Genomic DNA, 176781 nt, shown 5'->3' on the forward strand with positions numbered 1-176781 from the left:
TCGGGCGCCGACCCGGAAGGCATCTTCCCCTGCATCCTCGGCCATGAGGGCGCCGGCGTGGTGATCGAGGTGGGCGAGGGCGTGACCACGCTGAAGCCCGGCGATCACGTGATCCCGCTTTATACGCCGGAATGCCGTGAATGCCCGTCCTGCCTCAGTGGCAAGACCAACCTGTGCACCGCGATCCGCAACACCCAGGGCCAGGGGCTGATGCCCGACGGCACGACGCGGTTCTCGATGCTCGATGGCACGCCGATCTATCACTACATGGGCTGTTCGACCTTCGCCAATCACACGGTGATGCCGGAGATCGCGCTGGCCAAGGTGCGCGAGGACGCGCCCTTCGACAAGATTTGTTATATCGGCTGTGGCGTGACCACCGGCATCGGCGCGGTGATCAATACCGCGGGCGTCGAGATCGGCTCGACCGCGGCGGTGTTCGGTCTGGGCGGCATCGGGCTCAATGTGATCCAGGGGCTGCGGATGGCCGGCTGCGACATGATCATCGGTGTCGATCTGAACGACGACAAGGCCGAGATGGCGAAGAAGTTCGGCATGACGCATTTCGTCAACCCGTCGAAATCGGACGTGCCGGTGGTGCAGCAGATCGTCGATCTGACCAAGCGCGGCGCCGATCAGATCGGCGGGGTGGATTATTCCTTCGACGCCACCGGCAACGTGCAGGTGATGCGGGATGCGCTGGAATGTTCGCACCGGGGCTGGGGGGTGTCGGTGGTGATCGGGGTTGCGCCTTCGGGGGCCGAGATCTCGACCCGCCCGTTCCAGCTGGTCACCGGCCGGGTCTGGAAGGGCACCGCCTTCGGCGGCGCCAAGGGCCGTACCGATGTGCCGAAATTCGTCGATTGGTACATGGACGGCAAGATCGAGATCGACCCGATGATCACCCACAAGCTGAAGCTTGAGGAGATCAACCACGGGTTCGAACTGATGCATGAAGGCAAGTCGATCCGCGCCGTCGTCGAATATTGATCACAGCCGCGCCCGGCCGACAGGCCGGGCGCATTTGACCCCGGGAGACCCATGACCGATATAACGATCCGCCCCGCGACCGAGGCCGACGCAGATGTGATCTGGACGATGCTGGAGCCAGTGATCCGGGCTGGCGAGACCTATGCGCTGCCCCGGGACATGAGCCGCCGGGATGCGCAGGCCTATTGGTTCGCTGCAGCGAACACCGTGCTGCTAGCCGAACGGGATGGTGCGGTTCTGGGCACCTATTACCTGCGTGCCAATGTACCGGGCGGAGGTGATCACGTGTGCAACTGCGGCTACGTCACCGCGCCGGCGGCCCAGGGCAGAGGTGTCGCCCGCGCCATGCTGGCGGATTCCCTCGACCGGGCTCGGGCGGCGGGCTTCCGCGCCATGCAGTATAATTTCGTGATCTCGACCAATACCCGCGCGGTCGACACCTGGACCCGTGCCGGTTTCGAGACTGTCGGCAGGCTGCCCGGAGCCTATCGCCACCCCCAGAGGGGCAATGTCGACGCGCTGGTGATGTTCCGCCAGCTTTGACGTTGCATCACGCGCCGGCTCGGGTCACAGACGACTGAAAGGAAAGGCCCCGCCCATGACACAGAAACCCGATACCCCGCTTCTGGCGGTGTTGATCGACGCTGACAATATCTCGGCCAAATATGCCGAGGCGATTTTCGAGGAAATCGCCTCCTTCGGCGAGGCCAGCATCCGGCGCATCTATGGCGATTTCTCCGGCGGCGCACCGCAGGGCTGGTCCAAGGACAAGCTGGCGGCATTGGCGATCCTGCCGCATCAGCAATTCGCCAATACCACCGGCAAGAATTCCAGTGACATTGCGTTGGTGATCGACGCCATGGATATCCTGCATTCGGGCCGGTTCGATGGTTTCGTCCTGATTTCCTCGGACAGCGATTTCACCAGGCTGGCCAGTCGCATCCGCGAACAGGGGCTGGATGTCTATGGCATCGGCATGCGCAAGACCCCCGCCGCCTTCGTCAAGGCCTGCAAACGGTTCATCTATGTCGAAAACTTGATGCCCGAGGCCGCCAAACCCAGGCCGAAACCGGCCAAACCCAGTTCGCCCCGCGATATCGCGCCGCCTCCGGCAGAGCCGCAGACCAGCAGCGAAGCGCCCGCAGAACTGGAGGATCCCACCAAGCTGGTGACCCGCGCGATGGACGCGATCGACCAGGAGGACGAATGGTTTTCACTGGGTCAGATCGGGCAGTATATCACCGCCGCAAATCCGGATTTCGATACCCGCAGCTACGGCAAACGGAAGCTTTCGGAACTGATCAAGGAACTGAAGCGCTTCGAGACCAAGGCCAGCGAAGGCAATCAACTTCTGGTGCGGCGGATCGACTGATCCGCCGGCCCCGGCCCGCCGCGGCGGTTTTCAGGCGCCGTAACGGGCCATGAACATGTCGACGGCGCAGGCGACCACCTCTTCGATCTCGGCATCGTTGAATTCGGTCTGCACACCGAACATCGCCCGCGCCCAAAGCCGCGCCTTGCAAAGTTCGGTGAATTGTTCCGCCGCCATCGGTATATTGTCGATCACCAGCGTCCCGCGGGCCACCGCCTCTTCGAGATAATCGCTCAGCCGCCTGGTGCCCATTTCAGGGCCACAGGTATAAAAGACGTTGCCGAGTTCGGGAAACCTGTCGCGTTCAGCCACACAGATGCGGAACACCCGTTGGGCGAATTCCGACAGCAGCGAGTGCAACAATTTTCGGGCTGCTTCGGTCAAGACCTCACGCGGGGGGCGAGCTCTGTCCAGGTGATCCAGCGCCCGCGCGGCCATCAGATTGCATTCGTTGACGACCACCTCGAGAAACAGCAGCCGCTTGTCGGGAAAATAGCTGTAAAGCGTTGCCTTCGACACGCCGGCCACCCGCGCGATGTCGTCGACGCTGGCCCCCTCGAACCCATCCGCCAGAAAAACCTCGCGCGCCCCGGCCAGGACCTGGTCGAATTTCCTCCCGGTTCGCACGACTGCAGAAGCGCTGCCCATCGCCTTACTCCGTTACCACCCAGAACACTATAAACCCAGCAGTTCACACGAAACAACGACTTAGCTTGCGAGACTTGCAGAGCGATTTCCTCCAATGTACTTAGAATCAATCTAAACTCAAGACAGGCGGGCAGATGCAGTTCTTTTCTCGAAAGCGGTTCCGGGACCTGAACGAACAAGAGGTTCTGGCTCTGGCGATTTCCTCGGAAGAGGACGATGCCCGTATCTATCGTGGCTATGCCGAGCGTTTGCGCGCGGAATTCCCCGCCACTGCCAAGATGTTCGAGGGCATGGCCCAGGAAGAGGACGGCCATCGCCAACGGCTGATCACGCTCCACAAAGAGCGGTTCGGCGACACCATTCCGCTGATCCGGCGCGAGCATGTGGCCGGATATTATACGCGCCGCCCGATCTGGCTTGTTGAAAATCTAGGCATCGAGCGGATTCGGGAAGAGACCGTGATGATGGAGCAGGAGGCGGAGGCCTTCTACGTCAATGCCGCCAAACGCTGCACCGATGCCTCGACCCGCAAGCTTCTGGGTGATCTCGCCGCCGCAGAGGCCAAGCACGAGGCGCTGGCCGGCAAGCTGGCCGATGAATATCTGGATCACGACAGCCGCCATGACGAAGATATCGTCGCCCACCGGCAATTCGTGCTGACCTGGGTGCAACCCGGCCTGGCCGGGCTGATGGACGGCTCGGTCTCGACCCTGGCGCCGATCTTCGCCACGGCCTTCGCCACCCAGAACACCACCACCACCTTCCTGGTCGGACTTGCCGCCTCGGTCGGGGCGGGGATTTCCATGGGGTTCACCGAGGCCGCCTCGGACGACGGCCAGCTCTCGGGCCGTGGCTCACCGCTGAAACGCGGACTGGCCTCCGGCGTGATGACGGCGGTGGGGGGCCTGGGCCATGCGCTGCCCTATCTGATCCCGCATTTCTGGACCGCCACCATCATCGCCTTCACCGTGGTCTTCTGCGAGCTTTGGGCGATCGCCTGGATTCAGAAGCGGTACATGGAGACGCCGTTCTTCCGGGCCGCAATCCAGGTGGTGCTGGGCGGTGCGCTGGTTCTGGGGGCGGGCATCCTGATCGGCAGCGGCTGAGGGCGCGACCGCGTCGGGTCCCGCTTGCGGGCACGCGCGGCAACCGCTACCGCTTGCGCATGGTCGATATCTTTCTCAGAACCCTGCCCTTTTTCGCCATCATCGGCCTTGGCTATTGGGCCGGGCGGACGCGCTTCATCAGTCAGGAGGCGACCGCCTATCTGACCAAGTTCGTGTTTTTCTTTCCACTGTCGGCGCTGATCTTCCGGGTCGTCGCCAATCTGTCACTGGCCGAGATTCTGGATCTGCGGCTGATGCTCGGCTATTTCTGCGGTACTGCGGCGGTCTATCTGCTGGCCACGCTGGTGGCGCTGTTCCGCCGCCAGGACATCCCCACCACCGCGATCGAGGCGCAATGTGCGGTGATCGGCAATACCGGCTTTCTGGGCCTGCCGATGCTGACCATGCTGTTCGGCCCCCAGGCCGTGGGGCCGCTGATGCTGGTGCTGATCGTCGATCTTCTGGTGTTTTCCTCGCTGGTGGTGATGCTGATCAACGGCGCCCGCGACGGTCGGGTCAAGCTTTCGACCCTCAGGGTGATGGGAATGGGGTTGCTACGCAATCCGATGATCGTCTCCATGGTCGCCGGCATGATCTGGTCGGCACAAGCGCTGCCGGTACCGCAGCCGCTGAACGATTTCCTGTCCATCCTTGGCGGCGCCGCTACCCCGGGCGCGCTTTTCGCCATCGGCGCCTCGCTTGCCGGGAAATCCGCCGAGCGGCTGCAGATCGCCGGCTGGCTGTCGGTCTGCAAGCTGGTGCTGCACCCGGCCGCTGTCGCGCTGGCGGTGCTGGTGATCTTCCCGATCGAGCCCTTCGCCGCCACCGTGGTCATCACCACCGCCGCCCTGCCGGTGGCGAGCAACGTCTATATGATCGCCCAGCATTACAACGCCGCGCCACACCGGGCCTCGGCCGCGATCCTGATCTCGACCCTTGTGAGCATCATCTCGGTTCCTGTGGTGATTTCGCTGATCGCCGGCTGAGGCCCGGGTCGCCGCAATTATGCTCGCTGTCGGACCGGGGCGCTGCCCCGGACCCCGCCGTATTTTTGCCGAGAAGAAAACTATTGGAGCAGGAATGCCGAAAAATGCCGCCCTGCCGGCGCCCGCCCTTTACGCAAGCGCCCCGTCCCGATAGCCAGAGACAAGCCGATATTGGAGTAAACGAGCATGGAAACCCTGTCCGAGAACACCGCCTTCGGAGGCGTGCAAGGCGTCTACAAGCACAGGTCCGCGGCCTGCGCCTGCGATATGACCTTTGGCCTTTTCCTTCCGGAAGAAGCGCAAGACGGCCCGGTGCCGCTGCTGTGGTATCTGTCCGGACTGACCTGCACCCACGAGAACGCCATGACCAAGGCGGCGGCACAGGGCTGGGCCGCCGAACAGGGTATCGCGCTGGTCTTTCCCGACACCTCGCCGCGCGGCGAAGGCGTGGCCGACGATGCCGCCTATGATCTGGGCCAGGGCGCAGGGTTCTATGTCAATGCCACGCAAGCCCCCTGGGCACCGCATTTCCGCATGTGGGACTATGTGGCCGAGGAATTGCCGGCGCTGCTGACTGAGACTTTCGCCATCGACCCGACGCGGCAGTCGATCACCGGCCATTCGATGGGCGGTCACGGGGCGCTGACCCTGGCGATGAACCTGCCGGGCCGCTACCGCTCGGTCTCGGCCTTTGCGCCAATTGCCAATCCAACCGGATCGGATTGGGGGCGCAAACAGCTTGCCGCCTATCTCGGCGACGACGAAAGCACCTGGGCGGCACATGATGCCAGCCTTCTGATGCGGGACAAGGGGTTCAACGGGCCGGTCCTGATCGACCAGGGGGCAAGCGATCAGTTCCTGGATCTGCTGAAACCCGAAGCTCTGGCTGCGGCCATTGCCTCGCGCCGGCAACCGGCGACATTCCGGATGCAGAAGGGCTATGATCACAGCTATTTCTTCGTGTCTTCCTTCATGGAAGACCATGTGACCTTCCACGCCAGCGCCCTCTGGGCCTGACAGCGATGGCCGCGCTTTACATCGATGCCGACGCCTGTCCGGTGAAGGCCGAGGCCGAACGCGTGGCGACCCGCCACCGGCTGAAGATGTATGTCGTCTCGAACGGCGGACTCCGGCCCTCGCCGAACCCGCTGGTCGAGACGGTAATCGTGGCCGAGGGGGCCGACGAGGCCGACAAGTGGATCGCCGAGCGATGCGGGCCGGGCGACGTGGTGGTGACGGGCGATATCCCGCTCGCCGCCAAATGCGTCGCCGCCGGCGCCCGGGTGCTGCGCCATAACGGCGAGGCCTTTACCGAGGCGAATATCGGCCAGCAACTGGCCATGCGCGATCTGATGGCGGATTTGCGCGCGGCCAATCCGCTGGGCGCGGGCGGCGGTGGACGCGGCTTTACAAAGGCCGACCGCTCCCGTTTTCTGGACGCGCTGGAACGCGAGATCAGGACGGCGGGGCGACAGCCCTAGGCCGCAAATTTCTTCGAGAAAATTTGCCAAGAAAATTCCGGATTTTCTTGGCGGGAAGGGACCGCAAGGATGCAACCTCAGGCCGTGGTTTTCGACATCGGCAACGTGCTGATCGAATGGCAGCCGGAACGTTTCTATGATGCCACGATTGGCCCGGATCGCCGCCGCGCCATGTTCGCCGCGGTCGATCTGCATGGCATGAATGACCGGGTCGACATGGGCCATCATTTCACCCAAACCATCTATACCACCGCCGAGGCCTATCCGGAGTGGCGCGATGAAATTCGCATGTGGCACGATCACTGGATAGAGCTTGCCACCCCGGCGATCGACCGGTCGGTGCGGCTGCTCAGAGCGCTCAGGGCCAAGGGGGTGCCGGTCTTCTCGCTCACCAACTTCGGGATCGAGAGCTTTGACTATGCTGCCACGCAGTATCCCTTTCTGCTGGAATTCGACCGCCCCTATATCTCGGGCCACATGGGGGTGATCAAACCCGATCCAAAAATCTATCAGATGGTCGAGGACGATTGCGGCGTCACGCCCGGGGCGCTTTTGTTCACCGACGATCGGCCCGACAATATCGCCGCGGCTGACGCGCGCGGCTGGCAGACCCATCTTTTCACCGGGCCCGACGACTGGGCCGATCGTCTGGTCGCGACTGGCTTGCTGACCGAGGAGGAGGCGCAATGAGCACGACCATTCCCATCATCCCCTTTGCCGAGGGCGAAAAGCTGCTGGACTGGCTGGAGCTGACCCAGGCGCTGGCCGATGGCCACAGCCTGCCTAAGGCCGAGATCGGCGACACCTTTCTCTATCGCGACCCCGACACGCTGCTGTCGCGGGCAGCCTGGATCGACGGGCTGGGCAGCCTGGTCAAGACCGCCACGGTGTTTCCCCGCAACCCCGACCACGGCACGCCGATGGTCAACGGGGCGGTGACACTGTTCTCCGATCTCGACGGCCAGCTCGAGGCGCTGGTGGATTTCCATCTGGTCACCAAATGGAAGACCGCCGGCGACAGCCTGCTGGCGGCGCGGCGTCTGGCCCGCCCCGACAGCGAACGCATCCTGATCTGCGGCGCCGGCACCGTCGGCCGATCGCTGTGCGATGCCTTCGCCGAGGCGTTTCCGCAAGCGAAGATTTCGGTCTGGAACCGCACGCTGTCGAAGGCCGAGGCGCTGGCCGATCAGATCGGCAGCGTCGATCTGGCCCCCGATCTCGAAGCCGGGGTGCGCGGGGCGGATATCGTCGTTTCGGCCACCATGTCATCGCAGCCGATGATCCGGGGCGAATGGCTGCATCCGGGGCAGCACCTGAACCTGATCGGCGCCTATCGCCCGGACATGCGCGAAACCGATGACGAGGCGCTTCGCCGCGCCAGGATCTATGTCGACAGCCGCGACACCACCATCGGCCATATCGGCGAGATTCAGATCCCGCTGGACGAAGGCGTGATCACCGAGGCCGATATCCTGGCGGATTTCTATCAGCTCGACGCCTTCGAACAGGGCAAGGAAGACGAGATCACCCTGTTCAAGAACGGCGGCGGCGCACATCTGGATCTGATGACCAGCCGCTATATCCTCGATCGCTGGGAAGCGGCGCAATAATCGCGCGATCGACAGGACCATTGGACGCAAGGCGGGCGAAAGCCCGCCTTGTCTGTTTTCGACCTCAGGCCAGCGCGCGCAGCTCCAGGGGGCGCTCCTTCACCGGCAGATGCACCAGCGCGCTGAAGGCGCCGACGCCGACGCCGATCCACCAGACAAAAGTGTAATCGCCGAAGACATCATACATCCGCCCCCCCAGCCAGACGCCCAGAAAGCTGCCGAGCTGGTGGCTGAAGAAAACGATGCCATAGAGCGTTCCCATGTACCTGAGCCCATAGATATGGGCGATCAGGCCCGAGGTCAGCGGAACGGTCGCGAGCCACATCGCGCCCATGGCCACCGAGAACAGCAGAACCGACCCCGGGGTGATTGGCGACAGGATGAAGGCCGCGGATACGATGGTTCGGCCGACATAGATCGCCGACAACAGGTATTTCTTGGAATAATACTTGCCCGCCCAGCCGGCCAGCAGCGTACCGCCCACATTGGCGGCGCCGATCAGTGAAATCGCCACCGCGCCAAGCGCCGAGGTCGAAGTGATGCCAAGCCCATGCAGCAACCCGCCCGGCGCGATCGGGCCGCACAGCTCGGTCACGAAGGCGGGGAAGTGGGCGGTGATGAAGCCCAACTGATAGCCACAACTGAAAAACCCCAGGAAGATCAGCGTATAGGAGGGATCGCGCAGCGCCTTCATCAGGATCGCCCCCATGCTTTCCCCCACGCCAGCCCCATGGGCGGCCACCGGTGCGCGCAGGAAGGGCAGCGTCAGAACCAGGGTCAGGATCAGCACCGCAAAGACAACGAAGGTGGATTGCCAGCTCAGGAACCCAAGCAGCCATTCCGCCACCGGCGCACCCACCATCTGGCCGAAGCTGCCTGCCGCAGTAGCGATTGCCAGCGCCATTGAGCGTTTGTCGTCGGGTGCCGCGCGGCCCACCACCGCGAGGATCACCCCGAAACCGGTGCCGGCGATACCAAACCCCACAAGCCAGGCATAAAGCTGGTGCCCAAACGGCGTGATCGACCCAGCGGTCAGCACCATGCCGGCGGCATAGGTCAACGCCCCCAGAAAGATCGCCTTGCGGTCCCCGATCTTTTCGGCGATCGCGCCAAAGATCGGCTGACCGATCCCCCAGGCCAGGTTCTGGATGGCAATAGCCAGCGAGAATTCCGATCGGGCCCAGCCGAATTCCTCGGCCACCGGGATCTGGAACACCCCGAAAGAGGCGCGCACCGCGAAACTGACGGCGATAATGATACAGCTGACCACCAGAACCGGGGTCAGACTGTCAAGGCGGCGGGTCATCGGGTTCTCCTCCCTCCAAAGGTTCGCGCAGGGTAAGGACCCCGGGGTGAAGATCAATCGCAGAAATGTGTTGTGGTGCATCAGCGACGGTGATGATCCCACCTCAGTGCTTTTCAATGCTGCACTGCCGCGCTATGGCTCGCGCATGTCGGATATCTTCGCCCTCTATAACGCCCGTATCACCGAAGGCGCCCTGCACCGCGACAGCGCGCAGGAGGCCGTCCTGCCCGAATTCGAACGCATCCGCGCAGCCCTGGCCAAGCCGGTCAAGCGCGGTCTGTTTCGCAAGGCACCGCCGCCGCCCAAGGGGCTCTATCTCTGGGGCGGGGTCGGACGCGGTAAGTCGATGCTGATGGATCTCTTCGTCGAATCTCTGGGCAGCGACATCCCGGTACGCCGGGTGCATTTCCATGCCTTCATGCAGGAAATCCAGGCCGCCATGCACGAGGCCCGCAAGCAGGAGATCGCCGATGCCCTGGCGCCAGCCGCGAAGGCGGTGATCGACAGCGTCAAGGTGCTGGCCTTCGACGAGATGCAGATCACCGACATCACCGACGCGATGGTTGTCGGGCGGCTGTTTGAAATGCTGTTCGACGCCGGTGTGGTCATCGTCACCACATCGAACCGGATACCGGACGATCTTTACAAGAACGGGCTGAACCGCCAGCTTTTCCTGCCCTTCATCGCCCTGATCAAGGAACAGATGGTGGTACACGAGCTGGTCAGCCCCAAGGATTACCGGCAGAACCGGTTGGCGGGATCGCCGGTCTATTTCACCCCCTCCGGCCCCGATGCCCATGCTGCCATCCAGGCGATCTGGGACGATCTGGCCGGCGGCCCCGGCGCCGAGCTGATCCTCGAAGTCAAAGGTCGCGAGGTCAAGCTGCCGGCCTATCGCAACGGCATCGCCCGGGCGCGGTTCTACGATCTTTGCGCCCATTTCCTCGGCCCCGGCGATTACCTCGCCATCGCCCAGGCGGTGAAACTGCTGATCCTCGAGGATATCCCGCTGCTGTCACGGTCGAATTTCAACGAGGCAAAGCGGTTCGTCACCCTGATCGACGCGCTTTACGAGGCGCATGTGAAGCTGATCTGCTCGGCTGCGGCCGAACCGGAGATGCTCTATGTCGAGGGTGAGGGCGTCTTCGAGTTCGAACGCACCGCCAGCCGGCTGCGCGAGATGCAGGACAAGGATTGGGGCCAGACGCTGGACTGATGCCGACCCCTCTGAGGCATTCCCCCGCTTGCAGGCCTCAGCCCAAGTCCCCAGACCTGGAAGCCACACCCGACGCGCCACCGCGATGAGCCCCTGGCGAAGAGCGGCGGTCAGCCATTTTCGCGCAAGATCGTCCCGGCCAGATAGAGCGACCCGCAGATCAGGATGCGCGCCTGCGGTTCCGCCGCGACAATCCGCTCAACCGCCGCGCGCACGCTTTCCGCAGTCCCTGCGTCCAGCCCGACAGCCGCAGCGGCGGCAGCGGTTTCCCCGGCGGACAGCGTATTGGCCTCGCCCGGGATCGACACGGCGGTCAGCGTCTGCGCCTGCCCGGCCAGCGGTCGCAGATAACCGGTCACGTCCTTGGTATTGAGCATGCCGCAGATCAGATGCGTCGGCCGTTTCGGCAGGCTTTCCAGATGCGCGCCAAGCGCAAGGCCGGCCGCCGGGTTGTGACCGCCGTCCAGCCACAGCTCCGCCTGCCCGGCAGCCTCGACCAGCGGACCGTTCCGCAGCCGCTGCAGCCGCGCCGGCCAGGTGGCGCGGGTGACGGCGGCCTCGCAAGCCTCTTCCGCCATTCCCAGATGACGCAGCCCCGCCAACGCCGCTCCGGCGTTCTGCAATTGATGCGCTCCGGGCAGGTTCGGCAGCGGCAGGTCCAGCAATCCAGTCTCGTCCTGATAGACCAGCCGGTCGCCCTCGCGCTGGACATGCCAGTGTTGACCATGGGCGATCAAAGGCGCGCCAAGCTTGGCGGCCTGCGCCTCGATCACCTCCATCGCCTCATCTTCCTGTGGGCCGACGACACAGGGCACGCCGCGCTTGAGGATCCCGGCTTTCTCGAAAGCGATTTTCGCCAGCGTATCCCCCAGGAAGGCCTCGTGGTCGATCGACACCGGCGTGATGATCGTCAGTTCCGGCCGCGCCACCACGTTGGTTGCATCGAGCCTGCCGCCAAGCCCGACCTCGAGCAGGGTGTAATCGGCGGGCGTGCGGGCAAAGGCCAGCAACGCCGCGCAGGTGGTGATTTCGAAATAGGTGATATTGCCACCGTCATTGGCGGCATAGCATTCGTCCAGGATCGCGCTCAGCGCCGGTTCCGAGATCAGTTCCCCGGCCAACCGGATACGCTCGTGAAACCGCGCCAGATGTGGCGAGGTATAGGCATGGACGCGCTTGCCCGCGGCCTCGAGCCCGGCGCGGATCATCGCCTGGGTCGATCCCTTGCCGTTGGTGCCGGCGATATGGATCACCGGCGGCAGCCGGTCCTGCGGATTGTCCAGCGCGGCCAGCAACCGCCAGACACGATCAAGCGTCAGGTCGATGATCTTCGGATGCAGCGCCATCATCCGTTCGAGAATGACATCGGATGCCGCCCGATCCCGGGCCTGGTTCTGGGAATGCATGATCGTCTGGCCTGAAAAGCGCCCTAAGACCGGGCGCGGGGAAATGATGCAAGTCTGGTATCCACCCGGGGCCGCCACAGGTCAATGCCAGCCACGCCCCGGGTCCGGGCCTTCCGGTCTATTTCGACTTCGGTACCTTGGCCGGCTTGTCGGTCTTGCCGGCGTCGGCCTCGGGCTTGGCGGCGGGCGCCTGATCCTCGGGCGCGTCGACGCCCCCGGCCTTTGCATCAGGGGCCGGTAAGTCACCGCGAATCGCCGGCGGCAACCCCAGCAGCATCCGGGTGATGGTGATCAGCTCGTCCCGCAGTTCGGTGCGCGGCGTCACCCGGTCCAACATACCATGATCCAGCAGATATTCCGCCCGCTGGAACCCTTCGGGCAGCTTTTCACGGATCGTCTGCTCGATGACGCGGGGCCCGGCAAAACAGATCAGCGCGTTCGGCTCGGAGATCTGGACGTCGCCCAGCATCGCATAGGAAGCGGTCACCCCACCGGTGGTCGGATGTGTCAGCACCACGATGTAGGGCAGCCCCGCCTCTTTCAACATCTGCACCGCAACGGTGGTGCGCGGCATCTGCATCAGCGACAGGATGCCTTCCTGCATCCGCGCGCCGCCGGCGGCGGAAAACAGGATCAGCGGGCGTTTCAGCTTCACCGCCTCTTCCGCTGCGGCAACGATGGCATTGCCGACATACATCCCCATCGAGCCCGCCATGAACCGGAAATCCTGCGCCGCAGCGACAATCGGAGTGCGCCCAATCTCGCCCCGGGCGACCAGCATCGCCTCTTTTTCGCCGGTGGCCTTCTGCGCCGCCTTCATCCGGTCGGGATATTTCTTCTGATCGCGGAACTGCAGCGGATCCGCGATCGGCTCGGGCACGGAGATCTCGGAAAACACGCCTCCGTCAAAGAAGGCCTTGAACCGCTCTCTCGGGCTGATCGCCATATGATGCCCGCAATTGGTGCAGACGTTCAGATTGTCAGAAAGTTCGCGGTGAAACAGCATGGTGCCGCATTCATCGCATTTCTGCCAGAGGTTCTCGGGCATCTCCCGGCGCGAGAAGATCGAATTGATCCGCGGGCGGACGTAATTGGTGATCCAGTTCATGTCGGGCCTCTCTCGCAGGGGCAGATGCGCATCAGAAGCCGTCGCAGCGGCTTCGGGGCCTGAGATAAGCCCGCAGGCCGGTAAATGCAATCAGCGCCTGATCGCCAGCCTGGCAACCAGCCAGCAGATGAACAGCATGGCGAAATCTGCCGCCAGCCAGTCCCGCGCCAGCTCCGTGCCGCTCATCGGGAATGGCAGCAGATAGAGCGACAGGCCATTCAGAACCTCGGGCGAGGCGGTGAACAGAAGCGCCGTGATATTGTTGAAGAAATGAACCGCGATCGCGGGGCCAAGCGATCCTGCCCGCGCGGTCAGATCCGCCATCAGCACCCCGAAGAGCGCGGCCCAGACCACCACCAACCCGGCGTTCGGGCCAGCCTCGACCGGCATATAATGGCCCAACGCGAACAAGGCCGAAGGGATCACCATCCAGACCAGAGGGCTGGAAAACCGGGCCGCAAGGCTTTGCTGCAAATAGCCGCGGAACAATACCTCTTCGGCGCTGGTCTGAATCAGAACCGCCCCCAGCGACAACGGCAACAGCATCAGCCAATGGCCGAAGGACAGGTTCGGGACCAGCGGTTCACCGACATCATAGGGCGGCAGCAGCAGCATCACCGCCCCCAGCACCAGCAGCAGCCGCAATACCCGCCAGAACTGCCAGATCAGCCGCGCGGGCGGCCCCAGAACACTCAGCCCCGGACGTTTTTGCAAGAGATTGGCCGCCACCAGCGTCGCCAATGTCATGAAGCCAAAGCTTGCCAGCATCAACAGCGTCGGCCCGGGCAAATGCCCGGTGAACAGATCCGCATACCAGGCGGCGGGCGCCAGGGTGCGAACCAGATTATAAAACAGTGAATTCAGGCCGAAGATGATCACCAGGATCAGCACCCCCCCAAGCAGCAAGCGCCAGAGTTCGCGCCGCGACCGGATCGGCTCCACCAGAAGTGCATGCTCGGCATAGGCCGCGAAAGAGCGATATTCAGTCATCGAAATACTCGTTCAGCTTTTCCGGCGACAACGGCCCCGCCGGCGGGCCAGCATAATCTGCCAGATTGATCCTGGCCTGTTGCAGCAGCGCCGTCGCACCGGTCAGATGTGCCGCCACCGCCTCGAGCAATGCCAGCGCCACCGAGGCATCGTTTTCGATCACCGCCCGGAATTCCTCGGCTCCGATCCGCAGGAATCTGGTCGGCTTCACCGCCACCAGATCGAGAAACCGCTTGTCCCGGGTGATCACGGCAAGATCACCGATCAGCCGGCCGGGCCGCACCGTAGACACTGGCGCCAGCATGGTCTGTTCCGAATCAGGCCAGTGCAATTCCGCCTCGCCTTCGAGACAGAGATAGACCGCATCCGCGGCCTGATTGTGGGAAAAGACCTTTTGCCCCGCTGCGGCCTCGTACCACTGCGCGGAAAAGGCCAGCAGACGCCGGTTCGGCAGGCTCAGCCCGCCCAGCAGAGAATTGGCGGACAGAATGGCGATCTTGCGGCTGAGATCGTCGCCGGCGCCCTCTCCCGCCGCCGCCACAGACCGCAGGCTGCCGTCAATGCGACCGTTGCGGATTTCAATGAACATGTCATAGGCGTCGGGGTTCTCGAACTTTGCCTCCATGAACAGCAAGACTGACCTGGGCAGAAGATCGCGCAACCTTTCGCGCGTACGCAGCCGGCTGGCCGCGTTATGACTGGCCAGAACATTGTCCATGATCAGGATATCGGGCCGCTTGATGCCCGCCCGGGTAAAGGCCGTGCGTTCCTGAAACACCGGCGCCAGATTGGTGCCGCCAAGCCCGGCCTGAAGGTCATAGATGATGGCGGTGGTCCGGTGACGCAGATTGTGGGCGCTCAGCACCTCGGCCACCACATCCTCGATCTCGTCGGCCCGGGCCCCTGCCATCTGCGACACCCGGCCATAGATCGCGTTTTCCATCACCGTCAGCCGCGGCACATAGTGGTCCGGCGTCACCGGCAAGAAGGTATCGCTCAGCTTCTCACGCAGCTCGGCCCCCCGCGCCCGGCGGATGGCCAGAATCTTTTCTTTGTATTCCTCCGGGAAGGTCGGGCCAATCTGCTCTGCCGTCAGCATGAAGGGCACGATCAGAAGCATGGCGCGATCCTGCCGCGACATCCGCTTGCCGCGCCGGGAGTTACGGGCCGCCGCGATATCGGACACCCGCCGATAGATATCCTCGTCCAGACCGAGGCGCCGGAACAGCGGGTGGTGGGTGCCGTCCCGCCCGAATGCGCGGTTCAACGTGTCGATCACCCCGATCGAGATCGCAATCGCCTCTTCCGTCAGCCCCTCGCCATCGAGCATCTGCAAAAAGCGGTCGTCACGGGACAGCGCCTCGGGGGTGAATTCGCGAATCGGCGTCGCGAACAGAAGGTTTCCAGCCAGCGGCACTGCCGGATTAAACTGATCGGGATCGAAACGGAACAGCGCCTCATCCAGCCCCCGCTCGTGTAACTTGGCCGCGATCTCGGGGCGCAGGGCCACGATGTCATGCGCCAGCATGGGATGCAGCGCCGGATCGAAACAGGACCGCAGGGTCCGGCGAAACATGGATTCGTCGATCCCCATCGCCTCGACCAGCTTGAACCACCAGTCCCGCACCTCGGCCCCGTCAGTGAGCCCGGCGATTTCAGGATCGACCCAATCCACATCCAACGGGTCCGTGCTGTTGCCCGCCCGCGCCGCTTCGGCCATCGCACGCGAACGCGCCGCATGCGGCGTTGTCTGCGGCCGGGTCTTCAGCGGCATCAGCAGGTTATCCCCCAGCGTCCCATCAAACAGATAGGGGTGCGAGTTGGCATAGCCGATCCGCGCCGCGATCACCGCCTGATGCAGGCTGTTGATCGGGTGGCCGGAGATGATCACCTCGCCACTGGACGGCAATGTCTCGCGCAGCAGCAGCTCAGCCAGAGCAGTGCGTTCGGTCGGCTTGGTGCATTGAATCGCCACCCGAGATTTCGGCGGAATGGTCACAGAGATGTTTTCGAGAACCACATTTCCGTCCTGATCGCGCACCGTGACGTCACGCAGCTCGATCGCGCCCAAAAGATGCGGCATCGTCGAAGGTTCACCATCGAACAGCGCTTCGGGGATCATGTTCTTGGGCGCGAAACGTTCGGTCACCACCTCCCAGCGCAGCGACATGTCCTGCACCTGGTTGTAATAGGTCAAAAGCTCCTTCCAGGGGCTCGACAAGTCCTTATAGGCCGAAAGCGCCGCCACCAGGGCGCCGACGGTAATTTCCCCCTGGATCGCCAGGTAGCCACCCGCCGAATAATACATGAAGGGCGTCAGATGCCCGATCATGTTGTTGATGAACTTCATGAAATATTTCTTCTTGTAGATCCGGAACCGGATCTCGAAGAGCTTGCCCAGACGGTCGGTGAACAGTGCCAGCCGGAACCGCCAGCCGCCATTCACACGCAGATCGGTGATGCCGGCGGCAGTCTCGCCGATCTCGGTCGACAGCTTGCGCACCTCGACGATGCGCTCCTTGTTCATCAGGTTGATCTGCCGCTGCAACATCGGGATCAGCCAGGCCTGCAGCGGGATCAGCGCAACCGACGCGATGCCGAACCAGAAGCTCTGCATGAACAGGAAAAAGATCACCGTCATCATCTGGCCGAACTGAAAGACCGGCTGCGCCACCGCATCCCCCATCAGCCCGCCCATCGGCTCGGCCTCGGAGGAGATCATCGACACCAGCTCACCCTGGCTGGTGGTGCGGAAATAGGGCTTGGGGAACCGCAACATTCGGCTGATCAGCTCGAACCGCAGCCGTCGCAACATGCGCTCGGCCAGCACCCCTTTCAACGTGTTGATATACATCTTCATCAACCCGCCGATCAGCACCGCCCCGAAGAACCCGCAGCAAAGCAACAGCAGGTATTCCACCTGACCGAGCTGCATCCCGTAGACGTCGATCTGCGTCGTCTGCGCCCCGATGGCGTCGTTGATGATCTTCTTCGGGATCTCAAGCGACAGGTAGAGGAAGGGGAAGGATACAAACGTCAAGAGGAGCAGCCAGAGCTGCTGGCGCCTGGAGTGCTTCCAGATGAAAGAAAACAGGTTGGGTTCCATCACCCGGCCCTTGTGCCCGATGTGCCCAAGGGCACCGCTTCGTCTCTCGTTGCACGGGCGGCCCCGGGCTCCGCGCGTCGCCTGACGGTACGCATTGCGCCCCGCGATTACAAGGCACCGCAAAACCCCCGACGGGTTCGGACTTGTCCCGGGACGGAGCCGCCGCTATCTGCGTCGCATGAAACCGGTCTGTCGCAAAACGGTCCTGTCGTCTCTGGCAGCCCTCGCTCTCGGCTTGCTGATCGGCTGCACCGAGGGGCTGCCCCCCGGGGGCGGCCGCGCGGCAGAGCTGACCGAGGCCACCCTGGCACAGGGCCCCCGGGGCAAGGTGCAGGTCGTTGCGCCCCCCGGATACTGCATTGACCGCCGGTCACTAAAGACGGGCCCCCGTGGGGGTTTCGCGCTGATGGCGCGCTGCGATACGCTCGGGGGGCGGGAATTGGTCAACAACCGCAGGTTGGCGCTGATCACCGTGACCACCGCACCTATGGCTGAGGGCCAGCGCGCACCATCGCTGAACGATCTGCGCCAGTCCACCGCCCCCGCCCGGGTGATCGAAACCCGGACCCGCGGCTCTGTACCGCTGATCCGGCTGACCGACGCCCCCGGCACCGCAGCCGCCCTTTCGGGCGAACAATGGCGCGGCGCCTTCGCGCTGAACGGCCAATTGGTGGCACTTGCCATCTATGTTCCCGCCAGCGCCCCCGCCCCGAAGGGAACGGCCGCCGATCTGCTGGCCGAGGTCGCCCGCCGGACCCGCACCGCCAGCCGCGCCGCTGCGCACAGCTCTGCGAGTGGCTCCAAAGCCACCACGCCGCAGCCCAGACCCGGATCAAGCTGAGACGGGCGGGCGCCCCGCGTCCGGACAAAGCGTCGCGTCCCCGCCCGCTCCCGGCGGCAAGTTATTTCGACAACAGAAACAATTGCCGGTTTATCTTGGCCCCTCCGTGTCGATAAACTGGCTGCAATCACGACTGGCCCGGTCCGGTCCGGGAAAAGGATGCAGACATGGGCAGAACGTTGGATCGTCTGATTTTCGCGCGCCTTCTGCGCCGCTGGAAGCGTGCTGCAGCTCAGGCCAAGGTGACCCCCCTGCCCAGGCTTCGCCTGCAACGCAACCGCGCGCGCGAATTGCGCACCCATCTGGACAGCCTGATCCATATCGCCGACGGCCGGCTGGCGCTGCCGCATATCGGCACCTCTTACTTCCCGCGTCCGCATGGCACCGATTGGGCCTGGCGCCCCGAGCTGTGGCGCGGGCCGTTACCGGCGCCCGGTCTGAGCTCGGTCAAAAGCGAGTCGATGCTGGGCGACGAGGTGACCCTGTTTCACGACTGCAGTCAGTCCGAACTGACCCTGCGCCAGCTTCGCAACACCCGCGAGGCCGATCTCGCCGCCTATGGGCTGCGCCTGGACGTGTTCAACTTCGACGGGTCCTTCATGTCGTTGGTGATCGACCTGCCACCAGACGCCACAGCCGGGCTGACCCGGGAACATATCATCAGGACCGACACCATCATCGAAGTGGAGAAGCCGCTGGAGATCTTTGCCCGCTTGAATATCCAGCACGGCCCCAACACCGAACAGATCGTCCGCGAACTGCCCCTGAACGAGGAAGAGGTGAAGGTGGAATTCGATCTCGCCTATTCCCGACTGAACGAAAAGCGGATCGAAAAGATCTGGCTCGATCTGATCTTCGAGGCGCCCGAGATGAATCAGGTGGTGATCCGCGATCTCACATTTTCCCGGCGGCGCCGGGCCGCGATTTAGGAGGCTCCGGGATGAGCGATCTAACCCTGACGAAAATCCGCATGCGCAATGGCCGCTGGGAAGGCCGGCTGACCGGGGCCAGGACCAGCGGCGCCCGGCCCGATGTGCGCGCCGCCTATCTCGACCGTCCGGTCGATGGGGTGGAGCTGACCGAGAGCGAAACGCCCGGGAGCTGGGAGCTGATCGTACCGGTGCCCGAGGAAGCCGTGGCCGACGGGGTACATACCGTCCTGATCTATGATGGGGCGACCGATGGCAAGCTGGGTGATTTCACCCTGATCGCCGGCGAGATCGCCAATGACGACCTGCGCGCCGAGGTCGAATTGCTGCGTGCTGAACTCGACATGCTCAAACGCGTTTTCCGCCGGCACTGTCTGGAAACGGCATAATCAGTCGTTGCGGGTCAAGATGAAATCGCTGATCGTCGCCGCGACCTCGGGCACCAGCGGCAGGCTGCGATCGGTATAGGTGGCGAACGGCTGATCGGGTTGATCGGCCTTCAGCATATGGGTCATCTGCGGCAGATCGAGGCGCCCTGCATGCGGCATCGCCCGGGCCAGGGTATCGGCATCAACCGGACGCACCTGCTGATCGCGCCCGCCCTGAACGATCAGCGCCGGCACTTGCACCGCCCGGGCCAAAACCGCCGGATCATAGGCAAAAAGCTGGATCATGTAACGTTGCAACCCGGCCCGGAACAGTGGCCTCAGCACCGGGCTGATCGTCTCCGGATCGACCATTGCACCCCGCTCCAGCACCGTCACCGCCCGGTCAAGCTGGTCCAGATAGGGGGCATTTTCAGGGTTCGCCTGGAGCTGTTCGCGCAACAGCGCGGCAAGCGGCCGGCCCGGTGTGGCCAGCAGGATCACCCCACAGACAGGCCCCGATCGGGCGCCGGAAACCGCCGCCAGGGCCACCAGCCCGCCCTCGCTGTGACCCGCCAGCCAGGCGCAGGACTGCCCGGTGCGCCCGGCCAGCGCCCCGGCCCAGGCGACAGCATCCTCGGCATAGCCGGCGATGGTGGCCGCCTCGGCGTCCTCCAGCGCGCCGGCGCTGCCGAACATGCCCCGCTTGTCGATCCGAACCGAGCCGATGCCGCGCGCCTCAAGCGCCTCGGCAAGCAGCCGGTAGGTGTCGGAACTGAGCCCCTGAGGGCTGTTTCCATCGCGATCGGTCGGCCCGGACCCGGGAATGATCACCACCGCCGCACGAGGATTTTCCGGCAGCAGAGCGGCGCCGCGCAACGGCCCCGACGGGCCTGGCAAAGAGATCACCTCGGCCGGGGCAGCGCTGACGGTCAGGCCCGAGAACGGGCCTGAGAACAAACCACAGATACCGGCACACAGGCCGGCGACGCGGATCAGAGCCCGCGCCGCGCCGAACTCTCCCCGCCGCGGCAGGTTACTGGCCCGTGTTTTCGGTCGCGATCACCGAGAGCCCCTTGAGGATATCAATCGCATAGGCGAGCTGATAATCCTCATCACGCAACCGCGCGGCCTCTTCGGCCTTGGCCCGATCTTCCTCGATCTGCCGAATCTCATCCTCGGTCAGGCTGTCGTTGCTCAGCCGGCCACGCAGGTCGGCCTCAGTACGGGCACGGGGCCGGGTCGGCTCCTCTGTGGCGGCGGCACCGACCGGACGGCGGGGCTGTTCGACCACGATATCGGGGGACACCCCCAAGGCCTGGATCGACCGCCCCGACGGTGTGTAGTAGCGCGCCGTGGTCAACCGCATGGCGCCATCGCCCCGAAGCGGCATCACCGTCTGCACCGATCCCTTGCCAAAGCTCTTGGTGCCAACGACGATGGCGCGATGGTGATCCTGCAGCGCACCAGCGACGATTTCCGATGCCGAGGCAGAGCCGCCATTGATCAGCACCACCATCGGCTTGCCTTCGGCCAGATCGCCCGGCGTGGCGTTGAACCGCTCACCATCCGAGGGGTTGCGCCCGCGGGTCGAGACGATCTCTCCACTGTTGAGGAAGGAATCCGACACTTTGATCGCCTGGGTCAGCAGCCCGCCCGGGTTGTTGCGCAGGTCGAGCACGATACCGTTGACCTTGTCGATGCCGCCGGCAGCCTTGATCTGTTCGGCAAGACCCGCCTGCAAATTCGGCGTGGTCTGATCGTTGAAGGTGGTGACCCGCAACACCACCGTGCTGCCTTCGGTCCGGGCGCGCACGGCAGTCAGCTTGATGGTGTCACGGATGATGGTGACATCGAACGGCTCTTCCTCGCCCTCGCGAACCACGGTGATCACGATTTCCGACCCCACCGGGCCGCGCATCATGTCCACCGCCTGATCCAGGGTCAGCCCCAGAACGCTTTCGCCGTTCACATGGGTGATGAAATCCCCCGCCTCGATGCCGGCCTCATCCGCCGGGGTGCCGTCCATCGGCGAGACGACCTTGACGTAACCGTCCTGCTGGGTGACCTCGATACCAAGACCACCGAATTCACCGCGGGTCTGCACCCGCATGGCGGCAGCGTCCTCGGGCGACAGATAGCTGGAATGCGGATCGAGAGAGGTCAACATGCCGTTGATCGCCGCCTCGATCAGCTTGGATTCGTCCACCGGCTCGACATATTGCGACCGGATGCGTTCGAAAATATCACCGAACAGGTCAAGCTGTTCGTAGACGTTCGAGCCGCGCGCGCTTTCCTCGGCCAGAAGCGGACCGGCCACCTGCGTGGTCGCAACGATGCCAGCCACCGTGCCGCACAGCGCGGCCATCACGAACTTTCTCATACCGTCCTATCCATCCTTGTCGGTCCGGAACCATGTCTCGGGATCCACTGGGCGTCCAGCCTCTCGGATCTCTATATAGAGCGTTTCCGAACGCTCAGCGCCAGTGCCATCACCGCTTAGTGACAAGATCGCCCCGATTTCCGGGACCTTCCCGCCCATCAATCCGACCGGCGTTCCCGCCGGAATCACCTGCCCCGCCTCGCCATAGACCTCGGCCAGGCCGGAAAGGATGATCAGCATGTCGGGCTGCGGTTCGAGAATCACGACATTGCCCAAGTCCAGCAACGGGCCGCGATAGCGAATCGTCGCAGCCGTCGGACTGGTGACCAGGGCACGCGGGCGAGTGGCGACAACGATACCCGGCCGTTTGATGCCGGCTGCATCGGCGCTGCCCGACTTGTGCAGAACAACCCCCTGCACCGGCATCGGCAGCGCGCCCTTCTGGGCCGAGATATCGCCATCGCTATCGGCGATCGGCTTGTCGGACATCTCGGACAGGCCGCTGGCGAAACCGGCCAATGTCTCGGTCGAGGAGATCAGGATCGCCGTGCGTACCGGATCGGCGGTGAACCGACGCGGCAGATCTGTACGGTCGGCGATCGCCTGGCTCAGGGCCGCCCGCGCCTGCTGCACGCCGGACAGCCCGTCTTCCAGCGTCTGGGCGGCGTTCTGCTGCAGAAGGCGCAATGTCTGCACCTCTTCGAGATCGTGACGCAGGTCCTGGGCCTTCACGTTCAGCTCGGGCGTGACCTCGGCCAGGATCATGGCAGAGCGCGCGCTGCCCAATGGCCCCTGCGGGTGCAGCATCAGCACCGGCGGCGGCGAGGTTTCGATGGTCAGCAGCACCCCCATGAGCTGGGCGATCTCGCCTTCGCGCGCCTCCAGCCGCCGGCTGAGCTGGGCCTCGCGCAGCGCCGCCCGCCGCAACCCGTCTCGCATCGCCTCGAGCCCCGCCTCATAGGCGCGCACCGTCTCGGTCAGCGCCTTGACACGATCACGCGCATCGACGGCGCCCTGAAGCTCCACCGCTGCCTTTTCAAGCTGGTCGGCGGCCTCCCGCGCTGCCGCCGCCGGGTCTTTCGGAGCCTCGGCCACCGCCACGCCGGCCCAGAGACCGGCGAGACAGACAGCGACAGAGACAGCGCGGATCAGCGTCATTCCAGAAGGCTTTTCCCGGTCATTTCCTCAGGCTGCGGCAACCCCATCAGCGCCAGCACCGTCGGCGCCAGATCCGCCAACCGCCCGTTGTGCAGCCCAGCCCCGGCAGGCCCGCCGACCAGCGCCACCGGCACCAGGTTCAGCGTATGCGCGGTATGCGGTCCATTGGTTTCCGGGTCCCACATCTGTTCGCAATTGCCGTGATCGGCCGTCACGATCATCGCGCCACCGGCCTTTTCCAGCGCCGCAATCGCCCGGCCCAGCCCGGTATCGACCGCCTCGCAGGCCTTCATCGCCGCCTGCAGATCGCCGGTGTGGCCGACCATATCGGGGTTGGCATAATTCACCACGATCAGGTCGTAGCCCGCCCCGATCGCCTCGACCAGCTTGTCGGTCACCTCGACCGAGGACATCTCGGGTTTCAAATCATAGGTCGCCACGTCGGGCGACTTCGGCATGAAACGATCCTCTCCCTCTTCGGGCGTTTCCTTGCCGCCATTGAGGAAGAAGGTGACATGCGGATATTTCTCGGTCTCCGCCAGGCGGAACTGGCGCAGCCCCTGTTTCGCCACCCAGGCCCCCAGCGTGTTGATGATTTCGCGCTTGGGAAAGACTGTATCGAGATATTCGTTATGCTGCACCGAATATTCGACCATGCCCAGCAGCGCAGCCCATTTCGGCCGCATGCCGGTATCGAATTCGGCAAAGCCCGGCTCAGCAATCGCGCGCAGGATCTCGCGGGCGCGGTCAGCGCGGAAGTTCAGGCAGAAGAAACCGTCGCCGTCCCTGGCCCCCTTGTAATCACCGACCACGGTGGCGCCGATGAATTCATCGGTCTCGCCCTGTTCATAGGCCTGATCAATCGCGGCATGGGCACTGGTCGCATGCCGCCCTTCGGCCTTGATCATGGCGTTATAGGCCTCGGTCACCCGGGCCCAACGGTTGTCCCGGTCCATCGCGTAATAGCGACCGACCACGGTGCCGATGCAGGCGCCCTCGGGCAGATGCTCCTCAAGCTCGCGCATGTATTCGAACGCCGATTTCGGCGCGACGTCGCGACCGTCGGTCACTGCATGCAGCACCACTGGCACGCCGCTCGCTGCAATCGTGCGGACTGCGGCCGCGATATGGTTCAAGTGGCCATGCACCCCGCCGTCGGACACCAGCCCCATCAGATGTGCGGTGCCGCCGGTCGCCTTCAGCTTGGCGATAAAGGCCAACAGCGCGTCGTTTTCGAAGAACGAGCCATCCTCGATCGACAGGTCGATCTGCCCCAGATCCATCGCCACAACCCGACCGGCGCCGATATTGGTGTGCCCGACTTCCGAGTTGCCCATCTGCCCAGTCGGCAGCCCCACGTCGGGACCATAGGTGATCAGCGTGGCGTGCGGCCCCTTCGACATGATCGCATCGAAATTCGGCGTCGCGGCCTGCAGCGGCGCGTTGTTCCTGGCTTCGTCGGAAAGACCCCAGCCATCCAGAATGCACAGCACAACGGGTTTGGGGGCGGTCATCGGAGAACTCCGTTACAATTCGGTCACCGCCTTCTACCGCCGGAGCGGGCCGGGGTGAACCGGATTTCGCATCTCCGGCTCTCGCATCTCCGGTCGGCCCTAGCCTTGTTGCGGCAAAACCGCTAGATCTTGACTGGTTTCCATTTGGGACGAATTCATGAGCGAAGACCGCATCAGCGTATTCCGCGACGCCCACAGCGACCGGAGCACTACCAGGCAAATCCCCGACACCCCGCAAAGCCGTTCGCCTTCCTATCGGCTGGCCTTTGCCGACGATGAGTTCATGCTCCGCGACGAACTGCGCCCGGTGCGGCTGCAGCTGGAGCTGCTCAAACCCGAGCTGCTACTTGCAGAACGCCAGATCGAAAGCACCATCGTGCTGTTTGGCGGCGCCCGGATCCCGGAGCCTGCGCAAAAGCACCGGGCCCATACCGAAACGCTGGCCGAACTGTCGGCATTCTATGACGAGGCGCGCGAATTCGCCCGGCTGATGACGCTGAAGTCCCTTGCCACGAACAACCGAGAATTCGTGGTGACCACCGGCGGCGGCCCAGGCGTGATGGAGGCCGGCAACCGGGGCGCGGCGGATGCCGGCGGCATTTCCGTAGGCCTTGGCATCGTGCTGCCGCACGAACAGGCACCCAACCAATATGTAACGCCCGAGCTGGCCTTCAACTTCCACTATTTCGCCATCCGCAAGATGCATTTCCTGATGCGGGCGCGGGCGATCTGCATCTTCCCCGGCGGTTTCGGCACGTTGGACGAGATGTTCGAATCCCTGACCCTGATCCAGACCGGCCGGATGGAGCGCGTGCCCTTCCTGCTGTTCGGTCGCGCCTTTTGGGAAAAGGTCATCAACTGGGAGGCGCTGGCCGATGCCGGCACCATTTCGGCCGAAGATCTGACCCTCTTCCGCTTTGTCGATACGGCAGCCGAGGCCGCCGAACTGATCGAAAACTGGGAACCCGCGCCACCGCGCGATGAAATCCCCGGGCGGCTCTGACCCTGCCCTCCGGGGCCCCACGGCCCCGGTCGGACATTCGTTCAGCAGCCCTGCGCCGGCAGAAACCCCAGGTCGGTGTTCTCTGGCAGCTTGGTCACCATCTGGCGCCCCGCCACATCCCTGATTTCGTAACCATAGCCCGCCAGCCGGAATTTCCATTCCCGCGGGCTCAACGCCTTTTCGCGCTCCCGCATCAGAAGCTCCAGAACCGGCACCTCGACCGGGGTCATGCGGCAAATACCCTGTGCCATACTCGTCTCCTCTGCACTCATTGCTGTTTGCAGTATGGAAACTGATTGTTGACGACGGCTTAATTGTACCGGGATTGGGGAATTTTTGCGGCCGTCCCCGGGATTGCTCCCGAAAACGCAGCAATTGTCGGGCCTACTTGGCGATCCCGGCCTCGGCCTCGATCTGCTTGCGCGACTTGCGGGCACGTTCGGTGGCCGATTTGAGCTGACCGCAAGCGGCCATGATATCCTCGCCTCGCGGCGTTCGGATCGGAGAGGCATAGCCGGCTTTGTAGATGATATCGGCAAACGCCCGGATACGATTGTTCGATGACCGCTTGTAGGGCGCGCCAGGCCATTCGTTGAAGGGGATCAGGTTGATCTTGGCCGGGATGTTATGGTCCTTGATCAGCTTGATCAGCCGATGCGCATCCTCGTCGGTGTCGTTCACCCCGTTCAGCATCACATATTCAAAGGTGATCCGTTCGGAATTCGACGCCTTGGGATAGGAGGCCAACGCGTTCAACAGTTCCTCGATCTTCCAGCGCTTGTTGATCGGCACCAGTACGTCGCGGGTTTCATCCGTCGTCGCGTGGAAGGAAATGGCCAGCTGACAGCCGATCTCCTGGGCGGTGCGGGCGATCTCGGGCACCACACCGGAGGTCGACAGGGTAATGCGCCGGCGCGACAACTGGATGCCCTCGGGGTCCATGGCGATCTTCATCGCATCGCGCACGTTGTCGAAGTTATAAAGCGGCTCGCCCATGCCCATCAGCACGATATTGGACAGCAGACGCGTTTCGTCCTTGGGCGCTCCGGGCACCGGCCATTCGCCCAGATCGTCGCGTGCCATCATCACCTGGCCGATGATCTCACCCGCGGTCAGGTTGCGCACCAGCTTTTGCGTGCCGGTATGGCAGAAGGAACAGGTCAGCGTGCACCCCACCTGGCTGGAGACACAGAGCGTTCCGCGATCCTCTTCCGGGATATAGACCACCTCGACCTCATGGCCGCCGGCAATACGCACCAGATATTTACGGGTGCCATCGCTGCTGACCTGGCGGCTGACCACCTCGGGGATGTCGACGGTGAAATGCTCGGCCAGGAGGGCACGATAGGGTTTGGCCAGATTGGTCATCTGGGCGAAATCACGCACGCCCCATTGATAGATCCACTGCCAGATCTGATTGACCCGCATCTTCGCCTGTTTCTCGGGCGTGCCCGCCTCGATCAACGCCGCGCGCATCTGATCGCGGGTCATCCCCACCAGATTGACCGCCCCCTCCGGCAGCTTGCGGGGGATCGTCATGACATCCTGGGTGATAGGCGCGCTTGCGGATGTGGGAACGGACATGGACACGGCTTTCGCGGTTACGAGGACAAGTTTTCAGGCAGATCGCCCCTATATAGGGTTTTCCGTCCGAATCAAAAGGATTTCGCCCGCGGCACATGCACGGGCGTCAGTCACGACCTCGGCAATCCCGCGCGTTATTTGCAGCGGGTTTCAGCGTCCTCGACTGCGGCGGTAAAGCCCAGCAACGAGAATGTGTCCTTGGTCTGCGTGCCACGGGCCGATCGTGCCGTCAGCACCGCGCTGGCCCCGCGCTTCATCGCCGCGATGATCTTGGCATCGTCGGCCTCGCTCGCCGGCCAGGCCCATTCGCCTTCGGTGAACAGCTCGAACTGATCGTCCCCGATGGTCAGATTGACGGTGGAGCCGCCCGCGAAAGGATAGCCGCCGGTGAAGGTCACCTGCCCCGACACGCCCGCCGCCGGGCGGAAGAAGACGAACAGCAAAATATCGCCGCGCCGCACCGCAACCACCCGCCCATCGCGGGTATTGACGGTTTCCTTCGGAGCCGAAACGCTCCAGCATTCTTTCGGGTCTTTTTCGACGAAGACGCTCCAGTCGGTCTTGGCCGCGACCCGATTGGTGCTTTCCTCCTGCGCGATGGCGGGAATTGCTCCAGTGAATGCGACCATTCCGGCCAAGCACAGGCCCGCAATGGTACGGGCGTGTTTCGATCCCATTTGTCCAGCCTCCAGACTGTCCTTTTACCTCAATTACTCCGGCGCGCCCGCAGCTTTCCCAGCCATCTGTCCCACACGCAGCCATCGCTTGCCGACTTAGCCACAGTAACGTACCTTTCGCCACGGGCGAAAGGGCGATTGGCAGAAATTCGCCATATGCTGCAGCAGAAAAACACATATTGGCGGAGCATCACATGACCAATCCCGTTCCCATGGCAGAAATCTGGCGCGCCGACCTGTTGGAAAGCCTGCATCTCGGGCATGCGGTGATCTGCGACGACAGTGGCCAGATCGTTCAGGCCTGGGGCGATCCACAGGCGCTGATCTATCCGCGCAGCTCCTGCAAGATGATCCAGGCGCTGCCGCTGGTGACCTCGGGCGCGGCGGCGGCCTATGGGCTCAGTTCCGAACAGCTTGCCCTGGCCTGCGCCTCGCATAACGGGGCCGCGATCCACACCACGCGGGTGCGCGCCTGGCTGGAGGATCTGGGGCTGGGTGATGACAATTTCCGCTGTGGCCCGCAGATGCCCGACGACCGCGAAGCGCGCTATGCGCTGATTCGCGCCGATCAGCAGCCCTGCCAGTACCACAACAACTGTTCCGGCAAGCATTGCGGCTTTCTCACCCTGTCGCAGCATCTGGGTGCCGGCCCGGAGTATGTCGAGATCGACCACCCGGTTCAGCGCGCTGTGCGCGAAGCTTTCGAAGAGGTCACCGACGCCACCAGCCCCGGCTATGGCATCGACGGCTGTTCCGCCCCGAATTTCCAGACCACGCTGGCCGGGCTGGCCCGTGCGATGGCCTGGTTCGCCTCGTCCCACGACCGCAACGACAGCCACAGCCGGGCAGCGCAACAGCTGGTGGCGGCGATGACAGCCCATCCCGATCTGGTCGCCGGCGAGGGCCGCGCCTGCACCGAGCTGATGCGCGCGATGGAGGGCCGGGTGGCGGTCAAGACCGGGGCCGAGGGCGTTTTCGTCGCCATCGTTCCGGAAAAGAAACTGGGGGTCGCCCTGAAGATCACCGATGGTGCCTCACGCGCCAGCGAAGCAGCCATCGCGGCGCTGCTGGTCGGGCTCGGGGTGCTGGACCCCGGGCACCCGGCCACGATCAAGCGCATGGCCCCGGTGCTGCGAAACCGGCGCCAGATCGAGGTCGGCCAGATTCGCGCCGCCAAGGGGCTGCAACGCGGCAGCTGATCGGCGAAACCGCACGCCCTCCTTTGGATATTCGGTCACCGCCCGGAACCAGAACGTCCCGTCGAGGACAAACTTCCTGCAAAACGAGCCGGCACGGGCGAGTGCTGTCCATGCCCGTGAAAACGAAAAAGGCCCGCCGTTTCCGGCGGGCCTGTTCCGATCTGTCAGAGCCTATCGGCCCCCCTTAATGCAGCACGGCATCATCTGGCTTGTCCTCGACATTGCCACCGGTCAGCCGATTGCCGATGATCAGGCCTTCCGGCCCGGCAGACACCGGGATGGTATCGCCATCCATCACCTCGCCCGACAGCAGCAATTCGGCCAGCGGGTTCTGCAGCGACGTCTGGATCACCCGCTTCAGCGGCCGCGCCCCGAACACCGGATCATAGCCTTCATCGGCCAGCCAGGTTTTCGCCGAGGCATCCAATGTCAGCGCGATCTTGCGCGTTGCCAGACGTTTTTCGAGCCGGCCGAGCTGAATGTCGACGATCCCGTCCATGTTGTTCCGGCTCAACCGGTCGAACACGATGATCTCGTCCAGACGGTTCAGGAACTCGGGACGGAAATGCGCCCGCACCGCGTCCATCACATCCGACTTGGCCTCTTCGCTACTGGCGCCTTCGGGCAGCATGCTCAGCGCCTGCGACCCAAGGTTCGAGGTCAGCACGATCAGCGTCTGCTTGAAGTCGACCGTTCGGCCCTGACCATCGGTCAGCACCCCATCGTCCAGCACCTGCAACAGCACGTTGAAGACATCCGGGTGGGCCTTTTCGACCTCATCGAACAACACGACCTGATAGGGCCGACGCCGCACGGCTTCGGTCAGCACACCGCCTTCATCATAGCCGACATAGCCCGGAGGCGCGCCGATCAGACGGGCAACCGCGTGTTTCTCCATAAATTCCGACATGTCGATGCGGACCATCGCCGTGTCATCGTCAAAGAGGTAATTGGCCACCGCCTTGGTCAGCTCGGTTTTCCCGACGCCGGTCGGCCCCAGGAACAGGAACGATCCCAGCGGCCGGCCCTCATCGTTCAGCCCGGCACGGGCCCGACGCACCGCATTCGCAACCGCACGCACGGCAGCATCCTGACCGATGACGCGCTTGTGCAGCTCGTCCTCCATCTTCAGCAGCTTCTCACGCTCGCCTTCCAGCATCTTCGAGGTCGGGATACCGGTCCAGCGTTCGACCACAGCCGCAATCTGTTCCGGGCGCACCGCCTCTTCGACCATCTTGCCCTCTTCCTCGGCCTGTTCGGCCTCGGCGAGCTGCTTTTCAAGCTGCGGGATCACCCCATAGGACAGCTCCCCCGCCTTGGCGAGATCGCCGTTCCGCTTGGCGATATCCAGATCGGCCCGGGCACGGTCCAGCTGTTCCTTCAGTTCGCGTGCCGAAGCGAGCTTGTCGCGCTCCGCCTGCCATTGCGCAGTCAGCCCAGCCGAACGTTCCTGATAATCCGAAAGCTCTTTCTCCAGCTTTTCCAGCCGGTCTTTAGACGCCGCATCATCTTCCTTCTTCAGCGCCTCTGCCTCGATCTGAAGCTGCAGGATATGCCGGTCGAGCTGATCCAACTCTTCCGGTTTGCTGTCGACTTCCATCCGCAGACGGCTGGCGGCCTCATCGACAAGGTCGATGGCCTTGTCGGGCAGGAACCGGTCGGTGATGTAGCGATGCGACAGCGTTGCCGCGGCAACCAGCGCCGAGTCGGAAATGCGCACCCCGTGGTGAAGTTCGTATTTCTCCTTGATGCCACGCAGGATCGAAATCGTGTCCTCGACCGTCGGCTCCTCGACCATGACCGGCTGGAACCGGCGGGCAAGAGCGGCGTCCTTTTCGACGTATTTGCGATATTCGTCCAACGTGGTGGCGCCGACGCAGTGCAACTCGCCCCGGGCAAGCGCAGGCTTGATCAGGTTGGCCGCATCCATCGCGCCATCGGTCTTGCCGGCACCAACCAGCGTGTGCATCTCGTCGATGAACAGGATGATCTGACCGGCAGCGGCCTCGATCTCGCTCAGGATGGCTTTCAGCCGCTCCTCGAACTCACCGCGATATTTCGCGCCGGCGATCAGCGCGCCCATGTCCAGCGCCAGAAGCTTCTTGTTCTTCAGGCTCTCGGGTACGTCGCCGTTGACGATCCGCAGTGCCAGCCCTTCGGCGATGGCGGTCTTACCGACACCGGGCTCACCGATCAGAACCGGGTTGTTCTTGGTCCGGCGAGACAGCACCTGCATCGACCGGCGGATTTCCTCGTCACGGCCGATGATCGGGTCGATCTTGCCCTCTTCCGCGGCCTCGGTCAGGTCGCGGGCATACTTCTTCAGCGCGTCATAACCCTCCTCGGCATTGGCGCTATCGGCGGTGCGCCCCTTGCGGATGTCGTTGATCGCCTCGTTCAGCTTCTGCGCTGTCACCCCACCGGCATCCAGCGCGTCCTTCGCTCCGGATTTCACCATGCAGAGCGCCATGAGGATCCGCTCAACCGGAACATAGCTGTCACCGGCCTTTTTCGCGACCTTCTCGGCCTCGTCCAGCACCTTGGCGGTCTGCCCGTCAAGATAGACCTGCCCGGCATCCCCGCTGACTTTCGGCATTTTATTCAACGCGGCTTCGACAGCTTCGACCACACGGGCCGGCTCGCCGCCGGCACGGGAGATCAGATTGCTGGCCAGCCCCTGATCGTCATCCATCAATGCCTTGAGCAGATGTTCCGGCACCAGTCTCTGGTGCTCTTCGCGCATCGCAATGGTCTGCGCCGCCTGCACGAATCCGCGTGCACGCTCAGTGAACTTGTTCAAGTCCATGAAACTCTCCTTTTTCAAGCGCCCCTATGTCGGCGCCCGCTTCGCGGCACGCCATTTGTTGGGCCTCGCCCTTCAATTTGGGAGCCCCCCGAAGCAGTTCAAGACCTTGTGAACAAGGATTTTTAACCGCCCTGCCAATCGGCTATTCCACTGCCACGGGAAACCCCGGCCAATGCCATATTCCCGCTCGATTCAAACATCAGAATGACGACATAGAAATAACCCTGTCCAGAGCAGAAAAATGCAAATCACCGATATCGAGATTTATGACCATTTCCCCGATGCCGCGCAGGGCCTGCATCGCGCCCATGTCGGCGTGGCCTTCGCCGACCGTTTCGTCACCCTGTTCTGCACCATCGGCCTGCCAGTGGCCACCTCGGAGAAAGACCGCGACGCCGCGCTGATCGACGAGGCCCTGCGCCAGTTGCGCCGCATGCCCGAATGCCGCAGCGGTCAGATATCCATCGAGCTTCCCGCGACCACGCTTCCCGCGGACGCGCTCCCGCTCGCGGCCTGACCCAAGGCGCAGCAACCTCGGGGGCTCTTGCCCGACAGCCCCGCCCGGCTTAGACAGGCCGCGCAGCCGCAAAGGAGAGCCCCGATGTCCGACGACCGCCTGATTGTCGCCCTTGACGTGCCGAACGCCCTGCAGGCGCTGGCACTGACCGAAACGCTAGGCGATGCCGTCAGCTTCTATAAAATCGGGCTGGGCATGCTGACCGGCGGCGGGCTCGGGCTGGCCAACGAGCTGATCTCAGAACAGGGCAAGCGCATCTTTCTGGATATGAAGCTGTTCGACATCGGCGCCACCGTCGAAGCGGCGGTGCGCGGCCTTGCGCAATTCGATCTGGATTTCCTTACCGTTCACGGCGACCCGCATGTGGTGCGCGCCGCCAAGGAAGGCGCCGCCGGCAAGGATCTGAAAATCCTTGCCGTCACCATCCTGACCTCGCTCGACCGGGCGGATCTGGACGAGGGCCTGATCCGTGCCGGTGACATTCCCGATCTGGTCGCGGAACGTGCCGGGCGCGCCTTTGACGCGGGCGCCGACGGCGTCATCGCCAGCCCGCAGGAGGCCGCGATGATCCGCGCGCTGCCAGAAGCGGCTGGCCGGCTGATCGTGACCCCTGGGGTGCGCCCGACCGGAGCCGCTCTTGGCGATCAAAAGCGCGTCGCCACCCCGGCCAGCGCGATCTCGGCTGGCGCCGATCACATCGTGGTGGGGCGCCCTGTCTGGCAGGCTCCCGATCCGCGCGCCGCGGCCCAGGCCATCGTCGACGAACTCGCCACGCTCTGATCCCGCGGCGGGGCTGTCAGGCGGCAAGAGCTTCCCTTGCGGAAGCTCAACCCTCAGATGTGCCAAAAACAACACATATAAAATATCTGTTTCACCAGGGACTTCGCCGCGCTTCCCAAGCGGCCGGTCTTGGGCGACCCTGTCTTATGAGACACTCCCCCAACGAACCGTTTTCTTCCTGAGGTTCGTTACCTCCCCCCGCCTTGGCTGCGGGGGGCCTTTCCCAAGAGGGAACGCGCGCTCAATTCCCCTGCAAATACGCAAGATATTGCGAAAGCTGTTCTGCGAAATGCGGCACCGCCAGCGGATGGTTGCAATAGGTCTCGGGCGACATCAGCCGCCATTCCTGCCCTTCGTCGCCAAGCCGCAGATCATCGACCCGCCATGCCGGCTGATGCGCAGCAAAGAACCACACGCGTCCATGCGGCCTGAGATAGCTGGTCCCCCAGGAGACTTGTTCCGGCGTCAGAACCAGCCCGATTTCCTCAGATGTTTCACGCAGCGCGCAGTCCAGCGGGCTTTCCGCCCCCTCCCGGCCACCGCCGGGGAAATCCCAATGCCCCGGCCAGGGAATATCTGGCTTGTCGTCGCGCAGGATCACCACGAGCTCTGGCCCGAGAAAAAGCGCCAACTTCGATCCCGCGAAATCGGTGGCTCCGGTCATATCGGAGTTTGTCATGATGACTGTCGCTCCCTATTGTCCTAATCTCGTGGCCGCCACCCCAGAACAGATATGCGGCGCCGTGCCCTTTCGCCAGCTCTGTCTCATGCCCTCTCTTTGCCGTGATTGCCTGACCCGATTTGACACCCCCTCTCGCAGGGGGCAGCGCTGCGCGGCCTGCGGCAGCCCGCGCCTGCTTTCACATCCCGAGCTGTTCGACCTGACCATCGCGCACATGGATTGCGACGCCTTCTATGCCAGCGTGGAAAAACGCGACAACCCGGCGCTGGCCGACAAACCGGTGATCATCGGCGGCGGCAAGCGTGGCGTGGTCTCAACCGCCTGCTATGTGGCGCGCATCCGCGGCGTACGCTCGGCCATGCCGATGTTCCAGGCGCTCAAGCTCTGCCCCGACGCGGTGGTGATCCGGCCCCGGATGGAAGTCTATGCCGAGGTTTCCCGCGCCATCCGCACGATGATGGAGGAGCTGACGCCCGACGTGGAACCGCTGTCTCTGGACGAGGCGTTCATGGATCTTTCCGGCACAACGAAACTGCATGGGGCGCCGCCGGCGGTGATGCTGGCCCGATTGATCAAGCGTATGCGGGACGAGTTGGGAATCTCCGGCTCGATCGGGCTCAGCCACAACAAGTTCCTCGCCAAGGTGGCCTCAGATCTCGACAAGCCGCGCGGATTTTCGGTGATCGGAAAGGCGGAAACGGCGGATTTCCTCCACGACAAGCCGGTGCGGCTGATCTGGGGCATCGGTCCCGCTGCCCAGGCCTCGCTCGACCGGGCCGGCATCCGCAGCTTCGCCGATCTGCTGCGCTGGGATCAACGCGACCTGCACGCGCGCTTCGGTACAATGGGAGAACGGTTGTATCACCTGGCGCGCGGCAACGACCGTCGCCGCGTCACCGCCCATGCGCCGATCAAGTCAATCTCGAACGAAACCACCTTCAACGAGGATACTGCTGACGAAGACATCCTCGACGGCCACCTGTGGCGCATGTCGGAAAAGGTCTCGGACCGGGCCAAGGCCAAGGGGCTGGCGGGGCGCGTCATCGTGCTGAAGCTGAAACGCGCCAATCATTCCCTTCTGACCCGCCGCCACGCCCTGCGCGAGCCCAGCCAGATGGCCGACACCATCTATCGCACCGCGCGTGAGCTGTTCGATCACCGCGGCGATACTGGCCCCTATCGCCTTTTGGGGGTCGGGTTGAGCGAGCTTTGCCCCGAGAACCAAGCCGGCCTATCGGGCGATCTGCTCGATTCGGGAGCAGAGCGACGCAGCACCGCCGAGCGCGCCACCGACGAGATTCGCCGCCGCTTCGGCAAGGATGCGATTCGCAAAGGCCGTGCCCTGCGCTGAGCCGACAACAGGTCCGCGCCTCTCCCGAACACCCCGGCATTTCTTGCCGCACCGCCCTATTCGGACTTAGGCTGATTGGCGATGCTTATGGGAGGAGGTCACGAATGCTGTCGATCGACGAAGAAATCACAAGCCTGTCCCGGCTGCGCGAGTTGATGCCCACCGAAGGTTTCACCAATACCTTTCTTAAGGTGAGCGATCGCCTGAACGAGGTTGCCCGCACCTTCATTTCGCTCGCCCCCTTCCTGGTTGTCGCGACAAGATCATCCTCCTCTGGCCTGATTGACGTCTCCCCCAAAGGCGACCCCTCCGGCTTCGTCGAAGTCTACGACGACAAGACGCTCATCATTCCCGACCGGCTGGGGAACCATCGCGTCGACGGTTTTCAGAACATTCTGGAGGATCCCAACATCGCCTTGCTGTTCGTCGTCCCCGGACACGGGGACACTCTGCGGATCGCCGGCAAAGCCCGCATCGTGAAGGACAAGGCGATCAGCGACCGTCTTGCCGTGAATGGAAAGGCTCCGCTTCTGGCCATGGTTGTCGAGATCGAAGAAGCCTTCATGCACTGCTCCAAGGCCTTCATCCGGTCACGGCTCTGGCATCCGGACAAGTGGCCAGCGCGCAAGACCGCCCCGACATTGGCGGATTGGGTCATCGCGACCGTCGACAGGGAGCAGACCCTGCAAGAGGTCGAAGACGATCACAGCGCGGATGAACGCACTCGCCTCTACTGAAAAAAGCGGGCGATTCGCCGCCCTCTCCGGCTTCACCTCTCATTCGGCCGCCAGCGGGGCCTCCTGCAATCCGATCGCCGCGATTTCAGCGATCACCCCACGCAGCAACGCGCGAAAGGCCTCAAAATCTGCATTCGGCTCGATTCGCCGCTCATCCATGTAAAGGCGGCGGTCGATTTCGATCTGGATCGCATGCTGGCGCCGCGATGGCCGGCCATAGGCCTGGGTGACATAGGCGCCGGCGAAAGGCGTATTGCGCGACACCACCAGCCCGGCGCCGACCAGGGCGGCCTCGACCCGGTCAACAATCCCGCCGTTGGCCGCCGCACCGAAACGGTCACCCAGAACGATCTCGGGCCGCGGGGCGCCGCGGCGCGCAACCCCGTCCATCGCTTCATGCGGCATGGAATGACAATCAATCAGGATCGCTTCGCCAAAGCGGTGATGCGCCTGATCCAGCAAATCCTGCAACGCTGCGTGATAGGGCCGCCAATGTGCATCCAGCCGTGCCTGCGCCTCGCTCATCGGCAATTTCCCGCGGTAGATCGCCCGTCCGTTCGACACCACGCGGGGAATCACCCCCAACCCAGAGGCCACCCGGGGGTTGTGCCCGTGCCGCCGCACCCCCTCGATCAGTGCCGGATCAAGCTCATCAGGGCTGCGATTCAGATCAACATAGGCCCGCGGCGCCCGCGCGCACAGAAAAGGCGCCCCGAATGCGGGGGCACAATCGAACAGCCGATCGACAAAGGCATCCTCGGACGACCGGATCGCCTGCCGGTCCAGCACCGAGGCGCGAACGAATCCCTCAGGGTATTCGTGGCCGCTGTGGGGCGAGGCGAATACGACACTGGAGAGGTGCCGGGCAGGGTGAAACAGGTAAAAAGCAGGGTTCGACATCGACATTCCTCACCCTTCGGACAATAGCTTGCAGAATCCTTTGTCAAAAGCCCTTGATCACCCCGACGAGTCTGATTATAGACCCCGCTACCGGCGCGGATTTCCGCGCCCCATTTGATTATGGGAAGCCATCGACAAATGGGGCAGAGAGGTCGCGCAGGCATTCATGGGCGGTTAGCTCAGTGGTAGAGCACTACGTTGACATCGTAGGGGTCACAAGTTCGAACCTTGTACCGCCCACCATGAATTCACTGTCCCGGAAATTCCGGGGCCCCGTAATCACTGGCGCTGGCCCGCGCCGCAGGACAGGAGACAGGCCATGAAGGTCAAGAACTCGCTCCGCTCGCTGAAGAACCGGCACCGTGATTGCCGGATCGTGCGTCGCAAAGGCCGGGTTTATGTGATCAACAAGACCCAGCGTCGCTATAAAGCCCGTCAAGGCTGAGCGATCAGGTCGGATTGCAATCCGTTTGAAACCGCGCCCCTCGGGCGCGGTTTTCTTTTGTGCCCCGGCTTTTTCACGCCCAACGATTCGCCTACATCGAATCTTCCCCGCCTCCCGGTTTCCGATCAAAACACTCAAGTTTGTGTTGCCGTTGTGTCAGAATCCCTTATCTGTGGCATGATCCGGCATCCACCCCGGGATCGGAAGAAGGAGGCTCCTTGCAATGAAAACACTTTCCCTGACCTGCGCCGCGGCCCTGCTGTCCGCAATGACCCCCGCCGCCTTCGCCGGCGGCGACGTGAACATCTATTCCTCACGCCACTACGATACTGACGAACGGCTTTATTCCGATTTCGAAGAGGCCACCGGCATCACCGTCAACCGCATCGAAGGCAAGGCGGACGAGCTGATCGCCCGGATCAAGGCCGAAGGGCGCAATTCGCCCGCCGATGTGGTGCTGACCGTCGACACCTCGCGGCTGGAGCGCGCCAAGAACGCCGGCATCCTGCAGCCGATCGACAGCCCCGTGCTCGAGGCGCGCATCCCCGCCTACCTGCAGGACAAGGACAACGAATGGTTCGGCTTCACCCAACGCGCCCGGGTGATCTTCTACAACAAGCAGGACGTGACCGACCCGCCCCAGACCTACGAGGCGCTGGCCGACCCGAAATATAAGGGCATGGTCTGCATCCGGTCCTCCACCAGCACCTACAACCAGACGCTGCTGGCGGCACTCATCACCCATGACGGCCCCGAGAAGGCCAAGGAATGGGCCCAGGGCGTGGTCGACAACATGGCCCGCGCACCGCAGGGCGGTGACACCGATCAGCTGCGCGGCCTGGCCTCGGGCGAATGCGAGATCGCGGTGGCCAACACCTATTACTTCGCCCGCACCATCCGCACCGATGTCGAGGGCGTCAGCGACCACCTCGACAAGATCGGTTGGATCTTTCCCAATCAGAACAGCTATGGCGCGCATATGAACCTCTCCGGCGCCGGCGTCGCGGCGAACGCACCAAACCGCGAGAATGCCATCAAGTTCCTGGAATATCTCTCCAGCGATTCGGCACAGAAATACTTCTCGGCCGGCAATGACGAATACCCGGCAGTCCCCGGCGTCGGCCTGCCGCCCAGCGTCGCCCAGCTCGGCTTCTTCAAACCCGACGATATCGACCTCTCGGTCGTCGCCAAGCAAATCCCCGAAGCGCAGAAGATCTTCGACGAGGTCGGCTGGAAATGACCTGATCCCTCTCCGGGATCACCGCAAAACACGCCGCCGCCCGACACCTCGGGCGGCGCTTTCGTTTCCGCCTCCATCCCGGGGCTTCTTCTCGTCGAAAATACGGCGGGGGCCCGGGGGCAGCGCCCCCGGATCGGCCGCAAAACCGCTTCAGCCCCGGTCGTGCCGCCCGACCTGACGACAGATCAGGATCACTGGCAAGAGCCCGATCGCCACGATCACCAGCGACGGCACGGCCGCCCCTTCCAGCCGCTCATCCGAAGCCAGGCGATAGGCCTGCACCGCGAGCGTATCGTAATTGAACGGCCGCATGATCAGCGTCGCCGGCAACTCCTTCATCACATCGACGAAGACGATCAGCAGGGCGGTCAGCAGGCTGGGCGTCAGGATCGGCAGATGAATCCGCCTGAGCGTGCCCAGAGGCGTTTCCCCCAGTGACCGCGCGGCGGCGTCCATATTGGCATGCACCGTGCTCTGCCCGCCCTCATAGGCCCCAAGCGCCCCAGCCAGGAACCGCACCATATAGGCCGCGACCAGCAACCAGATCGACCCGGTGATCAAGAGCCCGGTGGAAATATCGAAGGTCGCACGCATCCAGGCGTCGAGCGTATTGTCGAAGGCGGCGAAGGGCACCATCAGACCGACCGCGATCACCCCGCCCGGCACGGCATATCCCAGCCGCGCCAGATAGACCGTCGCCGTCGACCGCCGCCCGGGCTTGAGCCGTTGATAGAACCCCACCGCGATGGCGGCACAAACGGTCACCACCGCCGCCGTCCCCGCCAGCGTCAGCGAATTGTGGATGAAGCGCAGGTATCGCCGGCTCAGCAAATCCTGCTGCCCGTCAAGCCCCATCACCGCCAGCACCACCGCCGGCAGGACGAAGCCCAACACAACCGGCAGCGCGCAAAGCCCAAAGGCCAGAGCCGCGCGCAGGCCGGTCAGCGGTTCGGGCGGCATCTTCATATGGCGCTTGCCGGCGGCGTGATACCGCGCCGCGCCTCGGCTGCTGCGTTCCGCGACGGCAAGCACCAGGGCAAAGGCCAGCAGACACAGCGCCAGTTGCGCCGCCGCCGCGCGGTCAGCCATGGTGAACCAGCTGGTGTAAATCCCGGTGGCAAAGGTCTGCACCCCGAAATAGGCCGAGGTGCCGAAATCCGCGATCGTCTCCATCACCGCCAGCAGCACACCGCCGGCAATCGCCGGCCGTGCCATCGGCAGGCTGACCCGCCAGAAGGCCGACCAGGCGCTATGCCCCAAGGTCCGCGCGGCCAGAAACGCGCCCGAACTTTGCTGCAGAAACGCCGCCCGCGTCAGCAGATAGACGTAAGGATACAGCACCAGGATCAACATGGTCGCCGCCCCGCCGGTAGAGCGGATCTCGGGGAACCAGTAATCGTGCGACCCCCACCCGGTCATCCCTCGCAACGCGGTCTGCACCACACCGGGGTAATCCAGGATATAGGTATAGGCATAGGCCAGAACATAAGACGGGAAGGCCATCGGCAGCACCAAGGCCACCTCCAACGCACGGACACCGGGAAACCGCGTCATCGTCACCAACCAAGCCGCCCCAACCCCCAGCGCAAAGGTCCCGAGAGAGACCATCACCACCAGAAACACCGTGGTTCCGGCATATCCCGGCAGAACGGTCGCGATCAGATGCTCGACCGTATCAGTGCCGCCGGTGACCGCCGCCAGCGCCACCGCCAACATCGGCAACAGACAGGCAGCCGCCACCAGCGTCGCGATCGACGCCAGCGCGCGGGTGCCGCGCGCCTTGCGGCGGGTGCCCCCGGGGGCAAGCTCTGTCTGGGATGTGACGCAACTGCTCTGGGACAAGGCGGGGCTCCGGTTTGCCCCCCTTATCTGCGCTCGGGGGCGTTTTTTCCAGTGCCAATCGGCGCGCGCGCCCCGGCACGGTCGTGCCCCTGCGGCCTTTTTCTGGCTGCAAATATCCCCGCCGGAGGCTGCGTCCCGCAGGGGCGCAACCGGGCTTTCAACGAAAGCCCGACCACTCTCGCCCAGCTCACCGATACCGGCTCAGTCGTATTTGCGCAGATCCTCGATCACCAGGCCATCCTTCGGCAGGCTGCCGGGCGTCACTACCTCGACCGCGCCCTTCAACTTCAACAGATCAGCAACGCTGCGAGCATAGGCGCCGGCATCGCCGCCCTCCGCCTCGATCCGCACCGTCATCGCGTCCATCTCGCCCTCGCGGGTCGCGATCACCCGGGCCTTGACGATCTCGGCATGTTTCTCGACCAGCTGCGCCACCTGTTCGGGGCGCACGAACATGCCCTTGATCTTGGTGGTCTGATCGGCCCGGCCCATCCAGCCCCTGATCCGCATGTTGGTGCGCCCGCAGGGCGATTGCCCCGGCAGCACCGCCGACAGATCGCCGGTGGCAAAGCGGACCAGCGGGTAATCGGGATTGAGCGTGGTCACCACCACCTCGCCCACCTCACCCGGCACCACCGGGGTGCCGGTGCCGGGGGTGACGATCTCGACGATCACGCCCTCGTCGACGATCATCCCCTCCATTGCAGCGCTCTCATAGGCGATGTTGCCCAGATCGGCGGTGGCATAGCTTTGCAGGCAGGCGATGCCACGATCGGCGTATTCCTGGCGCAGCGAGGGGAACAGCGCCCCGCCGCCAACCGCCGCCTTGGTGATCTTCAAGGCCAGCCCCATCGCCTCGGCCTTGTCGAGGATGATCTTCAGGTAATCGGGCGTGCCGGCATAGGCGGTCACCCCGATGTCATGGGCGGCGCGCGCCTGCAGCTCGGTCTGCCCGGTGCCGGCGGGCACCACGGCCGCCCCCACCGCGCGGGCGCCGTTCTCAAAGATCATGCCGGCGGGCGTCAGGTGGTAGCCAAAGCAGTTCTGCACGATATCGCCCTTGCCGATGCCGGCGGCGTTCAGGAAACGGCCCATCCGCCACCAGTCGAGGCTGATCCCGCCCGGCTCATAGATCGGCCCGGGCGACTGGAAGATATGAACCGCATTGCTGACCGGCAGCCCGCCAAACGGCGGCTGCGCCTTCTGCCGCGCGCTGAGCTCGGATTTGCGCAACACCGGGAGCGCCGCCAGGCCGGCCAGATCGGCCAGGGGCGCCATCCCGTTGCGCGCCAGATTGGCGTTCAGCGCCTCCAGTTGCGCCGCCGCGCGGGCATCGGCCGAGCGGGTCTCCAGATCGTCGAAGTAGGCGGTCATTTCTTGGGGTCCTTGTCCTTGCTGCCCTCGGAATTCACGATCGGCTCAGCTCAGCCAGCGCTTGCGGCGGCGATAGCTGCGCACATCGCGGAAGCTCTTGCGGCCCTCTTCCGAGACACCGAGGTAGAATTCCTTCACGTCGGGGTTTTCGCGCAGCTCCGCCGCCGGGCCGTCCATCACCACCCGACCGGATTCCAGGATGTAACCGTAATGGGCATAGCGCAGCGCCACGTTGGTGTTCTGCTCGGCCAGCAGGAAGGTCAGGCCTTCCTTCTCGTTCAGATCCTTCACGATCTCGAAAATCTGCTCCACCAGCTGCGGTGCCAGTCCCATGCTGGGCTCATCCAGCAAAATCGTTTCGGGCCGTGACATCAGCGCCCGACCGATCGCCACCATCTGCTGTTCGCCCCCCGAGGTATAGCCGGCCTGGCTGCGACGGCGCTCCTTCAGTCGTGGGAAATAAGTATAGACCTTGTCCAGATCGCGCATCATCTCGGCCTTGCCGGTGTTCCGGGTGTAATACCCAGTCAGCAGGTTTTCCTCGACCGTCAGATGCTCGAAACAATGGCGCCCCTCCATCACCTGGATCACCCCCTTGCGGACCAGATCGGCGGGATCGGAAGCCTGCACCACCTCACCACGGTATCTGATCGTTCCCTTGGTGACCTCTCCGCGCTCGGATTGCAGCAGGTTCGAAATCGCCTTGAGCGTAGTGGTCTTGCCGGCGCCATTGCCACCCAGCAGGGCAGTGATGCCGCCCTTGGGCACGTTCAGTGACACACCTTTGAGCACGAGGATCACATGGTTGTAGATCACCTCGATATTGTTGACCTCAAGCAGGGTCTCTCTGGTAGATCCGGCGTCCAGCATCTGGTGTCCTTCTTTCCACGTCCCGCGACAGAAGCCTCGCGGACGGTTTGACGGTTCGGCGGAAGCGGCGGCGCGCCGCCGCTTCCCTGGTTCAATCGCTGTTTCAGTTACAACCGGGCGTGATGCCGTTTTCCTTGGCATAAGCCATGGAATCCTCTTCGATCAGCGGCGCCAGCACCTCCTGGTCGGACTGCATGTAGCCAGTGATCATCTTGTAGGCGCCGGCATCGGCATCCCATTGCGTCACTGCGGCATAGCCGTCGCCACCGTGATTCTCGCAAGTGACCTTGAAGGCCGGTCCGAAGTGCGGCAGGCCCAGCGCCGCCATCTTCTCTTCGGTCATTTCCAGCGCTTCCATACCGTCACGCATCTGCGCCGGCGTGATCTTGGAGGTCCCGGCGATCTGTTGCGCGGTCTTGATCGCCTCGGCCGCCAGCATCGCGGCATACATGCCGCGGTTATACAGCGTGGTGCCAAGCTGATCGCCCGCGCCTGCGGCCTTGCCGGCCTCGACCACATATTTTCTCATGTCGTCGTAGACCGGATAATCCGAACCGATGTTGTGGAAGGTCAGCGCCTTGTAGCCGTTGGCGCCCTTGCCCGCCGGCAGCACGTCGTTTTCCGACCCCGACCACCAGATGCCGATGAAATGATCCATCGGATAGCGGATGTTCACCGCCTCCTGAATGGCGACCTGGTTCATCACGCCCCAGCCCCACATGATCACGTAATCCGGCTTTTCCCGGCGGATCTGCAGCCACTGGCTCTTCTGCTCCTGACCGGGGTGATCCACCGGCAGCAGGCTCAGCTCATAGCCGTGCTTCTTCGCCAGCTCCTCGAGCGTGCGGATCGGCTCCTTGCCATAGGCGGAGTTGTGATAGACCAGCGCGATCTTCTTGCCTTTGATGTCGCCGCCTTCCTGATCGAGGATATGTTCGATCGCAACCGAGGCGCCATCCCAATAGTTGGCCGGATAGTTGAAGATGTTGCGGAACACCGCGCCGTTCTTGGCCGAGGTGCGGCCATAGCCCAGCGTGTGCATCGGGAAGCCGTCCGCCGTCACCTTGGGGATCAGCTGATAGGTGATCCCGGTCGACAGCGGTTCATAGACCAGCGGCTCGTCGCCCTTGGTCCCCTCATAGCATTCGACGCCCTTCTCGGTGTTATAGCCAGTTTCGCATTCAACAATGTTGATATGCTCGCCGCCGATGCCACCATCGCGTTCGTTCAGCAGGGTGAAATAATCCTGATAGCCATCCGAGAACGGGATGCCGTTCGCCGCGTAAGGCCCAGTACGATAGCTGGTGTCGACGATCGTCAGATCGGCCACAGCCGGTCCCGCCGCCATCAGCGCCCCAAGGGCCAGCGCAGTCAGTTTCGTCTTCATCGGGGTCCTCCTCCCATTGGTTTGTCCGATGTTCCTTGCATACCATGCGCACCCACCGGACAGGGTGCCTGCCCCCCGCTCAGTGCGGGAAGGGCCAAAGTCTCAGCTTTTCCTTGATCACCCGCCAGAGCTGGGCGATGCCATGCGGCTCCAGCACCAGGAAGGTGATGATCAGCGCCCCCACGATAACCAGCTGGAAATGCGCAACGATATCGGTAGGCCAGCCCAGGATATCGACACCGATCAGCTTCAGGACAACCGGCAACACCACCAGGAAGGCCGCGCCCGCCAGCGACCCGAAGATCGACCCCAGCCCGCCGATGATCACCATGAACAGAACCAGGAACGATTTCTGGATACCGAAGGCCTCGCCGACCTCGACCGCACCGAGGTAGATCGAGAAGAACAGCGCCCCGGCGATACCTACGAAGAACGAGCTGACCGCGAAGGCCGTCATCTTGGCCCTGAGCGGGTTCACCCCGATGATTTCGGCCGCGATATCCATGTCGCGGATTGCCATCCAACTGCGTCCGACGGTGCCACGGGTCAGGTTGCGGGCGATGATGCCGGCCAGTGTCAGGAAGATCAGACAGAACAGATAGGTGGCCCAAGACGGCGCGTTCGGCCCGGTGATGAGAACACCGAAGACACTGCGCTCGGGCGCCGAGATCTGCCCCGAGGCAGAGTAGTTGTAGAACCACGGCACCCGGTTGAACAGCCAGACCAGGAAGAACTGCGCCGCCAGCGTCGCCACCGCCAGATAGAACCCCTTGATCCGCAAGGACGGCAGACCGAACAGCACGCCGACCACTGCGGTGATGCCCCCGGCGAGGATTACATGAATGAACATGCTGACCTCAGGAAAAGCAGTCATCAGCTTGTAGCAGGCATAGGCCCCCACCGCCATGAAGCCGCCGGTGCCAAGGCTGACTTGACCACAATAGCCGGTCAGGACGTTCAGCCCGATCGAGGCGATGCCATAGATCAGGAACGGCAAAAGGATGGCATTGGCCCAGTAATCGTTGATGATGAAGGGCACCACCAGAAAGGCCACCGCCAGCACCGCATAATAGCGATAGCGATCGAACCGGATCGGAAAGGTCTGGTTGTCCTCAAGGTAGGAGGTCTTGAAATCCCCCGCTTCACGGTAAAACACGATTCAGCTCCTCCCCTGGGCCTGCGCCCGTTCGCGTCGCGCCGGGTCCATCTGGCGGCGACGTTCCAATCCGGCCTCCTCCGAGGCGCGGCAGAGTTTCAGATAGGCCAGCACCCCGGTCAGGAAGCCGGCAAAGGCCAATACGGCGGCAATCACCAGTTGTCTCTCCGACACGCCGTCTGCGCCCAGCGCGATATAGCCAAAGGCCCAGAAGCCCGACCAGGACACCACGGCGAGAATGGCGATCAGCTTCTTCATGCCGCCCCCTCCGCCCCGAGGCTCCACGCTGCGCCCGACCGGGGGGACCGCAAGGCCACCGCCCCCGCCGGATCGGCTGGCATGCGGTCGACAAAGGCGCCCCCTATGCGAAAGCGATGCACCATCAGACCCTCTCGATGATCCGGTCACCGAACAGGCCCTGCGGCCGGAACACCAGGAACAGCAGCGCCAGAACATAGGCGAACCAGTTCTCGGTCGCACCGCCCAGCATCGGGCCGAACATGAAGTCGAACAGCTTTTCGCCGACCCCGATGATCAGCCCGCCGACAATGGCCCCCGGGATCGAGGTGAAACCGCCCAGCATCAGAACCGGCAACGCCTTCAGCGCGATCAGCGACAGGCTGAACTGCACGCCCGACTTGGTGCCCCACATGATGCCCGCGACCAGCGCGACGAAGCCCGCCACCGACCAGACCATGACCCAGATGAAATTCAGCGAAATCCCCACCGACAGCGCCGCCTGGTGATCGTCCGCCACCGCCCGCATGGCGCGGCCCTGTTTGGTGTACTGGCTGAAGATCACCAGCGCGATCACCAGAAGCGCCGCGATCACCGTCGCCACGATATCAAGGTTGTCGATAAAGAACCCATAGCCGAACATGCCATAGGTGACGCTGTCGATCGTCTCGTTGATCCCCTGCGGCAGCCCGACGTCAAGCTTGCGGATCTCCGATCCCCACATCAGATCGGCCACGCCTTCAAGCAGATAGGCCAACCCGATGGTTGCCATGAACAGGATGATCGGCGCCTGGCCGATCAGGTGGCGCATCACGAATTGCTGCACGCACCAGGCCAGCCCCGCCATCACCACCATGGTCAAAAGGATCGCCAGAAGCCCGGGCAAATGCCAGCCGAAATGGTGAATCTCGGTGCCAAAGATGGCGTTGATCAGATGCGAGAACGGCACCTGTCCGTCCATGATCCCCACCAGCGTCATCGCCGCAAAAAGCGCCATGACCCCCTGGGCATAGTTGAAGATGCCGGAAGCCTTGTAGATCAGCACGAAACCCAATGCGACCAGCGCATAGAGCACGCCGGACATCAGCCCGTTCAGCGTGACCTCCGCAGCGAAAAGAAATTGATCAGACATGGCTCCCCCCTCCGGCAAAATTCTTTGAAGAATTTTGCCAAGAAAATTCGAATTTTCCTGGCGTTTGCCCGCGCCGCTCAGTCATGTGCCACCCCCAGATATGCGTCGATCACATCGGGGTTACTGCGCACCTCGTCAGGCGGGCCGTCGCCGATCTTCTTGCCGTAATCCATCACCACGACGCGATCCGAGAGATCCATCACCACGCCCATGTCGTGTTCGATCAACGCGATGGTGGTGCCGAATTCGTCATTCACATCGAGGATGAAGCGGCACATGTCCTCTTTCTCCTCGACGTTCATCCCCGCCATCGGCTCATCCAGCAACAGCAGCTTGGGCTGCGCCGCCAGGGCGCGGGCCAGTTCCACCCGCTTCTTCAGCCCATAGGGCAACCGCGACACCGGCGTCTTGCGGATGTGCTGGATTTCCAGGAAGTCGATCACCCGCTCGACCATCTCGCGATTGGCGATTTCCTCTTTCTCGGCCCGGCCCTTCCACAGAGCCTGCGAAAACAGCCCCGCTTTCATCTGCGTCAGCCGCCCGGTCATCACGTTGTCCAGCACGCTCATGCCATCGAACAGCGCGATATTCTGAAAGGTCCGCGCGATGCCCTGGCGCGCCACCTCATAGGGGCGCATCGGCGGCCGTTTCTTGCCGCGGAACCAGACCTCCCCCTCGGAGGGAGTGTAAAACCCCGAGATCACGTTCAGCATCGAGGACTTGCCGGCCCCGTTGGGCCCGATGATCGCCCGGATCTCTCCCTCGCGGATGTCGAACGAGATATCCTTGATCGCCACCACACCGCCGAACCGCAGGGTGATGTTCTTCATCTCCATCACCACGCCGCCGATCTTGCGGCCATCCGCGGTGACGAAACCTTCGGCCTGATCAAGCACGCGCCGCCTCCTTCTTGTCGCTCATACTCTGACCGCCAGAGGCGGTTCTCTCCGCGATGCCGCGCCCCGCCGCCGCCATCATTCCGCGGCCATCCGCTGCGGCGTCACCGGCACCACCGCGGCGTCGCGGAGCTCCAGCGTGGCGCTGATCGACCCCTTGCGACCGTCCTCATAGGTGACTTCGGTCGTGGTACTGATCCGCTCCGACCCATCGTAAAGCGCGGCGATGATATCGGCGTATTTCTCTTCGACGATGCGGCGGCGCACCTTGCGGGTGCGGGTCATCTCGCCATCGTCCGCGTCCAGTTCCTTGTGCAGCACGACGAACCGATGGATCTGGCAGCCCGACAGCATTGCATCCTCCGCCACCGAGCGGTTGACCGCCTCGACATGGCTCTGGATCGAAGAGAGCACCTTCGGATGCCCCGCCAATTCCTGATAGGAGGCATAGGCGATGTTATTGCGCTCGGCCCAGTTTCCCACCGCCACCAGGTCGATATTGATGAAGGCGACACAGTGATCGCGACCGTCGCCGAACAGCACGGCCTCGAGAATGTCGGGATAGAACTTCAGCTTGTTCTCGACGTATTTCGGCGCGAACATTGCCCCGTTTGCCAGCTTGCCCACGTCCTTGGCCCGATCAATGATGCGTAGATGGCCAGTCTCTTCCTCGAAGAAGCCGGCATCGCCGGTGGCCACCCAGCCCTCCGGATCCTTGGTCGAGGCGGTGCTTTCGGGGTTCTTGTAATATTCCACGAAGGTCCCGGGCGAGCGATAGAAGATCTCGCCCGTGTCGCCGACCTTGATTTCCACATCCTGCGCCGGCACGCCGACGGTATCGGCACGCACTTGGCCATCGGGCTGCACGGTGATGAACACCGTCGCCTCGGTCTGGCCATAGAGCTGCTTCAGGTTGATGCCCAGCGAGCGGTAGAACTCGAAAATCTCCGGCCCGATCGCCTCACCGGCTGTATAGCCGACGCGCACCCGGCCCAGCCCCAGCGTGTCCTTCAAGGGCCCGTAGACCAGCGCGTTGCCGATGGCGTATTTGATCCGGTCCCAGAGGCCAACTGGCTTACCATCGAGGATACGCCCGCCCACCTTCTTGGCATGGGCCAGATAGTGGTGGAACATGCGCCGCTTCAGCGCGCCCGCATCCTCCATCCGGATCATCACGTTGGTGAGCTGGGTCTCGAACACCCGCGGCGGCGCGAAGAAATAGGTTGGCCCGATTTCGCGCAGATCGGTCATCATCGTGTCGGCGCTTTCCGGGCAGTTCACGCAGAAGCCGCACCAATAGGCCTGACCGACCGAAAAGATGAAATCCCCTACCCAGGCCATCGGCAGATAGGACAGGACGTCCTCACCCTTGGTCAGATTGTCGAAGGCGGCGGAATTGCGCGACGTCTCGATGACATTGCGGTTCGACAGCACCACGCCCTTTGGCCGACCCGTGGTGCCCGAGGTATAGAGCATCACGCAGGTGCTGTCGTAATCAAGCTTCGCCCGCCGCCGCTCCAACTCGTTGATGTTTTCGTCATGGGCCGCACGGCCCTGGTCCTGCACATGGGAATACTGGTGCAGGTGGGAATGCTCGTATTTCCGCATACCGCGCGGATCGAGATAGACCAGATGTTCGAACTGATGCAGTTGGTCCTGCACCTCGATCACCTTGTCGGCCTGCTCCTGGTCGCCGACGATGACGAAACGCGCGCCGCAATGACCCAGAACATAGGCCATCTCCTCGGCCACCGCGTCCTGATAGAGCGGCACCGGAATCGCGCCGACCGACTGCGCTGCGACCATCGACCAATAAAGAGACGGTCGGTTGCGGCCAATGATCGCGACGAAATCGCCCTCATTGACCCCGAGGTTGAGCAACCCCAGCGCCAGCGCCTCGATCTCCTTCTCGGTCTCGGCCCAGGTCCAGCTCTGCCAGATCCCGAATTCCTTTTCCCGATAGGCGGGGGCCGACCCATATTGGGTGGCGTTACGATGAAGCAGCGCGGGGAGCGACAAAAGCCCCGCGGCGCCAGACTGCGTCTGAGCCAATGTATATTCTCCTCCCTGTCCGGCACATCGGCCGGCCCTGACCGCCTCCCAACGGTCTGGTCCGATTAGGACAATCGCCATACAGACGGGCAACCTTTACGTGATCATTTCCCAATCCTTACGAATTGTTACAGCCCCACCCCGAAGAGGGCGTGGCGCGCGCCAGGCTGAGGGGCCGAAGCAGCCCCCTTTGCGAAACCGCGACACGGTGCTAGCCATGAGGCCGGAGGAACGAGGAGATCCGGGTGGAGGAAAACGACCAGCAGCTCCGCAAGATGACCGAAGCCGGGCTGAATCTGATCGCTCAGGCCCTGTCGATCTACGACAGCGACCTGCGGCTTGCGGTCTCCAACAGCCGGTTTCAGGAAATGTTCGACCTGCCCCCGCGGCTCGCCACCCCCGGCGCCCGGTTCGACGAAACCATCCGCTATCTGGCCGAAACCGGGGAATATGGCCCGGTCGGCGATATCGAGGCCTTCGTCGTCCAGAAGGTCGAACAGGCCCGCGCCTTCGAGCCACATTACATGGAACGCACCCGTGCCAACGGGCGCACCATCTCGGTCGAGGGTTCGCCACTGCCTCAGGGCGGCTGGGTCACTGTCTATACCGACATCAGCCGCGCCAAACGGGCCGAGGAATTGCTGCGCACCCGCTCGGAAGAACTCTCCGACCAGGTGCTTACCCATGCCGAGGAGCTATCCGCCGCCAACCGCGAACTCGCCGCCACCATCACCGCGCTGGAGGAGGCCAAGCGGCAGTTGACCGTGATCGAGGCCCGCACCCGCATGACGGCTGAGATGATGCCGGCCCATATCGCCCATGTCGATGCCGAGGCGCGCTATCTCTATTCCAACCGAAAGTTGAACACCGTGCTGCCGGGACGGCCGTCCGAGATCCTCGGGATGCATATGTCCGAGGTTCTTGGGCCCAGCAGCTTTGCCCGGGTGGGCCCCTATCTCAAGGCGGCCTATGACGGCGCCTGCCCCGTGTTCGAATTCACCGAAGATCACGATTCCCGCCGTATCCGCGTGGCGATGACACCGGACGGCCAGGGCGGCGTCTATCTGCTGTCGATGGATGTGACCGGGGAAACCCAGGCCCGCGTCGCCCTGCAGCAAACCCGCCGCCGGCAATTGGCGGCCCAGATGACCAGCGGACTGGCGCATGATTTTTCCAACCTTCTGACCATCATCCTCGGAATGCAGGGGAAGCTGGCGAAGATGGAACTCCCGGACGAGGCGCGCGAACTGATCGCGGCCACCCAGTCCACCGCCCGGCGCGGCGGTCGGCTGCTGGACCGGATCGCCGACATGACCGGCAAGCGACAGTTGATGCCCCAGGCCACCGACCTGCATGTCCTGCTGCGCGACCTGCATATCCTCGCCACCCCCAGCCTGCCGCAAGGCGTCGGGCTCAGCGTGCTGGATCACGCCCCCGACGCGCCGCTGCTGCTCGACCCGGGCATGTTGCAAGATGCGTTGCTGAACCTCGTGCTCAATGCCCGCGACGCCTGCGGAAGCTCTGGCCTGATCACCGTCAGCGCCCATCCGGTCGGCGGCATCTGGATCGAGATCGCCGTCAGCGACACCGGTCCCGGGTTTACCCCAGAGGCATTGGAACAGGCTCTCGATCCCTTTTTCACCACCAAGGGAGAGCACGGCTCCGGCCTCGGTCTGCCGATGGTCTATGACATGGTGAAACTCACCGGCGGCGATCTCAGGCTCAGCAATACAGCCACCGGCGCCTGCGTCACCCTGCGCCTGCCCTATCGCGCCGCGCCGCTGCCGGCGGGCGGGCTGACGCTGCTGGTCGAGGACAGCTCCGATCTGCGCGAGACGATCCGCGACATGCTGGTCGAACTCGGCCATGCGGTGATCGAGGCGGCCTCGGTCGACGAGGCGGTTGCCCTGCTGAACGATCTCGAGGACGTCCGGCTGGTGCTTTCCGATATCCGGCTGGCCGGGGCGGCCACCGGGCTCGATCTGCTGGACCGGATCGCCGACTGCGGACTATCCTGCGTTCTGATGACATCTCTGCCCCGCTCCGATCCGCTTCACATCAGCGCCCTGGCCCGAGCACCAGTCTTGCGCAAACCCTTCTCGCGCCGCCAGCTTGCCGCGCTGATCGCCCGGGAGACAGACGCATGAGCGCCCCACTGGTCACCATTCTCGACGACGAACCGGCGATTCGCGGCATTCTGACCGAAGCGCTGGAAGATGCCGGGTTTCGCACCCAATGCTTCGGCCGCGCCCGGGAGTTCGAGGCCGCGTTGAAACGGGTGACGCCGGATGTCTGCCTGGTGGATCTGTCGCTGCCCGATACCGACGGGCTGGCGCTGGTGCATCGGCTGGCGCTGGAACAGGGCGCCAAGGTGATCATCATCTCGGGCCGGGCGCAGGTGCAGGATCGGGTCACCGGGCTGGAGCTGGGCGCCGACGATTACATCACCAAACCCTTCGACCCGGCCGAGGTGGTCGCCCGCATCCGTGCCCGGCTGCGCGGCGGCAAGGCGCCGGCGCAATCCGGCCAGACCGCGCATTTCAACGGCTGGACAGCGCATTTCGATCGCTATGCACTGGAAGACGAAACCGGCACCGAAACGCCGTTTTCCCATGCCGAAGGCGAGGTGTTGCGGCTGTTCCTTGATAGTCCGAAACGGCTGATCAGCCGGACGCAGATGCAGGACCTGCTGGGAGGCGCGGCAGGCGAAAGCTTCGACCGGGCGATGGATGTACGCATTTCGCGGCTCAGAACCAAACTGCGCGAGGATCCGAAAAACCCCCGCCTGATCAAGACGATCTATGGCGCCGGCTATATCTTTCTGGGGGACGTGCGCTGGAGCTGAGTGGCAGGCCGTCCCCCCACCGTCGGCGGGCGCATTTTCAGCGAAATCACAGCCCCGCCGCGCGGGAAATTCCCAAAGCCCTACCTCCACCCTTTTCCCCTCGGCAAGCCTCGCATAAGACGGGCCCAAAGCAGGAGCGCCGCGATGTCCAACATTACCCTGATCCGTCATGGCCAGGCCAATACCGATGCCCGTGACGAAGCCGAATACGACAAGCTCAGCCCGCTCGGGCACCAACAAGCAACATGGCTGGGGGACCATCTGCGCAGCTCCGGCACGGTCCAGGGGCGGGTCTATTGCGGGTCGCTCACCCGGCACCTGGAAACCGCGCGCTCCATGGGGCTGGGCGAAGAGATGATCGTCGATCCGCGCCTGAACGAGCTGGAATATTTCACCCTGTCCAAGCTCATGGAAGAACAGCACGGCATCCCGATCCCGACCGAACGCGGCACGATCGCCGAACACATGCCGAAGGTCTTCGGCGCCTGGCAGCGCGATGAGCTGGACAATGCGCCGGAAACCTTCGTCGAATTCGAAACCCGCGTTCGCGAGGCGATTTCCGACATCGCCGCCGGGTCCGGCCCGGCGCTGGTGGTGACATCGGGCGGGCTGATCTCGATGGTCATGCGCCAGCATCTCGGACTCGATATCCCGGCCATGTCGCAGATGGCGCTGGCGATCATGAACACCTCGATGCACCGCCTGTTCCCGATCGGCAACCGGCTGAGCCCGGTACTGTTCAACGCGGTGCCGCATCTGGACCGGCCGGAAAGGCAGTTCGCGCAAACGCATATGTAAGCCAGCGATGCCGCATTGCCTCTGTGCGCCCGGCAGCGCCGCAGCCGGCCCGATGCCCAAAGATCGCCAGCCGGCTGGCCCGAAATCAATAGGCGCCTGCCCCCGCAACTGAGGGCCGAGCCGAAGCTTCTTCCTGCCCCCCAGCCCGCCACAGGTGGCGTGCCCACAGGGCGCAGCTGAATTGTCCGGAAAACCTGCGGTTTTCCGGCAAGGCCTCACATCAGGTCGTTTTCCTCATCCTCGGCAGAGATGCCCAGGGCGTCGAGACCGTTTTCAAGATGATCCGCAACATGCGGCGTACCGATCAGGTAATCGGCACAGGGGATCGACGCCTCGGCCTTGGCGGTCGCGATCGCCTCCTCCAGATCGTCGGCATCAAAGCTTTCGCGACCGATCCACATGATCGCCACCAGCTCGGCCTGCTCATCCTCGCTCATCCGGTCGACAAAGGCGCGCAGCTCAGGTTCGGCACGCTCCAGCTCGCGCGCCATCATCGCCACCTGCGCCACCTTGCGCGGGGAAATCTCCATCCGTCACTCTCCTTCTCGTGGCCTCCGGGAAAGGGCCTGTGGCCAGCCTCCCGGTCTTTCCCGATCCTGCGCCATATGCGCCTATTCTGCGGCTTAGCCGGATTTACCCCGCCGCGCCAGCCCCGGGTTCCGGCGCCGCGCCAGTTTCCGGCCCGCCCCGATCCCCGCGCCAGCCCCGCAAGGCCAGGGCGCCGTCCCGGCCACGCAGCTCGGTTTCCGCCGCCACGTCCCAGGGGGCGGCGTCAGGATCACGGCCCGCCATCTTCAGTATGTCGCAGGAAACCAGAATGGACACATTCAGCCGCTTCGTCTCTTCCTCGAGCCGCGCGGCAGCATTCACGGTATCGCCGAAGACGGAATACTCCAGCCGCTCGCCCGGCCCCACCACACCGCTGAACACCGCGCCCCAATGCGCGCCGACCCCGGCCCGCACCGGTGGCAGCCCCCGCGCCTGGCGCTGCGCCGACCAATCGGCGATCTCGCGTTGCAGGGCGAAGGTGCAGTCGACACAGGCCGCAGCCGCCCGCCTCGGTGCCAGATCATCCTCGAAAACGATCATCGCCGCATCGCCCATGAACTTGTCGATCAGCCCGTTTCCCCGCACCGCCGCCACCGTCACCCGTTGGCGGTACTCGGTCGAGAACTCAGATAATTCCTCGGCCGACATGCCCTGACTCAGCGCGGTAAAGCCCCGCAGGTCGATGAACAGAATCCCGGCCTGGTGCCACCGGCCCCGACGCAGTTCCTCAAGACCTCCGGCAGCCAGCCGCGGCGCAAGCTGGGCTGGCAGATAGCGGGTCAGGTTCAAGGCCTTCTGCGCCTCGGTGATCGAGCGCAGCAGCAGCTTGCGGGTACGCACCGCCGCGATCACCAGAACGGCGCCCGCCAGCGCCAGCATCGCCACCCGCATCACATTCGGCGCAAAGGAGAGAAACGGCGCAGCCATCCCATTGCCCGATGTAAACCCATCGCCCGCCGGCAGACTGACCAGCCAGACCAGCCCGCCCACCGTCAGGCTGGCAATAAAGGCCTGAATGCCGGGGTTGAACCTGAGCACCCCATAGGCCAGCACCACCGGCGCCAACCACACCGCCGGAAAGACGAAGGCATGGCTGCCCGGCAGCCCGGTGCTGATCATGCTGGTCCAGACACCATAGAGGAAATAGAGACAATCCGCCGCCGCCGCCGGCCAGATCATCCAGATCCTGAGCCAGCCGCGACGGTATCCCAGCAGCGAAAAGGCGCCCAGGCTGAAATAGCCCGCCATCATCGTCAGCGCATAGAGCCGCTGACGGGCCAGAAACTCGATCTCTTCCGGCTTGGTCTCGTGGCGGGTCACCAGTGTAAAGGACACCCCCAGCGCCACCGCCGCCAGCATCCGCAACAGGCCCACCAGGGCCTCGGCCCGCAGTTCGGCCTGATGAAACAGCCGGACGGTATCCACCCGCAGCGGCGCCCGCGGCATGATCAATCGCCGTCGCCGGCAAGATTGGTCAGCGCCCGCGCCTCGGTGTCGACCAGTGCCGGCGTCTCGATCTCGGAGCCCTGAGTCACCACGCCCATCGCCTCGAACTTGCGAGCCGAGGGCAGCACCCGGCTTTCCATGGACCCCACCGCGCGATTGTAGGAATTCACCGAACTGCTCAACGCCTTGCCGACCTTGTCGAGATGGCCGCCGAAGACATTCAGCCGGTCATAAAGCTCTTTCGCGACCTTCTGCACCTCAAGTGCATTCTCGGCCATCTTCTCCTGCTGCCAGCCATAGGCAATGGCCTTGACCAGCGCCATCAGCGTGGTCGGCGTGGCGATCAGCACCTTGCGTTCAAAGGCGTATTCGATCAGCTCGGGATCGGCCTCCACCGCCGCCGAGACGAAGGTTTCGCCGGGGATGAACATCACCACGAAATCGGGCGTCGTCGGGATCTGGTCCTGATAGGCCTTCGACGACAACAGCTTCACATGATCGCGCACATGCCGGGCATGGCGGCTCAGGTTGCTTTGCTGCAGCTCCGGCGTCTCGCTTTCCAGCGCGTCGAGATAGGCCTCGAGCGGGGTCTTGGCGTCGACCACGATGCTCTTGCCGCCGGGGATGTTGACGATGGCATCGGGGCGGCGGGCGCCGGCATCGGTCTGCATATGGTGCTCCAGCGTGTAATCGACGTGCTCGGCCATGCCGGCCATGTCGAACACCTGCCTCAGCTGCATCTCGCCCCAGCGACCGCGGGTCTTGGGTGCGCGCAGCGCCTGCACCAGCTTGCGGGTCTCGGTTCCCAGCGTGCTCTGCCCCTCGGCCAACAGGCGCACCTGCTGCTGGATGGCGCCATAGGCTTCGTTCCGGGCCTTTTCGATCTCTTGAATCCGGCTGTCGAAAACGGTCAGCCTTTCGTTCAGCGGCTTGACCAGATTTTCGATGGCAAGCTTGCGCTTCTCCAGATCCTCGGTCGCCGTCACCTCATGCGACTTGAAGCGTTCGGAGGCGAGTTTCAGGAAGGATTCCGAATTCTGCCGCAGCACGCCGGCGGCCAGGGAGGAAAACCGATCCTCCATCTCCTTCTTCATACCGCGCAGCTCTTCCAGCCGGGCGGCATGTTCGGTCTTCAGCGTCTTCAATTCGGTCTCGGCGCTGATGCGGCGGTCCTGCTCGTCGCGATGCAGCACCTGCATGGTCTCGATCGACTGCATCAGTTCCGGGATGCGCCCGGCTTGCGCCCGCTGTTCCGCCAACGCCTCGCGCAGGGCCTGGCCTTCTGCCGCGGCCTGCTCCAGCTCTGCCCCCACTGCCTCTAGCTCCGCCCGCAGCCGGCGCAGGGCGGCAAGGCGCGTCAGCAGCAGGATCGCCAGCAGCGCCAGGGCGGCGGCGGCCCAACCCAGCACCTGTTCCGACGGCAGCGCCCGCAGAGTAGCCAAGAGTTCATCCATCGTCATGCGCGCCGCCTCGTTCCCGTTTGGTTCTATCGCCTCCCAGTTGAACTACCGCAGCGGAAAAAGCAAGCTTGGCGCCGATCAGGTGCGCCCGAACAGCCGCTCGATATCCGACAGCTTGAGTTCGACGTAAGTGGGCCGGCCATGGTTGCACTGGCCGGAATGCGGCGTCGCCTCCATCTCGCGCAGAAGGGCGTTCATCTCTTCCGCCCGCATCCGGCGGCCCGAGCGGATCGAGCCATGGCAAGCAACGCGGGACAGGATCGCCTCGATCTTGGCCTGCACCAGATTGCTTTCGCCGTCATCGTCCAGCTCATCGAGAATATCGCGCAGCATCGCCTCGGCATTCACTTCGCCCAGGATCGCCGGGGTTTCCCGCACCGCCACGGCGGAGCCGCCGAAAGCCTCGATGCCGAGGCCGAAACGTTCCAGTTCCGTTGCCACCTCCAGCAGCCGGGCACAATCACCGGCGGAAAGTTCGACGATCTCGGGGATCAGCAGTGCCTGGGCGGCGACGCCGTTTTCCGCCATCTGCTTTTTCAGCTTCTCATAGACCAGCCGTTCATGCGCCGCGTGCTGATCGACGATCACCATGCCGCGCTCGGTCTGGGCGATGATGTAATTCTCGTGCACCTGGCCGCGCGCGGCGCCGAGGGGGAGGGATTCCAGCGGCACCTGATCGGGCGATTGTTCCACCGGCTCCTCGATCACCCGGCCGCTATAAGCGGTGGAGAATTCGGCGAAACCGGGCTCCGCCCGTGCCGGCGGCTCATAGCCGGGCGCAGGCGTGCCATAGGCCGGTGCCGGCACCATGCCTTCGGGGCTTTGCGCCCGATAGGCCGCGATTCGCGCGCCGAGAGAGGGGCGGTCCATCTGATAGACGCGCGGCGCATCGCCCATGGGTTCGGGCCGCATCGCCCCCAGCGTCGCGGAGGCGACGGTGGAAGAGGCACGATGCCCCGCCTCAGCCAGCGCATGACGCAGGGCAGAGACGATCAGCCCGCGCGGTACGCCGGGATCGCGAAACCGCACCTCGGACTTGGCCGGGTGGACGTTGACGTCGACCAGCATGGGATCGCAGTCGATGAAGAGCGCCGCCGCCGGATGCCGGTCACGGCTGAGGAAATCGAAATAGGCCGCCCTGAGCGCGCCGGTCAGCATCTTGTCGCGCACTGGCCGGGCGTTGACGAACAGGTACTGCGCCACCGCCGCGCCACGCGAATAGGTCGGCAGGGCGGCATAGCCGAACAGGCGAATCCCCTCGCGCGTGGCGTCGATCGGCAGGGCGTTTTCGACAAACTCCCGCCCCATCACCTGCCCCAGCCGGGCCCCCAGTGCATCGAAGAGATCGCCGGTTTCCGCATCGGCCCGGAAGGTCACCCGCCCCTCACCACCGCCGGAGACATCGCGCAGCGTGAAGCCGACAGAGGGTTCCGCCATCGCCAACCGCTTGACGATATCAGTGATCGCCTGCGATTCGGCACGATCCGAACGCATGAACTTCAGCCGTGCCGGGGTGGCGAAGAAGAGATCGCGCAGTTCGACCACCGTGCCGGCGCGCAGCGCGGCGGGCTTCACCGGCTCCATCTTGCCACCGGCGACGCGGATGCTGGCGGCCTCCGCCCCCTCGGTCCGGCTGGTGATGGTCAGCCGCCCCACCGCACCGAGCGAGGGCAGCGCCTCGCCCCGGAAGCCGAAGGTGTGGATGTTCAGCAGATCCGACCCGTCGATCTTCGAGGTCGCATGTCGCGACATCGCCAGAGGCAGCTCATCCGGCGCGATACCGCAACCGTTGTCGGTGACCCGGATCAGCGTCTTGCCACCGTCCGCGATCTCGATCCCGATCCGGGTGGCGCCGGCGTCGATGGCGTTCTCCACCAGCTCCTTGACGGCAGAGGCGGGTCGTTCAACCACCTCACCGGCGGCAATCCGGTTGATCGCCGCATCATCCAGTTGGCGGATGACGGGGCGGCGCGCTTCGCTGATATGGGGGTCTGTGCTGGACATGCCCCCAGATCTAGACCTGTCGGGGCGATTCTTCCAGCGACAAGCGCAGAGTCAGACCGTCATCGCCGCCGCCACCGCGCGTTTCCAGCGGGCATAGGCCGCCTCTCGCGCGCCCGCCTCCATCTGCGGTTCGAACCGCCGGTCCAGCGCCCAATCGGCCGCGAACTCCTCCATCCCCGGATACAGCCCCGCGCGCATCCCGGCCAGCCAGGCAGCGCCCAGCGCCGTGGTCTCCTGCATTACCGGCCGATCGACCGGCGCGCCGAGGATATCGGACAGCCCCTGCATGGTGTAATCGCTGGCGCTCATCCCGCCATCGACGCGCAGGACCACATCAGGGCTGGCCCCATGTGCGCCCAGCCAATCGGCGCGCATCGCCTCCCACAGATCGCGGGTCTGGAACGCCACGCTGTCGAGCGTCGCCTTGGCGAATTCCGCCGGCCCGGAATTGCGCGTCAGCCCGAAGACGGCGCCACGGCAGTCAGGCGCCCAATAGGGTGCGCCCAGCCCGGTGAAGGCCGGCACCAGCGTCACCTGCTGGCCCGGGTCGGCCTGCTGCGCCAGCTTGCCCGATTGCGCGGCGCTGTCGATGATCCCCAACCCGTCGCGCAGCCATTGCACCGCCGCCCCGGCGATGAAGATCGAACCTTCCAGTGCATAGGTCCGCTTGCCATCGAGCTGATAGGCAATTGTGGTCAGCATCCGGTGGCCGGAGGCGACGGGGCGGTCACCGGTGTTCAGCAGCGCGAAACATCCCGTGCCATAGGTGGATTTCATCATGCCCGGAGCGAAACAGGCCTGACCGATGGTCGCCGCCTGCTGATCGCCGGCCACGCCCAGGATTGGCACCGCCGCGCCCAGAAGCGCCGGATCGGTCTGCCCGAACTCATCAGCGCTGTTCTTGACCTCTGGCAGCATGTCCATCGGCACGTCCAGCAGCGCGCAAATCTCGGCGCTCCAGACGCCCTGATGAATATCGAACAGCAGCGTCCGCGCCGCATTGGTGGCATCCGTCGCATGCATCCGCCCGCCGGTCAGCCGCCCGATCAGGAAACTGTCGATGGTGCCGAAGGCCAATTCTCCCCGCTGGGCCCGCGCCCGCGCGTCCGGCAGGGTATCGAGCAGCCATTTCACCTTGGTGCCGGAGAAATAGGGATCAAGCCGCAGGCCGGTTACCGCCTCGACCAGCGGCTCGGCCCCCTCGGCCTCCAAGGCCTCGCAGAGAGCGGCGGTGCGGCGATCCTGCCAGACGATAGCGTTATGGATGGGCCTGCCACTGGCACGATCCCAGATCACCGTGGTTTCGCGCTGGTTGGTGATGCCGATGCCGGCCAATTGCCCGGCCGCGACGCCGTGATTGGACAGTACCGACCGGCAAACCGACAGGGTGGTCTGCCAGATTTCCTCAGCATCATGTTCGACCCAGCCGCCCCGCGGGAAGATCTGGCGAAACTCCCGCTGCGCCACGCCGATCACCCGCATCGCGGCATCGAACAGGATGGCGCGGGATGACGTGGTGCCCTGGTCGATGGCCAGAACGAAACTCATGCGGGGTCCTCCTGCGATCTTTGCCGCACCCTATCAGCCCGGCCCCGGATCGCCAGCCCGCAGCAAGCGGGCCGCCGCACCGTCACGCCGGGCGCACCGGAACGTTGTCGATCAATCGCACGCCATCGACCCAGGCCGCCACGAAGAGCCGCGCCGGGACCGAGGCATGATCCAGCGCCTCCAACCCCGTTTCGCCGCGCAATTCCAGATATTCGACCTCCTTGATCCCGGCCTCGGCCAGACGGGCACGCCCGCGGGCCTCAAGCGGATGAAACCTGCTACCCTGTTCCAGTTCCTCGGCCAAATCCCGCAGCACGGGATAAATGTTCGCCGCCACCTCATGCGCCGCCGAGGACAGCCGCAGATTGCGCGACGACAGCGCCAGGCCAGAGGTTTCGCGCACCGTCGGGCAGACCACAACCTCGATCGGGATGTCCAGATCGCGGGCCATGCGGCGGACCACCTGCAATTGCTGGAAGTCCTTTTCCCCGAAATAGGCGCGATCCGCCCCGGTCTGCAGGAAGATTTTCGACACCACCGTGGCGACCCCGTCGAAATGCCCGGGCCGATGCGTGCCACAGAGCACCTCGGTCAGCCCGGAGACCGATACCGTGGTGGCGAAGCCTTCGGGATAGACCTGATCGACATCGGGCGCATAGACGACATCGACCGCATAGGGCGCCAGTTTCGCCGCATCGTCCCGCTCGGTGCGGGGGTAATTCGCCAGATCCTCGGGATTGTTGAACTGCTTGGGGTTCACGAAGATCCAGACGATGACCCGATCGCACTCGGCCTTGGCGGCCTCGACCAGCGACATATGGCCGGCGTGCAGCGCCCCCATGGTCGGCACCACGCCGATCCGCTCGCCAGTGGATTTCCAGCCGGCGGTCAATGCACGGATATCAGACAGTTTACGGATGATCGGTGCGGTCATTTCGCGCCCTTTTCGGTTTGTTCTGCAAAGACGTGCTCAGGCCCGGGGAACCGGCGGGCACGCACCTCAGCGGCATAATCGGCGATCGCCTCCCGCGCCTGCTCTGCCAGATCGGCATAGCGTTTGACGAACTTCGGCTTGAAGACGTCGAACAGCCCCAGCATGTCATCGACCACCAGCACCTGCCCGTCACAACCGGCCGAGGCACCGATGCCGATGGTGGGAATCGCGATCTCCGCCGTGATGCGGTTGGCCAGGGCGGCGGGCATCTTCTCAAGCACCACGGCGAAGGCGCCGGCATCGGCCACCGCACGGGCATCGGCCCGCACCACCCCGGCCTGATCAGAGCGGCCCTGCACCTTGTAGCCGCCCAGCGCATTCACCGATTGCGGCGTCAGCCCCACATGACCCATCACCGGAATGCCGCGCGCCACCAGGAAGGCAATCGTCTCGGCCATCCTCCGCCCGCCTTCCAACTTGACCGCACCAGCCCCGGTTTCCGCCATGATCCGCGCCGCATTGGCAAAGGCCTGCTGCGGGCCTTGTTCGTAACTGCCGAAAGGCATGTCGACCACCATCAGCGCATGGCTCAGCCCGCGCGCCACCGCCTGGGCATGCAGGATCATCATTTCCATCGTGACACCAAGCGTAGACGACAGCCCGTGCAGCACCATACCGACACTGTCGCCAACCAGGACGAAATCGCAATGCTCATCCATCAGCCGTGCCATCGGGGTGGTGTAGCAGGTCAGGCTCACCACCGGATCACCGCCCTTGCGGGCGCGGATATCCCCGGCGGTAACGGCCGGGGTCGGTTTGGATACGCTCATTGTCCTCCCAACTTTCGACGAAGCCGCAGGCAAAGCCCTCCCGTGCGGCATAGCTGCACGGGGATATCAACCTCCGCAACGTTGTTCCAGTCTGGTTGCGCCAACATTGCCGCCCCCCCCCTTGATTGCCGGCGCACTTGCGGGAACACTCCGATCATCTTTCCGGGCGAAACCGGAGACTGACAGGGAGACGTCTGAATGAGAATTTTCCGCCACCCGCGCGGCCTGGCTTCCGCCATCACACTTGTTGCGGCCCTAGGCGCGGCGCCGGCCCTGGCCTCGGACATCACCGTCGCCATGCAGCTTGAACCGCCGCATCTGGACCCGACCAGCGCCGCCGCCGGCGCCATCGATTCGGTGCTTTATTCCAATGTCTTCGAGGGGCTGACCCGCTTCATGGGAGACGGTTCGGTCGTGCCGGGTCTGGCCGAAAGCTGGGATATCTCGGACGACGGGCTGAGCTATACCTTCCATCTGCATGACGGGGTCAAGTTCCACGACGGCACCACGATGGACGCCGAGGATGTGAAATTCAGCCTCGACCGCGCCCGGGCCGCCGACAGCGCCAATGCGCAAAAGGCGCTGTTCGCCGATATCGCCGAGGTGACCGTCGTCGATCCGCTGACCGTCAAGGTGACGCTGAGCGAACCGAACGGCAGCTTCCTGTTCAACATGGCCTGGGGCGATGCGGTGATCGTCGCGCCCGAGAGCATCGAGGGGATCAAGCAGCATCCGGTCGGCACCGGCGCCTTCGCGTTCAAGGAATGGGTGCAGGGCGACAAGATCGTGCTGGACAAGAACCCCGCCTATTGGGGCACCCCCGCCAAGCTGGACGAGGTGACCTTCAAGTTCATCTCCGACCCGACCGCCGCCTTCGCCGCGGTGATGGCCGAGGACGTCGATGTCTTCTCGATGTTCCCGGCGCCCGAGAACCTGCCGATGTTCGAGGCCGATCCGCGGTTCCAGGTTCTGGTCGGCTCGACCGAGGGCGAGACCATCCTGGCGATGAACAACAAGCGCGCGCCCTTTGACAACAAGCTGGTGCGCGAGGCGGTGGCCCATGCGATCGACCGCAAGGCGCTGATCGACGGGGCGATGTTCGGATATGGCACGCCGATCGGCACCCATTTCGCGCCGCACAACCCGGCCTATGTCGATCTGACCGCGCAATCGGCCTTTGACCCGGCGCTGTCGAAAAAGCTGCTGGCCGAGGCCGGGCTGCCCGACGGCTTCACGACCACGCTGCACCTGCCGCCGCCCTCCTATGCCCGACGCGGGGGCGAAATCGTGGCGGCCCAGCTGGCCGCGGTCGGCATCAAGGCGCAGATCGTCAACGTCGAATGGGCGCAATGGCTGGAAACCGTGTTCAAGGGCAAGGATTTCGGCCTGACCATCATCAGCCATACCGAACCGATGGACATCGGCATCTATGCCCGGCCGGATTACTATTTCGGCTATGACAACCCGGCGTTCCAGGATCTGATGAAGACCCTGGCAGCCACCACCGATCCGGCGAAACGGACCGAGCTGCTGCAACAGGCGCAGAAGATCATCGCCGACGATTACGTCAACGGCTACCTGTTCCAGCTGCCGGCGCTGACGGTGGCCAAGGCCGGGGTGCAAGGCCTCTGGGCCAACGCGCCGACCCAGGCGACCGACCTGACCGCGGTGAGCTGGGCGGAGTGATCCCCTGTCCGATCCTGAGAAAGGGCCCCTCCGGAGGCCCTTTTGCATTTCGGAGGGGGCGCGATGGTATGGCCGGAATGTCTGTTGTGCGGGACAAACGGTGCATTCGCTGCGGTTGCGCCAAGGTCCGCTTCGGTGTTTTCGAGTATGTCACATACGGTAGCTTAATTCACTCGGGCTCTGGTGCAGGACCCGAGATGAATGCGGGAGGTACTAATCCCTTGTCGAGAAACTGTTCATCGATGTGACATGCAAGTTTATGAACGGCGTCCTTCGCATGCGTAACGAAAGTGAAGTTGATCGATAATTTGTCATCATTGAGCTCGATATCAGGATAAGCGGTCTTGTATTCTACATCCGCTATGCCATCCGCGTGGACGAGAATATGCCGCGCATCGAGATACGGCATAGCGGTGTCCAAAATCGCATCGTCTAATTCGAGACCAACACGGTCTGAAATCTTCTTGATTAGCTTTCGTGTGCTTTTTTCGTTCTCCAAGGCCCTAAAAATCTTCGACGAAATCAAAGAAACCACGGATTCCCAGCTTCCTGCTGCCAGTAGTTCTGACGCCTTGATGTCGATTTTCACTTCACCGGTATATCTATTCGGGTCAATCTCGGTGAGCGCTGCTCGTCCTAGAGACGTTGCAAGATACTCGGAAAAGTCCTCGTGTAGGTCTTTGATGAAAGCGCTCTGAATGGTCCGGCGAAAGTGGTTACTAATGATCCCTCTGGATGCCGCTGTATTCCGTCTTGCGTGAAGACGCTCGTGTCTATCTGGCTGACCCGCAAGCTCCTCACAGATACTTTTATCGCTGTCATTGAGACTTCTAAGCTGCTTGACTAGGAGATCAGCGAGTTCCAAGTCCTCGGAAAACGCACGGACTCTGTCCTGAAATCTCTGAAGAGCTTTGCTGGTTGGCAAGATCGTATCTCCTATAACAACACAAAATGAGTTTGTCGGGTTCGGCGCAAGACATCAACCGCTTGATGCGTATAGGATTATCAACTTGCTGAAGCCATCTCTGAGTTTCTTGCGTTTCTGGCCGCGTGCGTAAAAGCTGACATTTGCGCAATATGCAGCATCGGTGAAAGTGGGCTCCAAGCGGCCTTTCGCAGCTTGAGCATCTCATGACACCCCCCCCTCAGAACCATCCCCCGCCAAGCCCAACCCTCCGCCTGCCCCACCCCAGCTTGCCAAGCCGGCGGCCCCGTGCCAGCTTGGTGGCGATTGAATAACCGGATCGCCCGCGCATGCAGACCACCGATATCGCCCGCACCGCCCCCTTGCCCAAGCTGACCGAGCCGCGCAATCCCGGCATGGCGCTGGACCTGGGCTGGGTGCGGGCCGCCACCGCCAACCGGTCCGCCATCGAACGCCGCTGCGCCAGCCTGCCGGCGCGGCGCAGCGTCAAGAAGGACTATCAGGCCGCCTGGCTGCTGAAGGCGATCACCTGCATCGACCTGACCACGCTCGCCGGCGACGACACCGCCGAACGGGTCCGCCGGCTATGCGCCAAGGCGCGCCAGCCGCTGCGCCCCGATCTGCTGGCCGCGCTCGGCTTCGACAGCCTCCATACCGGCGCGGTCTGCGTCTATCACGAGATGGTGGCGCCCGCCGTTGCCGCGCTCAGGGGCTCGGGCATCCCAGTCGCCGCCGTCTCCACCGGCTTTCCCGCCGGGCTCTCGCCCTTCGCGCTGCGGCTGGCCGAGATCGGTGAAAGCGTCGCCGCCGGGGCCGAGGAGATCGACATCGTGATTTCGCGTCGCCACGTGCTCGAAGGCAACTGGCAGGCGCTTTACGACGAGATGCGGCTGTTCCGCGAGGCCTGCGGTGAGGCGCATGTGAAGGCGATCCTGGCGACGGGGGAACTGGGGACGCTGAAGAATGTCGCCCGCGCCTCCTTGGTCTGCATGATGGCGGGGGCGGATTTCATCAAGACCTCGACCGGCAAGGAGACGGTGAACGCCACCCTGCCGGTGTCGCTGGTGATGATCCGGGCGATCCGCGATTATTACGACCGCACCGGCATCCGCATCGGCTATAAGCCCGCCGGCGGGATTTCCAAGGCCAAGGATGCGCTGGTCTATCTGTCGCTGATCAAGGAGGAGCTGGGCAATCGCTGGCTGCAGCCCGACCTGTTCCGCTTCGGAGCCTCCTCGCTTCTGGGCGATATCGAACGGCAGTTGGAACACCATGTGACCGGCGCCTATTCCGCCGGGTATCGGCATGCGGTGGGGTAATTGGAGTAGTCAATGAATAACCGTGAAGATCTGCAAACTTGGGTCCTGGATGCCGTAATCGAAAGTGGTGGGGAGGCTTCTGTTCTGGATGTGGCGAAAAAAATTTGGACTAGTCACGAAACAGAGCTTCGGTGCTCCGGCGACCTCTTCTTCACTTGGCAATATGACATGAGGTGGGCAGCGCAAAAGCTCAGAGCCTCAGGCAAGCTCACGCTAAATGGTCGCAAATGGTCGGTAATGCCATGACCGTCAAAGAGATTTTCGAAACCATGGATTACGGCCCCGCCCCCGAAAGCGCCATCGAGGCGCTGAGCTGGCTGGTCGATCAGGGCGATTGTTTCGGCCAATTCATCGACGGCCAGTTCACCGCCCCGGGCACAAGCTTTGACGCGATCAACCCCGCGACGGGGGACGTTCTGGCGCATCTGACCCAGGCCACTCCTGAAGATGTCGAGGCCGCCGTCGCCGCCGCCCGCAAGGCACAACCGAAGTGGGAAGGATTGGGCGGCCCCGGCCGGGCGAAATACCTCTATGCCCTGGCGCGGCTGTTGCAGAAACACGCGCGTCTGTTCGCCGTGCTGGAGACGCTGGACAGTGGCAAGCCGATCCGCGAGGCGCGCGATATCGACGTACCCCTGGCCCAGCGACATTTCTATTATCACGCGGGCCTTGCCCAGTTGATCGAGGTCGAGCTGCCCGATCAGCGCGCGCTTGGCGTCTGCGGCCAGATCATCCCCTGGAACTTCCCGCTGCTGATGCTGGCGTGGAAAGTCGCCCCGGCCTTGGCCGCCGGCAACACCGTGGTGCTGAAACCGGCGGAGCAGACCTCTCTCACCGCGCTCCTATTCGCCGATATCTGCCGGCAGGCCGGGCTGCCCAGGGGCGTGGTCAATATCGTCACCGGCGACGGCGCGGTGGGCGAGATGATCATCACCCATCCGGGCATCGACAAGATTGCCTTTACCGGCTCGACCGAGGTGGGGCGCAAAATCCGCGCCGCGACTGCCGGATCGGGCAAATCCCTCACGCTGGAGCTGGGCGGCAAGTCGCCCTACATCGTCTTCGAGGATGCCGATCTGGACTCCGCTGTCGAGGGGCTGGTGGATGCGATCTGGTTCAATCAGGGTCAGGTCTGCTGCGCCGGATCGCGCCTGCTGGTGCAGGAATCCGTCGCGGCACCGTTTCACGTGAAGCTGCGCGCGCGGATGGACAAGCTGCGTGTGGGCAATCCGTTGGACAAATGCACCGATATCGGTGCGCTGGTCAGTGCTGAACAGCTTGCCCGGGTCACCGGCATGGTTGCCGCCAATGGCACCGGCACCACGCACCGCGCCGCCTGCGACATGCCGGCTGCGGGCTGTTTCTATCCGCCGACGCTGATCACCGGCCTCACCCCCTCCGACCCGCTGATGCAGGAGGAAATCTTTGGCCCGGTTCTGGTCTCCACCACCTTCCGCACCCCGGCGGAGGCGGTGCAACTGGCCAACAACAGCCGCTATGGGCTGGCCGCCACCCTCTGGACCGAGAATATCAACACCGCGCTCGACATCGCGCCGAAGCTGGCCACCGGCGTGGTCTGGGTGAATGCGGCCAACCTGTTCGACGCTGCCGCCCCCTTCGGTGGCCTGCGCGAAAGCGGTTTCGGCCGGGAAGGCGGGAGGGAGGGGCTTGCGGCCTATACCCGGCCCAGAGCGCACGCCAAGCCGCTGGCCCCGGTCACGGCGATGCCGGCGGGCAACGGTGGGCCGGTCGACCCGATCGACCGCACGCCCAAGCTCTATATCGGGGGCAAGCAGGCCCGGCCCGATGGCGGATCGTCCCAGGCGATCTGGTCAAAGGCCGGTGCGCTGCTGGGTCATGCGCCGATCGCCGGGCGCAAGGATGTGCGCAACGCCGTTGAGGCGGCACAGGCGGCTGCCGGCTGGGCCGGCACCACCGGACATCTCAGGGCGCAGATCCTTTATTACATCGCCGAGAACCTCTCGGCCCGGGCCGAGGAGTTCGCCCACCGCATCGACGCGATGACCGGCAAGCGCCATGGCGCAAAGGAAGTCGACACCGCCATTCAACACCTCTTCACCGCTGCCGCCTGGGCCGACAAATGGGACGGGCGCACCGCCAGCGTGCCGCTGCGTGGCATGGCGGTAGCTCTGAAGGAACCGGTGGGGATCATCGGCGCGTTTTGCGCTGATGAGGCGCCGCTGCTGGGGCTGGTCACCGTCCTGGCGCCCGCCATCGCGCTGGGAAACCGGGTGGTGCTGACGGCCTCCGAGCCCTTCCCGCTGGCGGCGACCGATTTCTATCAGATCCTCGACACCTCAGACGTGCCGGCGGGCGTGGTCAATATCCTGACCGGACCGCATGCCGATCTGGCAGGACCACTGGCCGCGCATCTGGGCGTTGACGCGGTCTGGAGCTTTTCCTCGACCGACCTGTCCGCCAAGATCGAACACTCCGCCGCTGGAAACCTGAAACGCACCTGGGTGAACAACGCGCAGGCACACGACTGGCACAATCCCGATCTGCGCCCCTTTCTGGAGCAGGCAAGCGAGATCAAGACGGTCTGGCTGCCCTATGGCGCCTGAACCGACCCTGCCCAAGCTTCCCCCCGTGAGACGGGGCCAACGCCCGATTTTTTTCTTGTGACGTTACGTAAATCCCGCATACTTCCAAAGCCATGACTTAGGAAGGTCGGTTTTCATTGGAGTTTCTCGCCCCTGCTTCAGAACATTCTGTGCTGATTCTCCACGGCATCGGCACCGCCGCACGGGCGCTGGAGCCCGGAGAAGCGCGGTTCTGGCTAAGCCGGGACCGGTTTTGCGCCCTGCTCGATCGGATTGTTGCCATGGGCCCCGCCGCGCCACAGATCACCTTCGACGATGGCAATGCCTCGGATATCGAAATCGCCCTGCCCGAACTCACGGCCCGGGGGCTGAGCGCGGCCTTCTTCCTGCTGAGCGACCGGCTGGATCGGCCCGGATCGCTCGGCTCGGGCGATGTGACGGCCCTGGCCGAGGCCGGACAGGTCATCGGGCTGCACGGCCATGTCCACCGGGATTGGCGCCATCTGGACTCCGAGACCCGCAGGCAGGAATTCCGCGACGCCCGCAGCCGGCTGGCCGATCTCTCCGGTCGCCCCATTACCCTGGCCGCAGCGCCCTTCGGGCTCTATGATCGACGAGTCACCACACTGCTGGCCGCCGAGGGGATCGAGGCACTTTATACCAGTGACTGGGGCCGCGCCTCTGGCCGGCGGTTCCTGCGGCCACGCAACTGCATCGACGCCACCATGGACGACGCGGCCCTATCTGCCGCGCTTGAGGGCCGCGTCCCGCTGTACCGTCGCCCCCGCCGGCTGCTGGGACTGGCCCGCAAGCGTCTGTTGCCGAGAGGCCAGGCCGCATGATCAGCGTCATCATCCCCGCCTATAACGAAGAAGGCTTCATCGGGGAGACGCTGCAGCTCATGCTGCAATCTGATGTGCCAGCGCCAAAGGTGGCCGGTGCGCAACCTGATATCCCTTCCGGCGCGCCGCCTGTCGAGGTGATCGTGGTCGCCAACGGCTGCCGCGATGCAACCGTCGCCGAGGCACAAGAGCTGACCGGCGCTTTTCTCGAAAGGGGCTGGGCGCTCAAGGTTCTGGCGCTACCCACCGGCAGCAAGACCCTGGCGCTGAACGCCGGCAGCGCCGCGGCACGGTATCCGAAACAGATATTTGTCGACGCCGACATCCATGTCTCTCCCGGATTGTTCGCCGCGCTCGACCGCGCGCTTGACCGGCCAGAGCCCTGCTATGCCAGCGGCCGGCCGCGAATCCGCAGAGCACAAAGCTGGCTCTCGCACCGCTATGCCCAGTTCTGGCAACGGTTGCCGTTCATGGCCACCGGCGTCCCCGGCTGCGGGCTTTATGCCGTCAACGCCGCCGGTCGCGCCCGCTGGACACAGATACCTGAGGTGACCGCCGACGATATCTTCGTGCGCAGCCATTTCTCCCCCGAGGAGCGCACTGCGGTTCCCGATACGTATTCCTGGCCGATCGCCGAAGGGCTGGTCCGGTTGGTGCGGGTACGGCGGCGCCAGAATCAGGGCCTGACCGAACTGTCCATCGCCTGCCCCGGCCTCCATGTCGCCGGCGAGCGCACCGCCCCCGATGGGCTGCGAAAGCTTGAACTTCTGGTCTCGGATCCGGTGGGATTCGCCGTCTATGCCGGGGTGGCCCTGCTGGTGCGCACCCCGGTTTTCGCCAATCGCAGACGCTGGGAACGCGGGCGCGGCGACGATTGAACCGCCCCCGCGCGCAAGACACCTCCGCGTCAGTTGGTGCTGGTCTCCAGCCCCTCCGGCTCTCCGACCACGACGAAATGAAGCTGATCGGGCTTCAGCAACCTGGCGGCGACCCGGTTCACATCCTCCAGCGTCACCGCGTTGATCTTGTCATTGCGGGTGGCGATATAGTCGATCGGCAAGGCATCCATCTGCATTCCCACCAAAATCGAAGCGATCCGCTGATTGCCGTCGAACCGCAGCGGATAGGCGCCGGTCAGATAGGTCTTGGCATCCTCAAGCTCTTTCCCCGTCACCCCATGGGCCTGGGTATCGGCCCAGACATTGCGGATCACCTGCACCGCCTCCGCCATCTTGTCGTTGGACGACGCCACGCTCCCCATATAGACCGCCGCCAGATCGCGCGGCACCAGATAGGAATAAACCCCATAGGTCAGTCCACGCTTGACCCGTACCTCTTTCATCAGCCGGCTTTCGAAACTGCCGCCGCCCAGAATGGTGTTCAGGATATAGGCGGCGAAGAAATTCGGATCGTCGCGCTTGATCCCCGGTTGACCGAAAAGCGCCACCGATTGCGGCGTCTCGAAGGGGATCACAGTGGTGCCCCCGTCAATCGTCACCTTGGCCTTTTCAGGCAGCGGAGCACCGGTTTCGGGCAACTCGCCCAGCAGAGTGTCCAGGAATTGCCCCAGGGCTTCGGGGGTGATGTCGCCGACAGCGGCGACATACATCCGGTCGCGGGCAAAAACCTCCGCATGGGCCGCGATCAGATCGTCGCGGGTCAGATCGCCGACACTGCCCTCGGTGCCAGCGCCGTCGCTGCCATAGGGATGATCTCCATAGGTCGCCTTGCGGAACGCCTCGGAGGCGATGGCATTGGGGTCCTTGGCGTCAGAGCGCAGACCGGACAGCACCTGCGCCCGCACCCGTTCAATCGCCGTCGGATCGAACCGCGGCGCCAGCAATGTCTGGCGCAGCAGTTCCATCGCCTGATCGCGGTTTTCAGTCAGCATCTGCGCCGAAATCGACACAGTGTCCGCGTCTGCGTCAAAATTGAAACTGGCGGCCAGCCCCTCAAGCTTGCGGGCATAGGCCTGGGCATCGAGATCTCCGGCGCCCTCTTCCAGAAGTCCGGTCATCAGGTTGACCGCCCCTCGCTTGCCCGGCGCATCCAGAGAGGTGCCGCCCCGGAACCGCAGATCGAGCGCGGTGAAGGGGATCGAATGATCCTCGACCAACCAGGCCTTGATCCCGCCGGGGCTGGTGATCTCCTGCACCTTGACCGCGGCGGCGGCAGGCAGGGTGAAAACGATCAGCAGCAGAAACGAAACCAGCGCCCTCATTGGGTCACCTCCTGTTGCATCGGCAATTGCGACACCGGTTGCACCTGGGCACCCTCGGGCGCCTCGCCGCGCATCAGCCAGCCGGTAACCGACGCCTCAGGGCGCAGCACCTTGGTGGCTTGCGCCATGATATCCTCGGCGGTGACCTGCTGCAGTAGATCGGGCCAGGCCTGCACATCCGCGACCGTCAGACTTGTAGTCAGCGCCCGACCATAGCGGTCAGCGATCCCGGCGACATTGTCGCGTTCGTAAATCTGCGCCGCGCGCAATTGCAACTTGATCCGCGCCAGCTGATCCGGGTCGACACCATCTTGCATGAATTGCGCCAGTGCCGCATCCATCGCGGCCTCGGCGTCGGCCAGGCTGACCCCGTCAACCGGCACCACGGCCAGGTTGAACGTAGTCTTGTCCAGCGAGGTCCCACTGTAGAAAGCACCGCTGAATACCGCGACACGGCTGTCGAACTGCAGTTTCTGCGCCAGATAGGAAGTCTGCCCGCCACCAAGGATCTGTGCCAGCAGATAGAGTGCGGCGGCGGCCTTCTGATCGCCCGGATCGCGTTCCGGCGCCAGATAGGAGCGGCTGACATAGGGCTGCGCCACCCGCGCGTCCTTGTAGGTCAGCCGGCGCGCGGCGATCTGCGGCGGCTCTTGCGCACGCAGACGCGGCGGCAGGTTATCATTGGCCGGAATGACACCATAATACTGTTCTGCCAATGCCTTCACCTCATCGGGCGAGACATCCCCCGCCACCACCAGCACCGCGTTATTCGGCGCATAATAGGTGTGGTAGAAATTCAGCGCGTCGGCACGATCGAGTTCTTCCATCTCGTGCTTCCAGCCGATCACCGGCACCCCATAGCGATGATTGAGGTATTGCACCGCGTTCATCTGCTCGGTGAAGAGCGCGCGCGGATTGTTGTCTGTGCGCATGTTGCGCTCTTCCAAAATCACGTCGCGTTCAGTGGCGATATCATTCTCGGTCAGGCGCAGATGGGTCATCCGGTCGGCTTCCATCTTCATCATCAGCCCCAGCCGGTCAGCGGCGACCCGCTGGAAATAGGCGGTATAATCATAGCTGGTAAAGGCATTGTCCTGGCCGCCATTGGCCGCCACGGTCGCCGATAATTCACCCGATTTCATATTGTCGGTATCCTTGAACATCAGATGTTCCAGGAAATGCGCCACGCCCGAGGATCCCACAGGCTCATCCGCCGATCCGATCTTGTACCAGACCATATGCTCGACCACCGGCGCCCGGTGATCTTCGATCACCACCACCTGCATGCCGTTCTTCAGATCGAAGGTGGTCACGGGATCGGGGGTCGTCTCCTGCTGCAAGGCCATGGCCGGCAGGGCCAGACCTGCGGCAAGAACCCCGGCAAGGGCGAATTTTCTGATCATCCGTGATCCTCCGTTGCTGCGCGCTTTCACGCTGACGCCAACCTACGCACAGACCTGGGGGGTTCAACCCGGATATCGGAAAAGTGAGCCCCCGCAAGACGGGGGCCGGAATTATTTCTTGATGGTCTCGGGCGGGGAACTGGGCGTTCCGACCCCGGCGCGACGATATTTCTCGGCTTCCTTGAACGGGTCGATCTCCTGCCGGCGATAGGCTTGGCTGTAACGATCGACCGGGAACAGCCGCAGCCGTGTCATACGCGACTGGCGCTTGCGGAACTTGGCATCCTCGGCGGCGAGCGTCTCGCGCACCCCGGGCTCCACCCCGTTACGGCTGGCCGCCGTCACCAGGGCCCCGTCAGCAGCGGGAATGCCGCTGGTCGCACGACCACCAAGCGCGGCCATTGCATCCGCTTCAGGATTGAGATCGGTCAGGTTCGCCTGCCCCGGCGTCGGTTCGGGCAGCTTGGAATAATCCGACGGCGCGGTCAGCGGCTTGGCCGGAAGAATCAGAAATTCATCCGGACCATTGCCGGTGGGACGGATATCCATCAGCCCCTTTTTCGAGCACCCGGCGAGAGCGACCGCCGCAACCACAATGATGATCCCCAGAGGGCGCCGCATGGCCATCCGTCTCCCGACTGTTTCAGAGGTTTTAGCGCATTTGCTGCCGGAGGTCACGGGGCCTTTTTCCGCTGCCGGTCGCTCTGGTTTTCGAACAAGATCAACCCCGCCGCCCCCAGAAAGATGAAGACATCCCCGATGTTGAAAACAAAGGGATTCTCGATGCCGCAACAAGACATGTTGAGGAAATCCAGAACATAGCCATAGAGCAGCCGGTCAACGACATTTCCCAGCGCGCCGCCGACCAGCAGGCCGGCGGCGATCTGCATGCGCCGAACCGGCTGGGTGCGCATCACCCAGGTCAGAACGACGATGCAGACCGCTGTGGAAAACCCGATCAGCAACCAGCGCGCCAGATCGGAATTATTGTCAAGCAGCCCGAAGTTGATCCCGCGATTCTCGCCATACCGGAAATTCAACACTGGCGGCAGCACGTCGATGCTGCGCAACCGGGCCAGGCCCATCCAGTGGACGACCAGATACTTGCTGGCTTGATCCAACAAAAAGGCCCAAAAACCGGCCCAGAACAAAAACGCGAATCGCATCGGGCGCATCAGTGGCGGAAGTGGCGCATGCCGGTGAAGACCATCGCCAGCCCGGCCTCGTCCGCCGCCGCGATCACCTCATTGTCACGCATCGACCCGCCCGGCTGGATCACGCAGGTGGCGCCGGCGGCAGCGGCTTCCATCAGCCCGTCGGGGAAGGGGAAGAAGGCGTCAGAGGCCACGGCCGACCCGATGGTCAGCGGTTCGGCCAGACCCAGCGCCTCGGCCATGCGTTCGGCCTTCTTGGCGGCGATCAGCGCGCTGTCCACCCGGCTCATCTGACCGGCGCCGACGCCGACCGTGGCCTGATCCTTGACATAGACGATGGCGTTCGACTTGACGTGCTTGGCAACCTTCCAGGCGAACAGCAGGTCGCGCATCTGTTCTTCGGTCGGGGCTTTCTTGGTGACGACCTTCAGATCGTCCATGCCGATGAAGCCGTTGTCCTTGTCCTGCACCAGGAAGCCACCGGCGACCTGGCGGAAGGTCTTGCCGCCCGCCATAACGTCCGGCAGCCCTTCGGTGGTCAGCAGACGCAGGTTCTTTTTCTTGGCAAAGATTTCCTTGGCCTCTTCCGAGGCCCCCGGCGCAATCACCACCTCGGTGAAGATGCCGGTGATTTCCTCGGCGGTTTCGGCATCGAGCGGCTTGTTCAGCGCCACGATCCCACCGAAGGCCGAGGTGCGATCACAGTCAAACGCGGCCTTATAGGCCTCAAGCAGGGTCGCGCCCTTGGCCACACCGCAGGGATTGGCGTGCTTGATGATGGCGCAGGCAGCCGTTTCCTCGGGATCGAATTCCGCCACCAGTTCGAACGCCGCGTCGGTGTCGTTGATGTTGTTGTAGGACAGCTCCTTGCCCTGATGTTGCACCGCTGTCGCCACCCCGGGGCGGTTGGTCCCGTCAGTATAGAAGGCAGCCGATTGATGCGGGTTTTCACCATAGCGCAGGGTCTGGGCCAGCTCACCGGCGAAGGCGCGGCGGCGCGGCGCCTCTTCCTTCAGGGCCTTGGCCATCCAGGCCGACACGGCGGCGTCATAGGCGGCGGTACGCGAATAGGCGGTCAGCGCCAGTTGCTGACGGAAGGCATAGGAGGTCTGGCCGTCATTGGCGTCCAGTTCGGCCAGCAGCGCATCGTAATCCTGCACGTCCACCACCACGTTGACGAACAGATGGTTCTTCGACGCCGCGCGGATCATCGCCGGGCCGCCGATGTCGATGTTTTCGATGCAGGTGGCGTAATCGGCGCCCTTGGCGACAGTTTCCTCGAAGGGATAGAGGTTGACGACCAGCAGGTCGATCGGCGCGATCAGATGGGTCTCCATCGCCGCCATATGGCCGGCGTCGTCGCGCAGCGCCAGCAGGCCGCCATGCACCATCGGATGCAGGGTCTTGACCCGGCCGTCCATCATCTCGGGGAAACCGGTGATCTCTGAGACATCCCGCACCTCGAGCCCGGCCTCGCGCAGCGCGCGGGCCGTCCCCCCCGTACTGATCAACTCGACCCCGCGCGCGGCAAGTGCATGACCGAGGTCGATCAAGCCGGTTTTGTCGGACACGGAAAGCAGGGCACGGCGAACGGGGTACAGGTCAGTCATGAGTCAGTCCTTGATCTCGGTGAATTCCTGAGCGCGGCATAATCCATAACCCGGCGGGATAGAACCACCCGTTTTGTGGCAAATGCACGATATTAACGGGCTGCACATCACGCTCGGCCCGAAAACGGGCTCAGAAACCGGAATAGTCGATCTCGTCACGATGCAGATCGCGGATGGCGACGGCAGTGTCCTGCGCCTTGCTCAGGGACCAGCGCACCCGGCTGTGATGCCCCAGCGCCCGCCCCGACAAGACGATCTGCTGGCTTGCCCTCGGTTTCAGCCGGCCACGCTCCAGGTAAACGCTCGGTTCCAGCGTCAGTGCACAGACCCCATCGTGGCGAAACACCCAGATTTCCCCGCTTTTCAGCGCCATGGAAACGGCGGCCCCGCCCAGATCCACGGTAGCGTCGACCTCCGGATGCAGATGCAGGCGGATATCGAAGCCGATGCCGGCAAGAACAGAGGCATCCATCGCCTTGTCGAACCGGCGCTTGTCGGGCCTCTCCACCGCCAGCAACATATCCTCTGCGGCCAGACCACGCCCGTCGAAGGTCAGCTCCAGGCTGCGCACGTGGGTCAGGCCGAAATCGGGGATATACCCGTCGTGACCAGCCTGAAACTTGATGCCATCGTCCATTTCCGAAATTTCGATAGGCACCCGGCGCGGCCCATCGACCAAGGCCTCGTGGCCCGACCCCCGCTCAGGTTCACTGAGTCGCGCGCAGGAATAGCCATCGAGGCAGAGCGTCGAATGCGACGGCGTCGCCCGTCCGGCCCGACGCCATTCAATTCCGAAGGAAGCGCCCGAGCCGCAATTGACGATCAACGGCCGCCGCCCCGAGGTCAGCTCGAACGCCAGGGTCGAGGCATGGGCGTTGTACGAGGCCGCCCCCACCGGCGGAGCGCTGGCATCGACGATCACCGTAGTGCGCCCTCCGGCCAGCCGGGCATAACCCATCGCCAGCCCATCGGGCCGACGCGGCTTGATCTGGCTGGCGGCCAGCGCGTGGTCGATCCGCCCCTCCATTCCCCGCCCGCCGCCATGGAACCGCGCCAGCCCGCCGTCGGCATGGCGCAGAGTCCGCAGGGTGGGAGCGATCCGTTCGATCGCCGCCTGATGCGCCGGCGGCACGCCGCGCCCGACGTCATGCAGCACCGCCGCCGCCCAGGTCAGCAGGGTAAAGACCTCGAGCAGTTCTTCCGGATTGCGGGTGGGCAACCCGCCCTGCCCGTCGATCTGCGCCTCGCATTCCCTGGCCAGGGCGCGCACCGCCGGATCGGCCAGATCCTCCCGCCCCTGCAGCGACAGGCCGGCATAGATCAGCCCGGTCAGCGCCTCGAACCGGGGCAGGCCGGGAACGGCCCCCTGCCAGCGCTTTGACATAAACCAGGCCTGCGCCGACAGCGCGCGATAGAAGGCATCGCTGGCGGCCTTGTCCTGACCGCGCAGCAGGAACAAAGCGTGGTTGATCCAGCGGATCACCCGCCGGCCGGTCAGATCCGGGCTCCATCCCGGACCACGCCCGTCGCCATGCGCTGCGATCCACCCCCAGAGCCAGGCCTGCGCCCTGGCCCGCGCCGCCATGTCGCCCACCGCCGCCAGATCGTCCAGCCAGGCAAACCCATGGCGTTCGGCGTCAAAGGCGGCATTCGGCGCCAGAACGTCCCACAGCGCAGTATCCTTTGATTCAATCAGATACCCAGCGAAGAGCAGATTTCCTGCGATGAGCTGCCGGCCCCGCGCGAAACTGCCGATGGTGCGCGGCTCGGGCTGCGAGACGAATCCCGTCGCCCCACGTTGGCGCCGGCTCATCCGGGCATAGAGCCGGTTGAGCATCCTGGTGCCGCGGCCGGCGAATCTGTCTGGACTGGACATGCGCGCTCTGCCTCTCACGCTCTCTGGCGTTTGCGCGGAGCATAGCGGGGCCGGTCCCTCAAGTCACTTCTGAAACCCGGGGATCAGAGGGATTTGCGCAGGCAGGCGATGTAAAATCCGTCCATCCCGCCCAGATCGGCCCAGTAATCGGGCCTGAGCCGCAGCCCACCCTCTTCTGTCACCCAATCCGGCTCAACTCCGGGCAGCGCCAGGGCATCCCGGTCGATACGGGCGCCGGGCAGGATCTCCAACGCCTCCTCGATCTGCACCTCGCCCTCGTCGGGCAATAGCGAACAGGTGCAATAGACCAGCCGGCCGCCGGGTTTCAGCAGACCCCAGGCATGCGCCAGCATTTGGCTTTGCAGCTCGATCAGCCCACCGAATTCAGACCCGTCCTTGGCGAAGGGCAGATCGGGGTGGCGGCGGATGGTGCCGGTCGCCGAACAGGGCGCATCCAGCAGGATGGCGTCATATTGCCCGTCATGTCGTAGCGCGTCCGAGATCACGACCTCGGCCTTCAGCCCGGTCCGCGCCAGGTTCTCACGCAGCCGCCCCAGCCTCGCCTCGGAGATATCGAGCGCGACGACATCGGCGCCAGTGGCGGCCATCTGCAGCGTCTTGCCGCCAGGCGCCGCGCACATGTCGAGGATCCGCTCTCCGGGCTTGGCCGCCAAAACCTTGGCCGGCAGCGCCGCGGCGGCATCCTGCACCCACCAGGCGCCCGCCTCGTACCCCGGCAGGGCCGAAACCTGGCCGGCATCGTCCAGCCGCAGCGACCCGGTCGGCACTGCCCGCGCCCCCGGCAGATCGACCTCGGCCCCCGGGCGCAGGGTTATATCAAGCGGCGCGCCGGCCAGATGCGCCAGTTCCATCGCCGCCACCGCCGGGCTGCCCCAGGCGGCGACCAGCGGGTTGCGCAGCCATTTCGGCAGCCGTGGCGCCCGCAGCGCCGCCCAGGCCTCGGGCCCCTCGGTCGCGATCTTGCGCAGCACCGCGTTGACCAGCCCCTTCATGTGACCGAACCGCCGTGTCTTGCCGACGATCTCGACCATCGCATTGACGACGCCATGGGCAGCGGCACCATGGCAGAGCTCCATCGTACCCAGCCTGAGCACATTGCGCACAGTCAGCGCCGGCATCCGCTTGAGGTGTTTCGACAGCAGCCGATCGACGCGTTCCAGCCCGCGCAGCGTGTCCAGCGCCAGCCGCTGGGCACGGGCGCGATCGGCCGGCTCCAGCCGGTCCAGCGCCCCGGCGCCCAGGCATTCGGACATCAGCCGCCCCTCGCCCAGCACCTGATCAAGCAGATAGATCGCGCTGCGTCGCGCTGCCGTGCCACTGTCGTCCATGATGATCCGTCCCGCTGTCTGCGTCTCCCCGCCTTGTCCGGGGCCGACAGGGGCGTATATCATGGCACAAGCACAAAGGAACCCGCCATGAGTGACAAGCCCCTTCCCGGGACCGCCCCAGAGCTCCCCGACGATATCCCAGCCGATCTTCCCCCCGCCGCCCGCCGCGCGCTGGCCGAGGCCGCCGAACGCCGCCGTCAGGCCGAAGCCGAGGCCGCGGCCAACCCGATGCCGAAGGAGCTGGGCGGCCGTGACGGCCCGGAACCCGTGCGCTATGGCGATTGGGAGAAGAAGGGCATCGCAGTCGATTTCTGATCGCCGCGCGGACCGACGCCGGGACGGATGCCCCGGCGCCCAGCCCCTGAACCGTGCCCTCAGCGCGGCTCGAAATAATCGAGCGGGATCTTGAGGTAAGACCGCCCGTTATCCTCCGCCTCCGGCTTGCGACCGCCGCGAATGTTGATCTGCAACGCCGCCAACATCAGCTTGGGCAGCGGCAGCGTCGCGTCGCGGGCGTCGCGGATGGCGCAGAACTCCGCCTCGCTCGCCCCGCCCTTCAGATGGATGTTGCAGGATTTCTGCTCGGCCACCGTCGCTTCGCAGGCCGCCGGTCGCCCGGGGGCGTAATCGTGGCCGACAAAGACCCGGGTGTCATCGGGCAGCGCCAGGATTTTCTGGATCGAGGCATAGAGCACCCGGGACGATCCTCCGGGGAAATCCGCCCGGCTGGTGCCGCTGTCGGGCATCATCAGCGTGTCATGCACAAAGGCCGCATCGCCCACGACATAGGTGATCGAGGCAAGCGTATGGCCGGGGCAGAAGATCACCCGAACCGGGATCTCGCCCACCATGAACTCCTCACCGTCATAGAACAGCTTGTCCCACTGGCTGCCATCGGTGGGAAAGCTGTCGGGCAGGTTATAGATGTCCTTCCACAGAGCCTGCACTTCGGTCACATGGTCGCCGATGGCAGTCGGCGCCCCGAGCTGTTCCGCCAGCCAGGGCGCGGCCGAGAAGTGATCAGCATGCGGATGGGTGTCGAGGATCCAGACCACCTCGATCCCTGTGGCGCGAACATAGTCCAGAATTTCCTGCGCGCTTTGCATCGTGGTGGCGCCGGCATTCGGGTCGTAATTCATCACCGGATCCACGATGGCGCCCTGCATGGTGGCGGGGTCGTGGAACACATATTGCCAACTGCCGGTCGGTTCGTCCCAGAAGGATTTCACAACAGGGGATTTGGTCATCGGTCTTCCTCCGGTCTTCATGGTCGGCCCCGGCACCGGCGTGCCGGGGCTCTTGTGGTCAAAGATGGATCACAGCGCCCGGGTCGAGAAGTACCAATCGACGGTATTATACCCCTCGCCGGCACGCGCCTCGGCGGCCTCGGGCGTGGCGGGCGGCGGCACGATCACCTGATCGCCGGGCTTCCAGTTCTCGGGCATGGCGCATTTGTTGGCGTCCGCCGTCTGCAATGCGACCAGCAAACGATAGATTTCATCGACCGACCGGCCCGCGTTCATCGGATAATAGACCATCGCGCGCAGCACGCCCTCAGGGTCGATGATGAAGGTCGCCCGCACCGCCGCCGTGTCCGAGGCGCCCGGCTGGATCATGCCATAGGATTGCGCCACCTTCATGTTCAGGTCGGCGATGATCGGAAAGCCGATCTCGACCCCGAAATTCTGCTTGATGTTCAGCATCCAGGCGATGTGGCTGTGCACGCTGTCGATCGACAGACCCAGAAGCGCCGTATTCATCGCCGCGAAATCGTCCTGCCGCTTGGCGAACCCGATGAATTCAGTGGTGCAAACCGGGGTGAAATCTGCGGGGTGCGAAAACAGCACCAGCCATTTCCCCTTATAGTCCGCCAGCGTCTTGCGGCCATCGGTGGTAGGGGCGTCAAAGGCCGGGGCTGGTTCGTTCAACCGGGGCATTTGCGGGGCTTGCGAAGTGTCGGTCATCTTGGTGTCTCCGTCTCTGTCGTTGCGATGAGCCAGAGATAGGGGGCGGGCATAAATATGTGAAATTGATTATAAATCTTTCACTGATAGGGATTTTCTATATGTTTGTCGCATGATCACCCTGCGCCAACTTCGCTTTCTCGTCGCCCTCGCGGATGAGCTGAACTTTTCCCGCGCGGCAGAGGTCTGTTTCGTCACCCAGCCGACGCTGAGCGCCGGGTTGAAGGAGCTGGAACAGCTCCTTGGTGTGCAACTGGCGGAACGCAGCAAACGCTCGGTGCTGATGACCCCCATCGGGTTGGAGATCGCCGAACGCGCCCGCGCCCTGCTGCTGTCGGCGCATGAGATCGAAGACCTTGCCGCCGCCCACAAGGCACCAGAGGAGGGCGATCTTAAGCTGGGCGCGATCCCCACCATCGGCCCCTTCCTGATCCCCAAGGCGCTGCCGCAGATCCGCAGGGCCTTTCCCAAGCTGCGGCTGTTCCTGCGCGAGGAGAAAACAGATTCCCTGCTGGAAGGCCTCGCGACAGGGCGGCTCGACGTGGTGCTGATCGCCCAGCCCTTCGACATCGGCACCGCAGAACATGTGCCGCTGTTCGACGACGGTTATCACCTGGCGACGCCGCCGGGCTGGGGCCGGGCCACGGGCACACCGGTTGATGGTGGCGCGCTGGAAGGGGCGCGGTTGTTGCTGCTGGAACAGGGCCATTGCCTGCAACGCCACGCGCTGCGCGCCTTTCCCGACCGCGACATCCAGCAAGACGAAAGCTTTTCCGCCACCAGCCTGCCGACGCTGATCTCGATGGTCAGCGAAGGGCTGGGGATCACGCTGTTGCCCGATCTGGCAATCGACGCCGGTGTGCTGGCGGGGCAACGGGTGGATATCGCGCCGCTGATCGGTGCCTGCCCTCGCCATGTGATCCTGGCCTGGCGCCCGACCTCGGCCCGCAAGCCGGTGTTCCGGGCGCTTGCCGAGATGTTGCGCCAGACCCGGGCGGGTCTGGCGGGTTAGAGCCTGCTATCCGATCTTCAGCCGGTCCTGCAGCGCCGCCCAGAGCATCACCATCTTGACCCCGTGGCGATGGAACCGGTGGAACGGGATCAGCTTGAGATCGCGGACCGGATACTCCAGTGCCTCGGGCCGTTCCCCGCCCAGACGGGTGGCCATCACCCGGCCCAGCGCCGTCGCCGCCGCCACGCCGCGCCCGTTCAGCCCGATCAGCGCATGCAGCCCCGGCGCCAGTTCGGCCAGATGCGGCAAATGATCGACGGTCACCGCGACATTGCCGCCCCAGCGATAACGCCACGCCTGCCCCTTGAGCTGCGGGAAAAGCTCCAGCGCGTGGCGCTTGAGCCGATCGAAGGCGCGCTCCAGTGCCGCGTCGGTATAAGCCCCGGCGCCGCCCATGACGAACCGCCCCCCGGCGTCGCGGCGGAAATAGAGCAGATGTTTCTGAGTATCCGACACCACCTGACCGCCCGGCAGGATGTCCGGGGTGACCTCCGCCGGCAAGGGATCGGTTGCCACCTGGATAGAGCGGATCGGGATCACGTTGCGCTTCACCCGCTGATCAAGCGGGCCAGAATATCCATTGGTGCAGATCGCCACCTGACCGGCGCGCACCCGGCCCTTGGGCGTAGTGACGATCCAGCCGTCACTGCCCTGCGCCAGCGCTTCGGCGCGGGTCTGGGCGAATATCCGCACCCCGGCCTTGGCCGCCGCCGCCGCCAGCCCCTGCGAATAGGCCAAGGGCTGCACGCCGCCGCCGCGCGGGTCCAACAGCGCCCCGGCATATTGGCCGCCGCCCAACATCTCCCGCGTCTCGGCGGCAGATAAGTCGTGAATATCGACGCCCAGCACCCGCCATTGCGCTGCCCGATCGCGCGCGCCGTCCAGCCCATGCGCCGCAGCGGCATGGACCCAGCCCTCCTGCCGGGCGCCGCAGTCGATGCCATGGCGGCGGATCAGGTCGAAGACCAGATCGGGTGCCGCCCCGGTCGCCGCCACCATGCGTTTGCCGATCTCGCCGAAATGGGCGACCACCTCGCGCGGGTTTTCCTTCAGCCCCGGCAGCACCTGCCCGCCATTGCGACCGGAGGCGCCCCAGCCCGGCGTCTCGGCCTCGATCAGCACCACGGATTGCCCGGCCTCGGCGGCATGGAGTGCGGTCGACAGCCCCGAGATGCCGCCGCCGATGACGCAGATATCCGCGCTCAGATCTTCGCCCAACACCGGCCCGACGGTGGGTTCCGGCGCCGTCGCGGTCCAGAGCGACTGCGCCAAGGCGCCAATTTCATTGCTGATGGTCATGTCTCACCCAAGTTCCCGATCGCCGCCGCCCGCCCGGACGGCCTTGTTCCTTCCTCCCTACACTTCCACCGACCACCGCCAAGCGCGCACAGTGGTTTCCGCGCCGTCAAATGCCCAACGAAGACCGAAACGCTGAAGATCGCGGCGTCAGCGCCGCTTCCGCCGATAAGCGCCCGGGGTCATCCCGGTCCAGCGCCGGAACGCGCGGTGAAAATTCGCCACCGTCGCGAAGCCCACATCCTGCGAGATTGCCTCAAGGCTCTTGCTGCCCTGGGTCAGGTCGCGGATCGCGATATCCCTGCGCAACCCGTCCTTGATGTCCTGAAACGAGGTGCCCTCGGCCTCCAACCGCCGCATCAGGGTGCGCGGCGTCAGATGCAGCGCCCGCGCCGCATCGGTCAGTTGAAGCCCTATCCGGTCGGAAAGCTGCACCATCTCGCGCACCCTGAGCGACAGCGCATGTTCGCGCGAGCTGGTGAAGATCCAGTCGCGCGGGGCCCGATGCAGGAAATCCCGCATCTCGGCCTCGCTGCGCGCCACCGGCAGGGCGCCGAGCGAGCGGTCGAAGGCGATGAAGGAACAAGGCTGCGCAAAATCCACCCGGGCGGGGAAGAGGATTGGGTAATCCTCGGCAAAGGGCGGGCGCGGAAAGACGAAACCCACCGCGCGCACCGGCAGCTCCCGCCCCGCCAGCCAGGAGGCGATGCCATGGGTCAGCTTCAAAAGCAGCATATGCCCGAAGCGCTGCGGCAGGGCGGCGCCGCGCGGCAGCAGGCTGACGCGCATCGCCTCTCCCTCGGCCTCGAAGCTCAGCCGATAGTCGTCCAGCAGCAGGTTCCAGAAGGTGGTGAAACGATAAAGCGCACCGTCCAGCGACGAGGCCCCGCGCACCGAAACGCAAAGATGTTTCAACGCGCCCGACCGGATCGGCCTGCTCCAGAGCCCCATCATCTCATCCCCGGTGCCGATGGCGACAAGCTGATAGAGCCGCACGATCTGATCATGGGTCACCCGCGCACGTGGCTGCCCTTCCGCCACCGCAAGCCCGGTCTGATCGAGGAAACCGGCAAGCTGCGCCGGCGGGCAATAGGCGCGCAGCGCCATCAGCCAATCCTCGACAAAGGCGAAGGAGACCGTGGGCAGAACGGGCGGCGGCACCGGGGACGCCACCGAAAGGGTCTGTTGCGGCGAGATCATGCCCCGATCTTCCGCCAATTTGTCACTTTTTGCAAATTCTCCGTCCATGGCAGAGATAGCCGCCCGGTATTACGCCTTTTACATGTCACTCGAAGCGCAGAGCGAAGGAGCCCGCCCCATGACATTCGAAGCCCCGGTTCAGGATCTTCTGTTCAATATCGCGCATCTGTCGCAGTGGGATCAGGTCACCGCCCTGCCCGATTACTCCGGCATCGACCTGTCGGATGCCGGCGCCGTGCTGGAGGAGTTCGGCAAGTTCTGCGCCGAGGTGATCGCGCCCTTGAACCAGCCCGGCGATCAGGCGGCCTCGCATTTCCGCGATGGCAAGGTTGTGCTGCCCGAAGGGTTCGCCGAGGCCTATGGCCAATTCGTCGAAATGGGCTGGCAAAGCCTGCCGCACCCCGAGGCCTGGGGTGGCCAGGGGCTGCCCCGCGTGGTGGGGGCGGCGGCGACCGAGATCCTGAACGCCGCGAACATGAGCTTCGCGCTCTGCCCGCTGTTGACCGATGGCGCGATCGAGGCGCTGCTGACCGCCGGGTCGGAGGCGCAGAAACAGACCTATCTGCCGCATCTGACCTCGGGCCGCTGGACCGGCACGATGAACCTGACCGAACCGCAGGCGGGCAGCGATCTGGCGCTGTTGCGCACCCGGGCGGAGCGGGCGGGCGATGGCAGCTATCGCATCACCGGCACCAAGATCTTCATCACCTATGGCGAACACGACATGGCGGAAAATACCGTCCATCTGGTGCTGGCCCGCCTGCCCGATGCGCCGGCCGGGGTGAAGGGCATCAGCCTGTTCGTGGTGCCGAAGTTCATGGTCGAGGCCGACGGCAGCCTCGGCGCCCGCAACGCGGTGCGCTGCGTCAGCGTCGAACACAAGCTGGGGATCAAGGCCAGCCCGACCGCCGTTCTGGACTATGAAGGCGCCACCGGCTTTCTGGTCGGCGAAGAGAACTGCGGCCTCGATTACATGTTCGTGATGATGAACGCCGCCCGCTATGCCGTGGGGCTGCAAGGCGTCGCCATCGCCGAACGCGCCACCCAGCGCGCCATCGCCTATGCCAGGGAACGGGTGCAAAGCCGCCCGGTCGACGGATCGGCACGCGAGGCGGTGACGATCATCCACCACCCCGATGTGCGCCGGTTGCTGATGCGGATGAAGGCGCTGACCGAAGGTTGCCGCGCCCTTGCCGCCTGTGCCGCCGGCTGGCACGATCTGACCCACCACGGGCAGGTCGACGGCGCCGCCGAGATCGCCGAGTTCCTGGTGCCACTGGTCAAGGGCTATTCCACCGAGACGGGGGTCGAGGTCGCCTCTCTCGGCGTACAGGTGCATGGTGGTATGGGGTTCATCGAGGAAACCGGTGCCGCCCAGCATTACCGCGATGCCCGAATCCTGCCGATTTACGAAGGCACCACCGCGATTCAGGCCAATGACCTGCTGGGCCGCAAGACCCTGCGCGACCAAGGCGCCACCGCCCGCCGGCTGGCCGCGATGATCGCCGCGACGGAAACCGAACTTGCTGCCGGCAGCGCCGCCGCCCAGGCCGTCGCCGCCCGGCTGACCAAGGCGCGCGGCGATTTCGAGGCGGCGGTCGACTACCTTTGCACCGAAGGTGACCCAAATGCCGCCTTCGGTGGCAGCGTGCCCTATCTGATGCTGGCGGGGAACCTGGTGGCCGGTTGGCAACTGGCCCATGCCCTGCTGGCAGCAGAGGCGGCGATGGATAACGACCCCGCCTTCATGACCGCCAAGATCGCCACCGCGCGCTTCTATGCCGATCACATCCTGCCCGAAACCGACACCCAGCGCCTGCGCATCACCGAGGGGGCGCAAAGCCTGCTCGCCGCTGCGTTCTGAGCGCCCTAAGACTGAGAGGAGCCCCCATGCCCGTCACCATCGACCCCAGGGATTACACCCGCCTTGCGCTTGACCCGCAGGAGGACGGCGTCTGGATCGTCACCCTGAACCGGCCCGAAAAGCGCAACGCGCTCGACCTCGCCACGGTGGAGGAGCTGGTCACCTTCTTCTCCACCGCGCCGCGCGCGGGTGTCAAGGCGGTGGTGCTGGCCGGCGCCGGCCAGCACTTCTGCGCCGGGCTCGACCTGATCGAACACCATGACGCCGACCGTAGCCCGGCCGATTTCATGCATGTCTGCCTGCGCTGGCACGAGGCCTTCAACAAGATGGAATACGGCGGCGTGCCGGTCGTCGCCGCGCTGCAGGGCGCCGTGGTCGGCGGTGGGCTGGAACTGGCCAGCTCGGCCCATGTGCGGGTGATGGATCAGACCACCTATTTCGCCCTGCCAGAAGGCCAGCGGGGCCTGTTCACCGGCGGCGGCGCCACCATCCGGGTCGCCGATCTGATCGGCAAGGCGCGGATGATCGACATGATCCTGATGGGCCGCGTCTATCAGGGGCAGGAGGCCGTCGATCTGGGGCTTGCGCAATACATCGTCGAAGGCTCCAGCATGGACAAGGCGCTGGAACTGGCGCGGCGCGCGGCGGAAAACCTGCCGCTGACCAACTTCGCCATCTGTTCGGCGATCAGCCATGTGCAGAACATGTCGGCGCTGGACGCGGCCTATGCGGAATCGGTGGTCGCCGGCATCGTCAACACCCAGCCCGACGCCCGCGCTCGGCTGGCCGCCTTCGCCGACAAGAGCGCCGCGCGGGTCCGCCCGAACGAGTGATCCAGAACCATCCTGCGCGCGCCTCACCACAGGGGCGCGCGCAGGACGCACCGCCAGCTCAGCGCTGCCTGATCTTGAGGTTCTTCGACACCCCGCCCCCGATCAGCGCGACAAGATCAGTGGCCACGGCAACCAGGTTGACCCGCGGCGGAACCGCGACATAGACCGGTCGCCAATCGGGATCGAATTTCTCCTTGAACGAGCGCAGCCCCTCGAAATTGTAGAATTGCCCGCCGTGCCGATAGATCAGCGCACCAAGCTGCGTGCTGAGCCGCGTGCCCGGTCGCGCCTCAAGCCCCGATAGCGGCGCGTTGCCCAGACTGAATTCGGCGAAACCCTCGGCCTTGAAATGCAGCAGAAGTTCGGTGAACAGGAACTCCATCACGCCGGAGGGCGCCGCCTCCACATGGCGCATCAGATCCAGCGTCGCGCGCTGCTTGCGGTCGGTGACCCAGAGATTGGCGAAGGCGACGCAGCGCCCGTTGTGGCGGATCAGGGCCAGAGGAGTGCGATTCAGATAGGCGACATCGAAGGCCCCGACCGAAAACCCCTTTTCGCCACCGGACTTGATCGCAAGCCAGGCATCTGAAATCGCCCTGAGCTCGTCCAGAAGCGCAGCGGAATGCGGCGGGGTCAGGACTTCGAAACTCAGCCCATCCCGCAAGGCCCGGTTATGCGTCGTTCGCAGCCGCTTGTGCTCGCTGCCCTCAAGGCTGAAAGCCCCGAGATCGACGACAGCCTCTTCGCCCAGCTTGTGCAGCACCAGCCCCATGTCGATCCAGATCGGCGCCGAACTGCCGCGCACGGCGTAGAACACCGGTCGCGCGTTGGCGGCATAGGCGGCGTCGTGAAACTCCCAGGCCAGGGCCCCGGCCTCATCCGGGCGACCGACCGGTTCGTGCAGCGCGACCCAGCTCCTGCCCTGCACGCGGTACATCAGAAAACTTTCGCCGCTTTCCGAAAACAGCAGCGATTTATCTCCTGTCAGCGCCACGTTGGCCTCGGGATCGGCCCCGGCCCTGATGATCGCCGCAGCGCGTTCCAGATCGGTCGCATCGGGCGGAACTTCCTTCAGCCGCGCCGGTCGCAACGCATAGCGCAGCAACAGCAGGCCGATCACCACCAGCCCCACCAGCGCCGCCCTGAGCGCCCGCGGCGCCGCTTTGTCCGAAGCGAACTGCCACCAGAGATCGCCGCTGTAGAGCGTCGCCTTATGGGCGAAGAACAGCACCGCCAGCAGCGTCCCCCCGAGGCAAAGCATCAGCAGGCTCCAGCGCAGGCTCAGCACATCCCGGGTCAGCCGTGTCGCGCGGTAGAATTCGCGGCGCGCCGGCAGCAGCACCAGGGCCGCCAGCGCGAGAACCACCGCCCGATCATAATCAAGCCCATGCGCCAGGCTGGCCACCACCCCGCTCAGCAGCACCGCCATTGCCAGCCACCAGGCGCCTTCGACCCGGATCAGCAACCCATGCGCGATGACCAGCAGACAGGCGCCCAGCGCACTTGACGCCAGCGCGCCGCCTTCGACGAAGGCCAGCGGCAAAATCCGCTCCAGATCCTCGGCCCAGGCATCGGTCGGCGGGATCAGGCTGGCGATCATCATCATCGCACCGGAGACGAAGACCATCACCGCCAGCGCCAACGGGCTGACCGCGCTGATCGCCCGAAAGACAGGGACCAGCAGGGCCCGGGCCGGCGCCGCAGCCATCCGCAGCTCGGCCAGGGCCAGAAGGACGACCGCAAGCGCGAAGGGCACGAGGTAATAGATCAGCCGGAACATCAGCAGCCCCGCCGCCGCCTCTCCCACCTGCACGGTAGAGGGCAACGCCGCGATGATCACCGTCTCGAACACCCCGATGCCGCCCGGCACATGGGACACGACACCGGCCATCACAGCGGCGGCGAAAACCGCCAGGAAGGTGGCAAAGCCCACCCCGTCCGACGGCAGCAAAAGATACAGCGCCAGGGCAGAGAACAGCGTTTCGCCGGCAGTAAACAGAAACTGCCCCGCCATCAGCCCGGGGGACGGCGCATGCAGCGTCAGCCCCCGCACCCTCAGCGCCCCGCCGCGCAAGGACAGGATCAGCATCACACCCAGGCTGGCAGCCAGAATCGCGATACCGCCCCAGCGGATCGTCGAAGCCGGCCAGGACACCAACGCCTGCAACGCATGCGGGTGCCAGCTCAGCGCGCCAACCCCGATGGTCACCACACCGATGCCAAAGGCGATCGAACCGAAGACCGAAATGCCCGCGATATCCAGCGCAGACAGCCCCAGCGCGGAATAGATGCGATACCGCACCGCTCCTCCGGTCAACGGCCCGGCCCCCACGGTATTGCCCACCGCATAGCCCAGGAATCCACCGGCGGCGACCACCGGGAACGGCAGCTTGCGCCCGATATAGCGCAGCGCCGACCAGTCATATCCGATCAGCGCCGCATAGCCCCCCAGCGTACAGAGCAGTGCCAGTACGATGCTGCTGGCCGGGGTGGCGCGGATCATCGCCATCACCTCGTCCAGATGAACCGGTGCCAGCAGACGATAAAGCGACCAGGCGCCCAGCGAGAAAAGCCCGGCGGCGACAAGATACGGCAGTAGCAACCTCGCGCTGGCGCGAAACGTGGTCTTGGTCAACTCTCGGCCCTCCATCATGTCGTGGAATGCCACGACGGCGGCCTGGCGATCAATGCCTGTCGAACCGCGCGGGCCAGAACCTGACCGAAGCCGGTCTGCCGACCCGGATGAGACTGCGGGTTATGACACCGAGCCTGGGGAATTCTGCTGCGACCCGCCCCATTCCTCCCTTGGTTTTTCCGCCCCGTCCCATCATATAGAAGCCAAGTTGAACGCGGAGAGGACAGAATGATGGATATACTCTCGGGCAATTCCCCGGCCGAAGGCGCCGATCTGGTCAAGGATATCACCGAAGCGACCTTCATGGTCGATGTTGTCGACGCCTCGAAAGAGGTCCCGGTGGTCGTGGATTTCTGGGCCCCTTGGTGCGGGCCCTGCAAGACGCTCGGACCGCTTCTTGAACAAGAGGTCAAGGCCGCCAAGGGTGCCGTGCGCATGGTCAAGGTCAACGTCGATGAATCGCAGATGATCGCGGCGCAGCTTCAGATCCAGTCGATCCCGACGGTCTATGCCTTTTATCAGGGCCAACCGATCGACGGGTTCCAGGGCGCATTGCCCGGCTCCGAGGTCAAGGCTTTCATCGAACGGGTTATTCAGGCCTCTGGCGGTGCTACCCCCGGGGCCGGCCTCGATGAGGCCGTGGCCGCGGCCGAAGAGATGCTGGCCGAAGGCGCGGCAGCAGACGCGGCCCAGACCTTCGCCGCCATTCTGGGCGAAGACCCCAATCACGCCGGCGCCTATGGGGGGCTGGTGCGCGCCCATATCGCCGCCGGAGAGTTGGATCAGGCCGAAGCGGTGCTGAATGGCGCCCCGGCAGACATCTCTCACAGCCCCGAGCTTGAAGCCGCGCATGCGCAACTCGAACTCGCCCGGCAGGCAGCCGATGCCGGCCCGGTGGCCGAGCTCGAGGCCGCCGTGGCCGCCAATCCCGACGACCTGCAGGCACGGTTCGATCTGGCCCAGGCGCTGCATGCCTCGGGCAAGGTGCAGGAGGCGGTCGATCAGTTGCTTGAGCTGTTCCGCCGTGATCGGGAGTGGAACGACGGCGCGGCCAAGTCGCAGCTTTTCACCATTTTCGAGGCGCTCAAACCGAACGATCCCATCGTGCTGCATGGTCGGCGCAAGCTCAGTTCGATGATATTTGCCTGATCCGGTTTCAGGGCTAAGTTCATCTCTATGATGCAAGCCGTCGACCTGCCGGAGACCATTGCCGTCTTCCCCCTGCCCGGGGCGCTTTTGCTGCCCCGGTCACGGTTGCCTCTGCATATCTTCGAGCCTCGCTATCTGCAGATGCTGGAAGACGTACTGAAGACGCCGCAACGGCTGATCGGCATGGTGCAGCCCTGCCCGCAACCGGCCCGAAGCAATGCGTTGCACGCGATCGGCTGCGCCGGTCGGGTCACCCAGTTTTCGGAAACGGAAGACGGGCGATACATGATCACCCTGACCGGCATCAGCCGGTTTCGCATCCAGTCGGAGATCGACGGCTTTGCCCCCTATCGCCGCTGTTCCGTCTCTTGGGAGGGGTTCAGCCGCGATCTGGGCGGGACGGAAACGGATCCCTGTTTCAGCCGCAACCGTTTCCTTGATCTGCTGAGCCGCTTTTTCGCCTCTCGCCATCTGCAAACTGACTGGGACGCGCTGAAGGAGGCAGAGGACGAATTGCTCATCAATTCGCTGTCGATGCTGCTGGATTTCACCCCCGAGGACAAACAGGCGCTGCTGGAAGCGCCATCGCTGCAAACGCGGCGCGAGACCCTGGTCACCCTGCTTGAATTCCAGATGCGCAGCGGACCGGGCGAGGAGACCTTGCAATGAACGATATGACCGACATTCCCGCCGAATCCGGCCCTGCCCCCCAACCGGCCTTCGACCGCCGCATGCTCGAAGCGTTGATCTGCCCGCAGACCCATACCACGCTCGAATATGATGCACAGCGGCAGGAGCTGGTGTCGAAGGCTGCCGGCCTCGCCTTTCCGATCCGCAACGGCATCCCCGTCATGCTGGTGGGCGAGGCGCGACCGCTGGAGTGATCCCGGACGGCGGCACCACCGGACAGGACCGAAGGCAGGCCGAAGCCGCCGCACCGTCTGGACGGTTTTGCACAAACACCCCGACCTGTGCTAAGTTGCGAGTAGGTCACGGCCATTGTCATGCTGTGACGACCATCGACTTAGCCATTCAAGCCAGAGCCATGTCATGAATATCAGCAGGTCCAAAGCGGAAACCCCGCATCTGAATGCCCTTTCGGTCGAACTCTCCCAGTTGAACGGCCCCTGTGTCGGCTGTTCCGATTGCGGCGGCCTCTGCATGGCGCTGATTGATGCGCTGACCTTGCCGGAGATGGTGCTGGGGAAAAAGCGCGACGGCGTCTGAGCTCAGGCATGTCGGGGCCTCTCAGCCTGGCGAAGTCACCCCAGGGCTATTTTCACCAAGGGCGATGGCCCGGAACCGGTGATCAGCCTGGTACGCGCAGCCAGCCGTTGGCGAATGTGACCTCAGCCACCCCGGCAAGCCGGGTCAGGCGGGCCAGTTCCGCCTCCAGCCTGGCTTGGCGCGGGGCGGTCCAGCGGATGCCGGGTTCAGGCCAAAGCGCGGTGACCCGCAGAAGATCTGCGGCGCGATCCGCCTTCATGTCGATGCGCCCGACGATCCTGTCGCCCTCCAGCAGCGGAAAGACGTAATAGCCGTATTTCCGCTTCGGAGCCGGCACGAAGACCTCGATCCGATAATCGAAGCCAAAGAGACGCAATGCCCGGGCCCTGTCGCGCAGCGCCGGATCGAAGGGGCTGAGCACCCGCAACCGCCCCGGCGCAGGTGACAGGCCGGCAGCCTCGGCCAGGACATCGGGGCGGGCGAACGCGCGACGCGGGCTGCCGTCCCGGCTTTCCACCTCGATTTCGATGACTTCCCCCCGGGCAAGGGCCGCGCCGGCCCAATCGCGCGTCTCGGCCAGGGTGATGATATCCCAAAAGTCGGCCAGTTCCTTGGCGGTGGCGAACCCCATCCGGTCGAGCGCGGCAGAGGCGGCCCAGGCAATGGTTTCCTCTGCTGCGAGGGCGGTCTGGCGCAGGGTCTCGTCGATCACCCGTTCGGTCAGATCATAGCGTTTCTGAAACCCCGTCCGCCCGGTCACACTGAGTGCGCCGGTGCGCCAGAGATATTCCAGCGCCGTTTTCGACGGGTGCCAATCCCACCACCCCGAGCATCCCTTCTTCTCATCGCCGCCAAAATCGGAAGAGGTCACCGGCCCATGATCGCGCACATGTTGCAAGACCGGGGTGAAGCGATCTTCGAACCCATGGCCCTGCCAGTCGCGCCAGCGGGTCTTCAGCCGGTCTGCATCGCGGCGGAACCGAAGCTGCCAATGGGGAAACTGCGTCACCGGCAGCATCGCGGCGTCATGGGTCCAATGTTCGAACAGCACCCGATCGGTTTCGTAAAGCCGCTTCAGCGCCGCGGGCCGATAGGCCGGGCGACGCGCGAACAGGATCAGATCATGGGCCCGGGCAACCGTGTTGATGCTGTCGATCTGCACGAAACCCAGATCTTTGATGACATCCAGCAGATCGGCGCCCCTGCCCGGCCCCACCGGCGCCTGGCCCAGCCCGTGACGATGCAGGAACAGCCGCCGCGCGGCCCGGTGATCCAGGCGCGGTAGGGGCATCTCAGCTCCGCTTCAGCGTGTCGCCAAAGCTGATCTTCGGAGTCAGGGTGACCAGGCTCTCGATCTCGCGCGGCGGGGTCTCCAGCCGGGCGGCAATGATCTCGGCCGCCTTGCACCCGATCTCCAGCCGGCAGGCGTCCATCGTGGCAAGTTGGCGCGGCAGCCCCTGCAACAGCTCCACCCCGTTGAAACCGGCAAGCCCGATCTGACCCGGAATGTCGATGCCTTGATCCAGTAAATAGAGCAACCCGCCCGCCCCGATCATATCATTGGAGTAATAAAGAAAATCCAGATCGGGCGAGCGGCTGAGCATTTCCGCCGTCATCTCGCGCCCCTTGGCCAGGGCCGAGCCGCCAGAATAGAAGGCCCGATCCTCGATCTCGATCCCGTGTTTGGCAAGCTTCTCGGTGAAACCCTCGAACCGCTTCCGCGCCCGGTGGTCCAGCGGCATCTTGGTGCCCATGAAGCCGATCCGACGATAGCCCGCCTCGATGATCGCGCGGGCCATTTCGCGCCCGGCACGGCGATGCGAGATACCGACCATCGCATCAACCGGGGTGCCATCGGTATCCATGATCTCGACCACCGGGATGCCGGCGGCCTTGAGCATGGCGCGCGAAGCCTCGGAATGTTCGAGCCCGGCGATGATCACCCCCGAGGGCCGCCAGGAGAGCATTTCGTAAAGCACGCGCTCTTCCTTTTCCGGCAGATAATCGGTGACGCCGACCACCGGTTGCAGAGGAGTATCCTCCAGCACCCGGTTGATGCCAGTCAAAACCTCAGGAAACACCATGTTCGACAGCGACGGGATGATCACCGCGATCAGGTTGACCCGGTTCGAGGCAAGCGAACCAGCGATCTTGTTCGGCACATATCCCAGCGCCTTGGCCGCCTCGAGCACACGGGCGCGGGTCGCCTGCGAGACATCGCCGCGATTGCGCAGAACACGACTGACCGTCATCTCCGAGACGCCCGAGGCCTCGGAAACATCGCGCAGAGTGAGCGGGCGTTTGTTCTCAGCCGTCACGGTGGGTCCCTTGTATCGGAATGGGGCGAGGGTAGCGCGAAGCGGCATGCATGTTCAAGCATGCCGACAGCGGCTGTTTAGGGCGGTGACAAGCCCGCCGATCCAGTCTAAAGAAACCGCGGCGGCCCCGTGGCTCAACTGGATAGAGCAGCCCCCTCCTAAGGGGCAGGTTGCAGGTTCGAATCCTGCCGGGGTCACCATTTATCAAGTTTTGCCAATGAAGCATAAGTTTGCACGATTTGGCAGTTTTCACGCACACCCCCTGTCAAGAGAAATGTTGCGACGGGCGAATCTTAGCGCTTTTCCTGATGGTTCGAGATCGCGCGCATCGCGACTTCACGCAGATAAATAGGGCCCGCCTCCAGCCCTTCAGGCTGGAACGGCTTGACGCCGGCCGCAGAGAACACCGCGAATATCGTGTTGCGATGTGCTCCGGTCTCCTGGGTGATCATCGTGGGCGTCACGAACCTCTTCCGAAAATCCGCGATTTCGGCTTCGGACATCAGCCACTGCAAACGCGCCGTCTTAGGGCTTTTGACCTGAGTGGCAGCAATATGGCCCCCCTCGATCAGAGCGGTGAAGGCCGAGTAGTCTCTCAACCCGATCGAACGGGCAAAAGCTGACGCAGCCATCTGCTGTTTATGCAGTGCGTCCAGGAAGAGAAGTTCGACGACGATACCATGATAGCCGAATACCTCCGACCGTTTTCCAGCCTGAACACGCCCTTCTCGGATCGCGCCGATAATGCGGCCAACACCGAGGCCCGACCGTTTGCTGGCCCGTTGAATGGTCTCCCATCCCGTGGCCTCGGGTGGCAGAAGGACTGCATGATGCTCCAGCTCTTTGACCAGGGCCAGTCCGTCGGGCAGATGCCAAGGATTCTTGATCTTCGGAAGCCGTGATCTGGGTTCCAGAACACCTTCCGCAACAAGCGCGTTGAACTCAGACAGCGTCGCGCCCATTGCTTCGCACATGGCGTTCGGTCCGATCCGGGTCGCGATCTCGTGCAAGAGGCCTGTATGGACTTCTGCATCGAAGATCTCGCCTGACGGTGATCGCGTGTCATCCTGTGTAAAAACACCAGCCTCGGTCAGCAATGAATCCAGTAAAGCCGTTGTGATGCCAGTTTCCTCTGAGGCAGTCAGAAGCGAATGCACTTGGCGCGCCTGGACCTCTTGGCCAAGGACCATCTCGCCGGCCGCGAGAGGCCATATGCGGATCACGTGATTCCGCAGGAGGGCACGAAACCCGTCAAAACTGCGATCTTGGCGATAGAAATGCTCCAGCCTGTCGTAGAGGGCGCCGAAAGCACCGCGGCTCACATCCGGAGCGCCACCGCCAGTATCGGATAAACGGGCGAATGCCTCCTCTATCGCCTGCGGGCCGCGAGAGGCAAAATGAAAGCCGGTTGCCTTGGCTTCGCGGTCATCCGGGGGCAGGTCCTGAACACGCCGAAGCTCCGCCCCGAGCAAACTGCAGAAGGCCGGATTGCGCCACAGGGGGGGGGGCGATCTGCGGCCCGAGGTTCCCACACAGCGAGCTGTTGATTGCCGTCGCAAAAAGCGGCCCGGGACTGGCGGTTGTCCCCTTGCTCTACGTCGAGACAGAGCTTGAGAACAAAGAACTGCTGCTGCCGTTTGGCGGGCCGGTTCCAACCGCCGACAGCTATTGGCTGGTGCAGCCCGAACAGCGGGCCGAGATCCCGGCGGCGCATCAGTTTGCCTTGTGGATCAACGATCAGGCACGCGCATTCCGCCGCGATGTATCGAACATGCGGGGTACCAGGCGATAGCGGCATCCCCCACCCCAAGCCCATCGCCCGAGGCAGGGAGGCGCAGGCTACAGGTCGAAGCTGGCGAACACCGGCGCATGATCACTGGGCTTTTCCCAGCCGCGGGCGTCACGCAATACACGGCTGCCATGGGCCATCGGCGCGACATCGGGCGTGGCCCAGACATGATCCAGCCGGCGCCCCTTGTCGGCAGCGTCCCAATCCTTGGCCCGATAGGACCACCAGGAATAGAGCTTGCCCTCGGGGATATCGGCACGGGTGACATCGACCCATTTGCCCGCAGTCATCACATCACCCAGTGCCTCGACCTCGACAGGAGTGTGGCTGACGATCTTCAAAAGCTTTTTGTGATCCCAGACATCATCTTCGCGCGGGGCGATGTTCAGATCCCCCACCAGGACCGACTTACCGAATTGCTCCTTGTGAAACCAATCGCGCATTCCGGAAAGGTAATCCAGCTTCTGGCCAAATTTCTCGTTCACCGCGCGATCGGGCACATCGCCGCCGGCGGGCACGTAGAAATTATGGATCACCACCCCATTTTCCAACCGCCCGGCGACATGCCGGGCATGCCCCAGATCGGCGAAATCCATATCGCCCATGTCCTCGATCGGCAGTTTCGACAGGATCGCCACGCCGTTATAACCCTTCTGGCCGCGCGCGATCATGTGATTGTAGCCCAATGCCCGGAACCCTTCGACCGGGATCTTGTCGACCGGGCTTTTGCACTCCTGCAGGCACAGCACATCGGGCGCCTCTTCCTCCAGCAGCTTCAGCACGATCGGTTCGCGCAGACGGACCGAATTGATGTTCCAGGTGGCGAGGGTGAAGGGCATTTCGTCTCTCCTGACAGGGTTGCGGCACCCTAGGCGCTGAAACAGCGGGGCTCAAGCCGGGGCTTGTTCTGCGGGTGAGGGTGACTAGGTTACCCTAGGTTCGACGCACGCGCCCGCAGCAAAGGAGCTTTTCAGTGAGACGACTTGCCACCGCGCTGGCCCTGACGCTCCTGCTCCCTGCCCTCGCGGCGGCAGGAGAGCTCGGGCAGATCACCGGCACGGTTGATGGCGCTCCGCACGACTGGGTCGTGATCAACGACAGCACATCCCGCCGCAGCGCCGCCACGACGGTCATGAGCGGAGTGCGCCAGGTCACGCTCTGGGGGGCGGCCTCGGCCGACACCCCGGAATCGCCTCAGGGTGCGCTGCTGCTCGACTTCAGCCTGATCTCCGTGGGCGAGGCGATGACAGCGACTGACGCCCGGCTGCAATATCTGAAGGATGGCTATAAAAGCGGCTATCTGGCCGTGGAGGACGGGCTGACCCAAGTGACTCTGTCCCTGGCCGAACAGCGCCCGGACGGGCTGCACCTGTCCGGCAAGTTCAGCGCCAGCGCGACCTTCAGCAACCAGATCAAGCTGCGCCTGACCGCCCCCCTGCCAGCCGTTCGGATCGACGGCAGTTTCGACGTGGTTCTGCCGGAACAGCAGTAGCCCCCTTACTGCTCACCAACGAATGTCAGAAGTGTGGTAGCCAGAGGCGCAAGGATCGCAGCCACCATCTCAACCTGGCGCTGCATCGCGGCAAATGCGCTCTCTCCCGGCTCTGACAAAGACTGCGTTTCAGAAGTTACCCTGGCGATCCTGCCGTTCAGAAGCAACACCACCGGCCCATAGAACCCGGCAATTGCCAGTGAATAGCTTACCCCGAAATAGACCGACAGGCCGGAGACCGCGTGGCCGTAACTGGAAAGCGCGTCTTTTGCGAGCACCGATTTCGGAAATTCCATTAGCGCCAGGATCGCCAGCATTCCGATCGTGAACAAGACCGAAGTGAGATAGAGGAACAAGCGCGGCAGCCGGAACACATGATTGCGGTTGGGGCTGCACAATGCCTGCCGCGATTGTCCAAGAGACAGGGCAGCGCCAAGAGAAGCGGCGCCAACCGCAAGAATGGCCGATCCCGCGCCCAGCCCCTGCATCACGTTCACCCCGGATGTGCCGCCACTCGCTTCGTCCTTGCTGCCGAAAAGACAAACATCGTCGTCCTTTCCGGGAGACAGGCAAACATTCAGCGCCTCGGCAAACAGATTCTGTCCAAGGAAATGATGCAGGCGAACCTCACGGGTGCTGAGATAGTAAATTATCGCAATCCCCACAGCCGCGGCAAAGGCGAGCAATGCATTTCTGATCGTCACAGTGTCGTAATAGAAACCCCCATTGGCCTCCGGATGCCGCGCGAAGAGCTCGGACAGGAAGGCGAAGACGATCAGCAAGGCGATGCTCACGAACAGCACCGTCATAGCCATGAATTTATAGCGGCTCCCCGTTTCGGCATAGGTGCTCTTGGTCACGATATTCAAGGTAAGGTCCGGCAAATGCGGGTTTGAGAAGCCGGTGTGAAAGAACAGATAATCGGTCAGGATAAACAAGACCAAGGGCACGAAGACACATCCGAAGTATCGGGCCGGAACGCTCACCGTCGAATCATCCCTTTACCAAAATGGGTTATACAACCCAAAATAGCATTTCTCCCCCCTCAGCGGGGACTGGAAAATCCTTCGCCTCCCAACAATGGGAGAGCCCCGGCGGGCATGATTTCGGTTCTTCCGCCACAGAGCGGCGGCGGAAAAAAAAGACCGGGCACACGGCCCGGCCAAGGTCCAACAGGGAGGTGCATGTCATAACCCGGACATGCGCGGGATAGCTTGCATGTAGCAACCTGACCTCAGCTCAGCTTTGACCTGGGTCAAGTCGCCCTATGGTAGAACCTTTGCCGCAATCATGCAACCAAACGATAGCCACCGGCTTCGGTCACCAGAATGCGTGCATTCGAAGGATCGGGCTCGATCTTCTGCCTCAGGCGATAGATATGGGTCTCAAGCGTGTGCGTTGTAACCCCCGCGTTGTACCCCCAGACCTCATGCAGCAAAATGTCGCGCGGAACCACGCTTTCCGGCGCCCGATAGAGATACTTCAGGATATTGGTTTCCTTCTCGGTCAGCCGGATCTTGCGGTCATCACCGGTGATCAACATCTTCATCGACGGCTTGAACGTGTAGGGCCCCAGCTTGAACACCGCGTCCTCGGACTGTTCGTGCTGACGAAGCTGGGCGCGGATGCGCGCTAGCAGCACCGGGAACTTGAAGGGCTTGGCGACATAGTCATTGGCCCCGGCATCCAAGCCCAGGATCGTATCGGCATCGGTATCATGACCGGTCAGCATGAGGATCGGCGCCTTGACCCCTTGCTTGCGCATCAACTTGCACAGCTCACGCCCGTCGGTGTCCGGCAGACCGACGTCGAGGATCAAAAGATCGAAAAGCCCGTCCTTCACCCGCTCCATCGCGGCATGGCCGTCGCCGGCTTCGGTCACTTCGAAATCCTCCGTCATGACAAGCTGTTCTCCCAGCGCGTCACGCAGATCCTCGTCATCGTCCACCAGCAAGATTTTCTTGGTCTGCGGCATGTTGGCCCTCCTGTCTGATGTGATGTCAAATGCGGGTGATCACGTCACGGGACAAGTATTGCTGCAAAACCCTCACGCTGTCGTGTCCAGCACACGGGTTTTGTTTCACATTTGCGCAAAAGCGCTTAGATACGTCGGGACGTATTTTCCGGATCCGATCTCATGAGCCTCTTGCCCGACATCAATGAACTGATCGCCCGCGCCCGTGCCGATCTGCGCATGGGGGTGCCCCTGGTGCTGGAAACCGGGACAGAGGCAGCGCTTGCGATCTCGGCCGAGACGCTCACACCCGAACGGCTGGGCGATCTGCGACAGATCGGCGATCCGGTGATCGCCATCACCGCGCGGCGGGCCGAAACACTGAAGGCCCGCCCCTATGACGGAGATGTCGCCCGGGTGCTGATCCCCCGCGATACCGATCTTGGCTGGATCCGCTCTGTGGCCGATCCGGCCGATGATCTGATCACGCCGATGAAGGGCCCGCTGAACAGTCAGCGCGGCGGCTCTGCCGCCCTGGCACGACTGGGCATCGCCCTGGCCAAAAGCGCGCGCCTGCTGCCGGCGGTGGTGCTGGTGCCGATCACCGAAGGGGCGCGCTATGCCGCCGATTTCGGACTGACCCGGCTCAATCACGCGCTGGCGGAACCGCACCTGGGCGAACGCAGCGTGATGAACGAGGTCGTCCATGCCCGGCTGCCGATGGCAGCCTCCGAAGCCGGACGGCTGCATATCTATCGCCCCGAGGACGGCGGAGAAGAACATTATGCCATCGAAATCGGCCGCCCCGACCGGTCGAAACCGGTCTTGGCGCGACTGCATTCGGCCTGCTTTACCGGCGACGTGATGGGCAGCCTGAAATGCGATTGCGGCCCGCAGCTTCACGCCGCACTGGAGCATATGGGGAGGGAAGGCGCCGGGGTCCTGCTTTATCTCAACCAGGAAGGCCGCGGCATCGGCCTGGCCAACAAGATGCGCGCCTATTCACTGCAGGATCAGGGCTTCGACACCGTGGAAGCCAACCACAGGCTGGGCTTCGAGGACGACGAGCGTGACTTTCGCCTCGGCGCTGACATCCTGCGCGAACTCGGATTTTCATCGGTGCGGCTGCTGACCAACAACCCCAAGAAGATCGCGATGATGGAAAAGACTGGCGTCACGGTGGCCGAACGGGTGCCGCTGAAAGTCGGGGAAACCGCTTACAATCGCCATTATCTGGCAACCAAGGCGAAGAAATCCGGGCATCTTCTGTAAGCCCCTCGGGGAGCTTCGGCGCAGGGCATATCCCTTTTGGGCGCGCGGCTCCGGCCCCGGTCGAAGCCGCCATCACACCCTTTCAGACGATCCGGAAAATTCAAATTTTCCGAACAAATTTCTTCGAGGAAATTTGGCGCCCCACCTCAGACCGGATGGCTGCGATCGCCGAAGATCGCCGAGCCCACGCGCACATGTGTCGCCCCAAGTGCGATGGCGGTCTCGAAATCGCTGCTCATCCCCATCGACAGGCCGGAAAGCCCGTTCCTCTCGGCGATCTTGGCCAGCAGTGCGAAATGCAGGCTCGGTTCCTCATCAACCGGGGGGATGCACATCAACCCTTTCACCGGCAGATCGAGCCCCCGGCATTCGGCCACGAAGGCATCGGCATCAGCCGGCAGGATACCGGCCTTCTGCGGCTCTTCCCCGGTGTTGACCTGAATGAAAAGCTCGGGGCACTTGCCCTCTTCCTGGGCCAGCCGGGCCAGCGTCGTGGCCAGCTTAGGACGATCGACCGAATGAATCATATCGAACAGCTCAATGGCCTGGCGGGCCTTGTTGGTCTGCAGCGGCCCGATCAGATGCAGCTCGACGCCCTCGAAACGCTCCATGAAGGCAGGCCATTTCCCCGCGGCCTCCTGCACCCGGTTCTCACCGAAGATACGCTGCCCCTCGTCCAGAACCGCCTCGACCCGCTCCAGTGGCTGCACCTTGGACACCGCAATCAGCGTGACCGCCCCCGGCGCCCGCCCGGCCTCCTGTTCGGCCTTTGCGATACGGGTCTTGATCTCTTGCAGCGACATGCGAGCCTCCTGTTGCGATGGATGCGCGCGGGCAGGAAAACACCAGTTGGCGCCAAAAGGAAAGGGCCCGAACCGGGACGCCCGCACGAAAAAGGGCAGGTCCTGAGACCTGCCCTCGCATTCCCTGCGGAATGACTTCAAGCATTAGAACTTGAAGTACACACCGGCTTGGAACTGGCTGTCGTTGGCGGCGGTGTCAACATAACCGGCAACCAGGGTGGCGCCGCCGCCCAGGTCGTATTGGTAGTTGATGCCGTAGGCAGTGCCGTCAGCAGCGTCGGTCGAAACTTCGGAGTCGGTCGAGTTGACCCACAGCACGACGTTCGACGCGGCGCCGATGTCCATGTTGCCTTCCAGAGTCCAGCTGCTGGCTTCTTCGGTGTCACCGTAGGCCAGTTTGGCACCGAACTGACCGAAGTCTGCGCCGACAGCGGCGAAGGTGATGCCGTCGGTGGTTTCAACGGTTTTGCCGTTGATCACGCGGGTCGGGCCATTTTCCGACGACTGGTAAGCCGCGGTGACATAGTAGTCGGAGAAGCTGTAGGTCAGCATGATTGCGGTACGTGCTTCACCCTTCGCTTCGCCGGCGACGGTGCCGCCGTTGTTGCGCGAGTAGGACACGTGACCGGTGAAGCCGCTGAAGGTGTACAGAGCTTCGATGCCGTTGGCACCCATGCCGTCCGAGTCATACGAGTCCCAGTACCAGCCCACACCGTTCATGCCTTTGATCGGCAGCGAGTGGAAGTCCATGCCGTCGATGCCGGTACCAGTCGAGATGGTGGTGGTGTACAGGCCCGGGGCGTTTTCGATGGCGCCGATGATGTTGCCGACGTTGACGGTCAGGCCGCCGTAGCTCACGCCGAAGCGGGCACCGTTGAAGCCGTTGTCGCCACCGGGGGCGCTGCGGCCCGGGTTGCCGTCACGGTTTTCCGACTGCATGCGGACACGTGCGTTGAACACGACGCCGGCGTCGGTTTCGGTCGACATGTCGAACTGCAGACGCAGACGGCTGGTGATGTTGGTATCCGAACGGCCAATAACGTTTTTGTTGGCTTCGTTGTAATCCAGACCGAAGCGGCCATAACCGCTGATCTTCACATCGGCAGCGGCCATGCCAGCGGTCGCAACCAGCGCGGTCGTAGCGAAGAGAATCTTTTTCATAGTTTTCCCTCGGTTTTCGATTCATACGCCCAAACCGGGGAATCCGGTGTGGGTATGCAAAGGGGTTTCGCTCTTTCGGGGTCAATTTGGCAAGGCTCGCGAGCCGGGCGCCCTCAAAGTCACGGCGGATGGTGCAGCTTTGCCACAGTAACAAAGCCGCCCTGCATCCGCCACCAGACCCGCGCCTCGTGACACGCCCCGTGACACGCGCCGGCGCCCCTGATGCAGACGCACACGCGCGCGCGCCCTTAAGGGAACTCACGCCCATAAGGGAACTAAGGCCTTGCTCCAGATCGGCAGCTTGGATAGGACTTCTCATCAACAGCCAAGCGCCGGGAATGACGATGAACCTGCAAAATTGCCTGAAATTGACAGTGGTTTTAGCGCTCTGCGCAGGGGTATCGGCCTGTGGCCCGCGCGGCAAAGGCACTGCGGCGTCGAATTTCGACCCCCTCACGACCAACCGCGAAAGCGCCGGCATGTCGGCAAAGTCTTCGTTCTGGGACATTTTCGGCCCCAGCAAGGCGGAGCGGACTGTCAACGTCAACAAATACCTCTGGGTGGCCTCGCTTGATGTGCTCAGCTTTCTGCCGGTGCAGTCGGTCGATCCCTTCACCGGCGTGATCGTCACCGGCTACGGCACGCCGCCCGGCGGTGGCCGCGCCTATCGGGCTGTCGTTCACATCAGCGATCCCGCGCTGGATGCCCGTTCGCTGAATGTCTCGTTGCAAACGCAGGGTGGCCATGCCACGTCTCCGGCGACCGCCCGCGCGGTCGAGGATGCGATCCTGACCCGCGCCCGGCAATTGCGTGTGCGTGACAAGAGGCTCTGACACAGACCGGTAACCGGACTGGAAAGTCAGCCGGAACCGCAAGACCACCACGCCGGGTTCACGCCCGGCGCTTTCATTCCAGAAGGACCGCAGCGATGTCGCGTTATTCCGCCGCTGAAATCGAAGCCAAATGGCAGCAGGCCTGGGACAAGGCCGGGATTTTCACCGCCAAGCGCAGTGCCGACAAGCCGAAATATTATGTGCTTGAGATGTTTCCCTACCCTTCGGGGCGCATCCATATGGGGCATGTGCGCAATTACACCATGGGTGACGTGATCGCGCGTTACAAGCTGGCGACCGGCCACAACGTGCTGCACCCGATGGGCTGGGACGCCTTCGGCATGCCGGCGGAGAATGCCGCCATGGCCTCGGGCGGGCACCCCAAGGACTGGACCTATGGCAACATCGCCGACATGCGCGGCCAGATGAAGCCGCTGGGCCTGTCGATCGACTGGTCCCGCGAGTTCGCAACCTGCGATCCGGAATATTACGGCCAGCAGCAAGCGCTGTTCCTCGACATGCTCGAGGCGGGGCTCGTCTATCGCAAGAACGCCGTGGTGAACTGGGACCCGGTCGACATGACCGTCCTGGCCAACGAACAGGTGATCGACGGCAAGGGCTGGCGGTCGGGCGCCGTGGTGGAACGTCGCGAACTGACGCAATGGTTCTTCAAGATCTCCGACATGGCCGAAGAGCTGCTCGATGCGCTCGACGGGCTGGAGAACTGGCCGGCCAAGGTGCGGCTGATGCAGGAGAACTGGATCGGCAAGTCGCGCGGGCTGCAATTCGCCTTTACCCGCACTGACGGGACTGATCCGATCGAGGTGTATACCACCCGCCCCGATACCCTGATGGGCGCCAGCTTCGTCGGCATCTCGCCCGATCATCCGATCGCCAAGGCGCTTGAGGCCGATAACCCGCAAGTCGCTGAATTCGTGGCTGAATGCCGCAAGGGCGGCACCACGGAAGAGGCCATCGAAACCGGTGAAAAGCTGGGCTTCGACACCGGCATCCGGGTCAAGCATCCGCTTGATCCGAGCTGGGAGCTGCCGGTCTGGATCGCCAACTTCATCCTGATGGATTACGGCACCGGCGCCATCTTCGGCTGCCCTGCACATGACCAGCGCGACTTCGATTTCGCCACCAAGTACGGCCTGCCGATCAAACCGACTTTCGAGCCTGTCGAGGGCGGGGCCGGGCTGAAAGAGGCCTTCACCCCCACCAAGGCCGAAAAGGTGCGTTACATCGCGGGCTTTGCCGGCAAAGAGGTGCAAACCGGCGAAGAGGCCGTGAATGCCGCCGTCGACAAGGCCGAGGCCGAGGGCTGGGGCCGGGGCGTCACCAAGTTCCGCCTGCGCGACTGGGGGCTGTCGCGCCAACGCTATTGGGGCTGTCCGATTCCGGTGGTGCATTGCGCCGATTGCGGCGTGGTGCCGGAGAAAAAGGAAAACCTGCCCGTTCTGCTGCCCTATGACGAGGGCGGCAAACCGATCGACTTCTCGATCCCCGGCAACCCGCTGGATCGGCATCCGACCTGGCGCGACTGCACCTGCCCGACCTGTGGCAAGCCGGCCCGTCGCGAAACCGACACGATGGACACTTTCGTCGATTCGTCCTGGTACTATGCCCGCTTCACCGCGCCGCATGCCGACACGCCCACCGTGGCGGAAGAGGCCGAATACTGGATGAACGTCGATCAGTACATCGGCGGCATCGAACACGCGATTCTGCACCTGCTCTATTCCCGTTTCTTCGCGCGGGCGATGCAGATCACCGGCCACCTGCCCAAGAAGGCGATCGAACCCTTCGACGCGCTGTTCACCCAAGGCATGGTGACGCATGAAATCTATCAGACCCGCGACGCCAACGACCGCCCGGTCTACCACCTGCCCGAAGAGGTCGAATCCGGCAAGCTGAAGGCCACCGGCGAGGCAGTGGAGATCATCCCCTCGGCCAAGATGTCGAAGTCGAAGAAGAACGTGGTCGACCCGGTCAGCATCATCAGCCAGTTCGGCGCCGACACCGCGCGCTGGTTCGTGCTGTCCGACAGCCCGCCGGAACGTGACGTGGAATGGACCGCCGCTGGCGCCGAGGCCGCCTTCAAGCACCTGAGCCGGGTCTATCGTCTGGCCGCCGAGATCGACGTCGAGGCGCCTGCCACCGATGACGACAGCGCGCTCTTGCGCGAGATGCACAAATGCATCCATGACGTGACCGGCGGGGTGGAAAGCTTCGGCTTCAACGCGGCGATCGCCAAGCTCTATGCCTTCACCAACACCTTGGCCAAATCCAAGGCCGGCGGCGCGGCGAAACGGCAGGCGGCGCTGGTCTTGGCGCAGTTGATGGCACCGATGACCCCACACCTGTCTGAAGAGATCTGGACCCTGCTCAAGGGCGAGGGTCTGATCGCAACCGCCGCCTGGCCGACGCCGGATGCCGCCATGCTGATCGACGACACGATCACCCTGCCGATCCAGGTGAACGGCAAGCGGCGCGCGGAAATCAGCGTGCCGAAAGATATGGACAAAGCAGAGGTTGAAAAAGCCGCGCTGGCAGTGGAGGCTGTCCAGAAGGCGCTGGACGGGGCGGCGCCGAAAAAGGTGATCGTCGTCCCCGGACGGATCGTGAATGTCGTCGCTTGACCGCAGAAGCCTGCTGATCCTGCCGCTGGCGGCGCTTGCCGCCTGCGGCTTTACTCCTGTCTATGGTCCCGGCGGCGCAGGCCGGGCCCTGCGGGATCGCGTCCGCGTCCAGGAACCCGATTCGCCTGACGAATATCTTCTGGTCCGCACGCTCGAAGACCGGCTGGGCCGCGGAGGCGCCACAGCCCGCTATGGGCTGAGCTTCACGCTGCGGACCCAGACCAAGGGCCAATCCCTGACCGTGACCAACGAAACCACCCGTTACAGCCTGGTGGGCAAGGTCGATTACACCCTGACCGCCCTGGAAACCGGCCAGGTCGTCGCCTCTGGTCAGGTCGAGAATTTCACCGGCTACTCCGCCACCGGCTCCACCGTCGAAACGCTGGCTGGCGAACGCGATGCCGCAAAACGGCTGATGACCATTCTGGCCGATCAGATCGTTACCCGGCTGTATGCCACGGTGGATCTGCCGGCATGAAGCTTTCCGCACGGGAGGCCGAACGCTATTTCGCCAAACCAGAGGCCGGACGTGCCGGCCTGCTGATCTATGGCGCAGACACCATGCGGGTGGCGCTGAAACGCCAGCAGGTACTCAAGGCGCTGCTGGGGGAAGCCGCCGAGGAAGAAATGCGCCTGAGCCGGCTGCAGGGCGGCGAACTGCGCAAGGATCCGGCGCAGCTTCTCGATGCGGTGAAGGCGGTCGGCTTCTTTCCCGGCGCCCGCGCGGTTTTCGTCGAAGACGCCACCGACACCATCGCCGCCGCCGTCTCTGCAGCACTGGAAGACTGGGCGCCAGGCGATGCGCAGATCGTGGTTGCCGCCGGATCGCTCAAGGCGACATCGAAGCTTCGCAAGGCCTTCGAGCTGCATCCCAACGCCTATGCGATGGGCCTTTACGATGACCCTCCCAGCCGGGAAGAAATCGAACGCACCCTGGCCGATGCCGGCATGCGCGACGTGCCGCGCGATTCCATGTCTGCCCTCACCGACTTGGCGAATGCCCTCGGCCCCGGCGATTTCGCCCGGCTGACCGAGAAGATCGCGCTTTACAAATTCCAGGACCAGAGCCCGCTCAGCCTGGAAGATATCGCCGCCTGCGCGCCGCGTTCGACCGAAGCCGCGCTGGACGACATGTTCGACGTGGTGGCCGAAGGGCGCAGCCAGGAGATCGGCCCGTTGCTGCGCCGGCTGCAGGCGCAGGGAACCAACGCGGTGTCGCTCTGCATCGGGGCGACGCGCCATTTCCGCACCCTCTATACCGCCGCCGCCGACCCCGGCGGTCCGGCCTCAGGCGTCGGGCGGCTGCGGCCGCCGGTCTATGGCAAGCGGCGCGACCGGATCGTGCGGCAGGCCCAGGGCTGGGGCGCGATGCGACTGGAATCGGCGCTGACCCTCCTGACCGACACCGACCTGCAACTGCGTTCGGCCCAGCAAACGGCACCGGCGATGGCGCTGATGGAGCGCACGCTGATCCGACTGGCGATGATGGGCCGGCGCTGATCTGATCCCTCGGGCCGCGACAGGCAAAGCGCCCCTTGCGGTACCCGCCATCACCGCCGAAACTGCGACCAATCGAAAACAGGTAGGATACACCGATGTATAAAGTCTATGGCGCCGTCGCCAGTCGCGCCCTCCGCGTGATCTGGATGCTGGAAGAGATCGGCCAGCCCTATGAGCTGTTCCAGATCAAGCCCAACAGTGCCGAAGCGCTGGCGCTGAACCCCTCGGGCAAGATCCCTGTCCTGGTCGACGGCGATGCGGTGCTGACCGATTCTGTCGCCATCATGACCTATCTGGCCGACAAGCATCACACCCTGACCTATCCCGCCGGAACCGTCGAGCGGGCCCATCAGGACGCCTTGATCCACACCCTGCTCGATGAATTCGACGCGGTGCTCTGGACCGCCGCGCGCCACCATGCCTTCCTGCCGGAAGAACTGCGGCTCCCCGGCATCTCGGACAGCCTGAAATGGGAGTTCGAACGCAATCTGGAACGTTTCGCCAAACGGTTTACCGGCCCCTTCCTGCAAGGCGACAAGATGACCATCGCGGATATCCTCTGCGTCCATTGCCTCGGCTGGGCCAAGGGCGCCGGCTTCCCGCTCGAGAACGAGACAATGAACAACTATGCCAGAACCCTGCGCGAGCGCGATGCCTACAAGCGTTCCCTCGCTCAGATGGGCTGATCGCCCGCGCCCTTGATGCGGGCCGCCGCCGCGCGGCCCGCCCAGCGCCCGGTGGCGAGACAACCGGTCAGCAAATAGCCGCCAGTCGGCGCCTCCCAATCCAGCATCTCGCCGGCGCAATAGACCCCGGGCTGCGCCCTGAGCATCAGATCGGCATCGAGCGCCGCCGCCGTCACCCCACCGGCGGTGGAAATCGCCTCGTCCATGGGGCGCAACCCGGCGTGATGTATCGGCAGCTCCTTCAGCCGCTGCGCCAGGGTCTGCGGGCTTTCCGGCAGCGGCCGACTGAATTCCATCACCAATGCCATCCGCACCGGTTCCAGCTTCAGCGTCTTGCGCAAATGGTTCGACAGGCTGGTCTTTCGGCGCGGTCGCCCCAGGCGTTCCGCAACGGTCTCGACCGTCAGGTCAGGCAGCAGATCAACGGTCAGGGGGGCGCCGCTGCGCAGGGCCGGGGTCAGCGGATAAAGCCCGCCACCTTCCAGCCCGCGGCTTGAAATCACCGCCTCGCCGCGGGACGACAGCCCCCCGGCATCGAAGCGCACCCCTTTGATCGGGGCGCCGAAGCGGGCCCGCATCACCGGCGACCATTCGACCAGCAGCCCGACGTTCGATGGCGCGAAGGGGGCCAGCTCCACCCCCTGTTCCGCCAACAGCCCTGCCCAGGCCCCATCGGACCCGAGCCGCGCCCAGCTCGCCCCGCCCAGTGCCAGAACCGTCACCCGCGGGCGAAGGCACAGCGGCCCCGCCGGCGTGTCGAAACCAAGCCCGCCGTCGCCCCAGCCGGTCCAGCGCCAGCGGGTTCGCCAAGACACCCCCAGCCCCTCGAGCCGCGCCAGCCAGGCCCTGAGCAGCGGAGAGGCCTTCATCGCTTCGGGAAACACCCTCCCGGTCGACCCGGTGAACAGAGATTGCCCCAGCCCGCGTGCCCACTGCTGCACCTGATCCGGCCCGAAATCGCGCAGCATCGGCCCCAGCCAATCTGCCGCATCGCCATAGGCGGCCAGAAACGGCTCGACAGGGTCGTCCTTGGTCAGGTTCAACCCCGATTTTCCCGCCATCAGCAGCTTACGCCCCAGCGACGGCTTGGCCTCGACCACTAGGGTCGACACTCCAGCGCGGCCCAAGATCTCGGCCGCCATCAACCCGGCCGGCCCCGCCCCGATCACCACCGCCTCGGGATTGCCCTGCATCCCCAATTCCGTCACCCTGTCCGCTCCACGCCCCATTCGATCTGCCCCGATGCCAGATGATGCCGATCCGATCTGCCCGCTCTGTCTCCGCCCGATCCCGCGGGAGGTGCCGCAAAGCCTGCATCACCTGATCCCCAAGCTCAAAAGCGGCAAGGGCGGGCCGACCGTCCTGCTGCATGATATCTGCCACCGCGAAATCCACGCCAGCCTGACCGAAGGACAACTGGCACAGGACTACAGCACCATCGCCGCGCTGCACAGCCATCCGCGCCTGGCGAAATTCATCGCCTGGGTCAGCAAGCGCCCGCCCGGCTTCCGCTCACGGATACCGGGCAGGCGTCGAAAACGCTGATCGCCCAAGCGCCTCCCAGGCTTCTTCTCGTCGCAAATACGGCCGCCGGAGGCTCCCGCCGCCGATGCGCCGCCAACCGCTCAAGACTCAGGCGTGCACAGCGCCCCGATCGCCCGGGCAATCTCCGGATCGGCGGCGCAACTGTCGGCGACCAGCGACCGCGCGGTCTCGATCAGCGCCTCGGGTTCGACGATGCGGTCGATCAGACCGAAGGTCAGCGCCTCCTCCGCGGTGATCTTCTGGCCACCCATCAGGATCAGCTTGGTGCGCGCCGGACCGATCAGTGCAGCCATCCGCTTCGGATCGGAGGGCTGCGGCAGGAACCCCAGCTTCATCACCGGATAGAAGAATTTCGCCGAAGGTACCGCGATCCTGAGATCACAGGCCAATGCCATGCCGGTCGCACCGCCCGCCAGCGTGCCGTTCAATGCCGCCACGGTCAGCCCCGGCAGCGCCGCGATGGCGCCCGACAGCCGCTCCCACAAATCCGAGGTCGCCAGCCCCGCCCGCGCCGCCTCGAGATCGGCCCCGGCGCTGAACACCTTGCCGGCCCCGGTCAGGATCAGCGCCCTGGCCTCGCCGGCGCTCTCGGCGATGCCGACCAGTTCATCCAGCATCGCCTCGGTCAGCGAATTGGCCTTGTCCTGACGGTCGATCGTGACGATCCACAGCCCGTCCTCCTGATCCAGCCTGATCATTGCAGCCCCACTTTCTGACGGATCACCGGTTCCCGCAGAGAAATTTCCTGGCCGATGAATTCATCGGCCTCAGCCGAACACATCCACAGCAGCGTCCGCGCCGGCCACTCGGGCGGGACATGGTCCGACCAATCCAGCGCGCTGACCGGATTAAGCCCGCTCGCCTTGATCTCGCGCTGCATCTGTGTCGCCACCGTCCCCGGGCTCAGCCCCAGGGCGCGAATGCCATTGCCGCGTTCTTCCAGATCGAGCGCCGCGGTCAGCATCGCCGCCCCGGCCTTCGAGGCGCAATAGGCGCTCCAGCCCTCAAGCGGACGATGCGCAGCGCCTGAGCTGATCGTCAGCACCGTGCCGCTGCCAGCGGCATGCATCACCGGCAGTACCGCGCGCATGCCGTTGAAGACACCCTTCAGGTTGATGTCGATCAGCCTGCCCCAGGCCTCGGGATCGGCCTCGCCCAGCCGGGCGATCGGGTCGATCACCCCGGCGTTGCCGATCAGCACGTCGAGCCCACCGAAGGTCTCGACCGTGCGGGCAACAGCGGCCTCCATATCCGCAAAGCGGCTGACATCGGCGCCAAGCGCCAACGCCTTCGGCCCGATCTCGGCCGCCAACGCCTCGATCGCCGACGCACTTCGCGCCAAAAGCACCACATTGGCGCCAGCCTTGGCGAAAACCCGCCCGGCCTCGGCCCCGATGCCCCGGCTCGCACCTGTGATCAACACCGTCCGCCCCGTCATATCCATCGCGAAAATCCCAGCTATCCCTGTGTTTTATCGTGGTACTGCGCGGCGGCGCCCGGGTCCAGCCCCCGCCCCGACCTGCGCCGCTTCGCCACTTGACTTCCCCTTGACGCCCCGGCACCGAGAACAGAGCATAAGGTCAAAATTTCCAGGAGGACCATTTTATGAAAACACGTCTTTTGCAGGGAACGGCTGCGGCGCTGATCCTGTCCTGCTCCGCCCAGATGGCGCTGGCCGACCTGTCCCCCCAGGACGTGTGGTCGGACTGGAAAGACTACATGACCTCCCATGGTTACGAGCTGGACGCGACGGAAACGCTGTTCAACAACACGCTGACGATCGGCGACCCCTCCCTCACCATGGAGCTGCCCGATGACCAGGGCAAGCTGACCGTCAGCTTCGGCACCCTGGTGTTCCGCGACAACGGCGACGGCAGCGTTTCGCTCGATATGCCCGAAACCATGCCGCTGCACATCCAGACCACCGGCGGCGAGGACGAGATGGACGCGCAGCTCAAGCTGACGCAACTGGGGGCCAGCGTGGTCTTCACGGGCTCTCCCGAGGAGATAACGCAGAACTACCGCTCGGCGGAAATGGTCGTCGCCTATTCCAGCCTGTCCGTGAATAACGAACCGCTGCCCGCCGATGCATTGCGCGCGGCGGTGGCAGGGAAACAGATCATCAGCACCTCCCGTATGACGAAGGCCGACGAGAGCCGAAGCTACGTCCAATCCGGCAGCATGGAAGAGCTGAGCGCTGATTTCTTCTTCAGTGACCCGGACACCCCCGATGAGGGCCTTTATACCCTCGCCCTGAAAAATCTGACCTTCGAAGGCCAGACCACCGTGCCGGATGCGCTGGCAGTCGCCGACTTCACCCAGATGCTTGAGCAAGGGTTCGACTATAACGCCCGCTTCACTTTCGACAGCGGCTCTTCGCGGCTCAACGGCAAGGCAGAGGGTCAGGATTTCACCATGACCTCGACCTCGGCGGGCGGCAGTTTCGCTTCGGGGATGAGCAAGGGCGCACTGTCCTATGACGTTCTGCAAAACGATAGCGAAATCGTGGTGCAGACCAGCGACCTGCCCTTCCCGATCTCGCTGGCAAGCGACAAGATGGGGTTCAAGCTGAACGTGCCTCTGGTCAAATCCGAGAACGAACAACCCTTTGCCTTCGGGTTGACGCTGGTCGGCTTCACCATGCCGGAAGAACTGTGGGGCATCTTCGATCCGGGCCAGATCCTGCCGCGCGATCCGGCGACCGCCATTCTCGATCTGGACGGCAAGGCGCGGGTTCTGGCGAATATCTTCGATCCGAAGTTCGAGGAAAGCCCCGAAACCCCGGCCGAACTGACCGCGCTGACGATCAATGACCTGCAGCTTTCCGCTGCCGGCACCAGCCTGACCGCTAAAGGCAGCTTCACCTTCGACAACAGCGACGTGACCACCTTCGACGGCCTGCCGGCACCGGACGGCACCGCGGATCTGCAACTGACCGGCGGCAACGGGCTGATCGACAAGCTGATCCAGATGGGCTTCATCTCAGATCAGGACGCCATGGGCGCACGGATGATGATGGGCATGCTGGGCACCCCGGGCGAGGGCGACGATACGCTGACCTCGCATATCGAAGTGAAACCCTCGGGCCAAATCTTCGCCAACGGCCAGCGCCTCAAGTAATCCCGACGCAATACCGCCGCGGGGCCGGTCACCACCGGCCCCGATGGCCTTCTCGCCTGGAAATTCCGCCCTTCCCTTGCAGCGGCGCGGTTCCGAGGCTACCTCCTGTCAGGCCCTTGAGGCCGCCCATACCCGCAAGCAGGAGCCCCCAATGACCCAGTCCCCGGAAGAGCTTTGCCAGGCCCTGCTGACGGCCGCCCGTGTTGCCGGCGCCGACAGCGCGGATGCCATCGCGATCGAAAGCGGCTCCGTTGAAATCGACATCCGCGCCGGCGCGCTGGAAAAGGCCGAACGCGCCGAAAGCACCGATCTGGGATTGCGGATCTTCGTCGGCCAGCGCTCCGCCGTCGTTTCGGCCTCCGACACCCGGGCGGAAACCCTGGCCGCGATGGCCGAGCGCGCGGTCTTCATGGCACGCGAAGCGCCCGAAGATCCCTATACCGGTCTCGCCAATCCCGACCAGCTTGCGGCAGATTGGGATCTGGCTGCGCTCGAACTTGCGGACCCCGCGTCCGAACCCGATCCACAGGCGCTGCAAGCCGATGCACTGGCGGCCGAGGCCGCCGCGCTGGCCATCGAGGGCGTCACCCAGGTGCAAGCCGCCGGGGCCGGATATGGCCGCAGCCGGGTGCACCTGGCCGCCAGCAACGGATTTTCCGGCGGCTATGAACGCACCAGCCGCTCCACCTCCTGCGTGGCCATCGCCGGAACCGGCACCGGGATGGAGCGCGATTACGATGGCGACAGCCGCACCTTCCAAAGCGATCTGCGCAGCCCTGAAGAGATCGGCCGCCGCGCCGGGGAACGCGCGATCGAACGGCTTGGCGCGCGCAAACCGGTGACAGGCACCTATCCGGTTCTCTTCGATGAACGCATCGCCGCATCGCTGATCGGCCATCTGCTGGCCGCTGCCAATGGTGCCGCGGTGGCGCGCGGCTCCTCCTGGCTGAAGGACGACCTGGGCCAGCAGGTGCTGCCCGAAGGCCTTTCGGTGATCGAGGATCCGTTCCGCCCGCGCATTGCCGGCTCCCGCCCCTTCGATGCCGAAGGGCTGCCGACCGCCCGGCGCGCCATCGTCGAAAACGGCACACTGACCGGCTGGACGCTCGATCTGGCCAGCGCGCGGAAACTGGGCATGACCCCCACCGGCAATGCGGCGCGCGGCGTCTCCTCGGGCCCGTCGCCGGTGAACTGGAACCTCGCCCTGACCCAGGGCAATGCCAGCCGCGACGATCTGATCCGCGACATGGGCACCGGGCTGCTGGTCACCTCGATGATCGGATCGACCATCAACCCCAATACCGGCGATTATTCCCGTGGGGCCGCCGGCTTCTGGATCGAGGCGGGAGAGATCGCCTATCCGGTCAACGAATGCACCATCGCCGGAAATCTGCGCGACATGTTGATGCGGATCATTCCCGCCAACGACGCACGCACCTATCTATCACGCGTGGTCCCCTCTTTGCTGATCGAAGGAATGACGCTTGCCGGCAACTGACCTGCCCCTGCTGATCGATACCGCCCGCGCCGCCGGCGACATCGCCTGCCGTTACTCCGGCCCCGAGGCCAAACGCTGGGAGAAACCCGGCGGCGCCGGCCCCGTGACCGAGGCCGACCTGGCGGTGAACGAGATGCTGGAAGACCGGCTGCGCGCGGCCCGGCCCGATTACGGCTGGCTGTCGGAGGAAAGCGAGGACAATGCCGATCGGCTGGGCCATGACCGCATTTTCATCGTCGACCCGATCGACGGCACCCGCGGCTTTGCCGAAGGTGACAGCAACTGGGCCCATGCACTGGCCGTGACCGAAGCCGGCCGGGTGACTGCGGCGGTGATCTATCTGCCGATGCGTGATCTGCTCTATTCCGCCGCCCGTGGCGCCGGAGCCTGGCTTAACGGCACCCCGATCCAGGCTGCCAATGCCACCGATCTGGCCCAGGCGACCATTCTGGCGACCCGCCCCAATCTAGACCCCCGGCACTGGCGCGGCGGTATCTTTCCCGGCTTCAAAAGCGCCTATCGGTCCTCGCTCGCCTTCCGGATGGCACTGGTCGCACAGGGCCGCTTCGACGCAATGCTGACGCTCAGACCCAGCTGGGAATGGGATATTGCCGCCGGAGATCTGATCCTGAGCGAGGCCGGCGCCCGCTGTACCGACCGCAACGGCACTGAATTACGCTTCAATAATCCCCGCCCCCAGGTCAACGGGGTGATCGCCGCAGGCCCCCGGTTGCACGACCGGCTGGCCACCGCGCTCGCCCCCGAGCTGGTATTACCAGACCCCGCCCAACCGGGATCTTGACCCCCGGCGCCCAAGGCGTAGGGTGCGCCCAGCCTCGGACCGGCTGACAAGCGGAAAGGAAAGCGCCATGGCCCAACGTCTGCATCTCGTCTTCGGAGGTGAGTTGGTCGACCCCTCCAAAAGCGTCTTCAAGGACGTCAACGACATTCATATCGTTGGCATGTATCCGGATTACGAATCCGCCTATGCCGCCTGGAAGGCCGAAGCGCAGCGCACCGTCGACGATGCCCACATGCGCTATTTCATCGCCCATATCCACCGGCTCCGCGACGAGGAACTCGAAGCCTCCTCGACCGAAGAACTGGGCTGAGCCCTTGCGGCTCTCGCTGGGGCTCGCCGCCTATCGTGCGCTGTCCTGGCGGGCCGCTCAGCCCGTGCAGGAGGCACCGCCGCCACGTCCCGACGGCTCCCTGCTCTGGCTTCACGCCACCAGCGCCGAACGGTTCTCGGCCCTGTCCGACCTGGGCCAAAGGCTTTGCGCCCACCGCCCTGATGTCAATCTTCTGCTGACCGTCAATGCCGGCGTCTCCCCCTCGGATCCGGCAACCGGCCACCGCATCGAGGGCCGAGCCGGGCCGGTACAGGCACTGATCTCGGACCACCCAACGGCCGTACGCGATTTTCTCGCGCATTGGCGCCCGGACATCTGCCTCTGGACCGGAGGCGATCTTATGCCCAATCTGATCTGCATGGCGACAGATGAGGGAACCGAAATGATCATTGCCGATATCGGCAATGCCGACCTGCCCCGCCGGCGCAACGGCTGGCTGTCGGATGTCACCGGTCCCTGCCTGATGCGCTTCGACGCGCTGCTGGCCGACACCGCCGAGACCGCCGCCCATTTGCGCCGACTGGGCCTGCCCGGACGCAAGATCTCCGCCATGGGGCGGCTCAGCACCGGAGCCAGCCCACCGCCCTGCCCCGAAACCGCCCTGAATGCCGCCACTCAGGCGCTGGCCGGACGCCCGCTCTGGCTTGCCGCGCTGCTGGACCGCGAGGAAATCGCGCCGGTGCTGGCCGCCCATCGCGAAGCGCTCAGGTTTCAGCACCGGCTGCTGCTGGTCGCGGTGCCGACCGATCCCGACGACAGCGCCAGGCTGATCTCAGCGGCCCGAGACAACCGGTTGCGCTGCGCCGACTGGCATGGCGGCGATCCGATCGGCGAGGACACCCAGATTCTGATCTGCGACGACAGCAGCGATCTGGGCCTATGGTATCGGATGGCCCCGCTGACCTTCATCGGCGGATCGCTCAGGCCCGGCGCCCGCGGCAATTCCCCCTATGAGGCCACCGCGCTTGGCTCGGCGGTACTCTATGGCCCCCATATCACCGATCACACCGCCGCCTACACCCGGCTGACCACAGCAGGCGCCGCCCGGGCCGTGCGCGATATGGCCAGCCTGACCAACGCGGTGGTCCAGCTCTGCGCCCCCGATCATGCCGCGGCAATGGCCCTCGCCGGCTGGGAGACCCTGACCGAAAGCGCGGCCCTTACCGATCATCTGATTGAAATGATCCAGGACCGGCTGGATCGGCGAGAGGCGGCCCATGCGCACGCCTGAGTTCTGGTCTGCCTCGCCCCGACACCCCGGCTGGAAGGCGTGGCTTCTCGCTCCGCTCGGGGCCCTTTACGCCCGCGCCACCGCGCGCCGGCTGGCCCGGGGCCCCGGCCTCACCCCCGGGGTGCCGGTGATCTGCATCGGCAACCTGAATGCCGGCGGCACCGGAAAGACCCCGACGGCGATCTGGGTGACAGAAACGCTGCGCGCCGCCGGCCATACCCCCCATGTGGTCAGCCGCGGCCACGGCGGCAGCCTGACCGGCCCCACCCGGGTCGACCCAGCCAGACATTCGGCAGCCCAGGTCGGCGACGAACCGCTGCTTCTGGCCGCCTTCGCCCCGGTATGGATCGCCCGCGACCGCGCAGCTGGCGCCGCCGCCGCGGCCAGCGCCGGTGCCAGCGTGATCGTGCTCGACGACGGCTTCCAGAATCCCGCCGTGAAAAAGGATCTCTCGATCGTGGTGGTCGATGCCGCCCGCGGCTGGGGCAACGGCCGCTGCATTCCCGCCGGCCCGCTGCGCGAACCAGTGAGCGTGGGCCTGGCCCGGGCTGACCTGATCCTCTCCATCGGTGACAGTGCCGCGCAAGAGACATTCCGCGACACATGGGGCCGGCAAATCGACCTGCCGCATTTCACCGCCGAGCTCACACCGCTGGAAACCGGCATGGACTGGGCCGGCACCCGCGTGCTCGCCTTTGCTGGCATCGGATACCCCGAGAAATTCTTCGCCACCCTGCGCGACCTCGGCGCCGAACTGATCCGCACCGAGGCGCTCGCCGATCACCAGCCGCTCAGCCCGACACTGGTCCAGCGCCTGCTGGCCGAGGCTCTGGCCCAGAACGCCCTGCTGGTCACCACCGAAAAGGACGTGGCCCGCCTGCCCGAAGCCCTCCGCTTCTCGGTCACGCCACTACCGGTACGCCTGCAGGTGGAAAAACCGGATGAGCTGGCGCAGATGCTCCTCAAGGCCGCGCCACTGCCCTGAGCGCCGGCCACTGCGCTCTGCCCGCCCCTTCGACCTGGTCGAAATATCCCGGGGGCGTCTCCGCAGGAGACGGGGGCAGAGCCCCCATCCCCAGCTTTCCGGATCAGAAGTCCAGGTTCGACACGTTCAGCGCGTTCTGCTGGATGAATTCGCGCCGCGGCTCCACCACATCGCCCATCAGCTTGGTGAAGATATCGTCGGCCTCGGTCATATCGTTGATCTTGACCTGGAGCAGGGTCCGCGCCTCCGGGTCCAGCGTGGTTTCCCACAGCTGTTCCGGGTTCATCTCGCCCAGCCCCTTGTAACGCTGCAACGTCAGCCCCTTTTCCCCTTCTTCGAGGATCGCGCTCAACAACCCCAGCGGCCCATAGATCACCTGGGCGCGGTCCTTGCGCACCAACTGCGCGGCCTGACCATAAATCTCCTGCAACGACTCCGTGAAGGTGCTGCCGGTACGGCGCGCCTCACCGGATCGCAGCATCGGGCCATCCAGCGTGCGAACCTCTTCGACCCCGCGCAGAATCCGTGCCAGACGAATACCCTTGTCCTGGGTGATCCGCCCTTGCCAGCCCTTCTCGTATTCCTGCGCGATCAGATCGAGCCGTGCGGCCACCCGATCGGCCACCCCCTGCAAATCGGCATCCACGGCGCCCGGCACAAAGGCGCCCGCGATCGCGGCCTGTTCCAGAATGTGACGCGGGTAATGGGTCGGGAAGGCCTCGAGCACCCGGCGCAACTGCCGCGCCTCCTCGACCACGCGGGCCAGATCGGCACCGACAAGCTCCTCACCAGTGCCCAGTTTCAGCACCGCCCCCTCGACGCCCTGATGGATCAGGTAATCATCCAGCGCCGCCTGGTCCTTTAGGTAGACCTCGGATTTGCCGCGCGCGACCTTATAGAGCGGCGGCTGCGCGATATAGAGGTATCCACCCTCGATCAGCTCAGGCATCTGCCGATAGAAGAAGGTCAAGAGCAGCGTCCGGATGTGGGCACCGTCGACGTCGGCATCGGTCATGATGACGATCTTGTGGTAACGCAGCTTGTCGATATTGAACTCGTCCCGGCCGATCCCGGTACCAAGCGCCATCACCAAGTTACCGATCTCCTGCGAGCTCAGCATCTTGTCGAACCGCGCCCGTTCCACGTTCAGGATCTTGCCGCGCAGCGGCAGGATCGCCTGGGTCCGCCGGTCCCGCCCGGTCTGGGCCGAGCCACCGGCCGAATCCCCTTCGACCAGGAAGACTTCGGTCTTCGAGGGGTCCTTTTCCGAACAATCCTTCAGCTTGCCGGCCAGGAAGTTCACATCCATCGCCGTCTTGCGCCGGGTCAGCTCGCGCGCCTTGCGCGCCGCTTCCCGCGCCAGCGCCGCCTCGATGATCTTGCCGACGATGACCTTGGCCTCTGCCGGGTGTTCCTCGAACCATTCGGACAGCTTCTCGCTGACCAGATTCTCCACCGCCGGCCGCACTTCCGAACTGACCAGCTTGTCCTTCGTCTGACTGGAGAACTTCGGATCCGGCACTTTCACCGACAGCACGCAGGTCAGCCCCTCGCGGGCATCGTCGCCGGTGAAATTGACCTTCTCCTTCTTGGCGATACCGCTTTCCTGCGCGTATTTCGTCAGGGTCCGGGTCAACGCGCCACGGAACCCCGCCAGGTGGGTGCCGCCATCGCGCTGCGGGATGTTGTTGGTAAAGGGCAGCACCGTCTCGTGATAGCTGTCGTTCCACCACATCGCGACCTCGATACCGATGTCGTCGCGCTCACCGGTGATATAGATCGGATCGGCCATCATCGCGGTCTTGGACCGGTCGATATACTTGACGAATTCCTTGACGCCGCCCTCGTAATGCAGCTCTGCCCGCAGCGGTTCCGCCGGGCGTTCGTCTTCCAGCAGGATCCGCACGCCGGAATTCAGGAACGCCAGTTCGCGCAGGCGCTTTTCCAGCGTCTCGAAGGAATAGTCGAGGTTCGAGAATGTCTCGGTCGAGGCCAGAAATCGCACCTCGGTGCCGGTGCGGTCGCCACAATCGCCCACCACCTTCAGATGTTCGGTGCAATCGCCATGTTCGAACCGTGCGACATGCTCCTTGCCATTGCGCCAGATGCGCAGCTCCAGCCAGACCGACAGGGCGTTCACCACCGACACGCCGACCCCGTGCAGACCGCCCGAGACCTTGTAGGAATTGCTGTCGAACTTCCCGCCAGCGTGAAGCTGGGTCATGATGACCTCAGCCGCCGAAACCCCCTCTTCGGGGTGGATATCGACCGGGATGCCGCGGCCATTGTCCTGCACCGAAACGCTGGAATCCGCATGGATCTTGACCGACACGATATCGGCATGACCGGCAAGCGCCTCGTCGATGCCGTTGTCGACGACCTCATAGACCATGTGATGCAGACCGGAGCCGTCATCGGTGTCGCCGATATACATGCCCGGACGTTTGCGGACAGCCTCCAAGCCTTTGAGAACCTTAATGGATTCAGCGCCGTACTCGTTGGGCTGCTGCGCGGTGTCGGACATGCTCGTTTCCCGTGGTTATTTTGCTGAGTATATAGGCTTTTCTGGGGGGATTGTCACGCGGCTGACACAAGATTTAGCGGTCCGCCGCGGCCCCTCGCCGTCAGGTGAAAGGCAGGATCAGCGCCACTGCGATCAGCAACCCGCCGGCGCCCAGATTCATCCGCCGGATCGCCCGCGGCGTGCCCAGAATCCGGCGCATCCGGTCGATGACCAAGGCGAACCCGAGGTTGCCGATCAGCGGCACCGCCACCGAAAGCACCACGATCGCCACGATGTCGGGACGCGTCACCGCCCCCAGATCGAAAAACCCCGGCAAGACCCCCATGTAGAACAGGATCGCCTTGGGGTTGCCCAGGATCACCATGACGCCGGCCAGAAACCCGGCCCATCGCCCCGGCCGGGTCAGCCGGCCGTTGGTCTGAATTTCGGAATTGGCATGACGGATCGCCATCCAGCCCATGAACAGGAACACCGCAGAGGCCACCCAGCGCAGCACCACCAGGATGGCACCATATTCCGACACCAGCCAGGCCATGCCGACGACAGCGAGAAAGGGCCAGACGACATCCCCGACCGCCACGCCGAACGCCAATGGCCAGGCCGAGGCGAAGCCACCCGAAACACCCCGTGCCACCATCGCCAGCCAGACCGGCCCCGGCGTCAGGAACAAGATCAGCAGCGCCCCCGAATAAAGCACCATATCCCAGATCGACAGGGTCATTCGGCCTCCGGTACGGCAATCGTGACAGCGCCGTCCTCGCCCAGATGCCAGAAGGGATTCATCGCCAGTTCCCAGACATGGCCGTCGGGATCGGCAAAATACCCGGAATAGCCGCCCCAGAACACCTTTTCCGGCGCCTTCAACCCGGTCGCCCCGGCCTCGAGCGCAGCGGCAAAAGCGGTATCGACCTCTGGCTCGGAGGCGAAATTCTGTGCCAGAGTGATCGCTCCCGTACCCAGCTCCGTACCCGGACGTCCCTGATCCGCGGCCAGCGCGGTACGGCCGAACAAGCCCAGCACCTGACCGTTCAACTGATAGAACACCACTCCCTCGGTCGCTTCCGCCGGCTTCCAGCCCAAAGCGGCATAGAAGGCTTTCGATCGCTCCAGATCCGCGACCCCAAGGGTGATCGCTGTCACACGTTGCGGCGTCATGGCTGCTCCCTTCGCTCCACATGGCTTTCGCCGGCCTCTTCGGTCACCTCCAGATACTGCGCGCGTGCACCCAGTTCGGCAAACAGCTCCGGACCGGTCCCGGTCATCCAGGCCTGCGCCCCCAACGCGCAGATCTCGTCATAAAGCGCCGCCCGACGCCCCGCGTCCAGATGCGCAGCCACCTCATCCAACAAAAGGATCGGCGCCGCTGCGTCACGTGCCGCCAATGCCCGCGCATTCGCCAGTATCAACGACACCAAAAGCGCTTTCTGCTCGCCAGTGGAACACTCCCGCGCCGCCACATCCTTGGCGGCATAGACCGCGTGCAAATCGGCACGATGGGGGCCGATCAGCGTCCTCCCCGCCTGCAGGTCCCGCCCCCGCCCCGCGGCCAACGCCGCGCGCAGCTCCGCCTCCGACCCGGACAGCTCGCCCTCAGCCTGCACCAGCGTCAGCTCTGCAGTCGGAAAAGCGGTCTCCGCCCCCGCCTGCGCTACCACAAGTTCGGCCAGCGCGGAGCGACGTGCCTGATCTATCCGATGCCCGGCCTCAGCCATCTGACTTTCCAGCGCCGCGTACCAATGGGCATCTCGCACCTGATCCTTCAACAGCCGATTGCGTTCCCGCATCGCCTTCTCATAAATCAGCGAGGCCTCTGCATGGCCGGGATCGAAGCTCATCACCATGCGGTCCAGAAACCTCCGCCGCCCCTCGGCGGCCTCGATCCACAGCCGGTCCATCGCCGGCACCAGCCAGACCACCCGCGACACCCGGCCCAGATCGACCTGGCTTGCCGCCTTACCGTCGATCCGCACCTGACGCGCGGCCCCCTCCTCCGACCATGTCTCGATCTCATGGACCCGGCCCGACAGCCGCAGCACCCCGCTCAGCTTCCAGCCCAAGGCCTCGGGCCGGCGTGCCATTTCCGCCGCCGCCGCGCGCCGCAGCCCACGCCCCGGCGAAAACATCGACACCGCCTCCAGGATGTTGGTCTTGCCGGCGCCATTGGGCCCATAAATGGCAACCGGCCGCCCGTCGCCCGCGATCTGCGCGCGCCGGTGCGACCGGAAATGTGACAAGGTCAGGTCGGTCAGGGCCAAAGACATGCCGGCCCCTTCTTCTCGTTCAAAATACGGCCGCCGGAGGCATCGCGCGTCAGCGCGATCACACCCGCATCGGCATCACGACATAGACCGCGCTCAGGTCGTTGCCTTCACGCATCAGGGTCGGATCGCCCGAGGAGTTGAACAGGAACACCGCGTTCTCGCGATCCACCTGGCTAGCGATCTCCAGCAGATATTTGGCGTTGAAACCGATCTCCAACCGCTCGTCGGCATAAGCGACGGCCAGTTCCTCCTCCGCCGCACCGCTATCCGGCGCATTGACCGACAACACCAGCCGATCCTCGTCCAGTTGCAGCTTCACCGCGCGGGAGCGCTCCGAACTCACCGTCGCCACCCGATCCACTGCCTTGGCAAAATCGGCCGCATCCACCTCAAGCCGGCGGGTATTGTTCTGCGGGATCACCCGCGAATAGTCCGGGAAGGTGCCGTCGATCACCTTCGAGGTCAGCGTGATGGTCGGGGTGGCAAAACGCACCTTGGTTTCAGACACCGAGACCGCAATGTCCTGCTCGTCATCATCCAGCAGCTTGCGCAGTTCGCCCACGGTCTTGCGCGGCACAATGACGCCCGGCATGTCCTCGGCACCGGCCGGCAAATCGGCGTCGATCCGCGCCAGACGGTGGCCATCGGTGGCAACGCAGCGCAGCACCTTCTGCCCATCGGCCTCGGTCACATGCATGTAGACACCGTTCAGATAATAACGGGTCTCTTCGGTGGAAATCGCGAATTTCGACTTGTCGAACAGGCGCCGCAACACAGCGGCATTAGCCGAGAAATTCGACTGATATTCCGATGAGGCCATCACCGGGAAATCTTCCTTCGGCAGCGTGGCGAGCGAGAAGTTCGACCGCCCGGCCTCGACCGTCAGCCGCCCGGCGGCGGGATCGGCCGTCAGCGTCACCAGCGCCCCATCGGGCAGCTTGCGCACGATCTCATGCAGAGTGGTGGCGGCAACCGTGGTGGCGCCCGCGCGTTCGACCTGAGCAGGCGCCTTGTCGACCACTTCGATATCCAGATCGGTGGCGCGGAAGCTGGCGGTATCGCCTTCGGCCTCGATCAGCACATTGGCCAGGATCGGAATGGTGTTGCGGCGCTCCACCACCGACTGCGCCTGCGCCACGGCCTTCAGAAGTGTGCCGCGCTCAATGCTGATCTTCATGTCCCTTCACCCTCCGCATCTGCCGGGAAGGGCACACTAGCCGTTCGCCCCTGCGGCACAAGGTTTTTCTGGTATTTCATCGTCAGAAGTTGTCGGTCGGAATGCCCGGGGCGTCAAGGCCCCCGGGGGCATTCCCGGACCCCCAGTTCAGGATTGCCTCCCGCTGCCCGCGATCGCGACAATCAAAAAGAAAGCGGGCGGCCCCGCAGGAGCCGCCCGTCAGATACGATCGCCCAGCACCACGCAGCACCACGCCGAGCGTGACCGGGATCTCAGGCCTCCAGCGCGCGGCGCAGGATTTCCACGTCCTCGGCGATTTGACCGTCGGTGGTCTTCAGCTCCTCGATCCGGCGCACACCATGCATCACAGTGGTGTGGTCGCGGCCTCCGAAACGACGACCGATTTCCGGCAAGGACCGGCTGGTGAGCTGTTTGCACAGATACATCGCCACCTGCCGCGGCCGCGCGTAGGAGCGCAGGCGCTTTGGCCCGATGATGTCGCTGAGCCGGATGTTGTAATAATCCGAAACCTTGCGCTGAATCTCCTCGATGGTGATCTTGCGCTCCGAGGCGCGCAGCACATCGGCCAGACAGTCCTGGGTCAGCTCCATGTCGATCTCGCGCCCGACCAGCGAGGCAAAGGCGAACAGACGGGTCAGCGCCCCTTCGAGCACGCGCACGTTGGTGCTGATCCGCTGAGCGAGGAATTCCAGCACGCCGTCGGCGATCTTCAGGTCGGGATAGGAAAGCCGATACTGCTGCACCTTGGTCTGCAAGATGCCCAGCCGCAGTTCGTAATCGGTCGGATGCAGATCAACCACCAGACCGCATTGCAGCCGCGATTTCACCCGATCTTCCAGATCCTTGATCTCGCCCGGGGCGCGGTCGGCCGAGATGATGATCTGCTTGTTCTGATCCACCAGCGCGTTGAAGGTGTGAAAGAATTCCTCCTGCGTGGAATCCTTGCCGGCGATGAACTGGACGTCATCCACCATCAGCACGTCGACCGACCGAAACAGATGCTTGAAATCCATCATCTTGCGTTCGCGCAGCGCCTGAACGAAGCGGTACATAAACTGTTCCGCCGACAGATAGAGCACATTCAACTCTGGCCGCTTGGCGCGCAGCTCCCAGGCGATGGCGTGCATCAGGTGGGTCTTACCCAGACCCACGCCACCATAAAGAACCAGCGGATTGAAGGTCACAGGGCCACCTTCACTGACCCGGCGGGCAGCCGCATGGGCCAGTTCGTTCGGCTTGCCGACGACAAAGGTGTCGAAGGTGAAACGAGCGTCCAGCGGCGCGGCCTGCAGCGCCTCGACCACGTTATCGGGCTCGGTCTCGGACTGAGTGCCGGGATAATGCACTTCAGCCGCTGCCGGCGCGGTTTCGACCTCGGCCATCGGAGCCGGAGCTGCCACGGCCGCGGGGCGGGTCACGGCATTGGCCGCAACCCGAAAGGCGAGTCGCTGCACCGAGGCGCCCGACATCGTCAATTCGTAAAGGATCAGGTCAGAAAAGTTCTGATTAACGTAATTGCCCATGAAGCTGGTCGGAACATTAAATACCGCAACCCCATCCTGAAGCTCGGCGAATTCCAGCGGCTCGATCCAGGTCTTATAGTTATTCTGACCGACCGTTTTCAAAAGCCGTTGTCTTAGTTGTCCCCATTTTTCTTGCGTCATCCAGCGCCTCATATCCCGTACTTCGGCCTTGCAGCCTGTTCATATCATTGACCAGGTTTCCCCGGCAGGATTCACGTCACAGGACATTGATGCACCTGCCGGGCACACGGCAGGCGTCATCCTCCATATGGACGACATTGCAGTACGTCAGGAATCAGCAAACAAATCACCCGTCTCCGGATGGGACACACCCTACCGTACCGCTATGCACTCATTGTCATGACAGGGCCACGCCACCAGTGCGAAACTGATGCACAGCAGGTCCAGAAGCTTTGGATAAATTCCAAAACCCCTCGACGAAATGTCTCGAGTCAGCCCGATGCCCGTCGGTCCGTCACGAAACCAGCCTGTCCCCCCAAGCGAGTGAATCGCATAGATAGGGATACCAAGTCCCGACCGAGAGCGGCAATGAAACTATGATGTTGACTCTGCCTTTCGCCACAAAGAATCTCTCGTCGTTGCGGAAAGCCACAGGGCGCCGGAACAACGCGAAAAGGCGCTGCGAAACGCAACGCCTTTACACAAAACACTTTTAAATTGAATGCTGCGAGCGCTTAGCCCAGAGCCTTCACCCGGGACGACAGGCGGGACATTTTCCGCGATGCGGTGTTCTTGTGGAACACGCCCTTGGTGACGCCGCGCATCAGCTCGGGCTGAGCCTCACGCAGAGCGGCTTCTGCTGCGCTCTTGTCGCCGGAAGCGATCGCTTCCTCGACCTTGCGCAGGTAGGTGCGGATACGCGAGCGGCGCGCTTTGTTGACAGCGAAACGGGTCTCGTTCTGACGGGCGCGTTTCTTGGACTGGGGCGTATTAGCCATGGATTCGGACCTTTTCGGGTTCGGTTACGTCAATAAGCGCATGGGCCAAACCCGAGCTCCGATCCCGGGCCTCGGCCCTCCGGATAGAGTGATTCTGGCCAGAGCGGGCCTCACACGCATGTATAGCGGCGCTGAATATTCTCTTTGTCCGCTATTGCCAAGCCCCAAAAAACAGGGGCCCGGCCATCGCAGGAAACAAGCCCTACGGCGTCTTGCACGACAGCCACGCGCCGGAACCGGCGCGCCCAGGCTTCACTTATCGCGGAACTGCGGCTGACGTTTTTCCAGGAAGGCGCCCATGCCCTCTTTCTGATCTTCGGTGGCAAACATCGAATGGAACACCCGGCGCTCGAACAACATGCCTTCGGCCAGGGTGGTTTCGAACGACCGGTTGACCGATTCCTTCGCCGCCAGAACCGAGGGCATCGACTTTTCGGAGATCTTCTGCGCCGCGCCCATCGCCTCTTCGATCAGCTTCTTGGCAGGCACCACGCGGCTGACCAGCCCCGAACGCTCCGCTTCTTCGGCGTCCATGAAACGGCCGGTCAGGTTCATGTCCATCGCCTTGGCCTTGCCCACCGCGCGGGTCAACCGCTGGGTGCCACCCATGCCGGCGATCACACCCAGGTTAATCTCGGGCTGGCCGAATTTGGCGGTCTCCGCGGCGATGATGAAATCGCAGGCCATCGCCAATTCACAGCCGCCGCCCAGGGCATAGCCCGCCACGGCGGCAATCACCGGCTTGCGAGTCCCGGCGATCTGGTCGATCGCATCGGCAAAGAGGTTTTCAGTGAAGACGTCGACAAAGCTCTTTTCCGACATCTCCTTGATGTCGGCGCCTGCGGCAAAGGCCTTTTCCGACCCGGTGATGATGACGCAACGCACCTTGTCGTTGCCATCCGCATCCGCCAACGCCCGGCAGAGTTCCCCCAACAATTGGGAGTTCAGCGCGTTCAAAGCCTCGGGGCGGTTCAGCTTGATGAGGGCGACGTGGTCGTCCACTTCGACGTTGATCGTCTCAAAGGCCATGTGCATTTGCTCTCGATTGTTCCCGTTCGCTGAGATTCCTTACCACGCAAGCGCCGTGGTTCAAGTTATCTTTGGCAGGAGGGGCAATAGAACGTCGATCGCCCCGACTGCACCTTGCGGTTGATCGTGTCATTGCATCCCGGGGTGTGGCAGGGTTCGCCCTCGCGCCCGTAGACATCAAAAGAGTGCTGGAAATATCCAAGCTCTCCATCGGCTTGGCGGAAATCCTTCAGAGACGAGCCGCCGGCAGCGATGGCCCGCTCCAGCACATCGCGAATCGCCGGAACCAGGCTTGCGACCCGGGCCGCGGAAATCTGCCCGGCCTTGCGCAGGGGCGAGATGCCGCAACGGAACAGCGCCTCGCAGACATAGATATTGCCAAGCCCGGCGACGATTCCCTGATCCAGCAGCGCCGATTTGACCGGCGTGTTCTTGCCCCGGAAGGCCGCGATCAGATAGGCCTCGTCGAATTCGTTGCCCAGGGGTTCGGGGCCCAGGACCGACAGCAGCTTGTGCTGATCGGCCGTTGCCGTCTGCATCAGATCCATCGCCCCGAAGCGGCGCGGATCGTTGAAGGTGATGCGGGCGCCACTTTCCATGTGAAAGACCACGTGATCGTGTTTCTGCACCGCCGGGTGATCATGCACGAACCGCCCCAGCGGATCGCCCGATACCGTCATCCGCCCCGACATGCCCAGATGCACCAGCAGCGTCTCGCCCGAGTCCAGATCACCCAACAGGTATTTCGACCGCCGCCGCAGTTGCAGAATACGCCGCCCCGTCAGCCGTTCCGCCATCCGCTCGGGGAAGGGCCAACGCAAATCCGGGCGATTCACCTCGACTTTCGCCATCACCTGCCCCTCCATCACCGGGGCCAGACCGCGACGAACCGTCTCGACTTCAGGTAATTCCGGCATTCTGTCGCTCCTGATCCACCGGGCCGCATTGTGCCTGCCCGCGCGCGCCTTATAACAAGGGCGGATCGCAAGGAACGGCAAGACCCCATGGCAGACCAGACGGACAAGACAACCCACTTCGGATTTCAGACCGTGCCCGAGGCCGAAAAGGCCGGACGCGTGCAGGGCGTGTTCAACTCGGTCGCGTCGAAATACGACATCATGAACGATGTGATGAGCGTCGGCATCCACCGGGTCTGGAAGGACGCGATGATGGATTGGCTGGCGCCGCGCCCCGGTCAGCGTCTGCTGGACGTGGCAGGCGGCACCGGCGACATCTCGTTCCGCTTCCTGCACCGCGCGGGCCATGGCCATGCCACCGTGCTCGACCTGACCGAACCCATGCTGATCGAGGGCCGCAAGCGGGCCGAGGCCTCGCAAATGGCCGACAGCCTCGATTGGGTGGTGGGCGACGCCATGGCACTGCCCTTCGCCGACAATACCTTCGACGTCTACACGATCAGTTTCGGCATCCGGAACGTGACCCGGCCGCAGGATGCCCTGGCCGAGGCTTACCGCGTTCTCAAGCCCGGCGGCCGGCTGATGGTGCTGGAGTTCAGCCAGCTCCCCAACCCGGGGCTGCAAAAGCTCTATGACCTCTACAGTTTCAACGTCATCCCGCGGATGGGGAAACTGATCGCCAATGATTACGACAGCTATCAGTATCTGGTCGAATCGATCCGCAAGTTCCCCGATCAGGACACCTTCCTGTCGATGATCCGCACCGCTGGCTTCGACAATGCAAAATACCGCAACCTGTCGATGGGCATCGCTGCACTGCATTCGGGCTGGAAACTGTGAGGGGCCCGCATAACATCTGGCGCCTGATCCGCACCGGCGCCACGCTGGAGCGAACCGGCGCCATGGGCGTGGTGCTCGATGCCTTCGAGGCGCCGCGCGCCCTGCGGGTCGTCGCCCACGCCCTCGGCAAGCCCTTCATGTGGCTGGGCTACAAGGGCGATCCCGAAATGCCGCCCGCCACCCGCGCACTGACTGCGCTGGGACCGGCCTATATCAAGTTTGGCCAAGTGCTCTCGACCCGCCCCGATGTGGTCGGCGGCGATCTGGCCCAGCAGCTCCGGGTGCTGCAGGATCAGCTCCCCCCCTTCCCCCGCGCCGTCGCCAAGGCCGAGATCGAGAAAGAACTGGGTGTTTCGGTCGATCAGGTGTTCTCGGAGTTCTCCGAACCGATCGCAGCGGCCTCGATTGCCCAGGTGCACCGCGCCCGACTGGCCGAGACCGGCCAGGACGTCGCCGTCAAGGTGCTGCGTCCGGGCATCGAACGCGCCTTCCGCCGCGATGTCGACGCCTTCTATTTCGCCGCCCGGATTGTCGAACTCTTTGCCCCGGGCGCCCGGCGCCTCAGGCCGATGGATGTGATCACCCATTTCGACGGCGTGGTTCGCGGCGAACTGGACCTGCGACTGGAAAGCGCCTCGGCCTCGGAATTCGCCGCCAATACGGCCGATGACCCGGGGTTTCGCGTGCCCGCGATCCAATGGGGGCTTTCGGCCCGGCGGGTGATGACATTGGGCTGGGCCGACGGCATCGCGCTCGGGGATAACGATGCGCTGGACGCCGCCGGACTGGACCGCGCCATGCTGGGCGAACGGGTGCTGACGCTGTTCCTCAGCCACGCTCTGCGCGACGGCTTCTTCCACGCTGACATGCATCAGGGCAATCTCAAGGTCTGCCGCGACGGCGATATCATCGCCTATGACTTCGGCATCATGGGCCATATCGACGAATACACCCGCCGGGTCTATGCCGAGATCCTCTATGGCTTCATCCGCCGCGATTACAAACGCGTGGCTGAAGTGCATTTCGAGGCAGGCTATGTTCCCGCCGATCGCGATGTCGATGAATTCGCCCGCGCGCTGCGCGCCGTAGGCGAACCGATCTTCGGCATGGACGCCACCCATATCTCGATGGGCCGGCTGCTCTCCTATCTCTTCGAGGTGACCGAACGCTTCGGGATGGAGACACGGACCGAACTGATCCTGCTGCAACGCACCATGGTGGTGGTCGAAGGGGTGTCACGCTCGCTCAATCCCCACATCAACATCTGGGAAGTCGCCAAGCCGGTGGTCGAGGATTACATCAAGCAATCCATCGGCCCGCGTGCGGTACTGAATGATCTGGTCAAGACCGCCAAGGTCATGGGCCGCTTCGGCCCGCGTCTGCCCGGCCTGGTGGAGGCGGCGCTGATCGCCCAGACCCACCCGGCCCCCACCCCCGCCAAGACGCGCTGGGGCACGATCCTTGCCGCCGGGTTCGCCGGCCTCGCCCTTGGCGCGGCACTGGCCTCGGCGCTGACCCTGATCCTCGACTGATCAGGCCCGGCGCAGGGCGGCCAAGGCTGCCTGCCCCAAAATAAGTGCCCCGGCGCCACCGATCACTGCGGCGGCGCCGCAATTCAGCCGCCGCAGCGCAGCGGGTCGCCCCAGCAACCGGCGCGCCCGCCCGGCCAGAAGCGCATAGGGCAAGAGGACCGCATAGAGGATCACCAGCGTCAGCGCCGCCAACCCGGCCCATTCGCCAACCCCCACCTTGCTCAGATCCATCGCCGTGGGCAACAACGCCAGATAGAACACGATCGTCTTGGGGTTGCCCAGTGTCACCGTGAACCCGGCCAGAAAGGCCCGCCCTCCGCGGCGTGCCCGCAGCGCGTGCACCTCGGTCAGCCCGCCGCGGCTGGTCCAGAAGACCCAAGCGATATAAAGCAGATAAGCACCGCCCAGCAGCTTCACCAGCAAAAAGGCCCCGGCAAAGACCTGCGCCACCGCCGCCAGCCCGGCAACCGCGACAGTCAGATAGACCAAATCCCCCAACGCGATGCCCGACAGGAAAAACACCGCGGTCCGCGTGCCGCTCCCCAGCGCCTGCCCCACCAGCGCCGCGATTCCGGGGCCCGGAATCACAGCAGCAATCGACAAGGCCGCTGCATAGGCCAGAAAGGGGGCTATCATGTCCATGATACGTGACTCCTTTGCTGCGCACCCGGGCCGGCGCGCCTATCTGCACAAAAAAAGGGGGCGCATCTTTTGCGCCCCTGGCCTTTTCCCGGTCTTTTTCTGGCTGAAAATATCCTCGGGGGGCCGAGGGCGAAGCCCCTGCCCGGCACGGGCAAGCGGGGGGCAGACAGCCCCCCGCGCCGACCTCAGATCATCTCGATCGCCAGCGCGATGCCCTGACCGCCGCCGATGCACATGGTGATCAGCGCCTTCGACCCGCCGGTCCGCTCCAGCGCATAGATCGACTTCACCGTCAGGATCGCACCGGTGGCGCCGACCGGGTGACCCAGCGCGATGGCACCACCATAGGGGTTCACCTTGGCCGGGTCGAAGCCCAGCTCACTGCTGACCGCCAGCGCCTGGGCGGCAAAGGCCTCGTTCGATTCGATCAGGTCGAAATCGGCGACGCTCAGACCGGTCTTCTTCAGCAGCTTCTGAACCGCCGGGATCGGCCCCACGCCCATCACCTCAGGGCGCACACCGGCCACGGCATAGCCCAGCACCCGCGCCTTGGGCTTCAGCCCGGCGCGATGGGCGGCATCGCCGGTGGCCAGCACCACGGCGGCCGCACCGTCATTGATGCCCGAGGCATTGCCGGCAGTCACGGTGCCGTCCTTCTTGAACACGGTCTTCAGCCCGGCCAGCGCCTCGGCACTGGTCTGCTTGGGATGCTCATCGACCTTGAAGTCGACCATGTCGCGCTTGACCTTCACCGGGACCGGCACGATCTCCTTCTCGAAATACCCGGCCGCGATGGCAGCCGCCGCACGCTTCTGGCTTTCCAGCGCGAAGGCGTCCTGCGCCTCGCGGGTGATGCCATGCTCCTCGGCGACATTCTCGGCGGTCACGCCCATATGGCCGGTGCCGAAGGGGCAGCTCAGCGCACCCAGCATCATGTCCAGCGCCTTGACGTCGCCCATCTTGGCGCCCCAACGCGCCTGCGGCAGGATGTAGGGCGACCGCGACATCGATTCAGCGCCACCGGCCAGGGCGAAATCCGCATCCCCCAGCATCAGCGATTGCACCGCCGAGACGATCGCCTGCGCGCCCGAGCCGCACAGCCGGTTGACATTCATCGCCGGCGTCCCGTTCGGCACACCCGCCTGCAACGACGCCACGCGCGAGATATACATGTCGCGCGGTTCGGTGTTGATGACATGGCCAAAGACCACATTACCGATCTGCGCCGGTTCAACCCCGGCCCGCTCCATCGCCGCTTTCGATGCGATGGTGGCGGTGTCGATCGGGGCGACGCCCGCAAGCGACCCACCGAAGGTGCCAATGGCGGTTCGCGCGCCGTCCAGAATTACGATCTCGGTCATGACTGAATGTCTCCTCGTCCAGATTCGAGCGCATTATGGAGAGGCGAATCGGGAATGTCTGCCCATTACGTTGTGGCAAATTGGCCATGGATCACGACCCCTGCGCCGGCACCGCTGGCCCGCCTCGGGATGCGGCACAATTTTCGGCACTCCGGCCCGGATCGCTGCGACAACTCAACTTTGTCGTTTCTCCATCCGCCCGCTTTCCGCCATGCTGACCTCGAATGGAGGCTCGCTCATGACCAGAACACTCAATCAGCCGCTTGGCGGCGACACCATGCCCCGCACCGGCGGTCCCGGCACGATGATGCGCCTGCCGGCGGCGGAAAGCGCCGCCGGGCTTGACGCCTGCTTCCTGGGGATTCCGATGGATATCGGCACCTCGAACCGCCCGGGCACGCGCCTTGGTCCGCGCCAGATCCGGGACGAAAGCCGGATGATCCGCCCCTACAACATGGCAACCGGCGCCGCGCCCTTTGACCACCTTCAGGTGGCCGACATCGGCGATGTGCCGATCAACCTCTATGATCTGAAGAAATCGGTCGAGATCATCGCACAGCATTATCGCGAGGTGCTGAGCCATGATGCGATCCCGCTGACGCTGGGCGGCGATCATACGCTGACCTGGCCGATCCTGCGGGCGATGGCGGCAAAGCACGGGCCGGTGGCGCTGATCCACGTGGATGCGCATTCCGACACCAATGACACCATGTTCGGCGAAAAGGTCGCCCACGGCTGCCCGTTCCGCCGCGCTTGGGAGGAAGGCTGCCTGATCAACGACAAGGTGTTCCAGATCGGTCTGCGTGGCAGCGGCTATAGCCGCGAGGAATTCGACTGGGGCCGCAAGCAGGGCTGGAGCTGCATCCAGGCCGAAGAGTGCTGGCATAAATCTCTGACCCCGCTGATGGCCGAAATCCGTGAAAAGATCGGCAATGCGCCGGTCTACCTCAGCTATGATATCGACAGTCTCGATCCCGCCTTTGCACCAGGGACCGGCACGGTCGAGGTTGGCGGACTGACCACCATGCAAGGGCTGGAGATCATTCGCGGCACCGCCGGGCTCAATCTGGTCGGCGGTGATCTGGTCGAGGTGTCGCCGCCCTACGATCCCACCGGCAACACCGCAGTGATCGCGGCGAATTTCCTGTTCGAAATGCTCTGCGCCCTGCCCGGCGTGTCACGGCTTCGCTGAACCCGCCACCGGCCGATCCCGCCTGCCGAACGGACCCCGTCAAAAGGCCCGGTCAAACGACCAGGTCATCCGCGAACAGACGACGCACTCGCCGGCTGCCAGACAGCGGGCGGGTCCCGCCCGCAACCGGACATGCACATCAGCTATTGCAGGGTCCCGAACGACACGTAGTTTGGCACCTTGGCCTTCTGTAAGCTATTGATATGTTGAAATCGCCATTTGCGCCTCGACAACAAATTGGCGGTTTTCGACACATGGTGCCACTGTTGCCAAAATTCGGGGAGGCTGAGGCCTGAGCGCGCCGTTTAGGCTAGCCCCGATGACCTGCTCCGATCAGAAACAGCGGTTCCCCACCGTTTCGAGGCCGATGCCGACGTAATGGTGGCCCTGGCTAACACCGTGGAACGGCCCGAGGCGAGCGCGGCCGACTATGACCCGACCTTTAACCCGGATGGCCACGGCCTTCTGTGGGAGCTGACGAAGGATGCGGCCTCCATTGCGCTGCTCGAGGACTCTAATGCAGCGGGCAATAAATCGGCATAAGATATGGACACGAAGCATGCCTGAGGGACTGGGGACGGGCTGCTACTGCTGCCGCATTACCTGATCGACGCCCCTCAGGACGGGCTTTTCGCCCATGCCAAGGCGGTCTGCGATGCGGTCAAGATTGGCGTGATGATCTACAACCGGGACAATGCCATCTACCACTCAGACACCGTGGCGCAGCTGGCCGAGGCGTGCCCGAACCTCATCGGCTTCAAAGATGGCAGCGGCGACATGGGCCCGGTGCGCCACGTGACCTCAGCACTGGGCGACCGCCTGACCTATCTTGGCGGCATGCCCACTGCCAAGCTCTTTGCGGAAAGTTATCTCGCGGCGGAGTTCACCACCTATTCTTCGGCAGTGTTCAACTTCGTTCCGGAACTGGCGGTGAAATTCTACGCCGCCGTGCGTGCCCATGACACAGCCACCTGCAACGATCTGCTGCAGCGCTTTTTTACCCGTTCATGGCCATGCGCGGACGCAAGGCGGACTACGCGGTGTCGCTGATCAAGGCTGGTGTGCGGTTTCAGGGCTTCGACGCGGACCTGGTGCGCACGCCCCTCGAGGACCCGAGCGCGGCGGAGACGGCCGCACTTAAGGCGCTCATCGACCGTATCGGAGGCGCTTGATCTCCTTGTCCCGAGCGTCACTTGGAGGCCCGGGATCAACCTGAGGCGGGACGCCCGATCAAGCCCACCTAAACCAGGATTGACGACAGATTGTGATCTCGCCCCAGGCGAAAGCCACTTGGAAGATGCCCAGAAATCGCTCGACCAGACTGCGCCACGCCTGAACTCTGACATCTGTTCCATCGAATGATCCCGCAGGCGCGCAAGCGCGTCACCGAGGTTATCTATTGAGTAGCGAAAGGAAAAGAACCTCACGAACGACAGAACTACGATAAGGGGCACAAGAAACTGTATTTCTCATGCGGGCTGAGCGGTCCACTTTTGACGAGGTTTACAGAGCGCGTTCGCGATTGAAACAAGTTTCCGGGCGACGGCCATGATGACAACCTTATGTGGTTTTCCGGCGGCGCGAAGACGGTCAGCAAAATTTTTCAAGACTGAGTTGTGATGGCTTGTGACGAGGGCCGTTTGAAACATCACATGCCACAACAAGCGCGATCCACCCGCAATGGCGCCCATGTCCGCAGACGGTCACGGTGAACTCTATAGGTCTTTCGAAGCCACACCCGAACCACTACGCCGAAAAAGCAAAAGCGCCAATCGAAGTGTCGATAGGCGCCGAACCGTTGTCGTAAATTACAAACCTACTGTCGCCTTTCACAGGAAAAGAATGGTGAGCCGTGTAGGGTTCGAACCTACGACCCGCTGATTAAGAGTCAGCTGCTCTACCAACTGAGCTAACGGCCCATTCTTTTCGGCTGCTGAAACAGTCGACCTTCTTAGAGTGGTGAGCCGTGCAGGATTCGAACCTGCGACCCACTGATTAAAAGTCAGTTGCTCTACCAACTGAGCTAACGGCCCACTCTGTCCGACGGGCCTGGTGCCCCGCGCGGTGTCGCTTCCTAGGATAGAACCGGGAAGGGTTCAACGCCTAAATCGCAGCCGGAGCGGGATTTTGTTCAACCCCGCATCCGGATGGCGGCGTACCTAAAAGCCCTGTGGCCATGGGTCAAGCCCCAAAACGCAGGATTCGACGCGCGATACTGGATTCCCCATCGGCGCAGGTCTATATGCCCGCCATGACTCAAAGCGCGACACAGCCCCTCCCCTTCATGAAGATGCACGGTCTCGGCAACGATTTCGTCATCATCGACGCGCGGGCGCAGCCCGTCGACCTCCCGCCGCGGCTGATCCAGGCCATCGCGCATCGCAACTTCGGGGTGGGCTTTGACCAACTCGCCGTGATCGCGCCCGGGCAGGACGGCGCCGACGCGCATCTGATCTTCTACAACGCCGATGGTTCCACCTCGGCCGCCTGCGGCAATGCCACCCGCTGCATCGCCCGCCACCTGATGACAGAGACGGGCCGCGACGCGCTAACCCTGACCACCGAACGCGGCACGCTCTACGCCCGCGAGGCCGGCAATGGGCTCACCTCGGTCAACATGGGACAACCACAACTGCGCTGGGATGAAATCCCCCTGGCGCATGAGATGGATACATTGCGCCTGCCGATCGAGGGAGAGCCCACCGCCACCGGCATGGGCAACCCGCATTGCACCTTCTTCGTCGAGGATGCCGAGGCGGTCGATCTGGAAACGCGCGGCGCCGCGATCGAACACCATCCGCTCTATCCGCAGCGCACCAACGTGCAATTCGCCAGCCTGATCGGCCCCGATCATCTACGCATGCGGGTCTGGGAACGTGGCGTGGGGCCGACACTGGCCTCCGGCTCCTCCTCCTGCGCCACTGCCGTCGCGGCGGCCCGGCGCGGGCTGACCGGCCGCAAGGTGACCATCGAACTCGACGGTGGCACGCTTCAGATCGACTGGCGCGACGATGGCGTCTGGATGACCGGCCCGACAATGCATGTCTTCTCCGGGCAATTCACCCCCGATTTCCTGAAGAGCGTCGGATGAGCGCGCCGGTCTTCACCACTCTTGGCTGCCGGCTCAACACCTATGAGACCGAAGCGATGAAGGAACTCGCCCAGGAGGCGGGGGTGGAGAATGCAGTCATCGTCAACACCTGCGCGGTCACATCAGAGGCGGTACGCAAGGCGCGGCAGGAGATTCGCAGGCTGCGGCGCGAGAACCCCGAGGCGCGGATCATCGTCACCGGCTGCGCCGCCCAGACCGAGCCGGAAACCTTCGCCGCCATGGCCGAGGTCGATCAGGTCATCGGCAATACCGAAAAGATGCAGCCCGCCACTTGGGCCGGCATGGCCGCTGATTTCATCGGCGAAACCGAACGCGTTCTGGTCGATGACATCATGTCGGTGACCGAAACCGCCGGCCATCTGATCGACGGATTCGGTACAAGATCGCGCGCCTATGTCCAGGTGCAGAACGGCTGCGACCACCGCTGCACCTTCTGCATCATCCCCTACGGCCGCGGCAATTCCCGATCCGTCCCCGCTGGGGTGGTGGTCGACCAGATCAAGCGGCTGGTGCAGAAAGGCTATAACGAAGTCGTGCTCACCGGCGTCGACCTGACAAGCTGGGGTGCCGATCTGCCCGGGGAACCGCGCCTGGGCGATCTGGTGATGCGCATCCTGCGGCTGATCCCCGATCTGCCGCGGCTGCGCATCTCCTCGATCGATTCGATCGAGGCGGATGAGAACCTGATGCAGGCTATCGCCACCGAACCCCGGCTGATGCCGCATCTGCACCTCAGCCTCCAGCACGGCGACAACCTGATCCTCAAGCGGATGAAGCGCCGCCACCTGCGCGAAGACGCGATTCGCTTCTGCGAAGAGGCCCGCCGCCTGCGCCCCGAGATGACCTTCGGCGCCGATATCATCGCCGGCTTCCCCACCGAGACCGACGCGCATTTCGAGAACTCGCTGAAGCTGGTGACCGACTGCGACCTGACCTGGCTGCACGTCTTCCCCTATTCCAAACGCCCTGGCACCCCCGCCGCGCGTATCCCCAGCCAGGTGAACGGCGCCACGATCAAGGACCGTGCCGCCCGACTGCGCGCGGCAGGCGCAGCCCAGGTCGACAAACACCTGGCGCAACAGATCGGCCGCCAACATCACATCTTGATGGAAAATCCGCATATGGGCCGAACCGAGCAATTCACCGAAGTCCGCTTCGCCACCCCCCAGACCGAGGGCGCCCTGATCACCGCCACCATCACCGGTAGCGACGGCACCCAGCTTCTGGCCTGATCCGCGCAAAGGTTCCCCGATGGCGCTTATCCTGTTTCTGCACGGCGCCTCGAGCAGCGGCAAATCCACCCTCGCCAGACAGCTGCGCCTGCGGGCCAACCGCCCCTTTCTGCACCTCTCCATCGACCATCTGCGCGACAGCGGCGCCTGGACCCCGGCCGATTATCCGAACTGGCGCGCCGCCCGGCCCGGCTTCTTCTCGGGGTTCCACCGCGCCCTCGCCGCCTTTGCCGATACGCAGAACGATCTGATCGTTGAACATATCCTCGACACCCCAGGCTGGCAGGCGGATCTGCAAAGCCTCTTCGCGCCGCACGATCTCCTCTTCATCGGGTTGCACACGCCGCTTGAAACCCTCCGGCTGCGCGAACACGACCGTGCCGACCGACCGCAAGGCAGCGCCGAGGCAGATTATCACAAGATCCATCGCGGCCTGACCTACGACCTCAGCCTCGACGGCAGTGCATCGCCAGAAGACAACGCCGGCCGCATCCTCGCCCGACTGCAAGCCCCCTTGCCCCGCTCCGCCTTCTTCGCCGCGCCCAAGAACCTCCCAGACTGACCTGATCGGGGATCCCGAAAGCATTCAGAAAACACGGCGACGGCCAGCCCTGCGCGCCATCCTGTCTTTTTCTGGCTGAAAATATCCTGGGGGTGAGGGCCGCATGGCCCGAGGGGGCAAGGCCCCCTGCCCCGCGCCCCAAAAGAAAACCCCCGCCGGGTCAGGCAGGGGCTCTCCTTGCAGTGGTCCGGGGCCGCGATCAGGCCTGATATTTCTTGCCCTTGATCGGCGCCCAGATACGCTTGTTGGTCAGGTAAAGCAGCGTCGCCAGGATCACCAGGAAGATCACCCCGACCAGCCCCGCCTGCTTGCGCGCCATCATCTTCGGCTCCGCCGCCCACATCAGGAAGGCCGCGACATCCTGCGCCTCATGATGCAGCGAATTGGAATGACCATCGGCGAATTCCACATCCTCCCCCGACAGCGGCGGCGCCATGGCGATCCACCCGGTCGAAAAGGCGTGGTTCTCGTAGAACAGCGTTCCCGCCTCTTCCTTGGTCTCGCCGGTATAGCCGTTCAGGATCGAAACGATATATTCCGGCCCGCCGATCCCGTTGACCAGCTGGCTGAGCCCGGTGCCGAGCGGCCCGTGAAAGCCGGCCCGCGCCTTGGCCATCAGGCTGAGATCCGGAGCCCCTGCCGAGGTATTGGCCGGAAAGTTATCCGTAGGCTTCGCCGGGCGGAAATCATCCAGCTCGGGGTCGAAGACCTCGAAGTTCTGTTCGGCATAGGCCCGCACCTGATCCTCGGGCAGCGCCGGCCCGCCCGCATCCCCGAGCGAGCGGATCGGCACGAACTTCATCCCGTGACAGGCTGAGCAGACTTCGGTGTAAATCTGCAACCCGCGCTGGAGCTGGTTCTGATCGTACTTGCCGAATGGCCCCTCGAAAGAAAAGGCAATGTCTTCCATATGCCCGCCGGCACCTGCCGCATGGCCCGCCGCCGGACCAAGCACCAGGGCAAGGGCGGCAGCGGTGGCAAATTTCTTCAGCATCTTATCCGTCCCTTCTCTCACTCGGCCGGGGCCGTATCGGCCGCAGACATATCCGCCTCAGAGGTTTTCTTGCCGTAATGAGCATTGAAATCCTCTTCGATGGTGGCTGGAATCGGGCTGGGCTTCTCGATCACACCGAGGATCGGCAGGATCACCAGGAAGTAGGCAAACCAATAAGCGGCCGCCACCAGCGAGATCGAGGCATAGGGCTCCTCAGCCGGCATACCGCCGAGCCACATCAGCGCGAAGAAGTCGATCACCAGCAGCAGGAACCACCATTTGAACATCGGCCGGTACTTGCCCGAACGCACCGTCGAAGTATCCAGCCAGGGCACCAGCGCCATCGCCAGAATGGCCCCGAACATCGCAATCACACCGAAGAACTTGGCATCGACGATGCCGCCGGTAAGGAACGAGGCGATCTGCACGATCCAGACGTCCGAAGTGAAGGCGCGCAGGATGGCGTAAAACGGCAGAAAATACCATTCAGGCACGATATGTGCCGGCGTCGACAGCGGGTTGGCCTCGATATAGTTGTCGGGGTGACCCAGATAGTTCGGCATGAAGCCGACGATCGACCAGAACACCACCAGAACGATGGCCAGGCCAACGAAGTCCTTGATCACGAAATAGGGCCAGAACGGCAGCGTGTCCTTCTGCGCCTCGGCCTTCGACCCGCGACGCACCTCGACCCCGGTGGGGTTGTTGTTGCCGGTGGTGTGGAACGCCCAGATATGCACGATCACCAGTGCCGCGATCACGAAGGGCAGCAGATAATGCAGCGAGAAGAAGCGGTTCAGCGTTGCATTATCGACGGCGGGCCCACCCAAGAGCCAGGTCTGGATCGCCTCGCCCACGAAGGGGATCGCACCGAACAGCCCGGTGATCACCGTCGCCCCCCAGAAGGACATCTGCCCCCAGGGCAGCACATAGCCCATGAAGGCGGTGCCCATCATCAGCAGGTAGATCAGCATGCCGATGATCCACGTGATCTCCCGCGGGGCCTTGTAGGATCCGTAGAACAGGCCGCGGAAGATGTGGATATAGACCGCCACGAAGAACAGCGAAGCGCCGTTGGCATGCAGATACCGCAGCATGAAACCGCCGTTCACATCACGCATGATATGTTCGACACTGGCGAAGGCCAGATCCACCTGCGGGGTGTAATGCATCACCAGAACGATGCCGGTAACGATTTGCAGCGCCAGACAGAACGCCAGGACGATGCCCCAAATCCACCACCAGTTCAGGTTCTTCGGCGTGGGGATCATGATGACATCATAGATCAGCCCGACAATCGGCAGACGGCTGTTCAGCCATTTTTCTGCGCCGGTCTTGGGCTCGTAATGGTCGTGCGGAATTCCGGACATGAGAAGGAGCCTCCCTTACCCCAACTTGATGGTGGTTTCGTCGACGAATTCCGCCAACGGAATCGGCAGGTTACGGGGTGCCGGCCCTTTGCGGATACGGCCCGCGGTATCGTAATGCGACCCGTGGCAGGGGCAGAACCAACCGTCGTAGTCGCCCGAGTTATTGCCCAGCGGCACACAGCCCAGGTGGGTACACACCCCCATCATGACCAGCCATTCACCGGCCTCGTCCATGGTGCGGTTCTGATCCGTGGCGGGCGCATCCGCGGGCAGATTGCTGTTTTCAGCATTCCCATCCACCAGCGCGCTCAGCTCAACCGCGCGCCCCTCTTCGATCTCCTTCTCGGTACGGCGACGGATGAACACCGGTTTCCCGAGAAACTTGACAGTGATCTGGGTGCCGGTCTCCACCCCGCTGACGTCAACCCGGATCGAGGACATCGCCTGCACATCGGCCGAGGGGTTCATCTGATTGACCAAGGGCCAGATCACCGCGCCGGCGGCCACTGCGCCTGCCCCGGCGGTCGCGTAGTAAAGGAAGTCTCTCCGGGTGCCTTCGTTGTCTTCTGCGTGGGACACGAGGTTTCTCCAAATTCCAGGCCCGCGTGGGGCGATATGCGCTGGCACCGCAGGCGCGATGCCCTCCATCTTAGCGTGCGTAAATATCGGTCAGCGCGCCCGCCGTCCAGCCGCCTTGGTCACCCAAGGCCGCTTTCAAGGGGCCGCCTGAAGCAGAATGGTCACATATGCGTGACCGATCAAGCCCCTTAATTTTATGGCTCAAATTCATCTTTACGGTCGGGTCGCTATCATCGCGGGGCGTCTGTCGAACTCCGCATACCAGGCCGCCAGCTCGGGACAGGGCTCGCGCCAGTCCCGGGACGGATGCCGGAAATCGAGATAGCCCAGCGCGCAGCCCACTGCGATCTGCGCCATATCGAGCCCACCAGCGAGCTGATCCATCATCCGGTCGTTGATCGCGCGCACCCCGCCCAAAGCCTTGCCCCACTGCGCTTCGACCCAGGGGGCATAGATCATCTCCTCGGGTCGAACCCGCCCCTCGTAGACCATCAGCACCGCGGCCTCGAGAATGCCGTCGGCGGTCGCCTCCAGGGTCAACACATCCCAAAGCCGCGCCTCGGGATAAAGCCCCGCAGCGACCCGCGCGTCGAGATAGCGGGTGATCACCCGACTGTCGTAAAGCGCACGCCCATCCTCCAGCACCAGCGCCGGGATCTTGCCCAATGGATTGGCCGCCCAAACCTGGTCTGCAGTCTTGACCGGTGTGGTGGCCACGGGCACTTCCTCGATGTCGCCCTGCTGGCCGGTCTCGATCGCCGCCACCCGCACCTTGCGCACGAAGGGCGAGGCCGACGACATGATCAGCTTCATCAAAACGAACTCCTCCTTCCGTTTCCTCACGACCCTAGGCGCAGGTCACGTCGCTGTCTATACTTGCCGCATCAGCCGAACGAGCGCGGCCAGCTCCACCCCGATCCCGGCTGCCTCGATGCCGTCAGCGGCGGCCAGACGCACTTCAGCCTCCTTGTGCTGGGCCAGTTTCCAGGTGCCATCTACCGCTTCGATCCTGAGGCGGACGGGCACGATCATGCGCATCATCCGCTCCAACGCCCCCGCGTCCATCTTGGCACTGCGCCAGGGTGTCTTGGGCAACAACCGTTCCTCGAAGAGATCAGACAGCCGGTCGAGCAACGCTGCCAGCTCTTCCTGCGGGCGCGGCTCCAGCACACCGGTCAGATGCACGGCGACATAATTCCAGGTCGGCACCTGATCGTCGACCCCGTACCAGTCGGGCGAAACATAGCTGTCAGGCCCGCTGATGGCGAGCCGCGCGGCAAGCGGCGCCTTCAGCGCCCGCACGATAGGGTTGGAGCGGACCAGATGCAGATCAGCCACCCGCCCGTCCTCCGAAAGGACAAAGGGCACATGGCTCAGCATCGGCGCGGCCTCGGCCGCCGACACCGCCAGAATGCCAAAGCTGCGGGCCCGGGCAAAGGCCAGGTTTTCCGCCACGCTGGCGGTATGAAAGACCGGATTCGGGTGCATCGTTACGTCTCCTTCACGGACAGTCTTGAAAGCTCCCGCGCGGCTTGGCAAGTTGGCGGCGTTCTCAGGGCGGGGTGAAATTCCCCACCGGCGGTATGCGGGCACGACCCACAAGCCCGCGAGCGGCCCCTTTCGCAACCGATCGGGGTGTCAGCAGATCCGGTGAGATGCCGGAGCCGACGGTCACAGTCCGGATGAAAGAGAACGTGCGCCCTGCCCGGCCCGCCGGTGCGGACGCCCGTGATCGCCTTGGGTGACGTGTCTGACCCTATAGGAGAGATCTGAAATGACACCCACCCGCTTCGCCTTCGTCAAAGCCCAGTGGCACGCCGATGTCGTGGACCGCGCGCTTGACGGTTTCCTGCAGCTGATCCCCGCCGATCAGGTCGATGTCTTCGACGTTCCCGGCGCCTTCGAAATGCCGCTTCTGGCGCGCGATCTGGCGGCAAGCGGTCGCTATGCCGCCGTGGCCTGTGCCGCGCTGGTGGTCGATGGCGGCATCTATCGCCACGATTTCGTCGCCCAGGCGGTGGTCGACGGGCTGATGCGCGCCGGGCTCGACACCGGGGTCCCGGTGCTCTCGGTGTCGCTGACACCGCACCACTATCAGGAAACGCCGCAGCACACGGAATTCTTCCGCGCCCATTTCATCCAGAAGGGCCGGGAAGCTGCCGAGGCTGCGCTCGCCATCACCAGAACCCGCACCGCCCTGCGACCACTGGCCGCCGAATGACGCTCCGCCGGAGGCTCGCCCTCCGGCCGCTCATCGCTGACGCTCCTCGCGGGACCTGCAATCGCGCGAGGCGTCCATCTCGAATTGCCGCATTTCTCGGATCAATGGGACAATTCCCCGTCACGAACCCAGCCAGCCACCCCCGAACGCCAGCCGCATGAAAAACCCTGAACACCTCTCCAGGCCCCACCAATTCGCGACTGAGGAAAGCGGAACAAAAACGCTCCGACAGAGCGTTGTTCCGCTGAACGGCCATTGGGCCTTTTGTCCCCGTGCCACTGCCCCCCCGGGGGGGGGCCTGCTTGCGAAGGGGCGTGCAGCCCTGCGTCGCCTGAGCGCCTTCCCGGGGCAGCGCCTGCTGCGGCAGAAATGCTCACCCGGAGCGTTTCCCGGGCGCCGCCCTCCCTTTTTCTGGCCTCAAATATCCCGGGGGAATCGCCGCAGGCGATGGGGGCAGCGCCCCTACCCTTCCCCCAGATAGGCCCGAAGCGCCGGCGGAGGGGTATCAAGCAGCGCCGAGACCGGCTGCGGCGTCACGGCCTCCCCATCGGCCACCAGAACGGCCTGATCGGCGATCCGCCGGGCGTCGGCGGGATCATGACTGATCATCATCAGCGTGGCGCCGCTCTCCTCCGCCAGCTCGGCGACCAGGTCCAGCATCTCCAGCTTCAGCGCCGGGCCCAGCGCCGCGAAGGGCTCGTCCAACAGCAAGAGCGGCTTGCCCTGCAACAACACCCGCGCCAATGCCGCGCGGCTCTGCTGCCCGCCCGACAATTCGGCAGGCCGACGCATCTCCAACCCCTCCAGCCCGACCCGCGCCAGCGCCTGCCGCACCTGGCCCCACTGCGCCGGCGTCAGCCGCAGATCCGGACACAGCCCCAATCCTGCATTCTGCGCCACGCTCAAATGCGGAAACAGGTTGCCGTCCTGAAACAGCATCGCGATGGGTCGCGCCCCCGGGGCGTCTCGACTGATATCGCGCCCGTCCCAGAATATCCGCCCCGCCGCCAGATCGCGAAACCCGGCAATCGCCTCAAGCAGCGTGGTCTTGCCTGCCCCCGAGGGGCCGATCACCGCCACCCGCGCACCGGTTTCCACCTGCCAGTCAGCGCGCAGGGTGAAATCGCCCGACCGGATCTGCACGCCCTCAAGCCTCAGCATGGCGGCGCCCTCCGCGGTCGAAGAGCCAGAATACCAAGACCGAAAGTGCCAGCAACAGCAGCGCGGCCCCGGCCGCGGCCTCCATCCGGTAAGCGCCCATCAGGCGATAGATCTGCAAGGGCAAGGTAGCGACCTCCTGATCGGCAAACAGCGCGATGACCCCCAGATCGCCCATCGACAGCGCCGCGGCAAGCCCGGCGGCAAATCCGATCTGCGGCCGCATCCGGGGCCAGAGCACCAGCCGCACAAACGCCCTGCGCCCCATGTTCAGGCTCAGCGCCAGGCGCCCGAAATCGCCGATCACCGCCCGCGCCCGCGGCACCAGGATGCGCAAGCCGAAGGGCAGCGCCATCAGCGCATTGACCAGCGCCGTCACCGGCAGCGCCAAGGCCGCCGGGTCGGCGAGAGGATAGATAACGATGAAGGCGCCGGTGCCGATCACCAGGGGCGATACCGCCATGCCCAGAAGTCCGGCGCCCTCGACCCAGCCCGGATGGCGCATCAGCGCCACGGCCACAGCCATCGGCAGGGCGATCAGCAGCAGGATCGCCGTGCTGCCCGCCGCGATCAGCAGCGAATTCAGCGCCGCCCACCAGACGCTGGCCGGCAGGGCAAACAGGCCCGCCGCGCCCTCGGCCGCGATGGCGGCCAGCGGCAACAGCAGGAACAGCGCGGCAAGCCCGATGGCCAGCCAGTCCCGCAGTTTCAGCGTCCAGCCCTGGGCATCCCAGCGCCGGATCGCGCGATCAAGGCCGACACCGAATCCCTCCCCCATCGCCGCACGCAGGGCCAGCGCCGCGGCCGCGCCTGTCAGGGCGATCTGGAGAACCGACAACAGCGCCGCGCGGGTCAGATCGAAATCGAATCGGAAGGCCTGATAGATCGCCAGTTCCACTGTCGTCGCACGCGGCCCGCCCCCGAGCGTCAGCGCCACGGCGAAGGAAGTCAGGCAGATGGCGAAGATCACCGCCAGCGCCCCCGGCGCTGTGCGGCGCAGCATCGGCCATTCCAGCAGCCGCCAGATCGCCGCCGGCCCTGCCCCAAGCTGGGCGGCCAGACGAAACCGCTCTGCCGGGATCTCCTGCCAGCCCTGCAGGATCAGACGCGTCGCCAGCGGCAGGTTGAAGAAGACATGCGCCAGAACCACCCCGTGCAGCCCGTAGATGCGCAGGGGCGGCAGACCGACCAGACCCAGGCCAAGGCTGATCCAGCCAGACCGGCCAAAGACCGCCAAAAGCCCCAGCACCGCGACAATCACCGGCAGGATGAAGGGTGCCCCCATCAGCGCGATCAGTGCCGCGCGGCCCGGAAACCGCCGCCGCGCCAGGGCACGCGCCACCGGCAGGGCGAGCAAGACGCTCACCCCCGCCGACAGCCCCGCCTGAACCACGGTAAAGCGCACCGCCTGCCAATCAGCGGGACCAAGGCCACTCCCGGTCTCTGCCCGCCAGAACACCGCCGCCAGCGCACCGAGGATCAGAACCGCGACACAGACCGTCGCAATGATCCCCGGCGCGGCGCTTAACGGCTGAGCGCGGCGAGCCATTCGGCCAGCGCCGGATCACGCAGCGCCGCCGCCTCATCCGGCGAGAACAGCAGCGCGGTCTTCGGCTGGGTCAGGGTCTCGAACCCCTTGGGCAGCCCCTCGGCCGGGGTGACGGCGGGATACATCCAGTTGGTGGTCGGGATCACCGACTGGAAGGCGTCGGTCACCATGAACTGCAGGAACCGATCCGCCAGCTCCGGCTGATCGGAGGCCGCCAGTTTGCCGGCAACCTCGACCTGCATGTAATGGCCTTCGTCGAAAAGGGCGGAGGTCTTGCTGTCGTCGCCCTCGGCGATCAGGTGATAGGCCGGCGAAGTGGTGTAGGAGAGCACCATGTCGGCCTCGCCATCCAGGAACAGTCCATAGGCCTCGGACCAGCCCTTGGTGACGGTGACGATATTGTCGGAAAGCCCTTTCCAGATCGCCGGCGCCTCGTCGCCATAGGCGGCCTTCACCCACATCAGGAGCCCAAGCCCAGGAGTGGAGGAGCGCGGGTCCTGGATCACGATCTTCAGATCGCTGTCGGCAAGCGCGCGGAAACTGTTGGGCGCAGCCAGATCGCGGTTCTGCACGAAGGCGAAATAACCCCAGTCATAGGGGATGAACTCATCATCCGCCCACGAGATCGGGAGGCTGTAATCGACATCGACCGAGACCGGAGCGAACAGCCCGGTTTCGCGCGCCGCCGCCGTCAGGTTGGTGTCGAGACCGAGGACAACATCGGCCTCGGACCGCTTGCCCTCCAACCGCACCCGCGCCAGCAGCGCGGCACCGTCGCCGGCGGCGACGAATTTCAGATCACAGCCGCATTCGGCCTCGAACGCCTTCTCGATCGCCGGGCCCGGGCCCCATTCGCTGACGAAGCTGTCATAGGTATAGACGGTCAGAACAGGGGTCTCGGCCGCGGCCATCTGGCCCGCTGCGCTGGTGATCAGTCCCGCTGCAAATGCAAGATACTTCATGGCATCCTCCTTTGCGGCGTCGGGGCAGGGTGGAGGCATGTCCATAAACCTTCCCTCCGCCGGTATGAGCCGGTTCAGGTTCAACGGGTTCGCGCGACGCATCTCAGCCCGATCAGGCACCCCGAGGTGGCGCCGACCCTATGCGCGGGGAAGGCATGAGGCAAGCGGATTGACGGCTCGGGGCGAAGCTCAAGACAAGGAACGCGCCTGCGGCGCGTGCCTCCGGCGGCCGTATTTGGGCCGAGAAGAAGCCGGGGCCCCGCCTGATCCGGCGGACCGGTGCGACAGGATGCAAGGGAGGTCTCCGCCGACGGCCCACCGTGGCCAGGTCTGTGCCTGCCCGCGAATCCGCTTGAGCCATGCGCCGCGCGCCGCTAATCACCACGGCAAAGGAGAGCCCCCATGTCCATCAATACATTCGGCCATCTCTTCCGCGTCACCACCTGGGGCGAAAGCCACGGGCCGGCGCTCGGTGCCACGGTGGACGGCTGCCCGCCGGGCATCGCCATCGACGAGCCGATGATCCAGCGCTGGCTGGACCTGCGCAAGCCGGGGACCAGCAAATACACCACCCAGCGGCGCGAACCCGATGCGGTCAAGATCCTCTCCGGCGTGTTCGAGGGGCGCACCACCGGTACTCCGGTGCAGCTGATGATCGAGAACACCGATCAGCGCTCCAAGGACTATTCCGAGATCATGGAGAAGTTCCGCCCGGGCCATGCCGATATCACCTATTGGCAGAAATACGGCATCCGCGATTATCGCGGCGGCGGGCGGTCGTCGGCACGGGAAACGGCGGCGCGGGTTGCCGCCGGCGGGCTGGCACGCGCCGCCCTGGCCGAATTGGCCCCGGGCATCGAGATCCAAGGCTATATGACCCAGATCGGGCCGCACGGGATCGACCGGGCGCGCTTTGACGCCGAAGAGATCGGCCGGAACCCATTCTGGTGCCCCGATCCGCAAGCGGCAGAGGACTGGGCCGGCTATATGGATGCCCTACGCAAATCCGGAAATTCCGTCGGTGCCATCGTCGAGGTGGTGGCGCGCGGTGTGCCGGCCGGCCTTGGTGCGCCGATCTATGGCAAGCTGGATACCGATCTGACCGCGGCGATGATGTCGATCAACGCCGTCAAGGGTGTCGAGATCGGCGAGGGCATGGCCGCCGCCCTGCTGACCGGCGAAGAGAACGCCGACGAGATCTTCATCGGCCCAGACGGCAAGCCGGCCTATTCATCGAACCACGCGGGCGGTATTCTGGGCGGCATCTCCACCGGACAGGAGATCGTGGTGCGCTTTGCGGTGAAACCCACCTCCTCGATCCTGAAGACACGGGCGACCATCACCAAATCCGGGGAACAGGCCGAGATCATCACCAAGGGTCGGCACGACCCCTGCGTCGGCATCCGCGCCGTGCCGGTGGGCGAGGCGATGATGGCCTGCGTGATCCTTGATCATATCCTGCTGAACCGTGGCCAGATCGGCGGCGCCGTGGGCGAGACCCGGGGCCGCATTGGCTGATCTGAGCGGGTTGCGCACGCGGCTGCGGCAGATCGCGGGCAACGGGATGGCGCAGGACAGCGCCCACGACCTGGCCCATCTTGACCGGGTCTGGGCCAATGCCCGCGCCATCGCTGGACCTGACATTGACCAGCAGGTTTTGCTGGCGGCCTGCTATCTGCACGATCTGGTCAACCTGCCGAAGGACAGCCCAGACCGCGCCCGCGCCTCCACGCTTGCAGCCGAGGCGGCGGCGCCGATCCTGCACGATCTGGGGTTTGATGACGACCGGATCGCCGCCACCCAACACGCCATCGCCGCGCATAGTTTTTCGGCCGGGATTGCACCGCAGAGCGAAGACGCGCGCGTCCTGCGCGATGCCGACCGGTTGGATGCGCTGGGAGCGGTTGGCATCGCGCGCTGTTTCGCGGTCTCGGGCGCCTTGGGCCGCCCGCTTTACGATCCCTCCGACCCCTTCGCCAACGCGCGCGATCTGGACGATCGCCGCCAGACGCTCGATCATTTTCGCGTCAAATTGCTGAGACTACCGGCGGATATGCTGACCCCGCGCGGTCGGGAGCTTGCGCAGGCACGCGCCGCGCGCATGATCCTGTTTCTGAAAGAACTTGCCGATGAGATCGGCACCGAGCTCCCCGACGACTGGACTGTGTCTTGAGCGATATCCTCAGCATTACCGCGCCGATCTATGCCACGATAGCGATCGGATATACGATCGTGCGCCTGGGCTGGTTTCGCCCCGACGACATGCAGATCTTCGGCAGATATGTTCTGAATCTGGCCCTGCCGGCACTGCTGTTCTCATCGCTGGCGACAAAGCCCCTGAGCGAGGTGATCCGCCCCGACTTCTTGCTGGTGATGCTGAGCGGGGCGCTTCTGACCCAAACCATCAGCTTCGGATGGTTTTCGATTACCGCGCCCGACCCGCTGCGTCGAGCGCTGGCGGTGATGGGGTCGGCCTGCCCGAATTCCGGATTTATCGGCTATCCGGTGATGCTGCTGGTGTTTCCGGATCAGGCCGGGGTGATCCTGGCACTGAATCTGCTGCTGGAAAATGTCGCGCTGATCCCGCTTGGTCTGGTGCTGTTGGATCTGGCCTCGGGGCGCGGCGGGCTGTCGCCTATCCGCCTGCTCTGGGCGGTGCTGACCGGCTTGCTGCGCCGGCCCATGGTCCTTGCCATGCTGGCGGGGCTATGCGTATCCGCGATGAACCTGTCTCTGCCGGAGCCGGCCTTGCGACTGACCGGGATGTTCGGCACCTCGGCCGCGGCACTGGCGCTGGTGGTGATCGGCGGTTCGCTGGTCGGGCTGCCACTCATGGGCAACAGGCTGCTGGCGGCCCAGATCACCGCAGCCAAGCTGTTGCTGCACCCGGCGATGGTCGCGCTCGTCGCCACGCTTCTGACCCATCTGGGCCTGATCGACATGTCGCATGACATGCGGATCGCGGCGATCCTCTCGGCCGCCATGCCGGTGCTGAGCATCTATCCCCTGCTCGCCCAGGAGCGCGGCCTGGGCGGGGCCGCCGCCATCGCGCTCTTGCTGGCAACCTCCTGCGCCTTCGTGACACTGAACCTTCTTCTGGCCTGGCTGGTCTGAGGCCCCATGAGCGGCCTTGCAGAGGGCTGCCCGCCCCCGTCGCCCTGACGGGCGCCTCCCCCGGCCGTATTTTCAACGAGAAGAAGCCCGGGCGCGGCCCCCGCACTTCTTCTCGTCCCAAATACGGCAAGACCTGCGGCCGCCACCGGGCGCGACCTCAGCCGAGAAGCTCGGCATAGGTGTCGCGCAGCGCCTTCTTCTGAACCTTGCCCATGGTGTTTCTGGGCAGCGCGTCGACCATCACGATGGCCTTCGGCTGCTTGAACTTGGCGAGTTGGCCGTCGAGCGCGGCGGCGATCGCCTCGGGCGTGGTCCCCTCGCCCTCGGGCACCACCACAGCGACGACGCCTTCGCCGAAATCGGGATGCGGCACACCGATCACGGCGCTTTCCTGCACGCCGGGGAGATCGTCTATCAGCGCCTCGACCTCTTTCGGATAGACGTTGAAGCCGCCGGTGATGATCAAATCCTTGGCGCGGCCGACAATGCTGACATAGCCGTCGGCGTCGATCATCGCCATGTCGCCGGTGATGAACCAGCCATCTGGGCGCAGTTCCTCTGCCGTCTTCTCGGGCATCTGCCAATAGCCCTTGAAGACATTGGCGCCCCGCACTTCAAGCACGCCGATCTCGCCCGCCGGCACCTCGCCCCCGTCCCGCATCACCCGCGCCTCGACGCCGGGAAGCGGAAAGCCGACGGTGCCGGCGCGGCGTTCGCCCACATAGGGGTTGGAACAGCTCATGTTGGTTTCGGTCATGCCGTAGCGTTCGAGGATGCGGTGACCGGTTCGTGCCTCCCATTGCTCATGCGTATCGACCAGAAGCGGCGCCGATCCGGAGATGAAGAGGCGCATGTTCGCCGCGCGCTCGCGGGTCAGGCGCGGATCGGCAAGCAGCCGCGTGTAGAAAGTCGGCACCCCCATCAGCGCGGTGGCCTGCGGCATCGCCTTGAGGATCTCATCGGCGTCGAAGCTCTTGAGGAAAATCACCCGCGCCCCGGCCAGCAGGGCGACATTGGTGGCGACGAAGAGCCCATGAGTATGAAAGATCGGCAACGCGTGGATCAACACGTCCTGATCGGTGAACTGCCAATATTCTTTCAGCATCTCGGAGTTCGAGGCGAGGTTGGCGTGGCTCAGCATCGCGCCCTTCGACCGCCCGGTGGTGCCCGAGGTATAGAGGATCGCCGCCAGATCATCGGGGCCGCGCGGCACCGGCGTGAAGCTTCCGCGCCCGACCACCGCGTCAATCAGCGTGCCCTGCCCCTTGGCATCGAGCGTCACAACCCGCGCCTCGCCGGCGACACCTTCGATCGCCTCGTATTTCGCCGGATCGCAGACCACCACCCGCGGGGTGGCGTCGCCCAGGAAATAGGCGACCTCAGGCGTGGTATAAGCGGTGTTCAGCGGCAGGAAGACCGCGCCCGCCATCACCGTGCCGAGATAGAGCTGGATCGCCTCGATGGTCTTTTCCACCTGCACCGCGACCCGGTCACCGGGTTTCACGCCCATCGCCACCAGCGCCGCCGCATTGCGTTCGGCACCGGCGAAAAGCTCCCCGAAGGTCATGCTGGCGCGGGCCGGGAAGGTGGCGAAATTGCGTGTTTCATGGCCGACTGAGGCGGCGTGCAGGCGGGTGATCAGATAGTTGTCGGCGTATGTGGATGGCTGCATTTGGAACTCCTTCTCCTGCGGACCTTTCTGCGTCCAGGACCGAGGCAAACGCAAGCGATTGATCTTTTCAGGTAACCGTGATCAGGGTCGCGCTCATGGCACAGTCCCTCACCTCACACCGTCCCGGCCTTGCAATCGCGCTCAAGCTCAGCTCAGTCCTGCTGTTCGCCGTGATGTCGGCGCTCATCAAGGCCTCTTCCGACGCGGTGCCACCGGGCGAGGCGGTGTTCTTCCGGTCGCTCTTCGCCATCCCGGTGATCCTGATCTGGATTGCCGCGCGGGGCGAGCTGCGCAGCGGTCTGGTGACCGAACGGCCGATGATGCATTTCTGGCGCGGCGTGATCGGGACCTCGTCGATGGGGCTGATCTTTGCCGGGCTGGGCCTGCTGCCACTGCCCGAGGTCACCGCCATCGACTATGCCACGCCGATGCTGGTGCTGGTGCTGGCGGCGGTGATGCTGGGCGAGAAGATCCGGCTGATCCGCATCTCGGCGGTGGTGATCGGCATGGTCGGAGTGCTGATCATGCTCTGGCCGCGGCTGGGCAGCACCACGGCAGACAGCGCCGCGACGCTTGGCGCGATGCTGATCCTTGGCGCCACAGCGCTGAAGGCGTTGGTGCAAATCCATATCCGCCGGATGGTGGAGACCGAGCGCACCTCGGCCATCGTGTTCTATTTCTCCTCGACTGCGGCACTTCTGGCACTGCTGACCATCCCCTTCGGCTGGGTGATGCCCGATGCGCTGACTGCGACGCAGCTGGTGATGGCGGGTCTGGTCGGCGGCGGGGCGCAGATTCTGCTGACCTCTTCCTATCGCTTCGCCCCGGCCTCGATGCTGACGCCCTATGAATATAGCTCGATGCTCTTTGCCATCCTGATCGGCTTTCTCTGGTTCGACGAGGCGCCGACGCTGATCATGCTGGCCGGCGCCGCGCTGGTGATCGCCGGCAACGTCCTGGTGGCCTGGCGCGAACACCAGCTGGGGCTGACCCGCGCCAAGGTCCGCGCGGTGAGCGATCCCAAGGGGTGACGCCAGCGCCCGGCGCGCTATGTTCTGTCCCGAAGATCAGGAGGATATGCCGATGGCCGACACTGAAACCCACAAGGCGAAGATGCAGAAACTGCAGGCCGAACATCGTGCCAAGGTGGCCGAGGCCGGCGATCCCGAACGCGGGCTGGTGCTGGTGCATACCGGCAAGGGCAAGGGCAAGTCATCCTCGGCCTTCGGGGTGGTGGTGCGCGCAATGGGATGGCGGAAGTCCGTCGGCGTGGTGCAGTTCATCAAGGGCAACTGGATCACCGGCGAACGGCAGTTCTTCGAACGACTGGGCGGGGTGACCTGGCACACTATGGGTGAAGGGTTCACCTGGGATACCCAGGACCGTGACCGCGACATCGCCGCGGCACAGGCCGCCTTCGCCAAGGCGCGCGAGATGATGCAGAGCGGTGATTTCGATCTGATCGTGCTCGATGAGATCAATATCGCCCTGCGCTATGGCTATCTTTCGACCGAGGAGGTTCTGGAGGGGCTCAGGGCCCGGTCCGACCGCACCGGAGTGATCCTGACCGGCCGCGATGCGCCGTCCGAGATTTGCGATTACGCCGATCTTGTCACCGAGATGACCGAGGTGAAACATCCCTTTCAGGCCGGCATAAAGGCCCAGCGCGGAGTAGATTTCTAAGGGTCAATCTCCCGGCGGCGGAAGGCGATCACCCCGCCCTCCGTCGCCAGACGCCCCTCGCTGGCCCGCCGCGCCGGACCCGATTGGCTGGACGCAATCCCGAGGGAGACCACGTTTGGCTGCGACCGGATATGCGCCTGTTGCCGACACTTCTGCTCGATGGCCGAAAGAAGCCGGGGCGCCAGGCCACTGCCGAACCCTTCGGCGGCGCGATGCATCGCCAGCAGTTCATCGAATGGATCCCGCATGTCCGGCTCCTTGCCTGGGACGCCGGGAGGGGCGTCCGGTTCGTTTCCGGGGTGACGGCGGGTTTCCCTGGCGCCTGGCACCGGATCCCCCACGGGCCACCCCGAAAGGCTGAATTCCCAAGGGCTGGACACGGGGCGCATCTGGCGTCGCGCGATATCTGACAAAAAGAATCGGATTTAACAAGAGGCCATCGCATAAAACAGGGAACCGCCCCCGCAATATCTGCGGGGGCGCCCGGGCCCGGCCGATCCGGGCTGTTGGGGGTCAGAGCGACTGTTCCGCAGGGTCAAGCGTGATTGACCACAATTCGGTATCGCCCACGTCCATCAGCCGCACGGTCATCTGCTGGGTGGCGCTGTCGATATCGACGATGCCGAAGAACTGCATCCCGGCCGAAGGCGGCAGATTAACCTGGCCCTCGGCCGGGGCTTTCACGAATTTCACCTCGGGACCGAAAGTCATGTCCAGCGCGTTCGGACCGAAGGTGCCGGCATGCAGCGGGCCCGAGACGAATTCCCAGAAGGGTTCGAACTCCTGGAACTGCGCCTTGGACGGATCATAATAATGCGCCGCGGTGTAATGCACATCCGCCGTCAGCCAGACGGTGTTGGTGATATTGGCATCCCGGATGAAGCGCAGCAGATCGGCGATCTCAAGCTCGCGGCCCTTGGCCGGACCGTTGTCGCCATTGGCCACCGCCTCTGCCCCGGTCTGCTCTTTCCAGTTGTCCCAGACGATCAGGCTGATCGGCATATCGGCAGCGATCACCTTCCAAGTGGCCTTGGAATTGGCCAGCTCGCGCTTCAGCCAGGCGACCTGCTGGGCACCAAGAATGCGGCTTTCCGGCGTCATCTCGGGTTCCATCGCCGGACCGTTCGGGCCGCGATAGCTGCGCATGTCGAGGAAGAAGACATCCAGCATCGGACCATAGGCGATCTTGCGATAGACCCGGCCCGGTTCCGCCGGGGTGTAGGAGATCGGCGTCATTTCATGGAACGCGCGGGCGGCACGCGACGCCAGCACATGGATCGACTTTTCGGCATAGCGGTCATCGCCGCTCAGATCCTTCGAATCCGACCAGTTGTTCAGGACCTCATGGTCGTCCCACTGGAAGAAGGTCGGCACTGCGGCGCTCATCGCGCGCACATGTTTGTCCATCATGTTGTATTTCCACTGGCCGCGATATTCATCCAGCGTTTCGGCAACCTTGCGCTTTTCGTCGGTCAGAACGACGTTCTTCCAGATCACCTGGCCGTCCTTCACCACCTCGTCCTGCATGGCGCCATCGGCATAGATGGTATCCCCCGAATGCAGGAAAAAATCCGGGTCGTGCTGCATCATGGTGCGATAGGTGCGCATGCCCTGATCGTCGATGCCCCAGCCCTGACCGGCGGTATCGCCCGACCAGACGAAGCGGACCGACCGGCGCGAGGCCGGAGCAGTGCGGAAATGGCCGACGATCGGGTCAGAGACCGCATTGATGTCGCTGAGATCGGCGGCGACAAAGCGATAGAAGATATCCTGATCCGCCGGCAGCCCCTCGACCATCCGCTTCACGGCGAGATCGCTGGTCGGCATCGCAGTCAAGGGCGCCAGTTGGCGGGCATTGGCAAAGCTCTCGGTGGTGGAGACTTCCATCATCACCCGCGCCGGGCGGTCGGTGCGGGTCCAGATCATGCCGGAATTAGTGGTCACATCGCCGGATTGCACCCCATGGGTGAAAACCGGACGCGAGGCCGCGCGGGACAGCGCGGGCATCGCCAGCGAGGCGGCGAAGGCGGTGCCACCGGCCAGCACGGCACGACGACTGGGGCGGAGAAGGCGTTGAGGGATCATGGCTGACGTCCTGAAGGATGAATGGCTTGAGACCCGAACCGAAGGGCTTGAAACGCTACGCGAAAACCACGGGGCCGATCTGTAAGGCTTTGCCAAAAGATCAGTGATGGTTTCGAGAACCCTTTGTGACATTCAGGCCGGGGTCCAGGGATCGCGGCCTCCCGCGGGATTGAGACAGACCCAGATCATCCGGCTCAGAGCAGCCATGGTCAGCCGTTCCGGGGATTCGCACGGCGTTTCCAAGCCTACACTCACCTCACGGTCTTCTCGTCCCGTAAAAGATGAAACTGCCTCATGAGCCCGCTCAAGACGAATGACTTTGCGCCGCCTTGTCCACCCCCGCCCTTGTGACAAGGCACGCCTACCCGGCCCCTGTAGACCGACCTAAATGAAAAACGGCGCCGAGGGTTCCCCGGCGCCGTCAGATCGAAATTTCAGATGCGGACTTACGACGCAGCCTGCAGCAGCCCCTCGTCCTTGGCCCGGGCATAGGTCTCGTCCAGCGCCTTGCGGGCACGTTCGATGAGGATGTCGATTTCCTCCGGCGCGATCACCAGCGGCGGCGAGATGATCATCCGGTCGCCGACATGGCGCATCACCAGATTGTTGGCAAAGCAGCGTTCGCGGCAGATATAGCCAATGGTCCCCGCCTCGGCGGCGAAGGTGGCATGGGGTTCCTTGTTCGGGCTCAGCGCCAGCGACCCCATCATGCCGATCAGCTTGGTCTCACCCACCAGCGGGTGATCGGCCAGCGCATGCCATTTCTCGGCCAGATAGGGGCCGGCGACCGTCTGGACGTGTTCGACCACGCCTTCCTCTTCCATGATCCTGAGGTTCTCAAGCGCCACGGCAGCGGCCACCGGGTGACCCGAATAGGTATAGCCGTGGTTGAACTCCACACTGTCGAGCACCGCGGCAACCTCGTCCGACACCACCGAACCGCCGATCGGCTGATAGCCCGAGCTCAGCCCCTTGGCGATTGTCATGATATCGGGGCGGATGCCCATGGTCTGGCTGCCGAACCAGTTACCGGTACGGCCGAAGCCACAGATCACCTCGTCGGCGATCAGCAGGATTTCGTATTTGTCGCAGATCCGCTGGATTTCCGGCCAATAGGTTTCGGGCGGGATGATCACACCACCAGCGCCCTGCACCGGCTCGGCGATGAAGGCGGCGACGCGATCTTCACCGAACTCCAGGATCGCTTGTTCCAACTCTTGCGCACAGGCCAGACCGAAATCTTCCGGGCTCGTCTCGCCACCGGCGGCCCACCAGTTGGGTTCGTTGATATGGTGGATGTCCGGGATCGGCAGCCCGCCCTGGGCGTGCATAGCCGACATCCCGCCCAGCGACGTCGCCCCGACGGTAGAGCCATGATAGCCGTTCTTGCGGCCGATGATGATCTTCTTGCCCGGCTTGCCCTTCACGTCCCAATAGGTCCGCACCATGCGGATATTGGTATCGTTGGCATCCGACCCGCCCGAGGCGAAGAACACGTGATTCAGATCGCCAGGCGCCAATTCTGCGATCTTGGCCGCCAGCGCGATGGCGGGCACATGGGTGGTCTGAAAGAAAGTGTTGTAATAGGGCAGCTCGCGGATCTGACGAGCGGCGACCTCGGCCAGCTCCTCGCGGCCATAGCCGATATTGACGCACCACAGCCCCGCCATGCCATCGAGGATCTCATGCCCCTCGCTGTCAGTCAGATAGACGCCCTTGGCGCGGGTGATGACCCTCGCCCCCTTGGCGGCCAGATCGGCGCCAGTGGTGAAAGGGTGCATGTGATGGGCTGCGTCCAGAGCCTGAAGCTCGGCGGTGGGCAGGTGGTTTGTGATGGCAGGCATCGCGGAACTCCCGGCTAATTCAGTGTCGAGCCCGAAGATATGATCAAATTCCGCACTGTCAATCGAATCAGGACGACACAGCGCGTTCCGCCTGCACGGCGATCACCATTTGCACGCCCTGATCGACATCCTGCTCAATTGCCAGGCCAACGCCTTCGACGTCTCCCGCCCGCAGTGCCGCCAGCATTTCCTTGTGACGATCCGGCAGATTCTGGGTGCCGAAACGGCCGCAGACCACCCGCAGAGATGGCCCGAACCGCAACCAGAGCCGTTCTGCCATCTCGGCCAGGATAGGAGCCTGCGAATTGGCGTAAAGCACCGAGTGAAAGCGATAATTCTGCAGCAGATAGCCCGAGACATCACCGGCGGCGATGGCGAAATCCAGTTCCGCATCAATCTGTTCCAGCTCAGCCACCAGCTCTGGCGGGGCATGGCGCGCGGCCCGGCGGGCCAGCTCCGCCTCAATCGTGCGGCGCACGAAGATCAGCTGTTCAACGTCTTCTGCCGACAAAACAGGCACCGAAACCCGTCGGTTCCCCTGAAACATCAGCGCCCCGTCCGAGATCAGCCGCCGGATCGCCTCGCGCACCGGTGTCATGCCGGCGCCAAGCGAATCAGTCAGCCCCTGAATCGTCACCGCCTGCCCCGGCGCCATCTCACCGAACAGAATCTGAGCCCGGAGTTTCTGGTAAACCTGTTCATGTACCGGAGGCGCCGCAGCGGTCTTTGCGGCCGGTTTACGGGCATTCTCTGCCGGTTTTTTGATCAAATTCACTTGACTCGTTCCAATCCAAATGACGACGCTTGCGCTGTGCGGATCCGCATGGAAACATAGCTTGTGCCACGGAAGAAGGCAAAAAACTTGATCAAATGTCGGGGGCGGTCTCAACTCACGCCCTGTCGGGGAGCTTCAGAATGACCTTTAAATCGCTCACAGCGACCGCGATTGCTGCACTTATCGCCCTGGGGACCGCTGCCCAGGCCGAAGAAGTCCGCGTTTACAACTGGTCGGACTATATCGACGAAAGCCTGCTGTCCAAATTCGAGGAAGAGACCGGCATCAAGCTGATCTATGACGTCTTCGACAGCAACGAGGTGCTGGAAACCAAGATGCTGGCCGGCGGGTCGGGCTATGACGTGGTGGTGCCCACCGGCACTTTCCTGCAGCGGCAGATTTCGGCGGGCGCCTTCCAAAAGCTCGATAAATCCAAACTGCCCAATATCAAGAACATGTGGGATGTCATTTCAGCGCGAACGGCGAAATACGATCCCGGCAACGAATACGCCATCAACTATATGTGGGGCACCACCGGCATCGGCGTGAATCTGGGCAAGGTCAAAGAGGTGCTGGGCGAAGATGCCCCGATCGACAGCTGGGATCTGGTCTTCAAGCCGGAGAACATGGAAAAGCTGGCCTCCTGCGGGGTGTATTTCCTCGACGCCCCGGCCGAGATGATCCCGGCCGCGCTGAAATACATCGGCGCGGATCCGGACAGCCACGACCCCGACGTCATCGCCAAGGTCGAACCGGTCTACATGGCGATCCGGCCCTATATCCAGAAATTCCACTCTTCCGAATATATCAATGCGCTGGCCAACGGCGACATCTGCGTCGCGGTCGGCTGGTCGGGGGACGTGCTGCAGGCGCGCGATCGGGCGGCCGAGGCCGACAACGGTGTTGAAATCGCCTTCAATGCGCCGAAGGAAGGCGCACAGATGTGGTTCGACATGATGGCGATCCCGACCGACGCGCCGAACCCCGACGCCGCCCACAAGTTCCTGAACTTCATCATGGACGCGCAGAACATGGCAGCGGCGTCGAACTATGTCTATTACGCCAACGGCAACAAGGCATCGCAGGAATTTCTCAACGAGGACGTGATCGGCGATCCGGCGATCTACCCCTCGGCCGAGGCGATGGACAACCTGTTCACCACCACGCCCTATAACGCCAAGGTGCAGCGGGTCGTCACCCGGTTGTGGACCAAGATCAAATCGGGCACCTGATCCCGAACAGCGGGCGGGCTCAACAGACGGGACCCGCCCTTTTTTGTTGTCCGGAACACATCGGGGGCCTTTGCCAGTGAACTCGACGAAATTTGCACCTTGGGCAGACCCAGAGGCGAAACCGCTGATCCGTTTTCAGAACGTCACCAAGCGGTTCGGAACCTTCACCGCGATTGATAACCTGTCGTTGGATATCTACGAACGAGAGTTCTTTGCGCTCCTCGGCCCCTCGGGCTGCGGCAAGACCACGATGATGCGGATGCTGGGCGGGTTCGAAAACCCGACCGAAGGCCGGATCGAGCTGGCTGGCAAGGATATCTCGGGCGTGCCGCCGAACAAGCGCGCGGTGAACATGATGTTCCAGTCCTATGCGCTGTTCCCGCATCTGACGGTCTGGGACAATATCGCCTTTGGCCTGCGCCGCGACAGCAAACCCAAGCCCGAGATCGAGGCCCGAGTGGCCGAGATGCTCAAGCTCACCCGGCTGGAGAAATTCGCCAAGCGCAAGCCGCATCAGATCTCGGGCGGACAACGGCAGCGGGTGGCGCTGGCGCGCAGCCTGGCCAAGGCGCCCAAGCTCCTGCTGCTGGACGAACCGCTGGGCGCACTCGACAAGAAGCTGCGCCAGGATACCCAGTTCGAACTGATGGACATCCAGGAAAAGACCGGCACCACCTTCGTGATCGTCACCCACGACCAGGAAGAGGCGATGACAGTGGCCTCGCGCGTGGCGGTAATGGACGAAGGCCGGCTGATGCAGGTCGCTACCCCGGATCGCATCTATGAAAGCCCCAACAGCATTTATGTTGCCGATTTCATCGGCGAGGTGAACATCATCGAGGGCACCGCCACCCCCGACGGGGAAGAAACCTATCGCATCGACTGGGCCGACGGGCAGGAACCGATCCGCGCCACATCGGCCCGCAGCTTTGCCACCGGCGAGAAATGCGCCCTGGCGATCCGGCCAGAGAAGGTGACGATTTCGGCGGACCGCCCGGCAGAGGCGGTGAACGCCGTGCAGGGCAAGGTGCTGGATATCGCCTATCTCGGCAATATCTCGACCTATCATGTGGAACTGCCCTCGGGCACGGTGATCAAAGCGCAAACCGCCAACACTCGCCGCATCTCGCGCCGCAGCTTCACCTGGGACGATCCCGTCTGGCTGTCCTGGACAGTCACCGGCGGCGTCCTGCTGGCGGAGTGATCCGATGCGCCGGTTTTTCCTGATCGCGGTCCCCTACCTCTGGCTGTTGGCGCTGTTCCTGGTGCCCTTCATCATCGTCCTGAAAATCTCGCTCAGCGATACCGCGCTGGCGATCCCGCCCTATACGCCGACGCTGGATTTCTCGGCCGGCTGGCAGGGGATCAAGGAATTCCTGACCGGACTGGATCTCGAGAATTTCGTCTGGCTGACCGAGGACGATCTTTATTGGAAGGCCTATCTCTCCAGCCTGATGATCGCGCTGATTTCCACCGCGCTGACGCTACTGGTGGGCTATCCCATCGCCTATGGCATGGCCCGCGCGCCCGAGGAATGGCGCGCCACGCTGATGATGCTGATCATCCTGCCGTTCTGGACCAGCTTCCTGATCCGGGTCTATGCGTGGATCGGCATCCTCAGCCAGGAAGGGGTCCTGAACCAATTCCTGCTGTGGACCGGGCTGATCGACCAGCCGCTGATCATCCTGAACACCAAGATCGCGGTCTATATCGGCATCGTCTATACCTATCTGCCCTTCATGATCCTGCCGATCTATGCCGCGCTCGACCGGCTGGATGAATCGCTGATCGAGGCAGCCGAGGATCTGGGTTGTTCGCGGCTCTCGGCCTTCTGGCTGGTCACCATCCCATTGTCGCGGAACGGCATCGTCGCCGGCTGTTTCCTGGTCTTCATCCCGGCGCTTGGCGAATTCGTCATCCCCTCGCTTCTGGGCGGTTCCGGCACGCTGATGATCGGCAAGGTTCTGTGGGAGGAGTTCTTTTCCAACCGCGACTGGCCGGTGGCCAGCGCCGTGGCGATCGTTCTGCTGGCGATCCTGGTGATCCCGATCGTGCTGTTCCAGCGCAACCAGCAGAAACAGGCGGAGGCAGAGCAATGAACAGGCTGAGCTGGTTCAACACGGTCTCGCTGACGCTCGGGTTTGCCTTTCTCTATATCCCGATGGTGATCCTGGTCATCTACAGCTTCAACGAAAGCAAGCTGGTGACGGTCTGGGCCGGCTTCTCCACCAAATGGTATGGGCAACTTCTCAAGGATCAGGCCTTTCTGAATGCCGCCTGGGTGACGCTGAAGGTGGCGGTCCTGTCCTCGACCATCGCCACCGTGCTGGGCACCATGGCCGCTTATGTCATGGTGCGCAGCGGGCGGTTTTTCGGTCGCACGCTGTTTTCCGGCATGATCTATGCGCCGCTGGTGATGCCCGAGGTGATCACCGGCCTGTCGCTGCTGCTCTTGTTCATCGGCATCGGCCTGGACCGCGGCGTGATGACCATCGTGCTGGCGCATACGACCTTTTCGATGTGCTATGTCTCGGTGGTGGTCTCCTCCCGCCTCGTCACCTTCGACAAATCTCTGGAAGAAGCAGCGCTCGATCTGGGCTGCACCCCGGCTGAAGCCTTCCGGCTGGTCACCCTGCCGATCATCGCCCCGGCAGTGGTCTCGGGCTGGCTCTTGGCCTTCACCCTGTCGCTCGACGATCTGGTGATCGCCTCCTTCACCTCCGGTCCCTCGTCAACCACCCTGCCGATCAAGATCTTCTCCGCCGTGCGTCTGGGCGTCTCGCCCGAGATCAACGCGCTGTCGACGGTGATGATCGGCATCGTGACAGTGGGCGTGATCGCCACCTCGCTGATCACCAAGACCCAAAAGGTTCGTCAGCAGCGCGACGAACAGGAAGCCGCACGAACACAAGAATGAAACACATATTTGGACGTTACGCCTATTCCGCGGGGCCGCGGAATGGGTGCTGGTGGGATGAAACCATCGAAGCCCCGGTCTGGCCAGATGCCAAGGGCGACCTGACGGCGGATGTCGCCATCATCGGCGCCGGCTTTACCGGCCTGTCGGCGGCGCTGCACCTGGCCGAGGCGGGGGTCGATGTCGCCGTGGTCGACGCGGAATATCCCGGCTGGGGCGGTTCCGGGCGCAATGGTGGGTTCTGCTGTCTGGGCGGCGCCAAGCTGAGCGGTGACAAGATCGCCCGGACCTATGGCAAGGATCAGGCCGAGGAGTTCTATCGCGCCGAAGTGGCAGCGATCGACTTGGTGGCCGACATCCTGCAACGGTTCGGGATCGACGCCGACACCCATTCAGATGGCGAAACCCAACTGGCCCATTCGCCGCGCGCCATGGCTGCCCTGCGCCGTCAGGCCGAAGGCGATCCCGATGCCGTCCTGACCGAGAAGGACGACCTGGCCGCGCAGGGGCTTTCGGCCTCCGGCATGACCGGCCCGTTTCATGGCGCGCTGACGATGCGCCATGGCTTCGGCCTGAACCCGCGCAAATATGTCTTTGGTCTGGCCGCCGCGGCCCAAGGCGCCGGCGCCCGGCTTTATCAGAACAGCCCCGCCAGGGGGATCACCCGGCAGGGCAACCGCAATGTGATCGCCCTGCCGCAGGGAAGTCTCAGCGCCGAAACCGTGCTGATCTGCACCAACGGCTATTCCAGCGACGATCTGCCGGACTGGCTGGCGGACCGCTATATCCCGGCGCAATCGACTGCGCTGGTCACCCGGCCGCTTAGCGATGAGGAACTGGCGGCGCAGGGCTGGACCACAGATCAGATGGCCTATGACACCCGGCACCTGCTGCATTACTTCCGGCTGATGCCCGACCGGCGGTTCCTGTTCGGCATGCGCGGCGGGCTGATGTCCACCCCCGCGGCCGAGGCCGCCTCCCGCGCGCGGGTGCGGCGCGATTTCGAAACCATGTTCCCAGCCTGGGCCCATGTCGAAAGCCCCAATAGCTGGTCGGGCATGGTCTGCGTGTCGCGCAACCAGATCCCCTTTACCGGCGCGGTGCCGGGAATGCCGGGCGTTTTCGCCGGGTTGGCCTATCACGGCAATGGCGTCGCCATGGGAAGTTATGCCGGCAGCCTGCTGGCCGCGCTGGCCCAGGGCCGACGTCCCGACAGCCCCTATCCGGGCTTCATGAGCAAACCCATGGGCCGATTTCCCTTCGGCCGGTTCCGCCGCATCGTGATGCCGCCAGCCTACCTGGCCTATCGCCTCAAGGACCTCTGAAGCGCCGCCTTCTCCAGTGCCAGACCCTTGGCATAGGGGGTCTGGCCGCGCCCGGTCTGCAGGTGGCAATAGGCCGCCATCCGCCAGTGAAACCAGGGCAGGAGCGCGCGCAAGCGGGCGATGACCCCGCGGTCGGGATAGGCTGCCAGAAACGCCGCCTCCTCTGTGGCACCAAGCGGAGCGCCGCGATAGATCAACTGCATGGCAGGTGACAAGAAGATCGCCAGATCGGCGGCAGGATCGCCCAGCGCCGGGCATTGCCAGTCGATCAGCGCCGCGCCCTCGGGCCCGATGACGATATTGCCAGGTACCGGATCCCCATGGATCAACGCGCATGCGCCGCAGGGGGCCACCTCGCCCGCCGGTTCCAGCGCTGCCAGACCGGCATCATCGAGGCAAAGCGCCAGGATCTGCCGCACCTGCCGCGCCAGCGCGGCGCTGCCATCGGGGGCATGGGGCAGATCGGGCGCCGGTTGCTGATGCAGCCGCCCCAGCAGCCCCGCCACCGCCGCAGCCCCCTCTGCCCAGCGCCCCCCCGGCAGATGACGATATAGCACCCAGGGCGCTGGCGCCTCCGGTTCTGCCGCAATCAATTCCGGCGCCAGTCCCGTCCCGGCCAGCGCGGTCAACGCCGCGACCTCGCGGCGCGCATCATTGGCAAAGATCGGTGTCGCGGCAGAGGGATCGTAAAGCTTCAGAACCAACCCGCCCGTCAGCCGCCAGACCCGGTTCGACCGCCCCCCTGCCAGAGCCTCCGCCCCCTCGCCCGGAAGCAGACCGCGCAACCGCAGCCGCGCGATCAGATCGGCGGGCGGCGACTGTGCCAACAGTGAAGGGTCTGCTTGGGTCTCTTGCATCTTGATCCGAGTCCGGAAAGGCCACAGCATTCCCCGGAATGCCACCCACCGCAAGCCCCGCGCACAGTTGAGTTTGCGTCCCAAAGCGCCTATCTCGGGCCAGCATCCCCAGTCAGACGGCCCAACAGAGGATCCAGACGTGGCAAACCACCTATACAAGAACGATCTGCCCGACGGGCTCGACCTCGGGCCGATGGTTGCCATCGACTGTGAAACCATGGGGCTGAACCCGCATCGCGACCGGCTTTGCGTGATCCAGATGTCGGGCGGCGATGGTAACGCCCATATCGTCCAGGTCGCCAGGGGTCAGACCGAGGCACCGAACCTCTGCCGTATGCTGACCGACCCCAAGGTGCTGAAGCTGTTCCACTTCGGCCGTTTCGACATCGCCGCCATGTACAACGCATTCGGGGCACTGGCCGCGCCGGTCTATTGCACCAAGATCGCCAGCCGGCTGGTGCGCACCTATACCGACCGCCACGGGCTGAAGAACCTGACCGCCGAACTGATCGGCGTCGACATCTCCAAGCAGCAGCAGCAAAGCGATTGGGGCGCTGAGGAGCTGACCGCGGCGCAGCTGGATTACGCGGCCTCGGACGTGCTCTATCTCCACCGCCTGCGCAAGGAGCTGAACAAGCGCCTCGCCCGCGAGGGACGGACCGAGATCGCCCAGGCCTGTTTCGACTTTCTTCCCCACCGCTCGCTTCTGGATCTGCAAGGCTGGCCCGAAACGGATATCTTCGCCCACTCATGACCGACACCAATACAGCCACCTTCCTCGACACCGCGCGCCAGGTGATCACCGACGAGGCCCGCGCGCTTGACGCGCTGGCCGCGGCGCTGGACGACAGCTTCGTCCGTGCGCTGAAACTGATCCTCAGCGCCAAGGGCCGCATCATCGTCAGCGGCATCGGAAAATCCGGCCATATCGGCCGCAAGATCGCGGCGACTCTGGCCTCGACCGGGACACCGGCGCAGTTCGTCCACCCCGCCGAGGCGAGCCATGGCGATCTGGGCATGATCGCCAAGGGCGACGTGGTCCTGGCGATCTCGAATTCCGGCGAGGCGCCGGAACTGGCCAATCTAGTCGCCTATACCCGCCGCTTCGACATCCCGCTGATCGGCCTTTCCAGCCGGGCGGACAGCACCCTGATGACCCAGGCCGACGAACATCTGCTGATCCCCGCGATGGGAGAAGCCTGCGGTTTCGGCATGGTGCCCACGATCTCTACCACGCTGACCCTGGCGATGGGCGACGCGCTGGCCGTCGCGCTGATGAAGTACCGTCACTTCGGACCCGAGAACTTCCGCGACTTCCACCCCGGCGGCAAGCTGGGCGCGCAACTGTCCAAGGTGCGCGACCTAATGCATCTGGATGTGCCCACGGTTCGCACCGGGACACCGATGGGGGAAGCGCTGCTGGAGATGAGCCAGAAGGGATTTGGCGTGGTCGGCGTGACCGACCCTGCCGACCGCCTGATCGGTATCGTCACCGACGGTGACCTGCGGCGCCACATGGACGGGCTTCTGGGTCTGACCGTGGATCAGGTGATGACGGCGCATCCCCGCACCATCGGCCCCGACGCCATGGCCGAAAAGGCGGTGGCGCTGATGACATTGCCCGACCCCAAGATCACCTGCCTCTTCGTCGTCGACCCGAAAGGCGTCGGCAAGGCCGAGGGCATTTTGCACATCCACGACTGCCTGCGCGTCGGTCTGGGCTGAGAGGGAGCAGAGAAACGGATGGATCGACATTCCCGTCTGGTGGCCTATTTCAAGGTCCTGCTGCCACTGGCAGCGCTGGCGCTGATGTCGACGCTGTTCCTGCTGTCGCGCAGTATCGCCCCCACAGGCACCGCCCCCTTCGCCGACAAGGATATCGAAGACCGGGTGCGCGGCCAGCAGATCACCGGCGCCTTCTTTTCCGGCATCACCGCCAGCGGTGACGAGATCACCGTCAGCGCCAGCACCGCCCACCCCGCCAACACCGATGGCAGCGCCGACGCCGAAGAGCTGCGGGCGCATATGACGCTGGCGCAGGGGGGCGACATCCGGCTGCAGTCCGACACCGGCACCGTCGATCCGACCCAGTCGCAGGCCAGTTTCCGCGGCAATGTTCTGATCACCACCTCGACCGGCTACACGGTCAGGACACAGCAGCTTGACACAGGGCTGGAGACGCTTGCCGCCGAAACCCCCGGCCAGGTCGAGGCGACAGGCCCCTTTGGCGATATCACCGCCGGCCAAATGAAAATCGGCGCAAAAAACCAGGATGCGCCAGTCCATATGCTTTTCACCAAGGGCGTAAAGCTGGTATACGATCCGCGAAATCCGGGGAAAGACTAATCAGTGAACTATATACGCCTTCTGTTCCTCAGCCTTGTGCTGGTCCTCGGTGCGAATATGGCCGTCGCGCAGGACACCCGCGTCGCCTTCGGCAACAGCAAGGCCGACACCTCGGCTCCGGTCGAGGTGACGGCGGCCAGTCTCGATGTGAACCAGTCGGATGGATCGGCTGAGTTTACCGGTGACGTCCTGGTGGTTCAGGGCGACATGCGGCTGACCGCGAACCGCGTCTTCGTCGTCTATGATCGCGGCCAGAGCCGGATCGCCCGGCTGGAAGCGACGGGAGATGTGGTGCTGGTCAGCGGACAGGACGCGGCAGAGGCAGAACGTGCGGATTACAGCATCGACGACGGCACCATCGTGATGACCGGCAACGTGTTGCTGAGCCAGGGTGCCAGCGCACTCAGCTCCGACCGGATGACGATCGAACTGGCCACCGGTACTGCCCGGATGGCCGGTCGGGTCAAAACCATCCTCAATTCCGACGGCGACAACTGATGACGACTGCGCGACCGGACGCCAGCGCCAGCACCTCGGGGCTACGTGTCGAACGTGTCCGCAAATCCTATCGCAAGCGCGTCGTGATTCGCGACGTGTCGATCTCGCTGGATCGCGGCGAAGTCGTGGCACTTCTGGGTCCGAACGGTTCGGGCAAGACAACGACCTTCTATGCCATCGCCGGGCTGGTCTTTCCCGAAGCCGGGACCGTGACACTGGACGGTCAGACGGTGACCACCCTGCCGATGTATCGCCGTGCCCGAATGGGCATCGGCTATCTTCCTCAGGAGATGTCGATCTTTCGCGGCCTCAGCGTCGAGGACAATATCCTTGCCGTTCTGGACATCACCGCGCGCGATCCCCATGCCCGACGCGAACGGCTGGAAGAACTGTTGTCGGACTTCTCGATCGAACACCTGCGCCGGGCGCCGGCGCTAGCGCTGTCGGGCGGCGAACGCCGGCGGGTGGAAATTGCCCGTTGCCTTGCCGCAGACCCGAAATATCTGCTGCTGGACGAACCCTTCGCCGGGGTCGATCCGATCAGCGTCGGCGACATCCGCCATCTTGTTGCCGATTTGAAAAAGCGCGGCATCGGCGTGCTGATCACTGATCACAACGTGCGCGAAACGCTGGAGATCGTCGACCGCGCCTATATTCTGCACGATGGTCAGGTGCTTATGTCGGGCACCCCGTCGGAAGTGGTGGAAAACGAAAACGTCCGCCGCGTCTATCTGGGCGACAGTTTCCGGATTTCCTGAGCTCTGACCTGGATCGGCGCAGGCCTGCCGATCCAGTGAAATTTATCCACCATCACGCAAGATACGTTGACACTCGTCTCGGATCTCGCCTCAAATGGGGCATGGCACGCGTGCGATCCCTTGCGATTTCCGGTCCGGCCTTCATTCCGGGGCCCGATCGCGCCGTTTCTGCCGCGATGCCATCTTTAACCACCCGCAACTGACGCAAGGCCGGGGAATATACCCGGGCGATGCCGGGTGCATAATGAAAAGGAGAGCACATGCGTTACCAAATCAGCGGACGGCAGATCGACATCGGCGCAGCCCTGCAAACCCATGTGGAAGAGCAACTGAGCGCTGCGATCACGAAATATTCCGACAACCCGATCGACGCCATTGTGATCTTTTCCCGCGACGCATACGAATTCGTCTGCGAAGCGACCGTACATCTTTCAACCGGCCTGACCGCCAAGGCCAAGGCCAGCGCAACCGAAATCTATGCCGCTTTCGATGCCTGCTGCGAGAAAATGGACAAACAGATGCGGCGTTACAAACGCCGCCTGAAAGACCACCACAAGGACCGCTCGGAACCGGTTGAACTTATGGGCGCGGCCTCGTATATCCTCGCCGCAGAAGAACAGACCGAAGATGCGGAGCCCGAAACGCTTCAACCTATCATCATCGCCGAGATGGAAACCAAGATTCCCTCTCTCTCTGTAGGCGAAGCGGTGATGCAGATGGAGCTGGCGGGCGCCCCGGTGCTGATCTTCCGGAACGAGAGCAAGGACGGGTTGAACGTCGTTTATCGCCGCGATGACGGCAATATTGGATGGATCGACCCGCAGACCGGAAACTGATAGCATTAGGCGCTGGATTACCTACGCCTGAGCGGAGCAATCTCTGATGGCACTAGCGAGTATCCTCAAACCTGAGGCCGTGAAGGTTTTTTCTGCTGTCTCCAGCAAGAAGCGACTGTTTCAGGAAATCGGGGATCTCGCTCAGAGCGCCTATGGCCTGGATGCCCAGACCACGGTTGACGCTCTGCTCGAACGCGAAAGCCTTGGCCCCACCGGTGTGGGCCATGGCGTCGCCCTGCCGCATGCGCGGATGCCGGGGCTCGATGGTGTCGTGGGCACCTTCGTGATGCTGGAAAAGCCGATAGATTTCGGATCGGTCGACCGTCAGCCTGTCGACATCGCCTTTTCGCTCTTCGCACCGGAAGAGGCAGGCGTCGAACACCTGAAAGCCCTGGCGCTGGTATCGCGGACGCTGCGCAATGCCTCGCTGTGCGCCAAGCTGCGGGCCAATCCGGATCCGGCGACGCTTTACACCCTGCTGACCGAAAGCCACACCCTGGCGGCCTGAGCCGACAGGCTCAGTAGGCGCGCCAGGCCCCGAAGCCGAACATCATGTAATCGCGCTGATAGACGTCGGCGACCAGCGCCTCGATCTCATCGTCGTAGATGTCGGAAAGCGGATAGGGCACATCCTGTGCCGCAGAGGTCGGCACAACCGAGACGTCACAACCGACCTGTCGTGCCAATGCCGGCAATGCGCTGGCCAGCTCTTCCTCTCGCAGGATCAGATCAGGCAGGGCAAACTCTCCAAACCCGGAGAAAACCTGCGCCTGGGAGCCCCAGGCGGCATCCACCCGCACGGGCGTCTGCCCGGCCAGATTCATCTTGAGAAATTCCAGAAACGCCACAAAGGCAGCGCGATGATCGGCCCGGCCATAGCTGGCATCGGGGGATTTCCTCGGGATCGGCAGTTTGAACTTCTTGCGCAGCAGATCGCGGATCTGGCGATAACTGCCTTTCCCCTCGTTCAATATCTTTTCGCAGAACACATGATGCGCCCGCGCCGCCGGGTGACGCAGCACGCTAAAGCTGCGGTGCCCCGGGTGCTGGCGCTTCCACTGGCGCAGATCCTTCTGCGTCATCTCAGATGCCAGATCCTCGACCGGGACCCCCTCCAGCATCGCGAGCCAGTCAACCACCTCGGCCTCAGGCCCACCGCGCACCGGCAAATACAACAGCGGCACATCCCGCCCCGCCACATAGCTGGGCACCGCCGGCCCGCGGCGGGGTTCGAAATTCGGTGTCCGGGTCAGATTGAACCGATCGAGACCCGAAAGCGCCTGCGCCATCTCCTCCGGGTTGTCGACCTTGTCGATCACCGCACCCGGGTTCTGCGGCTTCAACGACTGGTCAAGTTCCTCGAGCCGCGCCGTTGCCCCCAGCCAGTGCGCCAGGCCGTTCATCACGCCCAAATCCTGCAAGTCCTCGTAGGCAACATAAAAGGCCGTCTGCCCGCTGGTCTGCAACCGGTTCAAAAGCTGCGCCTGAAAGGCCTGCAAGGAGGCGACATGCGCAGCGAATTCCTCCGCCTCGAAATGCGCCTGCGCCTCTTTCCGGCGCTTCACATCGGTCAGCTTCCACTGGCCAGTGGCCTGGGCGATCTTCCACGACACATAGCTGTCCAGTGGGTTGCGCGTCAGCACGATCTTGGCACAGCGCGGATCCTCCAGCAGCGTGTCGAGCACGCGCGGATCGTGATCGTGGAAATAGCGGAACCCACCCAGCGCCCTTGGTGTCGCCCGTACGGCGGCCAGCAACCGGTCCGGGTCTGCATCGCGCTGCGCCTGGGTCACATCGAGGATCGCGTCACGATTGGGATAGCCGATGAAATGCGGATTGAATGCCTCACCATGGCAGGCCACATCGTCAAGCGCGTTAAGGTTCACCTCAAGGAAATTCGACCCCGTGCGCATTTCCGCAAAGACGACAAAGTAATCGAAGGCTTTCGTTGCAACCATCGCGGATCACCGCACCAGATAGGGTTTGCGCGCGGGCTTCTTGGCGCCGACAGCCACTTGTTCCACCGGGAAATCCCCCATCAGATAGGGGTGCATCCCCTGGTTTTTCAGATTTTGCAGAAACTGGCCGAAACCGTCCAGCGCCACCATCCTCGGCGCTTCGGCAAGATGCTGGCGCATTATCGCCGGGCGAATTTCGTCAAGTATGCTTTGCAGCGGCTCCATCGGAGCCTCAATGAATTCCGCCATGTTCCAGACCCGCACCCGCGCCTTCACGTGAGTCGAGCGCAGGATATCCAGATGCTTGCTTTCGATCCGCTGCAACCGCGCAGCCTCTTTCCTCAGTTCGGCGAAATTTCGGTTTGACCGGAACAGCGGCACCGCCCAAGCCCCGGTTATGACCGAGATTTGTGCATTGGGATCGCGCGCCACGGTCCAGTTGATCTTTTGATTGTCTGCCGGACCGAACTGGAAACACTGCCGTTCACCCCGCATGTTCCAGATCAGGCTGGTCAGAAATCCCTTGGGATCATAATCCCGCGTCGCCGCGCTGTCCGTCAGTGCGCCGTTTATCAAGGTCTGACCTCCGGCGAATTCCACCCGCTCCGGCGCGAACAGATGCCCATGCACCCGCGCGCCGCTGGATTTTGCCAACCAGCTTTCGAAATTGTCGAACAGTTCGGCAAACCCCTGGAACACCGAATAAGGGTGTGAGGTGATGCCGTTTTCCCAGCCGTGGTTCGGAAAGCGGCTTTGCATGTAAAGCCCCGGCCGCCCGTGCGTGCGCCGCTCCACCGCCTTGGCGAACAGGCGGTCTATCTTGCCCGGGTTCGGTTCAGTCCGCTTCATCGCCCCGGCGCTATCGGTCAGAAACGCCTGATACAACCGATCCGCCCGCGGCCAGATCTTGCGCGCGACAAAACAGTCCGACCGCCGCAAAAGCTGAAGATGGTCGTCATAGAAGATGTGCGGTTTGCCCTGAAAATCGAATTTGGACAGGGTCAGCGACCGGCTTTCAATATTGGTGGAATAGCGCCGCACCAGCGTCTGGAAAAAGCTTTCGTCCGGGATCCAGACCCGACGGAAATACCGCTCATAGGTGCCGCGCTTCGGATCCTCCAGGATCGCGGACAGGGTCTGGCGGGTCAGGCACCACCATTGGCTACCCATATGCGGCACCAGCCCTTCTGGGATACGTCGCTTCATCCCCAACCGGCGCTGCAACTCGACATAGCGGTCAAAAAGATACCGCTGCCGCTTCCAGGAGAACGGAAACCGCAGGGTAAAGCGTTCCTCGTCCAGCCCGCCCACAGTCCACGGCACATCGGCAGTGGTGGCACTTTCGATGAAATCGGTGCTCGACCTCAGCTCCAGATAGTCGATCAGCTCCTGCACCGGCCGCAACGGCAGACAGGCCCCAGAGGCAAGATAGACATGCCGCACCTCAGGAAACTGCGCCAGCATCAGCTCTGCTGCGGAAAGCGTCGCTGCGACGATCCCCCAACTGCCCCATTCGCACCGGTGGCGCCGGCTGAACAGAATCTGCGGATCGTCCGACAAAGACCGCGCGAAATCACGATAGACCCGGCCAGAGACATTGCGATCCACATGTATCACCACCGGACAGCCCGCCGCCGTCCAATGCCGGGCCACCTGCTCCGCCCGGTGCAGCGCGGTATGGACCAGCATGATGATACCGACGCTGCCCGTCATGCCCAGTTGCCCTTGGACATCAGCCCCAGAATCTCAAGCTGGCGCCAGTTGATGTATTTCTCCGACCATTTGCACCACAGCTCGGGATCATCCTTCAGGCTCTCCGCATAGGCGCGATATTCGACCGAGGCAGAATAATGCTGCCCGCGCTCCAGCTCCTCCGCGGCCTTGGCCGAAAAGGTATCAAGGAACTTGGCATGCAGCAGAACGCCGCTGGCCTTCTCTCCGCCCCATTCATCGTAGACCTGATTGAGCCCGCGCGGCAGCAGCATATGGGTCGAGCTGACATAGGTATATTTACGATCCCATTTCACCAGCGGAATCTTGTTCAGCGCCGGTGCCTTTTCGGGAGCATCGGGAAAGAACACCCGGCTGCGCGGCCCGCCCTGAATCCACAGGTTGCCATAGCGCTTGTTCTTGCGCAGCGTGTAATTCCCGCTGTCGAACCAGCGTGCGATCTCGATCGGGTCCTGACCTTCGCGATAGGGCTGCGCATCAAGCCGCCCCTTTGGATACATATCCAGAAGCATCGCCGAGAACGACTTGATCGACGAGGCATCAAGCCAGTCGGTCAGGGCCCGCAGCGGACGGGTGTCGCAAAACGGATAGATCAGGAATTCATCCGGGTCGACCACCAGGCACCAATGGCCGTGGCCATAACGACGCTGCAACCAATTCAGCCAATCCACCCCGAAGCGGGACCGCTTGTAACTTTCCCCCGTGGCCCAAAGCGATACATCGGCCTGTTCCCTAAGATAATCAGCCGATCCATCATTGCTGCCATTGTCCACGATCAGGAAATGATTGACCCCGAGGTCCCGGTAGTAATCCAGGAAGTAAGGCAGCCGGACACGTTCGTTTCGCAGGGTCGAATAAAGCAGGATATCGTCAGGTCGGATCGCCCGGGTACGATTGGCCACCGCTGAAAGATCGCGACGCTTGCGGAACGCACGAATGCGCCAACGCTGCCGCTGCAATCTGAGGCGGTATGACTGCCATACGCCCAATTCGAACCCTTTTCACATCTACCACAGACCTCTCCCGCCTCGGCCTATCAGGTTAACCTTAAGACGAGGTTGAAGTGATCCTCCCATAGGGGGGGTGTAAAATCTGCTACTCTTACCGCCTCCTGTTGCGCCAGCCGGCCGGTTTCAAGGCTCTTGATAGCGCTTAGCCATTGATACCGATCAGTTTCTTTCGCGTAAACCGGAATGTTGCCCAGCACTTCGCGAATTGCCGGCAAATCGGTCGAGATCACCGGAACCCCCAGCGCCGTTGCCTCCACCGGCGGCAGCCCATAACCTTCGGCCCGGCTTGGAAACAGCAACCCCCTCGCCTGCTGCAGCACGGCCGCAACCTGGGCATCGTCCAAGCCGGAAAGCTCGCGGACCGGCCCCCCCGGCGGCAGCGCATCAAGCCGAGCAAAGACCGCCTCGTTGTTCCAACCGCGCGCGCCGCAGATCAGCAGGCCCGGCGCGTCCTCTCCCATCTCTTCCCAAAGATCGAGCAGGAAATCATGCCCTTTGCGTGGCTCAATCGTGCCAATCGCGACGAAATAGGGCCGCGTCGGGTCGATACCGGCCGGCAGATCGCCGGGATCGGGCAGCTCCACCCCCAGATGCGCAACCACAGCGGGCGGCAACAATCCCCAGGCCCGCATATGATGCTCCACCCGCGCCCGGGTATCGGCGGAATTGTAGATCACCAGATCCGCATGCGCCCGCACCCGCTGCAGCTTGGCCGCGAATTCCTCGGCCAAGCCGGGGCGCTGATACTGCGGGAAGTCCAACGGGATCGCGTCATGGATCAGCACCGCGATGCGCCCGGCGCCCCCCTGCCGCACCCCGCGCAGGGTCATCGCCGTCAGATCGCTGTGCCCGACGTTGAGATAGCCGAAGCCATCCGGCAGATGTCGCCTCAGCATCCGCGCCAGATGTCGCGGTCGGGCCCGGGCCCGGGCCAGGGCAAAGCGGCGCAGGTCGCTTTCCGCCCGCCGCAGCATTTCGGCCCTCACGGTGAACCGCGCCAGAAGGTCGGATCGGCCCCAATCCTCCGCCCCCTGCAAACGGGCTGCAATCTGCATCACCCCATCGGGCCCCAGCAGCACATAGCCCAGGGTGGTCCGGACCAAAGCAAAAAGCGGCACGCTCTCATGCGAGAGGTGCCGCAAATAGGCCAATTCCACCCGGTCGACCCCGGTGGGACGCCGCCCCGCCCGACGGATCAGGCGGGTCAGATCCAGCAGGCGCGCCGGAACGGGCGCCAGTGGAATGCTATTTTTCGTAGTGTCCAGTTTGGTGCCATCTCCAGGCATCGGCGATCATCTGATCCATCTTAGACCGATCCGGGCTCCAGCCCAACTCTTTCTCGGCCCGGACCGAACCGGAGACCAGCTTGGTCGCATCCCCACCGCGCCGCGGCCCTTCGGAATAGGGCACCTCGCGGTTGGTCACCGCCCGAGAGGCGTCGATCACCTCGCGCACAGAAAACCCCGAACCGGTGCCCAGATTGAAGACGCGGCTTTCCTTGCCTTCTTCCAGCCATTTCAGCCCAAGCACATGGGCGTCGACCAGATCGCAGACATGGACATAATCGCGGATGCAGGTGCCGTCCGGCGTGTCGTAATCGGTGCCATAGATGGTCAGCGCCGGCCGCTTGCCGTCGATCGCCTCCAGCATCACCGGGATCAGATGGGTCTCGGGCCGGTGGTGTTCGCCCACTTCCGCCTCGGGATCGGCGCCGGCGACGTTGAAATAGCGGAAGATCACCGCATTCAGCCCATAGGCAGCCCCGAAATCCCTCAGGATATTTTCCACCGCGCGCTTCGAGGCACCATAGGCGTTCAGCGGCTCTTGCGGGGTATTTTCGTCCAGTACCACATTGTCATGTTCGCCATAGGTGGCGCAGGTCGAGGAGAAGACGAAATTCAGGCAACCTGCGGCGCAGGCGGCCTCGATCAGCGTCAGCGATCCGCAGACATTGTTGCGCCAGTAGCGGCCCGGTTCGCTCATCGCCTCGCCGACCTGGCTGAGGGCGGCGAAATGCATCACCGCTGCCGGTTTATATTTGGCGAAAACCTCGTCCAGCCGGGCCCGATCCGACAGATCGCCCCGCTCGAACGGGCCGAACTTCACCGCATCCTCCCAACCGGTCACCAGGTTGTCATAGGTGACAGGCGTATAGCCCGCCTGTTTCAATGCCTTGCACGCGTGCGAGCCGATATAGCCCGCGCCGCCGGTTACCAGAATGTTGGTCACGTTCTGCCCTCGTGTCCTGTGTCTGTCCCAATACTGTCTTGCGCAGCCTATTGCGCGGCCTTGTCGAGATGGACGATCTCGGTCAGGAACTGGTGCAGCTCGTCGCGCAGGTCGTCACGGGCCAGTGCGAAGGCCACGGTGGCCTGCAGGAAGCCGGCTTTCGAGCCGCAATCATAGCGCTGGCCGCGGAAACGGTAGCCATGCACCGGCACGCCCGCCTCGATATCCTCGGCGATCGCGTCGGTGAGCTGGATTTCCCCGCCCGATCCCGTTCGCATCTTGTTGAGGTTCTTCAGCACCGAGGGCG

The 176781-nt window shown here is 63.9% G+C and carries 163 protein-coding genes, 4 tRNA genes, 2 pseudogenes and 2 riboswitches; of the genes and pseudogenes, 80 read left to right on the forward strand and 89 right to left on the reverse strand.

The genetic code is table 11. The features are described 5' to 3' along the window. The 3 genes from G455_RS0108680 to G455_RS0108690 form a co-directional block, all read left to right on the forward strand. Positions 1–990: zinc-binding dehydrogenase (locus G455_RS0108680; RefSeq protein WP_028093344.1), on the forward strand; the 990-nt coding region annotated here is incomplete at its 5' end. Positions 991–1041: 51 nt separating this feature from the next. Beyond that, positions 1042–1533, forward strand: a complete 492-nt coding sequence (locus G455_RS0108685; protein ID WP_154664357.1) for a GNAT family N-acetyltransferase — start codon at positions 1042–1044, stop codon at positions 1531–1533. A 55-nt stretch (positions 1534–1588) separates the two neighbouring features. Continuing rightward, positions 1589–2362: an NYN domain-containing protein gene (locus G455_RS0108690; RefSeq protein ID WP_028093346.1), complete on the forward strand. Its 774-nt coding sequence runs from the start codon at positions 1589–1591 to the stop codon at positions 2360–2362. Positions 2363–2392: 30 nt separating this feature from the next. Here G455_RS0108690 and G455_RS0108695 read toward each other — a convergent pair whose 3' ends face one another. Further along, a complete protein-coding gene (locus G455_RS0108695; RefSeq protein ID WP_028093347.1) occupies positions 2393–3010 on the reverse strand; it encodes a TetR/AcrR family transcriptional regulator in 618 nt (205 codons plus the stop codon). A gap of 134 nt (positions 3011–3144) precedes the next feature. On the opposite strand from G455_RS0108695, the gene mbfA reads away from it, so the two are divergent. The 6 genes from mbfA (at position 3145) to G455_RS0108725 (ending at position 8193) form a co-directional block, all read left to right on the forward strand. Beyond that, positions 3145–4116, forward strand: a complete 972-nt coding sequence (gene mbfA, locus G455_RS0108700) for an iron exporter MbfA (RefSeq protein ID WP_028093348.1) — start codon at positions 3145–3147, stop codon at positions 4114–4116. Between the two features lie 59 nt (positions 4117–4175). Further along, positions 4176–5102, forward strand: a complete 927-nt coding sequence (locus G455_RS0108705; RefSeq protein WP_028093349.1) for an AEC family transporter — start codon at positions 4176–4178, stop codon at positions 5100–5102. A 186-nt stretch (positions 5103–5288) separates the two neighbouring features. Further along, positions 5289–6119, forward strand: coding sequence for an S-formylglutathione hydrolase (gene fghA / locus G455_RS0108710; protein WP_028093350.1), 831 nt, complete (start codon positions 5289–5291; stop codon positions 6117–6119). 5 nt (positions 6120–6124) lie between these two features. Continuing rightward, positions 6125–6583, forward strand: coding sequence for a YaiI/YqxD family protein (locus G455_RS0108715; protein WP_028093351.1), 459 nt, complete (start codon positions 6125–6127; stop codon positions 6581–6583). Between the two features lie 69 nt (positions 6584–6652). Continuing rightward, positions 6653–7273 (forward strand): HAD family hydrolase, encoded by a 621-nt coding sequence (locus tag G455_RS0108720; protein WP_028093352.1) that lies wholly within the window; start codon positions 6653–6655, stop codon positions 7271–7273. Then, positions 7270–8193, forward strand: a complete 924-nt coding sequence (locus G455_RS0108725) for an ornithine cyclodeaminase family protein (protein ID WP_028093353.1) — start codon at positions 7270–7272, stop codon at positions 8191–8193. The genes G455_RS0108720 and G455_RS0108725 overlap by 4 nt, the downstream gene beginning before the upstream one ends. A gap of 64 nt (positions 8194–8257) precedes the next feature. Here G455_RS0108725 and G455_RS0108730 read toward each other — a convergent pair whose 3' ends face one another. Continuing rightward, positions 8258–9499 carry an MFS transporter gene (locus G455_RS0108730; RefSeq protein ID WP_028093354.1) on the reverse strand — a complete coding sequence of 414 codons (1242 nt, stop codon included), beginning with the start codon at positions 9497–9499 and terminating at the stop codon, positions 8258–8260. 145 nt (positions 9500–9644) lie between these two features. Between G455_RS0108730 and zapE the strand changes: the two genes are divergently transcribed. Then, positions 9645–10715, forward strand: coding sequence for a cell division protein ZapE (gene zapE / locus G455_RS0108735; RefSeq protein ID WP_028093355.1), 1071 nt, complete (start codon positions 9645–9647; stop codon positions 10713–10715). Between the two features lie 110 nt (positions 10716–10825). On the opposite strand, the gene G455_RS0108740 is transcribed toward zapE, so the two are convergent. The 4 genes from G455_RS0108740 to G455_RS0108755 form a co-directional block, all read right to left on the reverse strand. Continuing rightward, complete coding sequence (locus G455_RS0108740) at positions 10826–12121, reverse strand: bifunctional folylpolyglutamate synthase/dihydrofolate synthase (protein ID WP_051312301.1); 1296 nt, start codon at positions 12119–12121, stop codon at positions 10826–10828. A gap of 118 nt (positions 12122–12239) precedes the next feature. Next, the gene (accD, locus tag G455_RS23675; protein ID WP_051312303.1) at positions 12240–13229 is read right to left on the reverse strand and encodes an acetyl-CoA carboxylase, carboxyltransferase subunit beta; all 990 of its coding nucleotides are present in this window, start codon (positions 13227–13229) and stop codon (positions 12240–12242) included. A 90-nt stretch (positions 13230–13319) separates the two neighbouring features. Beyond that, positions 13320–14219 (reverse strand): CPBP family intramembrane glutamic endopeptidase, encoded by a 900-nt coding sequence (locus G455_RS0108750; RefSeq protein ID WP_028093357.1) that lies wholly within the window; start codon positions 14217–14219, stop codon positions 13320–13322. Further along, on the reverse strand, positions 14212–17325 hold the full coding sequence (locus G455_RS0108755) for an ABC transporter transmembrane domain-containing protein (RefSeq protein ID WP_028093358.1): 3114 nt from the start codon (positions 17323–17325) through the stop codon (positions 14212–14214). The genes G455_RS0108750 and G455_RS0108755 overlap by 8 nt, the downstream gene beginning before the upstream one ends. 178 nt (positions 17326–17503) lie before the next feature. Here G455_RS0108755 and G455_RS0108760 point away from each other — a divergent pair, with 178 nt between their 5' ends. From G455_RS0108760 to G455_RS0108770, 3 genes are all read left to right on the forward strand, one after another. After that, positions 17504–18166 (forward strand): hypothetical protein, encoded by a 663-nt coding sequence (locus G455_RS0108760; RefSeq protein WP_028093359.1) that lies wholly within the window; start codon positions 17504–17506, stop codon positions 18164–18166. A 167-nt stretch (positions 18167–18333) separates the two neighbouring features. Further along, positions 18334–19095 (forward strand): DUF6478 family protein, encoded by a 762-nt coding sequence (locus G455_RS0108765; protein WP_028093360.1) that lies wholly within the window; start codon positions 18334–18336, stop codon positions 19093–19095. Positions 19096–19106: 11 nt separating this feature from the next. Next, a complete protein-coding gene (locus tag G455_RS0108770) occupies positions 19107–19484 on the forward strand; it encodes a hypothetical protein (RefSeq protein ID WP_028093361.1) in 378 nt (125 codons plus the stop codon). Here G455_RS0108770 and G455_RS23680 read toward each other — a convergent pair whose 3' ends face one another. The 4 genes from G455_RS23680 to gpmI form a co-directional block, all read right to left on the reverse strand. Next, on the reverse strand, positions 19485–20369 hold the full coding sequence (locus tag G455_RS23680) for an alpha/beta hydrolase (protein WP_240474625.1): 885 nt from the start codon (positions 20367–20369) through the stop codon (positions 19485–19487). It lies immediately after the preceding gene. Positions 20370–20496: 127 nt separating this feature from the next. Next, the gene (locus G455_RS0108780; RefSeq protein ID WP_028093362.1) at positions 20497–21843 is read right to left on the reverse strand and encodes a S41 family peptidase; all 1347 of its coding nucleotides are present in this window, start codon (positions 21841–21843) and stop codon (positions 20497–20499) included. A gap of 6 nt (positions 21844–21849) precedes the next feature. Continuing rightward, complete coding sequence (locus G455_RS0108785) at positions 21850–23001, reverse strand: murein hydrolase activator EnvC family protein (protein WP_084437033.1); 1152 nt, start codon at positions 22999–23001, stop codon at positions 21850–21852. Continuing rightward, positions 22998–24515 (reverse strand): 2,3-bisphosphoglycerate-independent phosphoglycerate mutase, encoded by a 1518-nt coding sequence (gpmI, locus tag G455_RS0108790; protein ID WP_028093364.1) that lies wholly within the window; start codon positions 24513–24515, stop codon positions 22998–23000. Before gpmI ends, G455_RS0108785 begins: the two co-directional genes overlap by 4 nt. A gap of 157 nt (positions 24516–24672) precedes the next feature. Here gpmI and G455_RS0108795 point away from each other — a divergent pair, with 157 nt between their 5' ends. Further along, the gene (locus tag G455_RS0108795) at positions 24673–25518 is read left to right on the forward strand and encodes an LOG family protein (protein ID WP_028093365.1); all 846 of its coding nucleotides are present in this window, start codon (positions 24673–24675) and stop codon (positions 25516–25518) included. Between the two features lie 41 nt (positions 25519–25559). Here the strand turns inward: G455_RS0108795 and G455_RS0108800 are convergent, their stop codons facing one another. The 3 genes from G455_RS0108800 to G455_RS0108810 form a co-directional block, all read right to left on the reverse strand. Next, complete coding sequence (locus tag G455_RS0108800; RefSeq protein WP_051312305.1) at positions 25560–25769, reverse strand: hypothetical protein; 210 nt, start codon at positions 25767–25769, stop codon at positions 25560–25562. A 133-nt stretch (positions 25770–25902) separates the two neighbouring features. Beyond that, complete coding sequence (gene rlmN, locus G455_RS0108805) at positions 25903–27057, reverse strand: 23S rRNA (adenine(2503)-C(2))-methyltransferase RlmN (RefSeq protein ID WP_229861710.1); 1155 nt, start codon at positions 27055–27057, stop codon at positions 25903–25905. Between the two features lie 179 nt (positions 27058–27236). Beyond that, positions 27237–27779, reverse strand: a complete 543-nt coding sequence (locus G455_RS0108810; protein ID WP_028093368.1) for an invasion associated locus B family protein — start codon at positions 27777–27779, stop codon at positions 27237–27239. Between the two features lie 194 nt (positions 27780–27973). On the opposite strand from G455_RS0108810, the gene G455_RS0108815 reads away from it, so the two are divergent. Further along, positions 27974–28978 carry an asparaginase gene (locus tag G455_RS0108815; protein ID WP_028093369.1) on the forward strand — a complete coding sequence of 335 codons (1005 nt, stop codon included), beginning with the start codon at positions 27974–27976 and terminating at the stop codon, positions 28976–28978. 184 nt (positions 28979–29162) lie between these two features. On the opposite strand, the gene clpB is transcribed toward G455_RS0108815, so the two are convergent. Continuing rightward, positions 29163–31784 (reverse strand): ATP-dependent chaperone ClpB, encoded by a 2622-nt coding sequence (clpB, locus tag G455_RS0108820; protein WP_028093370.1) that lies wholly within the window; start codon positions 31782–31784, stop codon positions 29163–29165. 241 nt (positions 31785–32025) lie between these two features. Between clpB and G455_RS0108825 the strand changes: the two genes are divergently transcribed. Next, complete coding sequence (locus G455_RS0108825; RefSeq protein WP_028093371.1) at positions 32026–32301, forward strand: hypothetical protein; 276 nt, start codon at positions 32026–32028, stop codon at positions 32299–32301. Between the two features lie 84 nt (positions 32302–32385). Then, complete coding sequence (gene pyrF, locus G455_RS0108830) at positions 32386–33081, forward strand: orotidine-5'-phosphate decarboxylase (RefSeq protein ID WP_028093372.1); 696 nt, start codon at positions 32386–32388, stop codon at positions 33079–33081. A 241-nt stretch (positions 33082–33322) separates the two neighbouring features. On the opposite strand, the gene G455_RS0108835 is transcribed toward pyrF, so the two are convergent. Next, a complete protein-coding gene (locus G455_RS0108835) occupies positions 33323–33760 on the reverse strand; it encodes an NUDIX hydrolase (protein ID WP_229861711.1) in 438 nt (145 codons plus the stop codon). 88 nt (positions 33761–33848) lie between these two features. Here G455_RS0108835 and G455_RS0108840 point away from each other — a divergent pair, with 88 nt between their 5' ends. Beyond that, positions 33849–35114, forward strand: a complete 1266-nt coding sequence (locus tag G455_RS0108840) for a DNA polymerase IV (protein ID WP_028093374.1) — start codon at positions 33849–33851, stop codon at positions 35112–35114. 104 nt (positions 35115–35218) lie between these two features. Next, entirely contained in the window at positions 35219–35851 is a 633-nt protein-coding gene (locus tag G455_RS0108845) for an MSMEG_1061 family FMN-dependent PPOX-type flavoprotein (protein WP_035366459.1), read from the forward strand. 39 nt (positions 35852–35890) lie between these two features. Here G455_RS0108845 and G455_RS0108850 read toward each other — a convergent pair whose 3' ends face one another. After that, positions 35891–36751: an N-formylglutamate amidohydrolase gene (locus G455_RS0108850; protein ID WP_028093376.1), complete on the reverse strand. Its 861-nt coding sequence runs from the start codon at positions 36749–36751 to the stop codon at positions 35891–35893. A 168-nt stretch (positions 36752–36919) separates the two neighbouring features. Between G455_RS0108850 and G455_RS0108855 the strand changes: the two genes are divergently transcribed. The 3 genes from G455_RS0108855 to G455_RS0108865 all read left to right on the forward strand — a co-directional run bounded on the left by G455_RS0108855 (position 36920) and on the right by G455_RS0108865 (position 38436). Continuing rightward, positions 36920–36994 (forward strand) — tRNA-Val (locus tag G455_RS0108855). A gap of 76 nt (positions 36995–37070) precedes the next feature. Beyond that, positions 37071–37196: a type B 50S ribosomal protein L36 gene (gene ykgO / locus G455_RS0108860; protein WP_028093377.1), complete on the forward strand. Its 126-nt coding sequence runs from the start codon at positions 37071–37073 to the stop codon at positions 37194–37196. Positions 37197–37419: 223 nt separating this feature from the next. Further along, a complete protein-coding gene (locus G455_RS0108865) occupies positions 37420–38436 on the forward strand; it encodes a Fe(3+) ABC transporter substrate-binding protein (protein WP_028093378.1) in 1017 nt (338 codons plus the stop codon). 150 nt (positions 38437–38586) lie between these two features. Here G455_RS0108865 and G455_RS0108870 read toward each other — a convergent pair whose 3' ends face one another. From G455_RS0108870 to G455_RS0108915, 9 genes are all read right to left on the reverse strand, one after another. After that, a complete protein-coding gene (locus tag G455_RS0108870) occupies positions 38587–40197 on the reverse strand; it encodes an ABC transporter permease (protein WP_229861719.1) in 1611 nt (536 codons plus the stop codon). Positions 40198–40479: 282 nt separating this feature from the next. Then, entirely contained in the window at positions 40480–41652 is a 1173-nt protein-coding gene (locus G455_RS0108875) for a phenylacetate--CoA ligase family protein (RefSeq protein ID WP_028093380.1), read from the reverse strand. 45 nt (positions 41653–41697) lie between these two features. Next, on the reverse strand, positions 41698–42522 hold the full coding sequence (locus G455_RS0108880; RefSeq protein ID WP_028093381.1) for an ABC transporter ATP-binding protein: 825 nt from the start codon (positions 42520–42522) through the stop codon (positions 41698–41700). Positions 42523–42625: 103 nt separating this feature from the next. Then, positions 42626–43909 (reverse strand): ABC transporter substrate-binding protein, encoded by a 1284-nt coding sequence (locus G455_RS0108885; protein ID WP_028093382.1) that lies wholly within the window; start codon positions 43907–43909, stop codon positions 42626–42628. Between the two features lie 79 nt (positions 43910–43988). Further along, the gene (locus G455_RS0108890) at positions 43989–45065 is read right to left on the reverse strand and encodes a branched-chain amino acid ABC transporter permease (RefSeq protein ID WP_028093383.1); all 1077 of its coding nucleotides are present in this window, start codon (positions 45063–45065) and stop codon (positions 43989–43991) included. 3 nt (positions 45066–45068) lie between these two features. Next, positions 45069–45323, reverse strand: a complete 255-nt coding sequence (locus tag G455_RS0108895; protein WP_028093384.1) for a hypothetical protein — start codon at positions 45321–45323, stop codon at positions 45069–45071. Positions 45324–45447: 124 nt separating this feature from the next. Further along, positions 45448–46434, reverse strand: coding sequence for a branched-chain amino acid ABC transporter permease (locus tag G455_RS0108900; RefSeq protein WP_028093385.1), 987 nt, complete (start codon positions 46432–46434; stop codon positions 45448–45450). A gap of 77 nt (positions 46435–46511) precedes the next feature. Beyond that, complete coding sequence (locus G455_RS0108905) at positions 46512–47330, reverse strand: ABC transporter ATP-binding protein (protein ID WP_028093386.1); 819 nt, start codon at positions 47328–47330, stop codon at positions 46512–46514. Between the two features lie 78 nt (positions 47331–47408). Next, positions 47409–49382, reverse strand: coding sequence for an AMP-binding protein (locus G455_RS0108915; protein WP_028093387.1), 1974 nt, complete (start codon positions 49380–49382; stop codon positions 47409–47411). Between the two features lie 275 nt (positions 49383–49657). On the opposite strand from G455_RS0108915, the gene G455_RS0108920 reads away from it, so the two are divergent. The 3 genes from G455_RS0108920 (at position 49658) to G455_RS0108930 (ending at position 53025) form a co-directional block, all read left to right on the forward strand. Beyond that, positions 49658–51529 carry a hybrid sensor histidine kinase/response regulator gene (locus G455_RS0108920; protein ID WP_084437038.1) on the forward strand — a complete coding sequence of 624 codons (1872 nt, stop codon included), beginning with the start codon at positions 49658–49660 and terminating at the stop codon, positions 51527–51529. Beyond that, on the forward strand, positions 51526–52227 hold the full coding sequence (locus G455_RS0108925; protein WP_028093389.1) for a response regulator transcription factor: 702 nt from the start codon (positions 51526–51528) through the stop codon (positions 52225–52227). The genes G455_RS0108920 and G455_RS0108925 overlap by 4 nt, the downstream gene beginning before the upstream one ends. 144 nt (positions 52228–52371) lie before the next feature. Then, the gene (locus tag G455_RS0108930; protein WP_028093390.1) at positions 52372–53025 is read left to right on the forward strand and encodes a histidine phosphatase family protein; all 654 of its coding nucleotides are present in this window, start codon (positions 52372–52374) and stop codon (positions 53023–53025) included. A gap of 215 nt (positions 53026–53240) precedes the next feature. On the opposite strand, the gene G455_RS0108935 is transcribed toward G455_RS0108930, so the two are convergent. From G455_RS0108935 to panB, 7 genes are all read right to left on the reverse strand, one after another. After that, complete coding sequence (locus G455_RS0108935; RefSeq protein ID WP_028093391.1) at positions 53241–53555, reverse strand: DUF3775 domain-containing protein; 315 nt, start codon at positions 53553–53555, stop codon at positions 53241–53243. Positions 53556–53658: 103 nt separating this feature from the next. Continuing rightward, positions 53659–55020: an adenylate/guanylate cyclase domain-containing protein gene (locus G455_RS23685; protein ID WP_051312307.1), complete on the reverse strand. Its 1362-nt coding sequence runs from the start codon at positions 55018–55020 to the stop codon at positions 53659–53661. A 2-nt stretch (positions 55021–55022) separates the two neighbouring features. Next, complete coding sequence (gene rmuC, locus G455_RS0108945; protein WP_229861712.1) at positions 55023–56480, reverse strand: DNA recombination protein RmuC; 1458 nt, start codon at positions 56478–56480, stop codon at positions 55023–55025. A gap of 78 nt (positions 56481–56558) precedes the next feature. After that, a complete protein-coding gene (gene mutL, locus G455_RS0108950) occupies positions 56559–58484 on the reverse strand; it encodes a DNA mismatch repair endonuclease MutL (RefSeq protein ID WP_028093393.1) in 1926 nt (641 codons plus the stop codon). Between the two features lie 51 nt (positions 58485–58535). Then, entirely contained in the window at positions 58536–60032 is a 1497-nt protein-coding gene (gene glpK / locus G455_RS0108955; protein WP_028093394.1) for a glycerol kinase GlpK, read from the reverse strand. A gap of 82 nt (positions 60033–60114) precedes the next feature. Beyond that, positions 60115–60966, reverse strand: a complete 852-nt coding sequence (gene panC, locus G455_RS0108960) for a pantoate--beta-alanine ligase (RefSeq protein ID WP_028093395.1) — start codon at positions 60964–60966, stop codon at positions 60115–60117. Further along, complete coding sequence (gene panB / locus G455_RS0108965) at positions 60963–61796, reverse strand: 3-methyl-2-oxobutanoate hydroxymethyltransferase (protein ID WP_028093396.1); 834 nt, start codon at positions 61794–61796, stop codon at positions 60963–60965. Before panB ends, panC begins: the two co-directional genes overlap by 4 nt. A gap of 198 nt (positions 61797–61994) precedes the next feature. On the opposite strand from panB, the gene G455_RS0108970 reads away from it, so the two are divergent. Continuing rightward, the gene (locus G455_RS0108970; protein WP_035366463.1) at positions 61995–63482 is read left to right on the forward strand and encodes an ABC transporter substrate-binding protein; all 1488 of its coding nucleotides are present in this window, start codon (positions 61995–61997) and stop codon (positions 63480–63482) included. Positions 63483–63651: 169 nt separating this feature from the next. Here the strand turns inward: G455_RS0108970 and G455_RS0108975 are convergent, their stop codons facing one another. Next, on the reverse strand, positions 63652–64407 hold the full coding sequence (locus G455_RS0108975) for a hypothetical protein (RefSeq protein WP_035366466.1): 756 nt from the start codon (positions 64405–64407) through the stop codon (positions 63652–63654). A 329-nt stretch (positions 64408–64736) separates the two neighbouring features. Between G455_RS0108975 and deoC the strand changes: the two genes are divergently transcribed. The 5 genes from deoC to G455_RS0108995 all read left to right on the forward strand — a co-directional run bounded on the left by deoC (position 64737) and on the right by G455_RS0108995 (position 70010). Continuing rightward, entirely contained in the window at positions 64737–65726 is a 990-nt protein-coding gene (gene deoC, locus G455_RS0108980; RefSeq protein ID WP_028093399.1) for a deoxyribose-phosphate aldolase, read from the forward strand. Between the two features lie 12 nt (positions 65727–65738). Then, complete coding sequence (locus G455_RS25995) at positions 65739–65972, forward strand: hypothetical protein (protein ID WP_084437034.1); 234 nt, start codon at positions 65739–65741, stop codon at positions 65970–65972. Then, positions 65969–68311 carry an aldehyde dehydrogenase family protein gene (locus tag G455_RS0108985; protein WP_028093400.1) on the forward strand — a complete coding sequence of 781 codons (2343 nt, stop codon included), beginning with the start codon at positions 65969–65971 and terminating at the stop codon, positions 68309–68311. Before G455_RS25995 ends, G455_RS0108985 begins: the two co-directional genes overlap by 4 nt. 149 nt (positions 68312–68460) lie before the next feature. After that, positions 68461–69132, forward strand: coding sequence for a polysaccharide deacetylase family protein (locus G455_RS0108990; RefSeq protein WP_035366467.1), 672 nt, complete (start codon positions 68461–68463; stop codon positions 69130–69132). Continuing rightward, a complete protein-coding gene (locus G455_RS0108995; protein WP_028093402.1) occupies positions 69129–70010 on the forward strand; it encodes a glycosyltransferase in 882 nt (293 codons plus the stop codon). The genes G455_RS0108990 and G455_RS0108995 overlap by 4 nt, the downstream gene beginning before the upstream one ends. 29 nt (positions 70011–70039) lie before the next feature. On the opposite strand, the gene G455_RS0109000 is transcribed toward G455_RS0108995, so the two are convergent. The 7 genes from G455_RS0109000 to G455_RS0109030 form a co-directional block, all read right to left on the reverse strand. Further along, positions 70040–71353, reverse strand: a complete 1314-nt coding sequence (locus G455_RS0109000; RefSeq protein ID WP_028093403.1) for a M16 family metallopeptidase — start codon at positions 71351–71353, stop codon at positions 70040–70042. Continuing rightward, a complete protein-coding gene (locus G455_RS23690) occupies positions 71350–72756 on the reverse strand; it encodes a M16 family metallopeptidase (protein ID WP_051312309.1) in 1407 nt (468 codons plus the stop codon). Before G455_RS23690 ends, G455_RS0109000 begins: the two co-directional genes overlap by 4 nt. 111 nt (positions 72757–72867) lie before the next feature. Next, positions 72868–73377, reverse strand: coding sequence for a DUF3035 domain-containing protein (locus G455_RS0109010; protein ID WP_028093404.1), 510 nt, complete (start codon positions 73375–73377; stop codon positions 72868–72870). Between the two features lie 53 nt (positions 73378–73430). Continuing rightward, a complete protein-coding gene (lspA, locus tag G455_RS0109015) occupies positions 73431–73922 on the reverse strand; it encodes a signal peptidase II (RefSeq protein WP_028093405.1) in 492 nt (163 codons plus the stop codon). 8 nt (positions 73923–73930) lie between these two features. Beyond that, complete coding sequence (gene purH / locus G455_RS0109020; RefSeq protein WP_028093406.1) at positions 73931–75520, reverse strand: bifunctional phosphoribosylaminoimidazolecarboxamide formyltransferase/IMP cyclohydrolase; 1590 nt, start codon at positions 75518–75520, stop codon at positions 73931–73933. A 130-nt stretch (positions 75521–75650) separates the two neighbouring features. Next, positions 75651–77396: a heparinase II/III family protein gene (locus G455_RS0109025; protein WP_028093407.1), complete on the reverse strand. Its 1746-nt coding sequence runs from the start codon at positions 77394–77396 to the stop codon at positions 75651–75653. 83 nt (positions 77397–77479) lie between these two features. After that, the gene (locus G455_RS0109030; protein ID WP_028093408.1) at positions 77480–78745 is read right to left on the reverse strand and encodes an RsmB/NOP family class I SAM-dependent RNA methyltransferase; all 1266 of its coding nucleotides are present in this window, start codon (positions 78743–78745) and stop codon (positions 77480–77482) included. A gap of 87 nt (positions 78746–78832) precedes the next feature. Between G455_RS0109030 and G455_RS23695 the strand changes: the two genes are divergently transcribed. Then, entirely contained in the window at positions 78833–79060 is a 228-nt protein-coding gene (locus G455_RS23695) for a DUF1674 domain-containing protein (RefSeq protein ID WP_035366470.1), read from the forward strand. A gap of 59 nt (positions 79061–79119) precedes the next feature. On the opposite strand, the gene G455_RS0109040 is transcribed toward G455_RS23695, so the two are convergent. Both G455_RS0109040 and G455_RS0109045 read right to left on the reverse strand, forming a co-directional pair. Then, positions 79120–79992 carry an MBL fold metallo-hydrolase gene (locus G455_RS0109040; protein ID WP_028093410.1) on the reverse strand — a complete coding sequence of 291 codons (873 nt, stop codon included), beginning with the start codon at positions 79990–79992 and terminating at the stop codon, positions 79120–79122. A gap of 69 nt (positions 79993–80061) precedes the next feature. Further along, positions 80062–80709 (reverse strand): peroxiredoxin, encoded by a 648-nt coding sequence (locus tag G455_RS0109045; RefSeq protein WP_028093411.1) that lies wholly within the window; start codon positions 80707–80709, stop codon positions 80062–80064. Positions 80710–80821: 112 nt separating this feature from the next. Here G455_RS0109045 and G455_RS0109050 point away from each other — a divergent pair, with 112 nt between their 5' ends. After that, complete coding sequence (locus G455_RS0109050; RefSeq protein ID WP_028093412.1) at positions 80822–81721, forward strand: hydrogen peroxide-inducible genes activator; 900 nt, start codon at positions 80822–80824, stop codon at positions 81719–81721. A gap of 6 nt (positions 81722–81727) precedes the next feature. On the opposite strand, the gene G455_RS0109055 is transcribed toward G455_RS0109050, so the two are convergent. Beyond that, the gene (locus G455_RS0109055; RefSeq protein WP_028093413.1) at positions 81728–83020 is read right to left on the reverse strand and encodes an NAD(P)/FAD-dependent oxidoreductase; all 1293 of its coding nucleotides are present in this window, start codon (positions 83018–83020) and stop codon (positions 81728–81730) included. Positions 83021–83167: 147 nt separating this feature from the next. Further along, positions 83168–84217, reverse strand: coding sequence for an AraC family transcriptional regulator (locus G455_RS0109060; RefSeq protein WP_051312323.1), 1050 nt, complete (start codon positions 84215–84217; stop codon positions 83168–83170). Between the two features lie 118 nt (positions 84218–84335). On the opposite strand from G455_RS0109060, the gene G455_RS0109065 reads away from it, so the two are divergent. Together G455_RS0109065 and dmdD are read left to right on the forward strand one after the other, a co-directional pair. Then, positions 84336–86081, forward strand: coding sequence for an acyl-CoA dehydrogenase (locus G455_RS0109065; protein WP_028093415.1), 1746 nt, complete (start codon positions 84336–84338; stop codon positions 86079–86081). A gap of 26 nt (positions 86082–86107) precedes the next feature. Further along, positions 86108–86914, forward strand: a complete 807-nt coding sequence (gene dmdD, locus G455_RS0109070; RefSeq protein ID WP_028093416.1) for a methylthioacryloyl-CoA hydratase — start codon at positions 86108–86110, stop codon at positions 86912–86914. Positions 86915–86972: 58 nt separating this feature from the next. Here the strand turns inward: dmdD and mprF are convergent, their stop codons facing one another. Further along, positions 86973–89549: a bifunctional lysylphosphatidylglycerol flippase/synthetase MprF gene (gene mprF, locus G455_RS0109075; RefSeq protein ID WP_028093417.1), complete on the reverse strand. Its 2577-nt coding sequence runs from the start codon at positions 89547–89549 to the stop codon at positions 86973–86975. A gap of 228 nt (positions 89550–89777) precedes the next feature. Here mprF and G455_RS0109080 point away from each other — a divergent pair, with 228 nt between their 5' ends. The 4 genes from G455_RS0109080 (at position 89778) to G455_RS26680 (ending at position 91925) form a co-directional block, all read left to right on the forward strand. Further along, positions 89778–90698, forward strand: coding sequence for a thioredoxin family protein (locus tag G455_RS0109080; protein ID WP_028093418.1), 921 nt, complete (start codon positions 89778–89780; stop codon positions 90696–90698). Between the two features lie 27 nt (positions 90699–90725). After that, positions 90726–91367, forward strand: a complete 642-nt coding sequence (locus G455_RS0109085) for an LON peptidase substrate-binding domain-containing protein (RefSeq protein ID WP_028093419.1) — start codon at positions 90726–90728, stop codon at positions 91365–91367. A 5-nt stretch (positions 91368–91372) separates the two neighbouring features. Further along, positions 91373–91582 (forward strand): Trm112 family protein, encoded by a 210-nt coding sequence (locus G455_RS0109090; RefSeq protein ID WP_028093420.1) that lies wholly within the window; start codon positions 91373–91375, stop codon positions 91580–91582. A gap of 166 nt (positions 91583–91748) precedes the next feature. Continuing rightward, complete coding sequence (locus tag G455_RS26680; RefSeq protein WP_169726937.1) at positions 91749–91925, forward strand: hypothetical protein; 177 nt, start codon at positions 91749–91751, stop codon at positions 91923–91925. Positions 91926–92007: 82 nt separating this feature from the next. Here the strand turns inward: G455_RS26680 and G455_RS0109100 are convergent, their stop codons facing one another. Both G455_RS0109100 and G455_RS0109105 read right to left on the reverse strand, forming a co-directional pair. Then, positions 92008–93216 (reverse strand): winged helix-turn-helix domain-containing protein, encoded by a 1209-nt coding sequence (locus G455_RS0109100; RefSeq protein WP_028093421.1) that lies wholly within the window; start codon positions 93214–93216, stop codon positions 92008–92010. Between the two features lies 1 nt (position 93217). Continuing rightward, entirely contained in the window at positions 93218–94243 is a 1026-nt protein-coding gene (locus G455_RS0109105) for a LacI family DNA-binding transcriptional regulator (RefSeq protein WP_028093422.1), read from the reverse strand. A 123-nt stretch (positions 94244–94366) separates the two neighbouring features. Between G455_RS0109105 and G455_RS0109110 the strand changes: the two genes are divergently transcribed. Continuing rightward, positions 94367–94443, forward strand: a tRNA-Arg gene (locus G455_RS0109110). Between the two features lie 93 nt (positions 94444–94536). Here the strand turns inward: G455_RS0109110 and G455_RS0109115 are convergent. After that, positions 94537–95715, reverse strand: coding sequence for a hypothetical protein (locus tag G455_RS0109115; RefSeq protein ID WP_161629388.1), 1179 nt, complete (start codon positions 95713–95715; stop codon positions 94537–94539). Here G455_RS0109115 and G455_RS26900 point away from each other — a divergent pair. Next, positions 95604–96035, forward strand: coding sequence for a LysR substrate-binding domain-containing protein (locus G455_RS26900; protein WP_084437035.1), 432 nt, complete (start codon positions 95604–95606; stop codon positions 96033–96035). The two genes, G455_RS0109115 and G455_RS26900, sit on opposite strands and share 112 nt — an antisense overlap. A 47-nt stretch (positions 96036–96082) precedes the next feature. Here the strand turns inward: G455_RS26900 and G455_RS0109130 are convergent, their stop codons facing one another. Then, positions 96083–96871, reverse strand: a complete 789-nt coding sequence (locus G455_RS0109130) for an exodeoxyribonuclease III (RefSeq protein WP_028093426.1) — start codon at positions 96869–96871, stop codon at positions 96083–96085. Positions 96872–97005: 134 nt separating this feature from the next. Between G455_RS0109130 and G455_RS0109135 the strand changes: the two genes are divergently transcribed. Next, positions 97006–97524 (forward strand): hypothetical protein, encoded by a 519-nt coding sequence (locus tag G455_RS0109135; RefSeq protein ID WP_028093427.1) that lies wholly within the window; start codon positions 97006–97008, stop codon positions 97522–97524. Positions 97525–97529: 5 nt separating this feature from the next. On the opposite strand, the gene G455_RS0109140 is transcribed toward G455_RS0109135, so the two are convergent. Continuing rightward, positions 97530–98510 (reverse strand): hypothetical protein, encoded by a 981-nt coding sequence (locus tag G455_RS0109140; RefSeq protein WP_028093428.1) that lies wholly within the window; start codon positions 98508–98510, stop codon positions 97530–97532. Positions 98511–98812: 302 nt separating this feature from the next. After that, positions 98813–99499: a response regulator transcription factor gene (locus tag G455_RS0109145; protein WP_028093429.1), complete on the reverse strand. Its 687-nt coding sequence runs from the start codon at positions 99497–99499 to the stop codon at positions 98813–98815. 162 nt (positions 99500–99661) lie between these two features. Here G455_RS0109145 and ribA point away from each other — a divergent pair, with 162 nt between their 5' ends. Next, positions 99662–100750, forward strand: coding sequence for a GTP cyclohydrolase II (ribA, locus tag G455_RS0109150; RefSeq protein WP_028093430.1), 1089 nt, complete (start codon positions 99662–99664; stop codon positions 100748–100750). Positions 100751–100896: 146 nt separating this feature from the next. Here the strand turns inward: ribA and G455_RS0109155 are convergent, their stop codons facing one another. Together G455_RS0109155 and G455_RS0109160 are read right to left on the reverse strand one after the other, a co-directional pair. Next, on the reverse strand, positions 100897–101553 hold the full coding sequence (locus tag G455_RS0109155) for a YggS family pyridoxal phosphate-dependent enzyme (protein WP_028093431.1): 657 nt from the start codon (positions 101551–101553) through the stop codon (positions 100897–100899). Between the two features lie 144 nt (positions 101554–101697). Next, positions 101698–102714, reverse strand: a complete 1017-nt coding sequence (locus G455_RS0109160; protein WP_028093432.1) for a porin — start codon at positions 102712–102714, stop codon at positions 101698–101700. A gap of 344 nt (positions 102715–103058) precedes the next feature. Here G455_RS0109160 and G455_RS0109165 point away from each other — a divergent pair, with 344 nt between their 5' ends. The 5 genes from G455_RS0109165 to G455_RS0109185 all read left to right on the forward strand — a co-directional run bounded on the left by G455_RS0109165 (position 103059) and on the right by G455_RS0109185 (position 108375). Beyond that, positions 103059–103547 (forward strand): DUF3576 domain-containing protein, encoded by a 489-nt coding sequence (locus G455_RS0109165; protein WP_028093433.1) that lies wholly within the window; start codon positions 103059–103061, stop codon positions 103545–103547. Between the two features lie 95 nt (positions 103548–103642). Continuing rightward, the gene (gene leuS, locus G455_RS0109170) at positions 103643–106189 is read left to right on the forward strand and encodes a leucine--tRNA ligase (protein ID WP_028093434.1); all 2547 of its coding nucleotides are present in this window, start codon (positions 103643–103645) and stop codon (positions 106187–106189) included. Next, positions 106176–106667: an LPS assembly lipoprotein LptE gene (gene lptE, locus G455_RS0109175; RefSeq protein ID WP_028093435.1), complete on the forward strand. Its 492-nt coding sequence runs from the start codon at positions 106176–106178 to the stop codon at positions 106665–106667. The genes leuS and lptE overlap by 14 nt, the downstream gene beginning before the upstream one ends. After that, positions 106664–107689, forward strand: coding sequence for a DNA polymerase III subunit delta (gene holA, locus G455_RS0109180; RefSeq protein WP_028093436.1), 1026 nt, complete (start codon positions 106664–106666; stop codon positions 107687–107689). The genes lptE and holA overlap by 4 nt, the downstream gene beginning before the upstream one ends. Positions 107690–107784: 95 nt before the next feature. Beyond that, positions 107785–108375 (forward strand): glutathione S-transferase family protein, encoded by a 591-nt coding sequence (locus G455_RS0109185; protein WP_028093437.1) that lies wholly within the window; start codon positions 107785–107787, stop codon positions 108373–108375. Here the strand turns inward: G455_RS0109185 and G455_RS0109190 are convergent. Next, positions 108363–109568: a TIGR03862 family flavoprotein gene (locus tag G455_RS0109190; protein WP_028093438.1), complete on the reverse strand. Its 1206-nt coding sequence runs from the start codon at positions 109566–109568 to the stop codon at positions 108363–108365. The genes G455_RS0109185 and G455_RS0109190 overlap by 13 nt on opposite strands. Positions 109569–109617: 49 nt before the next feature. On the opposite strand from G455_RS0109190, the gene G455_RS0109195 reads away from it, so the two are divergent. Further along, positions 109618–109920, forward strand: coding sequence for an HNH endonuclease family protein (locus G455_RS0109195; RefSeq protein ID WP_028093439.1), 303 nt, complete (start codon positions 109618–109620; stop codon positions 109918–109920). A gap of 80 nt (positions 109921–110000) precedes the next feature. On the opposite strand, the gene G455_RS0109200 is transcribed toward G455_RS0109195, so the two are convergent. Together G455_RS0109200 and G455_RS0109205 are read right to left on the reverse strand one after the other, a co-directional pair. Beyond that, the gene (locus G455_RS0109200; RefSeq protein WP_028093440.1) at positions 110001–110618 is read right to left on the reverse strand and encodes an enoyl-CoA hydratase/isomerase family protein; all 618 of its coding nucleotides are present in this window, start codon (positions 110616–110618) and stop codon (positions 110001–110003) included. Further along, the gene (locus G455_RS0109205) at positions 110615–111364 is read right to left on the reverse strand and encodes an SDR family oxidoreductase (RefSeq protein WP_028093441.1); all 750 of its coding nucleotides are present in this window, start codon (positions 111362–111364) and stop codon (positions 110615–110617) included. The genes G455_RS0109200 and G455_RS0109205 overlap by 4 nt, the downstream gene beginning before the upstream one ends. Before the next feature lie 161 nt (positions 111365–111525). Here G455_RS0109205 and G455_RS0109210 point away from each other — a divergent pair, with 161 nt between their 5' ends. The 6 genes from G455_RS0109210 to lpxK all read left to right on the forward strand — a co-directional run bounded on the left by G455_RS0109210 (position 111526) and on the right by lpxK (position 117887). Next, a complete protein-coding gene (locus G455_RS0109210) occupies positions 111526–113040 on the forward strand; it encodes a DUF2125 domain-containing protein (RefSeq protein ID WP_028093442.1) in 1515 nt (504 codons plus the stop codon). A gap of 151 nt (positions 113041–113191) precedes the next feature. Continuing rightward, positions 113192–114538: a TldD/PmbA family protein gene (locus G455_RS0109215; protein WP_028093443.1), complete on the forward strand. Its 1347-nt coding sequence runs from the start codon at positions 113192–113194 to the stop codon at positions 114536–114538. Continuing rightward, positions 114525–115340: an inositol monophosphatase family protein gene (locus G455_RS23705; RefSeq protein WP_051312311.1), complete on the forward strand. Its 816-nt coding sequence runs from the start codon at positions 114525–114527 to the stop codon at positions 115338–115340. The genes G455_RS0109215 and G455_RS23705 overlap by 14 nt, the downstream gene beginning before the upstream one ends. A 67-nt stretch (positions 115341–115407) precedes the next feature. After that, complete coding sequence (locus G455_RS0109225) at positions 115408–115650, forward strand: DUF4170 domain-containing protein (RefSeq protein ID WP_028093444.1); 243 nt, start codon at positions 115408–115410, stop codon at positions 115648–115650. 4 nt (positions 115651–115654) lie between these two features. Then, a complete protein-coding gene (locus G455_RS0109230; RefSeq protein ID WP_028093445.1) occupies positions 115655–116902 on the forward strand; it encodes a 3-deoxy-D-manno-octulosonic acid transferase in 1248 nt (415 codons plus the stop codon). Beyond that, the gene (gene lpxK, locus G455_RS0109235; protein WP_028093446.1) at positions 116889–117887 is read left to right on the forward strand and encodes a tetraacyldisaccharide 4'-kinase; all 999 of its coding nucleotides are present in this window, start codon (positions 116889–116891) and stop codon (positions 117885–117887) included. Before G455_RS0109230 ends, lpxK begins: the two co-directional genes overlap by 14 nt. Positions 117888–117990: 103 nt before the next feature. Here the strand turns inward: lpxK and gyrB are convergent, their stop codons facing one another. From gyrB to mutM, 9 genes are all read right to left on the reverse strand, one after another. After that, positions 117991–120411: a DNA topoisomerase (ATP-hydrolyzing) subunit B gene (gyrB, locus tag G455_RS0109240; protein WP_028093447.1), complete on the reverse strand. Its 2421-nt coding sequence runs from the start codon at positions 120409–120411 to the stop codon at positions 117991–117993. Positions 120412–120511: 100 nt separating this feature from the next. Further along, positions 120512–121132: a LysE family translocator gene (locus G455_RS0109245; protein ID WP_028093448.1), complete on the reverse strand. Its 621-nt coding sequence runs from the start codon at positions 121130–121132 to the stop codon at positions 120512–120514. Beyond that, a complete protein-coding gene (locus G455_RS0109250) occupies positions 121129–121566 on the reverse strand; it encodes a VOC family protein (RefSeq protein ID WP_028093449.1) in 438 nt (145 codons plus the stop codon). Before G455_RS0109250 ends, G455_RS0109245 begins: the two co-directional genes overlap by 4 nt. After that, complete coding sequence (gene recF, locus G455_RS0109255) at positions 121563–122672, reverse strand: DNA replication/repair protein RecF (RefSeq protein ID WP_028093450.1); 1110 nt, start codon at positions 122670–122672, stop codon at positions 121563–121565. Before recF ends, G455_RS0109250 begins: the two co-directional genes overlap by 4 nt. 58 nt (positions 122673–122730) lie before the next feature. Continuing rightward, the gene (gene dnaN, locus G455_RS0109260) at positions 122731–123849 is read right to left on the reverse strand and encodes a DNA polymerase III subunit beta (RefSeq protein ID WP_028093451.1); all 1119 of its coding nucleotides are present in this window, start codon (positions 123847–123849) and stop codon (positions 122731–122733) included. A 272-nt stretch (positions 123850–124121) separates the two neighbouring features. Beyond that, positions 124122–125534 (reverse strand): chromosomal replication initiator protein DnaA, encoded by a 1413-nt coding sequence (gene dnaA, locus G455_RS0109265; protein ID WP_028093452.1) that lies wholly within the window; start codon positions 125532–125534, stop codon positions 124122–124124. Positions 125535–126088: 554 nt separating this feature from the next. Beyond that, positions 126089–126352 (reverse strand): 30S ribosomal protein S20, encoded by a 264-nt coding sequence (rpsT, locus tag G455_RS0109270; RefSeq protein ID WP_028093453.1) that lies wholly within the window; start codon positions 126350–126352, stop codon positions 126089–126091. Positions 126353–126604: 252 nt separating this feature from the next. Further along, entirely contained in the window at positions 126605–127381 is a 777-nt protein-coding gene (locus G455_RS0109275; RefSeq protein ID WP_028093454.1) for an enoyl-CoA hydratase, read from the reverse strand. A 65-nt stretch (positions 127382–127446) separates the two neighbouring features. Further along, entirely contained in the window at positions 127447–128298 is an 852-nt protein-coding gene (mutM, locus tag G455_RS0109280) for a bifunctional DNA-formamidopyrimidine glycosylase/DNA-(apurinic or apyrimidinic site) lyase (RefSeq protein WP_028093455.1), read from the reverse strand. An 87-nt stretch (positions 128299–128385) separates the two neighbouring features. Between mutM and ubiE the strand changes: the two genes are divergently transcribed. Continuing rightward, on the forward strand, positions 128386–129138 hold the full coding sequence (gene ubiE / locus G455_RS0109285) for a bifunctional demethylmenaquinone methyltransferase/2-methoxy-6-polyprenyl-1,4-benzoquinol methylase UbiE (protein ID WP_028093456.1): 753 nt from the start codon (positions 128386–128388) through the stop codon (positions 129136–129138). Beyond that, on the forward strand, positions 129135–130670 hold the full coding sequence (gene ubiB, locus G455_RS0109290; RefSeq protein ID WP_028093457.1) for a 2-polyprenylphenol 6-hydroxylase: 1536 nt from the start codon (positions 129135–129137) through the stop codon (positions 130668–130670). Before ubiE ends, ubiB begins: the two co-directional genes overlap by 4 nt. Here ubiB and G455_RS0109295 read toward each other — a convergent pair whose 3' ends face one another. Next, positions 130671–131312 (reverse strand): LysE family translocator, encoded by a 642-nt coding sequence (locus G455_RS0109295; protein WP_035366476.1) that lies wholly within the window; start codon positions 131310–131312, stop codon positions 130671–130673. It abuts the gene before it with no gap. A 185-nt stretch (positions 131313–131497) separates the two neighbouring features. Then, positions 131498–132673 (reverse strand): acetyl-CoA C-acyltransferase family protein, encoded by a 1176-nt coding sequence (locus G455_RS0109300; RefSeq protein WP_028093459.1) that lies wholly within the window; start codon positions 132671–132673, stop codon positions 131498–131500. Positions 132674–132911: 238 nt separating this feature from the next. Between G455_RS0109300 and speB the strand changes: the two genes are divergently transcribed. Together speB and G455_RS26005 are read left to right on the forward strand one after the other, a co-directional pair. Further along, positions 132912–133865: an agmatinase gene (gene speB, locus G455_RS0109305; protein ID WP_035366478.1), complete on the forward strand. Its 954-nt coding sequence runs from the start codon at positions 132912–132914 to the stop codon at positions 133863–133865. A 573-nt stretch (positions 133866–134438) separates the two neighbouring features. Further along, positions 134439–135037 (forward strand): annotated as a pseudogene (locus tag G455_RS26005) (dihydrodipicolinate synthase family protein); the annotation flags it as partial. A 671-nt stretch (positions 135038–135708) separates the two neighbouring features. On the opposite strand, the gene G455_RS0109320 reads toward G455_RS26005, so the two are convergent. After that, positions 135709–135784, reverse strand: a tRNA-Lys gene (locus G455_RS0109320). Between the two features lie 38 nt (positions 135785–135822). Next, a tRNA-Lys gene (locus G455_RS0109325) sits at positions 135823–135898 on the reverse strand. Positions 135899–136107: 209 nt separating this feature from the next. On the opposite strand from G455_RS0109325, the gene dapF reads away from it, so the two are divergent. From dapF to G455_RS0109340, 3 genes are read left to right on the forward strand one after another with little or no spacing between them, the layout of a single operon-like run. After that, a complete protein-coding gene (gene dapF, locus G455_RS0109330) occupies positions 136108–136956 on the forward strand; it encodes a diaminopimelate epimerase (RefSeq protein ID WP_028093461.1) in 849 nt (282 codons plus the stop codon). Beyond that, on the forward strand, positions 136953–138209 hold the full coding sequence (gene mtaB / locus G455_RS0109335; protein ID WP_028093462.1) for a tRNA (N(6)-L-threonylcarbamoyladenosine(37)-C(2))-methylthiotransferase MtaB: 1257 nt from the start codon (positions 136953–136955) through the stop codon (positions 138207–138209). The genes dapF and mtaB overlap by 4 nt, the downstream gene beginning before the upstream one ends. Positions 138210–138228: 19 nt before the next feature. Next, positions 138229–138771 carry a chloramphenicol phosphotransferase CPT family protein gene (locus G455_RS0109340; RefSeq protein ID WP_028093463.1) on the forward strand — a complete coding sequence of 181 codons (543 nt, stop codon included), beginning with the start codon at positions 138229–138231 and terminating at the stop codon, positions 138769–138771. A gap of 199 nt (positions 138772–138970) precedes the next feature. Here G455_RS0109340 and G455_RS0109345 read toward each other — a convergent pair whose 3' ends face one another. The 5 genes from G455_RS0109345 to G455_RS0109365 form a co-directional block, all read right to left on the reverse strand. After that, positions 138971–139765 (reverse strand): cytochrome c1, encoded by a 795-nt coding sequence (locus tag G455_RS0109345; protein ID WP_028093464.1) that lies wholly within the window; start codon positions 139763–139765, stop codon positions 138971–138973. 17 nt (positions 139766–139782) lie between these two features. Next, complete coding sequence (petB, locus tag G455_RS0109350) at positions 139783–141135, reverse strand: cytochrome b (RefSeq protein ID WP_028093465.1); 1353 nt, start codon at positions 141133–141135, stop codon at positions 139783–139785. Between the two features lie 15 nt (positions 141136–141150). Beyond that, positions 141151–141714 (reverse strand): ubiquinol-cytochrome c reductase iron-sulfur subunit, encoded by a 564-nt coding sequence (gene petA, locus G455_RS0109355; RefSeq protein WP_028093466.1) that lies wholly within the window; start codon positions 141712–141714, stop codon positions 141151–141153. Positions 141715–141927: 213 nt separating this feature from the next. Further along, the gene (locus tag G455_RS0109360; protein ID WP_028093467.1) at positions 141928–142527 is read right to left on the reverse strand and encodes a glutathione S-transferase; all 600 of its coding nucleotides are present in this window, start codon (positions 142525–142527) and stop codon (positions 141928–141930) included. Between the two features lie 57 nt (positions 142528–142584). Further along, complete coding sequence (locus G455_RS0109365) at positions 142585–143202, reverse strand: FMN-binding negative transcriptional regulator (protein WP_028093468.1); 618 nt, start codon at positions 143200–143202, stop codon at positions 142585–142587. Positions 143203–143258: 56 nt separating this feature from the next. Then, positions 143259–143412, forward strand: a riboswitch (FMN riboswitch). Between the two features lie 76 nt (positions 143413–143488). Here G455_RS0109365 and G455_RS0109370 point away from each other — a divergent pair. Beyond that, entirely contained in the window at positions 143489–143935 is a 447-nt protein-coding gene (locus tag G455_RS0109370) for a 6,7-dimethyl-8-ribityllumazine synthase (protein WP_028093469.1), read from the forward strand. A gap of 462 nt (positions 143936–144397) precedes the next feature. Here the strand turns inward: G455_RS0109370 and G455_RS0109375 are convergent, their stop codons facing one another. The 3 genes from G455_RS0109375 to thiB are packed head-to-tail and all read right to left on the reverse strand — an operon-like array spanning position 144398 to position 147604. Then, positions 144398–145096, reverse strand: coding sequence for a thiamine ABC transporter ATP-binding protein (locus G455_RS0109375; RefSeq protein WP_028093470.1), 699 nt, complete (start codon positions 145094–145096; stop codon positions 144398–144400). Further along, positions 145083–146642, reverse strand: a complete 1560-nt coding sequence (locus tag G455_RS0109380; protein WP_028093471.1) for a thiamine/thiamine pyrophosphate ABC transporter permease ThiP — start codon at positions 146640–146642, stop codon at positions 145083–145085. The genes G455_RS0109375 and G455_RS0109380 overlap by 14 nt, the downstream gene beginning before the upstream one ends. Further along, positions 146618–147604 carry a thiamine ABC transporter substrate binding subunit gene (gene thiB, locus G455_RS0109385; protein WP_028093472.1) on the reverse strand — a complete coding sequence of 329 codons (987 nt, stop codon included), beginning with the start codon at positions 147602–147604 and terminating at the stop codon, positions 146618–146620. Before thiB ends, G455_RS0109380 begins: the two co-directional genes overlap by 25 nt. A gap of 34 nt (positions 147605–147638) precedes the next feature. Further along, positions 147639–147738, reverse strand: a riboswitch (TPP riboswitch). Between the two features lie 268 nt (positions 147739–148006). Here thiB and aroC point away from each other — a divergent pair. The 3 genes from aroC to G455_RS0109400 are packed head-to-tail and all read left to right on the forward strand — an operon-like array spanning position 148007 to position 150718. Then, positions 148007–149122: a chorismate synthase gene (aroC, locus tag G455_RS0109390; RefSeq protein ID WP_028093473.1), complete on the forward strand. Its 1116-nt coding sequence runs from the start codon at positions 148007–148009 to the stop codon at positions 149120–149122. After that, positions 149115–149777, forward strand: a complete 663-nt coding sequence (locus G455_RS0109395) for an HD domain-containing protein (RefSeq protein ID WP_035366481.1) — start codon at positions 149115–149117, stop codon at positions 149775–149777. The genes aroC and G455_RS0109395 overlap by 8 nt, the downstream gene beginning before the upstream one ends. After that, entirely contained in the window at positions 149774–150718 is a 945-nt protein-coding gene (locus G455_RS0109400; RefSeq protein ID WP_028093475.1) for an AEC family transporter, read from the forward strand. Before G455_RS0109395 ends, G455_RS0109400 begins: the two co-directional genes overlap by 4 nt. Positions 150719–150875: 157 nt before the next feature. On the opposite strand, the gene G455_RS0109405 is transcribed toward G455_RS0109400, so the two are convergent. Continuing rightward, the gene (locus G455_RS0109405; RefSeq protein WP_028093476.1) at positions 150876–152390 is read right to left on the reverse strand and encodes a malonate--CoA ligase; all 1515 of its coding nucleotides are present in this window, start codon (positions 152388–152390) and stop codon (positions 150876–150878) included. Between the two features lie 95 nt (positions 152391–152485). Between G455_RS0109405 and G455_RS0109410 the strand changes: the two genes are divergently transcribed. Together G455_RS0109410 and cobO are read left to right on the forward strand one after the other, a co-directional pair. Next, a complete protein-coding gene (locus G455_RS0109410) occupies positions 152486–153421 on the forward strand; it encodes a DMT family transporter (protein WP_028093477.1) in 936 nt (311 codons plus the stop codon). A 52-nt stretch (positions 153422–153473) separates the two neighbouring features. Next, positions 153474–154073, forward strand: a complete 600-nt coding sequence (cobO, locus tag G455_RS0109415) for a cob(I)yrinic acid a,c-diamide adenosyltransferase (protein ID WP_028093478.1) — start codon at positions 153474–153476, stop codon at positions 154071–154073. On the opposite strand, the gene G455_RS0109420 is transcribed toward cobO, so the two are convergent. From G455_RS0109420 to G455_RS0109440, 4 genes are all read right to left on the reverse strand, one after another. Continuing rightward, complete coding sequence (locus tag G455_RS0109420) at positions 154070–154321, reverse strand: hypothetical protein (RefSeq protein WP_028093479.1); 252 nt, start codon at positions 154319–154321, stop codon at positions 154070–154072. The two genes, cobO and G455_RS0109420, sit on opposite strands and share 4 nt — an antisense overlap. Before the next feature lie 265 nt (positions 154322–154586). Beyond that, positions 154587–156158, reverse strand: coding sequence for an alkaline phosphatase D family protein (locus G455_RS0109425; protein ID WP_028093480.1), 1572 nt, complete (start codon positions 156156–156158; stop codon positions 154587–154589). A gap of 446 nt (positions 156159–156604) precedes the next feature. After that, positions 156605–158002, reverse strand: coding sequence for an aspartate aminotransferase family protein (locus G455_RS0109435; RefSeq protein WP_028093481.1), 1398 nt, complete (start codon positions 158000–158002; stop codon positions 156605–156607). Between the two features lie 67 nt (positions 158003–158069). Further along, positions 158070–158777, reverse strand: coding sequence for a GntR family transcriptional regulator (locus G455_RS0109440; RefSeq protein ID WP_035366483.1), 708 nt, complete (start codon positions 158775–158777; stop codon positions 158070–158072). 140 nt (positions 158778–158917) lie between these two features. On the opposite strand from G455_RS0109440, the gene G455_RS0109445 reads away from it, so the two are divergent. The 5 genes from G455_RS0109445 to G455_RS0109465 all read left to right on the forward strand — a co-directional run bounded on the left by G455_RS0109445 (position 158918) and on the right by G455_RS0109465 (position 164251). Beyond that, on the forward strand, positions 158918–160009 hold the full coding sequence (locus G455_RS0109445; protein ID WP_028093483.1) for a polyamine ABC transporter substrate-binding protein: 1092 nt from the start codon (positions 158918–158920) through the stop codon (positions 160007–160009). 76 nt (positions 160010–160085) lie between these two features. Further along, a complete protein-coding gene (locus tag G455_RS0109450; protein ID WP_028093484.1) occupies positions 160086–161213 on the forward strand; it encodes an ABC transporter ATP-binding protein in 1128 nt (375 codons plus the stop codon). A gap of 4 nt (positions 161214–161217) precedes the next feature. Beyond that, complete coding sequence (locus G455_RS0109455) at positions 161218–162108, forward strand: ABC transporter permease subunit (protein ID WP_028093485.1); 891 nt, start codon at positions 161218–161220, stop codon at positions 162106–162108. After that, entirely contained in the window at positions 162105–162926 is an 822-nt protein-coding gene (locus G455_RS0109460) for an ABC transporter permease (RefSeq protein WP_028093486.1), read from the forward strand. The genes G455_RS0109455 and G455_RS0109460 overlap by 4 nt, the downstream gene beginning before the upstream one ends. Next, positions 162923–164251: an NAD(P)/FAD-dependent oxidoreductase gene (locus tag G455_RS0109465; RefSeq protein WP_028093487.1), complete on the forward strand. Its 1329-nt coding sequence runs from the start codon at positions 162923–162925 to the stop codon at positions 164249–164251. The genes G455_RS0109460 and G455_RS0109465 overlap by 4 nt, the downstream gene beginning before the upstream one ends. Here G455_RS0109465 and G455_RS0109470 read toward each other — a convergent pair. Continuing rightward, positions 164230–165078 carry a phosphotransferase family protein gene (locus tag G455_RS0109470; RefSeq protein WP_240474624.1) on the reverse strand — a complete coding sequence of 283 codons (849 nt, stop codon included), beginning with the start codon at positions 165076–165078 and terminating at the stop codon, positions 164230–164232. The two genes, G455_RS0109465 and G455_RS0109470, sit on opposite strands and share 22 nt — an antisense overlap. A gap of 169 nt (positions 165079–165247) precedes the next feature. On the opposite strand from G455_RS0109470, the gene G455_RS0109475 reads away from it, so the two are divergent. From G455_RS0109475 to G455_RS0109505, 7 genes are all read left to right on the forward strand, one after another. Then, positions 165248–165862 carry a ribonuclease D gene (locus G455_RS0109475; protein WP_028093489.1) on the forward strand — a complete coding sequence of 205 codons (615 nt, stop codon included), beginning with the start codon at positions 165248–165250 and terminating at the stop codon, positions 165860–165862. Then, positions 165859–166833 (forward strand): KpsF/GutQ family sugar-phosphate isomerase, encoded by a 975-nt coding sequence (locus tag G455_RS0109480; protein WP_028093490.1) that lies wholly within the window; start codon positions 165859–165861, stop codon positions 166831–166833. Before G455_RS0109475 ends, G455_RS0109480 begins: the two co-directional genes overlap by 4 nt. Before the next feature lie 18 nt (positions 166834–166851). Then, positions 166852–167454 carry an LPS export ABC transporter periplasmic protein LptC gene (gene lptC / locus G455_RS0109485; protein WP_028093491.1) on the forward strand — a complete coding sequence of 201 codons (603 nt, stop codon included), beginning with the start codon at positions 166852–166854 and terminating at the stop codon, positions 167452–167454. A 3-nt stretch (positions 167455–167457) separates the two neighbouring features. Beyond that, positions 167458–167952 (forward strand): LptA/OstA family protein, encoded by a 495-nt coding sequence (locus tag G455_RS0109490; protein WP_028093492.1) that lies wholly within the window; start codon positions 167458–167460, stop codon positions 167950–167952. Next, on the forward strand, positions 167952–168710 hold the full coding sequence (lptB, locus tag G455_RS0109495) for an LPS export ABC transporter ATP-binding protein (RefSeq protein ID WP_028093493.1): 759 nt from the start codon (positions 167952–167954) through the stop codon (positions 168708–168710). Before G455_RS0109490 ends, lptB begins: the two co-directional genes overlap by 1 nt. Positions 168711–168970: 260 nt before the next feature. Next, complete coding sequence (gene hpf, locus G455_RS0109500) at positions 168971–169546, forward strand: ribosome hibernation-promoting factor, HPF/YfiA family (RefSeq protein WP_028093494.1); 576 nt, start codon at positions 168971–168973, stop codon at positions 169544–169546. 46 nt (positions 169547–169592) lie between these two features. Beyond that, on the forward strand, positions 169593–170054 hold the full coding sequence (locus tag G455_RS0109505; protein ID WP_028093495.1) for a PTS sugar transporter subunit IIA: 462 nt from the start codon (positions 169593–169595) through the stop codon (positions 170052–170054). Positions 170055–170064: 10 nt separating this feature from the next. On the opposite strand, the gene G455_RS0109510 is transcribed toward G455_RS0109505, so the two are convergent. From G455_RS0109510 to G455_RS0109535, 6 genes and pseudogenes are all read right to left on the reverse strand, one after another. Beyond that, positions 170065–171504, reverse strand: a complete 1440-nt coding sequence (locus G455_RS0109510) for a nodulation protein NodH (protein ID WP_028093496.1) — start codon at positions 171502–171504, stop codon at positions 170065–170067. Positions 171505–171510: 6 nt separating this feature from the next. Continuing rightward, entirely contained in the window at positions 171511–173217 is a 1707-nt protein-coding gene (locus G455_RS0109515; protein WP_035366487.1) for a DUF5927 domain-containing protein, read from the reverse strand. Next, positions 173214–174224 (reverse strand): glycosyltransferase family 2 protein, encoded by a 1011-nt coding sequence (locus tag G455_RS0109520; protein ID WP_028093498.1) that lies wholly within the window; start codon positions 174222–174224, stop codon positions 173214–173216. The genes G455_RS0109515 and G455_RS0109520 overlap by 4 nt, the downstream gene beginning before the upstream one ends. Before the next feature lie 47 nt (positions 174225–174271). Next, on the reverse strand, positions 174272–175531 hold the full coding sequence (locus G455_RS0109525) for a glycosyltransferase family 4 protein (RefSeq protein ID WP_051312315.1): 1260 nt from the start codon (positions 175529–175531) through the stop codon (positions 174272–174274). Next, positions 175491–176474, reverse strand: a complete 984-nt coding sequence (gene galE / locus G455_RS0109530; RefSeq protein WP_028093500.1) for a UDP-glucose 4-epimerase GalE — start codon at positions 176472–176474, stop codon at positions 175491–175493. Before galE ends, G455_RS0109525 begins: the two co-directional genes overlap by 41 nt. A gap of 47 nt (positions 176475–176521) precedes the next feature. Continuing rightward, positions 176522–176781 (reverse strand): annotated as a pseudogene (locus tag G455_RS0109535) (UTP--glucose-1-phosphate uridylyltransferase); the annotation flags it as partial.

It is taken from the genome of Pseudodonghicola xiamenensis DSM 18339 (assembly GCF_000429365.1).
In the GTDB taxonomy this organism is placed as follows: Bacteria; Pseudomonadota; Alphaproteobacteria; order Rhodobacterales; family Rhodobacteraceae; genus Pseudodonghicola; species Pseudodonghicola xiamenensis.

Coding starts and splice junctions, on each gene's coding strand:
- G455_RS0108740 (WP_051312301.1), bottom strand. CDS start 12,121: ATGCATTCCCAGAACCAGGCCCGGGATCGGGCGGCATCCGATGTCATT.
- G455_RS0109010 (WP_028093404.1), bottom strand. CDS start 73,377: ATGCGGCGCCCTCTGGGGATCATCATTGTGGTTGCGGCGGTCGCTCTC.
- G455_RS0108785 (WP_084437033.1), bottom strand. CDS start 23,001: ATGACGCTGATCCGCGCTGTCTCTGTCGCTGTCTGTCTCGCCGGTCTC.
- G455_RS0108795 (WP_028093365.1), top strand. CDS start 24,673: ATGAGCGAAGACCGCATCAGCGTATTCCGCGACGCCCACAGCGACCGG.
- petB (WP_028093465.1), bottom strand. CDS start 141,135: ATGTCCGGAATTCCGCACGACCATTACGAGCCCAAGACCGGCGCAGAA.
- deoC (WP_028093399.1), top strand. CDS start 64,737: ATGCAGACCACCGATATCGCCCGCACCGCCCCCTTGCCCAAGCTGACC.
- G455_RS0109510 (WP_028093496.1), bottom strand. CDS start 171,504: ATGGTTGCAACGAAAGCCTTCGATTACTTTGTCGTCTTTGCGGAAATG.
- glpK (WP_028093394.1), bottom strand. CDS start 60,032: ATGAGTTTCGTTCTGGCCATCGACCAGGGCACCACGTCATCCCGCGCC.
- G455_RS23695 (WP_035366470.1), top strand. CDS start 78,833: ATGAGTGACAAGCCCCTTCCCGGGACCGCCCCAGAGCTCCCCGACGAT.
- gyrB (WP_028093447.1), bottom strand. CDS start 120,411: ATGTCCGACACCGCGCAGCAGCCCAACGAGTACGGCGCTGAATCCATT.
- pyrF (WP_028093372.1), top strand. CDS start 32,386: ATGTCCGACGACCGCCTGATTGTCGCCCTTGACGTGCCGAACGCCCTG.
- G455_RS0109360 (WP_028093467.1), bottom strand. CDS start 142,527: ATGAAGCTGATCATGTCGTCGGCCTCGCCCTTCGTGCGCAAGGTGCGG.
- G455_RS0109030 (WP_028093408.1), bottom strand. CDS start 78,745: ATGGACGACAGTGGCACGGCAGCGCGACGCAGCGCGATCTATCTGCTT.
- G455_RS0109420 (WP_028093479.1), bottom strand. CDS start 154,321: ATGCGGGATCCATTCGATGAACTGCTGGCGATGCATCGCGCCGCCGAA.
- G455_RS0109205 (WP_028093441.1), bottom strand. CDS start 111,364: ATGGATATGACGGGGCGGACGGTGTTGATCACAGGTGCGAGCCGGGGC.
- G455_RS0109155 (WP_028093431.1), bottom strand. CDS start 101,553: ATGTCGCTGCAAGAGATCAAGACCCGTATCGCAAAGGCCGAACAGGAG.
- G455_RS0108900 (WP_028093385.1), bottom strand. CDS start 46,434: ATGTCTGATCAATTTCTTTTCGCTGCGGAGGTCACGCTGAACGGGCTG.
- G455_RS0108750 (WP_028093357.1), bottom strand. CDS start 14,219: ATGACTGAATATCGCTCTTTCGCGGCCTATGCCGAGCATGCACTTCTG.
- dnaA (WP_028093452.1), bottom strand. CDS start 125,534: ATGACGCAAGAAAAATGGGGACAACTAAGACAACGGCTTTTGAAAACG.
- mbfA (WP_028093348.1), top strand. CDS start 3,145: ATGCAGTTCTTTTCTCGAAAGCGGTTCCGGGACCTGAACGAACAAGAG.
- recF (WP_028093450.1), bottom strand. CDS start 122,672: ATGTCTTTGGCCCTGACCGACCTGACCTTGTCACATTTCCGGTCGCAC.
- G455_RS0109445 (WP_028093483.1), top strand. CDS start 158,918: ATGACCTTTAAATCGCTCACAGCGACCGCGATTGCTGCACTTATCGCC.
- G455_RS0108800 (WP_051312305.1), bottom strand. CDS start 25,769: ATGGCACAGGGTATTTGCCGCATGACCCCGGTCGAGGTGCCGGTTCTG.
- mutM (WP_028093455.1), bottom strand. CDS start 128,298: ATGCCGGAATTACCTGAAGTCGAGACGGTTCGTCGCGGTCTGGCCCCG.
- G455_RS0109465 (WP_028093487.1), top strand. CDS start 162,923: ATGAAACACATATTTGGACGTTACGCCTATTCCGCGGGGCCGCGGAAT.
- G455_RS0109525 (WP_051312315.1), bottom strand. CDS start 175,531: ATGCCTGGAGATGGCACCAAACTGGACACTACGAAAAATAGCATTCCA.
- G455_RS0108970 (WP_035366463.1), top strand. CDS start 61,995: ATGAGAATTTTCCGCCACCCGCGCGGCCTGGCTTCCGCCATCACACTT.
- G455_RS0109190 (WP_028093438.1), bottom strand. CDS start 109,568: ATGCAGGGCAATCCCGAGGCGGTGGTGATCGGGGCGGGGCCGGCCGGG.
- mtaB (WP_028093462.1), top strand. CDS start 136,953: ATGAGCGCGCCGGTCTTCACCACTCTTGGCTGCCGGCTCAACACCTAT.
- G455_RS0108835 (WP_229861711.1), bottom strand. CDS start 33,760: ATGACAAACTCCGATATGACCGGAGCCACCGATTTCGCGGGATCGAAG.
- G455_RS0109000 (WP_028093403.1), bottom strand. CDS start 71,353: ATGAGGGCGCTGGTTTCGTTTCTGCTGCTGATCGTTTTCACCCTGCCT.
- dapF (WP_028093461.1), top strand. CDS start 136,108: ATGCCCGCCATGACTCAAAGCGCGACACAGCCCCTCCCCTTCATGAAG.
- G455_RS0109145 (WP_028093429.1), bottom strand. CDS start 99,499: ATGCCGCAGACCAAGAAAATCTTGCTGGTGGACGATGACGAGGATCTG.
- G455_RS0109435 (WP_028093481.1), bottom strand. CDS start 158,002: ATGCCTGCCATCACAAACCACCTGCCCACCGCCGAGCTTCAGGCTCTG.
- G455_RS0108705 (WP_028093349.1), top strand. CDS start 4,176: ATGGTCGATATCTTTCTCAGAACCCTGCCCTTTTTCGCCATCATCGGC.
- G455_RS0108885 (WP_028093382.1), bottom strand. CDS start 43,909: ATGAAGACGAAACTGACTGCGCTGGCCCTTGGGGCGCTGATGGCGGCG.
- holA (WP_028093436.1), top strand. CDS start 106,664: ATGAAGCTTTCCGCACGGGAGGCCGAACGCTATTTCGCCAAACCAGAG.
- G455_RS0109300 (WP_028093459.1), bottom strand. CDS start 132,673: ATGACCGAGATCGTAATTCTGGACGGCGCGCGAACCGCCATTGGCACC.
- lptB (WP_028093493.1), top strand. CDS start 167,952: ATGACGACTGCGCGACCGGACGCCAGCGCCAGCACCTCGGGGCTACGT.
- G455_RS0109055 (WP_028093413.1), bottom strand. CDS start 83,020: ATGACCATCAGCAATGAAATTGGCGCCTTGGCGCAGTCGCTCTGGACC.
- rpsT (WP_028093453.1), bottom strand. CDS start 126,352: ATGGCTAATACGCCCCAGTCCAAGAAACGCGCCCGTCAGAACGAGACC.
- G455_RS0108925 (WP_028093389.1), top strand. CDS start 51,526: ATGAGCGCCCCACTGGTCACCATTCTCGACGACGAACCGGCGATTCGC.
- G455_RS23690 (WP_051312309.1), bottom strand. CDS start 72,756: ATGATCAGAAAATTCGCCCTTGCCGGGGTTCTTGCCGCAGGTCTGGCC.
- hpf (WP_028093494.1), top strand. CDS start 168,971: ATGCGTTACCAAATCAGCGGACGGCAGATCGACATCGGCGCAGCCCTG.
- rmuC (WP_229861712.1), bottom strand. CDS start 56,480: ATGACGATGGATGAACTCTTGGCTACTCTGCGGGCGCTGCCGTCGGAA.
- G455_RS0109130 (WP_028093426.1), bottom strand. CDS start 96,871: ATGCCCTTCACCCTCGCCACCTGGAACATCAATTCGGTCCGTCTGCGC.
- G455_RS25995 (WP_084437034.1), top strand. CDS start 65,739: ATGAATAACCGTGAAGATCTGCAAACTTGGGTCCTGGATGCCGTAATC.
- G455_RS0109410 (WP_028093477.1), top strand. CDS start 152,486: ATGGCACAGTCCCTCACCTCACACCGTCCCGGCCTTGCAATCGCGCTC.
- G455_RS23685 (WP_051312307.1), bottom strand. CDS start 55,020: ATGCCGCGGGCGCCGCTGCGGGTGGATACCGTCCGGCTGTTTCATCAG.
- G455_RS0108875 (WP_028093380.1), bottom strand. CDS start 41,652: ATGACCGCCTACTTCGACGATCTGGAGACCCGCTCGGCCGATGCCCGC.
- G455_RS0109365 (WP_028093468.1), bottom strand. CDS start 143,202: ATGCACCCGAATCCGGTCTTTCATACCGCCAGCGTGGCGGAAAACCTG.
- lspA (WP_028093405.1), bottom strand. CDS start 73,922: ATGCGATTCGCGTTTTTGTTCTGGGCCGGTTTTTGGGCCTTTTTGTTG.
- G455_RS0108840 (WP_028093374.1), top strand. CDS start 33,849: ATGCCCTCTCTTTGCCGTGATTGCCTGACCCGATTTGACACCCCCTCT.
- G455_RS0108760 (WP_028093359.1), top strand. CDS start 17,504: ATGAAACCGGTCTGTCGCAAAACGGTCCTGTCGTCTCTGGCAGCCCTC.
- ykgO (WP_028093377.1), top strand. CDS start 37,071: ATGAAGGTCAAGAACTCGCTCCGCTCGCTGAAGAACCGGCACCGTGAT.
- G455_RS0108765 (WP_028093360.1), top strand. CDS start 18,334: ATGGGCAGAACGTTGGATCGTCTGATTTTCGCGCGCCTTCTGCGCCGC.
- G455_RS0108880 (WP_028093381.1), bottom strand. CDS start 42,522: ATGCTGGACGCCGGATCTACCAGAGAGACCCTGCTTGAGGTCAACAAT.
- G455_RS0109515 (WP_035366487.1), bottom strand. CDS start 173,217: ATGACGGGCAGCGTCGGTATCATCATGCTGGTCCATACCGCGCTGCAC.
- purH (WP_028093406.1), bottom strand. CDS start 75,520: ATGACTGACCTGTACCCCGTTCGCCGTGCCCTGCTTTCCGTGTCCGAC.
- G455_RS0109215 (WP_028093443.1), top strand. CDS start 113,192: ATGACCCAGTCCCCGGAAGAGCTTTGCCAGGCCCTGCTGACGGCCGCC.
- G455_RS0108695 (WP_028093347.1), bottom strand. CDS start 3,010: ATGGGCAGCGCTTCTGCAGTCGTGCGAACCGGGAGGAAATTCGACCAG.
- G455_RS0109050 (WP_028093412.1), top strand. CDS start 80,822: ATGATCACCCTGCGCCAACTTCGCTTTCTCGTCGCCCTCGCGGATGAG.
- G455_RS0109250 (WP_028093449.1), bottom strand. CDS start 121,566: ATGACGCCGCAACGTGTGACAGCGATCACCCTTGGGGTCGCGGATCTG.
- G455_RS0109370 (WP_028093469.1), top strand. CDS start 143,489: ATGACACCCACCCGCTTCGCCTTCGTCAAAGCCCAGTGGCACGCCGAT.
- G455_RS0109210 (WP_028093442.1), top strand. CDS start 111,526: ATGAAAACACGTCTTTTGCAGGGAACGGCTGCGGCGCTGATCCTGTCC.
- G455_RS0109065 (WP_028093415.1), top strand. CDS start 84,336: ATGACATTCGAAGCCCCGGTTCAGGATCTTCTGTTCAATATCGCGCAT.
- G455_RS0108995 (WP_028093402.1), top strand. CDS start 69,129: ATGATCAGCGTCATCATCCCCGCCTATAACGAAGAAGGCTTCATCGGG.
- G455_RS0109080 (WP_028093418.1), top strand. CDS start 89,778: ATGATGGATATACTCTCGGGCAATTCCCCGGCCGAAGGCGCCGATCTG.
- G455_RS0109085 (WP_028093419.1), top strand. CDS start 90,726: ATGATGCAAGCCGTCGACCTGCCGGAGACCATTGCCGTCTTCCCCCTG.
- lptC (WP_028093491.1), top strand. CDS start 166,852: ATGGATCGACATTCCCGTCTGGTGGCCTATTTCAAGGTCCTGCTGCCA.
- G455_RS0108850 (WP_028093376.1), bottom strand. CDS start 36,751: ATGTCGAACCCTGCTTTTTACCTGTTTCACCCTGCCCGGCACCTCTCC.
- G455_RS0108755 (WP_028093358.1), bottom strand. CDS start 17,325: ATGGAACCCAACCTGTTTTCTTTCATCTGGAAGCACTCCAGGCGCCAG.
- ubiE (WP_028093456.1), top strand. CDS start 128,386: ATGGCAGACCAGACGGACAAGACAACCCACTTCGGATTTCAGACCGTG.
- dnaN (WP_028093451.1), bottom strand. CDS start 123,849: ATGAAGATCAGCATTGAGCGCGGCACACTTCTGAAGGCCGTGGCGCAG.
- G455_RS0109345 (WP_028093464.1), bottom strand. CDS start 139,765: ATGCTGAAGAAATTTGCCACCGCTGCCGCCCTTGCCCTGGTGCTTGGT.
- zapE (WP_028093355.1), top strand. CDS start 9,645: ATGTCGGATATCTTCGCCCTCTATAACGCCCGTATCACCGAAGGCGCC.
- G455_RS0108865 (WP_028093378.1), top strand. CDS start 37,420: ATGAAAACACTTTCCCTGACCTGCGCCGCGGCCCTGCTGTCCGCAATG.
- G455_RS0109375 (WP_028093470.1), bottom strand. CDS start 145,096: ATGCTGAGGCTTGAGGGCGTGCAGATCCGGTCGGGCGATTTCACCCTG.
- G455_RS0109455 (WP_028093485.1), top strand. CDS start 161,218: ATGCGCCGGTTTTTCCTGATCGCGGTCCCCTACCTCTGGCTGTTGGCG.
- leuS (WP_028093434.1), top strand. CDS start 103,643: ATGTCGCGTTATTCCGCCGCTGAAATCGAAGCCAAATGGCAGCAGGCC.
- G455_RS26680 (WP_169726937.1), top strand. CDS start 91,749: ATGAATATCAGCAGGTCCAAAGCGGAAACCCCGCATCTGAATGCCCTT.
- clpB (WP_028093370.1), bottom strand. CDS start 31,784: ATGGACTTGAACAAGTTCACTGAGCGTGCACGCGGATTCGTGCAGGCG.
- G455_RS0108935 (WP_028093391.1), bottom strand. CDS start 53,555: ATGGAGATTTCCCCGCGCAAGGTGGCGCAGGTGGCGATGATGGCGCGC.
- G455_RS0108720 (WP_028093352.1), top strand. CDS start 6,653: ATGCAACCTCAGGCCGTGGTTTTCGACATCGGCAACGTGCTGATCGAA.
- mutL (WP_028093393.1), bottom strand. CDS start 58,484: ATGTCCAGCACAGACCCCCATATCAGCGAAGCGCGCCGCCCCGTCATC.
- G455_RS0108845 (WP_035366459.1), top strand. CDS start 35,219: ATGCTGTCGATCGACGAAGAAATCACAAGCCTGTCCCGGCTGCGCGAG.
- speB (WP_035366478.1), top strand. CDS start 132,912: ATGACCAGAACACTCAATCAGCCGCTTGGCGGCGACACCATGCCCCGC.
- G455_RS0109295 (WP_035366476.1), bottom strand. CDS start 131,312: ATGGACATGATAGCCCCCTTTCTGGCCTATGCAGCGGCCTTGTCGATT.
- G455_RS0109165 (WP_028093433.1), top strand. CDS start 103,059: ATGAACCTGCAAAATTGCCTGAAATTGACAGTGGTTTTAGCGCTCTGC.
- G455_RS26900 (WP_084437035.1), top strand. CDS start 95,604: ATGCCTCCTCTATCGCCTGCGGGCCGCGAGAGGCAAAATGAAAGCCGG.
- fghA (WP_028093350.1), top strand. CDS start 5,289: ATGGAAACCCTGTCCGAGAACACCGCCTTCGGAGGCGTGCAAGGCGTC.
- G455_RS0109040 (WP_028093410.1), bottom strand. CDS start 79,992: ATGACCAAATCCCCTGTTGTGAAATCCTTCTGGGACGAACCGACCGGC.
- G455_RS0109505 (WP_028093495.1), top strand. CDS start 169,593: ATGGCACTAGCGAGTATCCTCAAACCTGAGGCCGTGAAGGTTTTTTCT.
- G455_RS0108985 (WP_028093400.1), top strand. CDS start 65,969: ATGACCGTCAAAGAGATTTTCGAAACCATGGATTACGGCCCCGCCCCC.
- G455_RS0109245 (WP_028093448.1), bottom strand. CDS start 121,132: ATGACCCTGTCGATCTGGGATATGGTGCTTTATTCGGGGGCGCTGCTG.
- rlmN (WP_229861710.1), bottom strand. CDS start 27,057: ATGACGATCCCCCGCAAGCTGCCGGAGGGGGCGGTCAATCTGGTGGGG.
- G455_RS0109060 (WP_051312323.1), bottom strand. CDS start 84,217: ATGATCTCGCCGCAACAGACCCTTTCGGTGGCGTCCCCGGTGCCGCCG.
- G455_RS0108930 (WP_028093390.1), top strand. CDS start 52,372: ATGTCCAACATTACCCTGATCCGTCATGGCCAGGCCAATACCGATGCC.
- G455_RS0109160 (WP_028093432.1), bottom strand. CDS start 102,714: ATGAAAAAGATTCTCTTCGCTACGACCGCGCTGGTTGCGACCGCTGGC.
- ribA (WP_028093430.1), top strand. CDS start 99,662: ATGAGCCTCTTGCCCGACATCAATGAACTGATCGCCCGCGCCCGTGCC.
- aroC (WP_028093473.1), top strand. CDS start 148,007: ATGTCCATCAATACATTCGGCCATCTCTTCCGCGTCACCACCTGGGGC.
- G455_RS0109100 (WP_028093421.1), bottom strand. CDS start 93,216: ATGCCCCTACCGCGCCTGGATCACCGGGCCGCGCGGCGGCTGTTCCTG.
- G455_RS0109480 (WP_028093490.1), top strand. CDS start 165,859: ATGACCGACACCAATACAGCCACCTTCCTCGACACCGCGCGCCAGGTG.
- G455_RS0109275 (WP_028093454.1), bottom strand. CDS start 127,381: ATGGCCTTTGAGACGATCAACGTCGAAGTGGACGACCACGTCGCCCTC.
- thiB (WP_028093472.1), bottom strand. CDS start 147,604: ATGAAGTATCTTGCATTTGCAGCGGGACTGATCACCAGCGCAGCGGGC.
- G455_RS0108690 (WP_028093346.1), top strand. CDS start 1,589: ATGACACAGAAACCCGATACCCCGCTTCTGGCGGTGTTGATCGACGCT.
- G455_RS0109425 (WP_028093480.1), bottom strand. CDS start 156,158: ATGATCCCTCAACGCCTTCTCCGCCCCAGTCGTCGTGCCGTGCTGGCC.
- cobO (WP_028093478.1), top strand. CDS start 153,474: ATGGCCGACACTGAAACCCACAAGGCGAAGATGCAGAAACTGCAGGCC.
- panC (WP_028093395.1), bottom strand. CDS start 60,966: ATGACCGCACCGATCATCCGTAAACTGTCTGATATCCGTGCATTGACC.
- G455_RS0109185 (WP_028093437.1), top strand. CDS start 107,785: ATGTATAAAGTCTATGGCGCCGTCGCCAGTCGCGCCCTCCGCGTGATC.
- G455_RS0108810 (WP_028093368.1), bottom strand. CDS start 27,779: ATGGGATCGAAACACGCCCGTACCATTGCGGGCCTGTGCTTGGCCGGA.
- G455_RS0108920 (WP_084437038.1), top strand. CDS start 49,658: ATGACCGAAGCCGGGCTGAATCTGATCGCTCAGGCCCTGTCGATCTAC.
- G455_RS0108725 (WP_028093353.1), top strand. CDS start 7,270: ATGAGCACGACCATTCCCATCATCCCCTTTGCCGAGGGCGAAAAGCTG.
- G455_RS0108715 (WP_028093351.1), top strand. CDS start 6,125: ATGGCCGCGCTTTACATCGATGCCGACGCCTGTCCGGTGAAGGCCGAG.
- G455_RS0108685 (WP_154664357.1), top strand. CDS start 1,042: ATGACCGATATAACGATCCGCCCCGCGACCGAGGCCGACGCAGATGTG.
- lptE (WP_028093435.1), top strand. CDS start 106,176: ATGTCGTCGCTTGACCGCAGAAGCCTGCTGATCCTGCCGCTGGCGGCG.
- G455_RS0109025 (WP_028093407.1), bottom strand. CDS start 77,396: ATGTCCAGTCCAGACAGATTCGCCGGCCGCGGCACCAGGATGCTCAAC.
- panB (WP_028093396.1), bottom strand. CDS start 61,796: ATGAGCGTATCCAAACCGACCCCGGCCGTTACCGCCGGGGATATCCGC.
- G455_RS0109405 (WP_028093476.1), bottom strand. CDS start 152,390: ATGCAGCCATCCACATACGCCGACAACTATCTGATCACCCGCCTGCAC.
- G455_RS0109460 (WP_028093486.1), top strand. CDS start 162,105: ATGAACAGGCTGAGCTGGTTCAACACGGTCTCGCTGACGCTCGGGTTT.
- accD (WP_051312303.1), bottom strand. CDS start 13,229: ATGAACTGGATCACCAATTACGTCCGCCCGCGGATCAATTCGATCTTC.
- G455_RS0109195 (WP_028093439.1), top strand. CDS start 109,618: ATGCCAGATGATGCCGATCCGATCTGCCCGCTCTGTCTCCGCCCGATC.
- G455_RS0108815 (WP_028093369.1), top strand. CDS start 27,974: ATGACCAATCCCGTTCCCATGGCAGAAATCTGGCGCGCCGACCTGTTG.
- G455_RS0108780 (WP_028093362.1), bottom strand. CDS start 21,843: ATGAGAAAGTTCGTGATGGCCGCGCTGTGCGGCACGGTGGCTGGCATC.
- G455_RS0109090 (WP_028093420.1), top strand. CDS start 91,373: ATGACCGACATTCCCGCCGAATCCGGCCCTGCCCCCCAACCGGCCTTC.
- G455_RS0108770 (WP_028093361.1), top strand. CDS start 19,107: ATGAGCGATCTAACCCTGACGAAAATCCGCATGCGCAATGGCCGCTGG.
- G455_RS0108730 (WP_028093354.1), bottom strand. CDS start 9,499: ATGACCCGCCGCCTTGACAGTCTGACCCCGGTTCTGGTGGTCAGCTGT.
- G455_RS0109225 (WP_028093444.1), top strand. CDS start 115,408: ATGGCCCAACGTCTGCATCTCGTCTTCGGAGGTGAGTTGGTCGACCCC.
- G455_RS0108825 (WP_028093371.1), top strand. CDS start 32,026: ATGCAAATCACCGATATCGAGATTTATGACCATTTCCCCGATGCCGCG.
- G455_RS0109200 (WP_028093440.1), bottom strand. CDS start 110,618: ATGATCAGGCTGGATCAGGAGGACGGGCTGTGGATCGTCACGATCGAC.
- G455_RS0109340 (WP_028093463.1), top strand. CDS start 138,229: ATGGCGCTTATCCTGTTTCTGCACGGCGCCTCGAGCAGCGGCAAATCC.
- gpmI (WP_028093364.1), bottom strand. CDS start 24,515: ATGACCGCCCCCAAACCCGTTGTGCTGTGCATTCTGGATGGCTGGGGT.
- dmdD (WP_028093416.1), top strand. CDS start 86,108: ATGCCCGTCACCATCGACCCCAGGGATTACACCCGCCTTGCGCTTGAC.
- G455_RS0109380 (WP_028093471.1), bottom strand. CDS start 146,642: ATGGCTCGCCGCGCTCAGCCGTTAAGCGCCGCGCCGGGGATCATTGCG.
- G455_RS0109045 (WP_028093411.1), bottom strand. CDS start 80,709: ATGACCGACACTTCGCAAGCCCCGCAAATGCCCCGGTTGAACGAACCA.
- lpxK (WP_028093446.1), top strand. CDS start 116,889: ATGCGCACGCCTGAGTTCTGGTCTGCCTCGCCCCGACACCCCGGCTGG.
- G455_RS0108895 (WP_028093384.1), bottom strand. CDS start 45,323: ATGAAGAAGCTGATCGCCATTCTCGCCGTGGTGTCCTGGTCGGGCTTC.